General features: G+C 50.6%; 207 protein-coding genes, 1 tRNA gene and 1 riboswitch (1 of these 209 running past the window's edge). Of the genes, 75 read left to right on the top strand and 133 right to left on the bottom strand.

The window, feature by feature from the left end:
* Window positions 1–178: 178 nt before the first annotated feature.
* The 5 genes from rpmH to VGN67_RS24420 all read left to right on the top strand — a co-directional run bounded on the left by rpmH (window position 179) and on the right by VGN67_RS24420 (window position 3,892).
* A complete protein-coding gene (gene rpmH / locus VGN67_RS24440) occupies window positions 179–337 on the top strand; it encodes a 50S ribosomal protein L34 (RefSeq protein WP_327490208.1) in 159 nt (52 codons plus the stop codon).
* A 14-nt stretch (window positions 338–351) separates the two neighbouring features.
* Window positions 352–747, top strand: a complete 396-nt coding sequence (gene rnpA, locus VGN67_RS24435; protein WP_327490206.1) for a ribonuclease P protein component — start codon at window positions 352–354, stop codon at window positions 745–747.
* A 48-nt stretch (window positions 748–795) separates the two neighbouring features.
* Window positions 796–2,451 carry a S41 family peptidase gene (locus tag VGN67_RS24430; protein ID WP_327490204.1) on the top strand — a complete coding sequence of 552 codons (1,656 nt, stop codon included), beginning with the start codon at window positions 796–798 and terminating at the stop codon, window positions 2,449–2,451.
* A gap of 104 nt (window positions 2,452–2,555) precedes the next feature.
* On the top strand, window positions 2,556–3,263 hold the full coding sequence (tsaB, locus tag VGN67_RS24425) for a tRNA (adenosine(37)-N6)-threonylcarbamoyltransferase complex dimerization subunit type 1 TsaB (protein ID WP_327490202.1): 708 nt from the start codon (window positions 2,556–2,558) through the stop codon (window positions 3,261–3,263).
* A 104-nt stretch (window positions 3,264–3,367) separates the two neighbouring features.
* Window positions 3,368–3,892, top strand: coding sequence for a DUF2480 family protein (locus tag VGN67_RS24420; protein WP_327490200.1), 525 nt, complete (start codon window positions 3,368–3,370; stop codon window positions 3,890–3,892).
* Between the two features lie 3 nt (window positions 3,893–3,895).
* Here the strand turns inward: VGN67_RS24420 and VGN67_RS24415 are convergent, their stop codons facing one another.
* Genes VGN67_RS24415 through VGN67_RS24400 form a run of 4 tightly spaced genes read right to left on the bottom strand, consistent with a single transcriptional unit; the run spans window position 3,896 to window position 7,398 of the window.
* Window positions 3,896–4,474: a ribonuclease HII gene (locus VGN67_RS24415; RefSeq protein ID WP_327490198.1), complete on the bottom strand. Its 579-nt coding sequence runs from the start codon at window positions 4,472–4,474 to the stop codon at window positions 3,896–3,898.
* Window positions 4,474–5,499 (bottom strand): VWA domain-containing protein, encoded by a 1,026-nt coding sequence (locus VGN67_RS24410; RefSeq protein ID WP_327490196.1) that lies wholly within the window; start codon window positions 5,497–5,499, stop codon window positions 4,474–4,476. The genes VGN67_RS24415 and VGN67_RS24410 overlap by 1 nt, the downstream gene beginning before the upstream one ends.
* A gap of 9 nt (window positions 5,500–5,508) precedes the next feature.
* Window positions 5,509–6,447, bottom strand: a complete 939-nt coding sequence (locus VGN67_RS24405) for a hypothetical protein (RefSeq protein WP_327490194.1) — start codon at window positions 6,445–6,447, stop codon at window positions 5,509–5,511.
* 60 nt (window positions 6,448–6,507) lie between these two features.
* Window positions 6,508–7,398: a DUF58 domain-containing protein gene (locus VGN67_RS24400; protein ID WP_327490192.1), complete on the bottom strand. Its 891-nt coding sequence runs from the start codon at window positions 7,396–7,398 to the stop codon at window positions 6,508–6,510.
* 81 nt (window positions 7,399–7,479) lie between these two features.
* Here VGN67_RS24400 and VGN67_RS24395 point away from each other — a divergent pair, with 81 nt between their 5' ends.
* The 3 genes from VGN67_RS24395 (at window position 7,480) to VGN67_RS24385 (ending at window position 11,927) form a co-directional block, all read left to right on the top strand.
* Window positions 7,480–7,851 carry a DUF4296 domain-containing protein gene (locus VGN67_RS24395; RefSeq protein WP_327490189.1) on the top strand — a complete coding sequence of 124 codons (372 nt, stop codon included), beginning with the start codon at window positions 7,480–7,482 and terminating at the stop codon, window positions 7,849–7,851.
* Between the two features lie 110 nt (window positions 7,852–7,961).
* On the top strand, window positions 7,962–8,738 hold the full coding sequence (locus VGN67_RS24390) for a polyprenol monophosphomannose synthase (RefSeq protein WP_327490187.1): 777 nt from the start codon (window positions 7,962–7,964) through the stop codon (window positions 8,736–8,738).
* Between the two features lie 165 nt (window positions 8,739–8,903).
* Complete coding sequence (locus tag VGN67_RS24385) at window positions 8,904–11,927, top strand: S8 family peptidase (RefSeq protein WP_327490185.1); 3,024 nt, start codon at window positions 8,904–8,906, stop codon at window positions 11,925–11,927.
* Between the two features lie 2 nt (window positions 11,928–11,929).
* Here the strand turns inward: VGN67_RS24385 and VGN67_RS24380 are convergent, their stop codons facing one another.
* From VGN67_RS24380 to VGN67_RS24370, 3 genes are all read right to left on the bottom strand, one after another.
* Window positions 11,930–12,802 carry a carboxypeptidase-like regulatory domain-containing protein gene (locus VGN67_RS24380; protein WP_327490183.1) on the bottom strand — a complete coding sequence of 291 codons (873 nt, stop codon included), beginning with the start codon at window positions 12,800–12,802 and terminating at the stop codon, window positions 11,930–11,932.
* A gap of 2 nt (window positions 12,803–12,804) precedes the next feature.
* Window positions 12,805–14,001, bottom strand: a complete 1,197-nt coding sequence (locus VGN67_RS24375) for a M20 family metallopeptidase (RefSeq protein ID WP_327490181.1) — start codon at window positions 13,999–14,001, stop codon at window positions 12,805–12,807.
* Window positions 14,002–14,067: 66 nt separating this feature from the next.
* Entirely contained in the window at window positions 14,068–15,048 is a 981-nt protein-coding gene (locus tag VGN67_RS24370) for an NAD(P)H-quinone oxidoreductase (protein WP_327490179.1), read from the bottom strand.
* A 238-nt stretch (window positions 15,049–15,286) separates the two neighbouring features.
* On the opposite strand from VGN67_RS24370, the gene VGN67_RS24365 reads away from it, so the two are divergent.
* Window positions 15,287–15,787: a uracil-DNA glycosylase family protein gene (locus VGN67_RS24365; RefSeq protein ID WP_327490177.1), complete on the top strand. Its 501-nt coding sequence runs from the start codon at window positions 15,287–15,289 to the stop codon at window positions 15,785–15,787.
* 97 nt (window positions 15,788–15,884) lie between these two features.
* On the top strand, window positions 15,885–16,571 hold the full coding sequence (locus tag VGN67_RS24360; RefSeq protein ID WP_327490175.1) for an MgtC/SapB family protein: 687 nt from the start codon (window positions 15,885–15,887) through the stop codon (window positions 16,569–16,571).
* Window positions 16,572–16,649: 78 nt separating this feature from the next.
* On the opposite strand, the gene VGN67_RS24355 is transcribed toward VGN67_RS24360, so the two are convergent.
* The 4 genes from VGN67_RS24355 to VGN67_RS24340 all read right to left on the bottom strand — a co-directional run bounded on the left by VGN67_RS24355 (window position 16,650) and on the right by VGN67_RS24340 (window position 21,208).
* Entirely contained in the window at window positions 16,650–18,797 is a 2,148-nt protein-coding gene (locus VGN67_RS24355) for a xanthine dehydrogenase family protein molybdopterin-binding subunit (RefSeq protein WP_327490173.1), read from the bottom strand.
* Between the two features lie 2 nt (window positions 18,798–18,799).
* Complete coding sequence (locus VGN67_RS24350) at window positions 18,800–19,264, bottom strand: (2Fe-2S)-binding protein (RefSeq protein WP_327490171.1); 465 nt, start codon at window positions 19,262–19,264, stop codon at window positions 18,800–18,802.
* 136 nt (window positions 19,265–19,400) lie between these two features.
* On the bottom strand, window positions 19,401–20,294 hold the full coding sequence (locus VGN67_RS24345) for a PIG-L deacetylase family protein (protein WP_327490169.1): 894 nt from the start codon (window positions 20,292–20,294) through the stop codon (window positions 19,401–19,403).
* Between the two features lie 86 nt (window positions 20,295–20,380).
* Entirely contained in the window at window positions 20,381–21,208 is an 828-nt protein-coding gene (locus VGN67_RS24340; RefSeq protein WP_327490167.1) for a lysophospholipid acyltransferase family protein, read from the bottom strand.
* A 326-nt stretch (window positions 21,209–21,534) separates the two neighbouring features.
* Here VGN67_RS24340 and VGN67_RS24335 point away from each other — a divergent pair, with 326 nt between their 5' ends.
* Window positions 21,535–22,224 carry a porin family protein gene (locus VGN67_RS24335; RefSeq protein ID WP_327490165.1) on the top strand — a complete coding sequence of 230 codons (690 nt, stop codon included), beginning with the start codon at window positions 21,535–21,537 and terminating at the stop codon, window positions 22,222–22,224.
* Window positions 22,225–22,446: 222 nt separating this feature from the next.
* Window positions 22,447–23,925, top strand: a complete 1,479-nt coding sequence (locus VGN67_RS24330) for a M48 family metalloprotease (RefSeq protein WP_327490163.1) — start codon at window positions 22,447–22,449, stop codon at window positions 23,923–23,925.
* Window positions 23,926–23,978: 53 nt separating this feature from the next.
* On the opposite strand, the gene VGN67_RS24325 is transcribed toward VGN67_RS24330, so the two are convergent.
* Together VGN67_RS24325 and VGN67_RS24320 are read right to left on the bottom strand one after the other, a co-directional pair.
* Window positions 23,979–26,186, bottom strand: coding sequence for a cytochrome c biogenesis protein CcdA (locus VGN67_RS24325; RefSeq protein ID WP_327490161.1), 2,208 nt, complete (start codon window positions 26,184–26,186; stop codon window positions 23,979–23,981).
* A gap of 198 nt (window positions 26,187–26,384) precedes the next feature.
* Window positions 26,385–27,212, bottom strand: coding sequence for a phytanoyl-CoA dioxygenase family protein (locus tag VGN67_RS24320; RefSeq protein ID WP_327490159.1), 828 nt, complete (start codon window positions 27,210–27,212; stop codon window positions 26,385–26,387).
* Window positions 27,213–27,403: 191 nt separating this feature from the next.
* On the opposite strand from VGN67_RS24320, the gene VGN67_RS24315 reads away from it, so the two are divergent.
* Entirely contained in the window at window positions 27,404–28,306 is a 903-nt protein-coding gene (locus VGN67_RS24315; RefSeq protein WP_327490156.1) for an AraC family transcriptional regulator, read from the top strand.
* Here the strand turns inward: VGN67_RS24315 and VGN67_RS24310 are convergent.
* The 5 genes from VGN67_RS24310 to VGN67_RS24290 form a co-directional block, all read right to left on the bottom strand.
* Entirely contained in the window at window positions 28,270–29,178 is a 909-nt protein-coding gene (locus VGN67_RS24310; RefSeq protein ID WP_327490154.1) for a trypsin-like peptidase domain-containing protein, read from the bottom strand. The two genes, VGN67_RS24315 and VGN67_RS24310, sit on opposite strands and share 37 nt — an antisense overlap.
* Before the next feature lie 94 nt (window positions 29,179–29,272).
* Entirely contained in the window at window positions 29,273–29,812 is a 540-nt protein-coding gene (locus VGN67_RS24305) for a DUF2911 domain-containing protein (protein WP_327490152.1), read from the bottom strand.
* Between the two features lie 5 nt (window positions 29,813–29,817).
* Entirely contained in the window at window positions 29,818–30,534 is a 717-nt protein-coding gene (locus tag VGN67_RS24300; RefSeq protein WP_327490150.1) for a DUF6089 family protein, read from the bottom strand.
* 4 nt (window positions 30,535–30,538) lie between these two features.
* A complete protein-coding gene (locus tag VGN67_RS24295) occupies window positions 30,539–31,558 on the bottom strand; it encodes a DUF6089 family protein (protein WP_327490148.1) in 1,020 nt (339 codons plus the stop codon).
* A gap of 186 nt (window positions 31,559–31,744) precedes the next feature.
* Window positions 31,745–32,902: a C40 family peptidase gene (locus VGN67_RS24290; RefSeq protein ID WP_327490146.1), complete on the bottom strand. Its 1,158-nt coding sequence runs from the start codon at window positions 32,900–32,902 to the stop codon at window positions 31,745–31,747.
* A 102-nt stretch (window positions 32,903–33,004) separates the two neighbouring features.
* On the opposite strand from VGN67_RS24290, the gene VGN67_RS24285 reads away from it, so the two are divergent.
* From VGN67_RS24285 to VGN67_RS24275, 3 genes are all read left to right on the top strand, one after another.
* Complete coding sequence (locus tag VGN67_RS24285) at window positions 33,005–33,631, top strand: ABC transporter ATP-binding protein (RefSeq protein WP_327490144.1); 627 nt, start codon at window positions 33,005–33,007, stop codon at window positions 33,629–33,631.
* A gap of 1 nt (window position 33,632) precedes the next feature.
* The gene (locus VGN67_RS24280) at window positions 33,633–34,862 is read left to right on the top strand and encodes an ABC transporter permease (RefSeq protein ID WP_327490142.1); all 1,230 of its coding nucleotides are present in this window, start codon (window positions 33,633–33,635) and stop codon (window positions 34,860–34,862) included.
* 277 nt (window positions 34,863–35,139) lie between these two features.
* Complete coding sequence (locus VGN67_RS24275; RefSeq protein WP_327490140.1) at window positions 35,140–35,589, top strand: DUF3299 domain-containing protein; 450 nt, start codon at window positions 35,140–35,142, stop codon at window positions 35,587–35,589.
* A 93-nt stretch (window positions 35,590–35,682) separates the two neighbouring features.
* Here the strand turns inward: VGN67_RS24275 and VGN67_RS24270 are convergent, their stop codons facing one another.
* Both VGN67_RS24270 and VGN67_RS24265 read right to left on the bottom strand, forming a co-directional pair.
* Entirely contained in the window at window positions 35,683–36,135 is a 453-nt protein-coding gene (locus tag VGN67_RS24270; protein ID WP_327490138.1) for a cold shock domain-containing protein, read from the bottom strand.
* A 164-nt stretch (window positions 36,136–36,299) separates the two neighbouring features.
* Window positions 36,300–36,491 (bottom strand): cold shock domain-containing protein, encoded by a 192-nt coding sequence (locus VGN67_RS24265; RefSeq protein ID WP_327490136.1) that lies wholly within the window; start codon window positions 36,489–36,491, stop codon window positions 36,300–36,302.
* Between the two features lie 290 nt (window positions 36,492–36,781).
* Here VGN67_RS24265 and VGN67_RS24260 point away from each other — a divergent pair, with 290 nt between their 5' ends.
* On the top strand, window positions 36,782–37,879 hold the full coding sequence (locus VGN67_RS24260; protein ID WP_327490134.1) for a site-2 protease family protein: 1,098 nt from the start codon (window positions 36,782–36,784) through the stop codon (window positions 37,877–37,879).
* A gap of 14 nt (window positions 37,880–37,893) precedes the next feature.
* On the opposite strand, the gene VGN67_RS24255 is transcribed toward VGN67_RS24260, so the two are convergent.
* The 8 genes from VGN67_RS24255 to VGN67_RS24220 form a co-directional block, all read right to left on the bottom strand.
* Window positions 37,894–38,622 (bottom strand): DUF72 domain-containing protein, encoded by a 729-nt coding sequence (locus tag VGN67_RS24255; RefSeq protein WP_327490132.1) that lies wholly within the window; start codon window positions 38,620–38,622, stop codon window positions 37,894–37,896.
* 18 nt (window positions 38,623–38,640) lie between these two features.
* On the bottom strand, window positions 38,641–39,612 hold the full coding sequence (locus tag VGN67_RS24250) for an N-acetylornithine carbamoyltransferase (protein WP_327490130.1): 972 nt from the start codon (window positions 39,610–39,612) through the stop codon (window positions 38,641–38,643).
* Between the two features lie 102 nt (window positions 39,613–39,714).
* A complete protein-coding gene (locus VGN67_RS24245) occupies window positions 39,715–40,860 on the bottom strand; it encodes an aspartate aminotransferase family protein (RefSeq protein ID WP_327490128.1) in 1,146 nt (381 codons plus the stop codon).
* A 98-nt stretch (window positions 40,861–40,958) separates the two neighbouring features.
* A complete protein-coding gene (argC, locus tag VGN67_RS24240; protein ID WP_327490125.1) occupies window positions 40,959–41,945 on the bottom strand; it encodes an N-acetyl-gamma-glutamyl-phosphate reductase in 987 nt (328 codons plus the stop codon).
* A 32-nt stretch (window positions 41,946–41,977) separates the two neighbouring features.
* Window positions 41,978–42,388 carry a PIN domain-containing protein gene (locus tag VGN67_RS24235; RefSeq protein ID WP_327490123.1) on the bottom strand — a complete coding sequence of 137 codons (411 nt, stop codon included), beginning with the start codon at window positions 42,386–42,388 and terminating at the stop codon, window positions 41,978–41,980.
* The gene (locus VGN67_RS24230) at window positions 42,381–42,605 is read right to left on the bottom strand and encodes a DUF2281 domain-containing protein (protein ID WP_327490121.1); all 225 of its coding nucleotides are present in this window, start codon (window positions 42,603–42,605) and stop codon (window positions 42,381–42,383) included. The genes VGN67_RS24235 and VGN67_RS24230 overlap by 8 nt, the downstream gene beginning before the upstream one ends.
* Window positions 42,606–42,628: 23 nt before the next feature.
* Entirely contained in the window at window positions 42,629–43,834 is a 1,206-nt protein-coding gene (gene argG, locus VGN67_RS24225; RefSeq protein WP_327490119.1) for an argininosuccinate synthase, read from the bottom strand.
* A 131-nt stretch (window positions 43,835–43,965) separates the two neighbouring features.
* Entirely contained in the window at window positions 43,966–44,667 is a 702-nt protein-coding gene (locus tag VGN67_RS24220; RefSeq protein ID WP_327490117.1) for a GNAT family N-acetyltransferase, read from the bottom strand.
* Between the two features lie 626 nt (window positions 44,668–45,293).
* On the opposite strand from VGN67_RS24220, the gene aat reads away from it, so the two are divergent.
* From aat to VGN67_RS24195, 5 genes are all read left to right on the top strand, one after another.
* The gene (aat, locus tag VGN67_RS24215) at window positions 45,294–45,911 is read left to right on the top strand and encodes a leucyl/phenylalanyl-tRNA--protein transferase (RefSeq protein ID WP_327490115.1); all 618 of its coding nucleotides are present in this window, start codon (window positions 45,294–45,296) and stop codon (window positions 45,909–45,911) included.
* Window positions 45,912–46,001: 90 nt separating this feature from the next.
* Window positions 46,002–47,033, top strand: coding sequence for a glutamate 5-kinase (gene proB, locus VGN67_RS24210; protein ID WP_327490113.1), 1,032 nt, complete (start codon window positions 46,002–46,004; stop codon window positions 47,031–47,033).
* Window positions 47,033–48,283, top strand: a complete 1,251-nt coding sequence (locus VGN67_RS24205; RefSeq protein ID WP_327490111.1) for a glutamate-5-semialdehyde dehydrogenase — start codon at window positions 47,033–47,035, stop codon at window positions 48,281–48,283. Before proB ends, VGN67_RS24205 begins: the two co-directional genes overlap by 1 nt.
* A 139-nt stretch (window positions 48,284–48,422) precedes the next feature.
* Window positions 48,423–49,313 carry a ribokinase gene (rbsK, locus tag VGN67_RS24200; protein ID WP_327490109.1) on the top strand — a complete coding sequence of 297 codons (891 nt, stop codon included), beginning with the start codon at window positions 48,423–48,425 and terminating at the stop codon, window positions 49,311–49,313.
* Window positions 49,314–49,367: 54 nt separating this feature from the next.
* A complete protein-coding gene (locus VGN67_RS24195; RefSeq protein ID WP_327490107.1) occupies window positions 49,368–50,363 on the top strand; it encodes a GRP family sugar transporter in 996 nt (331 codons plus the stop codon).
* 16 nt (window positions 50,364–50,379) lie between these two features.
* Here VGN67_RS24195 and VGN67_RS24190 read toward each other — a convergent pair whose 3' ends face one another.
* The 3 genes from VGN67_RS24190 to VGN67_RS24180 form a co-directional block, all read right to left on the bottom strand.
* A complete protein-coding gene (locus VGN67_RS24190) occupies window positions 50,380–51,051 on the bottom strand; it encodes a hypothetical protein (protein WP_327490105.1) in 672 nt (223 codons plus the stop codon).
* Window positions 51,041–51,349 carry a nucleotidyltransferase family protein gene (locus tag VGN67_RS24185; protein WP_327490103.1) on the bottom strand — a complete coding sequence of 103 codons (309 nt, stop codon included), beginning with the start codon at window positions 51,347–51,349 and terminating at the stop codon, window positions 51,041–51,043. Before VGN67_RS24185 ends, VGN67_RS24190 begins: the two co-directional genes overlap by 11 nt.
* A gap of 62 nt (window positions 51,350–51,411) precedes the next feature.
* Window positions 51,412–52,464: a saccharopine dehydrogenase family protein gene (locus tag VGN67_RS24180; RefSeq protein WP_327490101.1), complete on the bottom strand. Its 1,053-nt coding sequence runs from the start codon at window positions 52,462–52,464 to the stop codon at window positions 51,412–51,414.
* 155 nt (window positions 52,465–52,619) lie between these two features.
* Between VGN67_RS24180 and VGN67_RS24175 the strand changes: the two genes are divergently transcribed.
* Window positions 52,620–53,714 (top strand): M20 family metallo-hydrolase, encoded by a 1,095-nt coding sequence (locus tag VGN67_RS24175; RefSeq protein ID WP_327490098.1) that lies wholly within the window; start codon window positions 52,620–52,622, stop codon window positions 53,712–53,714.
* Between the two features lie 12 nt (window positions 53,715–53,726).
* On the opposite strand, the gene VGN67_RS24170 is transcribed toward VGN67_RS24175, so the two are convergent.
* A complete protein-coding gene (locus tag VGN67_RS24170; protein ID WP_327490096.1) occupies window positions 53,727–54,551 on the bottom strand; it encodes a hypothetical protein in 825 nt (274 codons plus the stop codon).
* A gap of 59 nt (window positions 54,552–54,610) precedes the next feature.
* Complete coding sequence (locus VGN67_RS24165) at window positions 54,611–55,759, bottom strand: hypothetical protein (RefSeq protein WP_327490094.1); 1,149 nt, start codon at window positions 55,757–55,759, stop codon at window positions 54,611–54,613.
* A gap of 102 nt (window positions 55,760–55,861) precedes the next feature.
* On the opposite strand from VGN67_RS24165, the gene VGN67_RS24160 reads away from it, so the two are divergent.
* On the top strand, window positions 55,862–56,458 hold the full coding sequence (locus VGN67_RS24160; RefSeq protein ID WP_327490092.1) for a thymidine kinase: 597 nt from the start codon (window positions 55,862–55,864) through the stop codon (window positions 56,456–56,458).
* 28 nt (window positions 56,459–56,486) lie between these two features.
* Here VGN67_RS24160 and VGN67_RS24155 read toward each other — a convergent pair whose 3' ends face one another.
* The gene (locus tag VGN67_RS24155) at window positions 56,487–56,942 is read right to left on the bottom strand and encodes a hypothetical protein (protein ID WP_327490089.1); all 456 of its coding nucleotides are present in this window, start codon (window positions 56,940–56,942) and stop codon (window positions 56,487–56,489) included.
* 325 nt (window positions 56,943–57,267) lie between these two features.
* On the opposite strand from VGN67_RS24155, the gene VGN67_RS24150 reads away from it, so the two are divergent.
* The gene (locus VGN67_RS24150; RefSeq protein WP_327490087.1) at window positions 57,268–57,822 is read left to right on the top strand and encodes a DinB family protein; all 555 of its coding nucleotides are present in this window, start codon (window positions 57,268–57,270) and stop codon (window positions 57,820–57,822) included.
* A gap of 15 nt (window positions 57,823–57,837) precedes the next feature.
* Here the strand turns inward: VGN67_RS24150 and VGN67_RS24145 are convergent, their stop codons facing one another.
* Window positions 57,838–58,905 carry a glycoside hydrolase family 43 protein gene (locus VGN67_RS24145; protein WP_327490085.1) on the bottom strand — a complete coding sequence of 356 codons (1,068 nt, stop codon included), beginning with the start codon at window positions 58,903–58,905 and terminating at the stop codon, window positions 57,838–57,840.
* A gap of 152 nt (window positions 58,906–59,057) precedes the next feature.
* Complete coding sequence (locus VGN67_RS24140; protein ID WP_327490083.1) at window positions 59,058–60,152, bottom strand: chorismate mutase; 1,095 nt, start codon at window positions 60,150–60,152, stop codon at window positions 59,058–59,060.
* A gap of 204 nt (window positions 60,153–60,356) precedes the next feature.
* Between VGN67_RS24140 and VGN67_RS24135 the strand changes: the two genes are divergently transcribed.
* Window positions 60,357–61,559 (top strand): proline dehydrogenase family protein, encoded by a 1,203-nt coding sequence (locus VGN67_RS24135; RefSeq protein WP_327490081.1) that lies wholly within the window; start codon window positions 60,357–60,359, stop codon window positions 61,557–61,559.
* An 83-nt stretch (window positions 61,560–61,642) separates the two neighbouring features.
* Complete coding sequence (locus VGN67_RS24130; RefSeq protein WP_327490079.1) at window positions 61,643–62,398, top strand: lipoprotein signal peptidase; 756 nt, start codon at window positions 61,643–61,645, stop codon at window positions 62,396–62,398.
* Window positions 62,399–62,443: 45 nt separating this feature from the next.
* Here VGN67_RS24130 and VGN67_RS24125 read toward each other — a convergent pair whose 3' ends face one another.
* From VGN67_RS24125 to VGN67_RS24065, 13 genes are all read right to left on the bottom strand, one after another.
* Window positions 62,444–64,051, bottom strand: a complete 1,608-nt coding sequence (locus VGN67_RS24125; protein WP_414717365.1) for a hypothetical protein — start codon at window positions 64,049–64,051, stop codon at window positions 62,444–62,446.
* 348 nt (window positions 64,052–64,399) lie between these two features.
* Window positions 64,400–65,035, bottom strand: coding sequence for an OmpH family outer membrane protein (locus VGN67_RS24120; protein WP_327490075.1), 636 nt, complete (start codon window positions 65,033–65,035; stop codon window positions 64,400–64,402).
* A 10-nt stretch (window positions 65,036–65,045) separates the two neighbouring features.
* Complete coding sequence (locus tag VGN67_RS24115) at window positions 65,046–65,633, bottom strand: OmpH family outer membrane protein (RefSeq protein WP_327490073.1); 588 nt, start codon at window positions 65,631–65,633, stop codon at window positions 65,046–65,048.
* A 49-nt stretch (window positions 65,634–65,682) separates the two neighbouring features.
* Complete coding sequence (gene bamA, locus VGN67_RS24110; RefSeq protein WP_327490071.1) at window positions 65,683–68,271, bottom strand: outer membrane protein assembly factor BamA; 2,589 nt, start codon at window positions 68,269–68,271, stop codon at window positions 65,683–65,685.
* 8 nt (window positions 68,272–68,279) lie between these two features.
* On the bottom strand, window positions 68,280–69,032 hold the full coding sequence (locus VGN67_RS24105) for an isoprenyl transferase (protein ID WP_327490069.1): 753 nt from the start codon (window positions 69,030–69,032) through the stop codon (window positions 68,280–68,282).
* 227 nt (window positions 69,033–69,259) lie between these two features.
* A complete protein-coding gene (locus tag VGN67_RS24100; RefSeq protein WP_327490067.1) occupies window positions 69,260–70,039 on the bottom strand; it encodes a LytTR family DNA-binding domain-containing protein in 780 nt (259 codons plus the stop codon).
* Between the two features lie 26 nt (window positions 70,040–70,065).
* On the bottom strand, window positions 70,066–71,517 hold the full coding sequence (locus tag VGN67_RS24095) for a histidine kinase (RefSeq protein WP_327490065.1): 1,452 nt from the start codon (window positions 71,515–71,517) through the stop codon (window positions 70,066–70,068).
* 85 nt (window positions 71,518–71,602) lie between these two features.
* Window positions 71,603–72,253 carry a hypothetical protein gene (locus tag VGN67_RS24090; protein WP_327490063.1) on the bottom strand — a complete coding sequence of 217 codons (651 nt, stop codon included), beginning with the start codon at window positions 72,251–72,253 and terminating at the stop codon, window positions 71,603–71,605.
* 289 nt (window positions 72,254–72,542) lie between these two features.
* Window positions 72,543–74,717: a TonB-dependent receptor gene (locus VGN67_RS24085; protein ID WP_327490061.1), complete on the bottom strand. Its 2,175-nt coding sequence runs from the start codon at window positions 74,715–74,717 to the stop codon at window positions 72,543–72,545.
* Between the two features lie 119 nt (window positions 74,718–74,836).
* A complete protein-coding gene (gene deoC, locus VGN67_RS24080) occupies window positions 74,837–75,601 on the bottom strand; it encodes a deoxyribose-phosphate aldolase (protein WP_327490059.1) in 765 nt (254 codons plus the stop codon).
* A 66-nt stretch (window positions 75,602–75,667) separates the two neighbouring features.
* Window positions 75,668–76,375 carry a GntR family transcriptional regulator gene (locus tag VGN67_RS24075; RefSeq protein WP_327490057.1) on the bottom strand — a complete coding sequence of 236 codons (708 nt, stop codon included), beginning with the start codon at window positions 76,373–76,375 and terminating at the stop codon, window positions 75,668–75,670.
* A 169-nt stretch (window positions 76,376–76,544) separates the two neighbouring features.
* Complete coding sequence (locus VGN67_RS24070) at window positions 76,545–79,511, bottom strand: ligand-binding sensor domain-containing protein (protein WP_327490055.1); 2,967 nt, start codon at window positions 79,509–79,511, stop codon at window positions 76,545–76,547.
* A gap of 97 nt (window positions 79,512–79,608) precedes the next feature.
* A complete protein-coding gene (locus VGN67_RS24065) occupies window positions 79,609–80,193 on the bottom strand; it encodes a DUF1080 domain-containing protein (protein ID WP_327490053.1) in 585 nt (194 codons plus the stop codon).
* A 171-nt stretch (window positions 80,194–80,364) separates the two neighbouring features.
* Here VGN67_RS24065 and VGN67_RS24060 point away from each other — a divergent pair, with 171 nt between their 5' ends.
* The 3 genes from VGN67_RS24060 (at window position 80,365) to VGN67_RS24050 (ending at window position 83,531) form a co-directional block, all read left to right on the top strand.
* Window positions 80,365–81,318, top strand: coding sequence for a fasciclin domain-containing protein (locus VGN67_RS24060; RefSeq protein WP_327490051.1), 954 nt, complete (start codon window positions 80,365–80,367; stop codon window positions 81,316–81,318).
* Between the two features lie 238 nt (window positions 81,319–81,556).
* Complete coding sequence (locus VGN67_RS24055; RefSeq protein ID WP_327490049.1) at window positions 81,557–82,504, top strand: fasciclin domain-containing protein; 948 nt, start codon at window positions 81,557–81,559, stop codon at window positions 82,502–82,504.
* A 118-nt stretch (window positions 82,505–82,622) separates the two neighbouring features.
* The gene (locus VGN67_RS24050) at window positions 82,623–83,531 is read left to right on the top strand and encodes an alpha/beta hydrolase (protein WP_327490047.1); all 909 of its coding nucleotides are present in this window, start codon (window positions 82,623–82,625) and stop codon (window positions 83,529–83,531) included.
* A 99-nt stretch (window positions 83,532–83,630) separates the two neighbouring features.
* Here VGN67_RS24050 and VGN67_RS24045 read toward each other — a convergent pair whose 3' ends face one another.
* Window positions 83,631–84,050 (bottom strand): nucleoside-diphosphate kinase, encoded by a 420-nt coding sequence (locus tag VGN67_RS24045; protein WP_327490045.1) that lies wholly within the window; start codon window positions 84,048–84,050, stop codon window positions 83,631–83,633.
* A gap of 207 nt (window positions 84,051–84,257) precedes the next feature.
* On the opposite strand from VGN67_RS24045, the gene VGN67_RS24040 reads away from it, so the two are divergent.
* The 5 genes from VGN67_RS24040 (at window position 84,258) to VGN67_RS24020 (ending at window position 88,831) form a co-directional block, all read left to right on the top strand.
* Window positions 84,258–85,286, top strand: a complete 1,029-nt coding sequence (locus VGN67_RS24040; RefSeq protein WP_327490043.1) for a bifunctional oligoribonuclease/PAP phosphatase NrnA — start codon at window positions 84,258–84,260, stop codon at window positions 85,284–85,286.
* A gap of 119 nt (window positions 85,287–85,405) precedes the next feature.
* Window positions 85,406–86,305: an FKBP-type peptidyl-prolyl cis-trans isomerase gene (locus VGN67_RS24035; protein WP_327490041.1), complete on the top strand. Its 900-nt coding sequence runs from the start codon at window positions 85,406–85,408 to the stop codon at window positions 86,303–86,305.
* 2 nt (window positions 86,306–86,307) lie between these two features.
* Window positions 86,308–87,213, top strand: coding sequence for an FKBP-type peptidyl-prolyl cis-trans isomerase (locus VGN67_RS24030; RefSeq protein WP_327490039.1), 906 nt, complete (start codon window positions 86,308–86,310; stop codon window positions 87,211–87,213).
* A gap of 77 nt (window positions 87,214–87,290) precedes the next feature.
* Window positions 87,291–87,875 carry an RdgB/HAM1 family non-canonical purine NTP pyrophosphatase gene (gene rdgB / locus VGN67_RS24025; RefSeq protein ID WP_327490037.1) on the top strand — a complete coding sequence of 195 codons (585 nt, stop codon included), beginning with the start codon at window positions 87,291–87,293 and terminating at the stop codon, window positions 87,873–87,875.
* 53 nt (window positions 87,876–87,928) lie between these two features.
* Complete coding sequence (locus VGN67_RS24020; protein ID WP_327490035.1) at window positions 87,929–88,831, top strand: PPK2 family polyphosphate kinase; 903 nt, start codon at window positions 87,929–87,931, stop codon at window positions 88,829–88,831.
* An 87-nt stretch (window positions 88,832–88,918) separates the two neighbouring features.
* Here the strand turns inward: VGN67_RS24020 and VGN67_RS24015 are convergent, their stop codons facing one another.
* The 7 genes from VGN67_RS24015 to eno form a co-directional block, all read right to left on the bottom strand.
* Complete coding sequence (locus tag VGN67_RS24015) at window positions 88,919–89,869, bottom strand: hypothetical protein (RefSeq protein WP_327490033.1); 951 nt, start codon at window positions 89,867–89,869, stop codon at window positions 88,919–88,921.
* Between the two features lie 127 nt (window positions 89,870–89,996).
* The gene (locus VGN67_RS24010) at window positions 89,997–91,508 is read right to left on the bottom strand and encodes a M28 family peptidase (RefSeq protein ID WP_327490031.1); all 1,512 of its coding nucleotides are present in this window, start codon (window positions 91,506–91,508) and stop codon (window positions 89,997–89,999) included.
* Between the two features lie 43 nt (window positions 91,509–91,551).
* Window positions 91,552–92,124, bottom strand: a complete 573-nt coding sequence (locus VGN67_RS24005; RefSeq protein ID WP_327490029.1) for a hypothetical protein — start codon at window positions 92,122–92,124, stop codon at window positions 91,552–91,554.
* Window positions 92,125–92,195: 71 nt separating this feature from the next.
* Complete coding sequence (gene gpmI, locus VGN67_RS24000) at window positions 92,196–93,722, bottom strand: 2,3-bisphosphoglycerate-independent phosphoglycerate mutase (protein ID WP_327490027.1); 1,527 nt, start codon at window positions 93,720–93,722, stop codon at window positions 92,196–92,198.
* Between the two features lie 3 nt (window positions 93,723–93,725).
* Window positions 93,726–94,217 (bottom strand): low molecular weight protein-tyrosine-phosphatase, encoded by a 492-nt coding sequence (locus VGN67_RS23995; RefSeq protein WP_327490025.1) that lies wholly within the window; start codon window positions 94,215–94,217, stop codon window positions 93,726–93,728.
* A gap of 54 nt (window positions 94,218–94,271) precedes the next feature.
* Entirely contained in the window at window positions 94,272–94,619 is a 348-nt protein-coding gene (locus VGN67_RS23990) for an FtsB family cell division protein (protein WP_327490023.1), read from the bottom strand.
* A 60-nt stretch (window positions 94,620–94,679) separates the two neighbouring features.
* Window positions 94,680–95,951 (bottom strand): phosphopyruvate hydratase, encoded by a 1,272-nt coding sequence (gene eno, locus VGN67_RS23985; protein WP_327490021.1) that lies wholly within the window; start codon window positions 95,949–95,951, stop codon window positions 94,680–94,682.
* Window positions 95,952–96,074: 123 nt separating this feature from the next.
* On the opposite strand from eno, the gene VGN67_RS23980 reads away from it, so the two are divergent.
* Window positions 96,075–96,779 (top strand): thioredoxin domain-containing protein, encoded by a 705-nt coding sequence (locus VGN67_RS23980; protein ID WP_327490019.1) that lies wholly within the window; start codon window positions 96,075–96,077, stop codon window positions 96,777–96,779.
* Between the two features lie 68 nt (window positions 96,780–96,847).
* Window positions 96,848–97,294: a hypothetical protein gene (locus tag VGN67_RS23975; RefSeq protein WP_327490017.1), complete on the top strand. Its 447-nt coding sequence runs from the start codon at window positions 96,848–96,850 to the stop codon at window positions 97,292–97,294.
* A gap of 128 nt (window positions 97,295–97,422) precedes the next feature.
* On the opposite strand, the gene carA is transcribed toward VGN67_RS23975, so the two are convergent.
* The 34 genes from carA to rpsL all read right to left on the bottom strand — a co-directional run bounded on the left by carA (window position 97,423) and on the right by rpsL (window position 118,346).
* On the bottom strand, window positions 97,423–98,529 hold the full coding sequence (gene carA, locus VGN67_RS23970) for a glutamine-hydrolyzing carbamoyl-phosphate synthase small subunit (protein WP_327490015.1): 1,107 nt from the start codon (window positions 98,527–98,529) through the stop codon (window positions 97,423–97,425).
* Between the two features lie 133 nt (window positions 98,530–98,662).
* Window positions 98,663–99,223: a 50S ribosomal protein L17 gene (gene rplQ, locus VGN67_RS23965; RefSeq protein WP_414717364.1), complete on the bottom strand. Its 561-nt coding sequence runs from the start codon at window positions 99,221–99,223 to the stop codon at window positions 98,663–98,665.
* Window positions 99,224–99,382: 159 nt separating this feature from the next.
* Window positions 99,383–100,372 (bottom strand): DNA-directed RNA polymerase subunit alpha, encoded by a 990-nt coding sequence (locus VGN67_RS23960; protein WP_327490011.1) that lies wholly within the window; start codon window positions 100,370–100,372, stop codon window positions 99,383–99,385.
* A 132-nt stretch (window positions 100,373–100,504) separates the two neighbouring features.
* Window positions 100,505–101,110, bottom strand: coding sequence for a 30S ribosomal protein S4 (rpsD, locus tag VGN67_RS23955; protein WP_327490009.1), 606 nt, complete (start codon window positions 101,108–101,110; stop codon window positions 100,505–100,507).
* A gap of 89 nt (window positions 101,111–101,199) precedes the next feature.
* A complete protein-coding gene (gene rpsK / locus VGN67_RS23950; protein WP_327490007.1) occupies window positions 101,200–101,598 on the bottom strand; it encodes a 30S ribosomal protein S11 in 399 nt (132 codons plus the stop codon).
* Between the two features lie 51 nt (window positions 101,599–101,649).
* Window positions 101,650–102,027 (bottom strand): 30S ribosomal protein S13, encoded by a 378-nt coding sequence (gene rpsM, locus VGN67_RS23945; protein ID WP_327490005.1) that lies wholly within the window; start codon window positions 102,025–102,027, stop codon window positions 101,650–101,652.
* Between the two features lie 6 nt (window positions 102,028–102,033).
* A complete protein-coding gene (rpmJ, locus tag VGN67_RS23940) occupies window positions 102,034–102,150 on the bottom strand; it encodes a 50S ribosomal protein L36 (RefSeq protein WP_090341197.1) in 117 nt (38 codons plus the stop codon).
* A gap of 49 nt (window positions 102,151–102,199) precedes the next feature.
* Window positions 102,200–102,418 (bottom strand): translation initiation factor IF-1, encoded by a 219-nt coding sequence (gene infA, locus VGN67_RS23935; protein WP_207504242.1) that lies wholly within the window; start codon window positions 102,416–102,418, stop codon window positions 102,200–102,202.
* A 21-nt stretch (window positions 102,419–102,439) separates the two neighbouring features.
* On the bottom strand, window positions 102,440–103,234 hold the full coding sequence (gene map, locus VGN67_RS23930) for a type I methionyl aminopeptidase (protein WP_327489990.1): 795 nt from the start codon (window positions 103,232–103,234) through the stop codon (window positions 102,440–102,442).
* 4 nt (window positions 103,235–103,238) lie between these two features.
* Window positions 103,239–104,552: a preprotein translocase subunit SecY gene (gene secY, locus VGN67_RS23925; protein ID WP_327489988.1), complete on the bottom strand. Its 1,314-nt coding sequence runs from the start codon at window positions 104,550–104,552 to the stop codon at window positions 103,239–103,241.
* Between the two features lie 62 nt (window positions 104,553–104,614).
* A complete protein-coding gene (gene rplO, locus VGN67_RS23920; RefSeq protein ID WP_327489986.1) occupies window positions 104,615–105,061 on the bottom strand; it encodes a 50S ribosomal protein L15 in 447 nt (148 codons plus the stop codon).
* 14 nt (window positions 105,062–105,075) lie between these two features.
* Complete coding sequence (gene rpmD / locus VGN67_RS23915) at window positions 105,076–105,255, bottom strand: 50S ribosomal protein L30 (protein ID WP_327489984.1); 180 nt, start codon at window positions 105,253–105,255, stop codon at window positions 105,076–105,078.
* Window positions 105,256–105,296: 41 nt separating this feature from the next.
* Window positions 105,297–105,812: a 30S ribosomal protein S5 gene (rpsE, locus tag VGN67_RS23910; RefSeq protein WP_207504237.1), complete on the bottom strand. Its 516-nt coding sequence runs from the start codon at window positions 105,810–105,812 to the stop codon at window positions 105,297–105,299.
* A gap of 14 nt (window positions 105,813–105,826) precedes the next feature.
* Entirely contained in the window at window positions 105,827–106,180 is a 354-nt protein-coding gene (gene rplR / locus VGN67_RS23905; RefSeq protein WP_327489981.1) for a 50S ribosomal protein L18, read from the bottom strand.
* A 51-nt stretch (window positions 106,181–106,231) separates the two neighbouring features.
* Window positions 106,232–106,789, bottom strand: a complete 558-nt coding sequence (gene rplF / locus VGN67_RS23900; RefSeq protein WP_327489979.1) for a 50S ribosomal protein L6 — start codon at window positions 106,787–106,789, stop codon at window positions 106,232–106,234.
* 20 nt (window positions 106,790–106,809) lie between these two features.
* A complete protein-coding gene (gene rpsH, locus VGN67_RS23895; RefSeq protein WP_327489977.1) occupies window positions 106,810–107,208 on the bottom strand; it encodes a 30S ribosomal protein S8 in 399 nt (132 codons plus the stop codon).
* A gap of 74 nt (window positions 107,209–107,282) precedes the next feature.
* Complete coding sequence (rpsN, locus tag VGN67_RS23890) at window positions 107,283–107,552, bottom strand: 30S ribosomal protein S14 (RefSeq protein WP_327489975.1); 270 nt, start codon at window positions 107,550–107,552, stop codon at window positions 107,283–107,285.
* A gap of 28 nt (window positions 107,553–107,580) precedes the next feature.
* The gene (gene rplE, locus VGN67_RS23885) at window positions 107,581–108,141 is read right to left on the bottom strand and encodes a 50S ribosomal protein L5 (RefSeq protein ID WP_327489973.1); all 561 of its coding nucleotides are present in this window, start codon (window positions 108,139–108,141) and stop codon (window positions 107,581–107,583) included.
* A 70-nt stretch (window positions 108,142–108,211) separates the two neighbouring features.
* Window positions 108,212–108,550 carry a 50S ribosomal protein L24 gene (gene rplX / locus VGN67_RS23880; protein WP_327489970.1) on the bottom strand — a complete coding sequence of 113 codons (339 nt, stop codon included), beginning with the start codon at window positions 108,548–108,550 and terminating at the stop codon, window positions 108,212–108,214.
* A gap of 48 nt (window positions 108,551–108,598) precedes the next feature.
* Complete coding sequence (gene rplN / locus VGN67_RS23875) at window positions 108,599–108,967, bottom strand: 50S ribosomal protein L14 (protein WP_138365934.1); 369 nt, start codon at window positions 108,965–108,967, stop codon at window positions 108,599–108,601.
* A gap of 2 nt (window positions 108,968–108,969) precedes the next feature.
* Window positions 108,970–109,233, bottom strand: coding sequence for a 30S ribosomal protein S17 (gene rpsQ / locus VGN67_RS23870; RefSeq protein WP_327489964.1), 264 nt, complete (start codon window positions 109,231–109,233; stop codon window positions 108,970–108,972).
* An 18-nt stretch (window positions 109,234–109,251) separates the two neighbouring features.
* Entirely contained in the window at window positions 109,252–109,452 is a 201-nt protein-coding gene (gene rpmC / locus VGN67_RS23865; protein ID WP_207504229.1) for a 50S ribosomal protein L29, read from the bottom strand.
* Between the two features lie 45 nt (window positions 109,453–109,497).
* Window positions 109,498–109,923: a 50S ribosomal protein L16 gene (rplP, locus tag VGN67_RS23860; RefSeq protein ID WP_327489961.1), complete on the bottom strand. Its 426-nt coding sequence runs from the start codon at window positions 109,921–109,923 to the stop codon at window positions 109,498–109,500.
* 49 nt (window positions 109,924–109,972) lie between these two features.
* Entirely contained in the window at window positions 109,973–110,758 is a 786-nt protein-coding gene (gene rpsC / locus VGN67_RS23855) for a 30S ribosomal protein S3 (RefSeq protein WP_327489959.1), read from the bottom strand.
* A gap of 19 nt (window positions 110,759–110,777) precedes the next feature.
* On the bottom strand, window positions 110,778–111,167 hold the full coding sequence (rplV, locus tag VGN67_RS23850) for a 50S ribosomal protein L22 (protein ID WP_327489957.1): 390 nt from the start codon (window positions 111,165–111,167) through the stop codon (window positions 110,778–110,780).
* A gap of 63 nt (window positions 111,168–111,230) precedes the next feature.
* Window positions 111,231–111,509, bottom strand: coding sequence for a 30S ribosomal protein S19 (rpsS, locus tag VGN67_RS23845; RefSeq protein ID WP_327489955.1), 279 nt, complete (start codon window positions 111,507–111,509; stop codon window positions 111,231–111,233).
* Window positions 111,510–111,518: 9 nt separating this feature from the next.
* Window positions 111,519–112,343: a 50S ribosomal protein L2 gene (gene rplB, locus VGN67_RS23840; protein ID WP_327489953.1), complete on the bottom strand. Its 825-nt coding sequence runs from the start codon at window positions 112,341–112,343 to the stop codon at window positions 111,519–111,521.
* Window positions 112,344–112,386: 43 nt separating this feature from the next.
* Window positions 112,387–112,674 carry a 50S ribosomal protein L23 gene (gene rplW, locus VGN67_RS23835; protein WP_327489951.1) on the bottom strand — a complete coding sequence of 96 codons (288 nt, stop codon included), beginning with the start codon at window positions 112,672–112,674 and terminating at the stop codon, window positions 112,387–112,389.
* A 3-nt stretch (window positions 112,675–112,677) separates the two neighbouring features.
* Complete coding sequence (gene rplD, locus VGN67_RS23830) at window positions 112,678–113,307, bottom strand: 50S ribosomal protein L4 (RefSeq protein WP_327489949.1); 630 nt, start codon at window positions 113,305–113,307, stop codon at window positions 112,678–112,680.
* 5 nt (window positions 113,308–113,312) lie between these two features.
* Complete coding sequence (gene rplC / locus VGN67_RS23825) at window positions 113,313–113,933, bottom strand: 50S ribosomal protein L3 (protein ID WP_327489947.1); 621 nt, start codon at window positions 113,931–113,933, stop codon at window positions 113,313–113,315.
* Between the two features lie 282 nt (window positions 113,934–114,215).
* A complete protein-coding gene (rpsJ, locus tag VGN67_RS23820; RefSeq protein WP_132113290.1) occupies window positions 114,216–114,521 on the bottom strand; it encodes a 30S ribosomal protein S10 in 306 nt (101 codons plus the stop codon).
* Between the two features lie 151 nt (window positions 114,522–114,672).
* A complete protein-coding gene (gene fusA / locus VGN67_RS23815) occupies window positions 114,673–116,790 on the bottom strand; it encodes an elongation factor G (RefSeq protein ID WP_327489939.1) in 2,118 nt (705 codons plus the stop codon).
* A gap of 550 nt (window positions 116,791–117,340) precedes the next feature.
* Entirely contained in the window at window positions 117,341–117,808 is a 468-nt protein-coding gene (rpsG, locus tag VGN67_RS23810; protein WP_327489937.1) for a 30S ribosomal protein S7, read from the bottom strand.
* 121 nt (window positions 117,809–117,929) lie between these two features.
* Window positions 117,930–118,346: a 30S ribosomal protein S12 gene (gene rpsL, locus VGN67_RS23805; RefSeq protein WP_207504218.1), complete on the bottom strand. Its 417-nt coding sequence runs from the start codon at window positions 118,344–118,346 to the stop codon at window positions 117,930–117,932.
* 227 nt (window positions 118,347–118,573) lie between these two features.
* On the opposite strand from rpsL, the gene VGN67_RS23800 reads away from it, so the two are divergent.
* From VGN67_RS23800 to VGN67_RS23770, 7 genes are all read left to right on the top strand, one after another.
* Window positions 118,574–120,022 (top strand): NADP-dependent isocitrate dehydrogenase, encoded by a 1,449-nt coding sequence (locus VGN67_RS23800; protein ID WP_327489934.1) that lies wholly within the window; start codon window positions 118,574–118,576, stop codon window positions 120,020–120,022.
* A gap of 300 nt (window positions 120,023–120,322) precedes the next feature.
* Window positions 120,323–122,242 carry an OmpA family protein gene (locus VGN67_RS23795; protein ID WP_327490216.1) on the top strand — a complete coding sequence of 640 codons (1,920 nt, stop codon included), beginning with the start codon at window positions 120,323–120,325 and terminating at the stop codon, window positions 122,240–122,242.
* A gap of 120 nt (window positions 122,243–122,362) precedes the next feature.
* Window positions 122,363–123,811, top strand: coding sequence for a DASH family cryptochrome (locus VGN67_RS23790; RefSeq protein WP_327489932.1), 1,449 nt, complete (start codon window positions 122,363–122,365; stop codon window positions 123,809–123,811).
* 72 nt (window positions 123,812–123,883) lie between these two features.
* Entirely contained in the window at window positions 123,884–124,465 is a 582-nt protein-coding gene (locus tag VGN67_RS23785) for a LemA family protein (RefSeq protein WP_327489930.1), read from the top strand.
* Between the two features lie 79 nt (window positions 124,466–124,544).
* Complete coding sequence (locus VGN67_RS23780; RefSeq protein WP_327489928.1) at window positions 124,545–124,985, top strand: TPM domain-containing protein; 441 nt, start codon at window positions 124,545–124,547, stop codon at window positions 124,983–124,985.
* An 8-nt stretch (window positions 124,986–124,993) separates the two neighbouring features.
* Window positions 124,994–125,764, top strand: a complete 771-nt coding sequence (locus VGN67_RS23775) for a TPM domain-containing protein (RefSeq protein ID WP_327489926.1) — start codon at window positions 124,994–124,996, stop codon at window positions 125,762–125,764.
* A gap of 164 nt (window positions 125,765–125,928) precedes the next feature.
* Window positions 125,929–126,837 carry a hypothetical protein gene (locus VGN67_RS23770; RefSeq protein WP_327489924.1) on the top strand — a complete coding sequence of 303 codons (909 nt, stop codon included), beginning with the start codon at window positions 125,929–125,931 and terminating at the stop codon, window positions 126,835–126,837.
* A gap of 89 nt (window positions 126,838–126,926) precedes the next feature.
* Here the strand turns inward: VGN67_RS23770 and VGN67_RS23765 are convergent, their stop codons facing one another.
* Together VGN67_RS23765 and VGN67_RS23760 are read right to left on the bottom strand one after the other, a co-directional pair.
* Window positions 126,927–129,554 carry a valine--tRNA ligase gene (locus VGN67_RS23765; RefSeq protein ID WP_327489921.1) on the bottom strand — a complete coding sequence of 876 codons (2,628 nt, stop codon included), beginning with the start codon at window positions 129,552–129,554 and terminating at the stop codon, window positions 126,927–126,929.
* Between the two features lie 207 nt (window positions 129,555–129,761).
* On the bottom strand, window positions 129,762–131,030 hold the full coding sequence (locus VGN67_RS23760) for a hypothetical protein (RefSeq protein WP_327489919.1): 1,269 nt from the start codon (window positions 131,028–131,030) through the stop codon (window positions 129,762–129,764).
* 219 nt (window positions 131,031–131,249) lie between these two features.
* Here VGN67_RS23760 and VGN67_RS23755 point away from each other — a divergent pair, with 219 nt between their 5' ends.
* The 4 genes from VGN67_RS23755 (at window position 131,250) to VGN67_RS23740 (ending at window position 134,575) form a co-directional block, all read left to right on the top strand.
* Window positions 131,250–132,254, top strand: a complete 1,005-nt coding sequence (locus VGN67_RS23755; RefSeq protein ID WP_327489917.1) for an alpha/beta hydrolase — start codon at window positions 131,250–131,252, stop codon at window positions 132,252–132,254.
* The gene (locus VGN67_RS23750; RefSeq protein WP_327489915.1) at window positions 132,251–132,574 is read left to right on the top strand and encodes a cupin domain-containing protein; all 324 of its coding nucleotides are present in this window, start codon (window positions 132,251–132,253) and stop codon (window positions 132,572–132,574) included. Before VGN67_RS23755 ends, VGN67_RS23750 begins: the two co-directional genes overlap by 4 nt.
* Window positions 132,575–132,674: 100 nt before the next feature.
* On the top strand, window positions 132,675–133,499 hold the full coding sequence (locus tag VGN67_RS23745) for an enoyl-ACP reductase FabI (protein WP_327489913.1): 825 nt from the start codon (window positions 132,675–132,677) through the stop codon (window positions 133,497–133,499).
* A 290-nt stretch (window positions 133,500–133,789) separates the two neighbouring features.
* Complete coding sequence (locus VGN67_RS23740; protein WP_327489911.1) at window positions 133,790–134,575, top strand: hypothetical protein; 786 nt, start codon at window positions 133,790–133,792, stop codon at window positions 134,573–134,575.
* Between the two features lie 154 nt (window positions 134,576–134,729).
* On the opposite strand, the gene VGN67_RS23735 is transcribed toward VGN67_RS23740, so the two are convergent.
* The 8 genes from VGN67_RS23735 to VGN67_RS23700 all read right to left on the bottom strand — a co-directional run bounded on the left by VGN67_RS23735 (window position 134,730) and on the right by VGN67_RS23700 (window position 149,806).
* The gene (locus tag VGN67_RS23735; RefSeq protein ID WP_327489909.1) at window positions 134,730–135,776 is read right to left on the bottom strand and encodes a class I SAM-dependent methyltransferase; all 1,047 of its coding nucleotides are present in this window, start codon (window positions 135,774–135,776) and stop codon (window positions 134,730–134,732) included.
* Entirely contained in the window at window positions 135,776–137,317 is a 1,542-nt protein-coding gene (locus tag VGN67_RS23730) for a YifB family Mg chelatase-like AAA ATPase (protein WP_327489907.1), read from the bottom strand. The genes VGN67_RS23735 and VGN67_RS23730 overlap by 1 nt, the downstream gene beginning before the upstream one ends.
* 174 nt (window positions 137,318–137,491) lie before the next feature.
* Window positions 137,492–139,816, bottom strand: coding sequence for a PAS domain S-box protein (locus VGN67_RS23725; protein ID WP_327489905.1), 2,325 nt, complete (start codon window positions 139,814–139,816; stop codon window positions 137,492–137,494).
* Between the two features lie 49 nt (window positions 139,817–139,865).
* Window positions 139,866–141,338: a DUF1501 domain-containing protein gene (locus tag VGN67_RS23720; protein ID WP_327489903.1), complete on the bottom strand. Its 1,473-nt coding sequence runs from the start codon at window positions 141,336–141,338 to the stop codon at window positions 139,866–139,868.
* A 268-nt stretch (window positions 141,339–141,606) separates the two neighbouring features.
* Complete coding sequence (locus VGN67_RS23715; protein ID WP_327489901.1) at window positions 141,607–144,870, bottom strand: DUF1553 domain-containing protein; 3,264 nt, start codon at window positions 144,868–144,870, stop codon at window positions 141,607–141,609.
* A gap of 93 nt (window positions 144,871–144,963) precedes the next feature.
* Window positions 144,964–148,203, bottom strand: coding sequence for a DUF1553 domain-containing protein (locus tag VGN67_RS23710; protein WP_327489899.1), 3,240 nt, complete (start codon window positions 148,201–148,203; stop codon window positions 144,964–144,966).
* 167 nt (window positions 148,204–148,370) lie between these two features.
* Entirely contained in the window at window positions 148,371–149,420 is a 1,050-nt protein-coding gene (gene arsS, locus VGN67_RS23705; RefSeq protein ID WP_327489897.1) for an arsenosugar biosynthesis radical SAM (seleno)protein ArsS, read from the bottom strand.
* 53 nt (window positions 149,421–149,473) lie between these two features.
* Window positions 149,474–149,806 (bottom strand): arsenosugar biosynthesis-associated peroxidase-like protein, encoded by a 333-nt coding sequence (locus VGN67_RS23700; protein ID WP_327489895.1) that lies wholly within the window; start codon window positions 149,804–149,806, stop codon window positions 149,474–149,476.
* A 124-nt stretch (window positions 149,807–149,930) separates the two neighbouring features.
* Between VGN67_RS23700 and VGN67_RS23695 the strand changes: the two genes are divergently transcribed.
* Window positions 149,931–150,908 carry a 1-acyl-sn-glycerol-3-phosphate acyltransferase gene (locus VGN67_RS23695; RefSeq protein WP_327489893.1) on the top strand — a complete coding sequence of 326 codons (978 nt, stop codon included), beginning with the start codon at window positions 149,931–149,933 and terminating at the stop codon, window positions 150,906–150,908.
* A gap of 44 nt (window positions 150,909–150,952) precedes the next feature.
* Here VGN67_RS23695 and VGN67_RS23690 read toward each other — a convergent pair whose 3' ends face one another.
* Together VGN67_RS23690 and VGN67_RS23685 are read right to left on the bottom strand one after the other, a co-directional pair.
* Window positions 150,953–152,008, bottom strand: coding sequence for a VOC family protein (locus tag VGN67_RS23690; RefSeq protein ID WP_327489891.1), 1,056 nt, complete (start codon window positions 152,006–152,008; stop codon window positions 150,953–150,955).
* Between the two features lie 66 nt (window positions 152,009–152,074).
* Complete coding sequence (locus tag VGN67_RS23685; protein ID WP_327489889.1) at window positions 152,075–152,785, bottom strand: TIGR04283 family arsenosugar biosynthesis glycosyltransferase; 711 nt, start codon at window positions 152,783–152,785, stop codon at window positions 152,075–152,077.
* Window positions 152,786–152,969: 184 nt separating this feature from the next.
* Between VGN67_RS23685 and aroB the strand changes: the two genes are divergently transcribed.
* Entirely contained in the window at window positions 152,970–154,004 is a 1,035-nt protein-coding gene (aroB, locus tag VGN67_RS23680; RefSeq protein ID WP_327489887.1) for a 3-dehydroquinate synthase, read from the top strand.
* Window positions 154,005–154,099: 95 nt separating this feature from the next.
* The gene (locus tag VGN67_RS23675; RefSeq protein ID WP_327489885.1) at window positions 154,100–154,672 is read left to right on the top strand and encodes a DUF4136 domain-containing protein; all 573 of its coding nucleotides are present in this window, start codon (window positions 154,100–154,102) and stop codon (window positions 154,670–154,672) included.
* Window positions 154,673–154,727: 55 nt separating this feature from the next.
* On the opposite strand, the gene VGN67_RS23670 is transcribed toward VGN67_RS23675, so the two are convergent.
* The 6 genes from VGN67_RS23670 to VGN67_RS23645 all read right to left on the bottom strand — a co-directional run bounded on the left by VGN67_RS23670 (window position 154,728) and on the right by VGN67_RS23645 (window position 162,935).
* Window positions 154,728–155,441, bottom strand: a complete 714-nt coding sequence (locus VGN67_RS23670) for an ATP-binding cassette domain-containing protein (protein ID WP_327489883.1) — start codon at window positions 155,439–155,441, stop codon at window positions 154,728–154,730.
* Between the two features lie 115 nt (window positions 155,442–155,556).
* Window positions 155,557–156,468: a prohibitin family protein gene (locus VGN67_RS23665; protein ID WP_327489881.1), complete on the bottom strand. Its 912-nt coding sequence runs from the start codon at window positions 156,466–156,468 to the stop codon at window positions 155,557–155,559.
* 127 nt (window positions 156,469–156,595) lie between these two features.
* Window positions 156,596–158,266: an NADH-quinone oxidoreductase subunit M gene (locus tag VGN67_RS23660; protein ID WP_327489879.1), complete on the bottom strand. Its 1,671-nt coding sequence runs from the start codon at window positions 158,264–158,266 to the stop codon at window positions 156,596–156,598.
* Window positions 158,267–158,315: 49 nt separating this feature from the next.
* Window positions 158,316–160,310, bottom strand: a complete 1,995-nt coding sequence (locus VGN67_RS23655; protein ID WP_327489877.1) for an NADH-quinone oxidoreductase subunit L — start codon at window positions 160,308–160,310, stop codon at window positions 158,316–158,318.
* A 60-nt stretch (window positions 160,311–160,370) separates the two neighbouring features.
* Window positions 160,371–161,606 carry a serine hydrolase domain-containing protein gene (locus VGN67_RS23650; protein WP_327489875.1) on the bottom strand — a complete coding sequence of 412 codons (1,236 nt, stop codon included), beginning with the start codon at window positions 161,604–161,606 and terminating at the stop codon, window positions 160,371–160,373.
* 27 nt (window positions 161,607–161,633) lie between these two features.
* The gene (locus VGN67_RS23645; RefSeq protein WP_327489873.1) at window positions 161,634–162,935 is read right to left on the bottom strand and encodes a T9SS type A sorting domain-containing protein; all 1,302 of its coding nucleotides are present in this window, start codon (window positions 162,933–162,935) and stop codon (window positions 161,634–161,636) included.
* Window positions 162,936–163,289: 354 nt separating this feature from the next.
* Here VGN67_RS23645 and VGN67_RS23640 point away from each other — a divergent pair, with 354 nt between their 5' ends.
* The 8 genes from VGN67_RS23640 (at window position 163,290) to VGN67_RS23610 (ending at window position 168,696) form a co-directional block, all read left to right on the top strand.
* Window positions 163,290–163,733: a hypothetical protein gene (locus tag VGN67_RS23640; protein ID WP_327489871.1), complete on the top strand. Its 444-nt coding sequence runs from the start codon at window positions 163,290–163,292 to the stop codon at window positions 163,731–163,733.
* Window positions 163,734–163,769: 36 nt separating this feature from the next.
* Window positions 163,770–164,123 carry a DUF433 domain-containing protein gene (locus VGN67_RS24610; protein WP_327489869.1) on the top strand — a complete coding sequence of 118 codons (354 nt, stop codon included), beginning with the start codon at window positions 163,770–163,772 and terminating at the stop codon, window positions 164,121–164,123.
* Between the two features lie 111 nt (window positions 164,124–164,234).
* Window positions 164,235–164,555 (top strand): DUF5615 family PIN-like protein, encoded by a 321-nt coding sequence (locus VGN67_RS24605; RefSeq protein ID WP_414717363.1) that lies wholly within the window; start codon window positions 164,235–164,237, stop codon window positions 164,553–164,555.
* The gene (locus VGN67_RS23630; RefSeq protein WP_327489866.1) at window positions 164,488–165,372 is read left to right on the top strand and encodes a fructosamine kinase family protein; all 885 of its coding nucleotides are present in this window, start codon (window positions 164,488–164,490) and stop codon (window positions 165,370–165,372) included. The genes VGN67_RS24605 and VGN67_RS23630 overlap by 68 nt, the downstream gene beginning before the upstream one ends.
* 201 nt (window positions 165,373–165,573) lie before the next feature.
* Window positions 165,574–166,095 carry a DUF2975 domain-containing protein gene (locus VGN67_RS23625; RefSeq protein WP_327489864.1) on the top strand — a complete coding sequence of 174 codons (522 nt, stop codon included), beginning with the start codon at window positions 165,574–165,576 and terminating at the stop codon, window positions 166,093–166,095.
* A gap of 2 nt (window positions 166,096–166,097) precedes the next feature.
* A complete protein-coding gene (locus VGN67_RS23620) occupies window positions 166,098–166,352 on the top strand; it encodes a helix-turn-helix transcriptional regulator (RefSeq protein WP_327489862.1) in 255 nt (84 codons plus the stop codon).
* Between the two features lie 71 nt (window positions 166,353–166,423).
* A complete protein-coding gene (locus VGN67_RS23615; RefSeq protein WP_327489860.1) occupies window positions 166,424–167,782 on the top strand; it encodes a DEAD/DEAH box helicase in 1,359 nt (452 codons plus the stop codon).
* 173 nt (window positions 167,783–167,955) lie between these two features.
* Window positions 167,956–168,696 (top strand): hypothetical protein, encoded by a 741-nt coding sequence (locus tag VGN67_RS23610; RefSeq protein ID WP_327489858.1) that lies wholly within the window; start codon window positions 167,956–167,958, stop codon window positions 168,694–168,696.
* A 179-nt stretch (window positions 168,697–168,875) separates the two neighbouring features.
* On the opposite strand, the gene VGN67_RS23605 is transcribed toward VGN67_RS23610, so the two are convergent.
* Window positions 168,876–169,964, bottom strand: a complete 1,089-nt coding sequence (locus tag VGN67_RS23605; RefSeq protein WP_327489856.1) for a YncE family protein — start codon at window positions 169,962–169,964, stop codon at window positions 168,876–168,878.
* Window position 169,965: 1 nt separating this feature from the next.
* Window positions 169,966–171,996 (bottom strand): TonB-dependent receptor plug domain-containing protein, encoded by a 2,031-nt coding sequence (locus VGN67_RS23600; protein ID WP_327489854.1) that lies wholly within the window; start codon window positions 171,994–171,996, stop codon window positions 169,966–169,968.
* 36 nt (window positions 171,997–172,032) lie between these two features.
* Window positions 172,033–172,253, bottom strand: a riboswitch (cobalamin riboswitch).
* 73 nt (window positions 172,254–172,326) lie between these two features.
* Here VGN67_RS23600 and VGN67_RS23595 point away from each other — a divergent pair.
* From VGN67_RS23595 to VGN67_RS23585, 3 genes are all read left to right on the top strand, one after another.
* On the top strand, window positions 172,327–173,238 hold the full coding sequence (locus tag VGN67_RS23595) for a DMT family transporter (protein WP_327489852.1): 912 nt from the start codon (window positions 172,327–172,329) through the stop codon (window positions 173,236–173,238).
* 76 nt (window positions 173,239–173,314) lie between these two features.
* Window positions 173,315–174,421 (top strand): HNH endonuclease domain-containing protein, encoded by a 1,107-nt coding sequence (locus VGN67_RS23590; protein ID WP_327489850.1) that lies wholly within the window; start codon window positions 173,315–173,317, stop codon window positions 174,419–174,421.
* Window positions 174,387–175,259 carry a bifunctional class I SAM-dependent methyltransferase/HIT family protein gene (locus tag VGN67_RS23585; RefSeq protein ID WP_327489848.1) on the top strand — a complete coding sequence of 291 codons (873 nt, stop codon included), beginning with the start codon at window positions 174,387–174,389 and terminating at the stop codon, window positions 175,257–175,259. The genes VGN67_RS23590 and VGN67_RS23585 overlap by 35 nt, the downstream gene beginning before the upstream one ends.
* A 25-nt stretch (window positions 175,260–175,284) precedes the next feature.
* Here VGN67_RS23585 and VGN67_RS23580 read toward each other — a convergent pair whose 3' ends face one another.
* Window positions 175,285–176,463 carry an ATP-binding protein gene (locus tag VGN67_RS23580; RefSeq protein ID WP_327489846.1) on the bottom strand — a complete coding sequence of 393 codons (1,179 nt, stop codon included), beginning with the start codon at window positions 176,461–176,463 and terminating at the stop codon, window positions 175,285–175,287.
* A gap of 449 nt (window positions 176,464–176,912) precedes the next feature.
* Entirely contained in the window at window positions 176,913–177,281 is a 369-nt protein-coding gene (locus VGN67_RS23575; protein ID WP_327489844.1) for a glyoxalase superfamily protein, read from the bottom strand.
* Between the two features lie 62 nt (window positions 177,282–177,343).
* Between VGN67_RS23575 and VGN67_RS23570 the strand changes: the two genes are divergently transcribed.
* The 3 genes from VGN67_RS23570 to VGN67_RS23560 all read left to right on the top strand — a co-directional run bounded on the left by VGN67_RS23570 (window position 177,344) and on the right by VGN67_RS23560 (window position 180,736).
* Window positions 177,344–177,694: a n-acetylglutamate synthase gene (locus tag VGN67_RS23570; RefSeq protein ID WP_327489842.1), complete on the top strand. Its 351-nt coding sequence runs from the start codon at window positions 177,344–177,346 to the stop codon at window positions 177,692–177,694.
* 121 nt (window positions 177,695–177,815) lie between these two features.
* Window positions 177,816–180,104: a PAS domain S-box protein gene (locus VGN67_RS23565; RefSeq protein WP_327489840.1), complete on the top strand. Its 2,289-nt coding sequence runs from the start codon at window positions 177,816–177,818 to the stop codon at window positions 180,102–180,104.
* A gap of 71 nt (window positions 180,105–180,175) precedes the next feature.
* The gene (locus tag VGN67_RS23560) at window positions 180,176–180,736 is read left to right on the top strand and encodes a thioredoxin family protein (protein WP_327489838.1); all 561 of its coding nucleotides are present in this window, start codon (window positions 180,176–180,178) and stop codon (window positions 180,734–180,736) included.
* Between the two features lie 72 nt (window positions 180,737–180,808).
* Here VGN67_RS23560 and prfA read toward each other — a convergent pair whose 3' ends face one another.
* Window positions 180,809–181,882, bottom strand: coding sequence for a peptide chain release factor 1 (gene prfA, locus VGN67_RS23555; protein ID WP_327489836.1), 1,074 nt, complete (start codon window positions 181,880–181,882; stop codon window positions 180,809–180,811).
* Between the two features lie 159 nt (window positions 181,883–182,041).
* Between prfA and VGN67_RS23550 the strand changes: the two genes are divergently transcribed.
* The gene (locus VGN67_RS23550; protein WP_327489834.1) at window positions 182,042–182,620 is read left to right on the top strand and encodes a hypothetical protein; all 579 of its coding nucleotides are present in this window, start codon (window positions 182,042–182,044) and stop codon (window positions 182,618–182,620) included.
* Between the two features lie 26 nt (window positions 182,621–182,646).
* Here the strand turns inward: VGN67_RS23550 and VGN67_RS23545 are convergent, their stop codons facing one another.
* The 4 genes from VGN67_RS23545 to kdsA form a co-directional block, all read right to left on the bottom strand.
* The gene (locus VGN67_RS23545) at window positions 182,647–183,216 is read right to left on the bottom strand and encodes a DNA-3-methyladenine glycosylase I (RefSeq protein WP_327489832.1); all 570 of its coding nucleotides are present in this window, start codon (window positions 183,214–183,216) and stop codon (window positions 182,647–182,649) included.
* Window positions 183,213–183,569: a VOC family protein gene (locus VGN67_RS23540; protein ID WP_327489830.1), complete on the bottom strand. Its 357-nt coding sequence runs from the start codon at window positions 183,567–183,569 to the stop codon at window positions 183,213–183,215. Before VGN67_RS23540 ends, VGN67_RS23545 begins: the two co-directional genes overlap by 4 nt.
* Before the next feature lie 53 nt (window positions 183,570–183,622).
* Window positions 183,623–184,291 carry a phosphatase PAP2 family protein gene (locus VGN67_RS23535; RefSeq protein WP_327489828.1) on the bottom strand — a complete coding sequence of 223 codons (669 nt, stop codon included), beginning with the start codon at window positions 184,289–184,291 and terminating at the stop codon, window positions 183,623–183,625.
* 75 nt (window positions 184,292–184,366) lie between these two features.
* A complete protein-coding gene (gene kdsA / locus VGN67_RS23530; protein ID WP_327489826.1) occupies window positions 184,367–185,182 on the bottom strand; it encodes a 3-deoxy-8-phosphooctulonate synthase in 816 nt (271 codons plus the stop codon).
* A 230-nt stretch (window positions 185,183–185,412) separates the two neighbouring features.
* Here kdsA and VGN67_RS23525 point away from each other — a divergent pair, with 230 nt between their 5' ends.
* The 5 genes from VGN67_RS23525 to VGN67_RS23505 all read left to right on the top strand — a co-directional run bounded on the left by VGN67_RS23525 (window position 185,413) and on the right by VGN67_RS23505 (window position 190,272).
* The gene (locus tag VGN67_RS23525) at window positions 185,413–185,649 is read left to right on the top strand and encodes an acyl carrier protein (protein ID WP_184169831.1); all 237 of its coding nucleotides are present in this window, start codon (window positions 185,413–185,415) and stop codon (window positions 185,647–185,649) included.
* Between the two features lie 45 nt (window positions 185,650–185,694).
* Window positions 185,695–186,948, top strand: coding sequence for a beta-ketoacyl-ACP synthase II (gene fabF, locus VGN67_RS23520; protein ID WP_327489821.1), 1,254 nt, complete (start codon window positions 185,695–185,697; stop codon window positions 186,946–186,948).
* Window positions 186,949–186,962: 14 nt separating this feature from the next.
* The gene (gene rnc / locus VGN67_RS23515; protein WP_327489819.1) at window positions 186,963–187,715 is read left to right on the top strand and encodes a ribonuclease III; all 753 of its coding nucleotides are present in this window, start codon (window positions 186,963–186,965) and stop codon (window positions 187,713–187,715) included.
* 369 nt (window positions 187,716–188,084) lie between these two features.
* On the top strand, window positions 188,085–188,516 hold the full coding sequence (locus tag VGN67_RS23510; protein ID WP_327489817.1) for an Hsp20/alpha crystallin family protein: 432 nt from the start codon (window positions 188,085–188,087) through the stop codon (window positions 188,514–188,516).
* Between the two features lie 220 nt (window positions 188,517–188,736).
* The gene (locus tag VGN67_RS23505; RefSeq protein ID WP_327489815.1) at window positions 188,737–190,272 is read left to right on the top strand and encodes a trypsin-like peptidase domain-containing protein; all 1,536 of its coding nucleotides are present in this window, start codon (window positions 188,737–188,739) and stop codon (window positions 190,270–190,272) included.
* 96 nt (window positions 190,273–190,368) lie between these two features.
* Here the strand turns inward: VGN67_RS23505 and gmd are convergent, their stop codons facing one another.
* Complete coding sequence (gmd, locus tag VGN67_RS23500; protein ID WP_327489813.1) at window positions 190,369–191,481, bottom strand: GDP-mannose 4,6-dehydratase; 1,113 nt, start codon at window positions 191,479–191,481, stop codon at window positions 190,369–190,371.
* Window positions 191,482–191,575: 94 nt separating this feature from the next.
* Window positions 191,576–192,154, bottom strand: a complete 579-nt coding sequence (locus VGN67_RS23495) for an SPOR domain-containing protein (protein ID WP_327489812.1) — start codon at window positions 192,152–192,154, stop codon at window positions 191,576–191,578.
* A 120-nt stretch (window positions 192,155–192,274) separates the two neighbouring features.
* Here VGN67_RS23495 and murB point away from each other — a divergent pair, with 120 nt between their 5' ends.
* Complete coding sequence (gene murB, locus VGN67_RS23490) at window positions 192,275–193,291, top strand: UDP-N-acetylmuramate dehydrogenase (RefSeq protein WP_327489809.1); 1,017 nt, start codon at window positions 192,275–192,277, stop codon at window positions 193,289–193,291.
* Window positions 193,292–193,456: 165 nt separating this feature from the next.
* Here the strand turns inward: murB and VGN67_RS23485 are convergent, their stop codons facing one another.
* Both VGN67_RS23485 and VGN67_RS23480 read right to left on the bottom strand, forming a co-directional pair.
* Window positions 193,457–194,365, bottom strand: coding sequence for an ROK family protein (locus VGN67_RS23485; RefSeq protein WP_327489807.1), 909 nt, complete (start codon window positions 194,363–194,365; stop codon window positions 193,457–193,459).
* A 73-nt stretch (window positions 194,366–194,438) separates the two neighbouring features.
* Window positions 194,439–195,146: an SDR family oxidoreductase gene (locus VGN67_RS23480; protein WP_327489805.1), complete on the bottom strand. Its 708-nt coding sequence runs from the start codon at window positions 195,144–195,146 to the stop codon at window positions 194,439–194,441.
* Between the two features lie 147 nt (window positions 195,147–195,293).
* On the opposite strand from VGN67_RS23480, the gene VGN67_RS23475 reads away from it, so the two are divergent.
* Together VGN67_RS23475 and VGN67_RS23470 are read left to right on the top strand one after the other, a co-directional pair.
* Window positions 195,294–196,022 carry an ABC transporter permease gene (locus VGN67_RS23475; RefSeq protein WP_327489803.1) on the top strand — a complete coding sequence of 243 codons (729 nt, stop codon included), beginning with the start codon at window positions 195,294–195,296 and terminating at the stop codon, window positions 196,020–196,022.
* Between the two features lie 49 nt (window positions 196,023–196,071).
* The gene (locus tag VGN67_RS23470) at window positions 196,072–196,839 is read left to right on the top strand and encodes an ABC transporter ATP-binding protein (RefSeq protein ID WP_327489801.1); all 768 of its coding nucleotides are present in this window, start codon (window positions 196,072–196,074) and stop codon (window positions 196,837–196,839) included.
* Between the two features lie 5 nt (window positions 196,840–196,844).
* Here the strand turns inward: VGN67_RS23470 and VGN67_RS23465 are convergent, their stop codons facing one another.
* The 7 genes from VGN67_RS23465 to VGN67_RS23435 form a co-directional block, all read right to left on the bottom strand.
* Complete coding sequence (locus VGN67_RS23465) at window positions 196,845–198,365, bottom strand: lipopolysaccharide biosynthesis protein (protein WP_327489799.1); 1,521 nt, start codon at window positions 198,363–198,365, stop codon at window positions 196,845–196,847.
* 139 nt (window positions 198,366–198,504) lie between these two features.
* Window positions 198,505–199,113 (bottom strand): TetR/AcrR family transcriptional regulator, encoded by a 609-nt coding sequence (locus tag VGN67_RS23460; protein WP_327489797.1) that lies wholly within the window; start codon window positions 199,111–199,113, stop codon window positions 198,505–198,507.
* Between the two features lie 349 nt (window positions 199,114–199,462).
* Entirely contained in the window at window positions 199,463–199,741 is a 279-nt protein-coding gene (locus VGN67_RS23455; protein ID WP_327489795.1) for a hypothetical protein, read from the bottom strand.
* A 151-nt stretch (window positions 199,742–199,892) separates the two neighbouring features.
* Window positions 199,893–200,147 carry a hypothetical protein gene (locus tag VGN67_RS23450; RefSeq protein WP_327489793.1) on the bottom strand — a complete coding sequence of 85 codons (255 nt, stop codon included), beginning with the start codon at window positions 200,145–200,147 and terminating at the stop codon, window positions 199,893–199,895.
* A 317-nt stretch (window positions 200,148–200,464) separates the two neighbouring features.
* Entirely contained in the window at window positions 200,465–200,743 is a 279-nt protein-coding gene (locus VGN67_RS23445) for a hypothetical protein (RefSeq protein WP_327489791.1), read from the bottom strand.
* A gap of 615 nt (window positions 200,744–201,358) precedes the next feature.
* Window positions 201,359–201,814: a hypothetical protein gene (locus VGN67_RS23440; RefSeq protein WP_327489789.1), complete on the bottom strand. Its 456-nt coding sequence runs from the start codon at window positions 201,812–201,814 to the stop codon at window positions 201,359–201,361.
* A 540-nt stretch (window positions 201,815–202,354) separates the two neighbouring features.
* Window positions 202,355–204,055 carry an SBBP repeat-containing protein gene (locus tag VGN67_RS23435; RefSeq protein ID WP_327489787.1) on the bottom strand — a complete coding sequence of 567 codons (1,701 nt, stop codon included), beginning with the start codon at window positions 204,053–204,055 and terminating at the stop codon, window positions 202,355–202,357.
* 281 nt (window positions 204,056–204,336) lie between these two features.
* Between VGN67_RS23435 and VGN67_RS23430 the strand changes: the two genes are divergently transcribed.
* Window positions 204,337–205,311: an abortive infection system antitoxin AbiGi family protein gene (locus VGN67_RS23430; RefSeq protein ID WP_327489786.1), complete on the top strand. Its 975-nt coding sequence runs from the start codon at window positions 204,337–204,339 to the stop codon at window positions 205,309–205,311.
* Window positions 205,312–205,752: 441 nt separating this feature from the next.
* Here the strand turns inward: VGN67_RS23430 and VGN67_RS23425 are convergent.
* The 4 genes from VGN67_RS23425 to VGN67_RS23410 all read right to left on the bottom strand — a co-directional run.
* Window positions 205,753–205,823: transfer RNA gene (locus VGN67_RS23425), tRNA-Gln, on the bottom strand.
* A gap of 67 nt (window positions 205,824–205,890) precedes the next feature.
* Window positions 205,891–206,769, bottom strand: a complete 879-nt coding sequence (fabD, locus tag VGN67_RS23420) for an ACP S-malonyltransferase (protein ID WP_327489784.1) — start codon at window positions 206,767–206,769, stop codon at window positions 205,891–205,893.
* 108 nt (window positions 206,770–206,877) lie between these two features.
* A complete protein-coding gene (locus VGN67_RS23415) occupies window positions 206,878–207,267 on the bottom strand; it encodes a thiol-disulfide oxidoreductase DCC family protein (protein WP_327489782.1) in 390 nt (129 codons plus the stop codon).
* Window positions 207,267–207,700, bottom strand: partial view of a gliding motility-associated C-terminal domain-containing protein gene (locus VGN67_RS23410; RefSeq protein ID WP_327489780.1) — the 3' end only. 2,458 nt of this gene lie beyond the right edge of the window; only the last 434 of its 2,892 coding nucleotides appear in the window; its start codon lies beyond the right edge, outside the window — the gene reads right to left on this strand; its stop codon occupies window positions 207,267–207,269. The genes VGN67_RS23415 and VGN67_RS23410 overlap by 1 nt, the downstream gene beginning before the upstream one ends.

Raw genomic sequence — 207,700 nt, 5'->3', positions numbered from 1 at the left:
CGTGCCACCGTTGCAACGGTGGCACGGCTGGTGGCACAGTCGGCGGCTTCCCGGCTGCCCTTCAAAACAATACAGATAAAAATCAGAGCGTTCCTTGTCTTCAGACATAACTTTTTATACCTTTGCAAGCCCAAATTAAGAACAGTAGATTTTATAGCGCTATAATTTAGGAATTGAGATGAAACGTACGTACCAACCTTCGAATCGCAAGAGAAGAAACAAGCACGGATTCCGCGAGCGGATGTCCTCGGCTAACGGTCGCAAAGTTGTGGCTGCCCGTCGTAAAAAAGGTCGCTGGAAACTGACCGTATCTGACGAAAAGCGTCATAAGCAGTAAAAAGCGTTTTGGGCTTGAGCCAAACGTTTAGCAAAGATGAACGACTAAGTAGCCATCATACCATTGAGCGGCTCTTTAAAAGAGGTAGTACGGATGTGCACACGTTCTACCTCTTTCCTTTTCGGGTGCTCTATCTCTACGAGCCCGATTCCCCTCCGGCCCTGCCTCAGGTCCTGTTTTCTATTTCGCGCCGCCAGTTCAAAAAAGCCGTTGATCGCAACCTGATCCGCCGTCGCTGCCGCGAAGCCTACCGCCTCAACAAAACTATTTTACTTCAGCTACCGGCCCCAACCCGTCCGGCTTACATCGCTTTTTTGTATCTTGCAAAAGAAAAAGCAAATTACGACGTTATGGAGAAAGCCATGCGTCAATTACTGACACGCATGAGCAAAGCGTCCCCTGCTTCGTAGTAGCTGGAATAGTGAGTCACACCTGTAGTAGTTGAAATTTACTGTATCATGAAGAAATACTTCCGTTCTTTCTGGCTTGCCATTCCTGTCGTGGCGGGCCTGGCCTTTTTTTCGTTTCGGCAAGACGACCGTCTGTTTGAAATAGCGCGAAACCTGGATATTTACGCTACGTTGTTCAAAGAGCTGAACGCCTACTACGTGGACGATGTCAATCCCAATCACCTGATCAAGTCAAGTATTGACGCCATGCTGCGGCAGCTCGACCCCTACACGGTTTACTACGCCGAAGACGATATCGAGGACTATATGACCATGACCACCGGCAAGTATAACGGTATTGGGGCTATGGTCAGTACTACCAACGGAAAGCACGTGGTCATGATGGTCTACGAAGATACTCCCGCCCAGAAAGCCGGCCTTCAGCTCGGAGACGAAATTATAAAAATTGACGGGATCGACCTTGCTACCCGCACCGAATCAGACCCCAGTAAGCTCCTGCGCGGCCAGACCGGCAGCAGCACCAAACTAACGATAAAGAGGTACGGTCAGAAAAACCCCATTGAACTAACCGTTAATCGTGACATTGTCAAGGTGACCAATGTACCTTACTACGGCATGATCAACGACGAAGTAGGCTACATTGACCTGAAAGATTTTACGGCTACGGCTTCCCGCGAAGTACGCAATGCTTTTCAGGAACTGAAAGGAAAAGGCATGAAAAAGGTAGTACTGGATTTGCGCGAAAATCCGGGCGGACTACTCAACATGGCCATTGAAATATCCAATGTATTTATTCCAAAGGGAGAAGAAGTAGTATCTACCAAAGGCAAGGTAACGGAGTGGAACAAAACGTACTCGGCTTATAATCCGGCTCTGGACACCGAAATTCCCATCGTAGTATTGACCAACAACCGCAGTGCCTCCGCCGCCGAGATTGTGGCCGGTGTGATTCAGGATTACGACCGGGGCGTACTGATTGGTCAGCGTACCTACGGTAAGGGGCTGGTGCAGACTACCCGCGACCTTTCCTACAATACTAAAATGAAAATTACGACGGCTAAGTACTATATCCCCAGCGGGCGGTGCATCCAGGCCATTGATTACAGCCACCGCAACGAAGATGGCAGCGTGGGCAAGGTACCTGACTCCCTGATGACGGCCTTTACTACCCGCAGTGGCCGCACTGTGTACGATGGAGGGGGAATTCTGCCGGATATTGTTACGGATAAAGATGGGTACTCTCCGCTGGCCGTGTCGCTGGCCCGCAAGCGCCTCCTGTTCGATTACGCCGTAAAGTACCACTATGAGCATCCTACCGTAAAATCAGCCAGAGATTTTAGCCTCACCGATGCCGACTATCAGGAGTTTGTGAAGTGGTTGAAAGATAAAGACTACGACTACACTACGCAGGTTGAGAAAGACCTTAATGATCTGGAGGCTTCGGCCAAGAAGGAACAGTCGATGGATTTGATTCAGGATCAGCTGAAAGCGCTTAAGGCCAAACTATCTCATAACAAGGAAAACGACCTGCAGCTTCGGAAGACTGAAATTAAAAACCTGCTGGAAGACGAAATCGTGAAGCATTATTACCTTGAAAAAGGAATGAAAGAAGCTTCGTTCAGCAAAGACATTGAGGTAAAAGCCGCTCTGGAATTGTTTAAAGACATGAACCGCTACCAGCAAATCCTGAAAGGGAAGAAGTAGTAGTTCCAAACCATTGAAGTACCGGGTTCACAACATGGCTGTCCTGTTCGGGGCGGTTATGTTGTGAACTTTTTAGTACCACCGCCCGACACTTACTACTTCCCATGCTCATCTTAAGTATTGATACCTCCACGCGCGGCTGCTCAGTAGCTCTTCATCGGGACGGAAGCCTCCTGCTGTCGTACGAGCTGAACACCGACCGCTCCTCTTCGTCCATGCTGACTACCCTCATGCAGAGTGCCGTCGAACACGCCGGTTTTAGCCTGCCTGACCTGGATGCAGTGGCCGTAGCCAAAGGCCCCGGCTCTTATACCGGCCTGCGCGTGGGTGTATCGACCGCCAAGGGACTTTGCTACGCGCTGGACAAGCCACTGATCGCCATTAATACGCTCGAGGCCATGGCCGCCCAGATGCAGGGTTTTTATACCGAAGATGTACTGCTGTGTCCCATGATTGATGCCCGCCGGATGGAGGTATACTGCGCCGTATTTGATTATAACCTTGCTCCCGTCCGGCCTACGCAGGCGCTTATAGTTCAGCCGGACTCCCTGGCCGAACTGCTAAGTACCAGGCCCGTGGTTTTTTTTGGTGACGGCGCTGGCAAATGCAAACCGCTGTTAGGTACGCATCCGAATGCCCGCTTTCTATCTTCTTTGGTAGAGCCTTCGGCCCGAACCGTGGGCCAGCTGGCTACCGAGGCTTTCCGGAAAGGGCAGTTTGAAGATATAGCTACCTTTGAACCCTACTATCTCAAAGATTTTATGTCTACTCAGCCCCGGAAAAAAGTACCTACTCCCTCTACGCAGGAATAGGCGAACATTTCAGGGACAGTCTGCGTTAGAAAAGCAGGTTGGTAAGTAGTACCCGGAAGTACCTTCCTGTATTCTTCCCGACCTGATTACCCTATTAATAGTATATGGAAACAGAAGAAATAGTAAACCGGGTAGCCAACAGCGGCCTGATCTCCTTTGACCTGGAAGCGTACTTTCACCCCGGAGAGCGCGTGGTATATGACCTAAAGGACAATCTTTTTCAGGGATTAATTTTACGCGAGAAAGACTTCAGGGAGTTTCTTAAGTCCCACGACTGGAGCCAGTACCAGGGCAAAAACGTAGCTATTACCTGCACCGAAGACGCCATAGTACCTACCTGGGCGTTTATGCTGCTGGCGCTGCACCTGGAGCCTTATGCTAACACTATTGTGTACGGTGACCTGTCGGCCCTGGAAGATAAATTATATTACGATGCTATTGCCAAAGTAAACATCGAAGATTTTCGGGATAAACGCGTTGTAGTGAAAGGCTGCAGCAAGCATCCGGTACCCATTTCGGCCTACGCCGAGATTTCGCGGCTCCTGAAACCCGTGGTACAAAGCCTGATGTTTGGCGAACCATGCAGTACCGTTCCGTTGTACAAAAAGCCGAAAAATGCGGTAAAATAAGGACTACCTGACCAGCCGGAAACTCATACGGTGGAAAGGGCAGGGACCATGCTCCTGAATAGCCCGACGATGGTGGGGCGTGGGATAACCTACGTTATGCTCCCAGCCGTAGTAAGGAAACTCAACCGCCAGCCGTTCCATCAGGTCATCGCGGTAGGTTTTGGCCAGTACTGATGCCGCTGCTATGGAAAGGTAGTGAGCGTCTCCCTTCACAATGCAGGTGTGCGGAACCATGGGGTAAGGCACAAACCGGTTGCCGTCTACCAGCAGGTGCTCGGGGCGCACCTTTAACTGGTCCACCGCCCGGTGCATGGCCAGAAAGCTGGCCTTCAGGATATTTATTTCATCAATTTGAACATTACAAACTTCCGCTACGGCCCAGGCTACGGCGTCAGCCACAATTTCTTTCTGTAGGATTTCCCGCTGCGCTTTGGTAAGCTGCTTGGAGTCATTCAGCAGCGGGTGGGTATAGTCAGCGGGAAGTATAACTGCCGCCGCCACCACCGGACCCGCCAGGCAGCCGCGGCCCACCTCATCCAGTCCGGCTTCTATGGTATGCTGATTGTAGTACGATCGTAACATTAGTCTTCCAGAATATTAGCCATAAAGGTACTTTTGGCTGCCAGCGCCACCAGCAGGAATAGCACCGCCCAGTACAAATATACCCGGTAGTAATCTTTTACTTCCCGGTACATGACATTGCGGAACTTAACTTTTTCCAATTGGTTTATCTGGGCAAATACACGGCTGAGAGCACTGGTATCAGCAGCCCGAAAGTATTTTCCGTCCGCCGCGGCGGCAATTCGCAGCAGTACACTTTCATCTACCTGGGCATTGAGAGTTCGGAGAGAGTCTTCACGGGTGGGTCGTCGGGCTACCTGCCCCACCGCAATCGTATAGATACGCACCCCAAAAGCCTTAGCCAGCCGGGCGGCCGTCAGCGGGTCCAGATTGCCGGTCGTGTTGTCCCCATCGCTGATTAAGATAGCGACCTTGCTGTCACTGCCGGACTCACGCATGCGGTTCACGGTTACGGCCAGGGCGCTCCCAATGGCGGTTCCGGCGGTCCGGATCATAGTGGAATTAATATCATCCAGAAAAGAGTACAGGAGTTGGTAGTCGGTTGTAAGCGGACACAGGGAAAAAGCTTCTCCCGCAAAAATAATCAGGCCAATCCGGTCGTGCAGGCGCCCCTGTATAAAGTCCCGCGCCACCTTTTTGGCCGCCACCAGCCGGTTGGGTTCCAGGTCTTTTTCCAGCATGGAGTCGGATATATCCAGCAGCAGCATAATATCAATTCCCTCGGAGTAGCGGTCGGTGCGTTCGGTGATAACCTGGGGGCGGGCCAGCGACACCAGTACCATGGTAAGCGCCAGTACCACGGCCACCGGCTGCACGTACCGCAGCCGGGTAAGCCAGTCTTCAGCAGTAGCCGTGGCCTCGTAGGGCATGGCCAGGTGCTGGCGGGCACCCCGGTGAAAAAGGTAACGCAGCCATAGCAGCAGGGGTATCGCCGGAATCGCGTACAGAAAGTAGGGGTACTCCCAATGAAACGACCGCAGGGTATTCCAGCCGAACCATTCAAACGAAAACCATTGCTGCTCCATAGTCCTGTTTTATTCTGCTACCACTTCTTTTCCCTCGCGGGCTATTTCCCGCCTGCGGAGGCGGTAAGCCCGCAGCGCCACCGTTCGGAGTACCTGCAGTGATACATCCATATTCTTTGATTTTACCTGCCCGTAAATGGTCCCGTCAATGTCTTTCAGGGCGTCGGCCAGGGGTTCGTCCGGGATATTGTCCAGAATTTCGCGCGTGGTATAGGTAGCAAAAGGCTTTTGCTCAATACGCTCAAGGTACTTTTTCCACACAATCACCGCCTTTTCAGCGTCTGAAACGCTACTGCGTTCGCGGGCGTTGCGGTTGAGCCGGTTAAAGGTACGGACAAACTCCCGGTGCCGCCGCTGCAGCTGAAACATCTTCCACTGCCGGTTGATACTGCGGCCAAACAGCCAGTACAAAAGCAGGCTAAGGCCCACCACCGAGACCACTACGCTCAGAAATACCGAATAATTAAACTGCCGACGCAGGGGCAACACCCGGGTTTCGGGCCGCAGCGTCAGGATAGCGTTGCGGTCGGCGGCGGTGAGCAGGCGCATATGTACCGTATCAGGAGCAGCAAATACGGCAGTGCAGTCGGTGGGGGTGCTCACAACAAACACCGGCAGAGCCAGCGTCTGGGCCGGTACTACTTCAAAAGACACCAGCCGGTAAATGGTACTGTCCAGGCTGCCCCGCTCGTCGGTTTGGGTGATGAAGTACTCCTGACTAATTATTTCAAAAGGAGCAAAGCTGAAAGTAGTGTCTGGAAAAAATACTTCCCGGGCCGGGTCGTGCCGGTAGCTGAGCGCGTAGGAGAATGGCTTACCTACCCGGATGCTGTCGGTCAGAAACTGCCCCCGTGGCCGGACTGGCGGCTCTTGCCCCCAGGCTACGGGAACGATCAGCAACCCGATGACCAGGCCAATAGGGAAAAACCAGACGCGTATTTTATGCAAAAAAAACAGCAATTTAACTCTATAATTAATGGATAGAAGGGTTCTAAGTACTGTCGGGCCTCAGGTGTTGGGAGTGCCTCCCTTGACGTAACGCCTGACCCTGAATAAACGTATCAGAGCCGGTACGTAGTCTTCGCGGGCGTCGAGGGAGAGGTAATCGGCTTTATTTTGCCGGCAAAGCCGCTCCAGCTCCTGCCGACGGCTGACGTAGCGCTCCCGCATGCCAACCCGGTACCGCGACGAAGAGGTATTAACCCACACCATGCTTTGCCGCTCCGCGTCATAAACAGGAAGTATACCCAGCTTAGGCAGGTTAGTCTCCCGCTGGTCATGTACATGTATCACCACCAGGTCGTGCTTACGAGCCAGCGCTTTGAGATTGTGCTCATAGTCGGAATCAATAAAATCAGAAATTAAAAACACCAGGCTTCGCCGTTTTAGTACATTCAATGCCAGCAGGATGGCCTCCGCCAGGTTGGTACGGAACGACTGCGGACTGAGCTTGAAAAGTTCCGAAATCAGACCATAGCCGTGCTTCATGCCGTCGGAGGGGCGTACGTACCTTTCTTTCTGGTCGGTAAAGCAAAGCAGCCCGACCCGGCTGGCCTCCCGGATAGCGGCCAGTGTCAGTACGCCGCATATTTCCTTGGCTGCGTCTATCTTGAGGCGGGCCGCATCGCCTACTTCCTGCGAGGCGCTTACATCCACCATAAAAAATACCGTCTGTTCTTTTTCTTCCTTGAATATCTTGATATAAGTACCGTGTCCTTTGGCCGAGGTATTCCAGTCAATAGCCCGCACGTCGTCGCCGTACTGGTAAAGCCGCAGGTCATCAAACTCCAGACCCGAACCCTTAAATACCGAGTGGAAGTTACCGTGGCGCTCGCTGTTAACGGCCTTGCGCATGCGGATCTCGTACTTACGGAGTTTTGTCAAAAACTGTTCAAACATATTAAATACAGGTTCTGCAAAAGAATCACGACCTTTGCAGCGTTGAGCGATGTAAACAAAGATAGCTAATTTGTAAAGATCATGCGTCTATTCCATTTTTTACCAGTTCGGGTTCTGGCCGGTATGGGTCTGTTTCTGGTGCTGCTGGCGTGTGAGTCGGAAGAGAAACCTCCGCAGAATATTATTCCGGAAAAAAAAATGGCCGCCATACTGGCCGATGTGCACCTGGCAGAAGCGCGGGTGTCCCGCATGCAGCTCCAGTCTCTGGACTCCTCCACGATGGTTTTTAACCAGCTCCAGAACCAAATCTGGAAAAAGCATCAGGTAGATACGCTGCGTTACAAGGAGAGCTACGCTTTTTATACGACCCACCCCAGCTACATGACCCGCATTTATGAACAGGTGCTGAAAAATATTGAGGCGCGGGAAAAGAAAAACAACATCAAGCTGTAGCTTTAGCCTATTTTCTGTAACTCCTGAATCGTTTTTAAAAAAGAATATGTTAGAATATTAGAAAAAGAGATTACCACGCTCTCTATAGTACTTAAAACAAAGTAAAAGCCGTGAACCACTCTATTGTAATCATACCTACCTTTAATGAAATTGAGAATATCGAAGCGATCATCAGAAAGGTCTTTTCGTTAACTCATCCCTTTCATGTACTCATCGTGGACGACGGTTCGCCGGATGGTACTGCCCTGAAAGTAAAAGAACTGCAGGATGAATATGAAACCCGCCTGCACCTCATGGAAAGAAAAGGCAAGCTGGGCCTGGGCACTGCCTATATCCGGGGGTTCCAGTGGGCCCTGGACCGAGGGTACGAGTACCTGTTTGAAATGGACGCCGATTTTTCGCATAATCCCGATGATCTGGAACGCCTTTACGACGCCTGTCACCACGAGGGCCATGATGTAGCCATCGGGTCGAGGTACATCAAAGGCGTTAACGTGGTAAACTGGCCCATTGGCCGGGTACTTATGTCGTACTTCGCGGGCTACTACGTTCGGTTTATTACCGGTATGCCCGTTATGGACCCGACGGCCGGTTTTATCTGTTACCGGAGCCACGTACTCCGGAGCATTGAGCTGGACCGCATCCGGTTTATTGGCTACGCCTTCCAGATTGAAATGAAGTTTGACGCCTGGAAGTTCGGTTTCAGCCTCAAGGAGGTACCTATCATATTTACCGACCGTACTAAAGGTACTTCCAAGATGTCCAGTGGTATATTCAAGGAAGCGATATTCGGCGTAATCAGTCTGAAAATCGGCAGCTTTTTCAAGAGTTATATTCCGAACACCCCTCCTAAAAGGAAGGTTTCGGAAGTACCCGTTCTGGAATAGCTACCCCTATAAGTACCTCTTTTAAAACCAGTGAGATAAACCCTCACTGGTTTTTTTTGTTGTATAAGGTGGCGGTCTGCGGCAGGAAATTTGCTTGGGAACGGTAAAGACTGCTCAATTTTGGTTGCAAAGAGTACCTTTACAGGAAAAGCCTTTACCCCAGGCATGACGTTACTATACACACTTGTACCGGTTCAGCTACTACACCGGCTCCTGACGGGGCTTTGTGCTGGTATTTTAGCCGTAATTAGTATAGTACCCCCTGCTACCGCCCAGCCTGCTGCTGATACTTCGCGCACCTATTCACTCCACCGCACCGACCTTACTACCCCTTCTTACATCAACACCCTGCGGCTGGCCCGGCACAATAACTGGCCCCTCTCCCGCCCCCTGGGGCCGGGCCGCGCCATGCGCCTGCAGCATACCGACGCGCTCGGGCAGCCGGTTTATTACGCGGTACACAGTACTGCCGCCTCCATTGGTACCCATACAGATGCCTTATACAGTGGGGGTTCGCTGGGCCTGAACCTCAACGGCAGCAACCCAGCATTACGGGGCAAAATGGCGCTCTGGGATGGAGGTGAAGTGCGCGCCACCCACCGCGAACTCAGTGGAAAAATTTTCCTGAATGAACCGGTCAAATATGCGGTCAATGACCACGCTACCCACATGGCCGGAACCCTGGTGGCCCGGGGTACCTACGAAGAAGCGCGCGGTATGGCATTTGGCGCTCAACTGAAGGTCTGGGATTTTACCAATGACCTGAGCGAAGTAATCAGTCAGGCACCGGACCTGCTACTTTCCAACCACGCCTACGGACCCGTAGCGGGCTGGGTACTTAACCCGGCCCGGCCCGGCACCACCAATGACTCGAAATGGGAATGGTGGGGAACTCCTTCTGTCAAGTCCGACGAGGACTACCGCTTTGGTTTTTATGATCAGACCGTGAGTGACGCCGACCGTATTTTGTACAATTACCCCTATTACCTGATGGTGCGGTCGGCCGACAACAAGCGGGGCGAAACCGGTCCGCCGGCCGGTACGCCCTACTACCTGCGCGATACCGACGAAACCAGCACCCTCGCCCGCAGCCGTAACGATGGGTATGATGTAATTCCGGGGGAAGCTTTGGCCAAAAATGTACTAACCGTAGGAGCGGCCGGTATCCGGGATACTACCTTTGAACTGGCCGGCTACAGTGGCTGGGGACCTACCGACGACGGGCGTATCAAACCCGATTTGCTGGGCATTGGTACCAATGTGCTGTCTACCCTGGGTACGGCGGATGACGCCTACGGCTATTACTCAGGTACCTCCATGGCCAGTGCAAACGTAACGGGCACCCTGTTTCTGCTCCAGGAACTGTACTATCAGCAACACCAGGCTTTTATGCTTTCTTCTACCCTGAAAGGGCTGGTACTGCACACGGCCGACAAGCCTACCGGGAAAACCGCTCCCGGCTACGAGTATGGCTGGGGCCTGCTCAACGCCGAAAAAGCCGCAAAAGCAATCCTGAACCAGGGCGGTGGCTACTTGGTCGACCAGAGCCTGCTGAACCAGTCCGCTACCTTTACCCGCCAGGTGGTTGCTTCGGGTAATGAACCCCTGGTCGTTACCATCTGCTGGACCGACCCCGAAGGCACGCCCACACCGGTCAATAAAAGTACTGTCAATAACCCGACCCCCAAGCTTATCAACGATCTGGACCTGCTGGTGACTGGTGACGCAGCTTCCACGCAGCCGTGGGTACTTGACCCGGCCCAGCCCCAAAAAGAAGCCCGACGCGGCAACAATTTCCGTGACAACGTAGAGCAGGTGTACATTGCGGCTCCGGTCAAAGGCCGTACCTATACCATTGGCATTACCCATAAGGGTACTTTAAAAAATGGCCGGCAACCTTTTTCCCTGATTGTAAGCGGCGTTTCTCAACCCGATTGCGAGCTGGCAGCTTCACTGGGGCCAGCCACCGAAACTACCCTGTGTCCCGGTAGTACGGTAGTGCTGGCCGCCCAGGCCGGAGGTGACTTTACCTACGAATGGTTTTTTAACGGAAGTAGCATAAAAAAAGGAACCGACCGCCAGCTGGAGGTGAACAAGCCCGGTAGTTATTCGGTAAAGGTGCTGGGCGCTGGCTGTACCACTACTTCCAGGCCCGTCACGGTTCGGGCCTCCGTCCTGTTCGCACGTATTGATCCGGCGGGTAAGTCGGTGGTTTGTAACAGCAACGGTCTGCTGCTTTCGGCCAACAAGGGTACGGGTTTTACCTACCAATGGCTGCTCAACAAGCAGCCCATTGCGGGCGCCATCACGCCCCAATGGCAAGCAAAGGAAACGGGTAGTTACCAGTTGCAGATCAGCGATGGTACCTGTACGACCGTTTCTCCTCCCGCTGAAGTACAGTTAACCCCCGTTACAGCGGCCCTGACTCCCGCCACCGGGGCCTCTATCTGCAATGATAGCCCGGCTCTACTATCGGTTAAGCCGCAGGAAAACTGTACCTATACCTGGTACCTGAACGGTAGCCCGCTGGCAGTTACGCCTACTACTACTTCCTATGCGGCTGCCAGTCCGGGTGTGTATTCGGTAGAAGTCAGAAACGGGGAATGCCGGGTAAAGTCGGCGGAGGTCCTGGTCGAAAAAGTAAACCTGATGGCTACGATTTCCGCCCCGGCCGTCGTACAACTGGCCGTGGGTGACAGCCTGCCGCTACAGGCCAGCTTCGCCAGCGGAAACCTTTACCAGTGGTACCGCGACAATGAAGCCATAAAAGGTGCCACCAACCCGCTGCTGGTTGTAAAAGACCGGGGAATTTTTAAAGTAAATATCCGCAACAAAGGCTGTGAGGTAGAATCAAAACCAATTACCGTATCGATCAATGGCATCCTGCTTAACCTACCCAGCGTCGCCGGGAGTAGTACCCGGCCGGATTCGCTACGCGCGCTGGTACTTTATCCTAATCCGACCCGGCAGGAACTGGTGGTTACGCTGCGACAGCCGCCGGCACTTGCATCCAATGTGAAGGCAACCCTGCTGAACACCCGGGGGCAGGCACTCCAGACCAGGGCACTCGTACCCAATCAGGACTACCTGGATACCCGGTTCGACCTGGACCGCCTACCGCCCGGTACTTATATTATACAAATCATGATTGGCCAGCAGCCCGTTACAAAGGCCTTTATAAAACAGTAAGGCTACCGGTAGCGCAGCCACTCCACCCGTATCATAGGACTGGTGGTCTGGCCAGCCCCGCCGGTCTGGCATCCGGCCTGATTCCAGCTGCCGCCGTTGGTACGGTACCACCCCCGGCAGCTGGTAAACTCGTCGGTCGTACCCAAGACTTGCCCAAAGCATTTTACTCCGGCGGGATTTTCGTAGTTGCTGTCTGCCGTATGGAGCCATTCCAGGGCTACAAAAAAGCCTTCCTGGGGTACGGGCAAATTATACCGCCCAACAGGTACCTCCTTCCAGCGGTACCACCGGCGGCGGGGTGTGGTTACCACGTTTTCGTCCAGCAGGTCTTCTCCCGGTTCTCCGTTGTTATTTTTATATACCCGCACGCGGACTGGTGCCCCTTGTTTTCCCTGGGAAGAAACGTAAAAAGACACCTTCCTCAGAATGCCCGTTTCCTGCTTTTCGTTGGGAATAAACAGGGCCACTTCCCGGGGCTGGTGCGCTTCGCAGGAGCTGACATAACCCCTCGGGCGCTTGCGCCAGGCTCCCTTTTGTACCACCGCCGGACTCCGGTTGGTAGGTACGGGTATCTCTTTCAGCACAAGCGGTTTCTCAACCAGCGATACCACCAGCAGGGTGCCCGGGCTGTAGGTTTGTACTTGCTTTGTCTCATAGCCGGGTGCCGCAATGACCAGCGCTTCCCGCGCGCCCGGCCAGCGGAATAGTCCGCTGGTGTCGGTGTAGACGCCGGTAGTGGCGGTACTGTTAGTGACCAGGGCGTAGGCCACCGGAGCATAGGTTATATCATTCACAACCCGCCCCTGAACCGACTGTCCCAGCGCCGTACCCGACACCAGAAAACAGAGCCAGTACAGCCTCCAACGACTCCTCATCCCTACCGTTGATTAAGTTCGCGAAGAGCCAGCCAGCTCATGAGCCCCGGCCCGATTTCGAGGGCGGCTTCGTCAATATCAAAAGTGGGCGTATGTACTCCGGACACGATACCACGGGCTTCGTTGCGGGTACCCAGGCGGTAGAAACAGGCATCTACTACCTGCGAATAAAAAGCAAAGTCTTCACCCGCCATCCAGAGGTCCAGGTCTACCACATTCTCAGCGCCCATGTACTCCACGGCGGCGGATTTCATGCGGCGGGTTAGTTCGGGATGATTTTTCAGGAAAGGATAGCCTTTTACTATCTCAAACTCACAGCTTCCACCCATGGCATCAGCCATGCCTTCGGCCATTTTTTTCATTTTGCGCAAACCTTCCTCTCGCCACTCTTCATCCATACACCGCCAGGTACCCTGAATCGTCACCTCATTAGGAATGACATTGGTTACGCCATCGGCGATAAAGCGACCAAAGGAAAGTACCGACGGATTGGCCGGTTTGCGGTGGCGGCTGATGATCTGCTGCAGGGCTACGATAATATGGGAGGCTATCAGTACCGGATCAATGAGCTGATCGGGCATGGCACCGTGTCCGCCTTTGCCCTTTACGGTCAGGTATAGTTCGTCGGTGCTGGCCATGTACATGCCTTCGCGGAAGCCGATTTTACCCACCGGCACGTTAGGCGCTACGTGCTGTCCTACCATACTGGCCGGTTTAGGATTGTCCAGTACCCCTTCCTTAATCATCAGAGATGCCCCACCGGGAGCTTTTTCCTCGGCCGGCTGGAATACCAGCTTTACCGTACCTTCAAACTCCCCCCGCAACTGCTGTAAGATACGGGCCGTACCCAGCAGGGAAGAAGTATGTACATCGTGCCCGCAGGCGTGCATGACACCCGGTACCTGCGACTTATAAGGTACTTCGTTGGCTTCGTGGATGGGCAGCGCGTCCATATCGGCCCGCAGCCCCACTACCCGGCTGGAGGGATTACGCCCCTCGATCAGGGCCACCACGCCGGTACCCGCTACCCCCTCCTGCGGTTGCAGACCCAGGGCTTTAAGTTGATCAGCTACGAAGCGGGCGGTTTTATGTTCGTTGAATGATAGCTCAGGATTTTTATGCAGGTGGTGACGGTGGGCTGTTACGTCCGCCACGTACTCGCGGGCAAGTGATTTTATTTTCTGGTGAAGGTCAGACATAGGTTAGTATCAGATTTTTAGTAAGGGTAAATATATAAAGAAATCCGTTGGCCGCGGGATTCACACCTACCCTATCCTTAGTACGATCTTACCCGTGTTCCGGTTGTCCTCCATGTAGCGATGCGCCTCGGCTACATCCTGCCAGTCAAAAACCGTATCAATAACCGGCTTTAACATGCCACTCTGAAACCTGTCGTAAGCAAAATCAACAAAGTCTTCTGTGAGCCGTATCTGGTACTCCCGTGACCTGGAGCGTAGCGTTGAGCCTACTATCTGCAACCGTTTGAATAGGATAGGTCCCAAGTTGACTTCCGGCACTTTGGCCCCTCCCATCACGGCCAGCATGATCAAACGCCCATCAAGCTTCAGGGCTTTTAAGTTTTGGGTGAAGTAGTCGCCCCCCACCGGATCAACAATGACATCTACCCCATTTCCATTGGTAAGTGACAAAAGCTCATCCAGAAAAGGGCCTTTGCGGTAATCGATAGCATGCGTTGCCCCCAGTTGTCGGCACAGATCGTGTTTACTTGCTGAGCCGGTTACGATTATATCGGCTCCCATGGCATGTGCCAGTTGGATCGCCGCCGTTCCTACGCCACTGGCTCCGGCGTGTAGCAACACCGTTTCGCCCGGCTGTACGTAAGCAATCCAGTTGAGAGCCTGGAAGGCCGTTAGAAATACCTCAGGTACCGCGGCCGCATCCACGAAGTTCCAGATGCCTGGTATAGGCATGGCCATGTCTTCGTGCATGACAGCGTACTGCGCGTAGCCGCCGCCCGGCAGCAACCCAAACACCCGGTCACCCACCTGCCAGCGGGCAACGCTTTCTCCCACCGCCTCTACCACACCAGCCACTTCCAGGCCCAGCAGAGGACTGGCTCCCGCCGGTGGAGGGTACTTACCTTCACGCTGCAGGAGGTCGGCGCGGTTAAGGGCGGTAGCATGTACCCGAATAAGTACCTCCCGGGCCTCCGGATGGGGCGTAGCCCACTCTCCCAGGTAGAGCTGGTCGGCACCGCCGGGTTCTTTCAGTAGTATTGCCTGCATAGGTAGGTAGTTAGGCGTTAGGTAGTAGGTTTTAAAGGCGGTAGGCTATAAGCAGTAAGCTTTATGCTTTCACTCTACATTATTAAGTATACATTTTACAGTACAACAAGGTTAGCAATTTTGGGAGTGAATAAAAAAGTTATATGCTGCGTTTACCATTCAAATAAAAGAACTCCTACAGGAAATAAGGAGCTGTACGCTCTGCCAGACCAGCCTGCAGCTGGGGCCCCGACCCATAGTGGCAGCCCATCCACAGGCACAGATTGTTGTCATAGGACAAGCGCCCGGGACCAAAGTACATCGCAGCGGGATTCCCTGGAATGATGCCAGCGGAAAGCGGTTGCGCGGGTGGCTGGGGGTAGACGCGGATACTTTTTACGACGAAAAGAAATTTGCCATAGTACCCATGGGTTTTTGCTATCCTGGGAAAGGGAAGTCTGGTGATCTGCCACCGCGCCCGGAGTGTGCCCCCCGCTGGCACGCCCCGCTGTGGCAAAAGATGGAGCAGGTACAGCTCACCCTGCTTATCGGCCTGTACGCTCAGCGCTACTACCTCCGGGAGCATACCAGGCCTACTCTTACCGACACGGTACAGGGCTACGCCGACTATTTGCCGGAGTACATTCCCTTACCTCACCCATCCCCCCGCAACGACTTCTGGCTTCGCCGCAACCTTTGGTTTGAGCAGGAGGTAGTACCGGTACTACAGGAACGAATCCAAGGCATTCTGATGGCCTGAGAACAAGCCGTAGCCGCCCCTAACCAGTATCAGTACCCTCTGGTATAGTTTTGGTGCATTCATTGGCACAAGTACTCATCCATCAATCCAGAAGAAAATGGTACCCTCAATTTCCTGGGAAGAGATTGCTGCTCGTCTCCTGTTAGCCGCTTTACTGGGTGGTATTGTAGGACTGGAAAGGGAGCGAAAAGACTGGGCCGCCGGACTACGTACCCACATGATGGTATGCGTAGGCGCTACCCTGGCTATGCTGGTATCCACGTTTGGGTTCAGCGACGGACTGGGCCATGATAATGTGGAACTGGACCCTTCGCGCATTGCATCGGGCGTTATCAGCGGTATTGGTTTTCTGGGAGCAGGTACTATTATGTTTCTTCGCAATCAGGAAGTACGGGGGCTTACTACCGCCTCCGGATTGTGGGCCGTAGCGGCAGTGGGCCTGGCTACCGGCTCAGGCATGTACTTTGCGGCTGTTCTTACCACGGTCATTGCTGTATTCATCCTCTGGGTTATGCAGTACATTCAGGAAAAGTTTTTGAAGAAATACCAGGATCAAACTATCAAGATCCTTACCTCTACCCATTCGGACTCCCTGGCAATAGCCAAACGCATTATGGAAAATGAGAAGATAGAGATACTAAACCTGTCGGTGGAGAAGGAAAATGAAGACTCGGCGGTGTACCTTAAAGTCCGTGGCAGAAAGGGCAACAACATACTCCATGTCCTTAATACCCTACAGGAAGAGAAAAAAATAAAGGATATATTCTGGAATAAAAATGCTTAGTGAAAGTACAAAGGCTTTAAAGCATAAGCACCCGACATCAGATTGATGCCGGGTGCTTATGCTTTTTGATAATACTATTTACAGAATGCTCTTATAGGCGTCCTCCTCCACAAACGGCTGATTGCGCAGCCGCTTGTTGGTAGCTTTGAACAGCGCATTGGCTACGGCAGCACCAGTGGGTGGCAGGGCAGGCTCGCCCAGACCGGTCGGGGCAATGCCATTGTCTACAAAGAAGACCTCTATCTCGGGTATCTCATTCAGGCGAATCAGCTTATAGGTGTTGAAGTTTTCCTGCTCGGGCGCACCGTTTTTGAAGGTCATGTTGCCGTACATGGCGTGGCCCATACCATCCACAATACCGCCCATAATCTGCTGGCGGGCACCGCTTTGGTTGATAACTACTCCACAGTCAGCGGCGGCATAGATCTTCTTGACTACCGGCTTGCCCTTCTGCATAACTACTTCGCCGATTTGCGCCACGTAAGAACGGTGCGAGAAGTACAGGCTAAAGCCCTGCGAAACGCCCTTTTTCTTACCCCAGTCGGCTTTTTCAGCGGCAAGTTTGGTAACGGCTATCATCCGGTCAATGTCGTACTTCACCTCTCCGGCGGGTGACTTCTTGGCTTTTTCCAGCAGGTCGATCCGGAACTGAACGGGATCTTTACCAGCGGCCTGGGCTACTTCATCCAGGAACGACTGCTCCGCGAAGGCCAGGAAGTTGGTAATGGGCGCGCGCCAGGGACCCGTAGTGATGGGTGATTTGTGATCAAAAGAATCAATGAGCAGGTTATCCACGGCGGCGGCCGGGAAGTTGTCTTCGCGGGTCGGGTTACCGGCATTGATACCTACGCCGCGCAACTTATAACCGATCATGTTCCCCTGCGCATCCAGCGCCGCTTCAAAGCGGTACCGCACCGCCGGACGGTAGTTACCGCCGGTCATGTCGTCCTCGCGGGTCCAGATAACTTTTACCGGCGCTTTTACCAGGCTTGATACCTCTACGGCATCCATGACATAGTCAGCGGCCAGGCGGCGGCCGAAGCCTCCCCCCATACGGGTCATTTCTACGGTCACCTTTTCGGGCGGCATTCCCAAAAACTTGGCGGCTTCGTTACGGGCGCGCTCGGGTGTCTGGGTGGGGCCTACCAGCTCCGCACCATCCGGACGGACGTGCGCGAAGAAGTTCATCGGTTCCAGCGGGCTGTGCGGCAGGAACGGGCACTGGTATTCGCTCTTTACTACCTTAGCGGCTTTTTTGAAGGCAGCCTCCACGTCGCCATCCTTCCGGCGAACGGTGGCATTGGGGCTGTCCATTAATTCAGAGAAAATGCGGTTATGGTCAGAGCTACTTTCCAGATCTCCGTCTTTCTCGTATTCTACTTTCAGGGCCTCCCGGGCTTTTTTAACCTGCCAGGTCGACTTACCTACCACGGCCACGTTGTTCTTAAACTGTACTACGTCCACGATACCCGGCATGGCCTTGGCCGCCGCCGCATCCACGGACTTTATTTTCAATCCAAAAGCCTCGGGGCGCTGTACCATAGCAAACAGCATTCCTTCACGGTAGAAGTCAAGGCCGAACAGCGGCTCTCCGGTCAGGATAGGCTTGTTATCCACATTTTTAATGGACTGCCCAATTAGCTTATAATCTTTGGCGTCTTTCAGCTTTACATCTTTGGGAGCCGTGAGCCGCGAAGCATCCTGCGCCAGGTCGCCGTAGCTGAGCTTGCGGCCCGAACCTTTGTGAGTCACTACACCTTTGTCGGTAGTAAGCTCACTAGCCGGTACCTTCCAGCGGTTGGCGGCGGCTTCCACGAGCATCAGGCGGGCGGTAGCACCGGCCGTACGCAGGCGGTCCCACGAGTGCGGAATAGAGCCGCTGCCTCCGGCCACCTGCCGCTCAAATTTCTTGGTGTCCAGGGGCGCCTGCACGACCTTCACCCTGGTCCAGTCTACGTCAAGTTCCTCGGCTACGATGAGCGGAAAGGCGGTTTTGATACCCTGACCTACTTCGGGATTAGGAGAAAAGATAGTTATGGTACCGTCGGGAGCGATGGACAAAAAACTGTTGAATTCCAGGCTTCCGGCGGCTACAGCGGCTTCATCTACCACAGCAGCATTCGCAGTACCGGCACCCAGCCAGTTGAAGCCCAGCAACAGGCCACCACCAGCCGAGGCGGCCAGCTTCATAAAATCACGTCGGTTCGTATTGGGTAGTATAGACATGGCTATTTAGCAGTTTTGGTGGAGGCTACTTTCACGGCTTCGCGAATGCGGTGGTAGGTTCCACAGCGGCAGATATTCCCGGACATGGCCGCGTCAATTTCATCGTTATTTGGTTTGGCGTTACGCTTAAGCAACGCAGCAGCGGTCATGATCTGACCAGCCTGACAGTACCCGCACTGCGGTACATCCACTTCGTCCCATGCCTGTTGTACCGGGTGATTGCCTTCGGCAGAAAGCCCTTCGATGGTGGTCACTTTTGAGGTTCCGATTGCGGAAACAGGCATAACGCAGGAACGCGTCGCTTCGCCGTTGACGTGGACTGTACACGCTCCACACTGGGCTATGCCGCAGCCGTACTTGGTACCGACCAACCCCAGGTTGTCACGAAGGACCCACAGCAAGGGGGTATCGGGCTCCACGTCGGCCTGGTAGCTCCGACCATTGATTTGCAGCTTGTAAAGGGCCATTGGTTATAGGTGTTTTGGTTTTAATAGCTAAATTAAAAAGAATAATGTACTTAATCTATAAAAGACTGTAAGAAAACAATTTAGAAGTATTATTTTAGTCAACTATTGATTTATGACCCGTAGGTACCTGCATACTTTAACGAGAAGCCGGAAACAGCTTTTTTAGTTCCTCCAGACTGGGCTGACTTCCATACTGACACAATTCAAAGGCTTCGGCGTACTTGATTTTTTTGGCCCGCTCGGCACCGTAGAGCTCCGTAAGGCGGCTCCGGTAGCGGTCGGCTACGTCGGCATTGCGCTTCATCAGGGTACTTATAATATACTCCTGCCGCTCCTTATCGCCCGCCGGTACGTTGGGCAGGGTACGTCCCTGCCAGGAGTCTTTATCGGCAAACTGAGAAGGTATAGCCAGCAGACAGTTGCGCTTCTGGTCGGCTACCTCATCAATCCCTACCACGATGGTAGGTTCAAACGGATAAGGCTTCTGGAAACCATCGGAGTAGTACATGAATACGGGGTTCTTGGCGGTAGGAGGCGTATCAGGGGTAAAGAAAGCCGCGGCTACAATAACGGCCGCATCCTGCACCAGCACGCCGGTATAGCGGTGGTCGGCGTGGTAGTCGTAAGGACGGTGAAAAAGTACGATATCTGCCTGCCACTCCCGAATCAGGCGCGCCACGGTTTTGCGGTTCTCAAGCGTGGGCATCAGTTCGCCGTCGTGAATATCAAGTACTTCGGTTTCAATACCTAGTTCGCGAGCGCAGGCCTGTACTTCGGCGGTCCGCCGAAGCGCCAGCGGCGCACCCGCTTCCGCAAAGTGGCCAATGTCGCCGTTGGTCATGCTTACAAACTTTACTTTATGACCTTGCTTAGCCCACAGGGCCGCTACCCCCGCGGCTTTTAGTTCGCAGTCGTCGGGGTGGGCGCCAAAGGCAATAATACGCAGTGGCTTTTGGGTGGTTGACTGGGCCAGGGCTTCGCTACTAAAAGCAGACAGGGCCAGAAGAAGCAGAATATGGAGACGATTCATAGGGATAAAAACTGGTGTACTCGCTACTAAAAGCAGAAGGCACCCAGAAGTTACCCACCAGCGGGCGTATTTCGGCGGGCTTCGGGCTACTCTTCTCCTTCCCGTAGCCAGGTCAGTTTTTCCTTAGGTACTTCCTGCTCAATAGCCGCCGTAACGCGGGCTATCATACTGTCTACGTCCTCGTCGGGCGAGAAGTACATGGGGGGCTTAAACTCGACCGTAATGGTCGTATTCCGTTTTTTAAAGCGTAACCCTTTTTTATCAAAAGCGCGGCGAAAGCCATTAATCACAACGGGTACCACTACGGGCTGGTGCTCCTTGATAAGGTAGGCCGTCCCCTTCCGTATGGGTGCATAGGGCTTGGTGGTACCCTGCGGAAAACTCACTACCCAGCCGTGCCCCAGGCCCATCCCGATTTTGTCCTGAGCTGAATTGTCCAGGCCCCGCTGCACATTTTCGCCCTTGGCCCGCCACGAGCGGTCTACGGTAATGGCACCGCCCATACTGAACAGCCGGGGCAGAATTCCGCCTTCTTTCATTGTTTCGGAAGCGGCCACGTAGTAGCTGCGTGCCCGCGGCGAAAACAGGTAAAATGGCGGCGAAATGGTATCCTTATAGCCCCATTTAACCGCGCAAAAAATGTGATAAAAAGCGATTACATCGGCAAAATAGGTTTGGTGGTTGGAGAGGAAGAGTACCCCGTGGTCGGGGAGGTTGTGCAGGTGTTCGGTACCCCTGATCCGGATTTTGTTCACCGCCGTGAAGCGGTAGTAGGTAAACCACCCAATCAGCATAATCAGGAAGCGCTTCACGATCATCCAGTTACCAAAGGGATCTTTTTCAAAGATACCCAGGAAGTCTAACCTGGCTAACCAACGCGGTAAGGCACTGTATGTCGATTTTTCTGAAGGCATAGTGGGGTATTCTTCTACAATAATAAGAAAAGGACAACAGCTCCTTTACATTACTTTCAGGTTTGCAATTCAAAGGCCTATAAACCAGGTACTAGATGAGCCGGGTTGCCTATTTTTTATTTTTATCGGGAGAGGCATTAAACTCTTTCCGGCGGCCCGTGTCCAAAGGTCAGATTCCGCAGCAAAGACTATTTTTATAATGCCGTGCAGGGGATTCTTACTTTCAATTGTCATAGACCCGGAACAAACCTACTCAACACCGAACGATTTGCCTATGCCCACGTGTACGTTTTCAACTTCTATTTTTTTACCTTTTACCTACTACTATGAAAACGACCCGTTGGTTTTTTCTCACGTCCCTTGCTTGTTTGCTCTCCGTTAGTTTCGCATCGGCCCAGTGGTCGGTAGGTGTACGGGGTGGTGCCTATACGGGTACCGTTACCCAGCCCGAACTCATAACTTCCGTTACTCCCGACTTCCGGTGGTCGCCGGGTGCCAGCGCGGCGGTTTTTGCCGAATACCAATTCTCTGACTACCTAGCCCTACGGCCGGAAGTAACTTTTCAGCAGAAAGGTTTTCAGATGAAAGAAGGTACCAATATGAACATGGGCGGTATCCCGATTCCACTGGGCTTGCGCTCGGCGTACCGGGTCAATTACGTAGAAACGCCGGTACTTCTTAAACTATCTACCGGGGGTGAGGGAGCCAGGCTGTACGCCATTGCCGGTCCCAGCGTTGGATACGCGACCAGTGCCCGGCTGGTTACCCACCCGCAGGCCTTGCTTGAGTTCCGACCTATTCGTACCAATGTAAACCTGGATGCCATTAATTACCAGCGCTTTGAGTTTAGTGCCGTAGCCGGAGCGGGCCTTAGTGTAAAAGCCGGAGCCGGTGAACTAATGGCCGAAGCCCGCTACCAGCACGGCTTTACCCGCCTGGTAGATGTCCCCGTCGTACGTGCCAATGCCCGAAATCAGGGCGTGAGCGTATCGTTGGGTTATAAAATACCCTTTTAGCTATTCCTGTAACTCTCCTCCTGAAGGGGCTGCTCTACAGGCAGCCCCTTCTATTTTAACAGGCTAGCATGTCTCTGTCTTCGTCAAGGTGGCTACCCAGGTACTCTTTTCTTTTTACCTTGTGCAGCAGTAATAGCCTTGGCATACTTTTTTAATCTTGGTGAATGCAAAAGCAGAAAGTCAGAACACAAGTTTCACTCGTCCATTTTAAAAAGTAATAATATGAAGTATTCCCCGAAAGCCAGGTACCTGCTCTATGCACTGGCCCTGATTTTAGCTCAAAGCTGTGCCCGAAATCCCGTTACGGGCAAAAGAGAACTATCCTTAATGTCCACCGAACAGGAAATAGCCATTGGAAAAGAGAGTCATCCTTCCATAGTAGCTACGTTCGGTATTTACGAAGACCAGAAGCTTCAGAACTTTATCAAAACCAAAGGGATGGCCATGGCCAAGATCTCCCACCGGCCTGAGCTACCTTATCAGTTCCACGTAGTAGACTCTCCAGTAGTAAACGCGTTTGCGGTACCGGGCGGCTACGTGTACTTTACCCGGGGCATTATGGCCCACTTCAACAACGAAGCCGAGTTCGCGGGGGTACTTGGCCACGAAATCGGACATATAACCGCCCGCCACTCGGTTCGTCAGCAAAGTAGTCAGTTACTTAGCCAGATTGGTCTTATTGCGGGTCTGGTCATTGCTCCCGGTCTTGGTCAGCTTGCGGAGGCCGCCCAGCAGGGGCTGGGGCTACTAATGCTCAGCTACAGCCGTGCGCATGAATCTGAATCGGATAAATTGGGGGTGGAGTATTCCAGCAAAATTGGCTATGACGCCCACGAGATGGCTGATTTCTTTGGTACCTTAAAAGTACTCAGCGAGAAGAGCGGAAAGAGTATCCCTACTTTCCAGTCTACTCACCCCGATCCGGCCAACCGCGAGAAAAAGGTAAATCAAATGGCAACGGAGTGGCAAAAGGCGAATCCGGGTACCTATGTAGCTGACCGAAATGATTGGCTGCGTATGATCGACGGAATGATTTACGGAGATGACCCCAAGCAGGGATTTGTGGAGGATTTTGTATTCTATCATCCGGAGCTTAAATTTCAGTTTCCGGTTCCCCGCAACTGGATCTACGAGAACAGCCCTCAGCAGTTTCAGATGGCTCCCAAAGACGGTAAAGCCCTGATGGCTCTCATGCTGGCTCAGGGAAACTCGCTGGAAGAAGCCGCTCAGAATACCGTGAAACAGCTCAACCTGCAGGTCGTAGAGAACCAGTCAACTACCATCAATGGCTTTCCGGCTCTGGTAATGATCTCACGCCAGGCTCCTCAGCAGGGGCAACAACAGCAACAGCAGCAAGCTCAGAATGCCAACAATACGGCCCAAATCGCCACCTGGCTCATTCAGTACGGTGGTAATATCTATGCCCTGCATGGTATGTCATACCTGGCGCAGTTCAACAGCAATTTCCGGACTTTTGAGTCGGTCGCCAAGAATTTCAGAAGCCTGACGGACCCGGATAAGCTGAACCGTAAGCCCGACCGGATTCAGATCAAACCCGCTCCGAAAGATGGTACCCTACAGGAGATTTTACAAAGTCTTCAAACTCCGGCAAACAAGATGAATGAACTGGCTGTACTGAACGGTTTAAATCTTAAAGATCGGGTAACAAGAGGTACCCTGGTCAAAACGCTGAGTAAGTAATCAGAGTACTACTTACTTAAAAATAGGGCACTGCTACCGGCAGCGCCCTATTTTTATACCGAACCTTTAAAGGCAGATTTGCCGCGGTCCAGGAAATTGGTGAAGTTTTCTACACTCAAATCATAGTTGATGGGAGGTACCAGCAACTCACCCTCGTGGTTCACCAGGGTGTAGTGAGGCTGAGCGTTGTTGTTGTATTTCACGATTTGTAAGTCAGCATTCTGAGCGCCAATCGTCTTTTTTATCTTACCATCGTATTTCGAAGTATACCATTCCGACTCAGGTAGTTCGGTTTTATCATCTACGTACAGCGCCACTACTACGTAGTCCTCACGCAGGCGCTGTAGTACAGCCGGATCTGACCATACCCGGGCTTCCATTTCGCGGCAATTGACGCAACCATGTCCCGTAAAATCAACAAAAACGGGTTTATTTACTTTTTTGGCATAAGCCAGCGCCTGTTCATAATCAAAGAATCCTTCCAGCTCGTGCGGCAGTTCAAAAAGGTCGCCGTACTTAGGTACCTCCTCCATAGCGGAGGTCCGGATAAGACTGGCTCCTCCGCGGCGGTTGAGGTCAAAGTCATGCGTGGATTGCGGAGGCAGGTACCCGGCCAGTGATTTCAGGGGTGCGCCCCACATACCGGGCAGCATATACATGACAAAGGCGAACGTTACAATAGCCAGCAGTATACGCGGCACGCTCACCCGCTCTACCGGCGAATCGTGCGGGGTACGAATTTTGCCCAGCAGGTAAAAGCCCAGCATAGCAAATATGACGATCCAGAAGGCCAGAAATACCTCCCGGTCCAGCAAACGCCAATGGTACACCTGGTCGGCTATACTCAGGAACTTCAGCGCCAGGGCCAGCTCCAGAAAGCCCAGTACTACCTTAACCGTATTCAGCCAGCCTCCCGACTTCGGCAGACTCCTGAGCCACTGCGGAAACAGGGCAAACAGGGTGAAGGGAATAGCAAAAGCGGACGAAAACGCCACCATTCCTACAATAGGTTTTACCACTTCGCCCCCCGCTGACGCTACCAGCAGGCTACCAACAATAGGCCCGGTGCAGGAAAACGAAACCAGTACCAGCGTAAACGCCATAAAGAAAATACCCGCCATACCACCGCGGTCGGACTGAGCATCTACTTTATTAACAAAAGAGCTGGGTAGTACTATTTCAAATAGGCCCAAAAAGGAAAGTCCAAAAACAAAAAACACCGCAAAGAAAAGTACATTAGGCACCCAGTGGGTACTAAGGAAATTCGCAAAGGCCGGGCCGTTGATTCTTGAAACAATAGTACCGATGAGGGTATAAATGAGAATTATGGAAAAGCCGTAGATAAACGCCTTGCCCTTACCCCCCGCCTGCTTGGTAAAGAAGCTGACCGTCATGGGAATAATGGGAAAAACGCAGGGGGTAAGTAAAGCTACCAGCCCGGCCAGAAAAGCCGCCAGGGCAAAAGCCCAGAGGGAGGTACTGCCCATGGGAGTACTGTCAAGGGGCCGGTCAGTCCGGAAGTCCGGAGGCGAAGCAATACTCAGGCTGGAATCCTGGGTAGCTGAGGTCGCCACGGAGGCCGTCTCCACGGGGGCCGTCTCCACGGAGGCAGGAACCTCCTGGGTACCCGCTCCCCTGAGCGAAGTACTATCACCGGACGTTGCCACGGGAGCTACCGTCTCGGTGGCTGTCCCTGCGGGAGCTGGCCCCCTTACGGCTACTGCCGCTCCTGTTGATTTGTCAATGGCAGCGGGCGTGGCCCCCGAAGGAGTTACGGACGCTGCCGGAAGTACCTTCAGGCCCTGAAAAGCAAAGTCAGCATTGCCGGGAACGCACAGGCCGTTCACATTAGTACAGGTCAGATACTCAAGGTCGCCTTTTAGTTCGGGCTTATCCTGAAGAATCCGTACTGTTTGTCTGAACTCACCTTTCCCTTCAAAGTACGTTATGTCGCCCTGCCATATTTTATCAAATTTCTTCTTGGGCTTAATGGGCTTCACTTTTCCCACCAGCTCGTACGAAGGATGGGGCGTGAGGTTGAAAGTAGCCGGAATTGGGCCCAGGTCAGGATCAATATCAGAAGAGTACAGGTACCAGTCAGGATCAATGGTAGCCGTAAAAATCAGATCAACGGTTTCGCCCGCCCTGACTTCTGTTTTTGACAGAGCGTAGCTCCACCTGGCATGTTTCTGTACCTGGCCCAGGGTAAGGTGTGTGAGCAGCACACAGAAAATCAGCAGAGGGTATTTTATACTATTCATGCTACCTAATTTTAGATTGCAAAGAACGCAAAGTTTACGTAATCAACCTTACGCAGACTTTTAAGCGGAGGAGGTAAATTGTTTCTTTCTTTATTCAGAAACGTTTTTTTACAAAAAAAATTCGCCCCTGCGCGCAGGGGCGAAACAAACGGTCGTACACAGGAGATAAGCGTATATCGTTTGCTTAAAAAAACAGAGTCAATAGCTGAATAAAACCGGATTCAAAGCGCTGTCGGGAGTAGAACCAATGGGTCTGGCATCCAGCCAGGTGCGCCAGTCGGCGTCCTGGTACTTATTTTTGGGGCTGGTGATAATCTGATCCTTATCCATATAAATCATCGTCATTACCTTACGGGGGCTGTCGGACACGTTGGCACCGGCCCGGTGAAATAACCAACCGGCGTGGTAACTTACTTCACCCAGGTCAAAAGGCGTTTCGTTCAGTTGGAACTGCGTAAGCTGTGAAGCCATATAAGCCTCACTTTCATCACTGATCTCCAGATCACGACCAATATTTACATTTTGACTTTTTTCGGCAAAGGCCAGCGGTCCCATCGGAAGTGGAGTTTCCTGCAGCGGAATCCAAACGGTAACGGTTTTGGGAGTAGCCAGCGGCCAGTAAAACTGGTCGGCATGCCAGGGAGTAATGCCACCGGAAGGCTCCTTGTACAGGGCCTGGTCGTGGTAGAGCCTGACACCTTCTACTTCCATCAGGTCAGCGGCTATTTTGGCCAGGCGCTTTGAGAACACAAACTCTTTTGCCTCTTCATCCTCCCGCCACAGGTTCATGATCTGCAGGAAAGCCCGCTCGTAGGTAGTACGCTCCTCCATGGGCTTGGTAAGGGTATTGAGCCGGATCACCAGGTCGGTGATAAGGTTTCCGTAGTACTGGATAACCTCCGGACTCAGGACGTCTTTCAGCTTTACATAGCCAAATTCACGGTAAAATTCAACGGCTCCCGGCGGTAGTTTATAGGGAGCCTCCAATTCGTTGAGTAGTACCGACTTGCTGGTTTGCGTAATCATGGTATATCTTTTGTAAGGTTTAGGAATAGTCAGAGCTTTACCGTTCCGGACCTCGTCCTGGCTTAGTAAATTTCAGCTTTACAAAGATCTGCTGTCCTTTGTAAAAGAAAAGTATGTTATTTTTCCTGTTTATGTACTATATTAACATTATCAAATAGCATTACCTTTGTACTGCATCAATTATTTACACAATGAAGCCTTCTTTTGAAAAAATATCTATCGGGGAAGAGCGCTCTTTATTGGTAAAGAGGTTCGCGTGTTCTTATTTTGATGCGTTATACCATTTTCACCCCGAATACGAGCTTACCTATATTGTCCGAGGGCACGGCCAGCGGTTTGTGGGAGATAGCGTTGAGGATTTTAAGCCGGGAGACCTGATCCTGTTGGGACCCAATCTGGCGCACTTCTGGCGAAGCGATACCAGCTACTATAAAGTACCTAATCCGCCCGGTAGTGAAGCGGTGGTCGTTCATTTCTCTGAAAAGCTGGTGGATTCGGTCCTGAGTCTTATTCCGGAGTTTTCGGTGCAGAGTACTTTGTGGAGGCAGGCGCCGCAGGGTATTTCCTTTGCTTCCGACTCCAAGGACTTTCCTGCCATCGAAAACCTCCTACTCTCTCTCTGTACTACTACCAGCCCGGCCGGGCAGATTCTGGTATTTCTGCGCCTGCTTACTGAGCTGGCTACTTTTGCCAATGCCCGTACGCTTGCCAGCGACGGCTACGTTCCCCGCCTCAACGAAGCCGACACCGAACGGATGCGCCGGGTGCTGGACTTTACTTTACATAATTTCCGAGAGCCAATTGAGCTGTCAGACATCGCCAGGGAAGCCCATTTGAGCGAGGCGGCATTCTGTAGGTACTTCCGGCAGCGCACCCAGAAGTCGTACCTCTCCTACCTCAATGAGCTTCGGGTAGGCCACGCCCGGCAGCTTCTTATCTCCAGTGCCATGAGTGTGGGGCAGGTAGCACTGGACTCCGGCTTTCAGAATCTATCGCACTTCCACCGGCTTTTCAGAAGGTACTCGGGTTATAGTCCGCTTCGGTACCGCCAGATTTATCAGATGGGCGCCAAAGCTTCGCCATCGGCCTCATAAAACTTAATACTTTTTTCGCGCAGGAAATTCTTGATTATATCAACGTGTACGCACTGGCCCACGTTCATAAACGGGTAGTTGGATACCCGGCGGCGTACCCCATCCGTTATTACCTCCCGGTTGATCTGGTCAAAGCCCAGGTGCAGGTGCCGGGTAGCGCTTTGCATGCCGTAGATTACCCCGGTCCGGTCAAATAAGGGACCGCCGCTTTGCCCGCGCAAACCGGGGGTACTCATTTCGATACCCGTAATACCATTGGATTCGCCAATGTGCCGCGTCACAATGCCATCCACCGGAAAACTCGGCGTATTTACCCGCCCTTCGTTAATCCACTCAATATCATCAACGGCCTGATTGAAGCGGTAGTTCGTAAACTCGGGAAAGGGGTACCCTAACCGACACAGGTACTTGCCCTGTTTTACCTGGCGGCCGTCGCGCAGGAAGTAACCGTGGCCCTGGTAATGCTTCGCCTCAAAGTCTTTGAACTGTATAATGGCCAGGTCCTGAGTTGGGTGCAGGTGTATGGTAAAGCTCTTAAAGCCCGAAACGCCGTTAATAAAGTTGGAACGGAGCCGAATGGGGGTCTCGCTGGTAATACGAAACTGGTCTTCCAGCCGCTTTCGGTGCAGGTCGTACGTGCGCTCCCGTTCAAAGCGGCGGAGTTCAGATTTGAATTTTAAATAGTTGGAATAAATAGCATCGGCCTGCAGCAGTTGCTCCGCCACATGCCGGCAGGTAACGGCACAGCCTTCTTCGTTTACAAAAAACAAAGTAGCGGTACCCGGTATAATATCTGAACCACCGTAGTAGCGGGCAATAAAATGTATAGGACGTGTGAATTGATCAACTTTTTCAATAGCCGTTACAAACATGACCGAGGTCTAAAATGAAGTAGGGCACAAAAAAACCGATTCAGAAGTACTATTCCAAATCGGTGCGACAAGTGTACGGATAATCCTGATTGCCTCAGTAGTTTGGGGTGATAGGTACTATGGCCTCCGTCTGATCCCAGCGGAGAACCATGTGGACTCCCCGGGGCTGGTCTTCAAAATAAACAGTGAACAGTTCCGCTACTTCGGGGCGTATCCTGATGTTCACCTCCTGCCGCATCAGATCCTGCCCGTCGTTGTAGTCGGTACCCCACTGCCCGGTTTCCTTGTTAAGTACTACTTTCCATTTGGCCGGCCCGGGTATGGTCCAGAGGGAGTAAGTACCGGCTTTGACTAGTTCTCCGGCTACGGTTACATCGCGGTTAAACTGAATAATGGTAGCCTCATTGGCCCCGGCTCGCCATACCTTGTCGTAAGGTACTAAGGCGTTGTCCTGCTCACGGCCAAATATCAATCGGCTCTTTTTGGCCGGGCGACTGTAGTTAACCCTTATTTGAAGGCCATTCTGCTCATATTCAGCCACCGCTTCCGGGCTGAACGACTTCGTGTAACTACGAAAAGAAATAAAAGCAATCACCACCCCCACTATGATTCCAAGTAGCAGAAGTTTTTTCATAGAGGTTATTCAGGGCAGATAATTTTATAAAAAGTATAACTAACCGAAAAACCTACGTAATAGTACATGTCTTTCCGGGAAGGATCACCCTGGTCAAGTTTGTTTGTTGACAGGATTTCGCCCCCTAAGTTATCAAGATAATCGGTAAAAGTTTTACGGGTACCTATTTCTAAGCCCACATTCCAGGGTCGCTTGATCTGGTACTTGACACCTACCCCAAAAGGAAGCACCCAGCCTTTGGTACTATAATTACCTGCATTAGGATTGGGCTTGAAGCCCATATAGCCAAGCCCCCCAAAAACGTAGGGAGTCCAGTTAAGAGCGGAACGGCGGTTGGCGTAGTCCAGGAAATTATACTCAGTCACCAGACTGGCTTCGGTTATGCGGGTACGAAAAGAAAGATTACGGGCCTGCTGAAAAGCTTCTTTAGCATACTGGTCATCGGCGGTTATTCCACCATACAACCCCTCGGCCCGGAACGTAACCGAACGGCTTATATTATACCGGAAGAAAAGACTGCCCCCGGGCCGAAAAAACCGGAAGTTAAAATTTGGAGCGATATCACCTTTATAGTTTAGTCCTCCTACACTGGCCCCTATCTCAATTTTCTGGGCGGTAGCCGCTCCTACCCACAGGCACATAAAACCAATACCTACGGCTATCAGGTATAGCCGTAGGTATTGAATATCTGCTAACTTATTGATTACTCGCAAAATAGACAAGAATTTATTTTATTGGTGGACATTTGATGGTACTACCCAGGATGTAGTTAATATGGATGGTACCTAGCAAATAGCTATCCTTTATTGCGGGGTTCCCCCGCACAGAACCGGGCTCTCCGTAGGGAGTCTGCTGAATGGCTACGAATGGATCGTTGGTTTCGATGTTATAGGGTTCGGCCGCCAGAAATCTGCGAAGACCCTCCGTACGATCTTTTCCCTTTCGAGCCGTCGTTGGCTCAGCCGACCGATTGGCCATAGCACGGGCTATATCATCTTTTAACACATTAGGGTCCGCATACCTATCACTTACATCGTCCAGGTAGTCGGTAGTCGTAAGCCGGAAGCCCACTTCTGCTGATACATCCCACTTGGGATGAAGCTTATAGCGCACCCCAAAGCCCAAAGGAATAGCCAGTTGAACCAAAGAATACGGCTTATCAGAGCCAGGATTGCCCTGCCCCTCGGTACCTAAGGGTTGCAGTCTAACCCAGCGTCCACCGTCAATCTCAGGGGTACGTGCCATTGGATTATGAGCAACGGCCGCCAGACCTGCAAATACGTACGGGCTTAACTGGGGACGGCGGTCAGCCGTACGGCCATCGGGAACCAATTTGTAAATTCCAATGGCCGCGAATTCTTTCAGGTCGTTTCTGAAATGAAGATTTCGTGCAAACTTTTGGGTTCCTAGTTTCGCTCCTGAGTTATTCAGGGTATAGTCATCCCCCACAATACGAGCCCAGGTAAATGAAGCCCGGGCTGCAAAACGTGGTGTAAAGTGGCGGGTATAGTTACCGGTTGCGTGGTAGCGGATGAGTTCAAAAGTAGAAGACAAAGGGGTAGTATAACCCGCTAAATCTCCGTAGTAGCTTGAAGTACCTACTCCCAGGCCTACAGTCGAGTAAGGCAAAAAGGTTCCACGTCGAACCTGAGCCTGCGCAGTGGTAATCGTCAATAGCAGGAGAAACCCTACTCCGACCACTCCTGCTGAGCCAGCCAATCGGCTTTTAACGAAAATATTATTCATACGATAAAAGTATTTTTGGCAAAATTAGTTTAGTTGTTGGTTTTTGGGTGCATTGTTACTTTCCAACGTAATTGTATGTACTTTATTTGCTCAGGTTCTAACTTTTGAGTGAGCGGTACTATATTAAAAGAATACAAAAAAGGTGCCACCCACTCGGGTATAGCGTCTTTTAAACGATTTTGGGTACTATTTAGTGATCGCTTTCAAATCAGCTACTCCTTTTTCATTACCTACCAATCGTTTGGCTCTCAGGAAACGATTCCGTTCAAACTCGTCGTAGTTGGGCGCAACCGGGTCCATACTACTAACCCGGATTTGCCCGGATGCATGAATAAACTCATTGTTACCCATCCACATGCCTACGTGCGTAACTTTTTCGGGCGTGGTATCGGTGGCTTTAGTCCCGAAGAAAAGCAAATCACCCGCACGCAGTCCGGCAAATCCATCAGAAGTACCTATCAGCTCACCGGTATGTACCTGCTGGGAAGCATCGCGGGGCAATACCCAGCCGTTCAGGTAGTAGACGGTTTTGGTAAAACCGCTGCAGTCCATTCCTTTGTAGGAAGTACCTCCCCATAAGTAAGGTATTCCCATCATTCGTTTGGCGGTATTAACCAGGTTCTCCTCCGAAACAGACAGGGAGGCCAGCCAGTCCTGGTAGCGCCGGGCTTCGTTTTTTTGTACAAATGCGGTCCGACCATCGGGGTATTCTACCTGAAAGAAATCGCCCGTTTCGGCTTTTAGTTTCAGCACATCCCCCGCCACCAGGTCAGAAACCGTCTGGCCGTCGGTAGTAGCGGTTTCGTAGGAGAAGCCAAACGGGCGCAGGAAAATAACTTTTTCGGCTTTCTGCCAAAGGTCAAAGGTTGCTTTGTTCATCCGCTGGAGTCCGCCCCAGTCTATCCAGGAAATGTACTGGTCCGGCGTCTGGACCAGGTACCAGCTCCGGTCTTTGTCAAGTACCTTCAGGGGCATGCCCAGTAGCGCCTGCGTTGCCAGCTCGGCCGCGTCGCGGGGTTGTGAACGAAGATTACCAACCGAAACCCTTACTACCCCGTACACCTCCTCCCCCAGTACTTCCGCCGGCAGCAGCTCTATCCGGTCCTCCGCGCTGAGCTTAGCTTTTTGAAGACGCGTAAGCAGTTCTTTGCGGGCTTCGGGCAGGTTGGTTTTTCCCGTAAGTACTCCCTGCTCATCCGCCTCAATCTGGAACACGGCCACCCGGCGGTCTGGGGCGTACTGCTGCCGCACTTCATCAATAATTTTTTGCATGGGTATATTACTTTGAGCAACGGACACTCCTGTCCAGCTCATCAGCAGGCAAAGTAATAGGATAGATTTCATAAGCTGGTAGTTTGAAGCCGGTAAAGTTAAAGTGCCGATCTGCCGCATTGGGCAAATAAGCCGATAAAAGTTCTTTATTTTGTAAAAAAGCAAGTCCCGACTATGATTGCCAGTAAAGACCTTTCTTTTTCGTACTCTGCCCAAAAGAAGTTCCTTTTTCCGGATATACACTGCAACGACGCCGAAGCCCTACTTATTTTGGGTCAGTCGGGACGGGGAAAGACAACGCTGCTACACCTGCTGGCCCTCCTGCTGGAGCCCCAGTCGGGCGACATCAGTATAGATGGCCAGTCGATTCGTCACCTGGCTCCCGGCCAGGCGGCTGCCGTACGGGCCAGCAAAATTGGGATTATTTACCAAAGAGCGCATTTTGTCGGTTCACTAAATGTACTTGAAAACCTGCTCCTGACCAACTACCTGGCCGGTCGCAACCAGGACCAGGAAAAAGCCTCCTCCCTGGCGGCGCAGTTGGGGTTTGGCGAGCATCTTTCCAAAAAAACGCACGAGCTAAGTCAGGGCGAGCAGCAGCGTGTCAGTATTGCCAGAGCCCTGATGAACAATCCGGCGGTTATACTGGCCGATGAACCTACCTCCAGCCTCGACGATGAAAATTGCCGGAAGGTGGTGAGTCTGCTCAAAGCGCAGTCAGCTCAAATTGGCGCCAGCCTGGTAGTTGTTACTCACGACCAGCGCCTGAAGGATGAATTTTCAAACCAGATTTCTTTATAATATGAACCTCCTCAAGATTAGCTGGGCCAATATAAAGGATAAGAAACTCAACAGCTTTCTGAGTGTATTGCTGCTCACGCTGGGTATCGGTATGATATCGCTGCTTCTGCTCCTTAATAAGCAGCTCGACGAGCAGTTTCGGCGCAACATTAAAGGCATAGATATGGTAGTGGGAGCCAAGGGAAGTCCGCTCCAGTTGATTCTTTCGAGCATATACCAGATAGATGCCCCTACCGGTAATGTGCCGCTGGCTGAGGTGAACAAGCTTAAAATGAACCCCTTCGTCAAGACGGTTATTCCCCTCTCTATGGGCGATAACTACCAGGGGTACCGGATTGTAGGTACTACGCCTAAGTACGTAGAGCATTTCGCAGCTACCGTCGGTGAGGGAAAGCTGTTTGGCCAGCCCCTGGAAGTAACCCTGGGTAGTAAGGCGGCCCGGGCGACCGGTATGAAGGTGGGAGATACGTTCGCCAGCGCCCACGGCCTGGACGAAGAGGGAGAAGCCCACGGCGAAACCAGGTACCGGGTAGTAGGTATATTTGAGCCCAGCGGTTCGGTAGTTGACCAGCTTATCCTGACGGACCTGAGTAGTATCTGGCGCATTCATGACCATATTGAAACGCCCCCGCCGGGTGTTAAGGAAAGCGATCCCGTACACGAAGAAACCATAGCCATGCCCCCCGAAAGGCAGGTAACCAGCGCGCTTATCCAGTTTCGAAACCCGATGGGACTTATAGCCCTGCCCCGGCAGGTCAATACCAACACGCCTATGCAGGCCGCCTTACCCAGTATTGAAATCAACCGGCTGTTTTCGCTGCTGGGCGTAGGCATTGATACCCTCCGGGCACTGGCCTTAGTCATTATTCTTATTGCCGGTGCCAGCGTATTTGTTTCCCTTTATAATTCGCTCAAAGAACGAAAATACGAAATGGCGCTGATGCTCTCGATGGGCGCTACCCGAACTATGCTATTCAGGATGCTACTACTGGAAGGATTGCTCCTGGCGCTGCTGGGCTACGTGGCGGGTGTACTACTCAGCCGACTGGGCTTGTGGTTGTTTAGCCTGACGGCGGAACAGGACTTTCATTATTCTTTCGGTGGAATGACCCTCCTCCCGGAAGAGGTACTGCTTCTGGTGGGCGCGCTGGCTATTGGTGTTCTGGCGGCGGCCCTGCCTTCCCTGGGCGTTTATCGCCTGAGTATATCCCGTACCCTCGCCCAGGATTGAACTACCCGGCCGTGAACTATCTTGCTTTTTGCACTGTATTCGTTATAAATTTGTTACGAAGTAAGTAGCTATTAGAAATTAGCTTTTAGTGGTTAGTTCTTTAAGTTGCTGTATAAGACTGGATTGTGAATAATTCTAATGGGAAGTAATTTTGCGCAAGTACTTAGTTATCAGGAAATAATCTTTTAGCCTCCAAAGGTACTTATTGCAACCAACCGTTGCGGACCGTATTTATTCCCGAAACAACCGACCCAAAAAACTTAAACTAGATAGTACTATGAAATTTTTTCGCTGGACCGTACTTCCCCTGCTTGTTGTGTCGCTCATGGCCTTTACGCCGCACACGGCTCCCGTCAAACTTTCGTGGGAAACCCTGCGTGACGTGACGTTTAAGAAGAAGTGGTACGAAGCGGAACAGGTATATATGCTGTATCCCACGTTTGGCCCCGGGGTACAAAAGCTGAGTGGCAAAGAGGTCGCCATAACGGGCTACGTACTGCCGGTAGATCTGGATGCTAACCTGTATGTACTATCCGCGTTCCCCTATAGTGCCTGTTTCTTCTGCGGTGGCGCCGGTCCCGAATCCGTCATGTCCCTGCAGTTCAAGAAAGGTACCCGCAAATTTAAAACCGATGAGCGCCTGACTTTTAAAGGTACCCTCAAGCTGAACGCCGACGATATTTATCAGATGAACTATATTCTGGACAACGCCGAAGTTACCGAATAGTCTTCTGTTAACTCTACAATAAAAGAAGCCCGTCCAGACAGACGGGCTTCTTTTATATAGAAACAAAGCGGGCAGTCCCGCTTCACTACGATATTAGTATACCTTCACATTTACTGCATTAAGGCCTTTGGGGCCCCGCTCCACTTCAAAGGTCACTTTGTCATTCTCCTTGATAGTACCTTCAATCGCGTTCTGGTGCACAAACACACTATCCTGTGACTCATGGTCCTTGATAAAACCGTAGCCTTTGGACGTATTAAAGTAGGTCACAGTGCCTTTCCGAAGTGAATCGGCCGGATCAATGTCTTCCTGGCGACTTATGCCAATTTGTATGTCTTCCTGCTTTACGACTTTCTTTCTTTTGGGATCGGGAGGCGTAGAGGTGATGTTCCCGTATTCATCCACATAGGCGAACATCTCTTCGACATCCTGCCCTTTGACCGAGCTGGCTTTTCGCTCTTCCTTCTTTTGCTCTTTGTCCTGACGTTTCTTTAGCTTTTTCTTTTCTTTTTCCTTTTTACCGAATGTCTCTTGTGATTTACCCATAAAGTGATCTTGATCTTTGATATATAATACTGTCGTTTTTACGATGGAGAGGGCTTACTTCGTCTGTATTATAGCAGATTGTACAGCAGCCAGTTTGCTGAAGCAAATAAAAAAGCCTTACTGGAGGTAAGGCTTTCCACTGATAGCTTCTTATATAAATAAGACTAAGCCAGTTGAACGTTGACTGCGTTTAGTCCTTTTTTACCTTCCTGAAGGTCATAAGTCACCTCGTCATTTTCTCTGATCTCATCTACCAGTCCAGATACGTGTACGAAGTACTCCTGACCTGTTTTTGTGTCTTTAATAAATCCGAATCCTTTCAGATCATTAAAGAATTTTACTGTTCCGTTATTCATGATGATTTGTTTGTTATATATGTACTACATCTTAACCGGCTTCTTGGTTCAGATTTTTTTGCAAAATGGGCTAAAAAAATTTCAATACTTGATCAGGATGCTCTAATCGCACAAAATATTTTTATTAAACTCGGATTCAGGGAAGCAATTCGTCCCAAAAAAGGGCTGGTACCCGCCTCTGAGCGGCGCCGTCGTCAGGCAGAATATCTAACCAATTTTCCGCTTTCCCGTTATTAGAGTATACGATACAAAAGCAGATGAGCCATTTGTAACACTTTACATTTCCCGTCATGAAATACTCCCTTAACCTTGGCCGTATAGCGGGCATACGCTTGTCCATTCACTGGACGTTTGCCATCTTGTTACTGTGGATCATATTTTCTAATATCAGCCGGGGAACTACTGAAACCATCTGGATCGTGGCTTTTACCCTGGCCATCTTTGTGTGCGTAATACTACACGAGCTGGGCCACGCCCTGACCGCCCGGCGTTACAATATCCAGACCAGCGATATTATCCTGCTGCCCATTGGGGGAGTGGCTAACCTGGAAAGAATTCCGGAGAAACCTTCGGAAGAACTGGCGGTTGCCCTGGCGGGGCCGGCGGTTAACCTGCTGATTATGCTGGTGCTGATTCCCTTCGTACGCTTTCCGGAGAATACCGACGAGCTGACCCGCATGGTGACCATCAATGAGTCCAACTTCCTAATAAACCTGCTGACCATAAACGGCTGGCTGGCGCTGTTCAACCTGATACCGGCCTTTCCCATGGATGGCGGCCGGGTACTTCGGGCGCTTCTTTCTTTCCGGATGGAGCGCGCCAAAGCTACCCGTATTGCAGCTTCCATTGGTCAGCTCCTGGCCATTGGCTTTGTGGTACTGGGCTTTTTTGGTAACCCGTTTTTAATCTTTATCGGGCTTTTTATCTTTCTGGGGGCACAGCAGGAGGCCACCCACGTCAAGACTACTACTATGTTTCAGGGGCATACGGTGGGGGAAGTGGGCATGACCGACTACCCAACCATGCACCAGAGCGACCTGGTTGAAGATGCCGTCCGGCTGCTCCTCGACAGCCAGAATCGTAATTTCCTGATTCTTGATGCTTTTAAAGAACCCGTAGGTACCCTCACCCGCGAAGCCATAATTAAGGGGCTGGCCCAAAAAGGAAACAGTGCTTTCCTGTCGGATGTGATGGATGCGGATATCCTGTATCTCGACGCCCGGCTGCCGCTGGAAGAAGCCTGGCAAATCATGCAAACGCAGAAGAAGGGGTTTGCCCTAATACGAAAAGAAGGGAAAATTATAGGAGCGATTGACCCGGAAAACGTAGTGGAGTTTCTGATGGTACAGCAGGCTTCGCTGGGAAGAGAGGTCAGGAGGCCGGGCTAAACAAAAGGTAGTACTTAGCGTCCCAAAAAAGAACGTAGAGTAAAGGCATTGCGGACAGCGTTGCCTTCCCAGTCATTGTTAAAGTACACGTACACCTCTTTCCCGGCCGACTCCCACTCCCGGCAGCGGTCGGCCCACCAGTGCAGGTCGTTGTCGGAGTAGGAGCCGCCGTAGAGCCTCTCCGTATCGGGGCCGTGCATGCGTATATACACAAAAGGAGCCGTAGCCCGCAGGATACAGGGTAGTTTGGCTCCGCTCATGATGCAGTAGGCCGCCTGGTGCTGCTCAAGCAGATTAAAGATAGGCTCCTGGTGCCAGCCCGGATGCCTGAACTCTACCGTGAGCTTTATCCACTTAGGTACCTTCTCCAGGAAGTAGGCGAGGCGGTCGTAGTCGTAGCCGAAGTTCGGAGAAAGCTGCACCAGAAAAATGGCCCGCTTCTCACCCAGGATATGCCAGCAGTTTTTGATCCGCTCGATCCAGGGCTCGGGTCCGTTTAGCTTTTTGGCATGGGTAAGGCCACGGGGTGCTTTGACCGTTAGCTGAAACCCTTCCGGAAGGCGCTCCCGCCAGCCGGCAAAGGTCTGCTCGCGGGGCCAGTGGTAGTAGCTGCTGTTGAGCTCAACGGTCTGGAAGTGCTGGATGTAGTAGTGCAGGCGCTTCGCTACGGGTGTAGGGGCCGGGTACAGCACACCTTGCCAGTGATCATAACTCCAGCCCGATGTACCAATGTGGATACCCATACTCCTGCTTTTAATTCATTACTCCTCCTGTTGTCCAATTAGTATTTCTTTCAGTACCGCCTGGGCCGACCACACGCGGTTGGCCGCCTGGTCTATCACCAGCGAACGCGGTCCGTCAAGTACCTCGTCGGCTACCTTCATGTTACGCCGTACGGGCAGGCAGTGCATAAATTTGCCGTTATCAGTGAGGGCCATCTTGGCTTCATCCATAATCCACGATTCATTCAAGGCAAGTACCTGTCCGTAGTGCTCATAAGACGACCAGTTTTTGCCGTACACAAAATCTGCGCCTTCCAGCGCTTTCTTCTGGTCATAAATTACCTGTGCATTACCCACAAATTCGGGAGCCAGGTTATACCCTTCCGGATGCGTCACGACCAGCTCCACGTCCATGTGGTTCATCCATTCACAGAACGAATTCGCTACTGCCTGGGGTAAGGGTTTAAAGTGGGGCAGCCACGTAAGTACTACCTTGGGCCTTGGCTTCGTCCTGAATTCCTCCATCGTGATACAGTCGGCCAGGGACTGCAGCGGGTGGCGCGTAGCCGACTCCAGATTCACAATAGGTACCCCGGCGTACTTCTTAAACTGCTGAAACACCTGCTCGGCGTAGTCTTTGTCACGGTCCTGCAGCTCGGCAAACGACCGGATGGCGATGATGTCACAGTAGCGGCCAATGACCGCGGCGGCTTCCTTGACGTGCTCGGCCTTATCGCCGTTCATGACAATCGGGTTTCCAGGTTCTCCCTCCTCCAGCTCCAGTCCCCAGCTATCCTGCCCTACGTTCATCATCAGTACGTTCAGTCCCAGGTTCTGGGCGGCCTTTTGGGTACTTAGCCGCGTACGCAGGCTGGAATTAAAGAACAACAGCCCGATGGTTTTGTTCTTGCCCAGTAGTTGGTCAGCAAAGGGATTACGCTTGGCAATGATTCCACTGGAAATAAGGTTACCCAAATCCTGTACGTCGTGGATGGAGAGAAAGTGTTTCATTTTTGGATTGTCGAATTGCGATTGCGTATTTTCGAATTATTTCTTTTTTGAACTGTTATTAGCTCTTGCGGTTTTGGCCAAAGAAGAAAAGATGGCTGACAGTTAGCAATCGACGTTCGACAACTTCCTGACTTCCACCGCCAGGGCCTCCAAAAACGCATCCGCTTCTTCTTTACCAAGAGCCAGGGAAGGCAGCAAACGAAGCGTATTGGCTCCGGCTACGCCTGTGAACATCTTATGCTCGAAAAGAAGTTTGTCACGCAGGTCCTTGATGGGAAAATCGTATTCTATGCCAATCATCAGGCCGCGTCCGCGGAGTTCTTTGTAACCGCCTATCTCACGGATACCGTTCAGGAGGTACTCGCCAATACGGGCCGCATTCTCAATCAGCCCCTCCTCTTTCATAATATCAAGTACAGCTACCCCCGCCGCACACGCCAGGTGGTTACCGCCAAAGGTAGTACCTAACAGTCCGTAGCTGGCTTTGAATTTGGGAGAAATAAGTACTCCACCAATTGGGAAGCCATTACCCATACCCTTAGCCATGGTAATCAGGTCGGGATGAATACCGCTGAACTGGTGCGAGAAGAACTTACCCGTACGTCCGTAGCCGCACTGCACGCTGTCCAGAATCAGGATAGCGCCGGTCTCGTCACATTTCCGGCGCAGAGCCTTTAAAAATTCATCCGAACACACGTGAATACCGCCTACGCCCTGAATACCTTCAACTATCACCGCGCAGGTTTCGTCGGTAATGCCCGCTTCGGCCGAGGCAACATCGTTGAATGGCAGAAACGATACGTGTTCGTTGTAGTTGACCGGTGCTACAATGGAGGGGTTATCCGTTGCCGCTACGGCTCCGGCGGTACGTCCGTGAAAAGCCTTTTTGAAAGCAACTACTTTGGTCCGTCCGTTGTGGAAGGAGGCGAGCTTCAGGGCATTTTCATTAGCTTCGGCTCCGGAACTACACAGAAAAAGCTGATAGTCGGGGTAACCCGAAAGCGCGCCCAGTTTCTCGGCTAGCTCTTCCTGTAGAGATATTTTGACCGAATTGGAATAGAAACTAATGGCGTTGAGCTGCTTCGTCAGCATCTCTACGTAGTAGGGGTGGCAATGCCCTACGGAAATTACTGCGTGTCCGCCGTAGAGGTCAAGGTACTTGGTCCCGTGGGTATCCCAGAGGTAGCTGCCCCGGGCTTTTACCGGCTCTATATCGTAAAGAGGATACACATTGAATAGCTGTGACATGTTGGGAGTAATTGTGAATTTTGAATTAGTGATTGAGTGAATGGGATGGGGCAAGGCGGCGTTTCGCTAATAGCTAACAGCTGTTGGCTAACACCTACTTAAAATGCTGGTGCTTTGAGCCTGAGTCCGGCATCCTCGGGAAGTCCGAATAGCAGGTTCATGTTCTGGACGGCTTGTCCTGACGCACCCTTGGTCAGATTGTCAATGGCGCTGGTGATCAGGAGTTGCCCGTCGTGCTTTTCTACATGGATCAGACCTTTGTTGGTATTCACTACCTGCTTCAGGTCAATGGCCGCCACGCTTAGGTGCGTAAACGGGTGTGCATCGTAGTAGGCGCGGTATAGCTCCATCGCCTCCTGTAGGGTACCTTCGTAGGGGGTATATACATTGGCCATAATGCCCCTAGTAAAGTCGCCCCGGTACGGGATGAAGTTAATGGCTTCGCTGAATCCCTCCTGTAGCTTCGTCAGGCTCATTCGTATCTCCGTCAGGTGCTGGTGCGTGAAGGCCTTGTAAATGGAGATATTATTGTTGCGCCAGCTGAAGTGCGTGGTAGTACTTAGCGCCTGCCCGGCTCCGGTACTTCCTGTAATAGCACTGACGTGTACCGCCTCTTTCAGCAGACCTGCCTGTGCTAAGGGCAGTAGCGCCAGCTCAATGCTCGTCGCAAAGCAGCCGGGGTTGGCAATGCGGGTAGCCTGCTGAATGCGCTCGCGCTGCAACTCCGGCAGTCCGTACACAAAGCCCTCCGACTCATCACGGAAGTCGGTACTCAGGTCAATAATTTTTACCGACTCAGGTACCTGATACTCGTCCAGAAACTTTTTAGACTCGCCGTGGCCCGAACACAGAAAAATCACGTCCAGTCCTTCCTGACCCAGTAGTTCCGAAATTTCTTCTCCCGAAAAAACCAGTTCTGTATCACCAAACAAATCAGTATGGGTACTATACACGGGCTTTCCGGCCTGGCTCTTACTATGAGCAAAAGCGATAGTGGCGCTGGGGTGATTAATGAGGATGCGAAGCAGTTCGCCCCCCGTATAGCCAGCCGCTCCTATGATACCTATGTTTATGGGTTGTTTCATTAGATTTCTTTCGTCGGGTCTATCCGATCATATTATTTCCAAATCGTTTGTATAAAAGCGGACTTCTCCATTTTTGGATCATTCGTCAAAACCGGGCAACTTTTAAGAAAACCCGCCCCAGCAATTAACCGGTCATGCAGTTCGGGAATATCTGTGATTTCGAATGCCCGCTGCACAGATGGATAATCTAACGTTAAGATTTGAATGGTACCCGAAGAAGAACTCACCATGTAATTCACTTCCAATAGTGAAACTTCTATACGCCCTTTTTCTGACAGATAACCAATTTCAGCCAGCACAATCGCCGGGATCCATATAATTACCCTATCCTCTTTTTCCAAAGCACGCTCGAAAAGACGGGACACTCTGACAGGAAGCTGCCTTTCTTCAAGCCAAAGTACAAGGGCCATGGTATCCACTACATACTCCTCCGCTTCAAACATTACGCTGTCGCTTTGGGTAGAGCGCTTTGTAATTAGCAAATTCCTCTTCCAGGTGCTCAGCTTCGGCACGGGATAGGGTCCCTTCCTCCAGCTCATTAGACTCTGTACGACCTTTGGCCAGAAGAAACTCCGCAAAATCAAGGATCTCGCGAACCAGCGGCACGGGCATCTGATCCACCATGTGATCTAACTCTTTTTTTAACTCAGCCTTATCCATAATTCCTATCATTGTTAATTCCCTCAACTCCTATCTGCTAATTCACTTACTTTCTGATAAATCATCGCCTGGTTGGAAGCTACCTTGGAGAATCCGCGTACGTCGTCGCCGGTCCAGGCGTTGTTCATTTCACCGTAGCTACCAAATACCGACGACATCAGGTCGTAAGCTGACTCGATGCCCTCTACGTAGAAGCGGTACGGCGCCAGGTGTACGTGTACTTTGCCCGTAACGTGACTTTGGGTGTCGGTCAGGAAGGTTTCGATATTGCGCATCACCGGCTCTACAAACTGCCCCTTGTGCAGCAGGCCGCCGTACCAGTTGGCCAGTTGCTCTTTCCAGTACAGTTGCTGCTCGGTCAGTACGTGTTTTTCGAGGGTATGGTGGGCTTTGATAATAATCAGCGGAGCCGCGGCCTCAAAGCCAACGCGTCCTTTGATACCGATAATAGTATCACCCACGTGAATGTCGCGACCGATGCCGTAAGGCTGCGCAATAGCTGATAGTTTCTGAATAGCCTGTACCGGATTGTCGAAGCTTTCACCGGCTACGCCTTTCAATTCTCCATTTTCAAATTCCAGCGTAATAGTTTCCGGCTCCGTTTTGGAAACCTGCGTGGGCCAGGCCGACTCGGGCAGGTACTTCTGCGAAGTCAGGGTTTCTTTACCTCCTACCGAAGTACCCCACAGGCCCTTGTTAATGCTGTACTCAGCCTTTTTCCAGTCGCGCTGTACCCCTTTCTTCGTCAGGTACTCAATTTCCGCCTCGCGCGAAAGTTTTAGGTCGCGGATGGGCGTGATGATTTCGGCCTCGGGTGTAATAATCCGGAACGCCATGTCAAAGCGCACCTGGTCGTTACCGGCCCCGGTACTCCCGTGCGCAATAGCACTGGCACCAATCTCTTTGGCGTACTCAGCTACGGCTACCGCCTGAAATATACGCTCGGCGCTTACTGAAAGCGGGTAGGTATTGTTTTTAAGAATATTACCGAATATAAGGTAGCGGATGCACTGCTCGTAGTAGTCTTTGGTTTTGTCAATGGTAGCGTGCTGCTTTACCCCCAGTGCATAGGCATTAGCTTCAATGGTTTTTAGTTCTTCGTCCGAAAATCCGCCGGTATCTACCAGTACTGAGTGTACTTCGTAGCCCTTGTCTTCGGCCAGGTACTTGACACAAAACGAGGTATCCAAACCTCCACTGAACGCTAATACTACTTTTTGCTGTGACATTTTACTTGTGGGTATAATTGACTTATAAAAGATGGGTATAAAATATAAAAACCCCGCTACGGACTAGTTCAGAACTGCCGGGCGAGGTTTTTCTATGTACTTGAATAAATTCTAGTCTGTACAAAAGTACCCTAAGGTACCAGCATCGCTTCGGTATTCTTCTTTTTAGCCCGCTCTTCCCTTCGCAGCAGCACCCGCTGCTTGATTTGCATCCAGCGCTCGTACAGTTTGGACTCCTTCAGGAAGTTCCAGGTCTCTTTCTTCTCGTTTTTCTTAGCCTCTTCCGGATTATACATCATACCGGTACACAGGCAGTGCTTGCGCTCGGTGCGGGTCAGTACATCGTAGTTGACACAGCTGGCGCAGCCCTTCCAGAAAGAATCATCGGTAGGCAGCTCACTAAAGGTAACCGGCTCGTAGCCCAGGTCCGAGTTAATCTTCATGACCGCCAGGCTGGTGGTGATACCGATAATCTTGGCGTTGGGGTACTTTTCCCGCGACAGTTCAAAGGCTTTGGCTTTGATGGATTTGGCAATACCGCTGTTACGATAGTCCGGGTGGACAATAAGGCCCGAATTGGCCACAAACTTGCCGTGCTCCCAGGTTTCTATGTAACAAAAGCCTACCCACACGCCACGGTTCGTCGTGGCTATAATGGCCTTGCCTTCCACCATTTTCTCCATCAGGTACACCGGCGAACGCTTGGCAATACCGGTACCACGCTTTTTAGCGCTTTCCTCCATCTCGGCACAGATGGTTTCGGCAAAATGGAGATGATTTTCATTAGCAACCTGAACGGTAAACTGGCTGCCGATAAGTTCTGTATTTTTCATGGTTGTTTTATCCAAAAAAAAATGACACCCACCGTACGCTGCGCGGCCGGGTAAATAACATCTAAATCAGTTGATGAGTATCCTTGACTTAACTTACACTAAAAAAATGGGGGGCAGAGAGACGTTTACCACGTAGGTAAAACAGAGTTACAGGGTCCTCACGGACCTAAACCTAAAGGGCGTAATGGGAGAGAATATGTTTGCGCCTTGGTTGTTCATTGAATTGTTCTGCTGAAAAACAGTGCAAATTTTATAAAAAATGTACATTCACCCAAAGAAACAGCAAATATATTTTTCTGGTTCAATGGCTACTGGTCTCGTAAAATCAAACAATCGTACCACTCCTTAACCTCAGCCGGGTACTTTTTTTTATTGTTAGGCTAAAAAATCAAACATAAGGGTTTGACTATCAATTTTTTATACTGACACCGTTACTTTTTGGGCAATTCTGCTATTTTTGCTAATGCTGTCTATTGCTGTTTTTGCCTGGGTGAAACTTTACTCAATACGCAACCGTTTGAGTATATCATAAACTGGTAAAATAAGTACAAAACCGGTCTAGCCCGGGAAATGAGCAAGCCTTATTCCAGGCCCAAAACCAATACAGGGAGGTGTCAAAATAATTAATGAATCAACTGACTGCTGACGATCTTATTTATGGCTATATCAATGGGATATTTCCCATGGCCGATTCCGACGAAACGTTATACTGGTACTCGCCGGACCCCCGGGCCATTATACCTATTGATACTTACTGCTCCCACAAGTCGCTTCGCCCGGTACTGAACAGGAAGGAATTTGAAATCCGGATTAATTCTGATTTCGAAGGCGTAATGGTACATTGTGCGGCTCCCCGCACCGATGAGGAGGGTACCTGGATTTCGCAGGATATTATTCAGGCGTACACCGAACTGCACAAGCTGGGGTTTGCGCACAGCATAGAAGCCTACAAAGACGGTAACCTGGTGGGGGGGCTATACGGCGTGGCCATTGGGGCGGCTTTTTTTGGCGAATCCATGTTTTATACCGTAAGCAACGCTTCTAAAGTCGCCTTTCACTACCTGATTCAGATTCTCCGTCAGCGCAATTTCCAGTTGCTCGACACGCAGTTTATCAATGACAACGTACGTCGCTTCGGAGCCATTGAAATCCCTAAAACCGAGTACATGGCCCGGCTGCGAAAAGCCATCGCCAGCAAAGCCCGCTTCGTAGAGCCGGACGTGGAGCATCTGTTCCTGCGGTAGCAATCCTCATGAAAAATAACCACTGCGTATAGTTTGATGCTGAAATAGCCTAATTTTGGGAAAAATTTCAGGTCAAACGATTGCATTGTAGTGGCAAAGCCCATTCTGGTCATTAAGTTCGGTACTGCTTCCATCACCCGCCCAACCGGTGAGCCTGACCTGGCTATTATTGCCGAAGTAGCCCGTCAGGTATCTCTGCTTCACAAAGACTACCGCCTGATCATCGTATCGTCGGGAGCCGTGGGGGCCGGTAAAGCTTTTATTCAGGAATATAAAGGTACCATTACCCAGCGCAAAGCCGCCGCCTCGGTGGGTAATCCGCTGCTGGTGGGCCTGTACGCCAGCCATTTTACGCCCTACGGCATCGCCATTGCCCAAAGCCTCTGCGAACGTCAGCACTTTGCCAACCGCCACCAGTTTCTGCAGCTTAAAGAAACCTACGACGAACTCTGGAACAACGGAATTATACCCATAGTAAACGAAAACGACGTAGTAAGCGACCGGGAGCTGAAGTTCTCCGACAACGACGAACTGGCTACCCTTATAGCCGCCGGATTCGGAGCCGAAGCCCTGATGCTTTGTACCTCCGTGGGCGGCCTGCTCGATGAGGCCGGTCAACTGGTGCGTGAAGTACCTGACGTCAATGAGGTTTTTAAATTTGTAAAGACCGGAAAATCGGCGCTGGGGCTGGGAGGCATGGCTTCCAAGCTGACCTTTGCCAAGCTGGCTACCCGTATGGGTATTCGGGTCGTGATATTTGGCATGGGCGAAAAGGACGGTATCCTTCGCGCGTTGCAGGGTAGTACCGGTACGGTTTTTAGCCCGCAGGCAAGTACCCTTTCGGCCCGCAAACGCTGGCTGGGCAGCGGCGGACTGGTAGCCGGAAAGCTCCGCATCGACGACGGTGCCGCCAAAGCCCTGGTGAAACGCAAGAGCCTGCTGGCCGTGGGGGTACTGGAAGTAGTAGGTGAATTTGAGGCCGGGGAAATCATTGAATTATTCACACCCGAAAACGAAATGATAGCCGTAGCCCGCGCCCGCGAAACCTCCCGGGCTATCCTGAATAATCTGAAAACGCAAAATTTTGAAGTGGCCAACGCCAGCGATATCGTACTACTCTGATGGAATCAATCTTACCTCTCTTACAGGCTACCCAACAGGCCGCCGCCGCCGTCCGGAATTTGTCGGATGCGCAACGGGCGGAGCTGCTCAAGGGTCTGGCCGACCGGGTACTTACTAATCAGGCGCGCATCATCAGCGAAAATGGGAAAGACCTGGACCGCATGGACGACGCTGACCCCAAAAAAGACCGGCTGCTGCTGAACGAAAAGCGCATTCAGGGACTGGCGCAGAGCCTGCGCGAGGTAGCGGCCCTGCCCGACCCGACTGGTGAGGTCTTGCTGGAACGTACCATTTCGCAGGGATTACAACTCCGTAAGGTGGCTGTTCCGCTGGGGGTAGTAGGAGTAATCTACGAATCCCGCCCCAATGTTACTATCGACGTGGCCTCGCTCTGTCTGCGCTCTGGGAATGCCTGCGTACTCAAAGGAGGTAAAGAAGCACAGTACTCCAACGAATGCCTGGTGGGAATTATACACGAAGTACTGGCCGAATTTGGTGTGGACGCGGCGGCCGTAGCCCTGCTACCCACCGACCGTAAGTTTGTGGCAGAGCTTCTCTCCGCCACCCGCTACGTAGATATTATCATCCCCCGCGGCTCGGAAGGCTTAATTCAATACGTGCGCCAAAACTCACTGGTACCTACCATCGAGACCGGAGCCGGCGTATGCCACACCTACGTAGAAGCATCGGCTGACCTGGTCATGGCGCGTGACATTGTAGTCAATGCCAAGGTATCCCGCCCTTCGGTGTGTAATTCACTGGATACCCTGGTAGTAGACCGGGCGGTGGCCACAGCCTTTCTGCTTACCCTGCAGGACGAGTTCACCAAGTGGAACGTAGAAGTATTTGCGGACGAGGAATCGTATCAGGTACTTAAAGAAGCCGGGTACCCTCTTTTACAAAAAGCTACATCTGATGATTTTGGCCGGGAGTTTCTGGACTATAAATGTTCGGTAAAGGTAGTGGAGGGGCTTTCGGAAGCACTTTCGCACATTCAACAGTACTCCTCCCGCCACTCCGAAGCCATTGTGTCCCGTGATGGAGCAGCCATTGAACGCTTTCTGAACGAGGTGGATGCCGCCGCCGTCTACGCCAACGCCTCCACGCGCTTTACCGACGGGGGCGAGTTTGGTCTGGGTGCCGAAATCGGTATTTCTACCCAAAAACTGCACGCCCGCGGGCCCTTTGCCCTGGAAAAACTCGTCACCGAAAAGTGGGTGGTAACGGGTACCGGCCAGACGCGCTGGTAAGAGGCTCTTGTTTTCTAAAGTACTCATATCCTCCGCCCGGCCTGTAGTAGGCCGGGCTTTTTTTTGGGCCAATGGCATTAGAATAACCCGCTCCCCTGCTTACACCTATTGTACTCTATCTTCTATACTACAAAAGGCAATGAGCATACTACTGATTGGAAGCTCCAATACCGATATGGTTGTCAAGACGCAAAAGCTTCCGGCACCCGGCGAAACCGTCATTGGGGGTACTTTTCTAATGAATCCGGGTGGCAAGGGAGCCAACCAGGCCGTAGCTGCCGCCCGTCTCAAAGCCTCCGTCCGGCTGGTAGCCAAGGTAGGAAATGACCTGTTTGGCGAGCAGGCCGTGGAAGGTTTTCAGAAAGAAGGTATTGATACAACGGCCGTTGTAACAGATGCCGGTCCGTCGGGCGTAGCACTCATTACCGTGGACGATAAAGGGGAAAACTGCATCGTGGTCGCCCCCGGTGCCAACGGGAACCTCCGGCCGCACGAAGTAGATGCCGCTATTGAGGGCTGTGCCCCCGACGATATAGTCTTGCTCCAGCTGGAAATACCCCTGGCTACCGTCGGGCACGCCATCCGGAAAAGTGCGGAGCGGGGCCTGCGGGTCATTCTGAACCCCGCACCGGCTCAGCCACTACCGGCCGACCTGCTCGCCCACCTCTACCTGATTACCCCCAACGAAACCGAAGCCGAACTCCTGACCGGGGTACCCGTCACCGAACAAAGTGTAGCGGAAGCCGCCCGTGCCCTGCAGCAGATGGGTGTTTCCAATGTGGTCATTACCCTGGGGGCGAAAGGTGCCTATGTACTTAGTCCTGAATTTGAAGGCCTGGTACCTACCGCCGCCGTCACCGCCGTAGACTCTACCGCCGCCGGCGACTGCTTCAACGGGGCCCTGGCCGTAGGCATAGCGGAGGGGCTTCCCCTGCGGGAAGCGGTAGCTTTCGCCTGCAAAGCGGCGGCCATTTCGGTCACGCGGCTGGGGGCGCAGAGTTCCATGCCCCATCGAAATGAAATAACTTAAATCTTATAGTATTGCCACTAATACAAGTACCTAACCTTTACCTTCCTCTACCTGATGTTCATTGTCGAAACCTACACTACCGCGGTACTATTCTGTATTGTTACCATGCTTTGCTGGGGCTCCTGGGCCAACACCCAGAAACTAGCCGCCGGACACTGGCGCTTCGAGCTTTTTTACTGGGACTACGTGCTGGGTATCCTGCTGCTGTCTTTGCTTTTTGCCTTTACACTAGGAAGTACCGGTGAAGGTGGTCGCAGCTTTATTCCCGACGTACAGCAGGCCGACTGGTCCAACATAGGGTCGGCGGTTTGGGGAGGTGTCCTTTTCAACGCGGCCAATATTCTGCTGGTGGCGGCCATTGCCATTGCAGGTATGTCCGTAGCCTTTCCGGTCGGGATTGGGCTGGCGCTGGTGGTAGGGGTTATTGTGAACTACCTGGCGCAACCGCTAGGCAACGCGCTGCTGCTGTTCGGTGGGGTGGCGCTGGTAGCAGCGGCTATTCTGCTCAATGCCACCGCCTACCGTAAGCTGGCAAGTAATACCCAAGTGGTCTCTACCAAAGGCTTAGTACTTTCAGTCGTAGCCGGACTGCTCATGGGCTTTTTCTATAAGTACGTGGCGCAGGCCATGTTTCCGGACTTTACCCAGCCCGAGGCGGGCAAGCTCAGTCCGTATACCGCTGTGGTGTTTTTTGCATTGGGTATATTACTGAGTAATTTTCTGTTCAATACCCTGCTCATGTACCGCCCCTTCGTGGGCGAGCCCGTTTCCTACGCCGACTACTTCCGGGGTACTTCGCGCAGCCACCTCACGGGTGTAGCCGGTGGGGTTATCTGGAGCATTGGTATGTCACTCAATATCATCGCTTCGGGCGAAGCCGGTCCGGCCATTTCGTACGGCCTGGGTCAGGGAGCTACGGTAGTGGCCGCCCTCTGGGGTATTTACATCTGGAAAGAATTCAAAAACGCACCCGCAGGTACCTCCACGCTCCTCAACCTCATGCTGCTGTGTTACCTGATTGGTCTGGCGCTGATTATTGCGGCGGGGTAATGAGGGGAAGTACTATTCAAAGCTTTACTTTTACCGGATTATCCTTTATATCACCTTCGTACAACCTGTAGCTTCCTACATTAACATTCCCCTTTTTCAGTTCCTGAAATAGACAGTTATCTTTTGGATAAGGAATAGTAAAGAAGGCGTAGGTCCCTTTGGGGGAGTTATTATGAATTGCGTATTGTATATAGATAGTCTTTCTGGCTGGGACAAAAAGTAAAGTAGGTGAGAAAAATGTATGCAAAATATAATCTGCTAAAAAACAATCAATCTTGTTTTTCTTAAACCACTCAGCTATGTATTCATAGTACTTGATTGGTTTGTAAGAACAATAACTAAAAGGAAAAACCCGTACTCCAGCGGGAGCCAATATTAACCCATCATTCGAGGATCCGCCATTGAAGTTCATGCGGTTATACTTTTCATAACTTAATACATAGCCACTCCACAAATCCTCAATTGTTCTGCTTTTATTTAGCTTTTGTTCCTTAACCTGAAAAGAGGGAGCTAATGCATATATATCCCTATCAAAGGGATTAGTAAGGTATACCCTCAGAAATCTGTTATAATCACCATCAGATTTTTTATTAATGAATACACGATAGTTTATTTTTAAACCTTCTTCATGGGGTTTAGCAGAAATCCCTACAAGTACTAACAAAATAATCAAAGCCTTAGCTTTCATAAATAAGCCGTTTGGTGCTATTGATACTATCTCTTAAGTACTCATTTTTGATAGGTTGGTCAGTTAGGAGGTCAACTTTCCTTTGAAACAGTTCTTCCAGAGCATCCCAAAAATTAAGTAGTGTTTCTCCCTTTTCTATAGGAGACATGGGTTCCAGTTCCACCAATAAGTCTAAATCACTGGTTGCCTCACTGAAATGCTCTGTAATTACTGAGCCAAACGCATATAGTTTGCCTACCCGGTACTGTTTGCACAGTGTTGCCAGCCTCTCTGCGTTTTCTGAAAGTATGGGGGACATTTTCATTGCTGTATTATCATTGGCTACGATACCAACAGAAATTTTGACTTTATGATTATTTATTACCCTACCCGCTCCACGCCTGGTACTTCCAGCACCAGGTCGGCACCGTAGACGAAGGCGGGCGTTTGGTAGCCTGGTTTAAAATTTCCCTCAAGTACCTTCTTTGCGATAATCAGGCTGCTGTGGGCGGTGAGGTTGTAACCTTCCGGGCCGGTGAGTTGGGCAGTCTTAACTTCGCCGGATGCGTTACGTACTTCGCCCCACACGTTGCTGCTGGCCAGTTGGCGCATGGCTTCGGTGGGGCCGGTGATTTTATCTACCCGGCTTTTGGCAATGTTCTTTATAAAATCTGTTTTCAGCAACCAGTTAAATGCTCCCTGAAATCGAAGTACCGAATGTACCTTGGGAGAAATGCCGGTATAGGTTTCAATATTGGGTATGCCGGTAGTATGGTAGGCGGTGGATACGTCGCCCCAGGGAATGGTCATAAAGAAGCGTTTCCGGCCGTTGAGCTGTATCCACTTACTTTTATGACCCAGTGGCTTCCGGACTATCCTGCCATTCTCCCGTACCGCTCCGCCTTCACCCAGTCCTTCCACCATGGTACTCGCCGTTCCGTGCGACAGCCCGCCCCCTACGGTTTCGAAAGCCAGCTGGAGGTGAGTTGCGTTGGGTAGCTGGTTTTTGAGGTACAGGGCCAGGCAGTCGGTAGGTACTACGTCGAAGCCCGCGCCCGGCAGGAGCATAATGCCTGCCTTACGGGCAGCTTCGTCGTAGCGCTTCGCCAGCTCAAATACCTCTATTTCACCCGTAATATCCAGGTAGTGCGTGCCGGTAGCGAGGCAGGCTTCCAGCATGGGCCGGGCGGTGAACTTAAACGGCCCCGCCGCGTGCAGCACCACCCGGACATCGGCCAGTGCCTGCCGCAGCCCCGCCTGGTCCGACAGGTCCACTACCCGGTAGGGGAAGCCCGTCCGGTCAGACAGGGGCCGGAGCGCCGCTTCGCGCCGACCGGCCAGTATGGGCTGCAAACCATAGGTACTACACAGGTCGGCGGTAAGCTGACCGGTATAGCCGTTGGCACCGTATAAGAGCAGTTTTTTTTTATCCATGGGAGAATCGCGGGAAGGTACTTATCCAAAAGTGAATATAGAAATTCTGCTCCAAAAACCGCACAGAAGATACCCAGACCGGCGAGCCAACGAACCGGCGTTTTTCCACAATTTTTGTACCTTTGGCGTAAAGAGTCCGCGAAAAGAACGCCCCTATGGCTTTATCAACAGATACTGAATACGTGCAGAGCATCGCTCAGGAAGCGATTGAACTATTAAAAAAATTAATTTCGACCCCCTCTTTCAGCCGGGAAGAAGACCAAACTGCGCTGTTGATTGGGGAATTTTTACAAAACAAAACTATTCCTTTCCAGCGTAAGAAAAACAACATCTGGGCGCTGAATCAGCACTTTGACCCCGCTAAGCCTACTCTGCTGCTCAACTCCCACCACGACACCGTCAAGCCTAATAAATCCTGGACCTTCGACCCGTTTGAACCCATTGAAAAAGAAGGTAAACTGTACGGCCTGGGCAGCAACGATGCCGGCGGCTGTCTGGTTGCCCTGATTGCTACCTTCTGCCACTTCTATTCCCGCCCCGACCTTTCCTATAACATAGCCCTGGCAGCTACCGCCGAGGAAGAAATATCCGGCAAGGAAGGGCTGGAGATAGTAGTACCTGAGCTACCGCCCATCCAGTTTGCCATAGTGGGCGAGCCTACCCAGATGCACCTGGCGGTGGCCGAAAAAGGCTTGCTAGTGATTGACTGCATAGCCCGAGGTAAGTCAGGACATGCCGCCCGCGAGGAAGGCGATAACGCTATTTACAAAGCCATTAAGGATATTAACTGGCTGACCAGCTACCGTTTCCCGAAGGTGTCTCCTACGTTGGGGCCAATCAAGATGTCTGTTACGATTATAAACGCCGGTACCCAACACAATGTAGTACCCGACGCCTGTTCTTTTACGGTAGATATTAGGGTAACGGACCAGTACACGCTGGAAGAAATTGTGGAAACCATTCAGGCTCATATTCAATCCGAAATTCAGCCGCGCTCCATCCGGCTTCGCCCTTCAAGTATACCGGTGGAGCATCCCATTGTACAGGCCGGGGTACGCCTGGGCCGCAATACGTACGGCTCACCTACTACCTCCGACCAGGCCCTGCTCGACTGCCCCTCGCTCAAGATGGGTCCCGGACACTCGGAGCGGTCTCATACGGCCGATGAGTTTATATACCTGCACGAGATTGAAGCAGGCGTAGCGCAGTATATTACAATGGTGGAATCGGTAGTTGCTCCGGCAGAATAGTACCGGTATCTGCTAGTCCGCTTTCGTCTTTTTCACAAAGCTGTATGCTACGGTAAAGTGGTGCGACCAGCCTAGTTGGGGATGCGTATGTACAGCATAGTCTACCTGAAAACTTTCTCCGACAAAACCTACCCCAAAGTGATTGGTCTGGGGGTGGGTAGCTATACCTGTCCGTAAAAACAGGGAAGGAAGGGGCTGGTACTCAATACCGGCCCGGAAGGAGGTGGGCTGGGCGGTGTCTTTTACAAGTTCACCACTTAGGTTAAGTCCAGCAAGAGGCTTGTAATTTAATCCTGCCCGCAGAACCGTAGGAAGGCGCTCCTCTGACTCGCCTGCAAATCCTCCCTGTACTACATTGTACATATGTGCGCCAAAGTTAACTTTCGAAGTTAGCTGCACAATTCCTCCCATTTCTACCAGGAATGCCTTCCGGCTAAGCGCCAGCGAAGGCGCACTGACCGCTACTTGTACATAGCTGACTTTCAGCCCCAGACTAATGCGGTTAATACGGTGCCCGGCCCCCAGGCCAAAGGCCAGTTGATTGTAGAGCTTGTCACCAAACCGCTGCACGGAGAGGCCGGTGGTAAAGGCATCGTTGACCGGTATAACGGCCCCAAACGCCACGGTACCCAGTCCGTCGAAACCGTAGTAGGTATGGTAGGAAGAGAATAAAGAAGCCTCACGCACCCCCGCCAGCCCGGCTATGTTATTGACCACCGAGTACCGGTCCGACTGTGCCACTACCGCATTGGCCAGACCCCACGACCGCGCCCCGATAGGAAAAGCATCACCACCGGCCCGGGCCGGTGGTGAACCAATCAGCAGGAGTACAGACATCCCCTGAGTAACCCGACAAACTATGCTGCTACCTGTCAAATCATCAGGAGCTGGTCCGTTTAGCTGAATTTCCTTTTTACAATGGCAAGCAAATCATTAATGGCCTCACTTTCGGTATTCCACCGGTAAATAGAGGCAAACTTATAGACAATCATATCGTGGGCCTCTTCAAAGTTGGCAGCCCGGTCCAGTTCCCGAATGGCTTCTTCAAACGCGTCGGGGTTGCCCTTGAACAGCTGGCTTACAAACATGAAGCGCTGGCCCAGCGGAATACTCTTGGCTATGCTTTCTACTTTTACCGGTACGTTGCCATACGTATTACCTTCGGCCGCTTTCGGAATCTCTACCTTAAAGCGGTTGTTCAGTGAATCATTGACCGCCGTAGTAGTCCGCATGGGACCACTGGGGGCAGGTATGGCCGAGTCGGTGTTGCGCAGGATTTGGGGAGAAGCCACCGTAGCGGGTTCCGGCATAGTACGTGGAGCCGGAGGGGCCGGTTCGGTCAGGATTGAATCAAAAAATGATTTCTCCTTTTTCTCAGCGGGCACTTCGGGGGCCGGTTTTTCGGGTACCTCCGTACTTTTCACTATTTTCCGGGGGTCCAGTTCCACTACCTCCGAAAACTGCTGTACATACGTTTCTTTAGGATCAAGGGCCGAGCCATTGTTAACTGCCTCGGTGAGCCAGCGCAGGGCGTGGTTGGCGTACACAAAGTCAGAGCCGTTATCGGTGAGCCGCAGCGCCATGGACTTGGCTACCCCGCTGTGAATATGGGTATACCTCACCAGCCGCTGGGCCTGCTCCTGGGTAAAGGCAAAGTCCGGCATGGCCCTTAGCTTACCGTCAAAGTAGGCTTCCGGGTCAAACAGGAGCGTCAGGGCCTCCTGCGTCGACTCAGTAAGCAGGGGTTCCAGCCCCTCCCGGTTTACAGCAATGTGCTGCGACACGGTATTCATAAAGTTCTCGAGCGCTTTTTTGACTTCTGCATTTTCAAAATCGAAGTAAGGGCTGCGGAAGGCGTTGGCGTCGGCTTTCCACTGGTCAAACAGGCGACTTACAATACCCAGGTTGACTTGCTTTAATGGTGTGAGTTTCAACAGCTCCGGGCCACTGATGACACTCTTGCGGGAATAAAAGTCAGAAAGGACTTTCGACGTAAACTGATTTACGTACTGCTTCAGAGCCGCTTGGTTCAGTGTATTTGACATAATGATTTATAAGCTGGTAAGGGAGATGGTGTAAAAAAAATGATTTGTTTTGTAAATATAACGAAAATCAGCCGTCACAAACCGACGTGCCAATATACTAAAATGTTCATCGAACCATCGCGTAAAAAAGAAATTCTGCACCCCCGCACTGGCTGGATAGAAGTGATATGTGGATCCATGTTTTCGGGAAAAACCGAGGAGCTTATACGAAGGCTCAATCGGGCCAAGATTGCGCGACTAAAGGTAGAAATTTTCAAACCGGCACTCGATAAACGTTACCACGAAGTAGACATTGTTTCGCATAACGAGACCTCCATCCGCTCTACTCCCGTACAAACTGCTTCCGAAATACTGCTCCTGACGGGTAACTGCGATGTAGTCGGCCTGGACGAAGCGCAGTTCTTTGATAATTCCATCGTAGACATTTGTACTAACCTGGCTGATAACGGTAAACGGGTCATTATAGCGGGCCTGGATATGGATTTTCAGGGGCGGCCGTTCGGCTGTATGCCCAACCTGATGGCCATAGCTGAGTACGTCACCAAGGTACACGCTATCTGTGTACTTTGCGGCGATGTTGCCTCCCATTCTTACCGGCTTTCCCCTTCCCAACAGCAGGTACTGCTGGGAGAGACCGATCACTACGAAGCCCGCTGCCGCCGCTGTTTTAACCTGGGTGAAAAAGCAAAACTCATATAGTTCTGCTCTAATCCTTCACTCCTGACTATCAGAAAATCTCCTTGATTTTATAGGTAATCTGATTCATGGTGAAGGTTTCGCCGACCTTTCTGTCCTTCATTTCTTCGTAGATAGGCGCGGAGGCAACAATACCAATGAAACCTTGTCCTTCGCATTGAAACTCTCCGGCTGCTCCTACCAAAAAGTTTCTCTGGTCTGTAATTACTACGGCTCCCGGCTCTACAGTATCATATTCTTTTCCAAAATCAACGCGGTTAAACAATGCCGCCGTTTCGACCAGATAATCCAGGTGAGACTGAAGATCGCCTGCATCATTCATCATTTCGTCCTCATTTCCCTCCCACTGATTATTGGCTTCATTATCATAGCTGTTGATAGCTGAATCGCGCAGTCGATTCATATCTTCGCTAATGACTGCAATTCTGTCATTGATACTTGCTTTACAAGCTTCTACGATCTGGTGTTTGCGTTCAGTTTGGTTCATCTTATTGGGTGGTTTGTTAAACATACATCTTTTAGAAAATAACGGGCCAGTGGTGTCCTATCTGCTCCTGTTCGTTAAACCACAAGGCCTCTGCGTACATATTCCACATCTTTCCCCAGTACTTTCGGGTTTCTTAAAAAGCTTGATCCTAGCCGGAACGAAGTAGTGCGATTTGTCCTCCTCTGTTTGTTGATACTACTCATGCCGTACCATAATGTTTGAAAAAAGCAGCTTATTGCCGTACGGAGTACCCGCTGGTAGAAAAGCTCCCGCTCATCCTTTTTCTTTACAAAAACAGGTCTTTTATAACTACTCCATCTGAGAGATGAACCGGAAAGAAGCTTTACTAAAACTGGCGGGAAGTACCTTGCTTACCTCAGCGCCCCTACTCGGCCTGGCTTCTGCCCCCGGTGTGGCAGCACGTAGTACCTCAACCTATCAGGAGGGGTTTCTTCGACGGTGGCAGGCGGCTAAGGAATATAGTCTGAAGGTACTTGATAAAATGCCCGAAGAACTACTGGACTTCAGGCCCAGGCCGGAAGAAATGTCGTTTGGCAGGCAGTTTACGCACGCAGCGCACTGGAATACCTTCTTCATTGGTACTATCGTTAATCAGCCACCATTGAAGGAACCTGCCGAAGTCAGTAAAGTCATTATAAGGGAATACTACAGTACCTGCCACGACCACTGCGCGGCCATCATAGCCAAACTCGACGACCGCCAGCTTGACCAGACCGGCTACGGTACCCAACCCTACTGGCAGAAACATACGGGGCATGACTTCCTGCTGCGGGCCTTTATGCATACGGCCCACCACCGCGCGCAGACGCTCGTGTACCTGCGGCTGAAGGGCATAGAGCCTCCCTTCTTTGCGTTTTAAGAATGGCCGCTCCCCCTACCTGGCTGCTGAGGGTATGGACAGCGGAATGCCGGTCGAAACAGGCAGACCAAATACCGGATTATCGTCGGTGTCCCAGGTAAATTTCTGGGCCCGGGGCGAGCGGCGGGAACCACAGCCTTGTCCCGGTTCGGAGTTGGCGTGGTACAGTATCCAGTCTTCCTGACCGTCCGGCGACTTAAAAAATGAGTTATGGCCCGTACCGTACACACCATTCCCGGCTGACTGTTGAAATACAGGTTGGGGGTGCTTCTGCCAGGAAGCCGGATCTAGCAAATCACTGTTCACCGAAGCCGTCATTCGACCCAGGGCGTAGGTATCGGTCCAGCAGCCGCTGGCTGAGTACACAATGTGTATTTTACTGCCGTGCACCAGTACCTGCGGGCCTTCGTTGACCAGCACCACCGGCGGTTCGTTCTTTTTCTGCCAGTCATTGATGGTACCGTGCCGCTCCCAGTCGTAAGTAGGGGCAGCAATCTTTACGCGCTCACCGTCCATCGTCCAGGGGTCTTTCATCCTGCTGATATAGATATTTTGTTGTCCGTTCCGGTCCCCCTCCCAGCCCGACCACACCAGGTACATCTGCCCCTGGTGCTCAAACACCGAGCCGTCAATAGCCCAATGATCCCCGGCGTCAGAGAGCTTGCCCTTCAGCGTCCATTCGCCCTGCATGGGGTCGGGTGAGGTATTTTCAAGTACCCACAGCCGGTGGTTCTCGTTCTTACCGTCATCGGCCGCGAAGTAAATGTACCAGTTGCCCCTCAAGTAGTGGATTTCAGGAGCCCAAATCTGTTTGGAGTACGGCCCCGTCGGGGGTGGTGTCCAGACCGTTTTTTGCTCGGCCTGCGGCAGCTTAGCCAGGTTATCGGTTTTCCAAAGTACCAGCCGGTTGCCCATGGTGTGCATGTAGTAGTAGTGGCCGTCTTTATAAATACTCCACGGGTCGGGGCCGGAGGGCAGGAGCGGGTTGGTAAAGGTGTCCTGTGCCGCAACTTCACTATATACAAACAGCAGTAAGAAAATCAGGCGCTTCATAGGGGTACTTAAAGTGGAAGATGCGTACATAAAAACAGCTTTAGGAAATTTTTTACTTGCGCCTATGGTATCGTAGCCGCCGACCAGGTACCTTCTGACTGGTTAGTACCTGCCCTGCGGCCCAAAACAAAAAAAGCTACTTTCCTTATGAAAGCAGCTTTTTTACACTACATCAGCGCTCGTTACGCGCTAACCTGATTCATTACTTCGGTTTGTTTCCGAAGTGATTCCATGTGTACCAGTTTGAACAGTTCGTCTACCAGCGTGGGGAACAGGTTCATGCTCTTGCCCCACTCCTCCCGGGTTTTTAGTACTTCGCGGAAACGATCTACCTGGTAAGCCGCTACGTTGTTATCACGCTTGTACTCGGCTAATTTCTCTATCAAAGACATGCGGGCAGCCAAGTTCTCGAGCAATTCACGATCGAGGTTATCAATCTTGCCACGAATAATTTCCAGCTGGCTTTGGTACTCGCTGCCGTACGACTCACGACGTACGTGCAGTTCGTGGAGCATTTCGCCCAGAGCCACCGGAGTCAGCTGCTGCGAGGCATCCGACCAGGCTTTGTCCGGGTCACGGTGCGACTCAATAATCAGACCGTCGTAGTTAAGGTCAAGCGCACGCTGGGCTAGTTCAAACAGGTAAGCACGCTTCCCGGCCATGTGGCTGGGGTCACCAATTACCGGCAACTGCGGGAAAAGGGTCTTCAGCTCAATGGCTATCTGCCACATCGGGGAATTACGGAACTTCGCCTCCTGCGCATTGGAAAATCCGCGGTGAATAGCTCCAAGTTTGCGTACACCGGCCTGGTTAAGGCGCTCAAGAGCACCTATCCACAGCTGCAGGTCGGGGTTTACAGGGTTCTTTACTAATACGGGTACATCCACACCTTTCAGTGCGTCGGCCAGTTCCTGTACGTTGAAAGGGTTTACCGTAGTACGGGCGCCAATCCAGAGTATATCCACACCGTATTTCAGGGCCAGTTCTATGTGCTGTGGCGTAGCTACCTCAACGGCTACCGGCAGGCCGGTTTCTTTCTTTACCGACTGCAGCCAGGGTAGAGCGGCTTCTCCCATTCCTTCAAAGCTTCCCGGACGCGTACGTGGTTTCCAGACACCAGCCCGGATAACGTGCGCAAATCCTTCTTCTTTGATCTGGGCGGCGGTTTCTAAAACTTGTTCCTCAGTCTCGGCACTGCATGGCCCGGCAATCACCAGGGGCTTACCGTCGGTATTGATCCAGCTACTGAGCGGTAGGATGTCTAACGAAGCATTCATAATCAACAACTTAACCTATTATTAAAATAAAAACTACAATAATTATTTTGGAGGGTACTACAGGGATTCACCAGTATTGACGTACATTTGTTGCCCCAACAATTAAACCACCCTCACCCGGGCAAACTGTTTTGTTTCTGTGTATGTTATTAAGACGTAATAATCGTTAATAACAGAGACTATAAAACCTGTTAAAATATAAAAATGGCTTCTATAGCACAACCTGACATATCACCTGTATTTTTTGAAGACACTTCCGTAGCCTTCGCTTCCCAATCTGATTTACAACTACGCAAAACCTACTGGCTCTTTGCCATGATGAATCAGCCGTGGCTTGTAAATTTAGGCACTTTTTTTATAAAGTTAGCTCTAGAACTCCGCTTACCCGTAAAAAAACTTATTCGGACCACTATTTTTGAACAATTCTGTGGCGGTGAGACCATTAGCGACTGCGAAAAAACAATTTCAGCCCTGGGCCAATCCGGTATCGGGACCATCCTGGACTACTCGGTAGAGGGGGAAAACAATGAAGCTTGCTTTGAAGAAACTACCGGCGAAATACTTCGTACGATTGACAAAGCGGCGGTATCGCCCACTATTCCTTTTACGGTATTCAAAATAACCGGAATCGGCCCTACCGAAGTTCTCGAAAAAGTACAACAAAAGGCTGAGCTTACTACCGACGAAATTAACGCTTACGAGCGGGTACGCTCACGGGTTAACAGCCTCTGCAGCCGGGCGCATACCCACGGCGTCCGTATATTTATTGATGCGGAAGAAAGCTGGATTCAGGCGGTTATTGATGAGCTGGCGTATGAAATGATGGGCAAGTACAACCGCAAGCAGGCCATCGTTTATAATACGTACCAGCTTTACCGACACGAAACCCTGCCAGAGCTTAAGAATGCCTACCTGACTGCCCGCGAAAAAGGGTACTTCATAGGTGCCAAGCTGGTGCGCGGTGCCTACATGGAAAAAGAAAGGGTACGTGCCCGCGAAAATGAATACCGCGACCCAATTCATAAAACCAAAGCGGCCACCGACCAGGATTTCAACGCGGCCGTTGATTTTTGTCTGGAACACATCGAACACATTGCCGTTTGTTTGGGTACTCATAATGAGGAAAGCTCGTTGTGCTGTGCCCGCAAAATGAAGAAGAAAGATATTGCGCCCAATGACCTGCGGGTATGGTTTGCCCAACTGCTGGGGATGAGCGACAACATCTCTTACAACATGGCCAAAGCAGGCTATAATGTTGCCAAATACGTACCTTACGGACCTATCGACGCGGTAATGCCCTACCTGTTCCGCCGGGCCCAGGAGAATAAATCCATTGCCGGTCAGAGCAGCCGTGAGTACCTGCTGGTAAAGAGCGAAATCAAACGCCGTGGAATAAGTACTATATAAGCGTGGAAAAAAGCTTATTTTTGCACCTCCCTGACGCCTCGTTGACAGGCGTCAGGGAGTAATTATTTTCAACTCATGTAGGAATGAACCAACCAAAGAACCCAGCTAAGTACCTACTTTTCAGTATTTTACTGATTAGCATAGATCAAGCTTCTAAGTTACTTGTACACTACAATATGGAGCCCGGTTTTTCGGGACAAATCGCTCTGATTAGTGATTGGTTAAAGCTTCACTATGTACTTAATCCGGGTATGGCCTTCGGAATGCAGCTGGGACATGAGTACGGCAAGCTGTTTCTGACGCTGTTCAGGCTGGTAGCCATGGGCGCCATTGGCTGGTACCTGGTACACCTGGCGTACCGGGGGGCGGCTTCCGGACTGCTGTGGGCCCTGGCTATGATTCTGGCCGGAGCGGTAGGTAACGTTATTGATAGTACGTTCTACGGAGTACTCTTGGGTAACGCTCCCTATGGCTCACCCACTCCCTGGTTCCACGGGCAGGTGATCGATATGATCTTTGTGGATTTCTGGGAAGGATTCATTGCGGACTGGGTGCCGCTGTGGGGAGGCCAGTACTACTCTACACCTATCTTCAATATTGCCGATGCCTGTATATTTGTCGGAGTATGTTTTATCCTGATATTCCAAAGCCACTTTTTCACCCCTACCGCCCACGAAGAAGGCGCGCCGCCTGTTTCTGAGCATGAAGAGGAAGAGGTACCAGTGGCTGAAACCAATGAGGACCTGAGTGACTCAACGGCCCCCGAAACGGAATATCCTACCATTACTCCCCGAACCAACGATACTACTACCGACGAAAACGAAAAAGGAAGCCTTTGAGGCTTCCTTTTTCGTTTTCGTATCGCTCCCACCTGCCCATTTTCGCTACTGGGTGTCTTCTTCTAAGGGAGAAAAATCTTTGAAGGCTCTTTTGATCGCTTTGTCGGTCGCTTCCTTTTTATTTTCCCAGTTGGCGTCCAGTTCCAGGGCTACCAGCCCTTTCAGGTTCATAACCGCCCTGAACTCATCCAGCTTACGAATAAAGTCGGGGTTTCGCCGGGACGACTTGAGGGCATACTCACGGGCAAAAATATCTCCTTTGTACTGCAGGTCGCTTTTTTTCTCCATCACGTAGTTAAAGCGGTCAAGCAGGTCTTTGGTCGACTTTCCAATTACCTCCGTGGCTTCCAGGGTACCTATGGTCATAACAGTAGTACCTCCTATGGTGGATACCCGCCGCTGCACCTGCTGGGCGTTAGGGTTAGTAGGGCTTACCACTACCGGAGCCAGACCCGTGGCGGCCCCCATTGAGGCATTAATTACCGAGCGGTTCTGTTTGCCCTTTTTAGCACGTCGGTACCCTTTTTTGAGGTGCTCTTCCCGCTCTTTCATCTGTTCCAGCAGGCCCCACGCATTGACCAGCGCCTGACGGTACAGGGTATACAGGTACTTATCGCGCTGGGATTCGTTAACCGTATTCTGAATCACAAAGCGGTACTTCCGTTCCTTGCGGTTCTTGGCCTTATCAAGTACATAGAAAGTAATATTAAAAGCCAGGGTATCGAAAGGGTCCTTTACAAAGTCATAACCTGGCTCCCAGATAAACTCATAGCTGGTGGGGGTATTTTTTACCAACGCCTTAGCCGGTACGTCGCGGTTGTCGGATATGAAATCGAAAGCAGTGATGTCGTCATCCCCGTTCGGATCAGAGAGGAAGAATTTGATATTAATGGTACTATTCTCCTTACTTTTTATAACCAGGTCCTTGGGTACGGCTGTAATCTCGGGCTCGAGATCCATCTGCGTAATTTCCAGCTTGATCCGGCCTTTGGTACGTGCTTTGGTGGGCTGGTCTTCTACATAAAAGTCAATGTATCGTGGTCCTTTTTTCAGAATATTAAACTGCGTGAGCGAAGGCTCCCACACTACTTCTCCGGCGGCCGACACGCGCATTCCTTCGGGCATTTGTTCCGCCACCGGTATAAACACAACCGGGTCATTATCGGCGTCACGCACCGCGTTCATGTCAATCTGGTAGGTGTTCTGGGTTTTGTACTGCACGTAGAAAGGCCGTAGTTCATCCACCTCTGGTGATCTGTTGACGTGTATAACCTTGAAGTTTACCTGCTGGGTTACACTCTCGCCAGCGGTATTGTGTGCTTCAAAAAGTATCGGTATTGTTTTTACCGTATTGATCCGGTCCGCCAAATCAAAGGAAGGCTTCCAGGCAAACTTACCGAGCGTATCAAAAATCATCCCCTCCTGCCGCCCCTTGGCCAGGCTATAAAATACCGTGTCGGATTTGCCACCGCGGGTCGACAATTGAAAAACAATTTCCTGCCCTTCCTCCACTACACTCCAGTCGGGCCGGGCCGGAAGTATCAGTTGAAAAGCGTCTGTATTGGTCAGAGTAGTAGATACGTCCTGGGCAAAAAGTGAAGCTGCGGTAAGTAGTGTAAATAGCAAACAGCTTAATCTCCTAAGTAAAAACATGGATTTAAAAATAGGTGTCTAACGCGGGGATTCTTTGTTCTAACGCAAAAGTAGTGATTAGCGTATGCTATCCGGGGAAGTACCGTTCTTTTTTATTGAAAGGATTCCTTTATGGCTGGCTCCTATAATGAATATTGGAGTTTTTGAGGACGGGACTAGAATACTACTATACTGATGCGCCAGAAATAGGATATTGGCTATAAACGACCTATGCGCACAACCGGCTGGAGACACGGGTACGGTAGCCCGGTTTATGCTATTTCCAGCCTTTTATAAAAAAACGAGCGAGGCTATCTGTAGCCCCGCTCGTACTATGCTGACACCGAAAGTATACGCCCCGGTGTTTAATTACTTCTTAGGAGCCGGGGTATTGGCCTTAGGAGCTGGGGCGTTTGGCTTGGAGGCCGGGCCTGCAGCCGCTGGCTCCGCTATTTTAGTAGGGTCAACACCAAGCTTTCTCAGTACCAGATTTGACACGTTATTATCTTCTGAACCCACGTACAGGAGGATAGGTGTTGTATTCTGACCAGCGTCAGTGTTCAGGATGTATAAGTAGTTGTTTTCCAGACCTACTGCCTTAATAGCTTCATTGATCTTGTCCATTACTGGATTAAGCAAGGTCTGATACTTGTTCTGCAGCGACTGCTCGGAGTTACGCTGGAATTCCTGGATTGACGTCTGCAGGTTCTGTAGCTCCTTTTCTTTATCCGCCCGAATCACGTCGGTCATGCTCTGGGCTGTCTTGTTATAGACGTCAAGTTTATCCTGGAACTCCTTGTACTTATCCTGAAGTGCTTTGTCCAGTTGGGCTTTGGTTACTTCCAGTTCATTTTGCACTTTCTTACTCTCAGGCAAGTTCAACAAAATGTAGTCCACGTTAGTGTACCCTATTTTAGTAGGAGTCGTTGCTGGAGTAGTCTGAGCCAATAGAGGGGTGCTAACGATGGCAAACAAGGCTAGCAAAGCAATCAATTTGTTTTTCATTGGTATGTAACTATTTTGGTTTTCTGGTGGTAGTACTATTGGGTTTTTCTGGTTCGGCTACTGCCTGAGACGCCGCGGCGGGTTTTATTTCAATGCCCAGCTCCTCCATTATGTAATCCGTATAATCGTGCTTTGGATTGGTATAAATCATCACAAAGTCACTGGATTTGTCAAAGAGGAAATCAAGACGGCGCTGGGCCGCTACTTTATCTACTGCTCTCTGCACTCTTTCAAGAACCGGTTTCATGAGTTCCTTTTTTTTCTCAAACAACATGCCGTTCATTCCGAACACTTTGTTGTTGTACTCACGGGCTTCGAGTTCCTTCTCTTTTATTTCGTTTTGCCGCTTCCGTTTCAGTTCGTCGGTCAGTAAAACTTCCTCGGCCATGAAAGCCCGTTGTAGGCGGTCTACTTCCGTAAACTTTTCCTGAATTTCCTTGGCCCACTTCTCCGAAAATATATTGATATCGGACTGGGCTTTCTGGTATTCAGGCATCCGGCTGGTCACAAATTCCATGTCTGCATAGCCAACCTTCTGAGCCTGAGCCGTTCCCATGAAAACGGACAACAAAACTACTAAAATTAGAGACTTGTTCATGCGAAGTGGCTGATTTTTTGCTCACTATAACGAACGACCCGGTTCATTATTATCGGATTTGTTGTCCAATGGTGAAGTGAAACTGTCCTCCACTCCGGGTCTGCTGACCCTGAACCCGGTCGAAACCGTAGCCCCAGTCAATACCCAACAGACCAAAGGCCGGCATGAATATCCGTGCTCCTACCCCGGCCGAACGCTTGATATCAAACGGATTGTAGTCGCGGTAGTTACCCCAGTTGTTACCTCCTTCCAGGAAGCTCAACACAAAGATAGTAGCCTGTGGATTAAGCGAAACCGGATAACGCATTTCCATGACGAACTTATTGTAAACAACACCGCCGCCGCCGGCCAAAGTTCCGGTAGGGGTAAGTGGCCCTACTTTACGGTCTTCGTATCCACGCAAACCTATGATGTCCTGATCGGCCAGGGCAAATGAACCCTGCCCTGCCAGACCCGAGCCTCCTACTATGAATCGACCGAACGGACTCAGCCCTAATTTGTTGCCATAGCTACCCAGGAAACCCATGTGGGCGCGGGCGCTTACAACCAGCTTGCCGGTGATGGTAGCGTACCAGCTGGCATCGAACATCCACTTGTGGTACTCCACCAGCTTGAAACGGTCCTGAGCATCACTGAACTCCTTCTGACGGAACACCGAGTAAGGCGGCGTCAACGTGGTGCTAAGCGACAACGATGACCCGCTGCGGGGGTACTGGAAGTCACTCAGGGTATTCCGCGACAACGTGGTATTGAACGTGATGTTATTGGAAACCCCGTTGTTGTAGCCAATATTAAAGAAGTCGAGGCTGTCGAGGCGGTAACGCTGCAATGACAGCGAGTTGCTCAGCACCAGGAAGCGGTCCGGCTCCCGCAGACGACGCCCCAGCGAGAACGTGATACCGTTGTTATAGTACGAGCCAATGAACTCCTGGTTACGGGCTGACACTCTTCTGTACAACATCTGGTTAAAGTCGGAGATGCGGTAAACGGTACGGGTCAGGGCTACGCCAAAGTTAATGGGCTTTTTACCACCCAGCCACGGCTCACTGAACGAGAGCGAGTAGGTCTGGAACTGTTTACCATTGGCCTGAAAGCGCACCGACAGCTTTTGACCGTCGCCCGAGGGCAGAGGCCGCCAGGTAGAGCGGTTGGGTATGTTGCGCAGAGAGAAGTTGTTAAATACCAGTCCCAAAGTACCTACAAAACCGATATAACCTCCCCAACCGCCAGAGAGTTCAATCTGGTCAGAAGGTTTTTCTTCTACGGTGTACTCAATATCCACGGTACCGTCGCCCGGATTGGGTACGGGATTAATCTGGATTTTTTCCGGATCAAAGTACCCCATCTGTGACAGTTGCCGCTGGGTGTTAATGAGTTCGGTTTTACTGAACTTCTGACCCGGTAGGGTAAACAGCTCACGCAGTACCACGCGGTCGCTGGTTTTGGTATTACCATTCAGGATAATCCGGTTGATAGTAGCCTGTTTCCCTTCGTTAATGCGCATTTCAATATCAATAGAATCACCCACAACGGCTTTTTCTATCGGGCGTGCGCTGAAATACAGGTAGCCGTCATCCATGTAAAGCGAGCTAACGTCACCACCTGGTATACCGTTGATCTTCTTGTCGAGTTCTTCCGGATTGTACACATTGCCTTTATTCAGACCCAGAATTGTCTGCAGTTGCTCGTCGGAATGGAGGTAGTTGCCTTCCCAGGTAATGTTGCGGTAGTAGTACTTGGGCCCCTCTTCCAGTTGCATGACGATCTTGAGGTTGCCGTCATTCTCATTCTTTACGGTATCAAATTCAATGGTAGCGTCCCGGAATCCATTTTTGCGGTAGAAGGCTATCAGCTTGTCCTTGTCTTCTTCGTATTTTTTAGGTACATACTTGGAGGGCGTAAACACGTGCCATAATTTTTTCTCCTTGGTACCTTTCATCTTGCGTTTCAGCTTGTCGTCAGAGATAGCTTCGTTGCCTTCAATCTGGATCTCCTCAATCTTTACTTTGCTGCCCTTATCTACAATAAAGTTAAGGGTGGCTTGTCCGCGCGAGGAATCGGGAATCTGTACTACCTTCACCTTGGTATGGTAGAAGCCCTTATCCTGGAAAAACTTCTTGATAACCAGCTGGGTATTCTTGATGATAGTGGGGGTAATAACCCGTCCTTTGATAAGCTTTACCTTATCGTTCAGGGTGGTCTGCTCGCCTTTTCTGATTCCGGAGAAAGTTACTTTGTAAAGCCGGGGACGCTCCTTGATATGGATGTTCAGCCATATTTTGTCGCCCTCGATTTTGGTATACATGATTTCTACGTCATCCAGCGTACCAAAATCCATCATTCGCCGGATAGAAGAAGTGACAGCCGGACCCGGCACCCGTATTTTATCTCCGGCTTTCAGACCGGAAATGGAGATCATGGAGTTGGGGTCCAGAAATTGGGTACCCGACACCGTCACCTCCACTATTTCGTATTCTTTGGGATTGGCGTAATCAAGCTCGGTTGTGGGCCGGCTGGTGGTACCACTACCCAAACCGATGCGCTGCGCTTCGGTCGAGAGAGACAGGCTCAGCAGCAGTGTCATCACAGCCAGTCCGTCGCGGACAAGATTTTTACTTACGATTCTGAAGAGGTTCATACTTAACATTATTTTACACCGCCCACTTTAATCTGTTCGCTGGTTTTGCCGAAACGCCGTTCCCTCCGCTGGTAAGACACGATGGCCTCATACAGGTGGGGTTTGCGGAAATCGGGCCAGAATACCTCATCGTAAATATACAGTTCGGCATAGGCCAGTTGCCACAGCAGGAAGTTACTGATACGATGATCGCCACCGGTACGGAGCATCAGATCCACGTCGGGTCGCCCCTGCGTAGAAAGTCGCTCATTCACAAGACCCTCTGTAATGTCTTCGGGTTGTAAAGTACCCGATTTTACTTCCTGTGCCAACTGCTGAACGGCCTGCACAATGTCCCATTTGCCGCTATATCCCAAAGCCAATACCAGATTAAGACCCGTATTGGTGCGGGTCTTTTCCATAGCTTCGTGAAGTTCGTGCCGACAGCCTTCAGGCAGGCTATTCAGGTCACCGATTGAGTCCAGACGTATGTTGTTTTTTTGCAATGTGGGGAGTTCATCCCGGATGGTATAGACCAGAAGCTCCATCAGGGCTTGTACTTCAATACGGGGGCGCGCCCAGTTTTCGGTTGAAAAGGCATAAAGTGTCAGATATCCCACTCCGAGTTCAGCGCATCCTTCTGTTACTTCCCGTACCGCTTTGATAGCACTGCGATGCCCAAATATCCGCGCCGCACCCTGCTTCTGTGCCCACCGCCCGTTACCGTCCATGATAACGGCAATGTGCCTTGGTAGATTGCTCGGATCAATCAGTTCTTTCATTCCGCAGGCCTCTTTTAACTTTTTTTAACAATCAATAGGACAGACAAAAGCTTAGCTGTTTGGAGTTGGTGCCGCCGGATTTGACCATTATCCCCGTTTGCGTAGGGCATGAGAGCCCGCGGTCAGTACAGGAACAGGAACAGCCAACTAAAAACAGGGGCGCAATTTAGGAATAAGTACGCCCTCTTCAAAATCAATTGCTTGCGGAATATACGCTGTGAATCTTATTATAAATCAATAAGATGGCGGATGCTGTCGCTGTAGGTGGTGCCAGTCTGTAATTGGGAGGCTTTTCGGTCGCGCATCAGTATCAGATATTTGCCACTAAAATACTTTTGTATCTCTCCGATATGGTGGGTGTTGATAATAGCCGAGCGGCTTACCCGTAAAAAATGGTCGGGGAGCTTTTCTTCCAGCGTCGTGAGGGTGTAATTCAGCAGAAATTTTTGTCCGGTCAGGGTGTTCAGAAATACGTACTTTTCTTCGGCTTCAAAATGGGTGATTTCGGTCAGGGGTACCAGCAGGATCTTATCACCGGTTTTTACCGAGAGTGAAAACAGCTCCTTTTTAGGCTTCATCTGTTCCAGCAGGCGCATCAGGTTATCGGCGTAGGGGTTGTGCTCGCTGCTTTCCTGCCCCCCCTGTACCAGGCCCCGCAGTTTTTCAATGGTCTTCAGGAGACGCTCGTTCTCAATAGGCTTCAACAGGTAATCAACCGAGTTTTCCTCAAAGGCCCGGATGGCATACTGGTCGTAAGCCGTCGAAAAAATAACCATGGGCATGGTACTTACTTTGGCCAGCATTTCAAATCCGTTCAGCAGGGGCATTTCTATATCCAGAAAAATGACATCCGGCGTGTGACTCTCTACGGCCACCAGCCCTTCGGCTCCGTTGCGGGCTTCGGCTACTATCTGGAATACCTCCGAATGTTTTTCCAGCAACCGGCGCAGGCGGTTCAGGGCCAGTTGTTCATCGTCAATAAGTATGGTTTTCAGGGGAAACTTCATAGGAAAAAAAAGATGTAAAGTCTGGATTAGTGGGTTGACTTAGATTCCGGACTCAGGCGGGTTTTGCGAATACTGATGTCCACGTACTTCAGAGGCTGGTTGTGCAGTTCAATGCGGGCATCTTCTCCGTAAAGCAGCTTTAGTTTATCCTGAATACTCCGTATGCCGTAGCCCGCTCCCATCGCCTCGGGGAAGTGGGGGCCGTTGTCCTGCACGCACAGATGCAACCACCCGTTCTCCTCGTAAATACGTACTACTATGCAGCCCTGGTCGGCCAGTCTGGAGATACCGTGCTTGATGGCATTTTCGACCAGGGGCTGGATGATAAACTTGGGAACGCTCAGCTCATTGAGCGCCGGGTTGGTTACTTCTACCTTGAACTGAAGGCGGTCGCCAAAGCGCACCTGCTCGACCTGCAGGTAGGTCCTGACCATTTCCAGTTCCTGGGCTATGGTATCGTAGTAGTCGTTGGTGTTGCGGCCGGTCGTGTACCTGAACAGCTTCGAAAGCAGCAGAGTCATCTCCTCGGCTTTATCGGGGTCTTCGTGGACCAGACTGGCAATGCTATTGAGCGAATTGTACAGAAAGTGGGGGCTGATCCGCGCCTGCAGCGCATCCAGCTCGGCCCGGGTTTTTAATTTTTCAAGATTGAGCAACTGGTACTCCTGCTGGGATATCTTGCGGGAGAGCTGCCGCCCCTGCCTACCGAAATAGTAGACAATATTTGAAACCAGTAACGGACCCAAAGTAAAGAAGTACCACGGGGCCGACTGGTACCCTCCCTGTGTTTGTTCCCGAAGTTCGGTAAAAATGGCTTGTCCACGCCAGAAAAACAGACCGATGGTCAGGGCCAGGTACGCAGCTATGATAATGCAGGATATAATCAGGTGCCGGACGTAAGCCTTCCGGAACGAGTTATCGAGCCAGGACGACATCCATTGGGTGAGCAGAACCGTCATCACGCCCGCCAGTATGTTGTTCATGACCACCCACTGGTTCAGCCTCATCACCAGCGGGTCGGAGGCCGTTACGAGCTGATTGGTAAAATAGATGATACCACTCACCCCGTATACTACTACCGACCCCATAAGGACCGCCAGTACCGTACCGAGCCAGGTCTGACTCTGAAGTACCCCCGACAAGCTCATATTATTCCAGGATACCCCCTGCGAGGAAAAACTGAAATTGGCTCCGGCTATGCGGGCACCGGTCATGTCGGCATTGTTCAGATTGCTGAAGCTCAGGTCGGCGTTGGTCAGGTCGGCATTGCGGAAGGAGGTACCTTTTAAGGAGGAGAATTTCAGTATGGCATCCCGCAGATTGGCTCCTTCAAAATTAACCTTATTGAGGCTGGAGAAGCTGAAGTCTACCCCGGACATATCCATATTGCTAAAGTCCTGCCCGTTCATGTCCGAACCCCGCATCCGCAGGGGATTTTTGCTTTGCTTTTGCTTCGCTGACAGGTCTTCGCGGTTCATACTTTTTAAGTTGGTACCGTCCGGAGTACAGGTACCTACCGGACGGTAATTGTGTCGTTGAATAAAACGTTTGTTCCTGTGTTTTTTACTGCGCGGCCATCCAGGCGGCCTGTCCCTTACCCCACTGCGGGTGGAGCGGGCCTGGTGACTGGAAGGTAGCGAATTTTTCCAGGGCTTTTTCAAGTACGGGTTTAGCTACTTTCTTTCCACCCCCGAACTGCTCCGGCGTATAAAAAAGGTTGGTACCTTCCAGTACATAAATCCGGGGATTGTTCGGGTTAAGTACCTTGGCCGCCGCTACGTGTTCCCCAAATACAGGACCGTAGGTTTGCCAGCGCGACATGGGGTCGATGGCCAGGCGGGCCTGCGCCACAAAGGCCCACAGTACTTCCAGTTCATCCGCCGCTTTGCCCGGCAGGGTATCGGCTTCTTTCAGCAGAGCCTCGGCTTTATCCAGCCGCTGCTCTTTCAGACTGGCTTCACCGTCCATTACGCCCAGCCTGGTATTGCAGTAGGCGGCGTAGTAGCGGGGCAGCCACTCGGTAGGCTCCGCCGCCGCGATACGCTCAAAGCGATTGGCCAGTTCCAGGAAGGCTGCCTGATCGGGCTGCTTGTTTTCCTGCTGATTCAGGGTTTCGAGGGTGGTTGTCATGGCTTGGGTGTACTTGTCGTTCTGGGCAAAAAGCGTTGTAACGGACAGTACCAAAGCAAAGGCGGAAATCAGGAATGTTTTCATAGTAATAGATAAGTTAGATGGTTTAAATAATTCTTAATTCTTAATTAGTAGTGTACGAAGGAATTATTTTTGGTGCAAAAGTGGCCCCAGAGGGGCTAAACCTTAGTAGCAGATTAGCAAGTTGGAGAGATTTCAGCCCCGTAGGGGCGACACCCACCATTAAATGTGCCGCTGCCACGGTGGCCGCTCCTACGGAGCTTTTTGTACACTATTGATGCTATTTCTACTAAAGTATCGCCCCAATGGGGCTAAAATAAAATTCCTTCGTACACTACTGATTCTTAATTCTCTATAAATCTTCCTTATTCACGACCGCCTTCTTCGACAGGAAGATCTGCATACCGACAAAGAAGCTGCGGTAACTCTGTGGCCCTACGGCGTAGCGTGAAGTACCATCGGCGGTGTAGCGGTAGGTGAATACGTTGCGGGTGTTGAGCAGGTTGTCCACAGCCACATAAAAGACGGTAAAGTTGCCTTTGATGCTCGTAAGCTTGCTGGCCGTAAAGCTGACGTTATGTACCGCCGGGGTGCGGTCGGCCAGGAAGTTTTCGTGGTTGGGGTTGTAGTAGGGACGGCCGCTGGTGTAGGCGTAGGTAAAGCCCGCACTGGTTTTAAGTTTGTCGAACCAGCGCTTCGCCACCAGGCTTACGTTATGGTTGGAGGCAAAGGTAGGGGTAGCCAGTACCTCATGCTGTTGAAACAGCCGCCGGGTATCCACGTAGCTGTACGTAACCCAGTAGTCGAGGCCCTTAACGGTTTTCTGGTCGCGCCAGAACACATCAAAGCCCTGCGCGTAGCCGTAGCCGGTGTTGTCGGTGCGCCCCCGGGGGAAGCGGTACGGATCAGCATCAAAGGTACGTCCGGTATGTTCCCGCACCAGCTGCGCGTAGTTTTTGTAAAAAGTCTCCGCCCGGAACGTCCGTCCGTTCCGCATCACCTGGTAGTTCAGGAGCAGGTGGTCGGCGCGCTCGAAGCCAAGGTTCTGGTTGAGGTACAGGTAGCGGTAGTCAGGATTCTGATAAAATTGCCCCGCCGCCAGCGACACCTGGCTGTAAGTACCCGTTTTGTAGGCAAAGGAAAGGCGCGGTGCCAGATTAAACCGGTTCAGCAGGGACGAGTACTCGGCACGTACGCCCACGCGTCCGGCCAGCTGGCGGCTCAGGTAGATTTCGGTTTCGGCAAAAGCGGCGGCGTAGCGGTCGTGCAGGGCGAAGGTACTACCTCCGTAGCCGTTCTGTAAGTTGATGGCGTGTACCTCCGCCCCGAAGAGTAGAGAATTATTACCCCCGAAAAGCCGCGTCACCACCGCCCGTGCCTGGGTACGCTCGTCGAGCCGGTCCATAGCTACGGCATCAAACGCCATGTCGTCCTGATTGCGGCTGTATGAGAAACCGGAGTTAAGCAGCCACCTGCCCTCGTCCCAGCTGTCGGTGTAGGTACTGGTCATGAAGGCATTCCGATTGTTCAGATCGAGGCGGTTCTTTCTGCTCTCACCGCCGGGTATGGAGGTACCGGGTACTACCGTATTCATACTCAGGTGGCTGCCCGAGTACATGCCGTACACTTTCAGCAGACCGGTGGAAGAGGTTTTGAGGCGATAAGTCAGCGATGAACCCACAAACTCCGGCTCGTGCTGCCATTCGATGTTCTGCCGCACCAGCGCGAAAAGCGGCTTTAAATTACCATAGTACCCCACCACCGACACCGACTGCTTCTGGGTGGCGTAGTCGTAGTTGAGACCCGCGCTGGCCAGGTTCAGGCTCACGCCCAAGCCGTTGTTGCTGGTTTTGTCGGTCGTATTCAGCAGCAGTACCGACGACAGCGCCTGACCGTACTGCGCCGAGTACCCACCCGTACTGAACGAAGTACCTTTGAACATGAAGGGATTGAACCGTCCCCGCTGCTGCACGTCAGGTACTGAGCTGAAGAAGGGGTTCTGGACAATCATGCCGTCAATGACTACCTTGGTTTCCTGCCCCGAGCCGCCGCGAACGAACAGCCCTTCCTGCTCACCTACCCGCTGGGCACCCGGCAGCAGTTGCATGGCCCCTGTTATGTCGGCGGCGGCCCCGGCCGTAGTGACTATGTCAATGGGCTTGAGCATAGCCATGCGTTTTTCGTCCGAGGCCTCAAAGGCTCCCGCCGTAATAACCACGGTATTCAACTCATTAGCCAGTTCTTCCAGCTTTATGGTAAGTACTATTTCCTTTTGGCTAAGCGCTACCTTTCTTTCGAAAGATTCGTAGCCCATGTAGCTGACGGCCAGCGTGGCCGTATCTTTCTCAAAAGTTTTAAGGCTGAATCGGCCGAGCGTATCCGTGGAAGCACCGTCGTAGGTACCTTTCAGGAATACATTGGCTCCGGGCAGAGCGTGGCCTTTTTTGTCGGTTACCTTGCCGCTGAGGAGGGTCTGGGCCTGGGCAGTGGTAGTAAGTAAGAAGAGTAAAAAGTAAAGAGGCTTCATGGCTAATAGCTTTTTGTTGTTGACACAAAACTATCAGCTATGAAGCCCCTGGGGTAGCTATTTCAGACGAACCGCCGCTAACGACGGAGTGAATTTTGGAATTTGAGGGATGAAGTACCTCAATACCCCACCGTATTATCAGGTACTACCGGACGGGTAGCGGAGGTACTGCCGTCGCCAAAACGGCTTTTTGCTTCTTCCAGCATAGCGATGGTAGCGGTGGCCCCTACGCGCGTAACGCCCCACTCCCGCACCTTCAGCAGGTCGTCGAGGGTACGTACGCCACCGGCGGCTTTTACCTGTACCTCCGGAGCGCTGTGCCGGCGCATTAGTTTCAGGTCGTGTTCGGTGGCTCCGTCGTAGGAGTACCTGCCGTCGGTCCCCTTCACGAAGCCGTAGCCGGTGGAGGTTTTGACAAAGTCGGCGCCCGCTTCGCTGCAAATTTCGCACAGCTTTATTTTATAAGAATCGTCGGGCAGGTAGTCGTTTTCAAAAATAACTTTCACAATAGCGCCCTCCCGATGGCAGGTTTCGGTTACGGCCCTGATTTCCTGCCTGACGTACTCCCAATCCTGCTGAAGTACCTTCCCGATGTTTACTACCATGTCTATTTCGGTGGCGCCGTCGCGGCAAGCCTGTAGGGTTTCGGCGACTTTGGTACTAACCAGACTGTTGCCGTGCGGAAAGCCAATGACCGTACCTACCAGTACATCCGAGCCCGCGAGCCATTTGGTTGCTGCTGCTACGGCATACGGCTTGATACATACCGAGGCTACTCCATACTGCCGGGCAATGTCGCAGCCCTGCCGCAGGTCGGTGTCGGTCATGGTGGGGTGCAGCAGGGAGTGGTCAATCATTTTGGCCAGTTGGTTGATTATATCCATAGTGGTACCTCCTGAGAGGGCTGATTGGGAAAGATAAGTTTTTAGACTATTGATGATGAATGAATACTACTGAAAATTACTGATGGTGTATTGCTCGGTGTTGCAGTACAGGTGACTGTACACGTAGTAGTCGGGACGACTGGTATGGTAGCGACGATATAGCTGTACCAGCGGCGTCAGCGGCTTCACCTTCAGCAGAAAAGCCGTCACCTCGTCGGCCGTTACGGCCCGGATATCCTGCTCAATATTGGTAATCTCGGTCTGGTAGTTCAGGCTCAATGTTTTGAACAGTGACCCGTCAACAAATGGGCTCTCACAAAAATCTATCAGGCCCATCTGGGGCAGGTAGGTATATTCAATCATGATTGGTTCATCATTCACGAACCGTACCCGCTCCAGCGTCACACAGCCCGCCTGCTGCTCCTCCTGGCTTAGCGCATAAAAAAACCGGTCGGGCCAGGCCATAACCGTTGGGGCACGTAGGGTCATGGTCTTTACCTGGTGCTCAGCGCCCACTACTTCCGAAAAACCCTTGAACGACAGCAATCCCAATGACTTGCGCGTAGCGCTTACAATACTACCCTTTCCTTTGACCTTCCGAATGTAGCCCTCGTTGGCCAGTTCGGTCAGCGCCCGCCGCACGGTCATCCGGGCAATCCGGTGCTGACTCCCCAGTTCATTTTCCGAAGGCAGCAAATCCCCTTCTTTGTAATGCCCGGATTGAATCTGGCTTTTAAGCTGCGTGTACAACCGCTGGTAGTGTGTTATTTCCATCCGGATTGGTTGTGAGAACAGAGTACTTGTCTATACAGGACGGATAGTCCTGCGGGCTTTACTTTTACCAAAAGATTTAACATCAAGCTTATTCTCATTCAAAAGTGCAACTCACGCTGAGTTTACTGTACTTAATGGAGCTTTTAATCTTTTTTCGACAGAAGCTTGTCTATTCAGATGAGGCCAGGGACTGACTGCGGACAAACGGAATCTCAATGGTTACTTCCAGCCCCTTTCCGGGCGATGAAAACCAGGCAATCCGGCCTCCCAGAACAGTAACCCGCGACTCGATATTGCCCAACCCCAGTCCTTTGCTGGCTTTGGTATAATCAAAGCCTTTCCCATTGTCACCGTAGAAGAAAGAAATGGTATTGCCCGATGGGACTACCGAAATTGTGATTTCGTTGGCGTTGGCGTGTTTGAGCGTGTTATTAAGTAGTTCCTGCGTAATGCGGTATAACCCTATCTGCAGGTCGTCCGGAAGCGTAGTGGGCAGGTTGCGGCATTCAAACGACACCCGTACCTGATCCGAGGCGTTTATTTTGCCGATTAATTCTTCTATGGCAGCGGCATAGCCATACTGCTCTAGCGTCCTTGGATTTAGCTCCCGCAGCAGACGCCGGATGTCAATCATTGAAATAGTGATAATATCAAAGGCCTCCTGCTTGATGCGCTGGGCCTCAGTATTTTCCTTCAGGAAGCCCGTCAGGGAAGAAAGGTACAGCTTGAGCGTAGCCAGCCTGGAACCTACCTCGTCGTGCAGATCCTGCGCAATATTTTTCCGCTCCTGCTCCTGGGCTTCCAGCACTATCTTGAGGCGCTCCTGTTGCTGCCGGTTCAGGCGCCGCAGGCGCCCCTGTACAATGACATAGGTACCACCCGCCACCACCAGAATATAAAACGCCGAGAACCACCACGTGCGCCAGAAGGGGGGCTTGATGACGATCAGGAGCTGACGTTCCTGCCCGTTCCATACCTGGTCGCGGTTGGCGGCTTTGACCTTGAACAGGTAGCGGCCCGGCGTCAGGTTGGCGTACCGGACGTAGGTGCGGTCACCGGCGTTGACCCAACCTTCGTCCTGGCCTTCGAGATAGTACTGGTAAAAATTCCGGCCATTGCTGTAGTAGTCAATGGACGCAAACTCGAGTGAGATGGTATTCTGGTCGTGCTGCAGATAAATAATGTTCTTTTCGTTGATGTAGCCGTTAGAACCGTAGGGTTCTTCATTAATCCGGAAGTTGTGGAAGTACACGTGCGGGCGGTACGACAGCTTTCGAAACTGGCTCGGATAAAAATAGTTAACCCCGTTGACGCCCCCGAAGTAGCACTCGTTTCGGGACGACAGCATGAAGGCGTTGCCGTTATACTCGTAGCCCTGCAGGCCATCGGACAGGTTATAGTTGCCGACTATACCCGTAGGTACCTCCAGGCTGGAAATACCGTGGTTGGTACTCAAAAACAGCTGGTCGCCGGGACACACGACTACCCCATAGATATAGGTACTGGCCAGCCCATCTTTTTCATTGTACAGGCGGTAGTCTTCCTTGGTTTTATCAAAAGAAACGAGGCCCTTCTCGGTGGCGATCCAGAGGATGTTCCGCTTGGTGTCCTCCTGAATGGCATTGATATTGAAATCGTGGAGGCCTTCGAATACTTTCACCCACTTTCCCTGGGAAATACGGTACCCGTACAAGCCTTCAAAGTAGGAACCCAGCCAAAGGGTACCTTCCTTATCCAGGTAGGTAGCAAATATATTGCGGTCCCTGAGGAGTGGTACACGTTCATACTGCTCCTTTATTGGGTCAAACAGCCACATTCCCAGCGGCGTACCTATCAGGAGTTTTCCGGTGGGGAGTTCCAGAATATTACGGACATAGGTACGGCTTCCTTCGTCCGAATCGAAAAGAAACTTCCTGAACTCTTTTTTCTCCGCGTCAAACTGCATGATACCCCCGTAGGTACCCACCCACATCCGCTGCTTCCGGTCCCGGAAAATAGTCTTCAGAATATTATGCTCTTTGGTAAAGTACCGCTCCTGAATCAGGCCCGACTTCCGGTCAAAGATATCCAGCCCTCCTTCGGTACCCAGCCAGATCCGCCCCTGGGCGTCCTCGCCGATACACCGGACCGACGGGTCGCTCAGGTTTCGCTGGGGCTGCCCGGGATTGGCCTGACCCAAGTACCCAAACATAGACGCGTTGGGTACTATCTTGAGCAGGCCATCCGGATCGGAATTGGCCCAGATAATGCCGGTGTTATCTACGTAAATCCGGTAAAACTCGTATTTCTTAAGACTCTCGGGCAGGTTAGGCCGGTACTGAAACTCCCGGAAGCGCTGGGTCTTTTTGTCGTAAATCCAGAGGCCATTGCGCTGGGTACCCAGCCAAAGCTGTCCGTTGTGGTCTTCGGAAAGGCTGAATACTACCCCCAGTTCTTCTTCTTCGGAGGCCCATTCGTGTTCCAGGTGTTTTTTCCGCTGGTGGTCAAAACGTACTATTCCGTGATCGGTACCTAACCAGGCTATATTTTGCTGGTCTATGATAAGGGAATATACATTCAGCGGGGGGCCGTACTTGTTGCGGGAATTGTTACTGAAGTAGTAATGGTAAGTCTGTGTCTTGATATCAAACCGTACAACTCCTTTGGGACCTAGCATCCAGATATCGCCGAAGGGGGTGCGGGTGGTCCAGTCAACGTAGTCAAAATCGCGGTTGAGGTGCGCGTAGGAGCCCAGCCGCCGCAGGCGGTTGGTTTTAAACTCATAGGCCATTATACCTTCGCCTTCCTGCGTAAACCACAGTTCGTTTTCATCCGCGTAGAAAGGCGAGGTACGTCTTTTCTGTTTGGAAGTACGTACCAGAAAAAACCGGTCCGTGAGGCGGTCGTAGCGGTTAAGACCCTCTTCAGAGCCAATCCAGATATCGCCTTTTTTATCTTCGACAATACCCGATACGTTCACCCCGTGGAAGGAGTACTTATTGCCGGCATCAGGTTTATAAACCCGGAAACGGTGGCCGTCAAAGCGGTTTACGCCGTCCAGGGTACCCAACCACAGAAAGCCTCTGGAATCCTTGAAAATATGGTAGGGTGAGCTCTGCGACAGGCCGTCTTTTACGGTAATACGCTGTACTTGCATAGACTGGCTGTACGCTACAAACGCGTACAGCCAGCACCACCCCAATACCAGGAGTTTTATGTTTTTTCTGTGTGGCAAAATAGTTAGTTAAAGCCCCTTATAGTTCTTCCAGAACCAAATTTTTCCACCGTACCTTTATTCCTCCTCCATCATGTATCTGCAAGGCAATGGCTCCTTCGCCGCGTCCTATTTTCTCATCCGTCAGGTCTACCATCGGTTGGCCGTTCAGCCAGGTCTGGACGTGGTCGCCGTTTACCCGTATGCGCATGGTGTTCCACTCGCCGTACTTCAGAATGTCTTCCTTTTCGGCAGGAATCTGAACCAGCCAGTTACGTCCGTACGATTCATAGATGCCGCCGGTATCGTGGTTGGGAGGAGCTACTTCCACCTGCCAGCCCGATACTTTGGTACCTTCAAAGGTAGAACGAAAAAATATTCCGCTATTGCCTTCCGACTCCTGCTTAAACTGCGCAGTAAGGTCAAAGTTTTTATAAAACTTGTCGGTAGCGAGGTAGCCGTAGCCTTTGTCGGGACCGCTTTCACAGACTAGTTCGCCTTTATCCACGTACCATTTTTCGGTACCAACTACCCGCCAGCCAGAAAGATTTTTCCCGTTAAACAGCTTCACCGGCTTTTTGGCCGGATCTTCTCCGCCGGGGCCGTTGCCTGCCACAGCCGCCATACTACCAGCTATTACCAGTATTACACAAACATACAACCATTTGCAATCTTTCATAAGTACTTATGTTAGTTAGTTATTGAATAGACTTTAACTATAAGGTAGAACATTCCTCTTCCTAACCAGTTTAGGGAGTGTAACAACACATAATAACTTATAATCAATTTTTAAAGTATGAAAAAGGTGAATTATTGGATGCGTTACGCTACCCGGCTGGTGGCGGTAACTTTACTGCTGAGTGCAGCAGGCTGTAAAAACGACGATGATGATGTTGCTCCCCAGTCGGTGTCGGATATCCTCATGGAAAACAACAACTTCAGCATCCTGCGGGCGGCGGTAGATCACGCTGGTATGACCGAAACCCTTCGTACTGGTAACGTCACAGTTTTTGCTCCGAACGATGATGCCTTCCGCGCCTCCGGCTATGCTAATGCCGCCGCAATCACGGCCGTACCGGCCAATACGGTACGGGATATCCTGCAGTACCACATAATTAACTCACGAAAAGCTTCTACGGACCTGGCCCAAGGTAATAATCAGGAAATGATGACCCTTGGCAATGGCACTACCTACGTAACCCGGAACAGCAGCGGAGTATCTATAAACGGAGCCCGTGTCATAACGGCTGACGTACAGGCTGATAACGGCGTTATTCATGTAATAGACCGGGTACTTATGCCACCCACCCAAAACCTGATGCAACTGGCCCAGAACAACAATAACCTGAGCTACCTGCTTGCTGCCGCAACCCGCGCGGCATCGACAAACCCCGCGGTTATGACGGCTCTGTCATCCAGTACGATGGCCTATACGGTGTTTGCTCCCAGCAACCAGGCTTTTATTGATGCGGGGTATCCGACAGTTGCGTCAATACAAGCCGCCAGTCCGGCCACACTGGCTGGTATTATAATGTACCATGTTGTACCGGGGCGGGTATTCTCAACCAACCTTGCCAATGGTAACGTAACTACAGCTGCCAACGCCCCCTTTGCGGTTGATATAAGCAATGGAGTAAAAATCACTGGTAGCGGAAATAAGGGTCAGGCGGCTACTGTTACCCAGGCCAATATGATGGCTACTAATGGTATAGTACATATTATTGATCGGGTACTTATGCCGGCTAACTAACAGTTAGCTACCCCTGTAAAGAAAAGCGTAGCATCTGGCGGATGCTACGCTTTTTTGCTAATAAATAGGCTGCAACCTGCTAATTTTGTCGGAACACTGAGCCACTTTCCATAGCGAAAACGTGGACATCCGTCAGGCGTGAAGAATTTATACGGATTCTGATTACATATAAATAAATAACATTCGTTCTTAGTCAGGAAATGAGAGCCACTACTAACCTAAAACCCCAATTGAATCTATGCAGAAATTAAACTACTTACTGCAAAAGGTAGCCCCATTGGTTGCAGTAGCCTTACTTTTCGGTTTAGCAGGCTGTAAAGAGGCTGACCAGGACGTGAAGCCTAAGACGGTAACTGACGTTTTTTTTGAAAATGAAGATTTTACCATTCTGCGCGCAGCCATCAAACACGCCGGACTGGGCGACGCTCTCAGAACCAGTACCCTTACGGTGTTTGCTCCGAACGACAACGCTTTTCAGGCATCCGGCTATGCCGACGCAGCGGCCATTACCGCTTTACCGGCGGCAGCGGTACGGCAGATACTTGAGTACCATATCATGGCTACGGCCATTAAAGCGGAAGATTTAGGTACAGGTACCAACCAGGAAGTACCTACGCTGACCAACGCTAAGGCATACATTACCAAAACCGCCACTGGTACTTCCATTAACGGAGCCCGGGTTATCGCTACCGACCTGAAGGCCGACAATGGCGTCATTCATGTCATAGATAAACTCATTATGCCCGCTACCCGTACCCTGCTGGAACTGGTTCAGGGAAATGAGCAGTATAGTTTTCTGGTAGCGGCCGCCACCCGCGCCGCCACGGCCAATCCGGCGGTACTGACCGCGCTCACTTCTGAAAATGCAGCTTATACCGTGTTTGTACCTACCAATAAGGCTTTCATGGATGCCGGATTTTCTACTGTAGCGTCTTTGCAGGCCGTTGGACCTACGGCTCTGGCCTCACTCATTTTATACCACACGGTACCGGGGCGTCTGTTTTCTACGAATCTGGCTACGGGCTCCATTACTACTGCTGCCAATAAACCCCTTCGCATAGACATAAACAACGGGCTGCGCGTATCCGGCCCCGGTAATATGGGCCAACCTGCCCTGGTAACCCGCGCCGACCTCCTGGCCAAAAACGGGGTCATACACGTGATTGACCGGCTGCTATTACCGTAAACTAAATACCTGCTTTAAAAAAGCGAAGCACAACAACTAGTGCTTCGCTTTTTTTGTTAAGCTATAATAAAAGGTAAGTGATTAATAAAACATAAGTGATTCGGCAGTAAGTAGTTTTATGAAATATAATAAATTGAAGGCCAGCTGGATGCGGTGGCTGCTGGTGAGCCTGATGGTACTATTGGCGGCTTTGTGGTGGATGGCTCAACGCGTAGAGTACCGAACCAGTGATGAGGAGCTGAGTAGTCGTTTTACATCTTTAGCCATTATTTCAAAAATTCATCGGTATCAGGTAGAAAAACGAACAGTCCGCTTCGTGGAATTCGGAGCCGACTCACTTCCGGTTACTATTCTGGTACACGGTGCGCCCAGTTCACTGAGCTTTTTTTCCCGGTTTTACGAAGACACCGCTCTGCTGCGGCGTACCATGCTCGTAGGCGTAGACCGCCCTGGCTATGGCTATTCTGACTTTGGCCAGTCGGTAACGTCCATCAGTGACCAGGCCCGGTACCTGCAGCCCCTCCTAGACCGCTACGCCGCCCAGGGGCGAAAGGTAGTACTGGCCGCTTCCTCGTACGGGGGAGCCGTAGTGGCCAAGGTCGCTATGAATAACCCTGACAAAGTATCGGGTATTCTGTTTGTGTCTTCATCGCTGGCTCCGGGTGAGGAATATACCTACCCCATCAGCTATGTGATTGACTCGCCCTGGCTGCGGTGGTTTTTCCCGACCCTGCTCCTGGTAGCCAATGACGAAAAACTCAGCCATCAGAAAGCCCTGGAAGATATCCAGGACGGCTGGGGCCGTATTCAATCAAAAGTCATTCTGCTGCACGGCAAGGCCGATGGTCTGATTTATTTTTCTAACGCTGAGTACGCTAAGAAACGCCTTGTCAATGCAGCTTCGCTAAAACTGGTTCCGCTGGAAGGAGTAGGACACACCATACTGTGGGACCGCCCTGACCTCATCCGTGAAAGCCTGCTGGAACTCGTTACTCCGCAAAAGCTTCGTGAGCTGGCCCAGCAGTAGTAGGGCACACGAAAAGTATACTTTGATCCATATACAAATAAAGCCCCGAACCAACCGGTCTGGGGCTCTGTGTAAATAGCGGGCTGCTATTCCCAGGCATTAGTACTGCTCGGTAGCAGCAAAGAAAAAGCTGCCTTCAATGCCGGCGTTTTCGTCGGAGTCGGAGCCGTGAATAGCGTTGGCTTCAATAGATTTGGCATAAAGCTTACGCACGGTACCTTCTTCCGCCTTGGAAGGATCGGTAGCCCCGATCAACGTACGGAAATCGGTAACGGCGTTTGATTTTTCGAGAATCATGGGCACGATAGCTCCGGATGACATGTAGCTGCACAGGTCGGCGTAGAAGGGACGCTCCTTGTGTACGGCATAAAAAAGGCCAGCCTGCTCGCTGGTCAGCCGCGTTTTTTTCATAGCTACAATCTTGAATCCTGCTTCTTCGATCATTTTGATGATAGCCCCGGTATGTCCGTCAGCCACGGCATCAGGCTTGATCATTGTGAAGGTTTTGTTACCTGACATAGTAAATGTAAAATTTTATTTGGGCGCAAAAATAAGCCAATTCTGTTATAATATCCTCACCAGTATCCTGTTTGACCCGAATTAGCCTTAATAAAATAAATAGTTGACAATCAGCGATTGAAGTGTTATCCTATCTAAATCTCAACACTTTTGTTAATTTTGTGCGCTTATGCGGGCTTATACTTTATTTATAAGAATACATTTACAGTGAATCAAGCGATTGACGCCTTACGCGCTCTTTTATCCCAACCCCAGCTTATCGTCATTACGATGCACCGCGACCCCGACGCCGACGCGCTGGGTTCATCGCTGGGCTGGGCACTCTATTTGCGGAGGCAGGGGCATCAGGTTACAGTAATAAGCCCTACCGACTACCCCGCTAACCTGCGCTGGCTGCCGGGGATGGAAACCGTACTGGTGTACGAAGAAAACGCGGCGTCCCGCAAAATCTGTCAGCAGCATATTGAGAAAGCCGACCTGATTTGTTGTCTGGACTTTTCGGCCCTGTCACGATTAAAAGACTTAGGTAAGCTGGTACAGGATGCCAAAGCGACCAAGCTGCTGGTGGACCACCACCTCGAGCCCGAGTCTTTTGCCGATCTGATGGTGTGGGATACCGGTGCAGCGGCTACCGCCCAGCTAATTTATCAAGTTATAAAAAAACTTGATCCTGCGCTCTTTGCAGACGCCCGCGATATACCCCTGGCCGAATGCCTGTACGCCGGTATCATGACCGACACGGGTTCGTTTCGGCACGCCAGTACTACCCCCGAAGTACACCTGGCCGTAGCCGACCTGATGCGCACGGGTTTTGAGATAAACCGGGTACATCGTTTGATCTTTGACAGCTCTCCCCTATCGCGGTTACAGCTGCTGGGGCACGCCCTGTCCAAGATTCACGTGCTGCACGAGTACCGTACCTCCTACATGACCCTTACCGCCGCCGACCTGGAGTTGTATACTTCCAGTGCCGGCGATACCGATGGTTTAGTCAACTACGGACTGCAGGTCGAGGATGTGGTTATGACCGCCCTGTTCGTTGAACGCAGGGGAGAAGTAAAGATTTCGTTCCGATCGGCGGGTGACTTTTCGGTACGTGACCTGGCCCATGCTCACTTCGGCGGGGGCGGGCACAAAAACGCGTCAGGAGGGCGCACCAGTCTGTCGCTGGCCGAAACAGTTCAACGGTTTCTGGCCGTATTGCCGGAGTACCAGTCGCGGCTGCAGAGTGTATAATTATTGATGAATAGCTGAGTAAGGAGACAAAAACCAGATTCTTAACGTTATACAACCTATTACTTAATTAGAGAAGAAATAAACAATTAATAATCCCCTTTTTTATAAAACAAAAACCAATGAATTTTAAGACAATCGGATTTGCGCTGGGTATAGGTATCCTGGCCGCCTCCTGCAACCAATACCGCACGCAGGTAACAGACAACGGCCTGAAGTACCAGCTCCACGAGCACGACGACGACGCCCGCCAAGCCAAACTAGGTGATATAATGACCTTCCATCTTGTCCTGAAAAACAGTACGGATTCGGTCCTTCGTGACACATACAAAGAAAACGCTCCGGTAAAACTGGTCCTGCAGCAGGCTCCTTTTAAAGGTAGCTTTGAAGAGGGACTGGCTATGCTGGCCAAAGGTGACAGCGCTACTTTCTACGTCAACGCCGATTCCCTTTTTGCCAAAATGATGCAGCCCATGCCTCCTATGATTAAGAAGGGTACGGACCTGGGCTTTACAGTAAAGGTACTTGAAGTACAGACCTCCGAAGAGTTCCAGAAAGAGCAGGCGGTACAGGGTGCCAAACAGAAAGGAGTTGATGAAAAAGTGATCGAGGAATACGTAGCCAAAAATAATATGCAGGGCAAAGTACAAAAAACCGAGTCGGGGCTACGTTATATAGTTCAGGAAGAAGGTACCGGGGCTACGCCTTCGCAGGGAGATGTAGTAAAGGTACACTATACCGGCAAACTCCTGGATGGTACCGTTTTTGACAGCTCCCGCGAGAATCCTCAAACCAACGGCCAGCCCATTGATTTTCAGGTAGGTGTAGGAATGGTTATTCCAGGTTGGGAAGAAGGTATCATGATGATGAAAAAAGGCGGCAAACGTACGCTTATTATTCCATCAGGGCTGGCCTACGGTCAGGAAGGCTCTCCCGGCGCTATTCCCCCCAGCTCCGTACTGCTGTTCGATGTTGAACTCGTTGACTTTTCAAAAGGAACCCCTAGAGGTAATACTCCGTAAGGATGAAAAAAATCAGTAATAAATCAGGATGGGTTGTAGCGCTGGGGGTTATCTTCGGCGCTACCCTGTTTGCGTGTGAGGAGCAAACCGATATTTTCAACAACGAAAAAAAGGCTCAGAACGACCAGGAAATACGGGCTTATCTGTCGCAGCAGGGTATATCGGCCCAGCGTACCGACGAGGGTCTCTTTTATCGGGTAGTATCTCCGGGTACCAGTGGTCAGAAAGCAGCAGTAGGCGACCAGATTCAGGTCAATTATACGCTTTCGCGGCTGGATGGGTACCTTGTCGACAGCAATGGTCGCAGTACACCCAAAACGGCTGTCTACGGAGCCAGCCGGTTGAATAATACCATCGGCCAGTCCATTCTGAACGACCAGGCCATGGTGATCCTTTTTGACCGTCTGGTCAAAGAAGGAGACTCGGTAACCCTTTTTGTTCCGTTTAATCTGGGGCTGGGTTCGACTGGTTCCCTTCAGCTGCCTGCTTACAGCCCCTACCGGCTGGATATGAAGGTACTGGCTATCCGGACAGAAAAAGAGCAACTGGATGAATACGCAAAAAAATACAACATCCAGACGGCCACTCCTACCGAAAGCGGCCTACGGTTCGGATTGGTAACGGCCCGGCCTGATTCGGCTTTGCTTAATGAAAGCAGTACCTACTCCGTGAAGTACACCGGCCGTCTGACGGATAACACCATATTTGATTCGGGTACTCTGGATGCAACCCTTAGCAGCAACAGTCTGGTCGCGGGCTTTACCGAAGGCCTGAAAAAGCTGCGGGTGGGTGAAAAAGCCAACTTCCTGTTCCCGTCTACCTTAGGGTATGGCCCGCAGGGTAAGGGTACTAATATTCCTCCCTACGCACCGCTTCATTTTGAGGTGGAAGTACTTCGAAAAAAATAGACGTAAACACAAGTACCCTAACGGCTGTTCCAGTTTCTGGAGTAGCCGTTTTTTTTATTCATTCTCTACTAATCTTTATGGAACTCTGCTTTGCTACCAACAATACCCATAAACTTACCGAAATACAGGCCCTGCTGGGTCAGGAATTTCAACTGCGGACCCTGCGGGACATAGGCTGCGACGAAGATATACCCGAAACCCACGACACGATTGCCGCCAACTCCCGCGAAAAAGCCGAATTAATCTGGGAGCAGTACCGCGTCAATGCCTTTGCCGACGACACCGGGCTTGAAGTATACGCGCTCGGGGGAGAACCGGGGGTGTACTCGGCCCGTTATGCCGGTCCCCAACGCAATGCCGACGACAACATGCAGTTGCTGTGGGAGCGGCTGGCCGACAAGCCCGACCGCCGGGCACGGTTTATTACGATAATCACGCTGGTACTGGACGGTCGGTACCATCAGTTTGAGGGAATGGTAGAAGGTACAATTATTCAGGAAAAACGGGGTACCCATGGCTTTGGCTACGATCCTATATTCGTCCCGGAAGGCCACAACCGGACCTTTGCCGAAATGAGCCTGAGCGAGAAAAGTAAGCTGAGCCACCGCGCCAGGGCGTTTGCCCGTTTGGCGGAATTTTTAAAAATCCAGAAGGAAGGCTGAGGCAGTCCTTTGTTTTCACTATTCTCATTATTGAACAAATTTCACCCGCAACTATGAATATACCTAACCCCGATGCTTTGAAGTACGATGGTACCCGTCCGTTAATTTTACAAAACACCAAAACCAAGCTCCAAAAGTTGTATTCTGACAAAAAGCAGTACAAGCAGCTGCTCACCGACTATATTCAGGAGATCGACGAGCTGCAAAGCATTATGTATGCCCACGACAGGTACGGGCTGCTGTTGATTTTTCAGGCGATGGATGCCGCCGGGAAAGACGGTACCATCAAGCACGTGCTGACCGGCGTGAACCCAATGGGAATAAAAGTACACCCCTTCAAGCGACCGACTGAAAACGAATTAGAACATGACTACCTGTGGAGGGCCAGTCAGTTGCTGCCGCAGCGCGGTATGATTGCTGTTTTTAACCGCAGCTACTACGAGGAAGTACTGGTGGTGAAGGTACATCCCGAAATTCTTATTCAGCAACAGCGGCTACCGGTAGAACTGACAACGGATCTGGAAAAGGTATGGGAACAGCGCTACCAGGATATAGTGAATTACGAAAGGTACCTCTACCACAATGGTATCCGGACGGTGAAGTTTTTTCTGAATGTATCGCGTCAGGAGCAGGCCACGCGGCTGATTAGCCGGATTGAAAACCAGGCAAAAAACTGGAAGTTTGAAGAGGGTGATGTAAAAGAACGTGAACACTGGGACCAGTACCAGCAAGCCTACGAAGACTGTATCAACGCCACGGCTACGGAAATAGCCCCCTGGTACGTGATTCCGGCCGACAATAAGAAAAATATGCGACTAATGGTAGGGGATATTGTAGTTAAAGAAATGAAAAAGCTGGATATGAGCTACCCGAAGGTAGACAAAGACCGTGGGAAAGAGCTGCACCAGTTTATTGAAGTTATTCAGTCGCAGGACAACATTCAAGAAATCGGGTAAAATATTCCCCTATAATGCAAAAAGAGCAGGCTCGGAAGCCCGCTCTTTTCAATAATTCTAATTAATTCTCTTACTAATTCAGCTTCATTAGCGAATTACAAAGTTTCCTCCACCAATCCGGTATCCTTCGGCATACAGTTCAACGCTGTATTTGCCCGGACGGAATTGCGAAGCATAGTCATAGATCATTTCAACGCGCTGGTTGTTGTTGGTAAAAGGTACAGTCTGACGGGCAGAAAACTTAGTTTCCTGGCCATCTACCTTGATTTCACCTGAACCGGTGGCGTCATCAGCCAATACAGCTCCTTCGGGGTCCAGCACACGTACGTAGATGTCCTTAGGCTCCTGACGGGTCAGGGAGTTTTCGGGCAGGTCAAACACCAGTTTGATCTTATCCACGCGCTTGGCTTTGTAGGCGTCGTTGTCGCGGGTCTTACCCTTCGACGTAACCGCCAGTACTTTCAGGTTCTGTGCTTTCAAAGCAGCCGCTCTGTTTACTTTCTCGGTCAGGTCACGGTTTTCGGTAGTGAACAGGCTAACTGTATCAGCCAGCTCTGTCTGGCGTTGTACCAGTCGCTCACGCTCCGACCGTAATGAACCTACCTGCGTGTTCAAAGTATCGTTTGAAGCCATCAGCATCTGATTCTCTTCGCGCAGCTGAGCAATTTCCACGTCCTTTTCGTTCAGGAACTTCTCATACTGCTTGATCTTCGTCAGGTACTTGGAAGTTTCTACCCGCTTAGTCTTCGTAAATGCAACTTTATCGGCTTCCAGTTCAGCTTTCACCCGGTTTAGCTCTTCTACGTCACCGCCTAGTCTTTCTACTTCGGCAATTTTAGCATCCAATGCTCTTGACACGGAGTCAAGCTTAGTTTGTGTGGAAGCCAAGTCCTTGGCTCTCGATACGATTTCCGTTTCTTGTTGTGTTAATTCCTGCTTTTGCTGTACAAACAGGTAGCCGAATATACTTGTCGCAATAGCCAAAATAGCTACTACCGCCCAAGCCGCACTTTGCTTCTTCTTTTGCTCGTTTTGCATAATACCAATTGTTTAGGTTGAACATAGTTTAGAAAAAGCGTACATGTTTCTCTCACAAGCCTTTGTTGGTTGGTTACGGTGAAGGAACGGCACCTTCTGACACATTATTGTAAAAAAAGTTTTCTATTTATTTAACGTATAAATTTCGTGCCGCCTCTTCATATTTGTCTCCTGAGGTCCATTGAGGAGCCGTAGGGCGGTCAGCAATAAGGCGGGTGGCATAGGTATAAGCCTGCGAAAATTTAAGTAAATAACCAAAATCAACCGTGTCCGGGTTATCCGATGCCTGGTGATAATACTTCATAAGATCCTGGTCAAACTTGCGGAAACCGGGAGCAAACGTAGGAGCAGGAATACCTTTCAGCGCAAAGTTTACGTTGTCAGACCGGTCAAACAGCCCCTGCTCCGGTGAGGGGTCTGCCACTACATCCAGGCCAAACGCTTTGGCCGCCACTTCTATCTCCGACCGGGCTCCCGTACGATTCAAACCAATTACCGACACAGCACTGGTGTCGTTGTAGCCGGCGCCGTCGGAGTTCAGGTTAAAGATACATTTGTTAAGTGGTAACAATGGGTTACTTGCGTAATAACGACTTCCCAGCAGCCCTAATTCCTCTCCTGTTACTGCTACGATGAGTACTGACCGCTTTGGGGGGGTCTTAGCCAGTGCCTCCGCAGCGGATAACAGAGCCACGCAGCCAAAGGCATTGTCACGGGCGCCATTAAAGATGCTGTCCCCGGCAGTATAAGGTTGCCCTCCCTGCTTACCTACACCTACGTGGTCGTAGTGGGCGGTCAGCAGAATATATTCGTCTTTTAATTTGGGATCACTTCCTTCAATGTAAGCGGCTACGTTGTGACTCACGATTGGCTCGCTTTTGCGCCCCTCCGTACTAAGCCGGAAGCTGGTAGCCGAGCGTAGTAATTTGGTCAATTTGGCTTCCTTGCCATTGACCCAAAGGTGCGGCAGCGAAGGCGAGGTACCAGCGGTAGTGTTCTGGGACAGGGCTATCTGTTCGCCGGCAAAGTACTTGTTCACCATATTCCAGGGAATGGTGGCATTAAAAAGCTCCACTACAGCTACCGCTCCCCTGGCGGCGGCTATTTGTCGTTTTTGGGTAGAAGTTGCAATAATCTCGGCGGGAGTCTGGTTTTCGGGGGAGCCGCTCTGTACCAGCACTACCTTTCCTTTTACATCAAGGCCTTTGTAGTCTTCCCAGCCTTTGGCGGCATCTTCCAGACCGTACCCGGCATACACCACCGGTGCCGACACGGTGCCTGCATCGCCCGCCATCAGCATCCAGTCGTCGCCGTTGCGGAGGGTTTCATTGTTGACGGTTAGTTCGCCTTTCCCACTGGCCCCTACCTTATTGAGTGGTACGGCCTGATAGTAGGTACTTTGTCCGGGTACGGGAGTAGCTCCGTACTTACGAAACTGCTCGGCCAGGTACCGGGCGGCTACCCGGTTGCCCATTTCGCCGGTACGGCGGCCCATCAGTTCATCCGACGCCAGAAAGCGCAGGTGAGCTTCGGCCACGTCCCTGGAAAGACTAAATACCGGCAGTTCCTTCGGCTGCTGGGCGAAAGAGGAGAGCGATAGTACTAAGCTGAGTCCGGTCAGGAGAATAGTTCGACGCATAGTCAGGCTGGGTTAAAGTTATAGAGTAGTAGTGCTGGTGTAATCACAAAATTTCGCCCCGAATGGCAAACGGTTTCCGCTCGGCTATGGCCAGCTCCTGAAAACCTTTGATTTGGTACGACAGTACCCGCCAGGTACCTCCTACCTGCCCGCTACGCAACAGAAGCGTTTTTTCTGACTGGTACAATCTGTTTTCCGTAAATATCCGGGCTTCTATTTCTTCGGGGTTTCCGTCGAAGGTATTAAGCTTTACCCGCAGGTACCTGACCGGCAGGTCCTCCTCCTTCCGTACGCGGTATTCGTAGGTTAGGGAGTCAGGGCGGGTGGTAAGGTAGCTAAGCCTATAGGCGGGCTTATTGATATCGGCCTGCAGGAACAACTCCAGCTCCCGGGCCCAGTCCACTTCCTGGGTAGTCCGCTGCTCCTTTTCGCCGTCTACCTGCATAGCTTTGGTTACGGCCGGGCGCTGCTGAGAAAGCAACTCAATTTGTCCGGCCACAAATCCGGCCACATCATAGTACACCTTCGGCTGCTGCTGCTGGCTGGTACCGGGCGACTGGCAGGCGGAAATAAGGACTGTAAAAAGGAAAGCGGAGAGGTTGACTATTCTTTTCATTTTCAAAATAAAAAAGTCAGAGAGCCGTAGCGGCTCTCTGACACGGCTAACAAGAGTTAGTTCTCTATAGTTTATACTAAGCTTTCGCCCGTCATTTCGGCGGGTTTCGCCAGCCCCATTAAGTCCAGAATAGTCGGTGCAATGTCGGCCAGCTTTCCGTCTTTAATGCTACTATTGAACTCGTTATCAACCAGAATACAGGGAACCAGGTTCAGCGAATGGGCCGTGTTGGGGCTGCCGTCATCGTTGATCATGTAGTCGGAGTTGCCGTGGTCAGCAATGATAATAGAGGTGTAGCCGTGCTCAAGGCCCGTTGTCACTACGGCCTGGGTACAGGCATCGACCGTTTCGCAGGCTTTTATGGCCGCTTCAAACACACCCGTATGGCCTACCATATCCGGGTTGGCAAAGTTCAGACACACAAAGTCTACCTCTTCTTTTTCCAGCTCAGGTACAATAGCGTCGCGTATGTCATAGGCCGACATTTCGGGCTGAAGGTCATAGGTTGCTACTTTGGGCGACGGGCACAACAGGCGGGCTTCGCCTTCGAAAGGTTGCTCGCGCCCCCCCGAGAAGAAGAAGGTGACGTGTGGGTACTTCTCGGTCTCAGCGATGCGAATCTGCTTTTTACCGGCCTTTTCAAGGACCTCACCCAGCGTATTGTTCAAATTATCTTTATCAAAAATAACCTGAACCTTGGCAAACGTATCGTCGTAGTTGGTCATGGTAATATAGTACAGGTTCAGCTTATGCATATTCTGCTCAATGAAATCCTGCTGCGTCAGTGCCTGGGTAATTTCCCGGCCCCGGTCGGTCCGGAAGTTAAAGCAAAGTACTACGTCCCCTTCCTCTATACACGCTACGGGCGTACCGTCCGGATGTACCGCAATAATCGGGTTAATGAATTCATCGGTGGTACCTTCCTGGTAAGACTCCTTCACCGCTTCCAGCAGACTTTGGCTGCCGACGTGGCGGCCAACGCCATGTACCATGGCATCGTAAGCCAGCTTAACCCGTTCCCAGCGCTTGTCGCGGTCCATGGCGTAGTAGCGGCCGGTGATGCTGGCGATCTGGCCGGTGGTATTGTTCAGGTGCTGCTGCAACTCCGAAAGAAAGCCCAGGCCGCTGCGGGGGTCGGTGTCGCGGCCATCCGTAAAGGCGTGTACATATACCTGCGAAAGACCCGCACTCTGGGCAATACTGCACAAGCCTTTTACGTGATTTATATGGGAGTGAACGCCACCGTCCGACACCAAACCAATGAAGTGTACCTTCTTGTTGTTTGACCGGGCGTAGTCAAATGCTTCCTTTAGTGCGGGTTCCTGGGCTAAGGTACCCTCCTCCACGGCTTTATTCACCTTTACCAGATCCTGATATACCACCCGACCGGCTCCCAGGTTGGTATGACCTACCTCCGAGTTTCCCATTTGCCCGTCGGGCAGGCCTACGGCGAGTCCACTGGCGGCCAAACGGCTGTGGGGGTACTTTTCCAGCATACTCCTGTAAAAAGGTACATTGGCGGCATCTACGGCTGAACGCTCGGTTTGGGTAGCTATGCCCCACCCATCCATGATAATTAAGATTACTTTTTTGCTCATTTTTTACAATTGATGCTTTTCTACTAAAAAATCAAGGAAGTTTTGTCCACAGCGTTCTACTATTTCGTACACATCTTCAAATGCGGCAATATCTTCGTAATAAGGGTCCGGAACGGTAAGTACTTCACCGGCCAGCTGGTCAAATTCGCGGTACAGGTATAGTTGTCCTTCGGGAAAATAAAATCCGCTGCTGCGGTAGCTTACGTTACGGATGTCCTCAAAATTTGACTCATCCATAGCCAGTATGTAGTCAAACTGGTAGAAGTCGTCTCCGCTCAGCTTGCGGGCGCAGTGGGTGAGCTCCAGGCCCCGCTGCCGCGCAATCTGGCTTATGCGGCGGTCGGGCAATGTACCTATGTGGTAGGACGAAGTTCCGGCCGAGTCGCAGCGGATGGCATTCTGAAGTCCCCGCTTCTCAACCAGGTCCCTGAATACGCCCTCCGCTACGGGGGAACGGCAGATATTTCCTAAACAGACAAATAGTACGTTGATCACGTAGGGTTAATGTTTGCAGCAGATACTCAATTCCGGGGGCAAAGGTACTCCATATTACTCGCTTTTGCGGCTTTCAATGGGCTGATTGTTCTCATCCACAATAACGTACACATCTTCGGTGGGCTTTCGCATCAGGTACTTCTCACGGGCCCACTTTTCGAGCAGCTTCCTGTTTCCAAATACCTCGTCCCTTTCTTTCTTTACCTGGGTTATTTTTTCCTGATAGTACTCTTTTTCTTCTTCCAGCTCCTGCATCTTCTGGTAGTTCGACCACACCACCCTCACGTTATTATCATCTATGAAAAGAATCCAGACCAGCCATACGACAAAGCTGCCCGTGTAAAACTGGCGCAGCAACCGTAGCCAGCGGTACCATCTGCTATATGGGGATGTATCATTCATAGCTATAATGGACAAAAACCGGAGCACCAGGCTCCGGTTCGTAAAAAATAGTCGGGACAATCAAAACTTCAAACCAGGGAAGTAGGCGGTTTCACCCAGTTCCTCCTCAATGCGAAGCAGCTGGTTGTACTTGGCCATACGGTCCGAACGGGAAGCCGAACCGGTTTTGATTTGACCAGTGTTCAGCGCAACGGCCAAATCCGCGATGGTAGCATCTTCGGTTTCGCCGGAGCGGTGAGACATAACACTCTTATAACTATGGCGCTTCGCCAGATTCACAGCGTTGATCGTTTCGGTAAGCGAGCCAATCTGATTTACCTTTATCAGGATTGAATTGGCAATTTGCTGATCGATACCCTGCTGTAAACGCGTTACATTCGTTACGAACAAGTCGTCTCCTACCAGTTGACACTTACTTCCAACTGAGTCGGTCAGTGACTTCCAGCCATCCCAGTCGTCTTCGTCCATACCGTCTTCGATGGAGATAATAGGGTACTTGTTGACCCACTCGGTCCAGTAGCCGGCCATTTCAGCCGAACTTAGCTTACGTCCGTCTGATTTTTTGAAGTGGTAGGTACCGTTCTCGTAGAACTCGGACGTAGCGGCATCCATCGCGATGAATATCTCTTCGCCGGGCTTATAACCCGCTTTCTCGATAGCCTGGATTACGATTTCGATAGCTTCCTCGTTTGACTTGATATTAGGCGCAAATCCACCTTCGTCACCTACGTTAGTAGAGTACCCTTTGCTCTTCAGTACTTTCTTCAGCGTATGGAAAACCTCAACCCCCATGCGCAGAGACTGGGAGAAAGTGTCAGCCTTGGCCGGCATAATCATAAACTCCTGGAAGTCGATGGAGTTGTCGGCGTGGCTACCTCCGTTCAGGATATTCATCATCGGCACGGGCAGCGTGTTGGCGTTGGTACCACCCACGTACCGGAACAGCGACATACCCGCTTCCTGAGCGGCCGCTTTGGCTACTGCCAGCGACACCCCAAGTACGGCGTTAGCTCCCAGCTTACTTTTGTTAGGCGTACCATCCAGCTCGAGCATGATTTTGTCAATCAGGTTCTGCTCATATACAGACAAACCTATTAGCTCGGGATATATAATATCGTTAACGTTTTCTACGGCTTTTAAAACCCCTTTACCTACGTATACCTTGTCATCCTCATCACGAAGTTCGACCGCCTCGTGTTTTCCGGTTGAAGCACCCGAAGGTACAGCCGCCCGGCCCACAAAGCCATTCTCGGTACGAACGTCCACTTCTACGGTGGGATTTCCTCTTGAATCCAGGATTTGTCTTGCGTGTACTGACTGGATAGTACTCATGTGCAGCGTTGGGTTTGATTGAATTAATGGTTAATTTTAACAGCACAAAATAACGCAAAATTTCGGGAACCGCCGAGTTAATCCGGTTTTGAAAAATTACATACTGCTTTTAAAGCTATTGCTATGAAAAAACTAGTAAGCCTATTCGCTCTTCTCCTTGTTGCATCGGCCGGATACGCCCAGACGAAGCTGGAGGTAGCTCAATTCAGTCAGCAGCTTGGTTCTACTTCCGGGGCCCAACTTCTGGATGTCCGTACTCCGGCTGAGTATACTCAGGGACATCTCCCTCAGGCTATCAACATGGACTTCAGAAACGAAGCCTTTGCGAAAGAAATCAATAATCTGGATAAAACTAAACCTATATATGTATACTGCCTGTCGGGTGGACGTAGCGCGGCGGCGGCTCAGAAGCTGGTAGAGCAGGGCTTCAAAGAGGTATATGATATGCAGGGAGGTTATTTAAAATGGTCGGCGGCGGGTAATACTGTGACGGCCGCTACGGCGGGAACTACCCCCAAAGATGCCATTAGTGAAGAAGCTTTTGCCAAATTGATTTCTTCCAATAAACCTGTCCTGATAGATTTCTATGCTCCCTGGTGTGCTCCCTGCAAGCAAATGATGCCTTCCATCAAAAAATTAACCAAGGAATACGAGGGAAAAGCTACGATTGAAACCATTAACTACGACCAGAACAAGGCCCTGGCGCGGCAACTGGGGGTTGACGAGATTCCGGTATTCCTGCTCTATAAGAACGGAAAGTTACTATGGCGGGGAATGGGCCTTATGCCCGAGAAGGAGTTCAGGCAGGTACTTGAAGCGAATCTGTGAGTCCATTCCGATTATTAGCTTTACTTTTATTATACTTACAGGGTAAATCATCCCCTCTAAGTACACCTATGGCTGCCTCGCATTTTGCTTTTATTTACTTACTACTTTTACTTCCTTTTTCCGCACTGAAAGCACAGACATTTGCCTCTGTACCTGATACTGCTGTGGCAGATGTTATACCCGAATACCCAGGGGGAGTTCAGGAATTCTTTAAGTATATCAGCAAAAAATTTAAAACGCCGGCCTCTGCGGGAAAGTCACTTTACCAGGGTTCTGTGTTAGTAACCATGATCGTTGATCAGGATGGAAGGGTAATAGTTGACTCGCTGAATTATGGTAGAATGGCTTTTTACAGTAAAAAAGCTGACGAAGCCTTAAAAATAAAAGCTCACAATGAGGTTGACACGGAGATTCGCAGGATGTTTTCTTCCATGCCGAACTGGAGGCCTGGTTCGATTGACGGTCGCCCTATTCGAGTGAAATATACTATGCCCTTACGTATTTCTTTCCAATGAGAATTGATTGATTCTATTATCAACTTCCCCATCCCGTTGAAACTTTTGAGCTTACTGCCAGAATAAACAAAGACTCCGACGAACAAATGATCATCGGAGTCTTTTTATTGGTAAATACTTCCGCAGAATTACTCTGCCTCAGCCAGTAGCCTGGTAAATTCATCAAACAGGTACCTTGAATCGTGCGGACCGGGAGCGGCCTCCGGATGGTACTGTACCGAAAACGCGGGACGATCCTTACGACGAATTCCTTCAATGGTTTTGTCGTTGAGGTTAAGGTGCGTCACCTCAACATCCGCATGATCCCGGATTTCGTCCGGACTCACCGCGAAACCATGGTTTTGGGAGGTAATCTCGCAAAGGCCCGTTATCAGGTTTTTGACCGGGTGGTTCAGGCCCCGGTGGCCGTTGTGCATCTTATAGGTAGAAATATCACTCGCCTGAGCCAGCAGCTGATGTCCAAGGCATATCCCGAACAGCGGCTTGTGGGTATCTACCATTTTACGAACATTATCTACTGCGTACACCATGGCTGCCGGGTCACCCGGGCCATTGGAGATAAAGAAACCATCCGGATTCCAGGCCATAACCTCGGCGAAGGAGGTCTGGGCCGGAAATACCTTACAGTAGCAGCCGCGCTGGGTCAGGTTTTTAAGAATGCTTTTCTTAATACCGTAATCCATGACAGCTACCCGCCAGCGGCTTTCGGCCTCATTGCCCAAATAAAATGGTTCGTGCGTACTTATGACTGATGACAACTCAAGGCCTTCCATGGAAGGTACTTTCTGGAGCTCTTTCATCAGCTCTTTCTCATCCAGAATCTCGGATGAAATAATGGCGTTCATTACTCCCTTTTCCCGAACGTGGCGTACCAGGTGGCGGGTATCAACATTACTGATTCCTACTACCTTCGCCCGCTCAAAGTACTCCTGCAAAGAAAAATCTGCCGTGTACCGCGAGTACACATTAGAAAAGGTATTACATACCATTCCGCTAATTTTTACATTATCAGACTCTTCCTCCAGTTCCAGCTGCACGCCGTAGTTCCCGATATGGGAGGTAGTATTAACGATAATTTGCCCGTAGTAGGAAGGATCAGTATAAATCTCCTGATAGCCCGTCATACCCGTATTAAAGCAAATTTCACCTCCGGTAGTGCCTTTCATACCAAGAGCAAGTCCACGATATGCCGTTCCGTCTTCGAGTAGTAGCAGAGCTTCTTTTGATTGATTCATTTTATGCTTTTAAGTTTTTAGAAGAATAATGAGGCATTCCCCCTCAGTTCCAGATTCAAAATTAATTAATTACGCGCAAAAAAAGGGGTCAAACGTAAACGTCTAACCCCTTTTTAATAACTAATCGTTCATTTTATTTTTCGGTTTCTTCTGTTTCATCAGAAGCTGGTTTAACATCATCAGCCGGAGCGTCGGCTCCCGGAGCGTCGGCTCCCGGAGCGTCGGCTCCCGAAGCTTCTTCTGCTGCTGCCGGTGCTTCGTCAGTTACAGCCGGTGCTGCCTTAGCGGCAGGCGCTGCATCCTCTGCTGGTGCAGTACTTTCAGAAGCAGCTCCTGATTTCTTACCACCACGACGGCTACGACGGGTCTTCGTTGTTTTATCAGCTTCGGTGAGCAGTAGCGCTTCGTTGAAATCTACCAGCTCAATCAGGCAGGTTTCAGCAGCATCACCCTGGCGGGTACCCAGCTTGATAATACGCGTATAGCCACCCGGGCGGTCCGCAATTTTATCGGATACTACATTGAATAGTTCTTTTACCGAATCCTTATCGTTCAGATAAGAGAAAACTATGCGGCGACTATGCGTTGAATCATCTTTCGAGCGTGTTAGCAGGGGCTCAACATATTTTCTCAGTTCTTTTGCTTTGGCCAGCGTAGTTTCTATACGCTTGTGCAAAATCAGTGAAGAAGCCATGTTTGATAACATTGCACGCCGGTGCGATGCTGTTCTTCCCAGATGATTGTCTTTTTTTCCGTGTCTCATTTTTTGGTTTGTTTTGCCGCTTCGGCGGTCCGATTCGAGCTGCGTTTGACCGCGCTCAAGAATGGTAACTCTTTTTAACTACTATTTAAATCAATCCTCTTCCAGACGGTACTTGGCTACATCCATGCCGAAGGTAAGGCCTTTCTCCGATACGAGTTGTTCCAGCTCAGTAAGTGATTTCTTACCAAAGTTACGGAACTTCATCATGTCAGAGATTTCCAGTCTTACCAGGTCACCCAATGTTTTCACATCAGCTGATTTCAGACAGTTGTAAGCACGCACCGAAAGGTCAAGCTCAGCCAGTGAAGTCTTCAGAAGCTTACGCATACGCAGCATTTCCTCGTCAACCTGGTTGTCTTCTTCGGCCTTCTGCTTCTCAAAGGTCATTGTCTGATCCGAGAAGAGCATGAAGTGCTGAATCAGAATATTGGCAGCACCTTTCAGAGCCTCTTCCGGATGAATGGATCCATCAGTCTGAATATCAATCAGTAGGCGCTCGTAATCAGTACGTTGCTCAACACGCGTATTTTCAACGCTATATTTTACATTCTTGATGGGGGTATAGATAGAGTCCATCGCAATATGCCCAAAGGGAAGTTCGGTAGCGCGTGGCTCATCTGCGGGTACATAGCCCCGGCCTTTATCCAGAATAAGCTCCATTTCGAATTCTTTCTGATCGTCAATGTGACAAATCACCTGATCGGGATTCAGGATTTCGAATGAAGTGGTGAATTTTCCGATATCGCCTGCGGTTACCACTGAAGCGTTCTTCAGATTAACAACGATACGGTTTTCTACTAAATCTGATACTTTTTTGAATCGTACCATTTTTAGGTTCAGGATGATTTCAGTAACATCCTCAACGATACCTTCAATGGTTGAAAATTCGTGAAGTACACCAGGGAACTTCACGCTCGTAATGGCGTATCCTTCCAGAGAAGAAAGCAGTATACGACGTAACGCGTTTCCGATGGTTACACCATAGCCTTTCTCCAATGGCTTAAACTCAAACAACCCGTGAAAGTCGTCGGCTTTTTCCATTACGACTTTATCAGGCATTTGGAAAGCTAATATTGACATAGTCTTTGCTCCTTTATTTGTAGTAAATGATGGTTGATCAGGCCATCGTTACCTTTGCGATCGCAAACGGTTCCCCCATGTAGGGGTACAAGGATGCCCCGGACGGGCCGGGGCGTATGTAGATGAAGATTATTACTTAGAGTACAACTCGACGATGAGCTGCTCGCTAATGTTTTCAGGGATTTGGTCGCGCTCCGGATAAGTCACAAACTTTCCGGCCATTTGCTGTCCATCCCATTCCAGCCAGGTATATCTCTTAGAGCTGTGACCAGACAGGCTGTCTGTCACGGCTTCCAAAGATTTAGACTTTTCGCGTACCGAAATAGCCTGTCCCGGACGCAGAGAGTACGAAGGAATGTTCACAATCTCGCCATCTACCATAACGTGCTTATGGTTAACCAGTTGACGAGCCGCACGACGAGTAGGAGCTATACCCAGGCGGTATACAGTGTTGTCGAGGCGAGCTTCGCAGTACTTAAGCAAATTCTCCCCGGTGATACCTTCCTTTACAGTAGCGCGCTGGAACAAATTACGGAATTGTCTTTCCAGGATTCCGTAAATATACTTCACTTTTTGCTTCTCCATCAGCTGCAGGGCATATTCGGACTTCTTAGATCGACGTCCTTTACCATGCATACCCGGAGGGTAGTTTTTCTTACTTAGTGCTTTGCTGGGCCCCATGATGGGCTCACCGTAGCGTCTTGAAATTTTTGACTTGGGACCTGTGTAACGTGCCATTATATATTTTTGGATGGTAGTACTGTTGATGCCAATTCCATAACCCCAGTTCCCAAATTACGAATTGAACACCAACTAAAAATTAAAAATTATACTCTTCTGCGTTTGGGAGGACGGCATCCATTGTGAGGTAGCGGCGTAATATCTCTGATGGAGGTTACTTCAATACCTGCATTCTGAATGGTACGAATTGCTGATTCACGTCCTGAACCCGGACCTTTAACAAATACCTCAGCTTTGCGCATTCCCAGGTCAAATGCTACCTGAGCGCAGTTTTGCGCAGCAGTTTGTGCAGCATAGGGGGTATTCTTTTTAGAACCCCGGAAGCCCATTTTACCCGCCGAAGCCCAGGAGATAACCTGGCCGTTGCTATTGGTAATTGAGATAATGATGTTGTTAAAAGTAGCTTTGATGTGGACCTGGCCGGTAGGCTCTACCACCACTACTCTTTTCTTAGCTTTGTCTTTTCTTTTATTATTCTGTGCCATTTTGCTATTGCTCTATGATCAAGTTACGGACAAGAATCCGCTCCTCATTTTTTATTTCGTAGCCTTCTTCTTGTTCGCAACAGTCTTACGCTTACCCTTACGAGTACGTGAGTTGTTCTTTGTTCTCTGTCCGCGCAACGGAAGTCCTTTGCGGTGACGAAGCCCACGGTAAGAAGCAATATCCATCAAGCGTTTGATGCTTAGCTGTACTTCTGACTTCAGAGCACCTTCTACCTTAAATTCACTGGCGATAATTGAGCGAATTGCGCCTGATTCATCATCTGACCAATCCAGCACTTTCTTATCAGCGTCAATGCCAGCCTTATCAAGAATTCGGCGGGCAGCGCTACGGCCAATGCCATAAATGTACGTGAGGGCTATTTCACCCCTTTTCCGATCGGGAATATCAACTCCTGCAATACGTGCCATAATAAATTATCCTTGTCTTTGTTTGTACCGAGGATTCTTTTTGTTAATTACATAGACCTTACCTTTCCGGCGGATCACTTTGCAGTCAACACTGCGTTTTTTTACTGATGCTTTAACTTTCATTTTATTGGGAATTTTCGAGTAAAACCTGAGCGATTTCTCGCCAACAAACCTATTTATAGCGATACACTATACGAGCCTTGGATAAGTCATAAGGAGACATCTCTAATTTAACACGGTCACCGGGAAGAATCTTGATGTAGTGCATTCTCATCTTACCGGAAATGTGGGCTATTACTTCGTGCTTATTTTCCAACTGTACACGAAACATAGCATTGGATAATGCTTCAACTATAACTCCGTCCTGCTCTATGGATGCTTGTTTTGCCATTCGTATTTAAATCTGTCGATTTTATGCGTTCACCATCAAACTGGTGTTAGCGGTAACTTGTTCAATGTACTCAAAGGTGGTTAGTATCTCTGCCTTACCTCTGCGTACGGCTACCGTATGTTCGAAATGGGCCGATGGCTTACGGTCAGAAGTCCGGATAGTCCATCCATCGCGTTCCTGAACCACTGCTTTATGTCCAAGGTTGATCATTGGCTCAATAGCTATAACCATACCTTCTTTCAGTTTCGTTCCCTTGCCTTTCTTACCGTAGTTAGGTACTTCCGGACTCTCATGCAGGTTTTTACCAACTCCATGACCAACCAGCTCCCGCACTACCGAATACCCTTGCTCCTCCACGTAGCTCTGAATGGCAAACCCAACATCACCTATACGAAATCCGTCAACTGCTTTCTCAATTCCCAGGTACAGAGCCTGTTTCGTTCTGACAAGTAGTTGCATCACCTCCGCCGATATTTCACCTACCGGATAGGTATAGGCACTGTCGCTGTGGTAACCATTTAGCTTCACCCCGCAATCAATAGATACAATATCACCATCACGTAATTCGTATCCGCTGGGTATTCCGTGTACTACTGTTTCATTAACCGAAATACACAAAGAGGCCGGAAACTTATTATAACCTTTAAAGGAAGGTATACCTGCGTTGTCCCGGATAAACTCTTCCGCAACTTTGTCAAGTTGCCTGGTTGTTACACCTGGCTTCACCCATTTGGCTACCTCGGCGTGTGCCTTACCAAGTACCTGCGCACTTTCCTTTATTAGATCTATTTCCTGATCTGTTTTCAGGTAGACCATGGTCTCAAACTGCTACGCTTTCGGTTCTTCCTTTAACCCGACCTGATTTCATCAAGCCTTCGTAACGACGCATCAGTAGGTAACTTTCAATTTGCTGCAGCGTATCCAGTACAACCCCCACCATAATCAACAAAGAAGTACCACCAAAGAACTGAGCAAAATCACTGGTCATCCCTAACAAGCTCGCGATAGCAGGCAGGATGGCAACTACGGCCAGCATGATAGCACCCGGGAAAGTAATACGGTCAAGTATGGAACTGATGTATTCAGAAGTTTGCTGGCCCGGCTTTACACCCGGCACAAAGCCTCCTCCGCGTTTCATGTCGTCGGCTATTTGCTGTGGGTTAACAGAAATAGCAGTATAGAAAAACGTAAATACAATAATCAGGAATGCAAACAACAGGTTATACTGCCAAGTTGTATAGTTGGCAAATATGGTTGCCACGTTACTTGCAAAATCACTTGTTTCGGCAAAAAGAGAGGCAACCAACGAAGGTATGAACATCAGGGCCTGGGCAAATATGATAGGCATTACGCCCGCCGCATTTACCTTTAAAGGCAGGTACTGACGTTGCCCCCCCATGACCCGATTACCCACCACCTGTTTGGCATACTGGATAGGTACCCGGCGCACGGCCTGGGTTAGCATAACCGCCCCCATGATTACAAAGTACAGCGCTACCAGTTCCAATACGAAGATCAGGATTTGTCCGCTTCCTCTGGAAGAGAATTCTTTCAGGATAGCACCGGGAAATCTGGATACAATCCCAATCATGATAAGCATGGATATTCCGTTTCCTACGCCCTTATCGGTAATCCGCTCTCCCAACCACACACAGAACATGGTACCGGCAATAAGGATAAAGATAGAGGATACCGTAAAGATGCTGCGTGAAACCAGCAGGGCCTCATCGGGTACCGTGGTCTTTAAATACGTTAGCCCTTGGGCAAAGGTCACAACTATAGTCAGAACACGGGTAATCTGGTTGAGCTTCTTGCGTCCTGATTCACCTTCCTTCTGCATTTTCTGGAAGTACGGCAACGCCATGGTCAACAGCTGAATGGCGATTGACGCGGAGATGTAAGGCATAATCCCTAAGGCAAAAATGGATGCCTTACTAAATGCCCCTCCCAGGAAGGTATCAAGTAGTCCTAATAGTCCTTGTGAAGCAAAATTCATGCGATCCGGCTCAATGCCAGGAAGCACAACGAATGACCCCAAACGGAATATCGTAATAAACAAAAGAGTGTTGAGAATACGGGTTCTCAACTCCTCAATTGAAAATATATTTTTTATTGTATCGATAAATCGTTTCATGTTGCGAGGCTTGTATTACCTGTAGTTATTCAAACTATAAAGTTAGCGAGTTACCAACAGGATTACAACTTAATTGCTTTCCCCCCAGCCTTTTCGATTGCCTCAGCCGCGGTACCCGAAAAACCATGCGCCTGTACTTCTACGGCGGTGGTTATTTCTCCCCGGTTAAGCACCTTAACAAGGTCTTTCTTGCTGATAAGACCATTATTACGCAGCAATTCAACATCCACTACCGTTGCACCGGTTTTTTCAACCAGCGCCTGGATAGCATCCAGGTTGATAGCTTTGTACTCAACACGATTGATATTATTGAAACCGAACTTTGGAAGACGGCGTTGGATAGGCATTTGACCACCTTCAAAAGCACGTTTTTGGCTATAACCTGAGCGCGACTGAGCACCTTTGTGTCCACGCGTTGAGGTACCTCCTCTTCCAGAACCCGTTCCGCGACCTACCCGCTTTCTTTCACGAACAGAACCAGCTGCCGGCTTTAATGAACTAAGATTCATAGCTGTATTACTTTTTAAATTTCTTCTACTTTAACCAGGTGACTCACCTTACGGATCATACCCGCAATGGCGTCAGAATTTTCTTTTTCAACCGCACGGTTGATTTTTCCCAACCCAAGCGCTTTGATAGTCCGCTTTTGGTTCTCAGGACGATCAATGGTACTCTTGATCTGGGTTATACGTACTTTTGACATGGTTTCTTGTGATTAGAGGTCTACCTATGTTGGACCTGGTTTTACCCGTTAAACACTTTCTCCAACTTAACACCGCGTTGGAAAGCTATCTGGTGAGGTGCACGCATTTTCAAGAGGGCATCTACAGTAGCTTTTACCACGTTATGCGGGTTAGACGATCCTTTGGATTTCGCTAATACGTCATGGATTCCGGCTGCCTCCAGCACTGCACGCATCGCACCACCAGCGATTACACCTGTACCAGGCGCAGCTGGCTTAATCAGGACATACCCACCGCTGAATTTGCCTTCCATTTCGTGAGGGACTGTGGTTTTGAGCAAAGGTACCTGCACCAGGTTTTTCTTAGCGTCATCAATACCCTTGGCGATTGCGTCGGTTACTTCGTTGGCTTTACCAAGTCCGTAGCCTACTACCCCTTTTCCGTCACCTACCACTACTATGGCGGAGAAACTAAAGCGGCGGCCACCTTTTACTACTTTGGCAACGCGGTTGATAGCAACCACACGCTCCTTCAGTTCTGATTCGTTTACCTTCGCAGGTCTTGTATGATTAGACATCGTTTTCTTCTATCTTAGAATTTGAGACCACCCTCGCGGGCTCCTTCGGCCAATGCTTTAACTTTCCCGTGGTACAGGTAACCATTACGGTCAAATACTACCGCTGATACACCGGCTGTTTGTGCCTTTTCGGCAATTTTCTTACCCACTTCCTGTGCAGCTTCAACGTTTGTATTCCATTTCTTCTCGCCAAGTTCCAGCGAAGAAGCGCTTGCTAAAGTTACGCCTTTCTCATCATCAATAATTTGCGCGGAGATTTTAGTGTTAGACCGGAATACGGACAAACGCGGACGTTCGCTGGTACCCTGCACTTTCTTGCGGATATGATATTTGAGGCGTTGTCTTCTGTCGGTTTTTGCAGTCGCCATTTTATTGTTCTATCTAATAGTATTACAAATAATTTATACCGTAAGTTGGCCTTATTTCTTAGAAGCTGACTTACCGGCTTTGCGGCGTACCACTTCACCCGTGAAACGAATACCTTTACCTTTGTAAGGCTCCACTTTACGCAGTGACTTGATTTTAGCAGCTACTACACCTATCAACTCTTTGTCAATACCTTCCAGAATAACCTTTGGGTTCTGACCTTTTTCAGTAACAGTGGCTACTTTGATTTCATCAGGCACAGCCATAAATATGTTGTGAGAGAAACCCAAGTTGAGTTCAAGGATATTATTAGTAGCGCTGGCCTTGTAACCTACCCCGATAATTTCCAATTCTCTCTTGTATCCGGTGCTTACACCAATCACCATGTTGTTGATCAGTGAGCGGTACAGTCCGTGCATGGCCTTGTGGCGCTTTTGCTCGCTTGGACGTGATACCTTTACCACATTATCCTCAACCTCCACTGTCATATCAGCATCAACTGTCTGAGTCAGTGTACCTTTGGGACCTTTCACCGACACCACATTGTCATCAGCAACTGTTACTGATACACCTGCGGGTAGTTCTATGATTTTTTTTCCTATTCGTGACATTGCCTTAGCACTTAATTATTTTAGTACACGAAACACAACACTTCTCCACCAACGTTGAGCGAGCGTGCTTCTTTATCGGTCATTACACCTTTCGAAGTTGAAAGGATTACTGTACCCAGGCCGCTCAATACACGAGGGACTGTAGTAGCACCTGAATATTTGCGAAGACCTGGCTTACTCACACGCTGAAGCTTTACAATTGCTGACTGTCTGGTGACAGGATTGTATTTCAAAGCTATTTTGATGAGTCCCTGGGGACCAATCTCATCAAATTTGTAGCTCTGAATGTATCCTTTGTCATACAATACCTTTGTAATTTCTTTCTTTATGTTGGAAGCAGGTATCTCAACAACCCGGTGCTTCGCCTTGATGGCGTTTCTGATTCTAGTCAGATAGTCTGCTATGGGATCCGTTACCATTTTTTGTGACTTGTTTAAGCACCCCCCAAAAAGGCGTGCAAAGTTAAGTAATTGAAATCAGAATTGAAAGGGTCTTACCAACTTGCCTTAGTGATACCCGGTATTTTACCTTCCGAAGCTAACTCGCGGAAAGTTACCCTTGAGATACCAAACTTGCGCATGTATCCGCGGGGGCGCCCAGTAATCTTGCAGCGATTGTGCAGGCGTACAGGCGAGGAGTTACGGGGTAATTTGTCAAGACCGACCCAGTCTCCGGCTTCTTTCAATTTTGCACGCTTATCGGCGTACTTGGTTACAAGCCGTTGTCTTTTTCTTTCCCGTGCTTTTACTGATTCTTTTGCCATTTTTCAGTGATATCTTTCTTTCTACGAACTATACTTGTTTATTCGCATTCGTGAAGGGCATACCAAGTGCTTTGAGCAATTCGTAGCTTTCTTCATCCGAATTAGTAGAGGTAACAAAAGTGATATCCATACCTGAGATTTTGTTTACTTTTTCAATGCTGATCTCGGGAAAGATAATCTGCTCTTTTACACCAAATGTGTAGTTACCACGTCCATCGAATCCTTTGTCGCTAATTCCACGGAAGTCACGCACACGTGGCATGGCAATGGCAGTTAAGCGGTCAAGGAATTCATACATACGCTCTCCGCGAAGCGTTACTTTTGCCCCGATAGGCATATTTTCGCGTAGTTTAAAGTTTGATACAGCTTTCTTGGAAATAGTAGCGATTGCTTTCTGACCTGTAATAAGGCTTAGCTCTTCTACTCCTGTATCAACCAATTTCTTGTCAGCTACTGCGGCTCCTATACCTTTGTTAATGACTATTTTAGTCAGGCGGGGAACTTGCATTACTGATTTGTACTGAAATTTGTCTCTCAGTTGAGACACCACTTCATTGTGGTACTTTTCTTTTAATCTTGGAGTTGCCATTAGAAGCTTACAGTTAGAGTGGATTTCCGACCCACCTTACTTATATATAATTTATTCGAATACTGTGGTACTAGATTAAGTTACCGTTCTTTTTGGAGAAACGCTGCAACTTACCTTTATCGTTCAGTTTGCGACCAATGCGCGTTGGCTCACCAGTAGCGGGATCAACTACCATCAGATTACTGATGTGGATAGATCCTTCGGTCTTTTCAATGCTTCCCTGAGGATTCTGGGCATTAGGCTTCATGTGTTTGGTAATCATATTCACACCTTCCACCAAAGCGCGCTGTTTCTCTATCAGCATTGTCTTAACCTGTCCCGTTTTGCCTTTCGAGTTACCGGAGATAACCATTACGGTATCGCCCGTACGGATATGCAATTTGGGCTTCTTGTTATTCTTCTTTTCCATTTTTCTGAATTCTATATCGGTTCAAAGAACTACGGTTCACTGGCAGGATTAAAGTACTTCCGGAGCCAATGATACGATCTTCATGAACTGCTTTTCGCGCAGCTCGCGAGCTACCGGCCCAAAAATACGGGTACCGCGGGGTTCGTCATTGTTATTAAGAAGAACCGCGGCATTGTCTTCGAAACGGATGTAGGTTCCATCCTTGCGGCGTACTTCTTTTTTTGTCCGTACTACTACGGCTTTGGATACTGTACCTTTCTTCATATTGCTGGAAGAAAGCGCTGCTTTTACTGTTACGACGATCTTATCGCCCACCGAAGCGTAACGCTTTCCGGTACCACCAAGTACCCTGATAACGAGTACTTCTTTGGCGCCGCTGTTGTCAGCTACGGACAGTCTTGATTCTTGCTGTACCATGATTACTTCGCTCTTTCAAGGATTTCAATTAATCTCCAACGCTTATTCTTACTAAGCGGACGGGTTTCCATTACGCGGATCGTATCGCCGATGCCACACTGGTTATTCTCGTCATGCACCATGAGTTTGGAAGTTTTACTCATAAACTTACCGTACATTGGGTGCTTAACTTTACGCTCGACCGTAATGACACAAGATTTTTCCATCTTATTGCTCACTACGCGGCCGACTCTTTCTTTACGCAGATTTCTGTTTAATTCCTCCATGATTTCTTAGCTGCTTTACTATTGTTGCTGTTGGTTTGACTTGGCCGACAGCTCCGTCATGAGCCGCGCGATCTGCTTACGCGAAGACCGAATCCGGATGGGATTCTCGACGGGAGAAATCGCATGGGCAAACTTCAACCGCAGCAAGCGCTCTTTCTCCTGGGCTATCTGCTCCTTCAATTGGTCGGCCGAAAGAGCTTGTATTTCCTTATTAGTCATTGCTTTATCAATTATGTATGTTCAGAATACGCAGTTGAAATGGGCCTATTCCTGATAATCGCGGCGCACAACAAACTTCGTCTTGATCGGCAGCTTCTGGGCTGCCAGGCGTAGTGCCTCATTAGCAGTGTCAAGACTAACTCCGGTTGCCTCAAACAATATAGTACCTGGCAAAACGGGGGCTACCCAGTACTCAGGAGCTCCTTTTCCTTTACCCATACGTACTTCAGCGGGCTTTTTTGTGATAGGCTTGTCAGGGAATACCCTAATCCAAACCTGGCCTTCCCGCTTCATAGCACGGGTTACTGAAATACGAGCTGCCTCAATCTGGCGAGCGGTAAGCCAACCTGGTTCGAGTGCCTTGATAGCAAACGAGCCGAAAGCAATCTCATGCCCGCGTGATGCGACACCCTTGAATGAGCCTTTTCCCTTTTGCTGCTTGCGAAATTTGGTTCTTTTCGGCTGTAACATGGTTCTTTTTATTTATACCGACGCTCCCGCGCCAGAATACCTTAGCTGATTACTTCTTCTTGGTTCTGCTTCTTTTACGACGATCGCCTCCGCGGTCACCGCCTTTTTCGTTGTCGCCGCCACGGCCACCACCACCACCTCTTCTGTCACCGCCGCCACGTTCAGTACGTTCTGAGCTGGCTGGGGCTACACTAGGGGTGAGGTCACGCTTGCCGTACAATTCGCCTTTGAATACCCATACTTTAATGCCTATTTTTCCGTAAACAGTCTGTGCTTCTGAAATAGCATAATCAATATCGGCGCGAAGTGTATGAAGGGGAATACGACCTTCTTTGTACTCTTCGGTACGTGCCATTTCGGCACCACCCAGGCGGCCAGAAAGCCGTAGTTTAATTCCCTGGGCTCCTACCCGCATGGCCGAAGCAATAGACTGCTTCATGGCGCGACGGTAAGAAATCCGGGCTTCGAGCTGCTGAGCGATGGTTTCCCCGATCAGTTTGGCATCAATTTCAGGACGTTTGATCTCATAGATATTGATCTGAACATCCTTACCGGTGATTTTTTTCAGTTCCTCTTTAATTTTATCTACTTCGGCGCCACCTTTTCCAATCACAATACCCGGACGTGCCGTATGGATTGTTAAAGTAATACGCTTAAGCGTGCGCTCAATAACTACCCGCGAGATAGCTCCCTTCGGGATACGAGCCTGGATGTATTTGCGGATTTTTTCGTCTTCAACCAGTTTGTCAGAGAAATCTTTTCCACCATACCAGCTCGATTCCCATCCTCTTACAATGCCAAGTCTTAGACCTATCGGGTTAACCTTCTGTCCCATTCGTATATAGATCGTTTACTTATGATTTGGTATTATTTTCTTCACTGTCTGCACCAATCGCAACTAAATCCCTATCGTCAATCACAATAGTGATATGATTGGACCGCTTACGAATGCGATGGGCTCTTCCCTGGGGAGCCGGACGAAGGCGCTTAAGCATGCGTCCACCATCCACAAATACAGTCTTTACAAACAAATCAGCGTCCTCGATTTTTGCGTCTTCATTTGTCTGCTGCCAGTTAGCTACTGCTGATAGCAGTACTTTGTATAGCGTAGATGAGGCCGCCTGGGGCTGAAACTTTAAGATGGCCAAAGCTTTGCTGACCTTCTGACCGCGAATCATGTCAGCTACCAATCTCATTTTGCGAGGCGAGGTAGGTACATTTCGTAGTATTGCTCTTGCTTCCATGTTCTTTTCAGGTATGCGTCAGCTTGTTCTTATAACAGAATTACAGCCAACGGTCTACAATTATTATCTCTTACCTTTATCCTTTTTTGCTGTGTGTCCACGGAAGTTGCGCGTAGGGGCGAATTCACCCAGCTTATGCCCAACCATGTTCTCCGTTACGTACACCGGGATGAATTTATTGCCGTTATGAACAGCGAATGTATGTCCTATGAAATCCGGAGAGATCATTGAACGACGGGACCAGGTCTTGATTACTGACTTCTTGTTTCCGTCATTCATCGTCTGAATCTTATTTTCCAGACGAAAATCTATATAGGGACCTTTTTTTAATGAGCGTGCCATTTACCTATCTTATTTTTTACGTCTGCTAATAATCAGTTTCTCAGAGTGCTTATTCTTGTTACGAGTCTTCTTACCTTTAGCCAAAAGACCGTTTCTTGAACGAGGATGCCCACCGGAGGCACGACCTTCACCACCACCCATTGGGTGATCAACCGGGTTCATTGCCACACCTCTTACGCGGGGACGACGACCTAACCACCGCTTACGACCGGCTTTACCGAGGCTTACATTCATGTGGTTAGCGTTAGATACTGTACCTACCGTAGCTATACAGGCTGAAAGTATCATGCGCATTTCACCCGAAGGCATTTTCAATACGGCATACTTTCCTTCCCGTGCTACCAACTGGGCGTAGGTTCCGGCGCTGCGTGCAAACTGAGCACCTTTACCAGGTATAAGTTCTATGTTATGAACGATGGTACCTATTGGCATTGAAGCTAAGGGAAGAGCATTGCCTACTTCGGGGGCTACGCTTGTACCAGCTACAATTACCTGGCCTACGTTAAGACCGTTGGGGGCAATAATATACCGCTTCTCACCATCCTCATACTGGACCAGCGCGATACGGGCTGATCGGTTTGGATCGTACTCAATTGTCAATACGGTTGCAGGAGAATCAACGCGGTTTCTTTTGAAATCGATAACGCGATACATCTGCTTATGTCCGCCACCAATATAGCGCATGGTACGCCGACCCTGGCTATTGCGGCCACCACTCTTCTTGAGGGGTTCGATTAGACTACGCTCAGGCTTTGCCGCTGTGATCTCCTCAAAAGAAGGAGCAACGCGGAATCGCTGGCCTGCGCTTGTCGGTTTTAATTTTTTAACTGCCATTGCTTTACTTGCTCATCAATGTTGTGAATCAGTCAACTACTTGTTAGGCTTCGCCGTAAATATCAATCAACTCGCCTTCGGCCACCGTTACGATAGCTTTCTTGTACGTTGACGTTTTTCCGCTGATAAACTTTCCTCCCGACATGCGGGATTTAGATTTGCCAATGCATCGCATCGTACGTACACTCTCTACGGAAACCCCGTACATTTTCTCAATAGCCTTCTTGATTTCAACTTTGTTGGCATCTCTGGCTACCTCGAAGGCGTATTTTCCTTGACCACCCTGAGCGGTTACCTTCTCGGTGATGATCGGACGCTTCAGTACACTCATTGCTTATTTGTTCAAAAGGGTTTCCAATTTAGACAGTGCCGGCTCGCTTATAATCAGGCGATCAGCATTCATGAGGTCATATGTATTGACCATTTCAGCGGTCGTAACTTTCACTTTAGGAATGTTACGCGCAGACAGATACACGTTGTTATCTGTATCAGGCAAAATCAAAAGTGTTTTGGTGTTTGTAAATGACAAGGCATTCAAAACATTCAGATATGATTTTGTCTTAGGAGCATCAAAGGAGAAAGACTCTATAACAGAGATCGAATCGGCTTTGGCTTTGGCGGCAAAAGCCGAGATACGAGCCAGTGTCTTTACTTTCTTATTTACCTTAAAACCGTAGTCGCGGGGGCGGGGACCAAATATACGTCCACCTCCTACAAATACCGGTGATTTAATGCTACCGGCACGAGCTCCACCCGTACCTTTCTGGCGCTTAATCTTACGTGTTGAGTAGCTTACCTCAGCACGCTCTTTGGCTTTGTGAGTACCCTGACGCTGATTGGCCAGGTACTGCTTTACATCTAGGTAGATAGCATGCACGTTGGGCTCGATACCAAAGATATCCTCCGACAACGTCACTTTTTTACCGCTATCCTCACCTTTTATATTTAATACAGACAGTTCCATCAGTATTATTTCTCAATGATTACAAATGAATTCTTTGAACCTGGCACAGAGCCGCTTACTACTAGGAGATTTTGCTCCGGAATCAGTTTCAGAATACGCAGGTTCTGAATCTTTACGCGATTGTTCCCCATACGCCCTCCCATTTTCATTCCTTTAAACACACGGGAAGGAAAAGAACAGGCACCGATTGAACCCGGGTGCCGCGCACGGTTGTGCTGACCGTGGGTCTGGCCACCTACTCCACCGAAACCATGACGCTTTACAACGCCCTGAAATCCGCGGCCTTTGGCAGTACCTACCACATCCACAAACTCACCTTCGATGAATATATCGTTAATGGTCAGGGAAGCTCCCAGATCGTGCTCTTCCTCAAAATACTTAAACTCAACCAGCTTTTGCTTGGGAGTTGTGTTGGCCTTTCTGAAGTGCCCCTGCATTGGCTTGGTGGTGTTTTTTTCTTTCTTCTCACCAAAGCCTAGCTGAAGCGCCTTGTAGCCATCTTTTTCCTCGGACCTAACTTGTGTTACAACACAAGGACCAGCTTGAATCACAGTACATGCCAGAGCCTGCCCGTCAGCATTGTACAAACTGGTCATTCCGATTTTTTTACCTATTAAACCAGACATGTTTTATTGTTTTTAAATAGCAGGAATTAACCCTATTTTTGAAACGGACTGCAAAGTTAGAAATTTGCTTTTTAGCATCCAAACCCATTCCGTTTATTATTTTCTGATAATCAGACAAAAAGGTCAGGTGTAAGACACACCTGACCTCATTTTTTACCGTAAAAGCGTATGATGCAGTATGCAGTTGCTTTTATCGGAAATGAACTCAGATGTGGTTTCCAGAAGAATCCGGACCTTCACCCGTATTTGCCTATATGTATCCGGCTTAACGGCCGGCAATAACTATACTTTTATCTCAACATCAACACCGCTGGGAAGCTCAAGCTTCATCAGGGCGTCTACTGTTTTAGCGCTTGTAGAGAATATATCTACCAGACGCTTATAAGTACACAGCTGGAACTGCTCGCGTGACTTTTTATTCACGTGGGGTGACCGTAGTACGGTAAAGATTTCTTTTTCGGTTGGCAAAGGAATGGGCCCACTTACCACGGCTCCGGTTGCCTTCACAGCCTTCACAATTTTTTCGGCCGACTTATCAACCAGGTTATGGTCGAAAGATTTGAGCTTAATGCGAATTTTTTGATTCATTACTTGTTGGTTTTGCTGGTTCCTGACACTCTGTTGGTTTGTTCCCGACAAACGCACCACTAACGAAAGAACCATTTACTCCGCTAGTGCAGTAGGTATTTAAAAGAGAGCAGGTAATCAACTATCACCTACTCCCGGACTTTAACTTTTATTATTTACCGGTACCCTTTACCTTGGCAATAACCGTTTCGGCCAGGTTCTGAGGTACAAAGTCATAGTGAGCGAACGTCAGGGACGCTGTCGCACGACCAGACGTAATGGTACGCAGGTCAGTAACGTAGCCGAAAAGCTCCGACAGAGGTACATCTGCTTTGATTACCTGAGAACCTGCTTTGGTATCCATACCTTTCATCAGACCACGACGACGGTTAAGGTCACCCGTGATAGGACCGGTATATTCTTCCGGTGTTACTACGTCTACCGCCATGATAGGTTCCAGCAATTTGGGACCGGCGTTACGGGCTGCCTCTTTGAAACCGATACGGGCTGCCATTTCAAAAGAGAAGGCGTCGGAGTCAACGTCGTGGAAAGAGCCGTGGAAAAGACGAACCTTCATGGAGTCAATTGGGTAACCAGCCAGAGGTCCGTTCTTCATAGCTTCGTCGAACCCTTTCTGGATAGAAGGAATAAATTCACGTGGAATAACCCCACCTACAATTTTGTTGTCGAACAGCAAGCCCTGTGGCTTCTCTTTTCCTTCTTCCTCGTCGTCACGTGGTCCGATTTCAAATACGATATCGGCAAATTTACCACGACCACCAGTTTGCTTTTTATATACTTCGCGGTGCTCAAAGTTCTTGGTAAGCGCTTCTTTATAAGCTACCTGGGGAGCACCCTGGTTTACTTCTACCTTAAATTCACGACGCATCCGGTCGATGATAATTTCCAGGTGAAGCTCACCCATACCGCGGATAATAGTCTGACCGGTTTCTTCGTCCGTATTAACCTGCAGCGTTGGGTCTTCCTCGATAAGTTTGGCAATAGCATTACCAAATTTATCCTGGTCAGCCGTTTTCTTAGGCTCAATGGCATAACCAATTACCGGCTCAGGGAATACCATGGATTCCAGAACGATAGGATTCTTCTCATCGGAAAGGGTATCACCGGTCTTGATGTCTTTAAAACCTACTACCGCACCAATATCACCAGCGCCTAAACGGTCAATCTGATTCTGCTTGTTGGCGTGCATCTGGAAGATACGGGAAATACGCTCTTTGTTACCCGAGCGATTATTGAGTACGTACGAACCGGAGTCCAGCCCGCCCGAGTAAGCACGAATAAAGCACAGACGACCTACATAGGGGTCAGTTGCGATTTTAAACGCCAGGGCAGCAAAAGGCTCACTCTCGGCAGGCTTACGGATAATCTCATTACCAGTACGGGGATCCGTTCCTTTTACGCTCTCTCTGTCCATTGGTGAAGGCAGAAGCGCCATCACGTAGTCCAGCATGGTTTGTACACCTTTGTTTTTGAACGAAGATCCACATACCATAGGAACAATTTTCATGCTTACGGTCGCTGCACGAAGAGCCGCCAGAATTTCATCTTCCGAAATAGACTCCGGGTCTTCGAAGTACTTCTCCATGAGTGTATCATCGAAATCGGCTACGGCTTCAAGCAGATTTTCCCGCCACTCCTTCGCTTCTTCAAGCATATCATCCGGTATAGGTACCTCTCTGAAGGTCATACCTTTATCATCTTCATTCCATTCAATACCACGGAAATTAACCAGATCAACTACGCCTTTGAAGTTATCTTCGGCACCGATCGGCAACTGCAGGGGTACAGCGTAGCTACCAAGCATTTCCTTCACCTGCTTACAAACAGCCAGGAAGTCGGCACCTGCACGGTCCATTTTATTTACGAATCCGATACGAGCTACGTTATAATTATTGGCCAAACGCCAGTTAGTCTCTGATTGAGGCTCCACACCATCTACCGCACTGAAAAGGAACACAAGTCCGTCCAGTACCCGTAGCGAACGGTTTACCTCTACGGTAAAGTCCACGTGGCCCGGTGTATCAATGATGTTGATGTGGTAGGAATTGTCACGGTAAGGCCAGCTAACAGTAGTAGCGGCGGAGGTAATAGTAATACCCCGCTCCTGCTCCTGCTCCATCCAGTCCATGGTAGCCGCTCCATCGTGTACTTCCCCGATTTTGTGGCTTACCCCGGCGTAATAAAGAATACGTTCGGTAGTGGTAGTCTTACCTGCATCAATGTGAGCGGCAATTCCGATATTTCTTGTGAATCTTAAATCACGTGCCATGATAATGTGACTATAATTTTATGCTTATTTTCAATTTAACTCAGTGTACAGTGAATATTCCGGTACTTTGGGATTCACGCCACTCAAAAACAGACCGCAAAAGTAGTAACTATTTTAAGGAGAAACAACAGAGCCTTATTTATTTTACATATATTTTTTACCAGCCGCCGGAAGGGGCGCAGCCTCATTTTTTGTTATTAAGTAGTACGTTTACAATCATGGGTTACTTTTACCTTACTTCCCGTCAAAAGTCCTTTTCTGCTTTCAACCATTCCCGACCAAGTATTTTGCAAATTGCCCCTGTTCCCCGCTTCCAACGGCCCTGCTCAAACTCAGGACGCTACTCTAAGAATCCGCCGTCGGTGGAAACGGATCAAGTACCCTTTGCCGATGCCAGCCAGCTCATATCCATTGAGGAGAAATGGGGTGACGAACTGGTGAGGAGAAATGGGGTGACGAACTGGCAGTACTAACTAAAAACATTGACCTGTAAAAAAGGAAAGGCCCGCGCAGTACGCGGGCCTTTCCTTTTTTATATTGACTGCTTAGCTTAGAAGCGGAAGTGCGAGAACGCTTTGTTGGCTTCGGCCATACGGTGCGTATCGTCTTTCTTCTTTACCGCGGCTCCTTCACCTCTGGATGCTGCTACAATCTCGGCAGCCAGGCGATCAACCATGGTTTTTTCACCACGCTTGCGGGCGTAGCCAATCAGCCACTTCATACCCAGCGCCTGTTTACGCTCAGGACGTACTTCTGTAGGTACCTGGAAGGTAGCACCACCCACACGGCGGCTTTTTACTTCTACCGAAGGTGTTACATTGTTAAGAGCCTTGCGCCAGATCTCCAGTCCGTTTTCGCTGGTTTTCTTTTCTACGATTTCAAGAGCATCGTAGAAAATAGTAAAGGCAATGCTTTTCTTACCCTGTAACATCAGGTTGTTTACAAACTTAGTTACCTGTACTTCCCGAAACTTAGGATCGGGCAGGATATATCTTTTCTTTGGTTTTGACTTTCTCATTTCAATAAGATTGTTTACACGAGGTTTCGTTTTGCAACTCATTCATGCCTGTTCAACTTCGGCATTACTTCCCTTTTATCAGAATGTTAGTTTCTAAAAAGTAGAGAGAGTTACTTTTTGATTATTTTTTCTTGCCGCCTTTTGTTGGCGCTGCGGCTGGTTGCCCTGGCTTAGGACGCTTGGCACCGTACTTAGAGCGGCGCTGCTTACGACCATTTACACCGGCAGTATCCAGTGCACCACGTACAATGTGGTAACGTACTCCCGGCAAATCCTTTACACGACCACCGCGGATAAGCACGATGGAGTGCTCCTGCAGGTTGTGACCTTCACCCGGGATGTAAGCGTTTACTTCTTTTTGGTTAGTAAGACGCACACGGGCTACTTTACGAAGAGCCGAGTTCGGCTTCTTGGGCGTTGTGGTGTACACACGAGTACATACTCCACGACGCTGGGGGCAGGAATCCAAAGCCGGAGACTTTGATTTCCATGTCATTTTCTCTCTCCCTTTACGGACTAATTGTGAAATAGTAGGCATTTAATAGCTTGATTTTGAATAGTTAACCGATTAGCCGCTTCACCTAAGTACAGTATTCACGAAAAAATCGGACTGCAAAATTAAGAAACAACTGCTGATTTACAAATGGTTAGTTTTGATTTTTTTCATAACGCTTCGCTTGTTTTGATAGTTATATCTTTGCCCGGCTGATTTTTTCATCCGGCCAATACGTTAGTCATACCTTCTTAAACTTAGTTTAACTACCTATGTCACCCACCAAAACCCCTATCACCGTAGCCTACGGCGACGGCATCGGACCCGAAATTATGGACGCTACGTTGCGCATTCTGGACGCAGCGGGAGCCCAGTTAGAGCCCGAAGTCATTGAAATTGGTGAAAAAGTATACAAAAGCGGCAGCAAAGCCGGTATTCAGCCTAGTGACTGGGAGTCGTTACGCCGGACCAAGATATTTCTGAAGTCTCCTATTACTACCCCCCAGGGTGGTGGTTTCAAAAGCCTGAATGTTACAGCCCGTACTACGCTGGGACTTTTTGCCAATGTCCGTCCCTGCCAGGCCTACTACCCTTACGTAGATACCAAGCATCCCGCGCTGGATCTGGTCATTATCCGGGAGAATGAGGAGGACCTCTACACGGGGATTGAACACCGCCAGACCGACCAGGTATACCAGTGCCTGAAGCTGATTTCACGACCCGGCTGCGAGAAGATTATCCGCTACGCCTTTGAGTACGCCCGGGCCTACAACCGCAAAAAGGTCACCTGCTTTACCAAGGACAATATCATGAAAATGACCGACGGACTGTTCCGGAAGGTTTTTGATGAGATAGCTAAAGAGTACCCCGACATTCAAAGCGAACACTGGATCATTGACATCGGGTCGGCGCTACTGGCCGACGAGCCCGAGCGTTTTGGGGTAATCGTTACTCTTAATCTTTACGGTGATATTATCTCCGACATTGCCGCCCAGATTGCCGGCTCGGTCGGAATGGGGGGCTCGGCCAACGTGGGTGACCAGTGCGCCATGTTTGAGGCTATCCATGGCTCAGCGCCTGACATAGCCGGAAGCGGCATTGCCAACCCGTCGGGGCTGCTGAACGGAGCCATTATGATGCTGGTCCATATCGGGCAGGGCGAGGTAGCTGCCCGCGTACACAACGCCTGGCTGCGAACCATCGAGGAAGGTATCCACACGGGTGATATTTATCAGGAGGGAGTCAGTAAACAGCGGGTAGGTACCAAAGAATTTGCCGATGCGGTTATTGAGCGGCTGGGCCAGCAACCGCAGCATTTCCGGGCGGTTAGCTATGCTTCTGCACCCCGTCCCATTCATATTACCCCCGGTGTTCCTCCGGCTCAACAGAAAGAACTGGTGGGAGTTGACGTTTTTCTGGACTGGAAAGAAGGCAACGCCGACGAATTAGGTACCAGGCTGTCGACCTTGCGGGACTCGTCGCTCCACTTAAAAATGATTACTAACCGGGGCGTAAAGGTTTATCCGGAAGGAATGCCCGAAACTTTCTGTACCGACCACTGGCGCTGCCGCTTTGTAAGCCGCAACGGTGAAGGCATAGCCAATCAGGCCACGCTGCAGCTTCTTACCCTGCTCAACGAACAGGGCTTCGACTTCATAAAAACCGAAAACCTCTACACTTTCGACGGCCAGCCCGGCTACTCGCTTGGTCAGGGCGAATAGAGAAACCACCAAAGAGGTATCTCTTATCCTGTCAGAGCCGATCTTGCAATAGATCGGCTCTGATTTTTTAACCGTTTTGTGCCTTTTAAAAATCAATATTTTTCAAAAATAATCGTTAGTCCTACGTAGAATTTTCTTTACAAAGGTTGTTTTAGTAGTATTGTCAATCAGTAGTTAACAAATACAGCAGATCTGAGAAGACGCTTTTTACCTACCACTATGAATATATTGCGGTGCCTCAACACTTCCTGGACGCTGGTCCTTACCCTAAGTGTTTTTATGGTAGCTTGCAACTCTACCATGCAAGCGTATAAGCAGGGCGTTAAAAAATTTGAGAATGGCGAATATGATCTGGCCATCAAAGATTTTCAACGGGCTGCTTCGGCTGATTATGAACCCGTACAGACCAACTACCTGATCGCGGAGTCGTACCGGCTGTCGAACCGGAGTCGGGAAGCCATTCCTTTTTATCAAAAAGCCCTACAGGGCGGCCTCACCAACGCTGAGGCTCGTTTTTACTATGCCTACGCGCTGAAAGCGGCGGGACAGTACAACGAAGCCCGTGAGCAGTTTGCCCAGTTCGCCCAGAATACAAGCGCCAGCAAAAACCTGCAAGAGCGGGCCCTGCGTGAGATTGAAACCCTTAAAATCACGGATCGCATCGGACAGAAAAAAATGGAGGTAAAGCTGGAAAACTTACCCTTCAATACCCCTGGTGCTGAATTTTCTTCGGCGGTGCTGGGAAATGAACTACTCGTATCGGCGGCCAAAAAAGAAAAGGTTTACAAAAACAATGGTCAGCCTATGCTGGGCCTGTATAAGGTAAAAATCGGGGAAGCTCCCAGCGAATCGGGCGGAAGCCCTACCCTTTTCAGCAGCAATGTATTCGCCGAAGACGCCAACGAAAGCTCACCCTCCTTCACGCCGGATGGCAAAACAATGGTGTTTGCCCGGGGTAACAGCGGCAAGCGCAAAGGTACCATGAACGTGGACCTGTACATGAGCCGCCTGGTGAACGGACAGTGGAGCGAGCCCCGCTACCTGCCCGTCAATGACTCGCTGGCCTGGGACGGTTCTCCGGCTTTCTCACGCGATGGCAAAACCCTCTACTTCGCCTCGGACCGGGCCGGTGGAGCGGGTGGTGCTGATATTTACCGTACCAATATGGACGCGTCGGGGCGCTTCAGCAAGCCGGTCAACATGGGTAAGGATATCAATACCGCCGGTGATGAGATGTTTCCTTACGTAGCCGCTGATGGTAAGCTGTACTTTGCTTCCGACGGACACCCGGGGCTGGGTAAGCTGGATATTTTTGTAGCTACCCGCACACAGGGAGTCATTTCCATCGACAACCTGGGGGTACCTTTTAATACCCCGCAGGATGACTTCGGACTTATTTTTTACGAAAATTCAGACAACGGCTTCTTTACTTCTAACCGCGAAGGAGGTAAGGGCGACGACGACATATACTACTTTGCCGCCCCGACCGAAGATCAACCCGATACAACGGTTATTGCCCAGAACGACCCTACCCGGCTCAACGGCCAGCTGAAAGTAGTACGTTATTTCCTGGCGGGCGAAGTACTTTCCAATACACCGCGAGCCAATCCTATCGACTCGGCCACCGTCCGTATCCTGGCCGATAGCGCCAATGCGGAACTGGGCCGCCTGGTAACGGGCAACCGCGGCCGGTTTGGAGATTACCGCCTGGAAGAAGGCAAAGACTACATACTGCTCGTGGAGCGGAAGGGCTACATCAGCAAGCGGACCCCCTTCTCCATGGACGGGCGTTCCATTCCACCTATTTTCCTCAACAAGGTAGTAACAGATACTACCTACCGGGTTACGGTGCGGCTGGATAGTCTGGAGCTGAACAAGACCTTTGTCCTTGACAATATCTACTACGATCTGAACAAGTATAACATTCGCCCGGACGCGGCACAGGAGCTGGATAAGCTCGTGGAAATTCTGAGGGATAATCCAAGTGTGAAAATTGAGCTTAGCTCCCATACCGATGCCCGCGCTACGGATGCCTACAACATGACGCTGTCGCAGCAGCGGGCCGAGTCGGCGGTTAACTACATTGTTTCCAGAGGAGTAGACGCCGACCGCCTGACGGCCCGGGGCTACGGAGAGCGGCAACTGATTGTACAGAGCGCCCGCACCGAAGAAGAGCACCAGCGCAACCGCCGTACAGAGTTTACGATACTGAGCTACTAGTCTTCCTGAAATAGGTACTTTTGCGGGGTGAACTGGTTCACCCCGCTTTTTTTTGCACAAATTCTGACCAAAGCAGTTAATCAGATCAGGCGGTGTTTGTTAAATATGGATTATAAGTAAATGACCAAACGTATTATTTACTGGTTTCGGAACGATCTCCGGCTCCTCGACAACGAAGCTTTTCTGAGGGCTACTCAGGAAGCGGAAGAAGTGGTACCGGTCTACGTTTTCGATCCCAGATCTTTTGTGAAAAATAGCCTGGGATTTCGTAAAACAGCCCCGTTCCGGGCGCGTTTCCTTTGGGAAGCCGTACAAAACCTGCGAAAGAATCTGCGGCTGAAAGGCGGAGATCTGCTAATCAGAGTGGGAGAGCCCGAAAAAATCATCGCTGAACTGGCCGAGCAATACGACGCGCAGGAAGTATTTACGAGTAAGGAAGTAGCATTGGAGGAAACCACGGTGGAGTCTTCCCTGAGTAAGCGGCTCAAGGTACTTAACGTAGACTTTGAACTGGTCTGGACGGCTACGCTCTACCACCCGCGCGACCTGCCCTTCTGGATCTCGAGGCTACCCGATGTTTTCACCGAATTCCGGAAGCAGGTTGAGAAGCACTGTCAGGTACGTAGTACTTTTCCCGAGTCTACCGCCGTAAAGTTACCCGCAGGCTACGACGCGGGGGAACTGCCGACCCTGGATGCGTTAGGATTTACAGAAGCTGAACTACACGACAGAACCGGCCTAAGTACCCCCTTTGCTGGTGGAGAAGATACGGCCCGGCAGCGTATACAGCGTTATTTCTGGGAAGAAGACCGGCTGCGTACCTACAAGGACACCCGCAATGGATTACTCGGCCCCGACTACTCCTCCCGCTTCTCGGCCTGGCTGTCGCTGGGGTGCCTGTCGCCGCGCTATATTTACGAAGAAGTAAAGCGGTACGAAACGGAGCGCGTAGCCAACGACTCTACCTACTGGCTTATCTTTGAGCTGCTGTGGCGCGACTACTTTCATTTTGTGTCCCTGCGCCACGGTACCCGCATATTTAAAGCTTCAGGTATTAAGCACGATGTAAACCTGACGTGGAGCCACAACCGCGACCAGTTCGAAAAATGGAGAACCGGACAAACGGGTATTCCCTTTATTGATGCCAACATGCGCGAGCTGATGGCTACGGGCTACCTCTCGAACCGGGGCCGGCAAAATGTAGCCAGCTTTCTGGCCAAAGACCTGAACATAGACTGGACCTGGGGCGCCTCCTACTTCGAAAGCCAGCTTACTGACTACGACGTGTGCAGCAACTGGTGCAACTGGAACTACGTAGCGGGCGTAGGTAATGACCCGAGGCAGAACCGGTACTTTAACATTTTATCCCAGGCCAATCACTACGACCCGGAAGGTACCTACGTGAAGTACTGGCTGCCGGAGCTGGCCCAGGTACCCGCCGGACAGGTACACAGCGTATGGCAGCTTTCGGTGGAGGAGCAGCAGCAATACGGGGTTATGTTGGGTTCTGACTATCCTTTGCCAATCATCCGGGCCGATAAGTGGTTGAAGCCATCCGAAGACCGGTGATGTAAAACCCCTGTTTTAATTAGTTGGATTTAGCTAATTTTGATTTAATCATTCACTCAAATAATTGCAACTATGTCAAAAGGACTAATAATAGTTATTGCCCTGTTACTCGTATTCGGATTCTTCGGATGCAGTACCTATAACGGTTTAGTAAATAAGGATGAAAATGTAAATGGTGCCTGGGCCAATGTACAAACCCAGTACCAGCGCCGGGCCGACCTGATCCCTAACCTGGTCAATACCGTGCGCGGAGCCGCCGACTTTGAGAAAAGTACCCTACAGAGTGTTATTGAGGCGCGCGCCAAAGCCAGCTCTATCAACCTGAATGCCGACCAGCTGACGCCCGAAAACGTACAGAAGTTTCAGCAGGCGCAGGAGCAGCTAAGCGGCTCGCTGTCGCGGCTGCTGGTGACGGTAGAGCGCTACCCTGACCTGAAAGCCAACCAGAACTTCCGTGACCTGCAGGCCCAGCTGGAAGGTACCGAGAATCGGATTTCGGTAGCCCGCAACGACTTTAATACCGTGGTTAGAGATTACAACCAGTCGGTCAGGACGTTCCCGGCGGCCATGTTTGCCGGTATGTTCGGGTTTAATCAGAAAGGATACTTCGAAGCGTCCCAGGCCGCACAAACCGCCCCTACGGTTCAATTTTAACTTATTCATTATAAAACGCCACACTACCCCAAGCCGGGGTAGGTGGCGTTTTGTACTACTTGTTGACCTATTCAAAGTTATGTCCAGCGAACAGGAATTTTTAGGACCACAAGACCAGCAACAAATTGTTGCGGCCATAAAGCAGGCCGAAAACAAGACGTCAGGGGAGGTTAAGGTACATATTGAAAAAAACTGCCCTGATGAAACCGCCCTCGAACGGGCCAAGGTAGTCTTTGAAGAACTTGGTATGCAAAACACCGCCCTGAAAAACGGAGTACTTTTTTACCTGGCCTACGAAGACCACAAATTTGCCGTAATCGGTGATAAAGGTATCTACGAATTGGTACCGCATGATTTCTGGGACAGTACCAAAGAGCTGCTTCGGCACCACTTTTCCCGCGGCGAATTCACCGAAGGCTTATGTAATGGAATACGGGAAGCGGGCAAACAACTAAAAACCTACTTCCCCTACCAATCAGACGACATCAACGAACTACCCGACGATATATCGTTTGGGTAATACAAGCCATGAAAAAACTACTCCTACTATGTGTGTTGACCCTGAGTATCGCTCTGGCGGGTGTGGCACAGGATATTCCTCCCAAGCCTAATCCTCCCCGCCTGGTCAATGACTTCGCCAAAGCACTCAGTGCCGAAGAAGTAGCTGCTCTGGAACGCAAGCTGGTCGCCTACGACGACTCTACCTCTTCCCAGATTACCCTGGTAATAGTACCCACTACCCAACCGTATGACATCTCGGATTACGCCTTCAGGCTTGGCCGCGCGTGGGGCGTGGGAGAGCAGGGCAAGAACAACGGTATAGTACTGCTGTGGGCACCCAACGACCGTAAAGTATTTATAGCCACCGGCTATGGCCTGGAAGGCGCTATCCCTGATGTCATTGCCAAGCGGATTGTATCGGATGTAATTATCCCTGAATTCAGAAACGAAAGGTACTACCAGGGCCTTGACCTAGGAATTGATAACATCATTAAGTACGCCAGCGGCGAATACAAGGCCGACCCTTCCGCTTCCGACGGCGAAGGAGAGTCCCCGGGCTTCCTGATATTCGTAGTCGCATTTATCATTATAATAATAATCATTTCCCGTAGCAAAGGGGGCCGGGGCGGCGGAGGCCGGGGGTACCGCAGCGGCCGGGGCGGCGGACCTATATTCTGGCCCTACACGACCTACTCGGGCGGAGGAAGTTCTTCCGGAAACTGGGGCAGCAGTGGAGGCGGCTTCGGAGGCTTTGGCGGTGGTAGTTTTGGCGGCGGCGGTGCCGGAGGCAGCTACTAACCGGCATGGCCGTGAGGCTCCCTAGAAAGCTTTGGGTGGCAAGGTATATTTATATAAATTATGAACAGGTACAAGCTCATTTAATTGTGGAGGTACAACTGTGGCATATTTTTTTCGTTAATTAGCAAATGTGTAAATAGATTTTGACTATAAAGATATTTATCATGGAAAACAGAAGTAACAACGGGCTACTGGTAGGATTGATTCTGATGACCGTACTGGCCGCCGTTTTCGGGTATTTGTACTACCAGGAGCGTAGCATTACTACCAAGCAGGAGCAGGACCTGGAATCAAGGGTTACGGAACTGGCTACCACCGAAATAAAACTTGATTCCATAGCCAGACAATTAGACGCCCGCATCGCTGAAGTAGAAGGCCTGGGAGGAGATGTAGAAGAGCTCCAGAAAGTAAAAGCCCAACTCGAGGCCGACCGGACCGCTCTTCGCCGGGGCAATGCATCAATGGGTCAAAAAATTAAGGAATACGAAGCGTTTCTGACGAAAAAAGACCAGGAACTGGCTCAGCTCAGGGAAGAAAACCAACAATTAATTAGTCAGAATGACTCACTGGTCACCCAGACTACTACCTTGTCGCGGGAGCGGCAGGTACTAAGCGACTCGCTGGTTGGAGTAGTAGATAAAAACCGGGAACTGGAAGAAAAAGTCACAATGGCTTCTGCCCTGCGGGCTCGTAACGTGAAGGTCTACGCTGTTTCATCGAAGGGGAAGGTACGCGAAGGAGAAAACGTCCGTTCGCGGCGGGTGGATAAAGTCCGGGTAGATTTTATCCTGGAAAAGAACCCCCTGACTGAGCAGGCTACCAAAACAATTTATATGCGGATTCTCAACCCCCAGGGAGCGATTATTTCCGACGTAGCTACGGGCTCGGGCGCTTTTGAGTACAATGGGCAGGAGGAAACCTATACCCTTAGCAAACAGATTACCTATTCAAATAACAATCAGGACGTAAGTATCCTATACGACCGCACAGCCTCGTTTCCGTCGGGTACCTATGCGGTAGAGCTGTATTCAGAAGGCTTTAAAATCGGGGAGGGTTCGTTCTCGGTACGGTAGGTATTTGGTATAAGCAACAAAAGAGGGGCGCAGCTCAAAAAGTTGCGCCCCTCTTTTGTTCATTTGCTACCTTGAAAGGAAGAAAGCTCCTACCCCAGCCGCACCAGCGCTTCCCTGATGGTCGCGATCTTAGCTTCGGCGTCGGCTTGTTTCTGACGTTCTTTCTCTACGACATCACCTTTGGCATTTTGTACGAAGCGCTCGTTCGACAATTTCTTCTGTACCGAAGCCAGGAAGCCTTCGGTATATTCCAGTTCTTTGAGCAGGTTTTCGCGCTCGGCTTCTACGTCAATTTCACCCGCCAGGTTAATAAAAAACTCATCCGATCGCACCAGGAACGACATACCTTCGGCTTGTTCCGATACATACTCAATAGCCGCTACGTTGGCCAGTTTGCGCAGGAGACCTTCCAGCGACTTGTATAGGTCGGGCGTTTCGGTACGGATAGCCAGCGGTAGCTCTACTTTGGGGCTGAGGCCTTTGGTGTTGCGTAGGTTCCGGATGGCTGATACTACCTCGGCAAGTACCTCAAACTGGCTCAGCAGCGTGGTGTCAATGGCGCCCGGCTGCGGGTACTCAGCCACGCAGATAGACTCATTTTCGCCGCGCTCCCGAATATTCTGCCAGATTTCTTCCGTAATAAACGGCATGAATGGATGGGTCAGGCGCATCAGGCGGTCAAAGAAATCGAGGGTAGACTCGTAGGTCGCCGGGTCAATGGGTTGCTCGTAGTCGGGCTTAATCATCTCGAGGTACTGCGAGCAGAAATCGTCCCAGATAAGCTTGTACACGGCGTTGAGCGCGTCCGAAATCCGGAACTTCGTGAACAGGTCATGTACCTCAGCGAGGGTCAGGTTCAGCTTGGACTCAAACCAGCGCGTAGCTTGTAGAGACGCAAAATTTTGCGTCTCTGCGTCGGATATCGTCCAGCCTTTTACCAGACGGAAGGCGTTCCATACCTTGTTACAGAAGTTACGGCCCTGTTCTACCAGTTTCTCATCGTACAGCAGGTCATTGCCCGCCGGTGAGCTGAACAGCATACCCGTCCGGACGCCGTCGGCGCCGTACTGCGCTATGAGGTCCAGCGGGTTGGGCGAGTTACCCAACGACTTGGACATCTTGCGGCCCTGCTTGTCGCGGACAATACCCGTCAGATACACGTTCTCGAAGGGGTACTTGTTGCGGTACTCGTAGCCAGCAATAATCATCCGCGCCACCCAAAAGAAAAGAATCTCGGGGGCCGTTACCAGGTCATTGGTGGGGTAGTAGTAGTTGACCTCTTCGTTGTCGGGTTGTTTGATGCCGTTAAATACCGAGATGGGCCACAGCCAGGACGAAAACCAGGTATCAAGTACGTCCGGGTCCTGCTCAATGTCGGCTTCCGTCAGGGCGAAAAGAAGGTACTCATGCTGGGCCTTGCGCAGGGCCTCGCGCTTGCTGCGGGCCACGATGAGGGTACCGTCCTTGAGATAGTAGGCCGGAATCCGGTGTCCCCACCACAGCTGACGGCTGATGTTCCAGTCGCGGACGTTCTCCATCCAGTGGCGGTAGGTATTCTTGAACTTCGGCGGCAGCAGTTGTACCGTGTCGTTCATTACGTTCTCGAAGGCGGGCTGCGAAATGCGCTTCATCTTCAGAAACCACTGCTCCGACAGCCGCGGCTCTACCACCGCGTTAGTACGCTCCGAGTGCCCTACATTGGACTTATATTCTTCTACTTTATCTATACTGCCTGACTCTTCCAGCAGTTTAATGATCTTTTTCCGGGCCACGAAGCGGTCTTCACCGACCAGAATCTGCGCCTTTTCGTTCAGGGTACCGTCTTCATTGAGCAGGTCAATAATGGGCAGGTTGTGCTTCTTACCCAGTTCGTAGTCGTTCTGGTCGTGGGCGGGCGTCACTTTCAGACAGCCGGTACCAAACTCCACCTCTACGTACTCATCGGCAATGATCGGGATGGCGCGGTTAATCAGCGGGATCAGCGCCTTCTTACCCACCAGATGCTGGTAGCGCTCGTCGGTCGGGTTCACGCAGATGGCTACGTCGGCCATGATGGTCTCGGGACGAACCGTAGCGATGGTCACGTACTGGCCTTCCTCCCCCTCGATGGCATAGCGGATGTACACCAGTTTCTGCATGACCTCTTTGGCAATAACCTCCTCGTCCGATACGGTAGTGCGGGCCTGGGGGTCCCAGTTCACCATGCGGTGGCCCCGGTAAATATCACCCTTGTTGTACAGGTCTATAAATACATCAATAACGGAGTCATACAGGTCAGGCTCCATCGTGAAGCGGGTGCGGTCCCAGTCGCAGGAGGCACCGAGCTTGCGTAGCTGCTGCAGAATAATACCGCCGTACTTGTGCGTCCACTCCCAGCAGTACTCCAGAAACTCCTCCCGGCTCAGGTCATTCTTACTGATTCCCTTTTCGCGGAGCATAGCTACTACCTTGGCCTCCGTCGCGATGGAAGCGTGGTCGGTACCGGGTACCCAGCAGGCTTCTTTGCCTTCCATCCGGGCCTTACGGGTCAGAATATCCTGAATAGTGTTGTTGAGCATGTGTCCCATGTGAAGTACCCCCGTCACGTTGGGCGGCGGAATCACGATGGTGTAAGGCTCCTTGTCCGGATTGGGTTTGGAATTGAAGTACCGGTTTTCGATCCAGTAGCTGTACCACTTATCTTCTATCTCCTGGGGAGAGTACGTTTTGGAAATCATATCTGTTGGCTATATTCTGAAACTGTCAAAACAGAGCCATCCGCAGGGCGAACCGGCTTGTTTTAAGGCGCAAAGATAGAGAAAAGACAGATGTAGTGGGGAAGTTTGTGGGGGAAGTTGGCTACACCAGCGACTTTAAGAGAAGCCGGGTTTATCCATAAGCTTTTTGGATTGGGTACATTATACAGATAGTTTCTATTTCTCTATTCAACGCTCCGGTATCCAATAAGCTAGTGAAAGAGAGAAGGTACTAAATACGTTTGGTGGGCCTAGTATGCGTGCATAGTTAACAATGCGTCCATCCTTTTCTTTCTGCCGATTCAACTCAAGTAGGTTCGCCCGGGCAATAGTCGAGTTAAGAGACCACCTTTCGGAAAGCTTATATACAAGCTCACCAGAAAGAGCTAAAGTTACATTTCTTTGAGGATGTTGCTCATGTCTTACATCTGTTGAATAGCCTAGACTGCTTTCAATACCTGCATAAAGTTTCTTCCAGATGGGAAAATATTTCTCTAGTCCTACTCCAGCATAGTAGTAGTGCCCTTTGTTGGAAAGATTTCCAGTGAAATCAAATGAGTTAAAGCGAAAAGTGGTATTTGTGTTCAGAGATATATCCGTGCTTAAAAAGTAACGGATAGTAGTACTGGCAGACAGATTATTTATTTGATATGAACCACCTTGAACGAAATTGGTATTCTGATTTGAAATTCTGAAGCCTCCACCTACTACCCATTTGAAATTTTCAGGACACAATGGCGGAATATCTCTGTTCTTTTGCCTGGAAGCAGACATTGAAGGGGAGTAGCATACCCCTATATTGAGAGCTAACGGATTTTCCGTACTACTGGAAAGAGAGACTGAACTTCTCCTATCTAGCGGCGATTCCCATTTCCCAGCCTCAAAATTTATACTATTAGAATATCCCTCAATAGTCCAGTGTGAATTAAGTTTGTAAGCTAAACCTGGGCGGAAGGTTAACCCATAGCCATGGGTGTTGATGTATGTTCTATCAGGATTGCCATTACTATTGACCGCTTCCGAATTCTTGGTTAAGAATAGTCCTTTGTCGTAAAAGACGGAGCTTCTTAGGAAAAGTAATAATCGGGAACTAAGCACCACATAATTTCTGCTTGTTAGCTCTGCGCGAATGTCTGCAAATACTCTGCGCTGTTTATTATTGATCCACTGGGATCTGGAACCATTTCCCCAGGCATGATTCATAGTGGCACCAACGGAGATACCAACAGCAGACCTATTGGTATAAAAGTACCCTGTTTCTGCCCTTAAGTCATAATCAAGGTTTGTGAATCGGTCAAAATCTCCACTTATAAATATAGAGTTTGAGCCTTCTCTTAGTGTTTTCAGAGAAATATATTGGCTTCCTTTTTGAAGGTGTTGAGCATAAAGGTTAATATCGGTTAATGCTGTAGCTATTATTGAAAGTAGGGTAACAAGCCAGATTCTGGGATTAGTCATAAGAGGATTTTGTGGAAGTCAATAATACGAATAACTATTGAATTTTTAAAATGTGGGACGTGTCCCACATTTTCCAGCTACAAAAAGTCCAGACAGCGTCTGGATTTTTAGATTCAAAACGGAACAGAAAGACAATTGCCCCAAAGTACCAAACTCGCCCTTGCCCCGCAACTCCCAAAGCCGTAACTTTCGGGTTAAGTACTTGAACTCTCTTCATCTATGAAAAAATTCCTCCTTTGGACCGGGGCCCTGGTGGCTATAATGGCGGTGGGGTACGCAGCCGGTCCTGATGTACCCGACGCTACCCTTGACCCTACTCTGCCTGCGGTGACGCAGGACCTGCCCCGGCTGGAAGCCGAAATAGCGAGCGCCGAAGCAGCGGTAGAAGACCTTAAAGCCGACAACGAAGCCCGGATTATATGGGCGGATTCAGCTAAGAAAGAAAAAACGCCCTACAGCCTGGTGTACATCCACGGCTTCGGGGCCAGTTGGGCCGAAGGCGACCCGGTACATAAAGAACTAGCCCGGCGCTACGGAGCCAACCTGTACCTGGCCCGCCTGCACGATGCCGGTACCAGCGACCCCGATGCCTTCGACGACCTGACACCCGAAAACTTCGTAGCCGGAGCCAAGCACGCGCTGGCAGTAGGGAAAGCCCTCGGCGACAGTGTGATTGTGATAGGTACCTCGGCGGGCGGTCTGCTCACGGTATTTCTGGCGGCTACCAATCCCGACCTGAAAGGGATAGTACTGTACTCGCCCTGCATGGCGGTATACAACGGCGCCCTGGCCCTCACTACCCGCCCCTGGGGACGGCAGATTTTACATAACATCATGGGTGAGCGCCGCGAGAATACCTACGCATCCGACCGGGCGGCTTACTGGCTGACCAGCTATAATACCAACGGCCTCATAACCCTGCAACAAGTAATGGATGCGGTGTCGCGGCCGGAGGTGTATGCCAAAGTACAGGTACCTACGCTGCTGGCCTACTACTACAAAACCGACGACGAGCAGGATAAGGTAGTGTCGGTGGCGGCCATGCGGGAGATGTTCCCGCTGCTGGGTACGCCCGACCGCCTCAAAGTGGAGAAGGCCCTGCCCGCCACCGGTAATCATGTGATTGCCTCCCACTTCACCTCCAAAGACCTGAAAGGAGTACAGTCAGCTACGGTGAAGTTCTTCGAAGAGGTACTTCACCTGAAGCCCGTCGCTAACCCATGAAAATTACCTTACAGGAAGCTATTTCGCAGCTAACGCCAGAGCAGCGATTCGCCCAGGTAATGCAGCACGGTACTATGTCGGTGGAATTATACGTACCTGATAAGGTGGACCCGCAGCAGCCTCACGCGCAGGACGAACTGTACGTAATAGTGAGCGGAACGGGGCAATTTCGGAACGGCGGGGAGGTCTATCCGTTCGGGCCGGGCGACGTGCTTTTTGTGCCGGCGGGGCGGGAGCACCGCTTCTTCGATTTCAGTGATGATTTCCAGACCTGGGTGATTTTCTACGGCCCCGAAGGAGGAGAGAAGCCTCAGTTGTAGCTTTACCTCTTAAATTTCTGTTACTTTGCAGCCGCTTCGGGCGACAGGTACCCTTGTTGCCGCCGGGGCGGACCCATATCGAAACAACTCTATTACAACTATGGCTTACGGTTTACTAAAAGGAAAAAGAGGAATTATATCGGGGGCGCTGGACGAAAACTCCATCGCCTGGAAAGTAGCCCTGATGGCGAAAGAAGAAGGCGCTACTTTTACCCTGACCAACGCCCCGATTGCTATGCGGATGGGCGCTATCAACAAACTGGCCGAACAGTGCGAAGCCCAGATTATCCCGGCGGATGCTACCTCGGTGGAAGACCTCGAAAAACTATACAATGGCTCAATTGAAGCGCTGGGCGGGAAAGTAGACTTCGTGCTGCACTCCATCGGCATGAGCCCTAATATCCGGAAAGGACGTGAGTACGGCGACATGAACTACGACTGGTACATGAAGAGCCTGGACGTGTCGGCGCTGTCGCTGCACAAGTTCCTGCAGGTTGCCGAAAAGCTCGACGCTATTAACGAATGGGGCTCGGTTGTAGGCTTGTCGTACATAGCCGCCCAGCGTACCTACCCCTTCTATACCGACATGGCCGACGCCAAAGCCATGCTCGAAAGCATCGCCCGCGGCTACGGCTACCGCTACGGAAAAGCCAAAAAAGTACGGGTGAATACCATATCGCAGTCGCCCACCAAAACCACGGCAGGTACCGGCATCAGTGGTTTCAGCTCGTTCTATGACTTTGCGGACAAAATGAGCCCGCTCGGAAACGCCTCGGCCGAAGACTGCGCCAGCTACGTTATTACGCTGTTTTCGGACCTGACCCGCATGGTAACCATGCAGAACCTGTTCCACGACGGCGGCTACTCTTCTACGGGTGTATCCGAAGAACTGATGGAGATGATCCAGCAGCAACAGCAGCAGTAAGCTCTTTAAAAACATAATCTTTGCTCCGAATCCCTCCTGTGACTACTGGTCTGGAGGGATTTTTTTGTGAGGAGGCAGAGGTGTGGACAAGTACAGTATTCTTGCCTATAATGTGTTATTGGTGAGGTACTTACTGAGGAAAAGTAAAAGAAAGTAGGGTGTCGGGCGGGCCGCTGGTATCGCAATAATTCATTTGGTTGCTCGTTTGGGCGTTGTATGTTGTAAAGAATCCGTTTAGATTCGTTTAGCCATTGAAGAAAAAAAATATAAAAACACATCTTTCCACCGCAATGCAATTTTCACTTCGTCCGAAACACATCTTACTCTGGGGAATAGCAACAGTACTGGTGGCTTGCAGCAGCGAGCCGGAAAAAACAGCCCCTGCCTTACCCGATGCCCCTACCCACACGCTGGTTTTCCTGGACAAGACCCAGAGTGTCAATGTGAATAAGAGTTATGTGAATGAGAAGTACCGGCAGGTACTTGCGCAGATAGTAGAGGAGAATATGCGCAATAAGGGGGATAAGCTGGAAGTGTATTTTATTCATGAAAATACCTCCAAAGCACGGGCGCTTTCACTAACCGTACGGGCAGAGAAAGAAGGTATAGAACATGCCAACGCCACCGACCGGGAAGCCATTGAGACGGCTTTCCAAATGGCTTTACAGCGCGAAAAGGGTATTTACCTGCGGCAGGCCCTGACCAAACTCAACCAGCAGAATAGCGGCGGCTCCAACCAGTGGACCGATATCTGGGCCAGTATGCCCATCATTGCCAAAGCCACCGAGGGCGGCTCCGATGTAAAAGTGTACTACTTCAGCGATATGGTTGAAAGTGTGCAGGGAACGGAACGCCGCAATTTCCATTCAAATCCGCCCGCTACGGATGCCCAGGCCGAAGAATGGGCCAAAGCCGATGCGAAGCAACTGGAGCAGCACGCCATAGGAAGTCCGCAGGTGACGGTCATAACGCCCTTTGAACCTACGGCCTCTACCCGCGAAAACAGCCCCCACGTAACCCACTACTGGGAAATCCTTTTCCAGGAATTGGGAGGGGTGTCTATTGAGGAGCTGTAGGCAGTAGGCTATAAGCAGTAGGCTTGCAGGTACTTCTAGTTTTTAACTACAGAGTATAAACGAGTTCAGCGCGGAGTAGCACCGAGTTTTACTCCGTGTCATACTTCTATAACTCATTGGTAAAAACTCATAAACTCACTACTCATAAACTCATTCACCCCTTCCTCCCCACCACCTGGTACCTACCGGGTATAGCGCGGTAGCCGATGACCTTATGGGGTGTGAGCCCGGCGGCGCGGTACCAATCCTGAATTTCTTCAACGGACCAGTTGCCGGAGGTACTTGTCATGCCGAAGAACAGGTCGGTGCTGCTGCCGACCAGTTCGGGCCTGGCCGCGGGGTCGGGGCGGATGAATTCGTTGATGATAAAGATACCCCCCGGCCGGAGCGTCTGCTGTACCTTGGCGGCTACCGTGTGGTTTTGCTCCGCTGTCAGGTGGTGCGCTACGCTGGACATAAGTACTATATCGTAAGCTTCTTTTTCCAGCTCTTCCGTCAGAATATTCCCCACCCGATGTACCACCCGCTCGCCCATGCCTTGTTTGGCCAGCAGGGGCGCGGCTTTTTCGACGGCCCCCGGCAGGTCCAGTATTACTGAGCTAAGCTTGGGGTACTTGCGGCAGGCGGCTGCCGAATGCAGCCCGTGCGAACCACCGATGTCCAGCATACGGGTAGCCCCACGGGGCATGGGTACTCTCTTGGCAAATTCTTCGGCTTCCGAGATAGCGCCGCTCCACATGGCCGACTGGTACAGCTCCCACTGTTCCGGTCCGAAATTACTGTGCATGTCAATGCCCCGGCCGGTCTCGAGGTACTCGCCCATGCCTTCCAGCCACTGCCACACCACGCGATTGTTAAACAGCATGAATCCGTGCAGTGAGCTTTTACTCGCTTCCAGAATCCACTTTTCTGTCATGTGGGTCAGGGCGTAGTGGCTGTCTTTATAGGTAAAGTACCCCAGAGCGGTCAGGACGCCCATCAGTTGCTGGGTAGCTCCGGCGTGCAGTCCGCAGGCTTCGGCTATGGCCGGCGCGGTGGTATGCCCATCGGCCACAGCCTGGAATATACCCCGGTCGGCGGCTTCCAGTATGGCCTTGCTTACTACCGGAAATATCTGCGAGTGCAGCAGCGGTATAGGTACCAGGTTGACCTGCAGGGCCAGCCATTCGAGTAGGTTATCAGGAGAAACTTTGAGTTGCATCAGCCGGCCCAGTTTTCGCGGTCGAGGCTGCGGTACTGAATCGCCTCGGCCAGGTGTTCTATTTTAATTTCATCGCTGTCGGACAGGTCGGCAATGGTGCGGGATACTTTCAGAATACGGTCGTAGGCCCGCGCTGATAGTCCCAGCCGCTCCATAGCCGTCCGCAGCAGGGCTTTGCCTACTTCACCCACCTCACAGATTTCCTTGACCATTTCGGGCGGCATCATGGCGTTGGAGTAAATTTCTTTGCGGTCTTTGAAGCGCTCGGTCTGCCGGTTCCGGGCTTTAATAACCCGCTCCCGAATCTGTTCGCTGCTTTCGGAGCGGCGGGTGGAGGCAATCTGGTCAAAGGAAACGGGGGTTACCTCTACGTGCAGGTCAATGCGGTCGAGCAGCGGTCCGCTGATTTTGTTGAGGTACTTCTGCACCACGCCCGGCCCGCACACGCACTCTTTTTCGGGGTGGTTATAGTAGCCGCAGGGGCAGGGATTCATGCTGGCAATCAGCATAAAGTTTGATGGAAACTCCACTGCCATCTTGGCGCGCGATATACTCACCTTCCGTTCTTCCAGCGGCTGGCGCATCACCTCCAGTACCGTCCGCTTGAACTCGGGTAATTCGTCCAGAAAAAGTACCCCGTTGTGCGCCAGCGAAATCTCGCCCGGCTGCGGAAAACTACCACCGCCCACCAGGGCGGCGTCGCTGATGGAGTGGTGCGGTGCCCGAAAGGGACGACGCGCCACCAGCGTAGCCCGGCTACCCAGCTTACCCGCCACGGAATGAATCTTGGTTGTTTCGAGGGCTTCAACCAGCGATAGCGGCGGCAGGATGGAAGGGAGCCGCTTGGCGAGCATGGTTTTACCGGCACCGGGCGGACCGATCATAATGGCGTTATGGCCCCCGGCCGCGGCTATTTCCAGGGCGCGCTTGATGTTTTCCTGCCCCTGTACGTGGGAGAAGTCGGCGTCGTAGTCGTTCTGGCTATTGAAGAACATATCGCGCGTATCAATGACTAGCGGAGTTATATCCCGTTTCCCTTCAAAAAACTCCACCGCCTCCTGCATGGTTTCGACGGGAATAACGTCCAGATTATTGACAATGGCGGCTTCCTGGGCGTTTTCGGCGGGTAGCATAAAACCTTTCAGCCCTTGTCGGCGGGCTTCAATGGCAATGGGAAGTACCCCTTTGATGGGCCGGAGCTTGCCATCGAGCGACAGTTCGCCCATGATGAGGTACTCTTCCATATTGCGTTTGGTAACGATCTGCTCCGACGACTGCAGCACGCAGAGCGCGATGGGCAGGTCGTACGCGGAGCCTTCTTTACGGATGTCGGCCGGGGCCAGATTGACCACCACCTTCTGGCGGGGCATTCGGTATTCGAAGAATTTGAGAGAAGCCTCTACGCGCTGTTCGCTTTCCTTGACGGCGCTGTCGGGTAGTCCCACCATAAAAAAACGCAGCCCCTGCGTTACCGTTACCTCAATGGTGATGAGGGTGGCATTGACTCCGTATACGGCACTACCAAAGGTTTTGGCAAGCATGCTGTTTTGTTTTAAGAGAAGTACCGGCTGTTTTGAAAGAGCGGCGACCGACCAACCGGCCCGGTACCTAACATTCTTTTCTGCAATCTATATTTTTACAAACCCGGACTACCCGGCGTTGTTTTGAACCAGGTACTAAATATGCCCCCTAGCCACCGGATTGGTTTTGGTTTGTCAACTCGCGGGTAGTATGACGTAAAAGGTGGAACCCAATCCGGGAATGGAACTGACGTAGATTTCGCCGCCGTGGTTATGTACTACTTTTTTGCAAAGGGCCAGCCCGATACCGGTACCCGAGTAGGTTTCGCGCGAATGTAAACGCTGGAAAATGGTGAAGACTTTCTCGGTATACTTCGGATCAAACCCGATGCCGTTGTCTTCGATACTGATGGTGTAGTAGCTGCGTTTGGAATCCAGGTAAGGATATTCACCCACGCTGGTGCTACTGGTACTGCTAACCGTGATGGTAATGCGGGGAGGTATGCCGTCTTTGGAGTACTTTAAGGCATTATTGAGCAGATTAAAGAATAACTGCTGCATCTGAAGCGGGATAGACTTGATAGTAGGAAGTACTTCGGACGTAATGGTAGCCTGCTTTTCGTTAATTACAAGCTCCAGGTCTTCCCTGACCATATCCAGTACTTTATTCAAATCTACTTTTCTAAAAGCGTTATCTACTTTCCGTATTCGGGAGTAATCGAGCAAATCATCAATGAGCGTTCGCATCCGACCCGTCGACTCCTGGATTTTCCGGATATATATTTCCGGATTTTTGGTAGAAGGGCTCTGCAGCAGATCACTGAAAAACTGAATCTTACGGATGGGCTCCTTCAGGTCGTGGCTGGCTATATAAGCAAACTGCTCCAGCTCGTCGTTGGACCGCCTCAGGTCAATATTGGCTTTGGTCAGTTCGAGGGTGCGCTCTTCTACCTTCCGTTCCAGCGACTCAGTCTGTAGCTTCTGTTCGTGGATATCCGTACAGGTACCTACCCACAGCAGTACTTCGCCTTTGGTATTTTTAATGGGTACGGCCCGGGTCAGGTGCCAGCGGTACTCGCCATCGTAGCGGCGGTAGTACTGTTCCATTTCGAAAGATTCACCTTTCTCTACCGCCTCTGTCCACATCCTGAAAATTTCCGCCTTGTCTTGTTCCCGGAATACATACAGATAACCCGTGCCAAGAGGCTCTTCAGGACTTTGGCCAGTGTAGGCATACCAGCCTTTGTTGAAGTAGGTAGTTAGTCCGTGCGCATCAGTGGTCCAGGCCATTTGGGGTAAGGCTTCCAGCACCATCCGCATGCGTCCTTCTTCCTGCTTTCGTTCGGTTATATCCAGAAAAAACCAGGCCCAGCCGTAGTAGGTACCGTCTTCGCCTCTCACGATCCGGGCGTACCGCTCGTATACACGCCCATCCTTGAATTCGATTTCGTCGATTATTACTTCATTCTCAACTTTCTCAGAATGAGTATACAGGTACTTGACCCGGTCAATAAACTCCTGCGGCTCTTTCAGTTGGGTAAGAGCGTATTGCAGGGCTGCCTCATCGTCTTTACTTTCAATGATGTCAGCCGGAAATCCCCACATGGACACGAACCGGCTATTGAAGGATATTATTTTACCCTCGGCACCTACCACTACCATCGCAACCGGAGAGGCTTCGCTACGGGCTTCGAGCAGGGCATGCCGGTACCTGATTTGTTCCTCGGCCTGCTTTCGTTCCGAAATATCAATACAGGAGCCGGCGTAGCCCCCAAAGCTGCCATCGGGCCGGTACCAGGGGCAGCCCGATGCATAGCACCACACTACCTTGCCTTCGGTATTAATTATTCGGAATTCAACCTCAAACAGCGATTGGGCCGCTACGTCGCTCAGGTACTTTGAATAAGCCCGTTGCCGGTCTTCTTCTATAATGCAGCTTACCCAGCCCTCACCCAGTTGCTTCTCCAGGGGTACCCCAGTCCAGTCGATCCAGCTTTGGTTAACAAACGTATTTTGACCCTGCTCGTCTGTCATCCAGAGAGTAACAGGCGATACCTTAGCGATTGTTTCTAAGATAATCTGGTTTTCTTCGGCTTTTTCCCGGGCCAGTACCTGCTCGGTCACATCGAAACCGAAAACCATGGTCCCGCTGGTTTTGCCATTATTTATATAGGGAGCGTATACAAAATTAAAAAACCTCTGCGTGGGGTTGCCGTCGTTGTTCCAGTCGGCCGTGGCCGGATATTCTTTTCCGTGAAAAGCTTCACCCGTATCGTATACGCCTTCCACTATTTCGAAGTACGGCTGGCCTTCCAGCTCCGGCCAGGCTTCCCGCATGGGCTTACCGACAATGTCCCGGCCGCCCATGAGCGCCGAAAAAAGTGGATTTAGCAGGGTACACACTCCTTCTCTTCCCTCCAGAATAGCCACCAGCGCGGGGGCCTGCATGAATAAATTACGAATATTGTATTCGCTGGTCGAGGAATAGGCTTCTACCTGCTTGCCGGATATATCGCTCATTCAGTTTTAATATAGAAAAATAAAATACCCTGGTATAGAACAATGGGTGTTAGGCAATCAACGGCTTCACCACTTTACCGTGTACGTCGGTAAGCCGGTACCGGCGGCCCTGGTGCTTGAACACGAGCCGTTCGTGATCAACCCCCAGCAGGTGCATGACCGTAGCCTGAAAGTCATGTACATGAACCGGGTCTTTGATTACATTATACCCAAACTCATCCGTTTCTCCGTACACAAAACCCTTTTTGACGCCCGCCCCGGCCATCCAGATGGTAAAACTGCGCGGGTGGTGGTCGCGACCGTAGTTGTCTTTGGTCAGCTTGCCCTGCGAGTAGGAACCCCGGCCAAACTCACCGCCCCAGATTACGAGGGTTTCGTCCAACAGGCCCCGTTGTTTCAAATCCATGATTAAAGCGGCCGAAGCCTGATCCACACTCTTGGCCATGGTCTTGATGTCCCGGGGCAGGCTACCGTGCTGGTCCCAGCCCTGATGGTAAAGCTGCACAAATTTTACGTCTTTTTCAATCAGCTTACGCGCCAGCAGGCAATTAGCGGCAAAAGTACCCGGCTGCCGCGACTCTTCGCCGTACATATCAAAGATGTACTGAGGCTCCTGCGAAATATCCATGGTTTCGGGCACGGCAGTTTGCATGCGGTAGGCCATCTCGTACTGCGCTACGCGGGAATTGATCTCCGGGTCCAGGATGTGCTCGTACTGGTCCTGGTGCAGCTTGGCCAGGTAGTCAAGCATACGGCGGCGGCTGGTTTTATCGATACCATCCGGATTGCTGAGATAAAATACCGGGTCCGGTCCCGACCGGAATACTACGCCCTGGTGTACCGAAGGCAGAAAACCATTACTCCACAGCTTGGCGTAGAGCGGCTGGTCACCGCCGCGCCCTTTGGACAGCAGTACCACAAAGGAGGGCATATTATGGTTGTCGGAACCCAGCCCGTAGCTGATCCAGGAGCCCCAGGAGGGGCGGCCGCCCTGCTGGCTACCGGTCTGGAAGAAGGTTACGGCGGGGTCGTGGTTGATGGCTTCGGTATGTAGTGAGCGTACAAAGGTGGCTTCGTCGGCGATGGTCGAAATATGCGGCAGCAGCTCGCTGATCCACATCTGGCTCTGGCCGTACTGCGCAAACTTGTAGGCAGAAGCCGCCAGCGGGAAGGAGCTTTGTCCGGCGGTCATGCCCGTCAGGCGCTGTCCCTGCCGGATGGATTCGGGCAGATCCTGGCCCCACATCTGTTCCAGTTTGGGCTTGTAGTCAAACAGCTCGAGCTGCGAAGGTGCCCCGCTCTGAAACAGGTAAATGACCCGCTTGGCTTTGGGCGCAAAGTGCGGCTGCCCGAGCGGGGAACTGTCATCGGCCAGCGGGCTGCCTTTCTTGGCAAAGGAACGGTCGGCATTCAGGAGGGACGACATGGCCGCGGCTCCCAGTCCCAGACTGGTCCGGGACAGAAAATTACGGCGGCTCTGCTGCTCGTGGACGTGATTTTCAAGTTCTTTATAAAAGCTCATAAGGAGTAGCTGTTAGAGGTTAGCTAGTTAGGCGTTAGCTTCTTTTAATTAATGTTAAAATGTCGCCCCGCTGGGGCTAGCCATGCTTTTATTCTGCCTTGTGTTACTACTAAAGTGTCGCCCTTCCAGGGCTTTTGGTTTTTACTGAAAGAGATCTTAAAAATAGATTTGGGGCTTAGCGCAACTCCGCGCAAAACTCTCCTTACCTCCGCGTTTAAATAAATTCTAACTCGACAATCCGCGTTCGACAATCGACAATCAAAGGTACTTATCTCTTTATCACGAATTCGTCAAAGTTCATTAAGGTACTGGCAACGATGGTACTGGTAGCCAGCTCCACCGGGTCCAAGCTTTTATCCCGGCTGTATTCACCTACACGCAACAGCTGCTGCGCCCGTCCTTTGTTTTTCTGGAAGTCCTGGTACTCTTCGGCGTAAAGCTGCTTGAGCAGGGCCAGCTCACTGGGGCGCGGTAATCGGCTGGTCAGGGCTTTATAGGCGTAGATGATGCGTTCGTCGGGTGTTTTACCGTGTCGTACCATCTGCTCGGCCAGTACGCGCGAAGCCTCTACAAACTGCGGGTCGTTCATGGTCACCAGCGCCTGCAGCGGGGTACTTGTCTTTTGCCGCTTCACGATACAAAAGTGCCGCTCCGAGGCATCAAAGTTCAGCATCATGGGCGGGGGGGAACTGCGCTTCATGATGGTATACAGGCTGCGACGGTACAGGCTGTCGCCGTGGTGCTGGTTGTACTGTACCAGATTTCGGGTAGCCAGGGCCTCCCATAACCCTTCGGGTTGGTAGGGGCGCATGCTTTGTCCGCCCAGCGTAGGTACCAGTAGCCCGCTGGCTGCTAAGGCATTATCCCGGATCTGCTCGGCGCTCATACGGTAGCTGGGGCCACGGGCGTAGAGGCGGTTGTCGGGGTCCAGCTCGCGCAGCTGCTGGTCGGTGCGCGAGGACTGCCGGTAGGTACTTGACATAACGATCATCTTCTGAAAGGCTTTCTGGTCCCACTTCATTTCCCGGAAGCTGGCCGCAAGCCAGTCCAGCAGTTGGGGGTGCGTAGGCAAATCGCCCTGGTTGCCGAAGTCATCAGTAGAAGTTACTAATCCTTGCCCGAAGTACTGCTGCCAGAAACGGTTGACGGTGACGCGGGCGAAGAGCGGGTGGTCTTCGTGCAGGAGCCAGCGCGCCAGCCCCAGCCGGTTGCGCGGGTACTCCTTCGGTATCTTGAAAAACTGGTCCGGCGTATCGGCCGTTACTTCTTTATCCGGGGCGTCGTAGGCACCGCGTTTCAGGATAAAAGTCTTGCGGGGAAACTTGCGCTCCTTCATCACCATCACATCAATCTGCGAATTCAACAGCTCGGTTTCTTCACAGATTAGTTGTCGGCTCGCCGCCAGCTTTTCCTGGTAGGACTTGTCAAAATGCGTCAAATAGTACTTTAGCAGCAGGGCGGTCTGGTACTTATTTCGTTTGGCGGAAGGTACCTTCAGTGTGGCTAAAACTTCGTTACGCTGCGTGTAGAGGCCCCGCATTTCCAGATCCGTTAGGGAGCGGGCGTATATTTTCATCTCGTCTACCTCAAAGTCTTTGGTAAATTGGTCCGAAAGCCGCCCGATCATGAGGTTATCCACGTACCAGTTCGACTTGTTTTTGCCGTAGAGCAGGCTCTGGGTCAGGTTGTCATTATGTACCACCACCCGCACCGGTTTGCCATCTACGTAGATACGTACCCCGCTGGCTTTGCTGAGCCCGTCGTAGGTAAAGGCCAGCTGCGTCCATTTATTAAGGGGGAATTTGTCCACCGTCTGCAGCTCAATGGCATCTTCGGGCCAGATATGGCTAATAAACAGGCGCAGGCGGCCGTCCGGCAGCCGGAACATATTCCAGCCCCGGTAGCCATTGAACACCCCATTGGACTTATGAAAAAGAGAACCATTGATGGAAGCATCGCGCAGATTTAGCCAGATACTGACGCTGAACGGCTGGTGCCGCTCAAAAAAAGCAAAATCTTTCCCGAAATTGACGGAGTTGGGGCCGGACATAAACCGGGCTTTCCCGAAGCGGCCCGGACGGGAAGCCGTGGCCGAAATGGCCGAATCGCCCTCGGCCCGGGCGGTATGTTCCGGATTAACCTGATTCTGAAATTTGGTACCCGCAGGCTCGTCAAAGGTAAAGTGGCCGATCAGGTCCTGCGTGGCCGGTACCACTGCCGAGTCGGGTTGGGCTTCGGCCTGGCGCAGCCACTGCTGGAAGCGTTGCCGGTAGGCGGGGGCACTGTTATAGAGTTGCTCTTTTTCGGTAGAAAGTGAAGTACGTATAAATTTCAGTTTGGCCTCGGCTTCGGGGGTAGGTATCGTCATGCTCGGACTAGCTTCCCCGTTGTAAGGGATCTGTCCGTTTTCGTTGTTATTATTAAAGAAAGCGTAGAGTGAGAAGAAGTCTTTCTGGCTGATGGGGTCGTACTTGTGGTCGTGGCAGCGGGCGCACTCCACCGTCATCCCCAAAAACACTTTCCCAAAGGTACCCACCCGGTCGGCTACGTACTCCGTCCGGTACTCTTCGGGTACTATACCTCCCTCCTGGCTCTGCTGGTGCATCCGGTTAAAGGCGGTCGCCAGGAGCTGTTCCCGGCTGGGTTTGGGTAACATATCCCCGGCCAGCTGCCAGGTCACGAACTGGTCGTAGGGCAGGTTCTGGTTGTAGGCGTTGATCACCCAGTCGCGGTAGGGCCAAGAAGTACGCATGCCGTCGTCCTGGTAGCCGTGGGTGTCGGCGTAGCGGGCGGCATCCAGCCAGGGCGCCGCCATGTGCTCCCCGTAGTGCGGCGAAGCCAGCAGCCGGTCTACTACCTTTTCGTAGGCATTGGGTGAGGTATCTTTTATAAATTCATCCACCTGCTTAGGGCTGGGCGGCAGGCCCGTCAGGTCCATGTGTACCCTTCTGAGCAGGGTCGTCTTGTCGGCCTCGGGTGCGGGAGCCAGCTGCTGCTCTTCCAGTTTATTCAGAATAAAGTAGTCAATCCCATTCCTGACCCACTTTTCCTGCTTTACTTTGGGTAGCTGCGGTTTTTCTATTTTGGTAAAGGCCCAGTGTGGCTTGTACTCAGCGCCCTGCTCGATCCAGCGGATGAGCGTCGCCTTTTCTTTGGCCGTAAGGCTAAGGTGCGAGTCCGGTGAAGGCATGATCAGCTCGGGATCGGTACTCAGGATGCGGTGCACCAGTTCGCTACCGCCGGGATGGCCCGGAGAAATAGCAACGCGCCCGCTCTCGCCTTTTTTATCCAGAGCGGCTTCGGCTACATCCAGTCGGAGGCCCGCCTTCTGCTTGCTTTGGTCGGGGCCGTGGCAGGCAAAGCAGCGGTCGGAGAGGATGGGCTTGACGTGGTAGGTGTAATCGACCTGATCGGGTACCTGCCCCATGGCCTGCGCTACTTCCTCGGGCAGCTCTACCTTTTCCCCGCAGGAGGCCAGCAGCCAGCTACTCAGGCTCAAAACAGTAATAATTTTTACCCAGGGGCGGCTCATCACAGGCATTTTATTTTTACTAAATCAGATATTTAAAAGGAGCAAAACACAGTAATTTAACCAAAAAAGACTGAAAAGAAAATCTCTACGCGGTTATCGCTTCGTCACGGCTTCATCCAGATTCATAATGGTACTGCACACCACCGACAGCGCCGCCAGTTGAGAAGGGCTGCTGGTACGGGAAGGCGTATATTCTCCGGTTTTTATCAGGGCAGCGGCTCGCGCCGGGGCCTTCAAAAATTCCTTATATTCTTCCTCATAAAGATTTTTTAGCAAAGTTAGTTCATTAGGGCGGGGCGGACGGCTCAGAACGGCTTTGCAGGCCAGGGTGATCTGAGCAGAAATATCGCCGGAAGTACCTAACAGCCTTTGCGCCAGTACCCGAGCGGCCTCCACGTACTGCGGATCATTGAGCGTGACCAGCGCCTGTAGGGGGGTACTTGTCTTCTGCCGCTTCACAATACAGGCGTGCCGCTCGGGTACGTCAAAAATAATCATGGACGGGTGCGGCGCAGTACGCTTCCAGATGGTATACAGGCTGCGCCGGTACAGCTTACTGCCGCTGTCCTGCGGGTAGGGAGGTGACGAAACCGAAGCCGCCAGGGCTTCCCATACACCTTTGGGTTGGTAAGGGTGTACGCTTTGTCCGCCCAGCGTAGGTACCAGTAGCCCGCTGGCCGCTAAGGCATTGTCGCGGATCTGCTCGGCGCTCAGGCGGTAGTTGGGGCCACGGGCGTAGAGGCGGTTATCGGGGTCCAGCTCGCGCAGCTGCTGGTCGGTGCGCGAGGACTGCCGGTAGGTACTTGATAGTACGATCATCTTCTGAAAGGCTTTCATGTCCCACTTCATCTCCCGGAAGCTGACCGCGAGCCAGTCCAGTAGCTGCGGGTGGGTGGGCAAATCGCCCTGGTTGCCGAAGTCGTCGGTGGAGGCCACCAGCCCCTGCCCAAAGTACTGCTGCCAGAAGCGGTTGACGGTGACGCGGGCGAAGAGCGGGTGTTCTTCGTGCAGGAGCCACCGGGCCAGCCCCAGCCGGTTGCGCGGGTACTCCTTCGGTATCTTGAAAAACTGGTCCGGCGTGTCACGCTGTACTTTTGCGCCGGGCGCGTCGTAGGCACCGCGGTTAAGGATAAAGGCCGGCTTGGGCGCAGGCATTTCTTTCATGATCATCACTTCCTCACAGGCGTCGTAGAGGGCCGTTTCCTGCGTCCGGAGCGTATGTACCTGCTCACGTACCCGCGCCGCCACCGGGTCGGCCGTGGCCAGAAAGTACTCCACCAGCCCCGGTTGAGCCGGGCCGTTTGGCTTTTTCTTCAAAATGGGTTGCCGGGTAGTCAGGCTTTTTACTTCGAGCGCCGTCAGGGAGCGGTTGTATAGCTGAAGCTCATCCACCCAGAAATCCGCCATCGAATCCCGGAACTTAGCCCCGATCATGAAAGGCAGGGTAATCCCGAAGCCGTTGGTCCTGCCGGGCCCGTAGATCATGCTTTTTTTCAGACCATCGGCCCGTACCCGCACGGCGGCGGGCTTGCCATTGAGGTAGATATGGGTACGTTGGGCGGAGCCGGAGCCGTCGTAGGTAACGCTGAGGTGTACCCACTGGTTGAGCGGGATTTTCTGGATGGTTTGCAGGTCAATGGCGTTGTCGGGGTAGTTGTGGGTCAGGTGCAGGCTGAGGGTACCGTCCGGATTCATCAGGCATTCGTAGCCCCGGTCGCCGTTGTCGAGTCCGTTGGAGCGGGCGAAGATTGGCCCGCGGATTCCCGCCTTACGCAGATTGATCCACAGACTCACCGAAAAAGGATCATGGGTATCGAAGTAGGCGAGGTCTTTCCCCAGGTCAATGTTTCCTTCTCCGTTCACCGCGCGCCCTTTGCCAAATTTGCCTGGTACTATGCGCGGCAGCTTTTCCCGGTCGCCCGTTACGGTGGCCGGCAGTTTGGCGTTTGCCTTATTCGGGAAGGTCGTGAGGCTGTCTTCGTCAAATGAATAGCTACCAATCAGGCCAACGGGTTTGGGTACCTGGGCCGGATTAGCCTGTACCTGCTCTACCCATTTCTTAAAGCGTTGTTGCACGGCCGGATGGGTAGGGGCTATTTCCTGCTCCAGCGAGTTGATCTGTTTTCTCAGCTCCGCCAGTTTCTTTTCCGTTTCGAGATTGGTCAAAATCACCGTCGGGCTGGATTCGCCGTGGTAAGGTACCTGTCCGGCTTCGTTGATATTATTAAAAAACGCAAAGAGTGAGTAGTAGTCTTTCTGGCTGATGGGGTCGTACTTGTGGTCGTGGCAGCGGGCACACTCTACCGTCATGCCCAGGAAAACTTTCCCGAAGGTACCTACCCGGTCGGCCACGTACTCCGTCCGGTACTCCTCCTCCACAATGCCGCCTTCCTGATTCTGCGGATGCAGCCGGTTAAAAGCCGTGGCGACCAATTGCTGCTGCGTGGGCCGGGGGAGCAGGTCCCCCGCCAGCTGCCACGTCACAAACTGGTCGTAGGGCAGGTTCTGGTTGTAAGCCCGGATGACCCAGTCGCGCCAGGGCCAGGCCGTACGCATGACATCCAGCTGGTAGCCGTGGGTGTCGGCGTAGCGGGCGGCATCCAGCCAGGGAGCGGCCATGTGCTCCCCGTAGTGGGGTGAAGCCAGCAGCCGGTCCACTACCTTCTCGTAGGCAGTAGGCGAAGTGTCTTTCAGGAATTCATCCACCTGTTGGGGCGTAGGCGGCAGGCCCGTCAGATCCATGTGCACCCGCCGCAGCAGCGTAGTCTTGTCGGCTTCGGGTGCGGGGAAAAGTTTCTGCTCTTCGAGCTGGTGCAGGATAAAATTGTCAATCCCATTTTTGACCCACTCCTCATTCTTTACCTTGGGCAGCTCTGGTTTTTCTATTTTGGTAAAGGCCCAGTGCGGCTTAAACTCAGCCCCCTGTTGGATCCAGCGGATGAGCGTGGCTTTTTCTTTGGCCGTAAGGCTAAGGTGCGAGTCCGGTGAAGGCATGACCAGCTCGGGGTCCTGCGACAGAATGCGGTGCACCAGTTCGCTGCTGCCGGGGCGGCGGGGGGCGATCACCCTACGTCCGCTTTCACCCACCTTGTCCAGAGCGGCTTCGGCTATATCCAGCCGCAGGCCCGCTTTCTGCTTGCTTTGGTCGGGGCCGTGGCAGGCAAAGCAGCGGTCGGAGAGGATGGGCTTGACGTGGTAGGTGTAGTCGACCTGGTCGGGTACCTGCCCCATGGCCTGCGCTACGTCCTGAGGCAGCTCTACCTCATCCCCGCAGGAGGACAAAAGACAGCTACCTATACCAAGCGCCACAAGTACCCTGTACCAGCAAACCATTGCGGAGTAAGTTTTAAAGATTTGAAAGAATAGAAATACCTTCTACGCTTAGCAATTTAAGTAATATAGTTCAAAAGTATCATTGAAGAATATAAAAAAGACGCCCGGAGTGGAGCGTCTTAGTAAAAGGTAATAAGGCGAAGCGCGTACAGCCGCAGTGGCTCCCCTCAGGCGGTAGTACCACCACAGCTGGAACCCGCTCCGGCGGTACAACCGTAGCAGTGCTGGTGGAGGACAATATTGCGGTTGTTAAGCGCTTCGGCGTTGAAAAGGCTAATGTGCTGCGGCATCCGTTCTTCCAGGGGAAGTTCCAGCATCTGATTAAAGTCGCAGTCGAACAGGTACCCGTCCCAACTGACCGAAATCGTATTGCGGCACATTACCCCGCGGGCAGCAACCGGATTAAAAGCGTTCACGAGTTTTTCCATGTACGCGTCAAAATTGCCCGACGAAAACAGGTAGTCGAGGTAACGGCTTACGGGTATGTTGGTAATGGCAAAGAGGTCATTGAACTCAATGTCAAATTCATCCTTAAGTACCCGCTTAAACTGGCGCTTCAACCCTTCCTGCGAGCCAGGCAAAAAAGCCCCCGCCGGATTATACACCAGATTCAGAGTAAGACCGGTACCTTCTTTCCCGTAACCAACCTCATTAAGCATTTTCAGCGCTTTTATTGAGTCTTTAAAAACTCCGGTACCGCGCTGGCGGTCGGTTTTATCGGCATTATAAAAAGGCAGTGAACTCACTACTTCCACGCCGTGATCGCGGTAGAATACGGGCAGGTCGTGGTACTTGGGGTTGGCTACGATAATAGTCAGGTTGCAGCGAACAATCACGTGCTTGCCCAGCTTGTGGCATTCTTCCACAAACCACCGGAAGTGGGGGTTCATTTCGGGAGCGCCGCCCGTGAGGTCAACCGTAGGAATATCCGAATTGGCCAGCGCCGCCAGGCACTGCTCCATGGTTTCGCGGGTCATAATTTCCTTGCGGTCGGGACCGGCATCCACGTGGCAGTGCTTACAGACCTGGTTGCACATTTTGCCAACGTTGATTTGTAATATTTCAACGCCAGTAGCAAGCAGCGGGAAGAGGTCGGCCTGCTCCATTTTCTGCTGAAACATGGGAAGGCCAAGCCGATCGCGAACGCCCTCTTCGAGCAAGTCAAGCTGATTGGAAGTACTGGCTAAATCGTGTTTTAAGGCGTGTAAACTTTTCATATACTTAGTTTAGGAGGAGATATTGGGTGACTGTACTGCGAATTACTTCAAAGTCACATGGATAACTCCTTCGCTTTGTTCATCATTTGTACACCGTGTACCAGGGTAGCGCCCCCCCGAATGGCCGCCGCTACGTGTACGGCCTCCATCATTTCCTGCTCTGAGCAACCTTTTTCCATGGTATCTACGGTATAGGCATCAATACAATACGGGCACTGTACCGTATGCGACACCGCCAGGGCAATCAGGGATTTTTCGCGGGCGGTCAGAGCGCCTTCGGCAAATACATTGCCGTAGTAGTCAAAGAATTTTTTAGCGAGGTTTTCCTGAAATTCACTAATGTTACCAAACTTTTTGAGGTCTTCGGCATTGTAATAGGGCTTCATAAAGTGGGGTTTGAATGGTTAATGTTTTATTTTCAATAGGTTAACAGTACGGGCCAGTAGCTTCTAAACATACGTTAAATTCATTTAGTTTGATCATTTGTAGTTAAAGTTAATTCTCCTCCACTTGTTCTATCATTTTACCCGTTTCCTCGTCAGGCTGGCTTTACCGCTCTTTTTCCGGCGGCTGTGCCTGATCAACAAACCAGCCGTACCTGCGCGCGGGCCGGTGCTGCTGGCGTCTAACCACCCCGACTCTTTCTTTGACGCCGTCGTCATTGGGGCCGTGTTGCCGCAGCCCATTCATACCCTGACCCGGGGCGATGTTTTTCGTAAACCCAAAATCGCTTACTGGCTGCGGCAGATCTACCTTATTCCGGTTTTCCGGGGGTCGGAAGGCCGACAATACGTAAAAAATAATACGGATACCTTTCAGGAAAGTCTGCGGGTGATGCAGTCGGACGAGGCCGTGCTGATCTTTGCCGAAGGGCTGTGTGTTAATGAATGGCGGCTGCGCCCCCTGGGAAAAGGTACCGCCCGCCTGGCCTACCAGGCCTGGTACGGACCGGAAAATTTACCCCGGCTGGCGGTGGTACCCGTTGGGCTTACCTACGAGCATTATCAGGGCGCGGGAAAGCGGGTAAAGGTCCAGTTTGGTGAACCTATGCACGCTACCCAACTAACCACCGATCCGGCCGATTATGAGAAATGGCTGCGGGAATTTAACGACCTGCTGGCCGACCGAATCAGGCAGACAATGCTGGAAGTACCCCCCGGACTACCTGCCCACGAACAGGCTCAGGCCCTAAGTACCTATCTGACCGACTGCCCCGTGCCCGCCGCTTCTCCTTTCACCCGGTTTTTGGGTAGTGTAGGCCGGGCCATTCACCGCCCGCTATACAGGTACCTGTCCGGGCGAGTAGCCGCGCGCACCAGGGGTACCGTATTTTACGACTCCGTACTCTTTGGTTTGCTGTTGTACCTTTATCCGGTACTGGTCCTGCTCCTTTCCCTGTTGGTCAGCTTTGGGGCTGGTGTTCAATGGGGCCTTGTGGTACTAACGGGGCTTCCGCTCCTGGCCTGGGCGGGAAATCAATATCGCTGAGTCTTGTCGGGGACGCCTAGTCGGGGACGCCTAGTCGGGGACACCTAGTCGCGGACGCGGCTCAGGCTCATCATACGAAGCATCCAGTTGGGCAGGGGTTTCTGGTGTTTTCTTTTCTGGAGGTCCAGGTACCAGCCTACTTTTTTCAGGATAGGTAACTTATGCGTTTCTACCAGCTCAATAAGGGTACCATCCGGGTCTTCGACGTAGGCAAACCGGCCGGCGGCGGTTTCCATCCCGAAAGAATTTTCGCTGTCTACGGTAAACGGATACCCCTTGCCGGTGAGCATTTTTTTCAGGCTATCCATATTCAGCGTGTCAAAACATACGTGAATATAACCGCAGTCGCCCCAGTAGCGGTTGGTAAAGAGGCGCTGGGGCTGCCGGTCCAGGGCTTGTATCAGTTCCACCTGCACATTACCCAACAACTGACTGAAGGCTCCCTGCTTACTCACGCCCTTGCGAAGCAGTACCCGCCGAAAGCGCTGATCTGCTACCGAAGCGGGCATGTCGTCGAAGGTACCGGTTTGGTCATACACCAGCTCGCAGGGTTCCAGCAGGGCTTTGTAAAACTGAACCGACGGTTCTATATCCGAAACCCCGATAACCACCCCCGCTACCCCACCGGTAGGCTGACCGTTCTTATGAAACCAGGACGAGTCTTCGGCCACCTGAAATATATTTCCAAAAGGATCTTTCCCCCAGAAACCTTCTCCTTCGGGCAAACTACCAAAGGCCGATACCTGCGCCTGGGGCTGCTGCCGGACCCATTCATGGGCGCTTTTGGCATCAGGGGCTTTAAACCGGATGGCATAGATACCCAGATCGCCGGGTTGGGGCTGGAAGGTACAGGACTGAGGAGCACGGCTGGTAAACTGCCATATTTCCAGGCCGCCGCCGCCGGCCATGTTCAGAGCCATGAGGGCACGGCGGCTGTGTACCTGCTCACCTGTGTACTGTGTCATCAGCCGGGCTTCGGAGTAGTCGTCAAAAACTGGTACGTCAAAGCCAAGCACCCGTCGGTACCACTGCCAGGCCTGGGCCACATCGGTAACACCAAGACCTACTTGTTGTATACCGGTTATATAAGGAGCAGTCATAGGAGCGTCAATAGAAATAGATTGATGATTATAGGTGGGTAGGTCAAATGTACGGCTTCCCTACTTCTATTGTACGCCGTATTTTTCGGTTTGGATGATTGATTTATAAAGACGGACTAATTTTTCCGGCCGGACGCCCGAAAAGTACCCAATAAAAACAACAGTATTAGCCACATTTACGCGCAGGTAGCTGTTGTGGTCGTACTTCCGGGCCGAAACGATAACATTTTTGGGTATAATCTTGAAGCGGTACTGCCGCCGGGCCCGCCGGATAAACTCGTAGTCTTCCATGACGCAGTGGTCTTCGCGGTACCCGTCCAGTTGTTCAAACAGGGCTTTAGGAATAAACAGCGTCTGGTCGCCTCCCCGGCACCAGATCCGGTCAAAACGGGTACAGTAGGCGTTGAATTTAAGAATAGCGGGTTTATCCGCATCAAACTGGTAGCGGTAGCACCCCAGCTGGTAGCCTTCTTCCAGGGCCTGTCTGATGTCCTGGACATAGTCCGGATGAACCCGCACGTCGGCGTGGACAAAGTACAGGGTATCGCCAGTGGCCAGCCGGACACCCGCGTTCATCTGAGCGGCCCGCCCGGGCCGGGGCGAGACCACCACCTGCGCCCCGGCCTGCTGCGCCAGCTCCCGCGTACGATCGGTACTAGGCGCATCGGCTACAATAATCTCTGCTATACTTTCACCTCCATAACGCGAGAGGTCAGCCACCAGGCGGCTGATATTCTCCTCCTCGTTGTAGGTAGGAATAATTACGCTTATTCGCATAGAAGGGTATTTGGGTCAATAGATAGGTTAAGAATAAAATAACTGCCACACTTCCGGGAAGTTGTATCTGGTTGTGAACGGGAAAATACAGAAAAACCATACGTACGGCCAGCACCAGTAACCTATTTCTTACCCGACATCGTATATTTGATTCTCCTTTTGTTTCACGGTTTTGTCTACAACTATGAATAACCAAGTTCAAATAGCTCCTGTTACGGAAAGTTTACCCGATTTTTTTAAAAAGACCGATTACTCAAAGATAGTTGTTATAGCCGATATCCAAACCCGGCGTCATTGCTACCCCCTGGTGAAGCCACTGCTGCCTGCGCATACGCTGGTGACGGTACCTAACGGAGAAGCCCATAAGAATCTGGCTACCTGCGAGCAGATCTGGGATACCATGACCAAAGCCGAACTGGACCGGTACGCGCTGGTGCTGAACGTAGGCGGCGGGGTAATTGGTGATATGGGAGGCTTCTGTGCGGCGGTATACAAGCGGGGAATTGATTTCGTACAAATTCCCACTACGCTGCTGTCGCAGGTCGACGCCAGCGTTGGCGGAAAGCTTGGCATTGACTTTCAGGGATTTAAAAATCACTTAGGTGTGTTCAATCTGCCTCGTATTGTCCTTATTGACCCTATTTTTCTACAAACCCTCCCCCCCCGCGAAATTCGCTCCGGCTTTGCCGAAATAATAAAACACTGTCTTATTGCCGATGCGGCCAAGTGGGAAGAAATACGACACAAGGAACTTGACGAGCAAAACTGGCCCGATCTGATTGCGCATTCGGTCGAAGTAAAAAAGAATGTAGTAGAGCAGGACCCCACCGAAAAAGGACTGCGCAAGATCCTGAACTTCGGCCATACCCTGGGCCATGCCGTTGAAACGCACTTTCTGGGTAAGCCCAAAGGCCAGCGACTGCTGCACGGAGAGGCCATCGCCGTCGGCATGATCACCGAAGGGTACCTGGCTCACCGAAAAAAGATGATTGATCGTCAAACACTTGAACAGATCGAGGAGTTTATCTTTTCAATATTTGGCAAGGTTTTAATACAATCAGATGATATAGGTACTATCATTGAGTTGACCCGGCAAGACAAAAAAAACCGGGGAAGAGAAATCAGATTTTCTTTATTAGACGGGATTGGAAGCTGCGCGTTTGATGTCCCTGTGAGTTCCGCCGATATGCGCCGTGCCCTTGAGTACTATGCCGGGTAGTCAGCAACGCAATAGGCGGTATAAGCTATTGATTCTTAACTTTTAATATTCTATATTTCCTTTTTTATGTTCCATTCCTAAACTTAATTGATAGTATGATAAAATATGTTGCACTGCTTACTGTTGCTTTGTTTGCTCTGGTCATAGCGGGTTGTTCGTTAAATCGTAAAGTTTTTGTGGAACATGACTACAGCTACGAAACAAATTTCAAGGATTACTCCACTTATACTTTTTTAGAGTGTGAGCGTGATACGAACAATCTATGTACTGAAATATACGAGGCCATCCGGCGCCAGATGCAGGCGCGTGGGTACAAACTAACCGCCGACAAGCCAACGCTGTTGGTAAACTACGGTATCTTTTACGACAACCTGCGCTACCAGGGCTATATGCAGCCGGTTATTAAAAACTGGGTAGATACCGAAAATGACGGCTTCCGGTATGAGCCAATCAAATATGCGCTGGACAAGGGTACTTTAATTGTATCCCTGATTGATGCGGAAAGTGATCAGGTAGTATGGAGGGGTTATGCTTCCGGAATCCTGAAAGGAGGAGAGACCAATCCTAACAACTACTACCGCAGTGTAGTCCGCCGGATATTTGACCAGTACCCTTTGTTTGCCAAAGGCTATGACCCCCGCAGGTACGCTGAAGATATTGGAAGATAAAATATTTACTAAGGCATAAAAAAGCCCGCTGGTTTTTCAGCGGGCTTTTTTGTGCTCAGGGAGCAGAGGTCAGGACCCGGAATATTTCTTCCAGCGACTCGCCCCGTTGCCGCAGGGTACTCAGTGGACTATCCGCTACAATGCGACCGTGGTTAATAATGATAACCCGGTCGCAGAGAGCTTCCACTTCCTGCATGATATGGGTCGAAAACAGCACGGTTTTGTCCCGGCCCGCCGTCCGGATCAGGTTCCGTATTTCCAGAATCTGGTTGGGGTCCAGACCCGTAGTAGGTTCATCCAGAATCAGCACGGCGGGGTCGTGCAGCAGGGCCTGCGCCAGTCCTACGCGCTGGCGGTACCCCTTGGAAAGCTGCCCGATTTTCTTGTGTTTTTCCAAATCCAGACCGCATAGTTGAATAACCTCATCTACACGGGCCGAAAGAGTAGCTTTTTTCATACCGTACAACTCCCCCACAAAGAGCAGGAACTCGCGCACGTACATATCCAAGTACAACGGATTATGCTCCGGCAGGTACCCGATGGTGCGCCGGGCGGGCATAGGGTTACCCACTACATCGTGACCTGCCACCTGGGCCTCGCCTTCGGTGGGGGTCAGGTAGCCCGTCAGAATTTTCATGGTAGTGGATTTGCCAGCCCCGTTGGGACCCAGAAACCCAACTATTTCACCGGGACGAAGCTCAAAGCTTATTCCGTCAACGGCCCGCTGCGCTCCGTACTGCTTGGTAAGTTTAGAAACCAGAATAGACATTCAAATAGGTATTAGGTAGTGGGCAGTCAGGTATCAGCTTCGTTAAATCAAAGGTACTTAGCCGGTTCCAAAGCGCGTTTTTTACGGTATAAACAGGTATGTCCTGCTCCGTTTTTTATTTATCATTCAGGATAAAAGGTACTCCTCCTTTGTTTCCTCCGCCCAGGATTACAATTTTGGCATTGGACGATTCGGCCAGGGCCTTCTGCGCGTTGATCATCTCGTACTGAAGCTGCCGGTCCGTCAGGCTGCTCGCAATAATCTGCTGGTAGTCGGAGATACCTTTGGCTTCTACGCGCTTGCGTTCGGCTTCCTGACGCTCTTTCTGCAAAACAAATTCCATTTTCTGGGCGTCCTGTTCCGCGTTGATTTTTGACTCAATTGTTTTCTTAACGGATTCGGGCAAATTAATATTACGAATCAGGAGCTGCTCCAGGGCCAGCCCGCGGTCTTTGAAGTCCTTGTCAATGGCTTTATAAATCCGGTCCTGAAACTCGTCGCGCTTGCGGGAGTACAACGACACGGCATCATAGTAAACCGCGTTATCGCGAATGCGGGTTCGGGTAACGGGCCGCACAATCTTGTCTTTGTAGTCGCTTCCAATCTGCTGGTAGATATTGGGAGCTTCGGTGGGTACTATCCGGTAAAGTACCGTTAAATCAATAACCACCTCGAGACCATCCGACGAAAGCACCCGTATGGCATCATCACCCGAAATCTCCCCTTCCGAATTGGCGGCTGACATGGTGTAATTCTGGGTTTTGGTATCAAACACCATTACTTCTACCAGTGGGTTCACGACGTTCAGGCCATTGGGTAAAATGTTTTTATTCACTTTTCCGAATAAAGACTGCACGCCGATAGTACCGGCATCAATCTGCCGGATGCTGGCCGTCAGCGCCCCGGCCAGTGCCACTATAATACCGGTTATTTTTATGGGCCGGGCGTACCGCGACAAGGTCAGCGCCGGAGTGTCTATCGCAAAACCCGCAATGACCAGAATGATACCAACTACTATTAAAAACATATCAGATAAGAGTTTAGAAGGGTTAACTAAGTCGGTGAATATACGGAACAAACCGGACTTTTGGCCCGGTTTGTTCAGGAACAGGAAGCAGAGCAGTGTTCTAAAAGAGAATAGAAATGGTACTTTTCTACAAAAGATTTTCCAGCCAGGCTTCTACGGTAGGTCCGGAAATATCAAAAAGCAGCCCCGGCAGAATACCCAGCAGGAACGCCAGCAGCGCGAGTGGTAGCAGTAAGCCTATTTCTCTTTTGGTTAAATCTGAAAGCAGGGAAAGCTGCTGATCATGCCGGTACCACAACGGGCCAAAGTACATACGCTGCAGCGTCCAGAGAAAGTAAGCGGCGGCCAGTACTATACCCAGGGTCGACAGGGCCGGAATCCAGACCGGCAGCGTACCGGCGCGGAAGGCGCCCATAAGCGTAAACAGCTCCCCAATAAAACCCGAAAAGCCCGGAAGCCCCAGGGAGGCAAAAAAAGCAACGCCCGTAAGTACTGTATAGCGGGGCATGGGCCCGATAAGCCCGCGGTAGTGATCAATGCGGCGGTCGTGGGTGCGGTCATAAATAACCCCCGCCAGCAGGAACAGCATGGCCGAAAGTATCCCGTGGCTTACCATCTGGTAAATAGCGCCGTTGATCCCCTCGGGAGTCAGGGAGGCTATTCCCAACAGTACAAAGCCCATGTGCGACACCGACGAGTAGGCTATCATCTTTTTGAGGTCGTACTGAGCCAGCGCGTTGAAGCCACCGTACACAATGGATATCATTCCCAAAACGGCCAGCGGTACGGCACTGTGCAGGGCTTCGGCGGGAAAGAAACCATCCACAATCCGGATAAAGCCATAGCCGCCAATTTTGAGCAGGATACCCGCCAGTACTACCGACACGGGAGTAGGTGCCTCGACGTGGGCGTCGGGTAGCCAGGTATGCACGGGTACTACGGGGAGTTTAACGGCAAAGCCGGCAAAGAGCAGCCAGAAAGCCAGGAGGCGAATGGGCAGCCCGAAGAGAGAAAAGCTGGAGTCAGGGCTCAAAAGCGCCTGTGGGAGGTAGTTGGCCGCATCGGCCAGGTACTCAAACCGGAACGTATGCACCAGACTAACGGAAGCGATCCGGCCCGTAGCCAACAGCTCCCGGAGCTGAAAGAGGTGGTCGGAGGTGACCGAGCCTACGTCCGAAGCCAGCCCGGCGGCCACCACCGTTTCGATGGGGTCTATTACCGACAGGTACAAGCCAATCATGACGAGCAGGATCAGCAGCGAACCCAGAAATGTATAGACGAAAAACTTAATAGCGGCGTATTCGCGCCGGGGGCCGCCCCACAAGCCAATCAGGAAGTACATGGGCAGCAGCATGAACTCGAAGAAGAGGTAAAACAGGAAGAGGTCCTTCGCCAGAAAACAGCCAATTACACTCCCACTCAGCAACAGGTACAGCGGGAAGTACGCCCGGGGGTTTTTATCCATTTCCCACGAACTTACCGCCCCTACCAGCAGTACCAGCACCGCCAGTAGCACCAGGGGCATACTGATGCCATCCACGCCCAGGGCGTAATCAATAGAAACAGTACCTAATGACCCCAGCGGAAGCGTAATCCAGTCCACGGCCTCAGCGAGCTGATAGCCCGAATCGGCGGGAACAAAAGTACTATACACCAGCCCCCCCAGCAGCAGCTCCACAACCAGCGTGCCAACCGTAAGGGTACGTAAATCGTGAGCGCGATGAGAAGGCCAAAGTACGGCCAGCACCGCTCCCACCAGCGGAACAGCTATCAATAAGGTGAGTAAATATTCACTCATAGTAAACTTAATCAAATAGGTTTAAGTAGCTTTTACCGAATCTGTTATTTCAAACTACCCATATCCACAGTAACAGCAGGAACACCCCCACCATAGTTACGACAAAGTAAGATTGTATTTTTCCGTTCTGAAACAGGCGCACCACCTGCCCCGCCGAACGGGTAGTCAGGACAGTCAAATGCACGCCACCGTCGGTAATGTTCCTGTCAAACCAGGCTACCATATGGGCTACTACCACCGTGGTCTGCCCCAGGGTATCCACCAGGGCATCCACCAGCCGCATTTCTATTTTGTACAAAAAGCGGCCTATCCCCAGCAGCGGTACCAGAAAAAACTCGTATTGGGCTTTTTCGTCGTTGTACCCGGCCAGCAGCCTGGGCTTCAGCCGCAGGTTTCTGGTAAAGCTGGTCCATCGCTCTTTCCAGATGTAGGTAGTTCCGTACGAAAACCCGGCTTTGGAAGTAGCCTGCCGGTAGGCCGTAAAGAAACCAACGGTAGTAACCGCAATGGAAAGCAAAGGGATACCTAAGGAGTGGTTTTCGGTATACGAACTAAAACGGGAAATAAACCAGCCCGCGTCGGCATCAAAAGGATTCAACGAAAACCATATAAAGAGAGAAAGCGCCGCCAGTAACGCCATAGGTACCCACATGGTAGCCGGTGACTCGTGCGGGTAGACAGCGGAGTTCTCTGAATAGCGCGGCTTACCCATAAACACCAGCCATACCTGACGTGTCATGTAGTAAGCGGTAAATCCGGCAGCCACCACGGCCAGTACCGGAATAAGATAAGCCACGGTACCTTGCCGGCTGGCCCAGGCAAAAGCCCGCAGAAAGATGGCGTCTTTGGATAAAAATCCCGAAAAGAAAGGCAAACCCGCCAGAGCCGCCGCACAAACTACAAAGCAAACGAAGGTAATGGGAAGTACCTTCTGAAGCCCCCCCATGTTTCGCATGTGCTGCGGGTCAAAGTCAGGGGTAGTTGCATCAGTCGGCGTTATCGCATGAATCACCGAACCCGCCGACAGGAACAGCCCCGCCTTAAAAAAGGCATGAGTAGTCAGGTGAAATAAGGCTATTTGCCAGCTTCCCAGCCCCACGGCCAGTACCATCAGCCCCAGCTGTGAAATAGTAGAATAGGCCAGAACCCTTTTAATATCCCAGGCCTGCGTAGCCCTCACGGCCCCGTGCAGCATGGTAATGGTACCTACCGCTATAATAACAAGCTGAGCGGTGGGAGTAAGCAGAAAAGCAATCCGGGCCAATAGAAATATTCCGGCGGCCACCATAGTAGCGGCGTGAATAAGGGCCGAAACCGGCGTAGGGCCTTCCATGGCATCCGGTAGCCAGGCCGATAGCGGAAACTGGGCCGACTTTCCAACGCAACCGCCGAAGAGACAAAGGCCGATGGTTGTCTGCAGGCTAAGGGGAAGGCTGGCTACCAGCTGAGGCAGAGAGTCGAAGTCGGTAGTACCGGCATGGTAAATGAGTAATAGTATACCAACCAGAAAGGCAGCGTCACCGATACGGTTGAGGACAAAGGCTTTTTTCGCGGCCCAGACAGCCCGGGGCCGCTGGTACCAAAACCCGATGAGCAGGTAAGACGAAAGGCCCACCAATTCCCAGAATATATACATGGCCAGCAAACCACCCGACAGGATAATCCCTATCATGGAAAAGAGGAACAGCTGCAGGAAGGCAAAGTAACGATACAGGCTGCGCTCGTGGCTGAGGTAAGCGGTGGAGTAGACCTGGACAAGCAGAGCCACAAAGTGAACCAGCAACAACATCAACCAGGTCAGCGCATCAAACCGTACGGGTAGGTTCAGGGTAAAGGTGCCCAGCCGTATCCAGTTGAAACTAAGGGTATGTATACCAGTGGGGTCGGCGTACAGGATACTTACTACCAGTCCGGCCGCAGTTGCAGCAGTAGCCACTACCCCAGCCCAATCGTTGACACGGCGCCCCCCGGCCCATAACCCGATAAAGGTCAGCAAGGGTAGTCCCAGAAGCAGCAGGGTACTTAATGTATAGGAGGTAGGCATGAAACAGGTTCGCAGTTGGCTCGGCAAATATCCTTAATTCGGCGCCTATTTCAAACCTACTCAGATGTCTTTCTCAACATCGTCGGACTGGGCCTCACCGTGCAGAACATCCAGCAGGCTTTTTACTTCGTACACCGTCCGGTTGTAGGAGTTGCTTAGCATAATAATAACAAAGTCATCTTCCGGGCTCATCCACATCATGGTATTGTAGCCTTTCCACCAGCCAGTGTGGTAAATATAGCGCGTCTCCTCCTGCTCGTCGAGGTGCAGCCGAAATCCATAGCCGTAGTTCTTCATCCCTTTTTTCTCGAAGCTACGCGGGATAAAAGCTTCTCTGAGCGTGCGTTTGCTGATCAGGCAGCCCCCATGAAGGCCCTTATAAAAGTGGTAAAGGTCTTCGGTAGTTGAATATATACCCTTATCACCAACTATATTGTCGTAGTAGTCTTTGGGAATAACACGTCCAAACTGGTGCCCTACCGTCCTTCGCTGGGTCGAATCCGCCGATTTGGTAATCAAAAAGGTATGCCGCATTCTCAGCGGTTCGAAGATATGTTTCTGCAGGTAGTCGCCAAAAGCCATGCCGGATACTTTCTCCACAATAGCCGCCAGCACCAGAAAGTTGGTGTTGCTGTAACTAAAAGAACGGTCCGGTATATTGTAGCGCTGGGGAGTAGGTTTTACCGTCGCAAACCACCGCATCACCTCAAAGTTGGAAGGGTACTTGCGCCCGTGCCGTACGCTGTCCATAAACGAATAGGCGTAGTTGGGCAGGCCGCTGCGGTGGCTCAGCAGCGAGCTGAGTCGAATACCTTTGTAGGGAAAATCCGGAAAAAAGCGTTGAATGGTGTCTTCCAGGCTAAGTTTACCGGCCTCCTGTAGCTTCAGTATGGCTACTGCCGTAAAAGGCTTGGAGAGGGAAGCCAGCTGAAAAGAATGCTGGTTGTTCAGTGAGTCCCTGTCGCGCAGGTGGGCGTAGCCAAACGATTTCTGGTACAGGATTACCCCTTTCTGAGCCACCAGGACATTTCCGTTAAAACCTGCCAGGCGTTTTTTTCGGAATATTTCTTGAATTTGGGCAACCTTGGCTTCCGCATTGATCTGCCGCCGTATGGCCGCATCCTGCTCCGCCGTAAGCGGACTACCCAGGCATTCGGTAAGAGACTTACTCTTTTTATTTACTTTTTTTTGCTGGCCTTTCTGTTCGCAGGAAAAGAAAAGTATAGCCAGGGCAACCCAAACTACCCATCGCATTTGCTTCATCACGCGGCTATTGGTCCAATAAGGAATAGTCACAAATGTATTCGTACAGTTACACAACTCCTAACGTACGAGTACTTTAGTATGTTGCCTGTACCCATCCTGATCGAGTGATAGCAGGTACAGGCCGCTTGGAAGTGGGTGATTGGGCAGAAGTTCCACCACATCGCCGCCCTGACTGTGGGCGCGGAAAGAGATTTCCTGGCCCAGCAGATTAGTCAGTCGCAGCGAGGAAATATCCGTACTATAGGCACGCAGCCGGATCAGCTGCGAGGAAGCCGGATTGGGACTTACCAGTACCATGGGGGTATCAGGACGTACCAGGGCATCGACTACTTTTGAGTACTCAAACGTACCGTCGTTATCAACCTGTCGCAGGCGGTAGTAGTTTACGCCGGTCAGGGGGCTCTCGTCCACAAAAGAATACTGATTGCGGCTTTGGGCATCACCGGCGGCGTTGATCCGGCCAATGTCGTTAAACTCTTTCAAATCGGAGCTACGCTGTACGATAAACTCTTTGCTGTTGCGCTCCCAGGCGGTTTCCCAGGCCAGTTCTACCTTACCGCCGGTGGGCTGAGCCCGGAAAGAGACCAGGTCAACCGGCAAAATCCCGTCCACATCACGAATCAGGAAGTCGGTGAGTTGTATAATACCATCTCCGGCCTGAAAACGGAATGAAATATCCGTCAGGGGTACTTCACTGCCTGAAACACGGGGTGAATTCCGTAAAAAGCGGGTACCATTTATCCAGAGATCAAACGATTTTGGATTTAAAATATCCTGTACACCCGTAGGAGTCAAATAGAGAAGCGGTGTATTAAGGTTATTCAAAACCCAGGTAATAAGTACTGAGCCGCTATAGGTACCGCTGTTTACCGCGTTGGTCCCGGTTCTTCTAAATAGATAGTTATTATCCCCTAAAAAGTTAATTGAAAACTTTGCGAAAATATTGTTGTCATTCGGTACCGAATTGTCGGAAGGGCTTAAGTTGTGACCTACATTAAAGGTAGCTACACTACTCGTAAGAGAACTGGCGCGCGGAACATTAACCCTAACCTGATAGTACATGGTAGTAGGGGCAGGGGTAAAGTCCGTGGAGCGAACAATACGGCCACTACCCGAACCAGAGGTACTTGTACGTTCAAACTCTACGTATCCCTGATTAGGGGGTAATCTGAGCGTGGCCCCGTTCTGAACGTATATAGTATCAAACTGAGCAAAGTTGGGCGTTCGGGAGGTAAAAGGCCCGGCACCAAAAAAGTTCTGCTCGAAATAAGTAGTCTGGGCAGAAACCGCCGTCAGGGCTAAACTGAAGATACCAGCTAAGTACAGTGTCCGGATATAGGTGTGGTATAGGTGTCGCATATTGGGGTCCGCTTTTGCATTGGTCAAAAGGTAAGCTACTGATATAACTCTGCTTTACAAAGATAGTTATGAGAAATAGACTTCATAGAACCATTTTTATCAATTTTATCCGCGGAGTAATAAATACCCCTAATGGAAACTACTGACGCAGTCGCTAAATGACGGTTTTCTAGTGGCCGACCATCGATTAGGTACCCGAGCGCAGGCCGAAGCCAAGATCGCGACCATCAGGGAAGCGCTGGTGCGGTTGGGGTAGGTGATAATCTGATATAATTAAAAAAGCGTTGGTAGCCCCGTTGGTGTTATCAGCGCTTTTTTAGTATTTTTTCAAAATTATAAGCCCTCTTCTCCTATATGAATAAGCTACTACTCCTTATTAGTTCCCTTTTTAGCATATTAGGTACTTCTACTATGGCCCAGGTTACAAAAGTAGATTCTGCCCTTACCGTACATGAAGTACAGCCGGAATATCCTGGCGGTTATAAAGCGCTCTTTAAGTACATTAGTGAAAACTTTAAGTATCCTGATTCAGCACTCAAAACGCAATATCAAGGTACTGTTAAAGTAAAGTTTATAATTGAGTGGGATGGAAAGCTTTCCGTTGATTCTCTTGACTTTGAAAGAATGAAATTTTATAGAAAGAGAGCTGACGAGACGTTAAAAATAAAAGCAAAGGAGGATATAGCAGCGGAGACCAAAAGGGTTTTCGAAAGTTTACTTGATTGGACACCCGGCTATTCTAATGGCAAACCAGTTAGAGTAAAATATACACTCCCTTTTAATCTTTGGTTAAATTAAGATCCAAGCTTTGCTGTATGGATTCTGCTGCTAAATATGGACTCTCTGCACTGCATTTTTAGTCCCGACTATAGCTTATCCGGCTTTTTTGCGTGTTGCTCCAAAACCTTTGATGATAAACAACAATTCAATCATTTGAGTATATTTAGTCAATCAAAGAGTACATATATGGTGAATTATAAAGAATTAATAAGGATAAATCCAGAAAAGAGGTTTGGTCGCCCTTGTGTTCGGGATACTCGAATAAGTGTATATGATGTACTAGCCTGGTTATCCAAAGGGATGACCAAAGCCGATATTATAGAGGATTTCCCTGAGTTGACTGAAGAGGATATCAACGCCTGCCTGGCCTATGCTGCCGAGCGGGAGCATAATCTACGGGTCGCTTAGTTGAAACTCTTATGAAATTGCTGTAAGACCAGAACATTTCCTACCGGCTAGTACGCAACTTACAGGATATCTTACCTGAACTGACTCATATACAGTTTGTTGGCCTACAGGATGCAGAAGACATATGAAATTTGGGGATTTGCAAAGCGCAATAACTACACTATTATTACCTTTGATGCAGATTTCTATGAGTTACAAGTAATCAGAGGCTTTCCACCCAAAATAATATGGCTGCGGTTTGGCAACATGACCCGGCAGGAATTCATTCGCTTCTTTGAGCAGAATACTGAGAGAATAAAAGACTATTTAGATTCCCAGGAATTTGAAGATGTAGGCTGTTTAGAATTCAATCAACCTTCATTAAATGTCCATGCATACCGGCGACGAAGAAGTACAATTTCTGGAAGGGGTACTTTACGAAACCTTCGGTAGCGCCCCTAAACTGCTCGATGTGCGGCTGGTATCGGGAGGAAGCATTAATATGTCGGTGCAGCTTACTACGTCGGAAGGCTCATACTTCGTGAAGTGGAATACTGCCGATAAAGAAGATATGTTCAGGGCGGAATCTATGAGCCTGAAAGTACTGCGCGATGCGGAAGTCCTGACAGTACCGGAGGTAATCGGGTACGGTAGCCGGAGTAACAAGTCTTACCTGATACTTGAATTTATTCAGGCGGCTTACCGCCAGCACAACTATTGGGAAGGTTTCGGAGAGTCTTTGGCTATTCTTCACTCTCACACGCAAAAAAGCTTCGGCTTATCCTTCGACAACTACATAGGTTCCCTTCCTCAAGGCAACAGTCTTAGTAATGATGGCATTGAGTTCTTCATAGAGCACCGGCTCAAACCTCAGGCCGGATTGGCCCTCTATAACAACCTGATTTCGCACAAACTCCACGACAAGTTTCAAACCTTGTACAAAGCCCTGCCCGACCTGCTGCCACGCGAGCGTCCGGCCCTGGTACATGGCGACCTCTGGTCGGGCAATGTCATCGTGGACCATCATGGGTACGTAGCCCTTGTAGATCCTGCTACGCATTATGGTCTGCGTGAAGCCGAAATTGCCTTTACTTTCCTCTTTGGCGGTTTTGAACCGGCTTTTTATGAAGCTTACTACGAAGTATTTCCGATGGAGAAAGGCTTTGAGGAGCGCATCTCTATTTATAACCTGTACCCCCTGCTGGTACACGTCAATCTGTTCGGCAAGAGTTACCTCAGCGCCGTGGAAAAGGTACTTGATCGCTTCTAATACTTATTCTCTTCTCTGCTCATTTACGTACAAAATTTCTCCTCTGATTTATGGTTTGAAGTATCCCCTTCCTATTAGGCACTCGGCCTTTCAGATACTAAACCTATCGCTTATGAATAATTATTATCCGTTAATCATATATTTTTTATTGGTAAGCGATAAAAAATATTACATTTGCTTATCCATTTAAAACAATATAAAATGAGAACTGAACAAATACTTAACATTTTACGGGTAGTAGCATGGATAGTATTTATCGGAGCTATTGGCCAGGCTACTGTAGCGGCCGTAATGATTATAGCTTTTTCTCTCAGCGAGAGCTTGCCTGACCTACCTGCCCCCCACGTAGGAGTACTTCTATTACTTGCCAGCTCAACATTGACAGTCCATGTTCTTTATGCTCAGCTATGGCTAAAAATAAAGGACCTGCTATCAGAGATAAATCTGAGCAGCCCATTCACAATTACCGTGGCCAATAAGCTTTTGGCCATCAGCTACGTCATGCTCTCTATATGGTTCATTAGTTTTATTAATATGAACTTTAATCACTACCTCAACAAGCGCATGCCCGAAGTGGTGAACGCCATGGGGGAAATCGGGAAAGACCTCATAGCCTTCAACATCAACGGTGCTTACCTGCTAGCGGCTGGCATTGTATACATCATTGCGCAGGTATTCAGGCGGGGGGTAGAGCTGCAGCAGGAAAACGACTTAACTATATAAGGATGGCCATAGTAGTCAATGTAGATGTGATGATGGCCCGGCGCAAAATGTCCCTGACCGAGCTGGCCGAAAAAGTAGATATTACCATGGCCAATCTATCCATTCTGAAAACCGGCAAAGCCAAAGCCATTCGCTTTTCAACGCTGGAGGCCATTTGCGCGGCCTTGGACTGCCAGCCGGGCGATGTACTGGAATACGTACCCGATAAAGTCCTGCCAGACCGGGTCTCGCCAGACCGGGTAGGTACCACCTCCTGACTCAGCAGTAGTACTTCTACCCTAGCCGCGCGGAAATCTTGGACGTCGGACCATTTTCGTACCTTTGTGAAATGGAAGAAACACCAACCAACCCTTTTGAGCAGTTCAAACTCAACCGCCAGCTGCTCAATGCCATTGAAGAAGCCGGTTATACCCAGCCTACCCCTATTCAGGAGCAGGCGCTGCCACTGGCCCTGGCTGGACATGATGTACTAGGCATTGCTCAAACGGGTACCGGCAAGACAGCAGCCTTTGTACTGCCGCTGCTCATGAAGATCAAATTCGCCCAGGGACAGCACCCGCGGGCACTTATACTCGCTCCTACCCGTGAACTGGTAATGCAGATAGCCGAGGCCATCGGGCAACTAAGTCGCTATACCGACATACGCACCGTGTCGCTCTACGGAGGTTTGGGGCCTAAGTCACAGATTGAGGGAGTACAGCAGGGCGTAGATATTCTGGTCAGTACCCCGCGCCGGTTTCTGGACATTTACCTCAAAGGCGAGATCGTTCTAAAGCATATCAATACCATGGTACTCGACGAAGCCGATAAGATGATGGATATGGGCTTTATGCCACAAATCCGGAGTATCCTGGAAGTCATCCCGCGCAAGCGGCAAAACCTGCTTTTTTCGGCTACCTTTTCGGAAAGGGTCGAGCGCCTTTCCTACGAATTTCTGGAATTTCCGATGCGGGTGGAGGTAACGCCCTCCGCTACCACGGCCGAAATGGTGACGCAGCGCCTGTACGAAGTACCTAACAACCGCACCAAGATTAACCTGCTGACCTACCTGCTGCAGGACGAGGAGCGATTTAGCAGGGTACTGATCTTTACCCGCAGCAAAGAGATAGCCGATAACGTATTTAAATTTCTGGAACGGAAGGTAGTGGCCGAAGGAGCTATAAGAGTTATCCATGCCAACAAAGGACAGAATACCCGTATCAATGCTATGGAAGCCTTTAAGGAAGGAAACGTGCGGGTACTGGTAGCTACCGACGTAGCCTCGCGGGGTATTGACGTCACGGAGGTAAGCCACGTTATCAACTTTGACGTACCCCTCATTTACGAAGACTACGTACACCGGATCGGGCGAACGGGCCGGGCCAACCACGCGGGCGAAGCCATTACGTTTATGACCATGGCCGACGAGTACCACATCGGGAAAATAGAAAACATGATCAGGATGGAGATACCCCGCGCGCCCTTCCCCGAAGCGGTAGAAATAGCTTCTACGCCCGCGGAAGAAAAGCAGGCTATGCTGCGTGAGATTGATAACCAGAAACGGCGTGAAGACCCTACTTTCCAGGGAGCCTTTCACGAGAAAAAGAAGCGCTTTTTTTCCAACGCCGGTAAAACAGGCGCATCCAAAAGCGGAAACAGGAAAAAGAACGGGCCAAGGGGCGGCTCCAAAAAAGGATCGCGGCGATAATATCTGGCTGAATGCTATTGAATATCCGCTAATTACGTATTTTTGTTAGGCGGCAGCCAGGCTATCCTTACCCGGAATCTGGCTGGCCTTACCCTTACGCACTATACACAATATTAGCCAACAGGGCAGCGTTTTTAGTCGAACGAACAGTCTGTTCTGTTTTACAACTTACAATGAAGCTTCACTTAGGTATTTTGCTGGCTTACTTGTTGCCCTTCGGGGTGCTGGCTCAGAGTGTTCAACTGGCCCGCAACGGACACTCCCCGGATACCAACGTATCCAGTACCCGCTCTCTGACGCTGGCTGAGCGCCACGTGCTGCCCCTGTTTGGTGAAGTAAGCAAAACATCGGCTCAAATCGAAGAAGAAATCCGCTTCCTGAGCGACGTCGATAAAACGTTCGGCAGCCGTGACGAAGCCAGCCAGTTTTTTGCGACCCGGGGTTGGGAGTACCTTCAGGAAGGCCAGCTCGATACGGCAATCTACCGGTTTAATTTGTCCTACCTGCTGAACGACAAGAATATTGAAGCCTACTGGGGACTGGGGGTTATTTGTTACCAGAAAGAAAAACTCCCCGATGCGGAGCGCATGCTACGCAAAGGAGTGGACCTCGCGCCCGATAACGTGGCGCTGCTCGTTGACCTTTCTACCGTGGAGCTGAAGCACTACGCGCTGGTTAGTGAGGCGGAAGACCTCCAGGAAGCCGACCGGGTACTGCAGCATGCCGTAACGCTGGACTCCACCTACGCGCAGACCCACTACAACCTGTCGCTTGTCGAGTACTACCGGGGCAACTATGCGCAGTCGTGGGAGTACCTGCACAACGGGCGTAAGCTCAACTTTTCTCTTTTTAACTTCGAGTTTTTAGAATTACTCCGCGCCAAGCTTCCCGACCCACAGGGCTTTTTCAAATAAAAGGGCTACCAGTTGTCCGCCTCAGGTACCCTATTAAGTACCTTCATTAAGTACCTTCGGCCTCTCAACTGATAGCCATTCTTTGGTAAGTACTTGCGTAAAAAGTACTATTAAGTACTTATAAAAATACTAATAGCTATAAGCTAACTTGCTAACAGCTACTTCATTGCTTCTCTTATTTATTTAAAATAAAAACCCGAGGGCGCTATCTCTACCCGTAGCGAATCTACTACCGAGCCGTCGGGACGGTACCTTAGTACATAGCCGGATTGCTTAAAGGAAGGAGTAACTCCCGCGTAAACAAGTCCCTGCATAGGATCAACCGCAAGACCGCTAAATACGCGCCTCACAAATGGTTGAGTAGCCGGTATGCTGGTATCGTTGATACTAAAACGATATACCTCTCCTTTCTGCTTAAAACCATCGGCTGAGTCATAGAAGGAGTAAACAAAGTAGAAGCTACGGAGATCGGGGCTGATGGCGAAGTGGCTGGCGGTCTTGACCGGGTGGTTACCTACTTTCATTGTCGCTTCGATGGTACCTGTTTGTGGATTAAGCCGTACCACATTACTTCCTGACTCTACCCAAAGTTTACCGTTGGCATCTACTGCAATGGGGTTGGGCATAGTACCCACGGCTACGCTCTTTTTAACCTCATCAGTAGCTACGTCAATAACCGTCAGACTGGTGGCTTCGCCGGCGGTACCCAGGTACACTTCGTTTCCTACCCGCACCATGCGGTCGGCGCCTTTGGGGGCGGCTATCTTTTTAACAATCCGTTGCGTAGACAAATCAATAACGGCCACGTAGCCGGGGTTCTTCAGAAAGTTGGAAAAATCACCCGTAGCATCCCAGCACGACACGTAGGCTTTGGTAGTACCTGCTATAACCACCGAGCGTGGATTTTCGATGTCGGGGGCCGCCAGGGTTCCTTCTCTTTTAAAGGTACCCCGGTTTATTATTTCTACCTTGTCCTGTCCGGCGGTACTGTTGTCAACCAGAATAATTCCGTAGTCGCCCGCCTCGGCGTAGCCTTGTACACCGCCGGTAAGAGGAGCCCCGTTTTCTTTCATAAATACATCCCCTTCGGCGGTAGACTGCTCGCGCCGGAAGAAGGAGATACTACCGTTATTATCAAAAAAATTACCTGCGTTCATCACCAGCACACCATTGTCATACGCCTGGGGTTCCGGCTCCCTTTCCTGACACGACCAGACTACTACCGACAATAGTGCCACTCCTATACTCTTTACTACGTGGTTTTTCATGTTACTTGGCATTGGTATACGTTAAAAGAAAATTGATTGAATAATAGCGCCCCGGCATGGCGTTGCGCTTGACATTGAGATAAAAAGTATTCAGCACATTATGGACCTGTCCCTGCAGGCGGCCCTGCCACGGCCCTTTCAGCAGGGTAGTTTCGGCCAGCACGTTGGCCAGTACATAACCCGGCAGCGACTTGGAATTGTCGAAAGTATAGTAGCGTTCACTGCCTGCCTGTAGCTGGCCCGTTAGCCGGCTTCGACCCCGCTGCAGGTAGCTGCTAAAAGTACCACTGTGTACCGGTACATACACCAGTTGCTTTCCGATTACATCAACGGCGTAGGCATCGTATATCCGCTCCTGCGAGGTGCGGGTGAAGGCGTAGAGCAGGTTACTTCCGGCCAGCCAATGCCCCCATTGTCCCTGCCAGCGGGTTTGCGCCTCCAGGCCCCGGGCCACCACCAGCTGCAGATTTTCGACGCGGTAGTTCCGGTCCGGATTCCAGTAGGTCCAGTCGTCGACGCGGTTGTGGTAGGCGGTCAGGGAAGCGGTAATATGGTGGTTCCTGTTCAGGGAGTACTTCTCTTCCAGCCCGATTTCCTTATTTAGTCCACTTTCGGGACGAATGTCCGGATTACCCAGTTGCCGCCAGTAGCGCTCGTTCAGGGTAGGTACGCGGTAACTACGACCAACCGAGCCCTTAAGCCTGAGCGAATGTCCTTCTTCTGCCACCACCAGGTACTCGGCCCCCACCGAAGGTGTAAGAGGCGGGTCAAAGCGCGTAACGAAAGCCTGCCGTACATTGGCCGACACCAACCAGCGGCGCGAAGCCTGCCAGCGCAGCAGGGCAAAAGCGTCGCCCCGGTTTTCGGTAAGCAACGGCAGCACATAGCCTTCTACCCGGCTGCGGTAGTGCGACCACTCCCCCCCTACCCGCAGGGTCAGCGATGCCTGCGGAGGCCTCAGCTTCCACCGAAACTCCCGCTCCAGGCGGTACAGGTAGCGGTCGGTTTCGGTGTGGTCCAGCTCCATAAAGTCGCCCCGCCCGAAGTCAATGATATCGCGTATCCAGGCTGTGCGCAGGGTCCAGGGGCCGGTTTCGTACTGTAAAAGGGTGCGGTACGCCTGGGTGCGGGTCAGCTCGCGGGAGGTTAGATTTTGGGGCGTAAGGGTAAACTGATTATCCGTTAGCCACAGTTGAGCCGACAGCCGTTGTCCTTTTGTATTTTGAAAGAATAAATCCTGCACCAGCCCCCGTTGCGCGGTAGTGGAAGGCTCCAGGGCAGAGCCGCGGCGCTCTTTAACCCGGTAGTCATTGTTCATCTGGCCGTCGTAAAGCAGCGTTTTACCCGAAAGTACCCAGGCGGAGTTTAGCCGGGTACCGTAGCGGGCCCCCAGTTGGGTCTGCTGGTTGCCGAAGCTCGCCTGCTCCCGACCCACCAATAGAGAAAGCCCCGGCTCCGGCTGAGGAGTACTTCCCAGCAGGATACTCCCGCCCACGGCGTCGGTACCTACCACGCTGGCCGCTGCCCCGTACTGAACCGAGAGCTGGTCAAAGCCCGCTACGGGAATGGTAGAGAAGTCGGTTTGGCCCAGATTAGGCTGGTTGATGTTCACCCCGTTCCAGAGTACGGCGGTATGGTTGGGAGAAGTACCCCGGAAGGAAACCGAGGTGAGCTGGCCCGGCCCGTAACTCTTAAAAGCCAGGGGCGTGTGGAAAGCCAGCAGTTCGGTCAGTGACTGAAACCGGAACAGTTGTAAAACCGCCGAATCTATACGTTGTACCTTAAGCCCCGCCATAAAACGCTCGGGCACAAAACCCCGTACCGTTACGGCCTCTAACGCTATGGAATCTGTAAGGGCCTTTCCAGGTTGGGCGTCGCTACGTTGGGCATAGCCGGGTAGGGCCGTCAGTAGCGGTAAGGCTACCAATAGCAATGTACTTACCCGGACCAGTCGTACTTTGAACACGCTAAACAAGTCTACTCCGCGGCAGCAACGGGCTACCCGACGGTGGTCTATAAAAAGGATTAGCATTCGGTACGCCATCGTGGTTTTTCCTCCGAAAACCGTGACTGCGGATCGCTTTGGGCAGGTCTCCTGGCTTGTCTCGCTGGCTCTGTGCCTTCCCGTTCCTTTTGAGGGGTAACAGTGGCTATGAGAGTAATAGAATCAGCTTTTTTTACTATGAGACTTACAGTTGCGGGGACAGCTCCCGTTTTGAACGGGATTCCCTATTATGCCTTGAAAGCCCCTCCGAAGAGGCATCAGGCACCTAAAGCTGCCTCAAAGGTACATAGTGCCCCCGGAAGTACCAAATCCTGATCCGGCCAAAATCCCTTACCTTTGCAAAAAACCTGGTTTCCATTGTCCGCTATACGTTCCGATTCCTTACCTGCCGATGTCTCCCGCAAGGGTATCCTGTACATGCTGGGAGCCGTGGTGTGTTTTGGGATAGTGGGCGCGCTGGCCAAGTGGCTCAGCCGCGACTTTGACACGGTGCAAATCGTTTTCTTCCGGAATGTGGTAGGGGTGGTATTTGTCGGCGCCAGCGTATGGAACCGGCCGCTGCAACAGCAGGGCGGACGGCTCGGGCTGCTTGTTTTCCGGGGTGTAATAGGTACCCTGTCCCTGTACCTGTTCTTTTACGCCGTCCAGACCCTCGGCCTCGGTGCAGCTACTACTTACCAGTATACCTACCCCATATTTCTGGCGCTGCTTTCGTGGCTGGTCGTGGGCGAAACCCTTTCCGCCCGTGAGTGGACGGCCATTGCCGTGGGGTTGGGCGGGGTACTTTTCATCTTTCGTCCCGACCTGACCATGCCCCTGCGCAACCACGCCATCGGGCTCAGCAATGCTTTCCTGACGGCGGTCGCGTACCTGTCGATCCGGCAGCTCAGCCACTACTACGACACCCGTGCTATAGTACTTTCTTTTATGCTTTCCGGTATCGTCATGCCCTTTATGTCCATGGTGGCCGGTAGCTGGTACCCCCATACCGGCCTTGATTTTCTGCTGGGTACCTTCCACTGGCCCACCACAGCAGCTCATTGGGCGGGCTTACTGGCCCTCGGGCTAATCGCCATTGGTGGGCAAATCTTTCTCACCGAAGCGTTCACCTACGACAAAGCCGGGCGCATAGCCGCCGTCGGGTACTCCAACATCGTGTTTTCATCGGTCCTAGGCCTGTGGCTGGGCGACCCTTTCCCCGGCTTATCCACCCTCATCGGTATGGTACTCATCATCAGCGGCGGAGTCATGGTATCTTTGCGGAAGTAGTATTTATTTATATCTTGTAATTCATTGAGGGTACCTTCCATTAAGATTTAGTACTATTCCTGAACTATTACTTCTTATGCAATTACCGGAAAGCGAAGAGCTTGATATTTCAGCTTTATCAGGAGTATTCAAAGACACGACTAATTCGTACAAATTTTACTGGATTCTCGCCATTCTGGATGGTTTGAAAGAAAACGGAGAAAGCGTCATTACCCAACAAGAGCTGGCTTTACGCATGCTGGCGAATGTATGGTACCCATTAGACTTTTATAAGTTATCATTTGGACCACAGGATGGGTTCAGGAAGATTGCCGGGTATATTTCCAATAAAGTACAAATTGATAATCGTCCTAATTCACCAAGCCTTTTAAATCAGATCAACCATTCACTTTCCAGTAAAGATTTGTCTGAACTAGCTCAGGAAGCAAAAAAACTATATCGGTGGGTACCTTACAGATTCATCAGACCATTCTTTAATAGCGAAACCAAAGGGATACCTGACCACCAGGTCAATGCGACTATTTCCAGACTATGCTATGAGATGTTTAAGAGCCATCCGCAGCGCGTTTTGTACCGATTCGTAGGGGATGCGATTGAATTAAACCCAGCCTGGGTAACTTATTTTCAGAAACACCAGTCTATCCTGCGCGGATTTGTCCATTGGCATCTGGTTAAGTTTGTGCAGAAAAACAATCCAAACGTGATTGGCCTCACGGAAAAGCTGGAAAAACCCGTAATGCGTGATTTGAAACTGGCAAATCGATTCTGGAAATACTATCTGAATGAACATTCAGACTTACGCTGTATTTATTCCGGACAGCTTATTACTAATCAGAATCTGAGCCTGGATCATTTCCTACCCTGGTCCTATGTAGCCCACGACCATCTCTGGAATATTACACCTACCACCATCTCTGTAAATTCATCCAAGAGTAACTCTATTCCCTCTCTTGAACGGTACTTTAAAAGCTTTTCAGCTATGCAGTATAAGGCCGTCAGGTTTTATCTTGATAAGCAAAATGAGAAACTTTTGGAAGATTACAGTTATTTGTTCAAAACAGATCTGAGAAGTTTGTCAGAAGAAATGTTTAGTAAAAAGTTATACACGCAACTTTTCCCACACTTCCAGATTGCCCAAAACATGGGATTTGCGTATCCTTTCATTTATGATTCCCGTGGCTGACTTATCTAATCCATACAGCCACCTCACCGCAAAAGAGCGTACTATACCTTCGCTACCCGTACGTATGCTCTTCGAAAGAAAACTTATTGAAGGTAAAGTGCTGGATTTTGGTTGTGGTTTTGGGAAAGATGTAGATTTCCTGAATAATAAAGGGTTTAATGTGAAGGGCTATGATCCGCATTATTTTCCGGATTATCCTACCGAAAAGTTTGATACTATCCTTTGCTTTTATGTATTGAACGTACTATTCCCGGAAGAACAAAACATGGTTTTAATGCAGATTTCCAACCTGTTAAAACCATCAGGCCGGGCCTTCTTTGCAGTACGTCGTGATATCCAAAGAGACGGTTACCGAACGCATCAGTTACACGGAAAACCTACTTACCAGTGTTTTGTCAGACTACCTTATAAATCTATTTTCCTGAACGAAAATACCGAATTTTATGAGTACCGGCATTTTAACCAGATTGTAGAAAGTGAATTAAAATGTCCGTTTTGTAAACCAACTCCCGGACTGGAACTACTGGCCGAAACACCGATGAGCTATGCCGTACTGGATGGGTATCCCGTAGCCAAAGGTCACGCGATGGTTATTCCCAAGCACCATGCAACCGGCTATTTTGATTTAAGTTTTGAAGAACAAAAGGATATGGTCCATCTTTCCAATTTTGTACAGCAACACCTTAAAAAAAGATATAATCCCGATGGTTTTACAGTAGGAATGAATATCGGTAAGAGTGCCGGACAAAAAATCAACCACGCTACGTTGCACCTCATCCCGCGCTATACGGGCGACTGCTCTAATCCATCGGGCGGAATACGGAATATTCTGAGGTGAGATACACAAGTACTTGCGCTCAACCTTACTTCTTCAAACCACTAAGTACCTTCATCATATCCAACAAAGATATTGTCCTGACCTCCTTTGAAAGCGAATACGACTCCTCGCCCGGATAAACGACATAACGATGCGTGGCACCCGTGTCCTCGCAGCCCAGGTGATACCCCTTTGATAAGGTCGGAGCCAGGGAGCGTTTGATTTCGATAGCGTACAGGTGCCGGCTGCTCTGTTCAATCACCAGGTCTATCTCAGCCCCCGCCGATGTGCGGTAAAACCAGGGAGTGAAGCCATCGGGCAAGCAGGATAATAGATTTTCCAGCACAAAACCTTCCCAACTTGCTCCTACTACCGGATGCCCCAACAGATCGTCCAAGCTTGTGAGGTTGAGCAGGGCATGGGTAAGTCCGCTATCACGAATATACACCTTAGGGCTTTTGACCAGTCGCTTCCCTACGTTACCTGACCATGGAAGAAGCGTACGAATCAACAGCAGGTCTTCCAGCAAGTCGATATACCTCCGGGTGGTGGGGGGTGCTACTCCCAGACTGGCTCCGAGTTGAGCGATATTGAGTAGCCCTCCCTGCTGATGCGCGAGCATGGTCCACAGGCGGCGCAAGGTCATGGCGGGTATACGTGGCCCCAGTTGCGGAATGTCCCGTTCCAGATAAGTACTTATAAAATTTGTCCGCCAGCGCAGACTAGCGGCATCACTGGTAGCCAGCAAGCTATCCGGAAATCCGCCTCTAAGCCATAGGGTGTCCCGCTCATAGCTCGGGGAACTTTCCAAAACGGTAATGCCCGTCAGTTCCTTATAAGCAATGCGTCCGGCCAGCGATTCAGACGACTGCCTAATCAGATCAAGGGAAGCCGACCCAAGAATTAAAAACTGTCCGGTTTTATGTCCTTGCCGACGGTTTCGGTCAATGACTCCCCGCAGAACCGAAAAAAGTTCGGGTACCCGTTGTATCTCATCCAGGATAATGAGTTTGCCTTGATGTAATTCAAAATAAGCCTCCGGCTCTTTCAATTTGGCTAAATCAGCGGGACTTTCCAGATCCAGGTAAATGGGTTCCGGATTCAGGGAAGCCGCGATTTCCTGAGCCAGGGTAGTCTTACCTACCTGACGAGGTCCCAATACGCCTACCGCCGGGAACTCCGCCAGCAAGCGGGCGATTTCCTCATGTACTTTTCGATCTATCATCCTTGCAATTATAACACAAAACGTTTGATTTGCAAGGATGAGCTTTGTTGATACACAACAGGCACCCCCTGGACTTTTATAAATTATCGTTTGGTACAGGAGGGATCTGGGAACATGACCGGACAAAAAATCAACCACGCTACCATGCACCTTATCCCGCGCTATACGGGCGACTGCTCTAATCCATCGGGCGGAATCCGGAATATTCTAAAGTGAGATACTAAAGTACTTGCGCTCAACCTTACTTCTCTAAACCACTAAGTACCTTTATATCCAATCTAGGATATTGTCCTGACCTGCTTTTCCAGTGCTGAAAATGATTCACCTCTGCGTGGAACTTCCATAAAAATCAAAAGAATGATTTTCGTTTTTCATGGTAAATGTAAGAGCACCTTTTCGGAATGGCAGCAGTTTTACGACCAATATTCTATCTGTTTTTTAATATTAAATCACCCACCAGCCTCGCTGAATAGGATTTTGTTGCCAAAGGGATCGATTACTTCCATGGTGAGCGCATCCCAGAAAGCCTGCTGCAGTCCGGGGCGGTTGTAGCGGTAGTTTTTAGCCATCAGCTGCTGGTGATACTCCGTCAATCCTTCAAATTCTACGAATACCTTGTTGCCGGGCGTGCAGTCGCCGTGGTGCTCAGACAGGTGCAGGGTGATACCGGCCGGATGGGAAACCTGCATATACAGAGGAGCGTTTTCTTCGAAGCGATGCTCCCAGTCTACCGAAAATCCCAGCCAGTCCACGTAAAACGCGCGGGCTTTGGCTTCGTCGAAAATACGCATCAGGGGAATAACCAGTTTAGCTTTCATGAGAGCAGAGGGTTCGGTATTTTTCACCTTAATTTACCTAAATAAAATTCAGGATAGTACCCATGATTCACTACAATCAAAAAACATTCCGGTCCAGCGCCACTACCGACAACGGCGACGTGGATGCCCGGACGGTCTTTCATTACCACCAGCAGGGCAACCTGGTATGGGCCGAGTACGAAGGAGGCGCCATAGTAAAAGGGTCGCTCCTGGCCACCGCCGACGAGCGGGGCGTACTGGACATGCGTTACCAACACTTCAATAGCAACGGGGAGTTGATGACGGGCGTATGCCGCTCTGTGCCCGAGCTACTGCCGGACGGCCGCCTGCGCCTGCACGAAACCTGGCGCTGGACCAGCGGCGACGGCTCAGCGGGCGAGTCGGTGGTGGAGGAGGTACCTCCAGGTTCCTGAAGTACTCTAGTCTTTTGTCGGAACGGGGGAGAGAACGGGCGGCAGGTCTTATGTGCCGACCAAACTATGTATCAGCTATTTTCGTTGTATCTCCTACACTGTACCATTATTCTCGTTTCGCATGAACGACGTTTACGAGTGTTTCTATCTTAACGCCTCGGAAGGAATTATCTCAACGGACGCAGACTTCTCCATTAGCAGCCTCAACCCGGCGGCTATCAGGATCCTGCAAGTCGGTAGTGAACAGGAAGTTATTGGCAAGGATATTCAACAGTCGGTTATATTTCATACCATTGAGTACAGCTTTCAGGAAATTTTTTACCTGCTCCGGCAAAGCGGACGCTGGACAGGCCGCATAAGTTATCACCTGCCCGACGGCGGCATCGTGTTGCTTTCGGGTAACTTTTACGCACTCAGGTCCAAAGACGAAGAAGTACAGGGATACAACTTTCAGTTTGGGGTTGTTTCTGACCCGGAGGTTATTGCCAACTCACTCCTGCACCAGCAGGAGCAATACAATACCTTTCTGAGTACGCTGGCCGAAGGCATGATCGTCCATACCCATACGGACCTGGTCCTGTGCAATCCGGCGGTGGAGCGCATCATCGGTCTTTCGTCTGAGCAGCTTCTGGGACGCGAACCCATTGACCCACGCTGGCACTGTATTCACGAAGACGGCTCTCCTTTTCCCTTTGAGACGCACCCCTCGGTTATTACTCTTCAAACGGGCCAAGCCCTGCGGGGCGTGATCATGGGCGTGTACCAGATAGACGGTAGCCTCACCTGGATCAGCATTAATTCCGAACCTGTTTTTGAACCAGGAGCCAATACCCCTACCGCCGTAGTTGTGTCGTTTAGTGATATTACCGGTTTGATTAAAGCGGAGCAGGCCATTAAAGAAACCGAACAACGCTGGCACCTGGCGCTGGAAGGAAGCGGTATAGGCGTATGGGACTGGAAACCCCAAACGCAGGAAATATACATGTCGCCCCAGCACCTGCAACTGCTAGGGCTGCCGGGTAACCATACCACCCTGGATATGAACGAATGGACCCGGCTTATTCATCCTGATGACGTACAGCTCGTAGTAAGTACCCTGGAAAAGCACCTGACCGGCGATGACAACTACTACCGCACCGAACACCGCATCCGGCAAAAAAACGGTACCTACCGGTGGGTCCTCAACCGGGGCAGCGTTGTCGAGCGCGACGCGCAGGGGCAAGCCCTGCGGATGATTGGTACCACGACCGATATATCGGAGCGCAAGCGGATTGAGAAAGCCGAGACAAAGATATCACAGCGGTTTATCGCTATTTTTAATTCGATGTACCAGTTCATTGGACTTCTTGAGCCCAATGGAACCATTATTGAAGCCAACGAAACGGCCCTGGTTTTTGCGGGTGTAGGGGCAGGCGACGTCATTGGAAAACCTCTTTGGGAAGGTCCGTGGTTCAGCTACTCCGATGACCTGCAAAAAGAAATAGAGGCAGACGTTCGTAAGGCCGCGCAGGGAGAATTCATCCGCCGGGAAATTCAGATAGTCGGCAAGGACGAGCAGAGGCTTTTTATTGATTTCTCTCTCAAGCCGGTCTGGGATGATAAGGGGAAGGTAATCCTGCTTATTCCCGAAGGCAGGGATATTACCGGCCTGAAACAGACCGAGCAGCTCCTGCAGGAAGCCAACGAGAAACTGGCTAAGCGCGCCGAAGCCCTGGCCGTATCCAATGCCGAGCTGGAACGCTTCGCTTACGTAGCCTCGCACGACCTGCAGGAGCCTCTGCGAACGGTGAATATGTTTCTGGAACTACTGGAAAAGAAGTACAGCGACCGCCTCGACGATAACGGCCGCCGCTATATATTAACGGTAAAACGCGCCGCCGAGCGCATGAAAAACCTCATCCAGGACCTGCTGCAGTACGCCCGCATCGGCAACATGAATACCGAAGTACGGCCTATTAACAGTAAGGTACTGGTCCAAAGCGTAGTGGAAGCCTTTCAGAAAAGTATTATTGAAAAAAGCGCTGAAGTCATAGTACATGACCTCCCCAACATTAAGGGCGAAGACGCCATGATCTACGTACTGTTTCAGAACCTGATCGGCAACGGCCTTAAGTACAATACCAGCCAACGCCCGGTGGTGGAGGTGGGTAGTTCCGAAGAAGGCGGCAAATGGGTATTTTACGTCAAAGACAACGGCATTGGGATAGAGGAAGAGTACTTCGAAAAAATATTTGTTATTTTTCAGCGCCTGCACAAGAAAGACGAGTACTCCGGTACTGGTATTGGGCTGGCTATCTGCAAACGGATTGTGGAGCGGCACCAGGGGCACATATGGCTGGAGTCAGGTCCCTACGGGACTACCTTTTATTTTTCCATCAACAAAAAACTCAAAAACCTCGCCACCGGCTAAGGTGGGTTCGGGCACGTTTCTTGCGCAAATCTAGTTTATAAATTATCCATAAAGCTTTTCCTCTATCCGTTATGAAACTTCAATCTGTCGCGCTGGTACTGGCCAGTATAGTACTTACTTCCCTGCTGGCCCTTCGCCCCCACACGCCTGCCTTACCCAAAGCCGATAAAATACAGTGGCTGACCATGGAGCAGGCCTACGCCCGTACTCAGCAGGAGCCCCGCAAAATCCTCGTTGATATATACACCGACTGGTGCAGCTGGTGCAAGGTCATGGACCGCGAAACCTATACCAACGCCAGGGTTATTGAGTACATCAACAAGAACTACTATCCCGTTAAGTTCAACGCCGAGCAGCGTGCGCCGGTCACGCTGGGACAGCAAAAGTTTGAGTTTATCGCGCAGGGTAAAAGCGGCGTTCACCAGCTGGCCCTGGGCCTCACCAACAACCAGCCCAGCTACCCTACTACGGTATTCCTGGACGAAAAAATGCAGCTAATTCAGCCGTTGCCCGGTTATCTGAAAGCAAAGGAATTTCACAAGGTTATTACGTTTTTCGGGGATAATCATTACCAGAAAGTACCCTTCGAGAAATATAAGTCAGAGACTTACCCAAAGTTGTATAGCAAATAAACTTCCCTATATAGAAGAGGCCCGGCCGCAAACGCGGCCGGGCCTCTTCTATATTCAAGCTATAAAAAATCGTTATACCGTTTCTCCCTCCTGCATACGCTCGGCGTTTTCGGCCATGCGCAGCTGTTCAATAAAATCACCCACCTCGCCTTCCATGACGGCGGGCAGGTTGTGCACGGTGTACCCGATGCGGTGGTCGGTAACGCGGCTTTGGGGGTAGTTGTAGGTACGTATCTTGTCGGAGCGGTCGCCGCTGCCCACCATTGACTTGCGCTGTGAACTGATAGCGTCATTCTGCTTGCGGAGTTCTATTTCGTACAAGCGCGAGCGAAGTACCCCCAGCGCTTTGTCTTTGTTCTTGAGCTGCGAGCGTTCGTCCTGGCAACTTACCACCAGTCCCGACGGAATGTGGGTCAGGCGTACGGCCGAGTAAGTCGTGTTTACGGACTGTCCACCAGCTCCGGACGAGTTGAAGGTATCCACGCGCACATCGTTCATGTTAATCTCTACGTCTACCTCTTCGGCTTCGGGTAGTACCGCTACCGTGGCCGCCGACGTATGGATACGCCCCTGCGACTCGGTGGCCGGTACCCGCTGCACACGGTGTACGCCCGACTCAAACTTGAGCTTGCCGTACACGTCTTCTCCCTCTACCTTCGTCACAATCTCCTTGTAGCCCCCGTTGGTACCTTCGGTATAGTCCATTAAAGTCATGCGCCAGCCCATCCGCTCGCAGAAGCGCTGGTACATCCGGAACAGGTCCCCGGCAAAGATAGCCGCTTCGTCGCCGCCGGTTCCTCCTCTTATTTCCAGAATAATATTGCGGCTGTCGTTGGGGTCCTTCGGAATCAGCAGCTCTTTGAGCGCCGTCTCCATTTCTTCCTTCCGGGGAAACAGCTCGTTCAGCTCCTCCTTCGCCATCTCGCGCAGGTCTTCGTCTTTTTCGGTGGCAATAAGCTCTTTGGCTCCGGCTATGTCTTTCAGGAGCTTCTGGTAGGCTAGGTACTGTACTACTATGCGTTCCAGATCTTTATATTCCTTGCTAAGCTTGGAATATCGCTTGGCGTCAGATACCACCTCGGGCTGTATGATTTGCTGCGCTACTTCTTCGAACCGCTCTTTTATTGCTTCTAATTTGTCTTGCATAGTTGTTATATCTCAATCGGGCTACTAATCCGCAAAGATACGGATTTTACGGTCAAGTACCTGTGTAGCCCGTGTATGTCATTCTCTATGAAACTCCATTAGGATATATATCGTTTCGTTTACGAGATTTGTACCCGGTTTACTTTTTACGCTACTGCTATGCTTCGATATACATACCTCTTTTTGCTGCTGCTCCTGACCCAAAGCTGCAACCTGGACGAACGGGTAGGAAACACCAAAGAGCTGAGTGCAGAAATCAAGAATTCCAAAATAAAACGGATTACGGACGTGCAGCTGATTTCTACGATGGATACCTGGGGGAAACGAATTGTGTCTATTTCGCAAAAGACCCTGACAGAAGCACTTACCAAAAACCCCGAAAAAGCCACCGCCCTTTGCGGCAATATGCAGCAGCTTCCGGTACTGGATGCGTTGAAAAAAGAATACGGCGTACAGGTGGAGCTGCTGGGGCCCTCAAATATTCAGAATCCGGCCTTTACGGCCAAAGAGCGGGAGCTACTGGATGCTTACCTTTACAATGCCGAGAAGGGCCTCCCCCAGTCCGACAACATCCAACGCCTAAACGACACGCTGTTTGTGTACAATGCCCCCGTTCCGGCGGATAATGTTATCAGCAAAACCTGCTATACCCAGCAGGAAGTACCTTTTGCGGTGTGGCGGATTCTGTTCAACAAAAAGGACGTGATCCGGAAGATAGATGTCAAGAAGCTGGACTAGGAAAACAGAGTAAATAATGCAGGCTTTTATAATCCTTCGGCCTGCACTTCCAGCCAGCGGGGTTTTTGGGCTAGTACGCTGGCGTACACCGGGCAGCCCGGGCTGTGGGCGCCGGGCAGGTAGCCGGTACTCATCAGGAATTCATTTACAATTTCTCCCCCCACAAAACGAAATCTTTTTTTAAAGATCCGGAGCCAGTCGGCTTTGGTAGCGGGATGGTGCAGGTCCAGCCAGGCTTTGAAGGAGCCATGCTGCTGTTGCAGGTCCAGAATCACGCGGGCATTGTGGATAGCCGCCTGTACCTTCAGCCGGTTACGGATAATACCCGGGTTCATGAGCAGGCGCGCCACGTCCTCTTCGGCATAGGCCGCTACCTGGCTAATACTAAAATTACTGTAGGCGCTACGAAACCCTTCCTGCTTCCGTAGCATCAGCGTCCAGCTCAGTCCCGCCTGATTAATTTCCAGCAGCAACCTTCCGAACAGCTCATTATCGTCTTCCAGGGGAAAGCCGTACTGATTGTCATGATAGTACCTGTGCAGGAGGTAGTCGCTGGTGGGCGTAGGGCTCAGGTTAATGTAGTCGCAGTAGCTCATTGGTTAGATCCGGGCATTTGAATCAGGCCAATCTTATTTCCGAAGGGGTCCTGTACTGTCCCGACTATAATGCCACCACCCACGTCGTTGGGAGCATCGTAGGCGGCAGCTCCCAACGCCAGCAGGCGGTCAAAATCGGTCTTGATATCCTTTACCTCCCAGTAGGCTACGGTACTTCCCTCCTGCAGCGGCATGTTTGGGTCCAGCCCCAGCTCATAGTGGTTGATGTCGAACCCAACGTAAAAAGGTTCATCAAAGTAAGGCGCTTGCTCAAATGCCTGGGTATACCAGTCGCGGGCTTTGGCCAGATCGGGCGCGGCATAAATAACGGTTCTTATTCCGGAAGGTTTCATTGAACAGGTAGTTGAGGTTGAATAAATATAATAAAGTACCCGAAGCCGGGCCACTACCTTTGCCGCCGCTTGGTTATTTTTCTTTTGATACGCGGGTACATATAGTATACAGCTTTGGTGGCCCCTATCCCCACTCCTGCTCCAAACAGTACGTCCGACAGCCAGTGCCGGTTGTTCAGCATTCGCAATGTCCCCACCGACACGGCCGTACCATAACCTCCTACACTGTACCAAACGCTCCGGTGCCCGTACTCCTGGTGCAGCAGCGTGGCACTGGTAAAGGCCATGGTAGTATGGCCGGACGGAAAGGCATCGTACCCGATATTGTCTGGCCGGGGGTACTTAGCCAGCATTTTAAAACTTTGGGTAACTCCCTGAGCCGCTATTGCCGACAGCACCGTCAGGATCACCTGTTCACCAAACTGGTGCTTACCCTTGACTCCGGCCGCTCCCAAACCCAGGCTAACGGCACCCGGCAGAAAGTCGAGGTAATCGTCGGCGCTGTTCTGAAAGCCCGGGTACCGAAATATAATCCGGTTCTGGAGCTGACGGCTGATGCTTCCCTGAACAATAAGACCCGACGCCATCAGGGACACCGGGACTACAATCATTTTGGTCTTAAAAGCAAGGCCGGCGGTATCGGTAGCGTACTGGGCCCTCAATCCAAAAGCCCCGTGCAGGAAAAGCAGGAGTAAGAAAAAAAACCTCAGGAATAATTTCATTGGGGACGGAAATGATAAAAACGGTGGATAAAAATGGCGTGGTGCTCAGCCAGAAGGATCAGGTACTTGAAGTACTTAGGCCACTACCGCCTCCCTGACGCGCAATAACCGCTGTAACAAGCCCTCCAGCTGGTCCAGCGGAAGCATATTGGCGGCGTCGGACCGGGCCTCGGCAGGATTGTAGTGGGTTTCCATAAACAGCCCGTCCGCCCCGACCGCAATGGCGGCTTTGGCAATGGTTTCGATGAGTCGGGGTTTACCGCCCGTTACGCCACTGGTTTGGTTGGGCTGCTGCAGCGAGTGTGTACAGTCCATTACCACGGGTACTCCAAAAGCCTGCATCTCGGGCAGGTTGCGGTAGTCTACAACCAGGTCGCCGTAGCCGAAGGTATTGCCCCGGTCGGTCAGGATGACCTGCGCCTGCGGGTTAGTAGCGCCTATTTTCTCTACCGCGAAGCCCATCGAAGCACCCGACAAAAACTGTCCTTTTTTTACGTTAACCACCTTGCCAGTCTGGGCGGCAGCTACCAGCAGGTCGGTCTGACGGCACAGGAAAGCCGGAATTTGTAGTACATCCACGTATTCGGCAGCCATAGCTGCCTCCGGCGCTTCATGGATGTCGGTGACAGTAGGTACCCCAAAGGTATCATGTACTTCTTTTAAGATTTTCAGCGCCTTCTCGTCGCCTATTCCCGTAAAAGAATCCAGTTTGGTGCGATTGGCCTTGCGGTAGGAACCTTTAAATATATAGGGGATCTTCAGGCGGTCGGTTATGGTGACAATTTGTTCGGCAATGCGCAGTGCCATGTCCCGCCCTTCAACGGCGCACGGACCAGCCATCAGGAAAAAATGGGGAGAATCGGTATAACGAAGGTCTGAAATACGCAGCATAAGCTCAGAAGGTCGGTTTTGGATGAAAATTTTTCAAAGGTACGGTTCTCTGGGTTGTTCTGGGGTATATCCACTTTCAGAGCCAATCAAAATTCTGTAAATCATTGATATTCTGATAATTTTTTTTTGTTACCAATTTCATTACCTACCACAGTGCATTAAAAATTGTTTGACAAAGTGATTTGAAATCTCTTTCTTTGTGGCGTTTTTAACCAAAAAGCGCTTACAAAATGTCAGAAATCGCAGAAAGAGTTAAGCAAATTATCGTCGAGAAACTCGGCGTAGAAGAGTCGGAGGTAACGCCCGAGGCTAGCTTCACAAACGACTTGGGAGCCGACTCTCTTGATACCGTTGAGTTGATCATGGAATTTGAGAAAGAATTTAACATCTCTATTCCTGACGACCAGGCTGAGAATATCGGTACGGTAGGTCAGGCTGTTGCCTATCTGGAAGAAAACGTGAAGTAACCCTGACGTTTACCCCCAGTATCATCTTCCCTTTTAGTCCATTTTATGAGTTTCAAGCGAGTTGTAGTTACCGGATTAGGCGCACTTACGCCAGTAGGAAATGATGTCCCGACTTTTTGGAAGAATCTGGTAGCCGGCGTCAGTGGTGCCGCGCCCATTACCCGATTCGACGCTGAAAGGTTTCGTACCCGTTTTGCCTGTGAGGTAAAAGGTCTGGATCTGAATAATTACATTCCCCGGCAGGAAGCTCGTAAAATGGACCCCTTTACCCAATATGCCTTCATTGCCGCCGATGAGGCCATGAAGGATGCCGGCTTTAATCTGGAACAGCTTGATCTGGACAAAGCGGGTGTGATCTGGGGATCGGGGATTGGCGGACTGAAAACCTTTGAGGACGAAGTAATCAACTTCAGCGAAGGGGGCAGGAATCCACGCTTCAATCCATTTTTTATTCCCAAGATGATAGCGGACAGCGCCTGCGGCGTTATTTCTATCCGCTACGGCTTTCGGGGACCTACTTTTATTACGGTTTCGGCCTGTGCTTCCTCTACCAATGCCCTCATTGATGCCTACAACTATATCCGGCTGGGTATGATGGACGTCTGTATCAGCGGCGGGTCCGAAGCGGCTATTACGAGTGCCGGTGTAGGAGGCTTTAACGCCCTGAAAGCTCTTTCTGAACGTAACGATTCTCCCGAAACCGCTTCTCGCCCCTATGACAAGGATCGGGATGGCTTTGTACTGGGAGAAGGCGGCGCGGCACTCATTCTGGAAGAGTACGAGCACGCTAAAGCCCGTGGCGCCAAGATCTACGCGGAAATGATTGGTGCCGGTATGACCTCCGACGCCTACCATATTACAGCGCCCCATCCCGAGGGGCACGGTGCTTACATGGTCATGAAGAATGCACTTGCCGATGCTGGTATCCAACCCGAAGACGTAGATTATATTAATACGCACGGTACTTCTACTCCCATCGGAGATCCCCAGGAGATAAAGGCTATTGAGCGTCTATTTGGCGACGCGGCCTACGACCTCAACATAAGCTCAACCAAGTCTATGACGGGCCACCTGCTGGGTGGTGCCGGGGCTATTGAGGCTGCCGCCTGTATCCTGGCTATTCAGGACCAGGTGATACCGCCTACCATCAACCACTTTACGGATGATCCTGAGATCAATCCCCGTTTGAACCTTACTTTTGACAAGGCTCAGCAACGTACCGTTAACATCGCGCTCAGTAATACCTTTGGTTTTGGCGGGCACAATGCTTCCGTCATTTTCAAAAAGCTGGACGCCTAACCTAGTTGTCTCCTTTGGCGAAGCGAGTCCTGCAACCGATTATTTCCCTCTTCAAATCAACTGAAAACGAGATTGAAGAGAAAAAATTCAAGCAGGCTATAGCCCATATTCTGGGAGAGCGCCCCTCCAATCTGCGCGTGTACCAGCTGGCTTTTCGCCATACTTCGGCCTCGAAAGAAACCGCTATTCAGGGCTTTCGGGAATCAAACGAACGCCTGGAGTACCTGGGCGACTCCGTACTGGGTATGGTCGTTGCAGAATTTCTGTTTACGAAGTACCCCTACAAAGACGAAGGCTTCCTGACCGAAATCCGCTCCCGGATTGTTAACCGTGAAACCCTCAACCAGATTTCCCGCAAACTGGGCCTCGACCGCCTCATTGAGTACGATGGCAACCGCCGCGGCATGTCGCCCCGCTCCTCTATGTACGGCGACGCCCTCGAAGCTTTCGTAGGGGCTATCTACCTGGACAAAGGCTTTACCTTTACCCGCAAGTTTATTATTAAAAAACTACTTGCTCATTACGACCTCGACAACATCATCCAGAACAATGTCAATTTCAAGAGTCTGGTGATTGAGTGGGCCCAGCGCGAAGGCAAAGATGTACGCTTTGAAATAGTGGAAGAGCGGGGCAATCGCCACCACCGCGAATTTATCTCGCGACTACTGGTGGATGATGAACCCTTTGCCGTCGGGAACGGGTATACCAAGAAAAAAGCGGAACAATCGGCGGCCGAAAAAGCCTGTGAGCAGTTAGAACTGAAATAATTTTTCGGCAGGTACTTTCTTCTTTTGGGTTCTGCCAACCAGATGTAGCTGATACTCTACTACTCAGCTGCTTTACATGAGATAATATTCCCCATTACTTTTTCCCCGGAAAAGCTTCTCCCGGTTCAACCTAACTTCTTTACTTTTTTACTTTTCAAGTACTTGCTACCTCTCTTTTGGGTCAGGATTCTTTCAATGTCGCCATTTACCAGGACAATTTGTCTTGTTCCGTCAGATTTTCATTCCTAAATACGCCATTTTGTCGCTTTTTGGCTAAAAATACGCGGTGGTATATCTATTGTATTTTAAGGGCTATAAGCTTATCAGAAAATAAATTTTATCAGCTAAAACTAAAAACACTTGTCAGCTATGAATGCGGTATTGAAAAATGGATATGCTTATCCGGCTTTGCTGGATAGTTTTTTTGGGAAAGATGCCTTGAATGAAGTATTTGCTCCGGCGGTACATGGCAGTGTTCCGGCGGCCAATGTGGTTGAACATACCGAAGGATACCGGATAGAACTGGCCGCTCCTGGTATGCAGAAAACAGATTTCAAACTGAACCTGAATCACAACCGGCTGACTATTTCGGCTCAAAAAGAGCAGAACGAAGAGCAAACCAGGGAGAAGTACACCCGCCGGGAGTTTAAGTATGCTTCTTTCCAGCGTACTTTTACGCTTCCCGCTACCATTGACAGTGAGCGGATTGAGGCCTCCTACACCGACGGTGTCCTGAGCATTGAGCTCCCTAAGCGGGAAGAGGCTAAAGTGAAGCCCGCCCGGCAAATTGAAATAAAGTAACAAGTACTTCTGCGGAACCGGATATGACAAAGGAGCGGTATCTTTTCGAACAGATACCGCTTCTGTTTGTTAAATGGATCTATACCTCATCATCATTTGGTATGATTCTTTTTTGAGTTAATTATCTTTGTTAAAAATTGTTAAATACCCCGTACCCGGGAATGGATTACTACCCTACGTGCGTTTCGTTTATAGATTTATTAACCCCTATATAATGGCTATGAAAACAAATTGGAAAGCAATAGTGCTGGTTGGGCTACTGTCAAGTGCTACAACTATAGCCGGCTTCAAACTACTAGATTCTGATGGTGAGCGTGATGTGATTTTTAAAGAAGCTCCATCCGCATCTCTATCACGCTTTACCACTACCGGACTTCCAGCAGGCGCTCCGGGCGACTTTATCTATGCCGCCGAAGTGACTACACCCACAGTTGTGCATATTAAGTCCAGCATGATGCGCCAGGCGGCCCGTGGTGGTGGTGGCCAGCAAATCCCCGATATTATGCGTGAGTTTTTTGGTGATGAACTACGAGGCTCGCAGCGTAGCCCCCAGCGGGCCGAAGCTTCGGGTTCCGGGGTTATTATCAGCTCCGACGGCTATATTGCTACCAACAACCACGTAGTTGAAGGAGCAACCGAACTGGAAGTAACGCTTTACAATAAGAGTAAGATACCGGCAAGAGTAGTAGGTACTGACCCTTCAACCGATATTGCCGTTATTAAAGTTGACCGTAAGGACCTTCCGGCGGTTGTATTTGGAAACTCGGACGCCGTAAAAGTGGGCGAATGGGTCGTAGCGGTAGGTAATCCGTTTAACCTTGAGTCTACTGTAACAGCAGGTATTATCAGTGCCAAAGGACGGGGCCTGGGAATTATAAGCCAGGAGTACGCCCGTAAGTACGGCAACAGCGGTGATTTTGAAGGTGATTCTCCCCTGGAGTCTTTTATCCAGACTGACGCCGTGGTAAACCCCGGTAATAGTGGTGGAGCCCTGGTAAACCTTAAAGGTGAACTGATTGGTATTAATACCGCCATCGCCAGCCCAACGGGTAGCTTTGCCGGTTATGCATTTGCAGTACCTGCCAGCATCGTGAAAAAAGTATCCAGCGATATTATTAAGTTTGGTGCCGTACAGCGCGGGTACCTGGGTATAGCCCTGGATGACCTGGATAGCCGTAAGGCCGAAGAGTACGGTGTAAAAATAAGTGACGGTGTATATGTACGCGACTTTACTGACAACAGCGCCGCCAAAGCAGCAGGTGTAGTTAAAGGAGACGTGATTGTACGGATAGACAACATTCCGGTTACGACTATTCCGCAACTACAGCAGGCCATTGGTTTGCACCGCCCTGGCGACAAGGTATCCGTAACGGTGAACCGTAACGGACAGGAAAGAGACCTGAACATTACCCTGAGAAACCGGACCGGTGGTTCAGAAGTAGTGCGTCGTGAAGCGACTACCAGTGCACTGGGTAGCCTGGGCGCTCGCTTTGGCAACCTGAACGACCAGGAAGTGCAGCGTTTAGCCCGATTTAATATACCCGGTGGTATTAAAGTGATTGCTGTTGAAGATGGAAAATTAGCCCGTCGAGGTGTAGAAAAAGGCTTTATCATTACGAAGGTCAACGGTAAGGCCGTACGTTCTGTCCAGGAGATGGAACAATCTCTCTCTGGTAAAGCCGATACGATGGTGCAGTTTGAAGGTTTCTATATGGATGCACCCCGTGATGTATTTACTTTCGGGTTTCGACTCTAAGCATTAACCATAAACCAAAACAAGAATAGCCCGGGCCTGATGGTCCGGGCTATTCTTGTTTATAAAGCTGTTGTTAGCTTGTACCTGGAAGAACTACTATTCGTAATAGTTCATAACGCGGTGTCCGCTGCTTTCCAGCAGTTGGTCTTTCTTGAACAGTTCCAGGTCCGCACTAACCATGTCTTTCACCAGCGCGGGCAAGTCGTACTTGGGCTTCCAGCCCAGCTTGGTCATGGCTTTGGTAGGATCTCCAATGAGCAGCTCTACCTCCGTAGGCCGGAAGTACCGCTCGTCAATGCACACCACTTCTTTACCCACCGGAATCTGGTACAAGGGATTGTTGCACTTGGTTACTACTGCTCTTTCCGCCACGCCTTCGCCCTGAAACTCTACTTCCATGCCTACTTCGGCAAAGGCCATCCGTACAAAATCACGGATAGAGGTAGTATGTCCGGTGGCAATCACGTAGTCTTCGGCCTGGTCCTGCTGTAAGATCAGCCACATGGCTTCTACAAAGTCTTTGGCGTGGCCCCAGTCGCGGCGGGCGTCCAGGTTACCCAGGTAGGTTTTATCCTGCAGGCCCAGGGCTATGCGAGCCACGGCGCGGGTTATTTTGCGGGTAACAAAGGTTTCACCACGCAGGGGTGACTCGTGGTTGAACAGGATACCATTTACCGCAAACATATTGTAGGCCTCGCGGTAGTTGACGGTAATCCAGTAGCCGTAAAGCTTGGCCACGGCGTAGGGAGAGCGGGGATAAAAGGGTGTTCGCTCCGACTGAGGTACTTCCTGTACCAGTCCGTACAGCTCGGAGGTAGAAGCCTGGTAAATGCGGGTCTTTTTGGTCAGGCCCAGCAGTCGTACGGCTTCAAGTATCCGCAAGGTACCTATACCGTCCACGTTGGCCGTATACTCGGGCTCCTGGAAGCTTACCTGAACATGTGACATGGCTCCCAGGTTATAAATTTCGTCGGGCTGTACTTCCTGAATAATCCGGATGATATTGGTAGAGTCGCTCAGGTCCCCGTAGTGCAGGTGAAAACGAACGTCTTTCTCGTGCGGATCTTCGTACATATGGTCAATCCGCTGGGTATTGAATAAGGATGTACGGCGTTTGATGCCGTGTACCTCGTATCCTTTTTCCAGCAGCAACTCCGCCAGGTAAGCTCCATCCTGCCCGGTAATACCGGTAATAAGCGCTTTCTTCATTTTATTAAAATAGGTGGGTGATAATAATAGCGCCACAAAAATAAGTATTGAACCTGTAATTCAACTACTTTATTTAGCAAGCGGCACTTTCTCTTTACTCTTTGGTGGCTTCCGCAGAAGCACCAATCTGCAGCCCCCGCTTTATTTCAACACGGTCGGACAGAATAATGGAGGAAGGGTACTTTTGGCGTATCTGCTCCAGGTACTGTTCGGCGTCGGACCGGTACATAAAATCACCAACTTTTACCCGGTAAGTGGGTTGTGAGTAAGATACGTAGGGATTAAGATCCGGGAACATCTGGTATATGTACGCTTTGGCGGCATCTGCTTCGCCCCGAACGTTCCCCACATACATCTGTATTCTATACCCATTGATATACCGGATGGCTTTATTCTGATTATACATGGTATCCAGGGCGGCTTCCAGCCGCTTGTTGATGTACAGCGGGGTGTCGTCTTTGGCCGAAGGCCGCCGTACCGGCTGCTCTTTACGCTCCGGAGCCTTGCTTTTCTGGAGGGTTGGCTCTACATAGGAGTACCTGGGCCGTACCCTTGAGAGATCTTCCCGGTACTCAGTACCTGAACCTGCGGCCGCTCCCTTCCTGCTGCAGGCCGACATTCCTGCTACTCCAACTCCCAAAATAAGCAGGGTTATTACTCTTGCACGTATCATACTATTATCGCGGACTATAAAATTCGTATACAAACATAACCATAAATGGATTAACATTCCCGCCCGCCCTATTGTTGTGCTCCTATTCTCTACCTTTGCAGTATTAAGTGTTCATAGTGTATGCAGTTACTAGAAAACGTTTCTCTCCTTCCTTATAATACATTCGGCCTGGAGGCTAAAGCCCGGTACTTCGCTGAAGTAACCTCCCCGGACGAGCTGCGCCAACTCCTGCTGGCTCCCCGCTGGCAAAATGAACCTAAACTGGTACTGGGCGGAGGTAGTAATGTACTACTAACGCAGGATATAAACGCACTGGTAATCAGGATAGCCATAAAGGGTATTGAGAAAATCAAAGAAGACCAGGAGCACGTATGGCTGCGCGTAGGCGCGGGAGAATGGTGGCACGACCTGGTTATGTATAGCGTCGGGAAAGGCTACTCTGGCCTTGAAAACTTATCGCTTATTCCGGGTACGGTAGGCGCGGCACCCATGCAGAATATTGGTGCCTACGGGGTAGAGATCAGAGAGGTATTTGAAGAGCTGGAAGCCATCCATATCCAAACGGCCGACCTGAGACAGTTTGGGGCCGAAGAGTGCCGGTTTGGTTACCGCGAGAGTGTATTCAAGCGTGACCTCCGCGGACAGTACATTATTACTTCCGTTACTTTCCGGCTCAGCAAGGTACCTTCCTTTCGGACCTCCTACGGCGATATTCAAAAAACGCTGGCCGATATGAACGTGGAGGAACTAAGTACCCGGGCTATCAGCGAGGCCGTAATCCGGATACGCCAGAGCAAGCTACCCGACCCCGCTCAGATTGGTAACGCGGGTAGCTTCTTTAAAAATCCGGAAATACCTAAGGCGCAGTTCAACCAGCTCAGGGAGCAGTACCCCGCCGTCCCCGGTTACGACACCGCCCCCGACAGGGTAAAGGTACCCGCAGGCTGGCTCATTGAACAAGCGGGCTGGAAGGGCTTCCGGGAAGGTCAGGTGGGGGTACACGCCCGCCAGGCACTGGTACTGGTGAACTACGGCGGTGGTACCGGCGAACAAATTAAAGAACTGGCTGGACGGGTGCAGGATTCGGTCGAAGAAAAATTCGGGATTCGGCTTACGCCCGAAGTCAACTTTATTTGAAGAGAGGTGAGGTAGCAGGTGTTAGCCTTCTTTGACTTTCTGGCCCATACAGATAAGTACGGGTCTTTATTTGATACAGGATTTACAAATACAAAAGCGGCGCAGGGTACCAGGTACCTTGCGCCGCTTTATTATATGACTACTGGTAAGTAAAGCCGTTTTCCTTTATTCAAAACACAAAGAAGCAGCCCCCAGCAGACCGGCATCGTTGGCCAGCGTGGCTTTCTTTACCACCAGGGTTTTTTCGTAGTAGGGAGTCAGCCAGTACCGCAGCCGCTCATTGACCGAAGGCATTATATAATCAAAAGAAGCCGAAAGGCCGCCCCCGATCAGGATGGTGGTAATATCCAGAATGCGGATCATGGCTACGAGGCCTTCGCCCAGCATGTAGCCCATTTCGTCAAAAATCTGCCTGGCCAGTTCATCGCCTTCACCGGCCGCGGCCACCAGTCCCGTCGTAGAGATAGTACCATCGTTGGGTAGCTGGGTTTTGCCCTGGTAGGTACTGCGCATTTCGTTCGCCATGTCCAGCAGCTCTTTCTTGCCGATATTGCGCTCCAGTACCCGCCCGTGCTTGGAAGGAATGTGCCCCGGCTCCATGGCGTTACCACCTCCTCCTTTGAATACTCTTTTATCAATAATGGCCGCTCCGCCAATACCCGTACCTAAGGTAACGAATATGTAGTCTTCGGGTAGCTTGTCTTCGCCGAAGTAGTATTCGCCCAGGGCGGCGGCGTTGGCGTCGTTTTCAAGGAAAAACTCGTGCTGAGGAAACCGTTTCTTCAGGTCAGGTACTACCGTAATACCGTCAATTTCGGGAATAGCCGTAATTTCCAGCAGGGTAGTACGATCGCGGGTAATGAGGCCCGGAACGCCAATACCTACCCGCTTTACCTGGGGGTACTCAATAAGCTGAAGCGAGATAGCATCGCCGAGGCGCTCAATAAAATGACCTGATTTACGCCAGCTGGCGGTGTCGTGGCTGTAAAAGTTTGAAATACGTCCATCAGTGGCGTCCACGATTCCCATTTTTACGTTGGTCCCGCCTACGTCTATGCCGAGGTATTGATCCATTTAGAAAAAGAGTATGATACGAGTTTTTGATTCGAGCCGAAAGTTAATTAATTCTACTACATTCACCACTATCTCAGCCAATGTCACCCAGTTGGGGGCGCATCAGAATCTCCTCCACCACCGCCCCCGGCGACAGATGATACGCGCTCCAGATAGTTTCGGCCACATCTTCTGCCTTCATAAAACGCTCTTCGGGCAGGTCGGTACCTTCCCAGCTGCTGGTGAGGGTAGCGCCGGGTAGCAGGGCCGTCACTTTCACCCCGTGGGGCTTCATTTCCTCCCGCAGGACTTTTGTCAGGCCGTACAGCGCAAACTTGGAGATGCAGTAAGAGCCGCCGTTGGGGTAAGCCGTTACACTGGCCGTAGAGCACATCATGAATATATGCCCCTGCCGCCGCTCCATCATGGGCCCAAGCAGGCCCCGGGTAAGGTAGTAGGCACTGTACAGGTTTGTTTCAATGCTTTTTTCCAGTACCCCTTCGGCTTCGTTATGGATTTGTCCCGGTATAAATACTCCGGTGTTGTTAATAAGTACATCCACCGGCCGCTCCAGCGCGTTCATAAAGCCTATAAAACTATCCAGGTCCGTCCGGACCGACAGATCGGCTTTTTGGCCCAGGATATGGCTGCCGGTAGCGGCGGAAAGCTCCTGCTGTAAAGCCCGCAGGTCGGGCTCGTGTCTGGCACAGGTAACGACATCAAAACCTCCCCCGGCAAAACGCTCCACCAATGCCCGGCCGATGCCTTTTGTCCCGCCCGTTACTACTGCTAATGGTTTCATTTTTCTGTTTGGGCTATTTATTTACTAATTTTCCCGAAAATATGGGATATAGTTTGAAGTAGTATGGTTATCAGTCTATAATATCCGGGAACCTTCACTTTTTTTATTTCATTACCTACTTAACTAACTGATTTATCCGGTACCCTCATGGTAACCATTGGCAAATACTTTGTTTTTCTGGGCTATCTGTTTACCCGTCGTGAAAAGCTGTCTATTTACTGGACTCGCTTCCTGGAAGAAGCCGTTAATATCGGGGTCAACTCTGTTTTTATTGTAGCCATTGTTTCTACGTTTATCGGGGCGGTTTCCTGTATTCAAACGGCCTACAACCTGGTAAGCCCGTTTATTCCGGTGTCAACCGTAGCGCTCATTGTGCGGGACATGGAAATTCTGGAGCTGGCTCCTACTATTACCTGCGTGGTACTGGCCGGTAAGGTAGGTTCCAATATTGCCGGTGAGCTGGGTACCATGCGTATCACTGAGCAGGTCGACGCCCTGGAAGTAATGGGCATTAACTCGGCTTCTTACCTGGTACTGCCCAAGGTAATCGCGGCTATGGTTACCTTCCCGATGCTGGTCATTCTTTCGGCTTTTCTGGGTATTTTGGGTGGGTATCTGGCGGGTACGCTTACGGGGGTACTTACCCCCAAAGACTACGTGGAAGGAATCCGTGATTCCTTTGTCCCGTATAATATTTTCTTCATGTGTGTGAAGCCTTTTGTGTTTGGATTCCTTATTTCAACCATTTCTTCCTACCAGGGGTACTTTACCAAAGGAGGAGCCCTGGAAGTAGGGCAATCCAGTACGCAGGCGGTTACCAACAGCTGTATTGCCATACTGGTAGCCGACTACCTGCTGGCCCAGCTTTTCCTGTAAAAGAAAGGGAGTTAAACCACAAGAGCGGTTTTTTAGAGGTATTAAGTATATGATCGAATTAAAAGATATAGCTAAAGCATTTAATGGCAACGAGGTACTGAAGGGTATCAGTGGTACCCTCCGGAAAGGAGAAACTAACCTGATTATCGGGGGGAGTGGTACCGGAAAAAGCGTGCTGCTGAAGTGCGTCATTGGACTGATTAAGCCCGATCGGGGACAAATCCTGTACGACGGGCGTGACTTTTACCGGGGCGACGACGAAGACAAACAGGCCATCCGTCGGGAAATGGGGGTCTTGTTTCAGGGAGGTGCCTTGTTTGATTCCAAGACGGTAGAGCAGAACGTACGCTTTCCGCTGGATATGCTTACCAGCCAGAGCGAAGCCGAAAAACGCGAGCGGGTAGAGTTTTGTCTGCAGCGGGTGGGGCTGGAAGGTACCGGCAAACGGATGCCCTCCGAAATAAGCGGGGGTATGAAAAAACGGGTAGGTATAGCCCGGGCCATAGTTATGAACCCCAAGTACCTGTTTTGTGACGAACCTAACTCCGGACTTGACCCCCTGACCGCCGTAAAGATTGATGAACTGATTAAAGAGATTACGGAGGAGTACCAGATCACGACCATCGTGATTACGCACGATATGAATTCGGTGATGGAGATTGGCCAGAACGTTATGTTCCTGTACAAGGGCCTGAAGCTGTGGGAAGGTGATAATGTCTCCCTGATTCACTCCAGCGTACCCGAGTTGAATGAATTTGTCTTTGCCAATAAGCTTCTCCGCGACCAGGCTCCCAAGCCCAATTCAACGGCACGGTAACTTACTTAGTCGGCCCTGATACCCAGCATACGGCGGAAGCGCAGCGGAAGCGCGTTTCGCTCGAGTACTAATACGATGGTGGAAAAAACCAACGTTCCCAGCAGGCCCATTCCCAGCTGCGGCCAAAAGTCCACCCTTGGAACCTGTGAAGCCAGCACTACCGTTGCGGCACCGAAAAGTACATACCCCAGCGCCGATCCTACCCGATAGGGAACAGGATAGTACTTCTGACCAAACAGGTAGCATAGCGCCGCCATAATGACAGAAGAGGTAGCAAAGGCCAGCGCGCACCCCAGGTACCCCATAATAGGCACCAGCAGAATGTTGAGCAAAGCCGTAGTGGAGGCACCGGCTATGGTGAGATAGGTACCGTACTGCGTCTTGTCGGTCAGCTTGAACCAGGTGGCCAGATTGTAGTAAATTCCCAAAAACAGAAAACCCAGCAGCATCCAGGGAACTACCGGTAGGCCCTCGTGGTAGATTTTTCGCTTCAGGAAAATATCCGCCAGCACGGGCAGGTTCAGACAAATACCTACCCCCATCAGCACACACACGATTACGAACCACTTCATGACATCGGCAAACACTTCGGGAGCGTTTTTGTCTTCGGATTTGGAAAAGAAAAACGGCTCAGCCGCGTACTTGAACGCCTGAATGGCCAGATTCATGAAAATCGATAGTTTCAGTGTCTGACTGTAAATACCGATGGCGTCCCGGGTACTGCGGCCGGGATAAAAGCCCTCCGGTAGCAGGTATTGCAGGGACATCCGGTCAAAAAGCAAATTGGTTGTCCCCGCCAGGTTCATGATCATGATGGGCAATGCATACACCCACACCGGTTGAAAAACCTGACGATTCCAGACAAATTGGAAGGCAGCCAGTTCCTGCCGCAGAAACCAGAAAAAGGTGAGGTTGGCAATCAGGTTGGCAATGACAATATAGGCCGCCGGTATGTTGGGCACATAAATCAGGGACACGATCGGTTGCAGAGCGGGTAAGTACTCTCCCTCATAAATATCGCGGCAAAAAACCAGAAAGAAGACATTCAGACCGATATTTAGCAGGATATTGATGATGCGCACCTTAACAAATTTTTTGGCTTTGCCCTCCATCCGAAGCCGGGCAAAGGGAATTGCCATAATGCCGTCAGTAGCCATGATCAGGGCCATCAACTGCACGAGTGTGGCCTCTTCGGGGTACTCGATAAGCCGGGCTACGGGTTCAGCAAAAATAACAATCAGGGTCGAGATGGTGATGCTCACCACAATGACAGCACTCAGAATGAGATTGTAGTAGGCCTGCCGATCAGTTTCTTTCTTTGCGAAGCGAAAAAAGGCTGTTTCCATCCCGAAAGTATATACAATAAAGAAGAAACCAGCGTAGGCATAGAGCTGTGCCTGAATGGCCAGCAGGGCGGGGTCAAACTGCGTATAAAGAAACACGAGCAGGTAGTTGAGCAGCCTGCCCAGCATGGTACTAACCCCGTAGGTGGCTGTTTCGCCCGCCAATTTTTTCAGAACACTCATCTTTCTTAAATACCTCTCTCTAAAAGGTTGCAAATATACACGGCCCCGGCCCGAAATCCCCTATCTCCTGCTGTTCAAAAAAAATCCTCCCCCAGGTAATTGGGGGAGGAGCTATTGATGGCAATAACCTTGTAACAGATTATTTATGGCTTCCGGTTAGTATAGCTTCCAGTGCTTTCTCAATACGCTCCCATCCTTCCTCTGACTGTAAATCTATATCCATTAACTTGCCCCGGTAATCGGCGGCCAGTACGGTGTAGTACACTGCTCCCAGCACAATGGCTATGAGCGCATTCGTATCCTGAGCACCTGGTATGGCTCCTATTTTGGCCATCCAGCGCGCCGAAATTTCGTCACGGGCTTCGGTCAGGGCCGACTTCCCTGCACCTATTTCCCATCTGAGCAAATCGCGGGTAGCTTTGCGCGCACGCAGGTCACGCATCATAGTAGTAAATGTTGTAGCCCAGACCTTGCCACGATCTTCGGGAGCAGGCGTAGGCACACTGTCGATGTAATCAATACTGCTCGTGGAGACGTACTGCCCGGTTTTAACGTACTGTTCCATCAGCCCGTCTACGCCGCCGAAGTACCGGTATATAAGCACCTTGTTGACGCCGGCCGTACGGGCAATCAGATTGACGCCTACTTTGTCAGTACCATACTGCTCTATTACTTCTCCGACTGCTTTTAGAATTTTTCCTTTTGTACGTTCTCGATCGCGTTTTTTTACTTTGAGTTGTGTAGCCATTTTAGTGGGTAGTTAAGCGTGCATGGTTAAAGATAGAAGAGTTTGTCATATGATAGCTGAGGTAAATGATGTAAGAAAATCAGGTATATTAAGTTACAAGCGGGTCAGTGCAGGTTTAGCAAACGGCTACCAGGGTTATCCTCTCGGGTGAGAAATAATTTACACAAGTTTAAGCCTAAATATAAGTAAGTCAATACTTTTATTCAATAAGATACAAAATGTCACTTATCTGCTACTTTAAACAGCAGATAAGCACCACTTTTTCCCTTTGTGCTTTATTACTCTGAAAATATCTAGCTTTTCTGCGGTATCTGCCGGGATACACTCCATCGCTGGCAGTTACCTTGACTTACTTCTTGAACTTAAGGTAGGGATGATAAAGCCACTTGGCCATTTGCTTTAATATTTCCCGGATTTCTTCCTGGGGGGCATCCTGGTACACCTCCACCAACTCCACAAAGGCAGGTAGCTCACCTATCTGGATACGAAGCTTGGACGGCCGGGTAGCCGATGCTTCATTCACTAGTACAACGCGGGCAGTACAGGCCGGATTACGGGCATGAATTACGTAGGGTACGGTATTCCGGGCCGATCGATTCTGGGTAATCAGGAAACGGGGTATTCTCATGGTAGGGTCTACAATTCACGACACAAGATGAGAATAATATGGCAATAATAAAAAGAGTAAGGATACGAAAACTGGTATTGTGCCCGCAAAAAAAATCAAGCTCCTACCTGGGCCGGAGTACCATACGGCTGGTATGCTTACCGGAGGTTTGCTAACATTCCGGCCCGAACCGCTCCTGGAGCGCTTTTTCAAAATCGCGCTTTCCCTCGTAAGTAGTCAGGATTTCCTGGAGGGCCGGTATGGTCAGATGCATGTTGGTCGCGGTACCGAACTCATTCTGAATGGTACAATCCAGCCAGTGACGGGTACTATCAATTTCTATGTGGAACGTACATTTATAAACGGAAAGAGAAGCCTTGAGCAATTCTTCAAATTCTGTCTGCTCCAAGGGGCCGATTGTATGCATGTAATGTGAGATTAAGCGCTTGTAAAGCAATTAGGTACTGGTCTGGGTAGTCTATCTAAACCTGAAAAGAATTTATCTGGTTGTTTTTAAATCCGTCCGTTAGCAGGTACAGGAGGTAATCTGCCAACGGACGGATGTTGTATTGCTATAACTCATAGTAGCTGATTTGTTTATTCTATTCTTCCTATTTCTCCTTACCTATTCACCTCCTGTAAGTTTAAAAAACTCGTTAGCGGCGTCCTGTGAGTATAAACTCCTACTCCTTATTGTCGGGGCTCGTCAGCGTAGTACTTGTCCAAAAGGCCGTTATGTTTTCCCTACCGTTGTTTGGTAAGATGGGTATAATAGTACCATTCGGCCATCCGAACCAAAGTCTTTCTGTTAAGCTCCTGATCATTACTTTCAGAATTCACTAACTCCAGCAGTATAGGGAGCTGCCTGCGGACCTGTACGGTCAATTGTGCCGACGTGTACGCGTCCATTTCAGCGTGCGTACGAAACTCCTTAATAGTAGCTGTCATCCGTGGGTTATACTCACTAATAATAAAAGCCGCCTCGTTATCCGAAGCGGCTTCAAACCTATACTTATTTGACATTAATACGATTAATTATGAACTCATAAGTTCAATTAGTTAGGTTGATGAACAATAAATTGCTTGCTTGTTTCTTTGGGGAGTTATAGACTTAGTTCCTCACCAAAGCTCTGTCGGATGTTGTACGGGCGGATTGTTTCAACTTTCCTTACCTGCAAGGTCATCCTGGACATTCTTTTACAGCGTACCGTTACTGTCTTCAGATTGTTTTCACTATGTCCCTGCCAGTTGTTGAACCAGTGGCGCTGCTTGGATTGGTAAGCTTAAAGATGCAATACGCGTAGTATTGCTTTTCAATTTCAGATTAGATACATTGGTCTACTACTTTAAGTACTCACTATTTCTTTTTCCCACTAATCTTTTTCACTTCTAAAAGAACCTGATTACTATTTAAGTACATAGCACTATTTGAAGGCAAGTTAATAAATAATTATTTATTAATCCACATTATTCCAAGTAAAAATATAAATCCGGGGGTTGGCTCTGTATTCTCAAAGCACCCCCTGCGGTTGTATCTTACTCAGTATAAACCGACTACACTTGGCTGGCCTTAGAGTCTTTTTGAGCGCAACTATAAACAATTCAGAAATAAGCCAGGAGCCCGAAGAAAGCAGAGTTCTATCCAGGCAACAGCACTGTTTCCCACCAGTAGCGCCGTAGGGAGCCAAAAGTCTGGAACCAGTGTGAGCCTTCGGCGGACTTAACCAGGTAGGCCGAGCAACCCAGCTCGTAGGCCTCCCGGATCTCAGCCTTGTCAGTAGAGCCACCTAGTACAATCAGGGGGAGGTTGTGATAGGGGGAAGTACTACTTTTCAACTCTTCCAGCCATTGCTTACGATCCTCGGTTAGTTCCAGCAGTATGAGTTTAGGAAGGGTTCGGCTGGTATCCAGCCACTCCTTCAGGTAGGTATCGGCCTGCTGCAGGTCTGCTGTAATAACCAGTTCTACTTCCGGCAAACACTGCCGGCCAGCCGCCTTGATTTCTATCGGGTCAGTAGTGACATCGGCTATCAACAAAAGCCTGGCCTGTTGAAAGTTAATGGGGAAATAAATATGTCCCTGACTAGTGGCCATAAAAGATTTTTTCGAACAAAATCACAGCGTAGGTTTGGGGGTAGGTACTTTTCTGCTCTACCAATTAACAGCAGCAGATAAATTTCCTTTGTAATAGTAGACAATAAACGGCAGCAAACCAACCTTTTTACAAATGTCTACTAAAAGGTAGACGTTTCAGTCAGAGCAGGATTGTTGTGTTCGGTAAGGTCTGGGAACTTGTGTAGTGATTTTAAAGCAAAAAACCCCGCAAATTGTTACATGAGCGGGGTTTTTTGATGTTCTGTTGGTCATGTAGCGGTTGACCAGGCCTTTCTGGCTGTTCAGTGCTGGATCAGAGCCTCCTGAACCTTATACCCTTTCATACCTGATTATTTTGGCTACTGACAGCAGGAAAAGAGGTGGAGCTTGATGAGTAAATTAAAGATTACATTTTTCATCCAGGCAAATAATGAATTCTCTGCGTCCTGCTGCTATACTCATGCTGGCATGAGTTGTTAAAAGTGAGAAAGCTCCTCATTAATAGTGCTTTGTTTGATAATACCTGTAATTCCCACTTGCTCAGTTGGTATACCGGGCTACAAAGACATCATTACTACCACTGGAAGTAAGGGTAGTGGAGCCAAAGGCAGCGGTGTTCCAAAAGTTCCCAGTCACATACACATTGCCATTGCCGTCTACAGCTATGCCTCGTCCTACATCACCATCTGCGCCCCCAGCTTGCTGCGCCCACTGTACCACTCCGCTGCTGTTGTACCGGGCTACAAATACATCAGCACCGCCAATGGAAGTAAGGGTAGAATTGCCAAAAGTAGCGCTGCCATAAAAGGTTCCACTTACATACACGTTGCCGCTGCCGTCTACGGCTATACCTTGTACTTCATCATAATCAGTCCCCCCTGCTTGATGTGCCCACTGTACTTCGCCACTGCTGTTGTACTTTGCTACAAATACATCATTACTCCCCCTGGGATTAAGTGTTGTGAAGCCAAAGGTAGCGCCGCCCTGGAAGCTCCCAGTCACATATACGTTTCCATTGCCATCTACGGCTATGCTTCGTCCTTGTTCCGTACTTACCCCTCCTGCTGGCTGCACCCACTGTACTGCTCCACTGCTGTTGTACTTGGCTACAAATACATCATTACCACCATAGGCATTAAGTGTTGTGGAGCCAAAAGTAGCGCTGCCCTGGAAGTACCCGGTCACATAGACATTGCCATTGCCATCTACGGCTATACCGTATCCTACATCACTATTACCCCCCCCTGCTTGCTGCCCCCAAAGCACCGCTCCGCTGCTGTTATACTTGATTACAAATACATCATAAATACCACTGGAAGTAAGGGTTGTGGAGCCAAAGGTAGCACTACCATAAAAGTACCCGGTCACATACACATTACCACTGCCGTCAACAGCTATGCCTTGTCCTTCATCATAATCAGTCCCTCCGGCTTTCTGCGCCCATTGCACCGCCCCGCTGCTATTGTACTTGACTACAAATACATCAGCGCCTCCACTGGAAGTAAGGGTTGTGGAGCCAAAGGTAGAGCTGCCATAAAAGTACCCGGTTATATATACATTGTCCCCGCCATCTACTGCGATGGCTAGTGCCATATCATAATTTGTTCCCCCTGCTTTCTGCGCCCATTGCACCGCTCCGCTGCTGTTGTACTTGATTACAAAGACATCATTGATACCACTGGAAGTTAGGGTTGTGGAGCCAAAGGTAGCACTGCCATAAAAGTAGCCGGTCACATATACATTACCACTGCCGTCAACAGCTATGCCTCGGCCTTCTTCACTACTTGTCCCTCCGGCCCTCCATGCTATCGCATCGGGTGAGGTATCTCCTGCGGGTTTACTGCTGCGCACCCATTTGCTGCCATTGTAGTATCGCATGCATAGAAAAGTTAAATCATAGGCCTGGTCACCAGGTTGCGGAGAAGGTAATGCTACTATCTCATTATAAGGCAGACGAGGCGTAGCAGCGCCTAAGCAGATCCAGCCGCTGGCACTGAATAGCTGCAAACAGTTCAGGCTGGTGTTGAAGATGACCATGCCGCTGGCGGGTGAGGCGATGGCATCGCGCTGCTCCGAGCTCATGCGCGGGGGTAGAAAAGCTTTGTTGGTACTTTCCAGTTCCAGTACGGCTGAAGGGTTGGGTACACCCGAGCCATCCCCAATTTTTATCTGGGCTTGGGCTATGGTAGCAAAAGAGAGAAATAAAATGGACAGAGAAATAAGGAAGTAATGCTGCTTCATAGATAGAGGATGAGTAAGGAATTTGCCTGTAAGCAACTATAATTGCAGCACCTTTGCAACTTCTATGTAGGAATGTTATTAAACGGTATTATTCAGACTTACGGCAGAGCAGCTGCATTGTAGAGACTATCCTTACCAAGGTGCTAAGAGTGATGAAGCACGTGCATGTGAAGCAACCAAATGCCTTAAAGCAAAGCCCCGCCAGGCCGCGGGGCTTTTTTGTAGCTTGAGACCGAAATAAATTCGATATTGAACGATATATCTAAAACAGAAACCTGGCCATGGCACTAAGTTCCAATTCATTATTTCATTTTACCCGCGGTGGATATGAGGCCATTCAGAGCATACTCAAAGATGGCTTTTGGATTAAATATAGATGTGAAGATATGCCCCAGAATATGTTGAAAGGTATTTATTCTTCTAACACATCGGAAAGTATAACTGAACGGGATGCTTCGATTAATGAGGGGGTAATGTTTAAGCAATACCTTTATATACCCATGGTATCTTTTTGTGATATTCCTCTTTCAAACACACGGGAGCATCTCAGATTTTATGGCTCGGAGCATCAGGTAGAAAAAGTAGGTAAGAAAGAGATTAAGTATTTAGGCTATGCTATTGGATTAAGCAAAGAATGGGCTGTTACTAAGCGGATGAATCCTCTTATCTACATAGCTCATAACAGTCACCTAGCCCAAAGTTTAGTATACCAACACAAGTTAGACCAATTAAAAAAAATCGAATCCTGGCCCCCGAATATAAATATAGATCCGCCTGTCGTGTATTATCCACCAGTTCCGATTGACTTAGATAAAGGAATAATTCAAGACCAGTACGGCAATCAATTCCCCACATCTTACCTCTATGTTAAACCAGTTTCAAAAATCAATTATCATATAGGGAAAGAGTATCCGGTTCGGTATCAGGATGAGAAAGAGTGGCGTTATATTCCTGATGATGCCTGTATAATTTATGACAAGCAAAGGCTCTTTAGTTCAAACCACGCCATCTTCTATGAATCTTTTAATACTAATAGAGACCGAGCGCTGAAAGAAGTAAGTGACAAATATGACAACCTTACGTTTAGTCATCAGGATATCACCCATATCATTGTTGGTAAAAATGAGGAAATCCCAGCTATTCAGAGAGAGATTGAATTAGTATATGGCAGTGTAGCTTCACCAGATGAGCTACGATTACTTTATTCCAAGGTCACTTCCTATGAAACACTGGAGAAAGATGTCTTTTCTTCCTGACCCGGCAGGAAGAATGCGGAGCATAAAACAAAGAAATAACCTATTGTTACGCCCGTGACACCCTTACAAAGAATAGTACAACGTAATGGCCGCTTCTGCGGCTTTTTTTGTGGGACGTCCTATTTCTTGCCTTTTTTCTCTAACGAAAGTCGAAATACTTTGTAAGACTATAAGGAATGGAGGCAAAAGAAGCGTAAGGAAATGAGAGTCAGATTTGTTCGCATTTCGGCATCGATCCTTACTAAAAGGATCAACTGCAACATTCTATCTTTCTTTTCGCACTGCTTTTACTTAATTAATCGTAGTCCTACGAAGGTTTTCATACCATTGAAAATTTTATTGAGATTTTAAAGGAAGCGGCCGGTTCCGGGGATTTTAAAGTGATTTTAAAGTAAAAAACCCCGCTCACATTGCTGCAAGCGGGGTTTTCTTGTTGTTCTGTTGGCCGACAAGGACTCGAACCCTGAATAAGACAACCAAAATGTCCTGTGTTACCATTACACCATCGGCCAGAACCGTAATTGTGATGCAAAAGTACAGCGATAGAAGATAGCTGTCAAGTACTATCTCAAAAAAATATCAAATACTGGCTACCTCTACGCTGCCGGCTATCTTTTTCACCAGCCCCTGCAGTACCTTGCCGGGGCCACACTCCACAAAATGAGTAGCTCCGTCGGCTACCATCTGCTCAACCGACTGGGTCCAGCGTACCGGAGCCGTCAGCTGGGCGATCAGATTGGCTTTGATAATATCTACGTCGGTGGAAGGCATAGCGTTTACATTTTGATAAATGGGGCAGCGGGGTGCGTTGAAAGAGGTACTTTCAATCGCCTGCGCCAGCTCCTCGCGGGCAGGCTGCATGAGCGGGGAATGAAAAGCGCCTCCTACCTGTAGTACCAATGCCCGCTTGGCACCGGCCGCTTTGAGTTTTTCGCAGGCCAGGGTTACACCTTCCACCGAACCCGATATCACGACCTGCCCGGGACAGTTGTAGTTGGCCGGTACTACTACCTCACCTTCAATAGAAGCACACACTTCTTCAATGGTTTGGTCGTCCAGCCCCAGAATAGCCGCCATCGTAGAAGGACGCGCCTCGCAGGCTTTCTGCATGGCATCAGCCCGCTGGGCTACCAGCCGCAGGCCATCTTCGAAGGAAAGACCACCCGCCGCCACCAGCGCCGAAAACTCACCCAATGAGTGCCCAGCTACCATGTCGGGAGCAAAGTCGGAGGAGACCCGGGCCAAAGCCACCGAATGCAGAAATATAGCGGGTTGGGTAACGTTGGTCTGCTTGAGTTCCTCGTCGGTACCTTCAAACATGGTTTGGGTAATGTCAAAACCAAGTATATGGTTGGCCTGGTCAAACAAAGCCTTCGCCTGCCCGGAAGACTGGTACAGGTCAGCGCCCATGCCTTTAAACTGCGAGCCCTGCCCCGGAAATACGTATGCCTTTTTCATAGGTTACTGTCAAGATATAAACGGATTATTTTCATTAATAAAAATAGCCCGGTCTGCTGCGAGCCGGGCTACAAAATAAAGGATTACTCTTCAAAGTAGGAAATAGGGTTACAGGAACCTGCCCTGCAGCTCCGGCGTAGGCAACCGGCACGTCTCTTTCCGGCCAAACCACTGGTAGCGGTGCCGGGCTATCCAGCTATAAACCGCGTCCCGCAGAAAGCGGGGTATCAGTTTAAATACATACAGGCCCCACCACACGCCTCCCAGCAGCCTCGCTACTTCCAGGGCAGCGTCGGACTTCTGATAGAGCTTATCGCCTTTCAGCAGGATAAAACTTTCGTAGTCGGTGTCCGGCAGGTTGTACCTACGAAGTACCGCCTCTCCCGCTTTGGACTGTAAGGAGGCAAACTTAAGCTTCTGCTGTTTATCCTGGCCAATCAGGAAATTGACCGCGCCGTTGCACAGGTTGCATACCCCGTCAAAGAATACGATGTTCATCAGCGCAGCAGTTGCACCCATCCTTTCAGCACCAGCGGTTCGCTGCTGCGCTGCACCGACTCAAAGCGCACCACCACCTCGTAGTAGTACTGGCCCGAGGGCAGGTCCTGACCGGCGCTGTTCTTGCCGTTCCAGTTGATGCCCACGTCCGTGGTCTCAAACACCTTCGTGCCCCAGCGGTTAAACACCCGGAACTCTACCGTCTCCACAAAGCCCGGACAGTTCAGCGGCCTGAAGACATCGTTCTTGCCGTCGTTGTTGGGCGTGAATACGTTCGGCAGGGAAAACTGCGGACAGTTGTCCTTGCAGACAATGTTGCTGGGCGCGCTCTCGTTGCCAAAGCGGTTCACGGCCGTCACGTAGTAGCAACCCGCAAAAGAGCTTAGGTTAGTATGGGCGTAGCTGGTGGCCGGTGGTGTAGGCGGCGGCAGTA

The sequence above is a fragment of the Telluribacter sp. genome (assembly GCF_035998675.1).
Lineage (GTDB): Bacteria > Bacteroidota > Bacteroidia > Cytophagales > Spirosomataceae > Telluribacter.
This window is presented reverse-complemented; position numbering and strand designations above follow the sequence as displayed.

Coding starts and splice junctions, on each gene's coding strand:
- rpmH (WP_327490208.1), top strand. CDS start 179: ATGAAACGTACGTACCAACCTTCGAATCGCAAGAGAAGAAACAAGCAC.
- VGN67_RS24430 (WP_327490204.1), top strand. CDS start 796: ATGAAGAAATACTTCCGTTCTTTCTGGCTTGCCATTCCTGTCGTGGCG.
- tsaB (WP_327490202.1), top strand. CDS start 2,556: ATGCTCATCTTAAGTATTGATACCTCCACGCGCGGCTGCTCAGTAGCT.
- VGN67_RS24420 (WP_327490200.1), top strand. CDS start 3,368: ATGGAAACAGAAGAAATAGTAAACCGGGTAGCCAACAGCGGCCTGATC.
- VGN67_RS24415 (WP_327490198.1), bottom strand. CDS start 4,474: ATGTTACGATCGTACTACAATCAGCATACCATAGAAGCCGGACTGGAT.
- VGN67_RS24410 (WP_327490196.1), bottom strand. CDS start 5,499: ATGGAGCAGCAATGGTTTTCGTTTGAATGGTTCGGCTGGAATACCCTG.
- VGN67_RS24400 (WP_327490192.1), bottom strand. CDS start 7,398: ATGTTTGAACAGTTTTTGACAAAACTCCGTAAGTACGAGATCCGCATG.
- VGN67_RS24395 (WP_327490189.1), top strand. CDS start 7,480: ATGCGTCTATTCCATTTTTTACCAGTTCGGGTTCTGGCCGGTATGGGT.
- VGN67_RS24385 (WP_327490185.1), top strand. CDS start 8,904: ATGACGTTACTATACACACTTGTACCGGTTCAGCTACTACACCGGCTC.
- VGN67_RS24380 (WP_327490183.1), bottom strand. CDS start 12,802: ATGAGGAGTCGTTGGAGGCTGTACTGGCTCTGTTTTCTGGTGTCGGGT.
- VGN67_RS24375 (WP_327490181.1), bottom strand. CDS start 14,001: ATGTCTGACCTTCACCAGAAAATAAAATCACTTGCCCGCGAGTACGTG.
- VGN67_RS24370 (WP_327490179.1), bottom strand. CDS start 15,048: ATGCAGGCAATACTACTGAAAGAACCCGGCGGTGCCGACCAGCTCTAC.
- VGN67_RS24360 (WP_327490175.1), top strand. CDS start 15,885: ATGGTACCCTCAATTTCCTGGGAAGAGATTGCTGCTCGTCTCCTGTTA.
- VGN67_RS24355 (WP_327490173.1), bottom strand. CDS start 18,797: ATGTCTATACTACCCAATACGAACCGACGTGATTTTATGAAGCTGGCC.
- VGN67_RS24350 (WP_327490171.1), bottom strand. CDS start 19,264: ATGGCCCTTTACAAGCTGCAAATCAATGGTCGGAGCTACCAGGCCGAC.
- VGN67_RS24345 (WP_327490169.1), bottom strand. CDS start 20,294: ATGAATCGTCTCCATATTCTGCTTCTTCTGGCCCTGTCTGCTTTTAGT.
- VGN67_RS24340 (WP_327490167.1), bottom strand. CDS start 21,208: ATGCCTTCAGAAAAATCGACATACAGTGCCTTACCGCGTTGGTTAGCC.
- VGN67_RS24335 (WP_327490165.1), top strand. CDS start 21,535: ATGAAAACGACCCGTTGGTTTTTTCTCACGTCCCTTGCTTGTTTGCTC.
- VGN67_RS24330 (WP_327490163.1), top strand. CDS start 22,447: ATGAAGTATTCCCCGAAAGCCAGGTACCTGCTCTATGCACTGGCCCTG.
- VGN67_RS24325 (WP_327490161.1), bottom strand. CDS start 26,186: ATGAATAGTATAAAATACCCTCTGCTGATTTTCTGTGTGCTGCTCACA.
- VGN67_RS24320 (WP_327490159.1), bottom strand. CDS start 27,212: ATGATTACGCAAACCAGCAAGTCGGTACTACTCAACGAATTGGAGGCT.
- VGN67_RS24315 (WP_327490156.1), top strand. CDS start 27,404: ATGAAGCCTTCTTTTGAAAAAATATCTATCGGGGAAGAGCGCTCTTTA.
- VGN67_RS24310 (WP_327490154.1), bottom strand. CDS start 29,178: ATGTTTGTAACGGCTATTGAAAAAGTTGATCAATTCACACGTCCTATA.
- VGN67_RS24305 (WP_327490152.1), bottom strand. CDS start 29,812: ATGAAAAAACTTCTGCTACTTGGAATCATAGTGGGGGTGGTGATTGCT.
- VGN67_RS24295 (WP_327490148.1), bottom strand. CDS start 31,558: ATGAATAATATTTTCGTTAAAAGCCGATTGGCTGGCTCAGCAGGAGTG.
- VGN67_RS24290 (WP_327490146.1), bottom strand. CDS start 32,902: ATGAAATCTATCCTATTACTTTGCCTGCTGATGAGCTGGACAGGAGTG.
- VGN67_RS24285 (WP_327490144.1), top strand. CDS start 33,005: ATGATTGCCAGTAAAGACCTTTCTTTTTCGTACTCTGCCCAAAAGAAG.
- VGN67_RS24280 (WP_327490142.1), top strand. CDS start 33,633: ATGAACCTCCTCAAGATTAGCTGGGCCAATATAAAGGATAAGAAACTC.
- VGN67_RS24275 (WP_327490140.1), top strand. CDS start 35,140: ATGAAATTTTTTCGCTGGACCGTACTTCCCCTGCTTGTTGTGTCGCTC.
- VGN67_RS24270 (WP_327490138.1), bottom strand. CDS start 36,135: ATGGGTAAATCACAAGAGACATTCGGTAAAAAGGAAAAAGAAAAGAAA.
- VGN67_RS24265 (WP_327490136.1), bottom strand. CDS start 36,491: ATGAATAACGGAACAGTAAAATTCTTTAATGATCTGAAAGGATTCGGA.
- VGN67_RS24260 (WP_327490134.1), top strand. CDS start 36,782: ATGAAATACTCCCTTAACCTTGGCCGTATAGCGGGCATACGCTTGTCC.
- VGN67_RS24255 (WP_327490132.1), bottom strand. CDS start 38,622: ATGGGTATCCACATTGGTACATCGGGCTGGAGTTATGATCACTGGCAA.
- VGN67_RS24250 (WP_327490130.1), bottom strand. CDS start 39,612: ATGAAACACTTTCTCTCCATCCACGACGTACAGGATTTGGGTAACCTT.
- VGN67_RS24245 (WP_327490128.1), bottom strand. CDS start 40,860: ATGTCACAGCTATTCAATGTGTATCCTCTTTACGATATAGAGCCGGTA.
- argC (WP_327490125.1), bottom strand. CDS start 41,945: ATGAAACAACCCATAAACATAGGTATCATAGGAGCGGCTGGCTATACG.
- VGN67_RS24235 (WP_327490123.1), bottom strand. CDS start 42,388: ATGTTTGAAGCGGAGGAGTATGTAGTGGATACCATGGCCCTTGTACTT.
- VGN67_RS24230 (WP_327490121.1), bottom strand. CDS start 42,605: ATGGATAAGGCTGAGTTAAAAAAAGAGTTAGATCACATGGTGGATCAG.
- argG (WP_327490119.1), bottom strand. CDS start 43,834: ATGTCACAGCAAAAAGTAGTATTAGCGTTCAGTGGAGGTTTGGATACC.
- VGN67_RS24220 (WP_327490117.1), bottom strand. CDS start 44,667: ATGAAAAATACAGAACTTATCGGCAGCCAGTTTACCGTTCAGGTTGCT.
- aat (WP_327490115.1), top strand. CDS start 45,294: ATGAATCAACTGACTGCTGACGATCTTATTTATGGCTATATCAATGGG.
- VGN67_RS24205 (WP_327490111.1), top strand. CDS start 47,033: ATGGAATCAATCTTACCTCTCTTACAGGCTACCCAACAGGCCGCCGCC.
- rbsK (WP_327490109.1), top strand. CDS start 48,423: ATGAGCATACTACTGATTGGAAGCTCCAATACCGATATGGTTGTCAAG.
- VGN67_RS24195 (WP_327490107.1), top strand. CDS start 49,368: ATGTTCATTGTCGAAACCTACACTACCGCGGTACTATTCTGTATTGTT.
- VGN67_RS24190 (WP_327490105.1), bottom strand. CDS start 51,051: ATGAAAGCTAAGGCTTTGATTATTTTGTTAGTACTTGTAGGGATTTCT.
- VGN67_RS24185 (WP_327490103.1), bottom strand. CDS start 51,349: ATGTCCCCCATACTTTCAGAAAACGCAGAGAGGCTGGCAACACTGTGC.
- VGN67_RS24180 (WP_327490101.1), bottom strand. CDS start 52,464: ATGGATAAAAAAAAACTGCTCTTATACGGTGCCAACGGCTATACCGGT.
- VGN67_RS24175 (WP_327490098.1), top strand. CDS start 52,620: ATGGCTTTATCAACAGATACTGAATACGTGCAGAGCATCGCTCAGGAA.
- VGN67_RS24170 (WP_327490096.1), bottom strand. CDS start 54,551: ATGTCTGTACTCCTGCTGATTGGTTCACCACCGGCCCGGGCCGGTGGT.
- VGN67_RS24165 (WP_327490094.1), bottom strand. CDS start 55,759: ATGTCAAATACACTGAACCAAGCGGCTCTGAAGCAGTACGTAAATCAG.
- VGN67_RS24160 (WP_327490092.1), top strand. CDS start 55,862: ATGTTCATCGAACCATCGCGTAAAAAAGAAATTCTGCACCCCCGCACT.
- VGN67_RS24155 (WP_327490089.1), bottom strand. CDS start 56,942: ATGAACCAAACTGAACGCAAACACCAGATCGTAGAAGCTTGTAAAGCA.
- VGN67_RS24150 (WP_327490087.1), top strand. CDS start 57,268: ATGAACCGGAAAGAAGCTTTACTAAAACTGGCGGGAAGTACCTTGCTT.
- VGN67_RS24145 (WP_327490085.1), bottom strand. CDS start 58,905: ATGTACGCATCTTCCACTTTAAGTACCCCTATGAAGCGCCTGATTTTC.
- VGN67_RS24140 (WP_327490083.1), bottom strand. CDS start 60,152: ATGAATGCTTCGTTAGACATCCTACCGCTCAGTAGCTGGATCAATACC.
- VGN67_RS24135 (WP_327490081.1), top strand. CDS start 60,357: ATGGCTTCTATAGCACAACCTGACATATCACCTGTATTTTTTGAAGAC.
- VGN67_RS24130 (WP_327490079.1), top strand. CDS start 61,643: ATGAACCAACCAAAGAACCCAGCTAAGTACCTACTTTTCAGTATTTTA.
- VGN67_RS24125 (WP_414717365.1), bottom strand. CDS start 64,051: ATGTTTTTACTTAGGAGATTAAGCTGTTTGCTATTTACACTACTTACC.
- VGN67_RS24120 (WP_327490075.1), bottom strand. CDS start 65,035: ATGAAAAACAAATTGATTGCTTTGCTAGCCTTGTTTGCCATCGTTAGC.
- VGN67_RS24115 (WP_327490073.1), bottom strand. CDS start 65,633: ATGAACAAGTCTCTAATTTTAGTAGTTTTGTTGTCCGTTTTCATGGGA.
- bamA (WP_327490071.1), bottom strand. CDS start 68,271: ATGAACCTCTTCAGAATCGTAAGTAAAAATCTTGTCCGCGACGGACTG.
- VGN67_RS24105 (WP_327490069.1), bottom strand. CDS start 69,032: ATGAAAGAACTGATTGATCCGAGCAATCTACCAAGGCACATTGCCGTT.
- VGN67_RS24100 (WP_327490067.1), bottom strand. CDS start 70,039: ATGAAGTTTCCCCTGAAAACCATACTTATTGACGATGAACAACTGGCC.
- VGN67_RS24095 (WP_327490065.1), bottom strand. CDS start 71,517: ATGAACCGCGAAGACCTGTCAGCGAAGCAAAAGCAAAGCAAAAATCCC.
- VGN67_RS24090 (WP_327490063.1), bottom strand. CDS start 72,253: ATGAAAACATTCCTGATTTCCGCCTTTGCTTTGGTACTGTCCGTTACA.
- VGN67_RS24085 (WP_327490061.1), bottom strand. CDS start 74,717: ATGAAGCCTCTTTACTTTTTACTCTTCTTACTTACTACCACTGCCCAG.
- deoC (WP_327490059.1), bottom strand. CDS start 75,601: ATGGATATAATCAACCAACTGGCCAAAATGATTGACCACTCCCTGCTG.
- VGN67_RS24075 (WP_327490057.1), bottom strand. CDS start 76,375: ATGGAAATAACACACTACCAGCGGTTGTACACGCAGCTTAAAAGCCAG.
- VGN67_RS24070 (WP_327490055.1), bottom strand. CDS start 79,511: ATGCAAGTACAGCGTATTACCGTAAAAGACGGCCTGTCGCAGAGCTCA.
- VGN67_RS24065 (WP_327490053.1), bottom strand. CDS start 80,193: ATGGCGGCTGTGGCAGGCAACGGCCCCGGCGGAGAAGATCCGGCCAAA.
- VGN67_RS24060 (WP_327490051.1), top strand. CDS start 80,365: ATGAAAAAGGTGAATTATTGGATGCGTTACGCTACCCGGCTGGTGGCG.
- VGN67_RS24055 (WP_327490049.1), top strand. CDS start 81,557: ATGCAGAAATTAAACTACTTACTGCAAAAGGTAGCCCCATTGGTTGCA.
- VGN67_RS24050 (WP_327490047.1), top strand. CDS start 82,623: ATGAAATATAATAAATTGAAGGCCAGCTGGATGCGGTGGCTGCTGGTG.
- VGN67_RS24045 (WP_327490045.1), bottom strand. CDS start 84,050: ATGTCAGGTAACAAAACCTTCACAATGATCAAGCCTGATGCCGTGGCT.
- VGN67_RS24035 (WP_327490041.1), top strand. CDS start 85,406: ATGAATTTTAAGACAATCGGATTTGCGCTGGGTATAGGTATCCTGGCC.
- VGN67_RS24030 (WP_327490039.1), top strand. CDS start 86,308: ATGAAAAAAATCAGTAATAAATCAGGATGGGTTGTAGCGCTGGGGGTT.
- rdgB (WP_327490037.1), top strand. CDS start 87,291: ATGGAACTCTGCTTTGCTACCAACAATACCCATAAACTTACCGAAATA.
- VGN67_RS24020 (WP_327490035.1), top strand. CDS start 87,929: ATGAATATACCTAACCCCGATGCTTTGAAGTACGATGGTACCCGTCCG.
- VGN67_RS24015 (WP_327490033.1), bottom strand. CDS start 89,869: ATGCAAAACGAGCAAAAGAAGAAGCAAAGTGCGGCTTGGGCGGTAGTA.
- VGN67_RS24010 (WP_327490031.1), bottom strand. CDS start 91,508: ATGCGTCGAACTATTCTCCTGACCGGACTCAGCTTAGTACTATCGCTC.
- VGN67_RS24005 (WP_327490029.1), bottom strand. CDS start 92,124: ATGAAAAGAATAGTCAACCTCTCCGCTTTCCTTTTTACAGTCCTTATT.
- gpmI (WP_327490027.1), bottom strand. CDS start 93,722: ATGAGCAAAAAAGTAATCTTAATTATCATGGATGGGTGGGGCATAGCT.
- VGN67_RS23990 (WP_327490023.1), bottom strand. CDS start 94,619: ATGAATGATACATCCCCATATAGCAGATGGTACCGCTGGCTACGGTTG.
- eno (WP_327490021.1), bottom strand. CDS start 95,951: ATGAGTACTATCCAGTCAGTACACGCAAGACAAATCCTGGATTCAAGA.
- VGN67_RS23980 (WP_327490019.1), top strand. CDS start 96,075: ATGAAAAAACTAGTAAGCCTATTCGCTCTTCTCCTTGTTGCATCGGCC.
- VGN67_RS23975 (WP_327490017.1), top strand. CDS start 96,848: ATGGCTGCCTCGCATTTTGCTTTTATTTACTTACTACTTTTACTTCCT.
- carA (WP_327490015.1), bottom strand. CDS start 98,529: ATGAATCAATCAAAAGAAGCTCTGCTACTACTCGAAGACGGAACGGCA.
- rplQ (WP_414717364.1), bottom strand. CDS start 99,223: ATGGCTTCTTCACTGATTTTGCACAAGCGTATAGAAACTACGCTGGCC.
- VGN67_RS23960 (WP_327490011.1), bottom strand. CDS start 100,372: ATGTCAATATTAGCTTTCCAAATGCCTGATAAAGTCGTAATGGAAAAA.
- rpsD (WP_327490009.1), bottom strand. CDS start 101,110: ATGGCACGTTACACAGGTCCCAAGTCAAAAATTTCAAGACGCTACGGT.
- rpsK (WP_327490007.1), bottom strand. CDS start 101,598: ATGGCACAGAATAATAAAAGAAAAGACAAAGCTAAGAAAAGAGTAGTG.
- rpsM (WP_327490005.1), bottom strand. CDS start 102,027: ATGGCACGTATTGCAGGAGTTGATATTCCCGATCGGAAAAGGGGTGAA.
- rpmJ (WP_090341197.1), bottom strand. CDS start 102,150: ATGAAAGTTAAAGCATCAGTAAAAAAACGCAGTGTTGACTGCAAAGTG.
- infA (WP_207504242.1), bottom strand. CDS start 102,418: ATGGCAAAACAAGCATCCATAGAGCAGGACGGAGTTATAGTTGAAGCA.
- map (WP_327489990.1), bottom strand. CDS start 103,234: ATGGTCTACCTGAAAACAGATCAGGAAATAGATCTAATAAAGGAAAGT.
- secY (WP_327489988.1), bottom strand. CDS start 104,552: ATGAAACGATTTATCGATACAATAAAAAATATATTTTCAATTGAGGAG.
- rplO (WP_327489986.1), bottom strand. CDS start 105,061: ATGAATCTTAGTTCATTAAAGCCGGCAGCTGGTTCTGTTCGTGAAAGA.
- rpmD (WP_327489984.1), bottom strand. CDS start 105,255: ATGTCAAAAGTACGTATAACCCAGATCAAGAGTACCATTGATCGTCCT.
- rpsE (WP_207504237.1), bottom strand. CDS start 105,812: ATGTCTAATCATACAAGACCTGCGAAGGTAAACGAATCAGAACTGAAG.
- rplR (WP_327489981.1), bottom strand. CDS start 106,180: ATGGCGACTGCAAAAACCGACAGAAGACAACGCCTCAAATATCATATC.
- rplF (WP_327489979.1), bottom strand. CDS start 106,789: ATGTCACGAATAGGAAAAAAAATCATAGAACTACCCGCAGGTGTATCA.
- rpsH (WP_327489977.1), bottom strand. CDS start 107,208: ATGGTAACGGATCCCATAGCAGACTATCTGACTAGAATCAGAAACGCC.
- rpsN (WP_327489975.1), bottom strand. CDS start 107,552: ATGGCAAAAGAATCAGTAAAAGCACGGGAAAGAAAAAGACAACGGCTT.
- rplE (WP_327489973.1), bottom strand. CDS start 108,141: ATGGCAACTCCAAGATTAAAAGAAAAGTACCACAATGAAGTGGTGTCT.
- rplX (WP_327489970.1), bottom strand. CDS start 108,550: ATGGAAAAGAAGAATAACAAGAAGCCCAAATTGCATATCCGTACGGGC.
- rplN (WP_138365934.1), bottom strand. CDS start 108,967: ATGGTACAGCAAGAATCAAGACTGTCCGTAGCTGACAACAGCGGCGCC.
- rpsQ (WP_327489964.1), bottom strand. CDS start 109,233: ATGGAGGAATTAAACAGAAATCTGCGTAAAGAAAGAGTCGGCCGCGTA.
- rpmC (WP_207504229.1), bottom strand. CDS start 109,452: ATGACTAATAAGGAAATACAAGCTCTTTCGGCCGACCAATTGAAGGAG.
- rplP (WP_327489961.1), bottom strand. CDS start 109,923: ATGTTACAGCCGAAAAGAACCAAATTTCGCAAGCAGCAAAAGGGAAAA.
- rpsC (WP_327489959.1), bottom strand. CDS start 110,758: ATGGGACAGAAGGTTAACCCGATAGGTCTAAGACTTGGCATTGTAAGA.
- rplV (WP_327489957.1), bottom strand. CDS start 111,167: ATGGAAGCAAGAGCAATACTACGAAATGTACCTACCTCGCCTCGCAAA.
- rpsS (WP_327489955.1), bottom strand. CDS start 111,509: ATGGCACGCTCATTAAAAAAAGGTCCCTATATAGATTTTCGTCTGGAA.
- rplB (WP_327489953.1), bottom strand. CDS start 112,343: ATGGCAGTTAAAAAATTAAAACCGACAAGCGCAGGCCAGCGATTCCGC.
- rplW (WP_327489951.1), bottom strand. CDS start 112,674: ATGAGTGTACTGAAGCGTCCGATCATCACCGAGAAGGTAACCGCTCAG.
- rplD (WP_327489949.1), bottom strand. CDS start 113,307: ATGGAACTGTCTGTATTAAATATAAAAGGTGAGGATAGCGGTAAAAAA.
- rplC (WP_327489947.1), bottom strand. CDS start 113,933: ATGTCTGGTTTAATAGGTAAAAAAATCGGAATGACCAGTTTGTACAAT.
- rpsJ (WP_132113290.1), bottom strand. CDS start 114,521: ATGAATCAAAAAATTCGCATTAAGCTCAAATCTTTCGACCATAACCTG.
- fusA (WP_327489939.1), bottom strand. CDS start 116,790: ATGGCACGTGATTTAAGATTCACAAGAAATATCGGAATTGCCGCTCAC.
- rpsG (WP_327489937.1), bottom strand. CDS start 117,808: ATGAGAAAGTCAAAACCAAAGAAAAGATATATCCTGCCCGATCCTAAG.
- rpsL (WP_207504218.1), bottom strand. CDS start 118,346: ATGCCTACTATTTCACAATTAGTCCGTAAAGGGAGAGAGAAAATGACA.
- VGN67_RS23800 (WP_327489934.1), top strand. CDS start 118,574: ATGTCACCCACCAAAACCCCTATCACCGTAGCCTACGGCGACGGCATC.
- VGN67_RS23795 (WP_327490216.1), top strand. CDS start 120,323: ATGCAAGCGTATAAGCAGGGCGTTAAAAAATTTGAGAATGGCGAATAT.
- VGN67_RS23790 (WP_327489932.1), top strand. CDS start 122,363: ATGACCAAACGTATTATTTACTGGTTTCGGAACGATCTCCGGCTCCTC.
- VGN67_RS23785 (WP_327489930.1), top strand. CDS start 123,884: ATGTCAAAAGGACTAATAATAGTTATTGCCCTGTTACTCGTATTCGGA.
- VGN67_RS23780 (WP_327489928.1), top strand. CDS start 124,545: ATGTCCAGCGAACAGGAATTTTTAGGACCACAAGACCAGCAACAAATT.
- VGN67_RS23775 (WP_327489926.1), top strand. CDS start 124,994: ATGAAAAAACTACTCCTACTATGTGTGTTGACCCTGAGTATCGCTCTG.
- VGN67_RS23770 (WP_327489924.1), top strand. CDS start 125,929: ATGGAAAACAGAAGTAACAACGGGCTACTGGTAGGATTGATTCTGATG.
- VGN67_RS23765 (WP_327489921.1), bottom strand. CDS start 129,554: ATGATTTCCAAAACGTACTCTCCCCAGGAGATAGAAGATAAGTGGTAC.
- VGN67_RS23760 (WP_327489919.1), bottom strand. CDS start 131,030: ATGACTAATCCCAGAATCTGGCTTGTTACCCTACTTTCAATAATAGCT.
- VGN67_RS23755 (WP_327489917.1), top strand. CDS start 131,250: ATGAAAAAATTCCTCCTTTGGACCGGGGCCCTGGTGGCTATAATGGCG.
- VGN67_RS23750 (WP_327489915.1), top strand. CDS start 132,251: ATGAAAATTACCTTACAGGAAGCTATTTCGCAGCTAACGCCAGAGCAG.
- VGN67_RS23745 (WP_327489913.1), top strand. CDS start 132,675: ATGGCTTACGGTTTACTAAAAGGAAAAAGAGGAATTATATCGGGGGCG.
- VGN67_RS23740 (WP_327489911.1), top strand. CDS start 133,790: ATGCAATTTTCACTTCGTCCGAAACACATCTTACTCTGGGGAATAGCA.
- VGN67_RS23735 (WP_327489909.1), bottom strand. CDS start 135,776: ATGCAACTCAAAGTTTCTCCTGATAACCTACTCGAATGGCTGGCCCTG.
- VGN67_RS23730 (WP_327489907.1), bottom strand. CDS start 137,317: ATGCTTGCCAAAACCTTTGGTAGTGCCGTATACGGAGTCAATGCCACC.
- VGN67_RS23725 (WP_327489905.1), bottom strand. CDS start 139,816: ATGAGCGATATATCCGGCAAGCAGGTAGAAGCCTATTCCTCGACCAGC.
- VGN67_RS23720 (WP_327489903.1), bottom strand. CDS start 141,338: ATGAGCTTTTATAAAGAACTTGAAAATCACGTCCACGAGCAGCAGAGC.
- VGN67_RS23715 (WP_327489901.1), bottom strand. CDS start 144,870: ATGAGCCGCCCCTGGGTAAAAATTATTACTGTTTTGAGCCTGAGTAGC.
- VGN67_RS23710 (WP_327489899.1), bottom strand. CDS start 148,203: ATGGTTTGCTGGTACAGGGTACTTGTGGCGCTTGGTATAGGTAGCTGT.
- arsS (WP_327489897.1), bottom strand. CDS start 149,420: ATGAAAAGTTTACACGCCTTAAAACACGATTTAGCCAGTACTTCCAAT.
- VGN67_RS23700 (WP_327489895.1), bottom strand. CDS start 149,806: ATGAAGCCCTATTACAATGCCGAAGACCTCAAAAAGTTTGGTAACATT.
- VGN67_RS23690 (WP_327489891.1), bottom strand. CDS start 152,008: ATGACTGCTCCTTATATAACCGGTATACAACAAGTAGGTCTTGGTGTT.
- VGN67_RS23685 (WP_327489889.1), bottom strand. CDS start 152,785: ATGCGAATAAGCGTAATTATTCCTACCTACAACGAGGAGGAGAATATC.
- aroB (WP_327489887.1), top strand. CDS start 152,970: ATGAATAACCAAGTTCAAATAGCTCCTGTTACGGAAAGTTTACCCGAT.
- VGN67_RS23675 (WP_327489885.1), top strand. CDS start 154,100: ATGATAAAATATGTTGCACTGCTTACTGTTGCTTTGTTTGCTCTGGTC.
- VGN67_RS23670 (WP_327489883.1), bottom strand. CDS start 155,441: ATGTCTATTCTGGTTTCTAAACTTACCAAGCAGTACGGAGCGCAGCGG.
- VGN67_RS23665 (WP_327489881.1), bottom strand. CDS start 156,468: ATGTTTTTAATAGTAGTTGGTATCATTCTGGTCATTGCGGGTTTTGCG.
- VGN67_RS23660 (WP_327489879.1), bottom strand. CDS start 158,266: ATGAGTGAATATTTACTCACCTTATTGATAGCTGTTCCGCTGGTGGGA.
- VGN67_RS23655 (WP_327489877.1), bottom strand. CDS start 160,310: ATGCCTACCTCCTATACATTAAGTACCCTGCTGCTTCTGGGACTACCC.
- VGN67_RS23645 (WP_327489873.1), bottom strand. CDS start 162,935: ATGCGACACCTATACCACACCTATATCCGGACACTGTACTTAGCTGGT.
- VGN67_RS23640 (WP_327489871.1), top strand. CDS start 163,290: ATGAATAAGCTACTACTCCTTATTAGTTCCCTTTTTAGCATATTAGGT.
- VGN67_RS24610 (WP_327489869.1), top strand. CDS start 163,770: ATGGACTCTCTGCACTGCATTTTTAGTCCCGACTATAGCTTATCCGGC.
- VGN67_RS24605 (WP_414717363.1), top strand. CDS start 164,235: ATGCAGAAGACATATGAAATTTGGGGATTTGCAAAGCGCAATAACTAC.
- VGN67_RS23630 (WP_327489866.1), top strand. CDS start 164,488: ATGTCCATGCATACCGGCGACGAAGAAGTACAATTTCTGGAAGGGGTA.
- VGN67_RS23625 (WP_327489864.1), top strand. CDS start 165,574: ATGAGAACTGAACAAATACTTAACATTTTACGGGTAGTAGCATGGATA.
- VGN67_RS23620 (WP_327489862.1), top strand. CDS start 166,098: ATGGCCATAGTAGTCAATGTAGATGTGATGATGGCCCGGCGCAAAATG.
- VGN67_RS23615 (WP_327489860.1), top strand. CDS start 166,424: ATGGAAGAAACACCAACCAACCCTTTTGAGCAGTTCAAACTCAACCGC.
- VGN67_RS23610 (WP_327489858.1), top strand. CDS start 167,956: ATGAAGCTTCACTTAGGTATTTTGCTGGCTTACTTGTTGCCCTTCGGG.
- VGN67_RS23605 (WP_327489856.1), bottom strand. CDS start 169,964: ATGAAAAACCACGTAGTAAAGAGTATAGGAGTGGCACTATTGTCGGTA.
- VGN67_RS23600 (WP_327489854.1), bottom strand. CDS start 171,996: ATGCTAATCCTTTTTATAGACCACCGTCGGGTAGCCCGTTGCTGCCGC.
- VGN67_RS23590 (WP_327489850.1), top strand. CDS start 173,315: ATGCAATTACCGGAAAGCGAAGAGCTTGATATTTCAGCTTTATCAGGA.
- VGN67_RS23580 (WP_327489846.1), bottom strand. CDS start 176,463: ATGATAGATCGAAAAGTACATGAGGAAATCGCCCGCTTGCTGGCGGAG.
- VGN67_RS23575 (WP_327489844.1), bottom strand. CDS start 177,281: ATGAAAGCTAAACTGGTTATTCCCCTGATGCGTATTTTCGACGAAGCC.
- VGN67_RS23570 (WP_327489842.1), top strand. CDS start 177,344: ATGATTCACTACAATCAAAAAACATTCCGGTCCAGCGCCACTACCGAC.
- VGN67_RS23565 (WP_327489840.1), top strand. CDS start 177,816: ATGAACGACGTTTACGAGTGTTTCTATCTTAACGCCTCGGAAGGAATT.
- VGN67_RS23560 (WP_327489838.1), top strand. CDS start 180,176: ATGAAACTTCAATCTGTCGCGCTGGTACTGGCCAGTATAGTACTTACT.
- prfA (WP_327489836.1), bottom strand. CDS start 181,882: ATGCAAGACAAATTAGAAGCAATAAAAGAGCGGTTCGAAGAAGTAGCG.
- VGN67_RS23550 (WP_327489834.1), top strand. CDS start 182,042: ATGCTTCGATATACATACCTCTTTTTGCTGCTGCTCCTGACCCAAAGC.
- VGN67_RS23545 (WP_327489832.1), bottom strand. CDS start 183,216: ATGAGCTACTGCGACTACATTAACCTGAGCCCTACGCCCACCAGCGAC.
- VGN67_RS23540 (WP_327489830.1), bottom strand. CDS start 183,569: ATGAAACCTTCCGGAATAAGAACCGTTATTTATGCCGCGCCCGATCTG.
- VGN67_RS23535 (WP_327489828.1), bottom strand. CDS start 184,291: ATGAAATTATTCCTGAGGTTTTTTTTCTTACTCCTGCTTTTCCTGCAC.
- kdsA (WP_327489826.1), bottom strand. CDS start 185,182: ATGCTGCGTATTTCAGACCTTCGTTATACCGATTCTCCCCATTTTTTC.
- VGN67_RS23525 (WP_184169831.1), top strand. CDS start 185,413: ATGTCAGAAATCGCAGAAAGAGTTAAGCAAATTATCGTCGAGAAACTC.
- fabF (WP_327489821.1), top strand. CDS start 185,695: ATGAGTTTCAAGCGAGTTGTAGTTACCGGATTAGGCGCACTTACGCCA.
- VGN67_RS23510 (WP_327489817.1), top strand. CDS start 188,085: ATGAATGCGGTATTGAAAAATGGATATGCTTATCCGGCTTTGCTGGAT.
- VGN67_RS23505 (WP_327489815.1), top strand. CDS start 188,737: ATGAAAACAAATTGGAAAGCAATAGTGCTGGTTGGGCTACTGTCAAGT.
- gmd (WP_327489813.1), bottom strand. CDS start 191,481: ATGAAGAAAGCGCTTATTACCGGTATTACCGGGCAGGATGGAGCTTAC.
- VGN67_RS23495 (WP_327489812.1), bottom strand. CDS start 192,154: ATGATACGTGCAAGAGTAATAACCCTGCTTATTTTGGGAGTTGGAGTA.
- murB (WP_327489809.1), top strand. CDS start 192,275: ATGCAGTTACTAGAAAACGTTTCTCTCCTTCCTTATAATACATTCGGC.
- VGN67_RS23485 (WP_327489807.1), bottom strand. CDS start 194,365: ATGGATCAATACCTCGGCATAGACGTAGGCGGGACCAACGTAAAAATG.
- VGN67_RS23480 (WP_327489805.1), bottom strand. CDS start 195,146: ATGAAACCATTAGCAGTAGTAACGGGCGGGACAAAAGGCATCGGCCGG.
- VGN67_RS23475 (WP_327489803.1), top strand. CDS start 195,294: ATGGTAACCATTGGCAAATACTTTGTTTTTCTGGGCTATCTGTTTACC.
- VGN67_RS23470 (WP_327489801.1), top strand. CDS start 196,072: ATGATCGAATTAAAAGATATAGCTAAAGCATTTAATGGCAACGAGGTA.
- VGN67_RS23465 (WP_327489799.1), bottom strand. CDS start 198,365: ATGAGTGTTCTGAAAAAATTGGCGGGCGAAACAGCCACCTACGGGGTT.
- VGN67_RS23460 (WP_327489797.1), bottom strand. CDS start 199,113: ATGGCTACACAACTCAAAGTAAAAAAACGCGATCGAGAACGTACAAAA.
- VGN67_RS23455 (WP_327489795.1), bottom strand. CDS start 199,741: ATGAGAATACCCCGTTTCCTGATTACCCAGAATCGATCGGCCCGGAAT.
- VGN67_RS23450 (WP_327489793.1), bottom strand. CDS start 200,147: ATGCATACAATCGGCCCCTTGGAGCAGACAGAATTTGAAGAATTGCTC.
- VGN67_RS23445 (WP_327489791.1), bottom strand. CDS start 200,743: ATGTCAAATAAGTATAGGTTTGAAGCCGCTTCGGATAACGAGGCGGCT.
- VGN67_RS23440 (WP_327489789.1), bottom strand. CDS start 201,814: ATGGCCACTAGTCAGGGACATATTTATTTCCCCATTAACTTTCAACAG.
- VGN67_RS23435 (WP_327489787.1), bottom strand. CDS start 204,055: ATGAAGCAGCATTACTTCCTTATTTCTCTGTCCATTTTATTTCTCTCT.
- VGN67_RS23430 (WP_327489786.1), top strand. CDS start 204,337: ATGGCACTAAGTTCCAATTCATTATTTCATTTTACCCGCGGTGGATAT.
- fabD (WP_327489784.1), bottom strand. CDS start 206,769: ATGAAAAAGGCATACGTATTTCCGGGGCAGGGCTCGCAGTTTAAAGGC.
- VGN67_RS23415 (WP_327489782.1), bottom strand. CDS start 207,267: ATGAACATCGTATTCTTTGACGGGGTATGCAACCTGTGCAACGGCGCG.